We start from the raw sequence: 227,482 nt of genomic DNA on the forward strand, positions 1-227,482 counted from the left end.
CCGGATAGTCAACGGTGCGGTAGGCAGTAACCGCGGTGACTGTACCGCCTGCCGCTGCGAGGCCCTCAACCAGGGTGCCGGCGGCGATGTCTGCCTGCGGCAGCAGGATCCTGCCGCCGCCGGGCCAGACCTCGAGGAGGCCGGCGGCCGACTGTTCGCCGGCCGGGGCCAGGGCCACGGTCAGGCCGGCGGACTCCAACAGCCTGCGCGTGGCGGGGCCGATGGCGGCGATCCAGGTTTTTGCGGGAACCAACTGGGCCAGGGCGAGGCCACGCTCGGCGGCCTCTTCCATCAAGACGTGCACCGTGGTTGCGCTGCTGACCACCAGCCAGTCAAAGGCCCCCGCGGCCAGGGCGTCGCAGGCGACATCGAGCACGTGCTGGTCAGGGGCCCGTTCGAAGTCGATGAGCGGCAGCAGCACAGGCACCGCGCCGGCTTCTGCCAGGGCCTCAACCAGGGCACCGGACCGTTCCGGGCTGCGCGTCACCAGGACCCGGACACCGCCCGGCAGTGGTTGGCTGGGCGGCGTGTGCGGTCCGGACCTGCGGGGAGGCTGCGTCATCGCCAGGTCAGGACGCCTGCAGGTCTGCGATGTCGGCGGCTCCGGCAGCAAGCAGTGCTTCAGCCAGTTCGATGCCCAGGAGGGTGGCTCCGACTTCCGTCAGTCCGTCCGTGGCCCGCTTGTCCCGCACGGTAGCGCTGCCATCGACGGCGCACACCACGGCTTCCAGGTGCAGCATGCTGCCTTTGCGGTAGGCGTACGCGCCCACCGGGGCTGCGCAACCTGCCTCGAGCCGTGCCAGCAGGGCACGCTCCGCCGTGACAGCGAGGCGGGTGTCGGGATCGTCCAGGGCCGCAAGGGCCTGCGCCAGGACCCCGCGGGAGCCTTCGGCCGATCCCGGCTTCGGCGGCGCGTCGGCCGTACGGCACTCGATGGCCAGCGATCCCTGGCCGGCCGCGGGCAGCATGACGTCGGTTTCGAGGTACTCGGTGACGGTGTCCAGCCGGCCAATGCGCTCGAGGCCGGCGGCAGCAAGCACTACGGCGTCGAGGTCGCATGACTTTCCGGGCACCACCTGGCGGGTGGAGTTGCCGGGCAGGCCGGGAACGCGGCCCAGGCGCGTATCCACGTTGCCGCGGATGTCCACGATGTCCAGGTCGGTGCGGGCGGCACGCAACTGTGCTGCGCGCCGCGGCGAGCCGGTGCCAACGCGCGCTCCGGCCGGCAGGTCGGCCAGCTTCAGTCCGTCCCGGGCGCACAGGACGTCGCGGACGTCCACGCGCCGCGGAGTGGCGGCGAGGCTGAGTCCTACCGCCGCGCCGGTGGGCAGGTCCTTCAGCGAATGGACGGCGACATCGCACTCATTGCGCAGCAGCGCATCGCGCAAGGCGGCGACGAAGACACCCGTTCCGCCCATCTGGGAGAGCGACCCGGTGAGGACATCACCATCCGTGCGGATGTGCACCAGCTCCACCGGGAAACCTCCCACGGCGGCGAGCTGGTCAGCGGTCTGCTGGGTCTGGGTGAGCGCCAGTTTGCTGGCGCGGGTGCCAATCCGGACGGTCACGGCTGGGCCGTTTCGGCTGCATCCCCCGACGGATAGGGGTCGTGACCGGTGCCCACCGTGGTGTCGGCCCCTGCAATCGTGGGCTTTTCGCCGCGGAAGTTGGCGCAGCAGCCCGGACGGCAGACGTCGTACCAGGGGCCAAGATCCGTCAGGGCGGGCCTGTCACCGATGTTGTTGGCCACCGTCCGCTCGCAAATGAGGTCCACCAGGCCGTTAACGAACTTCCGGTGCGTACCGGGCGTGGGGACGCGGGTTGCGGCAAGGCCGAGGTTTGCGCAGGTCTCCATGGCTTCGGTGTCCAGGTCCCAGACAACTTCCATGTGGTCGCTGACAAAGCCGAGGGGGACGATGACGATGCCTTTGACACCCTGCCCGGCCAGTTCCTCGATGGCGTCGTTGATGTCCGGCTCCAGCCATGGCACGTGCGGGGCGCCCGAGCGGGACTGGTACACCAGGGACCAGGGCACGGTCCGGCCGGATTCATCCTTGACCCGCTCAATGACGGCTGCGGCGTTGGCAAGGTGCTGGGCCACGTAGGCTGAGCCTTCCTCGAACGCACGCGGCTCACCCTCGGACCGGCCTGCAGCCTCGGCGTCCCGGGTGGGAATGGAGTGGGTGGCGAACAGGATGTGGATGGGGGCGTCCGGGCTTCCGGCGTCGGCCAGCTTGGCACGCACATCGGCCAGTCCGGCGGCAGTTCCTTCGACGAAGGGCTCAACGAAACCGGGGTGGTCGAAGTACTGGCGGACCTTGTCCACTTCCAGCCGGCCGTCCAGGCCGGTCTCCGTCAATGCCATGCCGATGTCCTCGCGGTACTGGCGGCAGCTGGAGTAACAGGAGTAGGCACTCGTGGTGAGCATCAACACCCGGCGGTGGCCGGCGTCGTACGCTTCCTGAAGGGTCTGAGGGATGTACGGTGCCCAGTTCCGGTTGCCCCACAGCACGGGCAGCTCGATGCCGCGGGCAGCCAGTTCAGTTTCCAGCGCTGCCTTCAGCTCGCGGTTCTGCTGGTTGATGGGGCTGATACCGCCGTTGGCGCGGTAGTGGTGCGAGACTTCCTCAAGCCGCTCATCCGGAATCCCCCGGCCGCGGGTGACGTTGCGGAGGAACGGGATGACGTCCTCCTGGCCTTCCGGACCGCCGAAAGAGGCGAGCAGGACGGCGTCGTAGTTCTTGGGAGCCATGCGTCCGGCTTCGGTGACCGGGTTGACGGCCGCGGCGAGTGTGGGGTCGAGCGGGTTCATGCGAGCACCTCTGCTACTTCTTCGGCGGTGATCCGGCGTCCGGTATAGAACGGGACTTCCTCACGGACGTGGTTGCGCGCCTCCGTGGCGCGCAGGTGGCGCATGAGGTCCACAAGGTCAACCAGTTCGGGTGCCTCCAGGCCGAGGATCCACTCCCAATCCCCGAGGGCGAAGGACGAGACGGTGTTGGAGATGACCTGGGGAAAATCCCTGCCCAGCAGGCCATGGTCGCGCAGCATCTTGCCGCGCTCGGCCTCCGGCAGGATGTACCACTCGTAGGAGCGCACGAACGGGTAAACACAGAGCCACTCGGCCGGAGCGACGCCGCGCGAGTAGGCGGGGGTGTGGTTCTTGGCGAACTCCGCCTCGCGGTGGACGCCCATGGCGGACCACACGATCTCGGTGCCGGCAAAGAGTGTGCTTCGGCGGATGTCGCGGATGGCCTGCTGCAGCGCCTCCGGCTTGGGGCCGTGGAGCCACACCATGACGTCGGCATCGGCGCGCATGGCCGAGACGTCGTAGCTGCCCCGGTGGGTGACGCCGGCTGCGGCGAGCCGCTCCACCAGGGCTTCGAAGTCGGCGGCGGCATTCGCACTGCGGACCACGGGCTCTGACCGCTTGAATACCGTCCAGAGGGTAAAGAACTGCTCGGCTGATTCTTCGGTTTTAGTGACAGATTCGGCAGAAGTGTGGCTCATGGTTACAAGTTTGCCCCTTCGCTGCCCCCAAGGCGAAACCGAAGAGTTCTACAACTCGTAGAAGTGAGCAAAGTCACATTACTGGACCCGGAAGCCATCCCCCGCCGCATCAGAAGGGGCGGCGCATGCGCAGGAACACGAGCCCCGCGGCGGTCCCCAGGCCAACCAGACCTGCACCCAGCCACACCAAGGCATCAGGCATGTCCGGAAGCGGTCCGGTGGAGGAAACGGCGCGGCCCGGGCCTTCGGGTGCAGCGGCAGCTTGCGGCACGCGGGTGGGCTGGGACTGCCGCGCATTGATGGACAACGCGGTGGGCAGGGCGGAAGAAGGCACAGCCCCTGCCCCGCCGGCGGCCGCGCCGGCCTCGCCGGCGGATTCCTCGCCGTCGGACTCCCCAGCGCCTGATTCCGCAGCGCCGGAGCCGTGAGGATCCAGCGATCCTGCCATGCCGCCGGATCCTGGCCCGGCGGCCCGCGCGTCGGCCTGGTCAGCGGCTTCGCCAGCTCCCGTTCCCAGGAGAGGAGGGACTGCCGGGGAAAGGGCGGGGGCGCCCGCCGCGGGGGCAGCCCCGGCGGGGGCAGCCCCCGCCGGGGTGGCTGATGTGGGCATCGGCTGCGTGGAGCGCGGTTTCTGCGTGGCACCTGATTGGGCCGAACTGGAGGCCGTGCCCGATGCTGTGGGAGCGGGGGTCTGTCCACCGGGTGCCAGGGGCGTCCCTGAGACGGTGGGGACGGCTGGAACTGCCAGGCCGGAAACCGAAGCCTCCGCCGAGGCCGGCGCCGTCGTCGAACCTGTGGAGAGCGTGGCCTTCACGGCAGGAAGCAATGCACCCGGCACGGCGGGGATGGCGGGAACCTTTCCGCGCGGGGTGCCATCGTCGTCGGAACCACCGGACGCCACGGCAGTCGCCTGCACCAATGGGTCTTGGGGCGGCGCCGCGTCATCGGCCAAGGACGCCTGGACGCCGGCGGAAAGAACCAGTACCACTCCGACGGCTGCGGCTGCAGTGCCGCGTCGGAGTCCCCCATGGATACCGGTCCGGGACATGGAAAGCTCGGACCTGTTTGAAACCATAGTCATCGACCCTAGCCAGAACACTTGCCCGATTGAAAACCGGGAAGCGCCCCGCGGCCACTGCTCAGCGCTGGCGCCAACCAGCCACGCCGCGCTGACCAGCGGCGATGCTCAGGCGCCCGTCAATTGGCCGATTTGCTCACGTGTGTCGGCAACGACGGCGGCCAGGCCGTTTCCGGCCACCCAACCGCCTACCACCGCCAGCCCACCGGCGGCAGTACACGCCCGGCGGATCGCCGCTGCCCGCGCCCGGTGTCCCACCGCCGCGAACGGCAGGGACCCGCGCCACCGCACCACGTCCCAGCCCCGAATCTCGTCCCCGGCTATCTGCACGCCCAGGAGAGCGGAAGCGTCGCGCAGGGCGGCAGCGAAAAGCTCGTCATCGGTTTCCGGGCCGGCCGGCTGCTGCCCGGAAGCGCCATCCACCCGGCCATAGGAGAGCCGCACCACGTGGCGTCCCGGGCCGGCAGCGGCCGCCAACCAATCCCACTTGCCTGTGGCGTGGGTCAGCGCCTTTGCTTCGATGCCAGGCGTTTGCGGGGCCACCAGGATCCCTGTTCCCCGGGGCCGCCGGTCCAGCTCCGGTTTGTCCAGGACCAATGTGACCAGCTTGACGTCAGGTCCGGATGCAGGCTTCTTGCCCGCAATCAGGGGGACAGCAGTTTCCAGCAGTCCGACGGCGGCCGGGCCGTCCACGGCCATGACCAGCAGGGCGGTGCGGAAGATTGTCCCGGCGGCGTCGACCAGCCAGCCGTCCGGGGTGCGGGAAACCGACGTCGCGGCGGTGCCCGCCAGTAGTGTCACGCCCCGGCCGCGGAGATCCGCTACCAGCGCCTCCACAAGAGTGTGCATCCCGCCCTCCAGGCCCGCGACGGCGGAGCCGGCCTTGGCAGGTTTGTCCGGTTGCCCCGCCGGGAGGTCCTGCCCCGCCTCGGCTTGGCTGCCGGCGCTGGCGCCGGCGGAAGGTGCGGCGGCCCTGTTTGTTCCGCCACCGCGCCGCTGGGCTGAAACGGCGGCAGCGAGGGAACCGTGTCGGCGCATTCCGGCGCGCAGGCCGGGAGCCACCATGTCGACGTCGAGCAGGCCGGGATCTGCGGAGTGGACGCCGCCCACCACAGGCGAGACCAGGCGTTCCAGCACCCGCGAACCCATCCGGGCCCGGACCAGGGCGGAGACGCTGGTGACGCCCTTGCCGGCTCCTACGGAAGCGGGCAGCAGCCGGTCCAGGGAAGCCCGCAGCGAACCCAGGGTGCCCAGGGTGCGGCGGACCTCAGGGTCCCAGGGGTTGGCGGGGATGCCCAATACACCGGTCCTGGGCAGTTCGCGGGGGCCGTCCGGAAGCTGCACCCAGGCACCGCCGGGACGGGGAGGAACAATCTTGCTGCCCAGGCCGAGTTCGGCACAGAGCCTTGCGACGGCGTCGGACCGCGTGGCGAAGGACTCTGCACCGCTGTCCAGGGTGAGCCCGGCAACCGTATGGCTGCCTACACAGCCGCCCCACGCCGCGCCCGCCTCCAGGACGGTCACCTCGTGGCCGCTCGCGGCGAGTTCCCGGGCGGAGAGCAGCCCGGAAATCCCGCCGCCCACCACCAGTGCCGTACGGGGCAAGGCCGCTGAGCTGCCCACTGGTTACTCCGGCGAGATGGAGTGGATCAGCTCCACCACCCGGGTCAGGACGTCCGGGTCGGTTTCGGGCGGTACACCGTGCCCCAGGTTCAGGACGTGGCCGGGAGCTGCGGAGCCGGCCGCGATGACCTCACGGACGTGGGCCTCAAGGATTTCCCAGGGGGCTGACAGCAGTGCGGGATCGATGTTTCCCTGCAGCGGTACAGTTCCGCCCAGCCGCCGGTTGGCCTCATCGAGCGGCAGCCGGTAGTCCACGCCCACCACGTCCACGCCCACGTCGCGCATGGCAACGAGGAGTTCGGAGGTACCGGTGCCGAAGTGGATCAGCGGAGCCCCGAGGTGGCGCACATGGTCCAGGGCACGGGCCGACGCCGGCGCTACGTACTTGGTGTAATCGGCCAGTCCCAGCGAACCCGCCCAGGAGTCGAAGAGCTGGGCGGCGGAGGCACCGGCCTCCAGCTGCGCCTGGAGGAACATGCCGGAGGCGTCGGCAGCCCAGTTGGCCAGCGCGGTCCAGGTTTCCGGATCGGCGTGCATCATGGTCCGCGGGCCGAGGTGGTCGCGGGAGGGTTTCCCTTCCACCATGTAGGCGGCCAGGGTGAACGGCGCGCCGGCGAAACCAATCAGCGGCGTCTTGCCCAGCTCCGCCACGGTCAGGCGGACGGCTTCGCGGATGGGCTCCAGTGCTTCCCAGGTGAGCTGGGGCAGCGCGGCAACGTCTGCCGCGGTCCGCACGGGCCTGTCGAGGACCGGGCCCACGCCGGGAACGATGTCCACTCCCACCCCGGCGAGCTTGAGCGGGATCACGATGTCCGAGAAGAAGATGCCGGCGTCCACGTCGTGGCGGCGGACGGGCTGGAGCGTGATCTCTGAGGCCAGCTCCGGCCGGAGGCAGGAGTCCAGCATGGCGATGCCCTCGCGCACCTTGAGGTATTCCGGCAGCGACCGGCCTGCCTGCCGCATGAACCAGACGGGACGGCGGGACGGCTTTCCCCCGCGGTAGGCCGTGATCAGCGGTGAATCCGCTGTACGGCCGTCCATCAGCGGATGGTCTGCGGAAAGGACGCCGGCAGCGGAGACGGCAGGGCTAGGAGTCATGCTTTTGATTGTGCCCAAAAAGAGCTGCAAAAGATAACGACAACCTGTCGCTGACAGTACGGGCGCGGGAAGGGTGGCGCAGATCACGGGGCACTGTGGCGACTATCCTTTCCGGTGGTTGTTCTACCAGGCAACGAAAAAGCTATGATTGGTCTGCTGTGGTTCTTTTCTCATTGGTGGCTACACACGCCGACATCGATCTTGAAACCGTTGCTCAGTTGAGCAACGGTTCCTCCGGGATTGCCGCATCCGCCCTCACCGAATCGCCCGCCGTCGCAGGGGCAGTGGTCCTGGCCACCTGCAACCGCTACGAAATTTACGGTGAAGCCGCCAACTCCAGCGACGTCGAAGCTGCCCGGGCAGCACTCGTGGCCCGGATCAGCGAGGCCAGCGGGCTGGCCGAACCCCTCGTCTCGCGTTCCTTCAGCACGCGCACCGGCCCCGAGGTGACCCAGCACCTGTTCGCCGTCAGCGCTGGACTTGACTCCGCCGTCGTCGGGGAACGCGAAATTGCCGGGCAGGTGCGGCGTGCGCTGATTACCGCCCAGCACGACGGCACCGCCAGCGCCGGCCTGGTCCGGCTTTTCCAGGCCGCCTCCAAGACCGCCAAGGACGTGGGCGCACAGACGGCCCTCGGTTCCCGCGGCCTCTCCATCGTCTCCGTGGCACTGGACCTGGCCACCGATCTTTCCGAGAACCCCGACTGGGCAGCCAAGAAGGTTGTGCTGTTCGGAACCGGCGCCTACGCCGGGGCCACCATGGCACTGCTGCGCGAACGCGGCTGCACCGACATTTCCGTGTACTCCTCCTCCGGCCGGGCCGAAGGATTCGTCGCCTCCCGCGGCGGCACCGCCCTGGACGTGGATTCGCTGCGGTCGGCCGTGGCGGCTGCCGATGTGATGATCGGCTGCAGCGGATCGGACACCCGGGTTGAAGCCGATGAGCTGGCCGAGGTGCGGACAGGTTCACCGCAGCCCCTGATCGCCATCGACCTTGCCCTCACCCACGACTTCGACCCCGCTGTCGGCGAGCTGGACGGAGTGGAGCTGCTCACCCTGGAGTCAGTGCGCCTTGCCGCGCCGCAGGAACAGGCGGAATCCCTGGCCCAGGCCAGCGGCATCGTAAAGGGTGCTGCCAAGGCGTTCGAGCAGGAGCGGGAAGCCCGGTCCGTCGATTCAGCCATCGTTGCCCTGCGGCGGCACACCATGAATGTCCTGGACGCGGAGATGGAAAAGGTCCGCGCCCGCCACGGCTGCACGGCCGCCGCCGAGGAAGTCGAGTTCGCGCTCCGCCGCATGGTCAAGCAGCTGCTGCACGTTCCCACGGTCCGCGCCCGCGAACTCGCCGCCAACGGCCAGCAGGACGATTACGTCGCCGCGCTGGAGGCCCTTTACGGCATCACCGTCGAACAGCCCGGCACCGCTGCCCCTGCCGCCGTCGAGGCCGAATGCCCGGTGGACCACCGGGGCCGCGAAACCGCCTGACTCACAAACACCCGCTTGCTCTATCAGATATGGCTCCTAAACCACCGGTTTGGGAGCCATATCTGATAGAGCAACCGGTCAGTAGACCGGCTTATCGGGTTCCACGTCGCGCACCCAGGCCAGGATCCCGCCGTCGAGATGGCTGACCCGCTGGTAACCCGCCTGCCGTGCTGCCGCCAACACGTTCGCGGACCGGGTCCCGGCCTTGCAGTGGAACACGATATCCCGATCCTGCGGCAGTTCGTCCCACGCCTCGCCGGCGAGGATCCGTCCCTGCGGGATCAGTTTGGCCCCGTCGATCCGGACAATGTCGTATTCCCCGGCCTCGCGGACGTCCACCAGTTCGAAGTCCTTGAGCCCGGCTTTCCGCGACGCCAGCATGGTGGCCAGCTGCGTGGCGGTAACGGTATGTTCCGTATCCGCCTCTGCTGTGGGCGGGATGCCGCAGAAGGCCTCATAGTCGGTGAGCTCCGTGATGGGTTCCGCCTCGGGGTCCTTCGACACGCGGATCTCGCGCCAGCTCCCGCCCAGGGCGTCAAACAGGGCCACGCGGCCCAGCAGGGAGCGTCCGACGCCGGTGATCAGCTTCACTGCCTCGGTCACCATGAGCGATCCCACGGCAGCGCAGAGCATGCCGAACACCCCGCCCTCCCCGCAGGAAGGCACGGAACCGGCAGGCGGAGCCTCCGGATACAGGTCGCGGTAGGTGGGACCGTGCTTCTCCCAGAACACGCTGACCTGGCCGTCGAACCGGAAGATGGAACCCCATACGTAGGGCTTGCCCAGGATGGCGGCGGCATCGTTCACCAGGTACCTGGTGGCAAAGTTGTCGGCCCCGTCAAGAATGAGGTCATACCCGGCGAAAAGCTCCAGGGCGTTGGAGGAGTCCAGGCGCAGGTTGTGCAGCCGGACATCCACCAGCGGATTCAGCTCCGCGATGGCGTCGCGTGCAGACTCGATCTTGGGCCGGCCTACGTCGCTGACGCCGTGGATCACCTGGCGCTGCAGGTTGCTCAGGTCCACCACGTCATCGTCAACGATTCCAATGGTGCCTACGCCCGCCGCAGCCAAGTACAGCAAGGCCGGCGCGCCCAGGCCGCCGGCACCAATCACCAGCACCCTGGCGTTCTTGAGCCGCCGCTGGCCCAGGGCACCGATCTCCGGAATGATCAAGTGCCGGGAGTAACGCTCCACCTCATCAGGGGTAAGGCCGGCAGCCGGTTCCACCAGCGGATCCAGCGAAAGGGTTGAAACATTTGCGGTGAAAGACGAAGCCATACTTCAATGTATGCCCCGGAATACCGGCGGGTCATATTACCCCGCAGTAAAGTGAAGGGTAACTGCAATGGAAAGAAGGACAACTGTGGTCCCTGAAGCACGGGCTGACCGCCCGCCCGCCGCCGAACCGCAAACTGCCTCCCGCCCCGCAGGCCATCGGTCCGCCCGGCTGCCCCGGGATGAGCGCCGCGCACAGCTGCTGGCGGCAGCCCAGGAGGTGTTCGTGGCCAACGGCTACCACGGTGCGGCCATGGATGAAATTGCGGAGACCGCGCACGTCAGCAAACCAGTGCTGTACCAGCACTTCCCCTCCAAGCGCGACCTTTACCTGGCACTGCTGGAAAGCCATCTGGCGTCCCTGACCGAGCTGATGCTGGGTGCCCTGAATTCCACCACGGACAATGATGAACGAGTCCAGGCCGTCATGCGGGCCTACTTCCACTTCATCGCCAATGACGACCAGGCCCACCGCCTGGTGTTCGAGTCCGACCTGATCAACGACCCCGATGTCAGCTCCAGGCTGGAAACCTTCAACCGGACCTTCGCCGATGCCATCGCCAGGGTCATTGCCGAGGACACCAAGCTCCCCCACCTCGAAGCCCAACTCCTGGGCCGCGGACTGGCGGGAATGGCGCAGGTCAGCGCCCGGTACTGGCTGGAAACGGACGGCAACCTGGACCTCAACGTGGCCAGTGACCTCATCTACCGTTTAGCTTGGCGCGGAATCTCTCGCTTCCCCAAAGAGTCCTAGACTACAAATAAGACAACACCTCGTAGAGAAACACGAGTACTTTCACAGGCTGGGAGGCCCCCTTGGAAATTAAGATCGGCGTTCAAAACGTTGGCCGCGAGATCGTGCTGGAATCGGCCCAGGACGCGGAGACTGTGGCCAAGGTTGTAGGTGAAGCCATCAATGGCGGCAGCGAACTGCGGCTGAAGGATGACAAAGGACGCGTGATCATCGTTCCGGGCAATGCACTGGCGTATGTGGAGATTGGCGCCGAAGAGGTTCGGCGCGTCGGGTTCGGCCAGTTCTAGTCCCCGGTTCCAAGGAGATCCATGCTTTCGCTGACCATCGTGGTGCTGGCCACTGTCGCCGCCGGCTTCGTCGTCTGGGCCAATGACAGGCGGCATGCCAAGTACGGGGCTGCGCTGCCGGCGGGCGTGGCTGCAGGTGTTGCGGCGCTGGTGTGGATCATCCTGATGGCAGCGGGATTCGGCTACCTGCCCGGGCTGACCTGGCTTCCCTGGGTCCTGCCCGTCGTTCTGGGCACTGCTGCCGCCGTCGTCGCCGTCGTATACCTGGGGCGCACGCGTGCGCGTCACGATGCACAGCAGCTCACGGCGATCCTGCGGCGCTGAGCTTCCAGTCACCTGCTCCTGGCGGGAAAGATTAAACGGCTGTGGCCACCACCCATGCGGGTGGTGGCCACAGCCGTTTAACCGGATGGCGGGGGCTTAGAGGAACTCCGCCCGGCCCTCCATTGCCGACGACGCGAGGGCGTGCTCCCTGCGCGGGATGCGCCCGGCCGCCCTGGCCATCCTGCCGGCGATCACCGCATGCTTGAAGGCCTCGCCCATGAGCGCCGGGTTCTGCGCCCGGGTCACGGCCGTGGCCAGCAGCACGGCGTCGCAGCCCAGCTCCATGGCAAGGGCTGCGTCGGACGCCGTGCCGATGCCGGCGTCCAGGACCACAGGAACGGAGGCCCGGGAAACGATGAGTTCGATGTTGTGCGGGTTCAGGATCCCCAGGCCGGTGCCGATCGGGGCGCCCAGCGGCATGACGGCGGTGGCGCCAAGGTTCTCCAGCCGCAGCGCCAGCACGGGATCGTCATTGGTGTAGGCAAAGACCTTGAAGCCGCGGTTAACCAGCTGCTCGGTGGCTTCGACGAGTTCCACGGCGTCCGGCAGGAGGGTTTGTTCGTCCGCGATGACCTCCAGTTTGACCCAGTCGGTTTCCAGCGCCTCCCGGGCCAGTTCCGCGGTGAGGACCGCGTCCCGGGCGGTGAAGCAGCCGGCCGTGTTGGGCAGGACCCGGATCCCGTGGTCCACCAGCAGCTGGAACAGCGAACCGGTTTCCGCCGTGGAGTAGCGCCGCATGGCTACGGTGGTCAGCGCGGTGCCGGAGGCAAGGAGCGCTGCGCCCAGGCCGTCGAGGCTGGGCGCTCCCCCGGTGCCCATGATGAGCCTGGATCCGAGGGCGATGCCGTCAATCACCAGGGCGTCGCCGGTACCGGGGTTTCCTGCGGGGTTGATGGTGCTGGTTTCGGTCATGGTGTCAGCCTCCCTGTACTGCTGTGACAAGTTCGATGTCGTCGCCCTCGGCGAGCGCGGTGGCGAACCATTGGCTGCGCGGCACCACCTGGGCGTTATGCGCGACGGCGACACCGAGCTTCCCGCCGTCCGTCGCCTGCCCGTTGTCAGCCAGCGGGCGTCCGGTAACCTGGCTGACCAGTGCGGTGATGGAGGCGCCGTCGGCCACCATGTGCGGATTTCCGTTAAGGGTGATGTTCACGCTGTCTCCTTGATGAAAGGGCTTGTTGCTGCTGTCGCCGGCCTCGAGAACCGGTCCGGGCTGAAGGCTGCCCAGCGGGAGTCGGCCTTTCCGTCCAGCAGCTCCCTGCAGATGCCCGCTGCTGCGGGAGTGAGCAGGACGCCGTGCCGGAAGAATCCGGTGGCAATGATGAGTCCCGGGACATGCCCGGCCCGTCCGCCCGCGGAGGCCGCGGGCGCCGGCACCCGGCCCAGGAGCGGTGCGTTGTCAGGGGTTCCGGGGCGGGCACGGGCGGTGGCTTCCAGGAGTTCAAGTTCGGCGACGGCGGGCACCAGCGTCTGGGCGTCCCGCAGCAGCTGGTACACACCTCCCGCGCTGACGGCATCGGAGAGGGCATCCTCCCGCTGGGTGGCTCCAACCACCACGGTCCCGTCCTGCCGCGGGACGATGTACACCGGAACGCCGTGGACCAGGCCGCGCACCGTTGACGTCACCAGCGGCTGAAGGTGGCTGGGAACGGCAAGGCGGAGGATATCCCCGTGCACGGGCCGCAGCGGCAGCTCCAGACCGTCCGGCAGGCCGCCAAGTGTCCCGGCCTGCAGCCCGTTGGCCACCACCGTTTCCGTTGCCAGCACCGTGCCGCCGTCGGCCAGGCGGACGCCGGCAACAGCTCCGCCGTCCCACAACAACCCGGCTGCCCGCTGCGGCACGGCATAGCCGTCCACTGCCCCCGCAACGGGCAGTTCTGATTTCTCCCGTGCCGCGCCGGCCAGGGCCAGCCGCAGGGCTGCCACCAGGCGCCGGGGGTCAACCTGGTGGTCCGCAGGGGTGTCCAGGGCGCAGGCAATGGCCGGGCTGAGCAATGGTTCGCGCTTCCGGGCCTCCCGTACGGTGAGGGGCTCCACCACCAGCCCGTTGGCCTGCTGGACCGTACGCAGATCCATCAGTGCCCGGCGGTCGGCCGCATCGGCACCCACGGCGAGTGTCGCCGTCGTCAGGTATCCCGAATCCGCGCCCGTTGCACTGTCCAGGCCGGCGGCGAAGCCCGGCCAGCGCGCTGATGCGTCGAGCATCAGTTCCAGGAGGTCTTCCTCCTGGTAGTGCAGTTCGCTGACGGGGGCCAGCATGCCGGCCGCGGCCCAGCTGGCGCCGGTACCCGGTGCGTCGTCGATGAGCACCACGGAGCGTCCGGAACGCTGCGCCTCCCAGGCGATTCCGTGGCCCACCACTCCCCCACCAATGACCGCAACATCGGCCCGGACGGTGGAGGGGCTGGACGCACCGGCGGACCCGGGGTGGTTGAAGGGGGTACGCATATGGGTTCCTTCCCTACGCCGGCATTACCCGGATCAGGTCAAGCGGTCGGCTCTGACGCCCTCTCAGCCCGGCGCTTTGTGACAGCTGCCGCGGGCTCCCGCAGTACCAGCCCAGTTTAGAGGAACTAGGCTTGCACGCATGAATGTGTCCACTCCATCCTTCCCCGCCGGCCACCGCGCTCCGGCCACCGAAGTTGTCAATTCACGGGACAGCGACGCCCTCAAGGCCGCCCGCCTGTACCTCTGCACCGATGCGCGCCGGGACCGCGGCGACTTTGAGGAATTTGTTGACGCTGCATTCGCCGGCGGCGTGGACATCATCCAACTGCGGGACAAGACCATCGAGGCTGCCGAGGAACTGGACCTCCTAGCGGTGCTCAAGGAGACCGCAGTACGGCACGGCAGGCTGTGGGCTGTCAATGACCGTGCGGACATCGCCGTCCTCTCCGGGGCACCGGTATTCCACATCGGCCAAAAAGACCTTCCCCTGCCCGCAGCCCGTACGTTGGTGAACGGAAATGCCTCGATCGGGCTCTCCAGCCACACCACGGAGCAGGTGGACGCCGCCCTGGCAGCAACTGCCGGTCCGGCCGGCCTGGACTATTTCTGCGTGGGCCCGGTCTGGGCCACCCCCACCAAACCCGGCAGGGCCGCCGTCGGACTCGACCTGGTGAAGTACGCCGCGGACGCCTCAGGAAAGGCAGCGGATCCGGTGCCCTGGTTCGCCATTGGCGGCATCGACCACGAAAACGTCCGGCAAGTAGCGGAAGCCGGTGCACGCAGGATCGTTGTGGTCCGCGCCATCACTGAGGCTCCCGATCCCGCCGCCGCTGCTGCTTCGCTCCTCGACGCGCTGGATGCCGCCGTCGCCTGATGCCATATCCGTGGACTTGGAGCTACGCTGATTTTTGTGTCACATCATCGGCTGGCCCCCAACGTCCATGACCACAGGAACGCCCTGGAAGAGGCGTTGGGCCTGCTGCGGACCGAACTTGAGCTGCCGGGGCCCTACCCCGATGACGCAGTAGCCGATGCCCGGGCCGCCGTGGCCGCGCTGAAGCTGCCGTCCTATGACCTGACCGCCGTGGAATTCGTAACCATCGATCCGGCATCGTCCACGGACCTTGACCAGGCGGTGTTCATCGAACCGGACGGGAACGGTTACCGGGTGCTGTACGCGATCGCCGACGTCCCGGCCTTTGTTGCCCCCGGGGGTCCGCTGGACGCCGAGACCCGTCGCCGGGGCCAGACGTTCTACGCTCCGGACGGCAGGATTCCGCTGCATCCGGAAGTGATCAGCGAGGGGGCAGGAAGCCTGCTGCCCGGGCAGGACTGTTCAGCGTTCGTGTGGGACTTCACGCTCGACGGCGATGCGACGGTTTTGTCAGTGGGCGTCAGGCGGGCGCGGGTCCGCAGCCGCGACAAGCTCAGCTACAAGGGCGCGCAAGCAGACCTCGACGCCGGGACTGCATCCCCGGTGCTGCAGCTGCTCCGCGAGGTGGGCCTGAAACGGGTGGCCCTGGAACGGGAACGCGGAGGGGCAAGCCTCAACATGCCCGAGCAGGAAATTGTCCAGCTGCCCGATGGCGGCTACCGCATCGACGCCGTCCCGCAGCTGCCCGTGGAGGACTGGAACGCGCAGATTTCGCTGATGACCGGAATGGCCGCCGCGCAGCTCATGCTGGAGGGCAAGGTGGGCATCCTGCGCACCATGCCCGCCCCGGACGAACGGTCCCTGCGCCACTTCCGCCTGCAGACCGAGGCGCTGGGCAGGCCCTGGGACGGCGAGATCAGCTACGGCGAGTACCTGCGGTCACTGGATCCCACCAATCCGCGCCAGCTGGCCATCATGCATTCCGCCGGCATGCTGTTCCGGGGAGCCTCCTATACCGCCTTTGACGGCACAGTCCCCGAGGACGGGGTGCAGTCCGCCATCGGGGCAGCCTACGCCCACACCACCGCGCCGCTGCGCCGCCTGGTGGACCGCTTCGTGCTGGTCATCTGCGAGGCCCTGAGCAACGGCGGCGACGTTCCGGGCTGGGCGCGGGAGGCCCTTCCGCTGCTGCCGGGCATCATGGCCGGCTCAGACCAGCTGGCGTCCCGGATGGAACGCCTGGCCCTGGACACCGTGGAAGCCGCGCTGCTGCTGAACCACATCGGGCAGGAGTTCGATGCAATCGTGATTTCCGGGTCCAAACCGCAGAACGGCAACGGCAACGGCAACGGCAACGGAACAGGGAAAAACGGCAACGGAAAGAACGGGAACGGCAGCGGCAGTTCGGGCATTATCCAGGTTGCCGAGCCCGCCGTCACCGCGCGGTGTGCCGGGGAACTGGAGTCCGGAACCAAGGTCCGGGTCCGCCTGGTTTCGTCGGACATCACCACCCGGGAGATCCACTTCGAACTCGTCCCGTAAGGGCCGGCGGGCGCAGCAGGCGGGCCGGAACGGTGTTTCTGCGCCTGTGCGGCTAGACTGAAAGGGTAGAAATGGATGCCCGGTCGTTGATTTCCTTGATTTGAAACCAACAAGCCCGCCCCTACGCGATCTTGAGAATTACCCGCTGGTCACCAGTGCCAGCATTAGATAGCCCGCGATCGGCTTCCACTGGAATCGCTTGCGCGCCTGAGCGTGCTCCGGAGCGGCCAGCCCTGGCCGGCCCGTTGAGCAGGCAGCGCCATTGCCCAAAATGAATAAGGAAACTCCCCCGTGAGTGAATTGCATACCCACCAGCTTCTGAGCGATGAGTCCGGCACGGAAACCATCGAGCCGGAAGAAACCATCATCTCGGACGAGACCCCGCATGAGATCGCGGAAAAGTCCTTTGCCGACTACAACGTCCGCGAGGACATCGTGGAATCCCTGGCTGACGCCGGGATCACCCACCCCTTCCCCATCCAGGCCATGACCCTGCCGGTGGCCCTTGGCGGCCATGACATCATCGGCCAGGCCAAGACCGGCACCGGCAAGACCCTGGGCTTCGGCATTCCCGCACTCCAGCGGGTCATCGGGCAGGACGACCCCGGCTACGCGAAGCTGGCCGTGCCGGGAGCCCCGCAGGCCCTGGTCATCGTCCCCACCCGCGAACTGGCCGTGCAGGTGGCCGGGGACCTGGTGACGGCATCGCGGAAGCGCAATGCGAGGATCGCCACCATCTACGGCGGCCGCGCCTACGAGCCCCAGGTGGAGGCGCTGAAGCAGGGCGTGGAGGTTGTGGTGGGTACCCCGGGCCGCCTCATCGACCTTTACAAGCAGAAACACCTGAGCCTGAAGAATGTCAAGATCGTGGTCCTGGACGAGGCCGACGAGATGCTGGACCTGGGCTTCCTGCCCGACGTGGAGACCCTTATCGCCGCGACGCCCGCCGTCCGGCAGACGCTCCTGTTCTCCGCCACCATGCCCGGCCCGGTCATCGCCATGGCCCGCCGCTACATGACCCAGCCCACCCACATCCGGGCCGCGGACCCTGAGGATGAGGGCCTGACCAAGCGGGACATCCGCCAGCTGATCTACCGCGCCCACAGCATGGACAAGATCGAAGTGGTGGCGCGCATCCTCCAGGCCAGGGGCCGCGGACGCACCATCATCTTCACCAAGACCAAGCGCACCGCCGCCAAGGTGGCCGAGGAACTGGTGGACCGCGGGTTCGCGGCCGCCGCCATCCACGGCGACCTGGGCCAGGGCGCCCGCGAACAGGCGCTGCGGGCGTTCCGCAACAACAAGGTGGACGTCCTCGTGGCAACCGACGTAGCGGCGCGCGGCATCGACGTGGAGGACGTCACCCACGTCATCAACTACCAGTGCGTGGAAGACGAAAAGATCTACCTCCACCGTGTGGGCCGTACCGGCCGCGCCGGCAACAAGGGCACGGCCGTGACCTTCGTGGACTGGGACGACATGCCGCGGTGGGGCCTAATCAACAAGGCCCTGGGCCTGAGCGTGCCCGAGCCGGTCGAGACTTACTCCTCCTCCCCCCACCTGTTCGAGGAATTGGACATCCCGGTGGGCACCAAGGGCCGACTGCCGCGCGACAAGCGCACCCTCGCCGGAGTTGACGCCGAAGTGCTTGAGGACCTGGGCGAAACCGGCAAGAAGAACAGCCGCAGCGGCGGCCGCGACGCAGGGCGCTCCCGCGACCGTGACGGCCGGGACCGCGGCGCCAAGCGTGAAGGCGGCCGCAGCGGTGACTCCGCGGCCCGCTCCGGTGAGCGCCGCCGTCGTACGTCCGACTCAGCCGCAGCCCCCGCTGGTGTTGCCGATGCCCCCGCAGCAACCGAGGCCGAGCAGCCCTCACGCACCCGGCGCCCCCGCACCCGCACGCGGCGCCGCAACGGTGAAGTTGTCGGCGGCGATAAGGCTGCACAGCCGGGCAGCAACGAGGCCTAACAGCCTTCATGACTGACACTGTCTGGGCGCCGGACGGCAGCAGCCTGGTGGTTCATGCGGACAACGCTGACTTCCTCCCCTCGCTGCCGGACGGCGCCTTCACGCTGATTTACGTGGACCCCCCATTCAACACCGGCCGGGCGCAGCGGCGCCAGCAGACCACCGTGGTGGCCAACGCGGACGGCACCGGTGACCGCGTCGGGTTCAAGGGGCGCTCCTACGACACGATCAAGGGCGCACTCCACCGCTATGACGACGCCTTCAGCGACTACTGGTCCTTCCTTGAGCCGCGGCTGGTGGAGGCGTGGCGGCTGCTGGCGGACGACGGCACACTGTACCTGCACCTGGACTACCGCGAAGTGCACTACGCCAAAGTGATGCTGGATTCGATCTTCGGGCGCGAGTGCTTCCTGAACGAGATCATCTGGGCCTACGATTACGGCGCCCGGGCCAAAAACCGGTGGCCCACCAAGCACGACAACATCCTGGTGTACGTCAAGAACCCGGCGAAATACCACTTCGACAGCGCCGAGGTGGACCGCGAGCCGTATATGGCGCCGGGCCTGGTCACGCCCGCCAAGCGTGAGCTGGGCAAGCTGCCCACGGACGTATGGTGGCACACCATCGTCTCCCCCACCGGGAAGGAAAAGACCGGGTATCCCACGCAGAAGCCTGAGGGGCTGGTCCGCCGGGTGGTTGCCGCGTCGAGCAGGCCTGGTGACTGGTGCCTGGACTTCTTCGCCGGTTCCGGCACGCTGGGGGCAGTTGCCGCCAAGCTTGGCCGGAAGTTCGTGTGCGTTGACCAGAACCAGCCGGCCATCGACATCATGGCCAAACGGCTGGGTGCCCACGCCACCCTGACCTCGTTCCAGCCCAACTAGGTAGCGCTAAGTGTCGTATTGAGCTTCCAAAACGACACTTGGCGCTACCTACTTGGGTGCTTGGGGACGGACGACGGCGGCTCCCGTGCCCAGTGCCTCGATCCGGGCGAGCATGTCCGGCGATGTCAGGTTTTCGCCGAGCAGGTTGGGCTTGCCGGTGCCGTGGTAGTCCGAGGAACCGGTGATCAGCAGGTTGTGTTCGGCGGCCAGCTTCCGCAGGAAATCCCTGCCCTCTTCCGGGTTGTCCCGGTGGTCGATCTCCAGGCCCGCCAGCCCGGCGTCGATCATGTCACGGTACGTCCGCTCCCCCACGATCCGTCCCCGGGCCGACGCCACAGGATGGGCAAACACGGGCACGCCACCAGCGGCCCGGACAAGTTCGACGGCGGTGGCCGGGTCCGGTGCGTAATGCGGGATGAAGTACCGGGACCGGGATGTGAGGATGGAGGCGAAGGCCTCCGAACGGTCCTCCACCACGCCGGCGGCGACGAGGGCGTCGGCGATGTGCGGCCGCCCAAGGGTGGCGCCGGGTGCCACGTGGTGGATCACATCGTCCCAGGTCAGCGGGTAGTCCTCCGCGAGGATGGTGACCATCCGCTCGGCCCTGCTGAGGCGGGAGTCCTTGGCCTTGGTGATTTCCTCCAGGAGTCCCGGATGATTGGGGTCGTGCAGGTAGCTCAGCAGGTGGACGCTGATGCCCTCCTCCGTCCGGCACGAGACCTCCATGCCCGGCACCAGTGCCACACCGCAGGTTGCGGCGGCCTCGGCTGCCTCCGCCCAGCCTGCCGTTGAATCGTGATCGGTCAGGGCAACCACGTCAAGGCCGGCGCGCGCAGCGGATGCCATGACATCGGCGGGCGTTTCGGTGCCGTCGGAAACATTGGAGTGGGCATGCAGGTCAATCCTCACTGGTCCAGCGTAGTGGACGGCACGGCAGGGAACCCGGCCGGCACGTTCGCATAGCCGGGAAGCTGGTGAGACGATGGTGCCGTGAACGATGCCGAAAACACCCAAAACTCCGCTTCCCAGCCGCTGGAGGAACGCGTCAACAACCGCTCCCAGCGGCCCAGTTCCAACGCCTTCAAGGCCTTCATGGCCAGCAACTGGGCACCGTCCAGCCAGGAACTTCCGCAGCGGGACGCCGTCGCCGGCTACGCCGCAGCGCGCCGCAAGGCGATCTCCGCCCTGTTCAACGGCGAGCGCCTGGTCATCCCCGCGGGGCCGCTGAAAGTCCGTTCCAACGACTGCGACTACCGCTTCCGCCCGCATTCCGGCTTTGCCCACCTGACGGGGCTGGGCCTGGACCACGAACCGGACGCCGTCCTGATCCTGGAACCGGTTGCAGAAGGAACGGGCGACGACGGCGGGAACCACCGGGCGACGCTGTACTTCCGGCCGCTGGCCGGCAGGGACACGGAACAGTTCTACGCGGACTCCCGCTCCGGCGAATTCTGGATTGGGGCCCGCCCCACCCTGGAGGAATTCGAGGCCCGCCTGGGACTGGCCACCGCGCACATTGACCAACTGGAAACGGCCATCACCAAGGACGTGGGTGCCCCGGAAATCGGCGGCATCTCAATCCGGCTGGTCCGCAAGGTGGACGACAACATTGACGCCCTGGTGGACACCGCCCGGTACAACACGGCCAGGGACCCCGAGAACCTGGACCTTGCCGTCCTGGACGCCCTGGATGAAAAGCTCTCAGAGGCCCTCTCCGAACTGCGCCTGCTCAAGGATGAGTGGGAAATCGAGCAGATGAAGACCGCGGTCTCCGCCACGGTTGAAGGGTTTGAAGAAGTGGTCAAGGCGTTGCCGCGGGCTCTCACGCATGCCCGCGGCGAGCGGGTGGTTGAAGGAGCGTTCTTCGCCCGCGCCCGCGAGGTGGGCAACGAGCTGGGTTACGACACCATCGCAGCATCCGGCAACAATGCCACCGTGCTGCACTGGACCCGCAACACCGGCCGCATTCACGCCGGCGAACTCCTGCTCCTGGACGCCGGCGTCGAGGCCGACTCGCTCTACACGGCAGACATCACCCGCACACTTCCGGCCAGCGGCGCCTTCAGCGACATCCAGCGCAAGATCTACCAGGCGGTCCTGGATGCTGCCGACGCCGGCTTCGCCGCGGCCCAGCCGGGAACCAAGTTCCGGGACATCCACACCGCCGCCACCACGGTCCTGGCCGAGCGCCTGGCCGAATGGGGCATCCTGCCCGTCAGCGTGGAGGAGGCAATCAGTCCCGAGGGCCAGCAGCACCGCCGCTGGATGCCGCACGGCACCAGCCACCACCTGGGCCTGGACGTGCACGACTGCGCCCAGGCCAAGCGCGAGTTGTATCTGGACGGCATCCTCACCGACGGCATGGTCTTCACCATCGAACCCGGCCTCTACTTCAAGAAGGAAGACCTGGCCATCCCCGAGGAATACCGGGGCATCGGCGTCAGGATCGAGGACGACATCCTCATGACGGCTGACGGCCCCGTCAACCTCAGCGCCGCCCTGCCGCGCAATCCGGAGGACGTGGAGGACTGGATGGCCGGCATCTACCGGACCGAAGAAGCCTGAGCTGGGCAGAAACACTCCCTGACAAGGGCCAAACAGCAAAGAGCGGGGCCGCCGGAATGAATCCGGCGGCCCCGCTCTTTGGTTCCGGCGCTGGCCGGGCAGTGTCAGGCCAGGCACTCCCCAGGCTGCTTGAACCCGGGCCGCTCCTGCCGTCCTACTGCCGGTGCCCGCCCTGGTGCTGGTCCCCGTCCGGACCGTACTGGCCATCGGCAGGGTGGTCGGCACCGTGTTCTGCGTCCTGTCCCGGCCCGGGCTGTACTGTTCCCTGCTGTCCTGTTCCGTGCGGGCCTGGCCCGTGCTGGCCGTGGCCGGCGGCAGGACCCTGGGGCAGGCGGACGCCGTACTGCGGGCGTCCGTCCGGCAGGTCCGGGTAGCGGACCGACCGGACCGGGCTGGCCGGCTGTGCCGGCTGCTGGTGCTGGCCGCCGTCGTGCTGCTGGCCACTGTATTGCTGCCCGCTGTGCTGCGGGGCACTGTGCTGCTGGCCGCCGTCGTCCGGGTAGCCGTGCCCATCCTGGACGGGGACATCCTGGCCCGATCCGTCCTGGACGGATGAGCCGGAGGACCGCTGGCCGTAGGGGTCATTCCAGCCGGCGGGACGGGCCGGACCCTGCTGTTGCCCCGGCTGCTGCTGGTGCTGGTACGGCTGGTTGTAGTAGTCGTGCTGGGTGTACCGACCCTGGCCGGATGCCGCATCCGAACGGGTCATGGGCAGCTGCTGCAGCAGGCGCCGCGCCTCATGGGCGGCCTCGGGCGCAACAATGACGTCGTAGCTGGTGGCCACCACCTGGCTGGTGGACGTGAAGTCACGCTTGCCGCGCTGCATGGCGTAAGTGACGATGCCGAACAGCATGAAGAAGGCCGCACCCATCAGCACAGACGTCATGATCGAGAAGTACCCGGGTGACGGTGCGAAGAAGGACAGCATGACGCCGACGAACAGGCCGAACCACATGCCGCTCAGCGCCCCCGAAAGAGCCACCCTGGGGTAGCTCAGGCGCCCCGTAACCCGCTCCACCATCTTCAGTTCGTTACCCACGATGGACACCATCTGGACCGGAAACTGCTGGTCTGCGAGGTAGTCCACCGCCTTCTGGGCATCGAGGTAGGAGTTGTAGGAGCCTACGGTGTCACCGGTGGGTACGGCACGGGCGTCATCCGTACCGTTGGGGCCACCGGCCCTGGGAGCACCAAAAATGTTAGACATAACCCCATTCTTGCCCATCAACGTGGGTGCTGCCTGTAAATTCAGCTAAAAGAGAGCAGACTCGGTAGCCTGTAGAGGTGAGTACAACACCTACCCGCGTCTTCGTGGCGCGCCTCCTGGGCCTCGATGTTTTCGACCCGCTGGGCGACCGGCTGGGCCGGTTGCGCGATGTTGTTGTGCTGTCCCGCGGAACCCAGGGAGCCCCGCACGTGGTGGGTATCGTGGTGGAAGTCCCGGGAAAGAAGCGCGTCTTCGTGCCCATGACGCGCATTACCTCGATCGACCAGACCCAGATCATCTGCACGGGCCTGGTCAACCTGCGCCGGTTTGAACAGCGCGGAGCCGAAACACTGGTGGTGGCCGAAATGTTCGACCGGCGGGTGACCCTCCGCGACGGCAGCGGCGACGCCACCATCGAGGACATCGCCATCGACCAGCACCGCTCCCGCGACTGGTTCGTCAGCAAGTTGTTTGTCCGCCGCGGCCATTCACTGTCACCCCTGAGCCGGCTGCGCCGCAACGAGACCCTGATCATCGACTGGGCGGACGCCCAGCAGGGGCCGCGCACCGAACCGCAGGCCGCCACCCAGTTCGTGGCCAACCACGAGGACCTCAAACCGGCTGACTTCGCCGAGGCGCTGCAGGAAATGAGCGACAAGCGCCGTTTCGAAGTGGCCAGCGAACTGCAGGACGAGCGGCTGGCAGACGTCCTCCAGGAACTGCCGGAAGACGACCAGGTGGAAATCCTGTCCGCGCTGGATGTCCAGCGCGCCGCGGATGTCCTGGAGGAGATGGACCCCGATGACGCCGCCGACCTCCTCGGTGAACTCCCCTCGGCCCAGGCGGAGGAACTGCTCCAGCTGATGGAGCCTGAAGGCGCAGAGGATGTCCGCCGCCTGCTCGAATACGACGAGGACACCGCCGGCGGGCTGATGACCCCGGTGCCGGTCATCCTGCCGCCGGAAGCCACGGTCGCCGAAGCCCTGGCGCACGTCCGGCGGGAGGAGCTCTCCCCTGCCCTGGCGTCGTCGATCTTCATTGCCCGGCCGCCGCTGGAAACGCCCACCGGCCGGTTCCTCGGCGTGGTGCACATCCAGCAGCTGCTGCGTTTCCCGCCGTTTGAGGCACTGGGAAACCTGGTGGACAAGAACCTCGAGCCGTTGTCCGACCAGGCGCACATCAGCGAAGTGGCCCGGACCCTGGCCACGTACAACCTGAACTCCCTCCCGGTGGTCAATGACGCCGGCCGGCTTGTGGGGGCGGTGACTGTTGATGACGTATTGGATCACTTGTTGCCGGACGACTGGCGCGCCCATGATGGCGAAGCCCCGATAAGAAGGCTGGGTGGCCGCATTGGCTGATAACAGCGCTCCGAAGAACCCCAACCAGCGGAACCTTGCCAATACGGAATCAAAAGGCAGCCTCGACACGCCCCTGAGCGCCCGCCAGCGGATCCTGCCCAAGTTCTCCCCGGATCCGGACGCGTTCGGGCACGCCACAGAAGGCTTTGCCCGGTTCATGGGCACCCCGCAGTTCCTGGTCTACATGACGGTGTTCTGCATCTTCTGGCTGGGCTGGAACACGTGGGCGCCCGTCGAGTGGCAGTTCGACTCGAGGGACCTTGGCTTCACCCTGCTGACCCTGATGCTCTCGCTGCAGGCTTCCTACGCGGCGCCCCTGCTGCTGCTGGCGCAGAACCGGCAGGATGACCGGGACCGCGTTTCTGTGCAGCAGGACCGCCAGCGCGCCGAACGAAACCTCTCCGACACCGAGTACCTGACCCGGGAACTCGCCTCCCTGCGGATCGCACTGCGCGAGGTAGCCACCCGCGACTACGTCCGGGCCGAACTGCGCTCACTCCTCGAAGACCTGCTGGAAGCCCAGGAGGAGCTGCGGACCCACGACGACACCGGACCCGGTTCGCACGAATCCCCACGCGACAAAGTGAAAGACAAGTTGCGCGAACAGCGGGACCGGCAACGCAGCCCGCGCACCCAGCAAATCCCCCGGGTGAAACCCGGCCATTCCACACAGGACCGCTAATGACCCAACCCATTGCCAGCACGCCGTTGGCTGAGGCAGTCAACGCTGCCCTGTCCACAGTGATCGACCCCGAGCTCCGGCGTCCCATCACCGAGCTGGGCATGGTGGACTCGGTCCAGGTTTCCGACGACGGCAAGGTCACCGTGGCGGTCCTGCTCACCATCGCCGGCTGCCCGCTGCGGGACACTATCACCGCCGATTCGCAGAAGGCCCTTTTCGCCGTCCCCGGCGTCACCGCCGTCGACGTCGAGCTCAAAGTGATGGACCAGGCGCAGCGCGATGCCCTCAAGGAGAAGCTGCGCGGCGCCGGCGGCCAGCGCAGGATCCCGTTCAACGAACCGGATTCCCTCACCAGGGTCTATGCCGTAGCCAGCGGCAAGGGCGGAGTGGGCAAGTCCTCGGTGACGGTGAACCTGGCCACCGCACTGGCAGCCCAAGGCCTGCGCGTGGGCATCGTGGATGCGGACGTATACGGCTTCTCCGTGCCGGCGCTGATGGGCATCGCCCAGGCACCAACCCAGGTCGATGACATGATCCTCCCTCCGGTTGCCTACGGGGTGAAGGTCATCTCCATTGGCATGTTCGTTACCGGCAACCAGCCCGTTGCCTGGCGGGGGCCCATGCTGCACCGGGCCCTGGAACAGTTCCTCACCGACGTCTATTTCGGCGACCTGGATGCCCTGTTCCTGGACCTTCCGCCCGGTACGGGTGACATCGCCATCTCTGTGGCCCAGCTGCTGCCCAAGGCAGAAATCCTGGTGGTCACCACGCCCCAGGCGGCGGCTGCCGATGTTGCAGAACGAGCAGGCGCCATCGCCACCCAGACAGGGCAGAAGATCGCGGGCGTCATCGAGAACATGTCCTACCTGAAGATGCCCGACGGCAGCAGGATGGAACTTTTTGGAAGCGGCGGCGGGGCGGTGCTCACCGAGCGCCTCAGCGCCACGGTGGGGACGGACGTGCCGCTGCTGGGCCAGATTCCCCTGGACATCCAGCTGCGCGAAGGCGGGGACACGGGGGTTCCGATCGTCCTGGGCCAGCCCGGTTCGGCGGGGGCTGTCGCGCTGGCAGGCATCGCAGGCCAATTGGCTGCCAAACCCCGCGGGCTTGCCGGGATGAAGCTGGGACTGCAGCCGCGCTGAGCGGACCCGGTACTGCCGGCGCTGGACCTAGGTGGCTTCAGTGTCGAAGGGTGCGGGTTCACCCGCGGCCAGGCGCTGAACAACCCTCTCAGGCCGCTGGGGGGCTGCATCTGCGGCGGCTGCGGCACCGGAAACTGCGGCCACGGCGGCAGGGGCTCCCGAACTGACGGGCTTGGTGTCGTCGTCGAGCAGTGCTTCCTTGATGATGCGGCGGGGATCGTACTGGCGCGGATCGTATTTCTTCCAGTCGACATCGTCGATGTCGATGCCCACTTCTTCCTTGATCTGTTCGCGCGCACCGGACGCCATGCGGCGGAGTTCCTTGACCAGGTTTGCCAGCTTCTGGGTGTATTCAGGCAGCCGCTGGGGGCCGATCACGAGGACGCCAATGATCAGCAGAAGGATAAACTCCGGGCCGTTGATTCCAAACACTTTAGGAAGATTACCCTCTCCGGGCTGCGAGTGACGATTCCCGTCCCGCGGACGGGGAAACAGTCCGCGTCACTGGGTGAACATGGCCGCGATCTTGCTGATTCCGCGCTCCAGCCGTGCCTCCAGGGGCTCCGGTGCGGGGCTTCCCGGTGTTTCCGGAACGGCCGCGTCAACCCCTTCAGTCGCGGTATCGGCAAGTTGCTCGAGGATGGGCAGCGCATCATCGGCCTGCTCCGGGGGCAGGTCGGAGCGGTAGGAGATGGTGAGGCCTGCGGCCCGGTAGGTGGCAGACCAGGGAGAGGTACCCGAAACCTGCAGCGGGGCACCCTGCTGGCCTGCAGGTGGGTGATCAACCGGGTGTTGTTCCGTGATGGTGGCGTGATGCGTACCGTCGGTAAGCCGCAGCTCCACCGCAGGTTGCCCGTCAACCACCAGTGCCCTGGCGGCCTCAAGGTGGAATCCCATGGCCTGCAGCTCCGGGCAGGCCCATCCCTCGGACCGCAACGTGGCCAGCTGCGGGGCGGTCAGGGTCCGGCCGTCCGCCGGGGTCTGGGAGGAGACGTGCGAAAAGGCCGCTTCGGTTCCCCCCGGTCCGGCCGCTGGATCTCCGGCTGCCGTGAAGGCACCCACGGCCAATACACCGGCCGCTGCCATGGTTCCGCCCGCGGCGAGCCCCAGCGCACGGGCGGCCATGCGGGACGTACCGCCCTGCTGTGTGGGTGCGGGGGGCTGGGCAGCCAGTTCGTGGGTGCGTGCCAGCAGCCGTGCCGTCAGGTCCTGGCTGGCGGGCGGGATGGGAGCATCGCGCAGCCGCTCAAGGTACTGCCGTTCCCGGCGCACGGCTGCAGCACACTCCTGGCAATCCTCCAGGTGGCTGCCGGTGCGCTGATGCCTGCCGCCGAAAGGAAACTGGGACCTCATATGCCGTTCAGAGGATGCCGGCGATGCGCGGCAGCGCGAGCTTGCGGCGGGACTGCTGCGGACGGGGGTCGCGGTGGGCCAGCTTTTCGCGGAGCATGGTCCGGCCGCGGTGGATGCGCGAGCGGACGGTACCGAGCTTGACGCCCAGGGCCTCGGCCACTTCGTCATAAGACAGTCCCTCGAGGTCGCACAAAACAACGGCGGCACGGAAGTCCGGCGGAAGTTCCTCCAGGGCGGCCTGTACGTCCAAATCCAGGTTGTTCAGCTCGAAGCTCTGCTCGGGCCCCGGCTCGCGGCCGGGCAGCCGGGACTCGGCATCCTCGGCAAGGGCGTCGAAGCGGATGCGCGTTTTCCGCCGGGCCTGGTCAAGGAACAGGTTGGTGGTGATGCGGTGGAGCCAGCCATCCAGCGTTCCGGGCTTGAAGTTCTCCAGCGACCGGAAGACGCGGACGAAGACCTCCTGGGTGAGGTCCTCGGCGTCGTACTTGTTGCCCGTCAGCCGGTACGCCAGCCGGTAGACCTTTGCGGAGTGGTTGGTGACCACTTCTTCCCAGGTGGGACGGACCCACTCATCGTCGGGATTGTTTACTGCAGGGACAGGTGCCACAACTGAAGATGACATCGTCCACTCCCCTCGTGGAATGCTAACGCCCGGATACTGTTGACATCTCTGATTCGGCGCCGGTCACCTTTTGGATGAGCGGATGTTAATCATGTCAAACTTGGCTGGGAATTTCCTGACCGCCGGCAAACTTCAGCCTTGGGCGCAACGCCGTCTTTTCCCGGCCAGCCCGGCGGGACCCAGTAGGCTTGAGGAGACATTCCCCTTTACGCCCAGAAAGCGATAATTCATGAGCGCCGACAAGTCCAGCAGCTGGTCCTATGCAGAAGATCTGCCCGCTGAGGACGAGGTTATGCTTCGGGCCCGGGAACGTTCTTTTGAATTGGGAGTAAGCGCCATCAGCCCCGGTGTGGGCGCCGTCCTCACGGTTCTGGCTGCTGCCTCCAAGGCCCAGACCGCCGTCGAGATCGGCACCGGCGCCGGGGTCTCCGGCGTCTGCCTGCTGCGGGGGCTGGGCCCGCACGCCGTCCTGACCACCATCGATGTGGACGTCGAACACCTGAGGGCCGCCCGCGAAGCGTTTGCCGAGGCCGGCAGCCCCGCCAACCGGACCCGCACCATTTCCGGCCGCGCAGGCGACGTCCTGCCCCGGCTGACGGATGGCGCCTACGACCTTGTCTTCATCGATGCGGACAAGCCGGGCCTGCCCGGCTACGTGGAGCAGGCCATCCGGCTGCTGAAGCCCGCGGGCCTGCTGGTCATCAACGACGCACTGGACAAGGACAAGGTAGCCAACCCTGCGGGCCGGGAGGCAACCACGGTGGTCCTGCGCCAGGTGGGCAGGGCAATCCGCGACGACGACCGGCTGGCTTCGGCGATGCTGCCCACCGGGGACGGCCTGCTGGTGGCAGTCAAGAAGTAGAAACGCCAAAAGGGACAGGGTGCGCAGCCCGCGGGCTGCGCACCCTGTCCAGCACGACTATTCGGTAACGCCTACCAGGCATTCCTTGAGGTTGGCTGCTTCGGCCGCGTTGAGTTCGACCACCAGGCGCCCGCCGCCTTCGAGCGGGACGCGCATGATCAGGCTGCGGCCCTCCTTGGTGACTTCCATTGGGCCGTCGCCGGTGCGTGGTTTCATAGCCGCCATGAGGAATTCCCCTCCATTTTGTCCCAGGACTAATCAGCCCGGGCGGGCTGTGTCCGCATGTCGATCAGGCCGCTATGGCAGGGTGGTGTTTCCACCGCCAAGGCTGCGCACTTTCTGAATGCTTTTGTCCTTGCTTACCTATCATTATCGCGTAATTACACGTGCGTAGCTAATCGATGGACATTTTCCGGCAGCCGCTATTCCCGTGCTGACCTGCGCAGAAGCAGGATCTGTCAGGGCGGGTAATCCCCGCCGCCGGGCAACTGCGCCCAGGCCCAAAGCCAGACGATCCACACGATCTGGAGCAGCAGGAACATGGCCACCACGGTTCCCCGGTAAGCCCTGGAGCGGGACACGAATGCCGCCCCCAAGGCCAGCGGAAACAGCGGCAGCAGCATCCGGAACGTGCTGGTTTGCGGATGGAGGAACATCAGCAGGTATCCCATGTAGCAGGCGCACCAGAGCCGGAGCTCCGTGCCGAGCCGCACCACGGGCGGAAGGAACAGCATCGCGGCGAACAATCCCACGAAAACCACGGGGGCAAGGAGGCCCAGGACGGGCCCGAAGAGTTCGACGCCGGCGTCGAACCATGGCTTGAAGGGGACCAGATCCCGGCCCCGCCACACGGTTTCGGTTTTGGTATACGCCTCCGGGTCGCCCGTCGCTGCCCACGCCGCGGCGGGCCAGGCGAGCGCAGAGATGCCCGCGACGGCGGTGAGGCCGGCCAGTGCCGCCAGGTCCCCCAGGGAATGGGCTGCTTCGTCCCCGCCGCGCTCCCGCCCCTTCCTGATGTGCTCGATGCCGCGGGACAGCAGCAGCAGCCCCGCCATGGCGGCGAAGGGAACGCCGACAGGCCGCGACAGGGACAGCAGGAACACCACGGGCATGGCCCACAGGTATTGCCGGCGGACTACCAGCAGCAGGGCTGCGGCGAGCAGCAGGAGGGACAGCGGCTCGGCGTAGGGGACCTGAAGCACGGCGGAGACGGGGAACGTCGAAAAGAACGCTACCCCCCACATGGCCGGCGCGTGCGGGGCCTTCTGCCGGAAGAGTGCGTACACCACCAGGGCGGCAGCCCAGCCTGCCAGCATGGCGATCAGGGTGAGCGAGGCGGCAGGATTGAGCCCGGTCAGCCGGCTGAGTCCGCCGGCCAGTGCGGGAAAGAGCGGGTAGAAAGCCCAGGTGTTTTCCTGGACGTTGCCGGCGGCGTCGGTGGGAATGATGGACGGGTAGCCGTTGGCGATGACCTGGGCATACCAGCGGGCATCCCAGATGTTAATGAAATTCCAGTAATCCGGCTTGGGCGGGAACCAGGGGTTGGCACCCTGGTGGAGCGCAGCGGCCATGAAGATGCAGGCGGAGACCAGGCGAGCGCCCACGTAGAGGGCAGTGACCTGGAGCCACCACGGCCAGTTCCGGACGGCGGAAGCCATCCGGTGCGCCAGATTGCCGGCGGAGGCCAGCGGGTTGCGGCGGGCCACCGTGCTCACAGGCCGCCCTTCCCCTGGGCGGCAACCTCATCGACCGCCCGGTTTCCACCGTCTCCCGCAGCGGTTTCTGTGCCAGTTTCTGTGCCTGTTTCCGGGCCCTGCTGCTCCGGTGATGCGGCGCCTGCCGCGGGTCCGCCGTCGAAATCCCGCTCCCCGTCCTGCCCTCCGGTCTGCTCCATGGCAGCCAGCCGGCTGCGAAGCCCAGCCAGTTCCGCATCCCTTGCGGCCAGCTGGTCGCGCAGCTCGTCCAGGACCTGGTCCACCTGGTCCATCCGGTAGCCGCGAAGGCCCAGCGAAAAGCGCACCTGCTCAATGTCTCCGGGAGCGGCGTGCTCCGGCAGCAGCACGGGTGGAAGGTTGGCGGGCGGTTCTTCGAATCCCCCGTCCAGCAGGGCGGGCAGCGCGGCACCGCCCCTCTTGCGGGAGCGCCGGCCCAGGCCGGCCCAAAGGACGGCCGCCACCAGCACGACGGCCAGGAAAACGAGGAAGAAGCTCACGGTTCCATCGTGCCAGACCGGCGGCCCGGACTTTGGCCGGCGGCTACTCCGGCCGCTGCTCCCCGTTAAGGGATGGTGTCACTCCGGCCTGCAGGACCCGGTCAACGGCCTCGGCGGGATCGTCCACGAGCTGGATGAGATCCAGGTCCTTCTCCGAGACCATGCCCTCTGCCACCAGCGTGCCCCTGATCCAGTCGATCATCGGCCCCCAGAATTCGACGCCGAGGAGCACGATGGGAAAAGACGTCACCTTGCGCGTCTGCACCAGGACCATGGCTTCGAAGAGCTCATCCAGCGTGCCCAGTCCGCCGGGCAGCACAATGAAGCCCTGCGCGTATTTGACGAACATGGTCTTGCGGGCGAAAAAGTACCGGAAATTGATCCCCAGGTCCACCCACTGGTTCAGGCCCTGCTCGAACGGCAGTTCAATCCCCAGGCCAACGGACACACCGTTGCCTTCCACCGTGCCCCGGTTGGCCGCCTCCATGGAGCCCGGACCGCCGCCGGTGATCACTGCCACTCCGGCTTCGGCCAGCTTGCGGCCCACCTCCACGCCCATCTCGTAATACTGGCTGCCGGGCTTGGTCCGTGCCGAACCGAAGACGCTGACCGCTTTCCCGATGTCCGCGAGGGCGCCGAAGCCTTCGACGAATTCGCTCTGGATCCGCAGGACCCGCCACGGGTCGGTGTGGACGAACTGGCCCGGCCCCTTGGTATCAAGCAGGTGCTGGTCCGACATTTCCACGGCCGCCTGTTTGCGGCGCAGCTCAAGGGGCCCCTTACGGCGCGGCTGGGAATTCTTGGCCGGATCTGCGTTGATGCTCATTCCCCTAGGCTAACCTCCCAGTCCAGGTATCTCTTGAATCACGATCAGCAGGAACTTGGGGTGATTGGCGTCATAACGCAGTGTTGTTCGCTAGATTCGTTCCTATGACTACTCATGTGCCCGGCGATGCCCTCGTCTCCCTGAACGCCGTTAATAAGCATTACGGCCAGCTGCACGTTTTGAAGGACATCAACCTGCAGGTCCGCAAGGGCGAGGTTGTTGTGGTCATCGGACCCTCGGGCTCCGGTAAGTCCACCCTCTGCCGGGCGATCAACCGCCTGGAAACCATTGAGGGCGGAACCATCAGCATCGACGGGAAAGTCCTCCCCGAGGAAGGCAAGGAACTCGCCCAGCTCCGCGCCGACGTCGGAATGGTTTTCCAGTCCTTCAACCTCTTCGCCCACAAAACGATCCTGGAGAACGTGACCCTGGGACCCATCAAGGTCAAGGGCGCCTCCAAGGCAGCCGCCGAAAAGGACGCCATGGCCCTCCTCGAACGCGTGGGCGTGGGCCACCAGGCCCCCAAGCTGCCGGCCCAGCTCTCCGGCGGCCAGCAGCAGCGCGTTGCGATTGCCCGTGCCTTGGCAATGAAGCCGAAGGTCATGCTGTTCGACGAGCCCACATCCGCACTGGACCCCGAAATGATCAACGAGGTCCTGGATGTCATGGTCCAGCTGGCCAAGGAAGGCATGACCATGATCGTGGTCACGCACGAAATGGGCTTCGCCCGCAAGGCCGCGGACCGCGTGGTCTTCATGGCGGACGGCCAGATCGTGGAGGACGCCACCCCGGAGGAGTTCTTCACCAACCCGAAGAGCGACCGCGCCAAGGACTTCCTGTCCAAGCTGCTCACCCACTGAATTACCGAACCAACCACACGTCAGTTCGCATCCAGGCCGCAAAACCCACGGCCACCAATGAAAGGAATGTCATGAAGGCATTTATGTCCAGGCGGAAATCCTTCGTCGTGGCGGCTACCGCTGCCCTCGCCTTGTCCCTGAGCGCCTGCGGCGGAGGGGACTCCGGTGGCTCCAGCAACCCCAGCCCCGTCGAGAAGCCGTCGTTTGCTGCCGGAACCACCATGGCGAAGCTGTCCTCTGCCGGCACCATCAAGATCGGCACCAAATTCGACCAGCCGCTGTTTGGCCAGGTTGGCCTGGACGGCAAGCCCGTCGGTTTCGACGTTGAAATGGGCAAGCTGATCGCCGCCAAGCTGGGCATCTCCGCAGACAAGATCGAATGGTCCGAGACCGTTTCGGCCAACCGCGAGCCCTTCATCGAGCAGGGCAAGGTGGACCTGGTCATCGCCACGTACACCATCAGCGACAAGCGCAAGCAGGTTGTCGACTTCGCCGGCCCGTACTACGAAGCCGGCCAGGCCCTCATGGTGAACAAGGACAACGACTCCATCAAGAAGCCCGAGGACGTCAAGGGCAAGAAGGTCTGCTCCGTGACAGGCTCCACCCCCGCCGCCACCATCGTGGACAAGTACGGCGCCGAACTGGTTCCGGCCGCCACCTACTCCGCCTGCCTGGAGCCGCTGCGCAACAAGCAGGTTGAAGCCGTGACCACCGACAACGTGATCCTCGCCGGCTTCGTCGACAAGGAACCGGATGCCTTCAAGCTCGCGTCGGAGGATACCTTCACCAAGGAGCCCTACGGCATCGGCCTGAAGAAGGGCGACACCGAGTTCCGCAACTGGATCAACGACCAGCTGGAATCCTTCGAGAAGGACGGCTCCTACAAGAAGGCCTGGGAAGCAACCGCCGGTTCGGTCATCAAGACCGCGCCCAAGCTCCCGGCCATCAACCGTTACTAAGTAGCGTCCGCCAGCTGCCGGGGCCACCCAACGGCCCCGGCAGTACAGCCTTCAATCCGTCCACGCTTACAGCCGAAGGATCTTATGGACGTCATCTTTGAAAACCTGCCCCTGTACTGGGAGGGTTTTCTCCGCACTCTTTTCCTGTCCGTCGTCTCCGGTATCTTCGCGTTGATCCTTGGCACCTTGCTTGCCGCGGCACGCGTCTCCCCGGTCGCGGCGCTCCGCGGTTTCAGCACCGTCTACGTGGAAGTCCTCCGCAACACCCCGCTGACCATCGCCTTCTTCTTCGCAGCAGTCGTGCTCCCCCGCATCGGGGTCAAGTTCGAGCAGTTCGAGATCGCCGCCATCATCGCCCTCAGCACCTACACCGCCGCGTTCATCGCCGAAGCTGTCCGCTCAGGTGTCAACAGCGTGCCCGTCGGCCAGGCGGAGGCAGCACGCAGCATCGGCATGAAGTTCGGCCAGGTGCTCTCGCTCATCATCCTCCCCCAGGCACTGCGGACGGTGATCCCGCCGCTGATCAACATCCTGATCGCGCTCGTCAAGAACTCTTCGGTGGCCGGCGCCTTCTTCGTCCTGGAGCTGTTCGGCTACGGCCGGCAGCTGGCCAACGCCAACGGCGACGCCGTCATCACCGTCCTGCTGGGTACCGCGTTCTTCTATCTGCTCCTCACCGTTCCGCTGGGTATCCTCGCCAACACGGTGGAACGAAAGGTGGCGATTGCCCGATGAGCTCCGTTCTCTACGACGTCCCCGGCCCCAAAGCACGCCGGGTCTCCCTCATTGCGTCCATCATCGGCGGCCTGCTGATTCTCGGCCTGCTAGCCTGGGTGGTCCTGATTCTCGCCCAGCAGGGCATCTTCGAGGCCCGCCGCTGGCAGATCTTCACCCGCGCCGACGTCTGGCGCCTCCTCGGCAACGGCCTGGGGTCCACGCTCTCCGCGGCGGCACTCGCCGCTGTCATCGCGTTCCCCCTGGGCCTGATGCTCTGCCTGCTGCGCATTTCGGACGCCGCCTTCATCCGGGTGCCCATGCGGGTCATCCTGGAATTCCTGCGCGGCATGCCCGTAGTCCTGATGATGCTCTTCATCCTGCTGGGATTCGGCACCTCCGCGTTCATCGCCGTCGTAACCGGCCTGGTGCTCTACAACGCCGCAGTCTTTGCCGAGATCATCCGCGCCGGCATCCAGTCCCTGCCCAAGGGGCAGCGTGAAGCCGGCCTGGCCATCGGCCTCACCAGCTACAAGTCGCGCATGCTGATCGAGCTGCCGCAGGCGATCCGGCGCATGATGCCTTCGCTCGTGGCACAGATGGTGGTGCTGCTGAAGGACACCTCCCTCGGCTACATCGTGGCGTACGGCGAGCTGCTGCGTGCGGTCCAGGTCATGGCGGACTTCCTGGGTACGCAGTACCTGTTCCCGATCTTCTTCGTGGCGGCGGCCATCTACATCGCCATCAACATCTCGGTGTCACGGCTTGCCGTGTGGATCGAGCGCCGCGGTTCCAAGAAGGCCGCGGGCGGTATGGCGAAAGCCGAACCCGACGTCCTGGAAGCGGCGGCTCCGTAGCTTCCAAGGCTCAAGCAGGAAAGGTCCGGAACTCCCCGCGGGAGTTCCGGACCTTTCCTGTTCGCGGCCCGTCAGGCAGCGAGCCAGTTCTGCAGGGCTGCAAGGCACTTGCGGACGGCGTCGGCGTGGACGTGCTCGTTGTCCTTGTGCGCCAGCAGTGCGTCCCCCGGGCCGAAGTTCACGGCCGGGATGCCCAGGTCACTGAAGCGGGCGACGTCGGTCCAGCCGTATTTGGGCTTGGGCTCGGCTCCCACGGCGGCAACGAAGGAGGCGGCAGCCGGGTGCTGCAGTCCCGGCCGTGCGCCGGCGGCGGCATCGGTGCGGACCACGTCGAAGCCCGCCAGCAGCTCCCGGACGTGGGCCTCAGCCTGGTCCGGCGTCTTGTCCGGGGCAAACCGGTAGTTGATTTCCACCACGCAGCGGTCCGGGATGACATTGCCGGCGGTGCCGCCGTTGATCTTCACCGCGTTGAGGCTTTCCCGGTAGTTAAGTCCGTCAACATTGATGGTCCGGGGTTCGTAGGCCGCCAGGCGGGCCAGGATCGGCGCTGCCGCGTGGATGGCATTGCTGCCCATCCAGGCGCGGGCCGAGTGCGCGGCTTCCCCCACAGTGCTTGCTTCGAACCGGCTGGTGCCGTTGCAGCCGCCCTCCACCGTCCCGTCCGTCGGTTCAAGCAGGATGGCGAAGTCCCCCTGCAGCAGGCCGCCATGGTTCCGGACCAGGCGCCCGAGGCCGCTCTTCACGGCTTCCACTTCCTCGTGGTCGTAGAACACAAAGGTGACGTCCCGCTTGGGCTGCGTACCGCCGTCGAACAATCCTGCCGCCAGCACCAGCTGGACCGCCACCCCGCCTTTCATGTCCGTGGCGCCGCGGCCATACAGGACGCCCTCCCCCGGGACGCCGGATTCCCAGCTTGAGGGAACAGTGCCCCGGGAGCCTTCGGTGAGCGGAAGGGGCACCGTGTCCAGGTGGCCGGCAAGGATCACACGCTCAGCCAGGCCGAGTTCGGTCCGGGCGATGATGGCGTCGCCGTCACGCACCACCGTCAGCTGCGGGATCTCCAGCAAAGCGGCTTCCACAGCGTCGGCGAGCTGCTTCTCGTTGCCGGACACACTGTTGATGTCCATCAGCGCCGCGGTCAGCAGCGCAACGTCCTGGCGCAAGTCGAGGGTGGACACGGAAGGGTCAGGGGCGGTTTCGGCAGTCACGAAGCCAGTCTAGTTCGAACCCCATGCCCCGCCGTCGATAGACTGGGGCACATGACTGAGACCGCTTCCTCTGCCGTGCCCGAAACCCTGACCTCCAACGCTGATGACCGTTCCGCCTTTGGCTTTGGCGTTGCCACGATAGCCACCGCTGACGCCACCGTCCTGGACGTCTGGTTCCCCGCGCCGGCCCTGGGTGTTGCAGCGGAGAACCACCGCTCGGTGGACAACGCTGACGAGGTCCTGACCCGGATCGCCGAGGACGGCGCCGATGAGGACCGCGGCACTGAGCAGAAGGTGGTCTTTGTCCAGATCAACCTCGATGAAGCGCCGGCGGACACCGCGGACGCCTATCTCCGCCTGCACCTGCTCTCGCACCGCCTGGTCCAGCCCAACACCATCAACCTGGACGGCATCTTCGGCAAGCTCCCCAACGTGGTGTGGACCAACTTCGGCCCCGCCGCCGTCGAGGGCTTCGAACTGACGCGCGCCCGCCTGCGCCGCCGGGGTGCCGTCACGGTCTACGGCATCGACAAGTTCCCGCGCATGGTGGACTACGTGGTGCCCACCGGTGTGAGGATTGCCGACGCCGACCGCGTCCGCCTGGGTGCCCACCTCGCCGCCGGCACCACCGTCATGCACGAAGGCTTCGTGAACTTCAACGCCGGCACCCTGGGCACCTCCATGGTTGAGGGCCGCATTTCCGCCGGCGTCGTCACCGGCGACGGCAGCGACGTGGGCGGCGGCGCCTCCATCATGGGCACCCTGTCAGGCGGCGGCAAGGAGAAGATCACCATCGGTGAGCGCGTCCTGCTCGGCGCCAACTCCGGCGTGGGCATCAGCATCGGTGACGATTCCGTGGTGGAAGCCGGGCTTTACGTCACGGCAGGCACGCGCGTCCGCGTTCCAGGCCCCAAGGACGAGGTGGGCGAAGACACCACCAGGATCGTCAAGGCTGCCGAACTCTCCGGCGTGCCCAACCTGCTGTTCCGCCGCAACTCCACCACCGGTGCGGTGGAGGCCCTTCCCCGCAAGGGCCAGACAGTGGAATTGAACGACGCCCTGCACGCCAACTGATCCCTTCGTGGCACGAAGACGCGGCCTGCGCCGCCTGGTGGTGCTGCTCCTCACCCTTGCCCTGCTGGCAGGCGGCATTTACACCGCCGTGTACTTTGTGCAGCGTTCCGAGACGCTGGTTTCGGAACGCTGCACCGCCACGGCCGGTAACCGGAGCGGGGAGCTGGCTCCGGACCAGGCGGCCAACGCGGCGCTGATCACCGCGGCGGCTGTCCGGCGCGGACTGCCGCCCCGGGCCGCCACCATCGCCCTGGCCACCGCCATGCAGGAATCCAAACTGCGCAACATCGGCCACGGCGACCAGGCCGGCCCCGACTCGCGGGGGCTCTTCCAGCAGCGGCCCTCCCAGGGCTGGGGCACCGAGGCCCAGATCATGGACCCCTACTACGCCGTCAATGCCTTCTATGACGCACTGGTGAAAATCCCGGAATACGAGACGCTGGACATCACTGAGGCAGCACAGCAGGTCCAGAAGTCCGCGTACCCCAAGGCCTACGCCCAGCACGAGGACATGGGACGCGCCTTTGCCTCCGCGCTGACCGGACAGACCCCGGCGGGAGTCCAGTGCACGCTGCGCTCCCCAGTAGCCGGCGGCGATACCGCATCCGTAGCCACCGAGCTGGAGCAGGCATACGGGGGTGTGGATTCACAGGTGGACGGGGCCACCCTGGTGGTGGACGCCAACGGGCCGTTGTCGTGGTCGATTGCCCAGTGGGCGGTCGCCAGCGCCAAGGACCTGGCCGTCACCCAAGTGGACGTGGCCGGCCGCAGCTGGAACCGTCCCAACGGGGACGGGTGGCAGGTGTCAGGGGTCCCGGACGGACAGGTGCGCATCACCGTACGGGCGGACGACGGCGGCAGCTGAGCGCCGCCGTCGTCCTGCCTTGCGGAGGGCCGGCCCCGCGAAGGCTTAGACCAGGATCTCCAGCACGGGCTGGACGTAGCTGCGGAAGAGATCGGGCTGCCCCATCAGATGCCGGCTCATGATGATCTTGTCCGGCTCCAGGTACCAGGCCCGCTGCTCGTCCAGGGGAAGTTCGATGATGGTGAGCTTGAAGTCCCGCGAGTCCCGCCCCACTTCCATCAGCCTGTCGTCCACCATGTCCTCGAGCAACTGGTCCGTTCCCGAGGCCACGCGTTCGGCCTCGAGCTCGGCGTATTCGCTCCTGCGCTCCCTGGCCCAGGTGAGCGCGGAGCCAAAGTGTGCCTGCAGGACCCGCTGGAGCGCCGGAGAGTTGCCGAACGCTTCGAAGCTGGGCGGGGAGAGCTCCGGAGCGGTGTGCGGGTGGGCCTTCAGCAGCTGCTCCCACCAGGCTTCCCACTCGGTCTTCAGCGCGCCGAGTCCGCCCACGTCTGCCGTCAGGTGGGTGTGGTCGGCGGGGCGCACTTTGGGTGTCGTATGGGACAGCATGGGATGCCCCACGCCGTTCAGGCCGGCCGCGTCCCGGACGTAGAGCGCGATCATCATCGGCCCGGACGTGTCGGTGGTGATCTGCCACCCTGAACCGCTTGCGTGATGCATCCCAAGTCCTTCCCTGGCCTGCCCATGCCGGACGGCGTGAGCCGGTGCGCTGTACCCGGCTATCAGTCTATTCCCGCAGCCACTTCACGGTAGTGCAGGACGGACTGCGGATGGCAGAACGCTTACCGTGCCAGCCCGTCCAGGTGCCGCTCAAGCACGTCACGGCACATCTGCGCGGTCATCCAGCCCGGTTGCAGCAGGGCATGCATGCACAGCCCGTCCAGCGTGGCCAGGAGCCGTTCTGCCTCCACCACCAGGTTCTCCTGCGGTTCATCCTCCGGGAGCAGGGAGGCCACCACCCCGCCAACGATTGCCGCGACGTCCCGGTGGCTGCGGTCGGCTTCGGCAGCGAGGAAGGGCCTGATCCGCGCCGCGTTTTTGAAGGCCAGCCAGGCGCAGGCCTCCACAGCCGTTTCCTCGTCCAGGGGAAGCATGCCGCCCAGGAGGGTTAAAACGGACTGTCGCTGTTGGGGGCTGGCCGGGACGGCCTCCTGTACTGCCGGCAGCAGGGCTTCAAGCCGGCCCACCACCCGGTCCACCACCATGCCGAACGAGAACGCCAGGAGTTCCTCGCTGCCTTCGAAGTAGTGCCGGACGGACCCAACTGCAAGCCCGGCCTCGTCCGCCACCTCCCGCAGCGAGGCGCGCTCCAGCCCGTCAACGGCGATGATACGGAGAACCGCTTGGACAACATCTTGGCGCCGGGCATCAGCGTCTACTATTTTGGGCACCATTCTTACTAGCACACTTGTGCTTCCATCGCGGATTCCGCCGCCCGGGTGTACGCCCGGCATCCGGAACGCGGGGGCGGACACCGCTCCCCGTGGGATAGCGTTGAGGCATGAAAATCTTGGTTACAGGGGGCACCGGCTACATCGGTTCCCACACTGTTCTTTCCCTGCAGGAAGCCGGCCACGACGTGGTCGTCATCGACAACCTGGTCAACTCCAGCGAGGAATCGCTGCGGCGGGTGGCCGAACTCACCGGGAAGGCCGCGGAGTTCCACCACGTCGACCTTGTGGACGAGGCCGCCGTCGAAAAGGTCTTTGCCCACAGCGGCATCGAGGCCGTCATCCACTTCGCCGGGCTCAAGGCTGTGGGGGAATCGGTGCAGGAGCCGTTGAAGTACTACTACAACAACCTGGTGGGCACCCTGAACCTGATCCGCGTGATGGACCGGCACGACGTCCGGTCCATCGTGTTCAGCTCCTCAGCAACCGTCTACGGCGAACACAATCCCATCCCGTACGTGGAAAAGATGGAGATCGGCGCCAACAACCCCTACGGGCGCACCAAGGAACAGATCGAAGACATCCTCTCCGACCTCGGGGCGGCCGACTCCCGCTGGCACATAGCACTGCTGCGCTACTTCAACCCGGTGGGCGCACACCCCTCGGGCCGGATCGGCGAAGACCCCCAAGGCATCCCCAACAACCTGGTTCCTTTCATCGCCCAGGTGGCAGTGGGCCGGCGCGAGAAGCTCATGGTCTTCGGCCGCGACTACGACACCCCGGACGGGACCTGCCTGCGCGACTACATCCACGTGGTGGACCTGGCCGAAGGGCACGTTGCGGCGCTTGACCACATCGCCGGGCGTACCGGCGTCTTCCGCTGGAACCTCGGCTCCGGCAAGGGCTCCTCCGTCCTGGAGGTCCTGCGCTCCTTCGAAAAGGCCGTGGGCAAGCCCATCCCCTACGAGATCACCGGCCGCCGTGCCGGGGACCTTCCCGCGTTCTGGGCCGACGCCACCTCTGCGCTGGCGGACCTGAGCTGGTCCACCACCAAGACGGTGGACCAGATGTGCGAAGACCACTGGCGCTGGCAGAAGAACAACCCCCAGGGCTACGCCTCCTGACCCCGTCGATTGCTCCGTACTTGTCGTTCTGGAGGCCCGGAACGACAAGTACTCGGCAGTCGATGGTGATTAACGCAAAAGCGGCCGCCAACCTGGAAAAGGTGGGCGGCCGCCGTCGTAATGTCAGGCCTTAGCCGGGATCAGCGGGCCGGGTAGTCCCGCTCCGGCTCGCCGATGTACAGCTGGCGCGGGCGGCCGATCTTGGTGTTGGGGTCATTGATCATTTCGCGCCACTGGGCAATCCAGCCCGGCAGGCGGCCGATGGCGAACAGCACCGTGAACATCTTTTCCGGGAAACCCATCGCCTTATAGATCAGGCCGGTGTAGAAGTCCACGTTCGGGTAGAGCTTGCGCTGGATGAAGTAGTCGTCGTTCAGCGCCTTCTCCTCCAGGCGGAGGGCGATGTCCAGCAGTTCGTCGTTGCCGCCGAGCTTGGTGAGGATCTCGTGGGCCGTGGCCTTGACGATCTTCGCGCGCGGATCGTAGTTCTTGTAGACCCGGTGTCCGAAGCCCATGAGGCGGACGCCGTCCTCCTTGTTCTTGACCTTCTCCATGTAGTCCTCGGGCTTGGTGCCGTCGGCCTGGATCTGGCGAAGCATCTTGAGTACGGCCTCGTTGGCACCGCCGTGGGCAGGGCCGAAGAGTGCGTTGATGCCGGCGGACACCGACGCGAACAGGTTGGCGTTGGACGAGCCCACCAGGCGCACGGTGGACGTGGAGCAGTTCTGCTCGTGGTCCGCGTGCAGGATGAGCAGCAGGTCCAGCGCCTTCGCTACGATCGGGTCCACTTCGTACTGCTCAGCAGGCAGGCCGAAGCTGAGGCGCAGGAAGTTCTCCACGAGGTTGTGGGAGTTGTCCGGGTACAGCATGGGCTGGCCGATGGACTTCTTGTGCGCGTACGCCGCGATCACAGGCAGCTTTGCCATCAGGCGGATGGTGGAGACTTCGACCTGTTCTGCGTTGAACGGGTCCAGCGAGTCCTGGTAGAAGGTGGACAGCGCGGAAACGGCCGAGGACAGCACCGGCATCGGGTGCGCGTCCCGGGGGAAACCGCCGAAGAAGCCCTTGAGCTCCTCATGCAGCAGCGTGTGCCGGCGGATCTTCTGGTCGAACTCCTCCAGTTCCGTGGGCGTGGGCAGGTTGCCGTAGATCAGCAGGTAGGACACCTCAAGGAAGCTGGAGTGCTGCGCCAGCTGCTCGATGGGGTATCCGCGGTAGCGCAGGATGCCCGCATCGCCATCGATGTAGGTGATTGCCGAGGTGGTTGCTGCGGTGTTCATGAAGCCGGGGTCAAAGGTCACGGCACCGGTCTGCTTCAGCAGCTTGGAGACGTCGTAACCTTCGTTCCCTTCAACAACCTGGATGCGCGGGAGCTTCAGCTCGCCACCTGCGTGGAGCAGGGTCGCAGCATTGTTGGTCTCAGTCATGGAGTCCCCTTCATGAGGCTTCTGGGCCTCTGTCGAAAGCTTGATCCAACATCAGGTGAGCCGCGCACGAAGCCTGAGAGGACAGGTTCCAACACCCGGGCTGCCTTCTTGTAGAAAGCCACCATTGATAGTCACTTAAAAAGTACCGCTCCTTGGCGGGTGTCACTAATCCGTGGCGTCCAAATCCGCCCCAAAAGGCACTGGATGTGGGGCGAGTCACATGAATATTACGGTGCCTCAGGAACCCGATCCGGCTATGCGTGCCACCGCCGCGTCAATCCGTTCGTCCGATCCGGTAAGGGCAACCCGGACGTATCCGTTGCCCGCGTCTCCGTAGAAAACGCCCGGTCCCACCACAATGCCGAGGCCGGCCAGGCGTGCCACCGTGTCCCACGTGCCCTCCCCCGCCGTCGACCAAAGGTACAGGCCGGCGTCGGAATCCTTGATCTGCAGGCCGAAGTCCAGCAGGGCCGGCACCAGCCGCTCCCGGCGGCTCCGGTACAGGTCCTTCTGAGCCTCGACGTGCGAGTCGTCGCCCAGGGCCACGCGCATGGCCTCCTGGACGGGGTAGGGGACGATCATTCCTGCATGCTTGCGGCTGTTGACCAGGTTGGGCATCAGGTCCGGATCCCCGGCAACGAACGCTGCGCGGTAGCCGGCCAGGTTGGACTGCTTGCTCAGCGAGTACACGGCCAGCAGGCCACGGTGCGAGCCGCCCGCCACCTGGGGGTCCAGAATGCTGGGGACCCGCCGGCCGCCGCGCTGGACGTCCCAGTCCCCCCATCCGAGTTCTGCGTAGCATTCGTCCGAGGCCACCACGGCGCCCAGCCCGCGGGCCTGCTCCACGAGCGCTTTCAGGGATCCGACGTCCCGGACGCTGCCCGTGGGATTTCCGGGGGAATTGACCCAGATGAGACGGACACGGGCGCGGGTGGCGTCGTCGAGTTCGTCCAGGTTGTCCGTTGCCACAGAGGTGACGCCTGCGAGGGTGGCGCCGATATCGTACGTGGGGTAGGCCGCCTTGGGACGTACGACGACGTCCCCCGGCTTGAGGCCCAGCAGCAGCGGGAGCCACGCGACGAGTTCCTTGGACCCCACTGTGGGCATGATGTTCCGGGGGTCCAGCCCGGCAACGCCGCGGCGCCGCTCGAACCAGCCGGCGATGGCTTCCCGGAGGGCCGGGGTGCCGTGCACCGTGGGATATCCGGGGGCGTTCGCGGCAGCTTTCAGTGCCTCCTGTATCAGCTGCGGCGTGGGATCCACGGGCGTGCCGATCGAGAGGTTCACGGCTCCGCCGGGATGCTCCGAAGCCTTGGCCAGGTACGGGGCCATGGCCTCCCAGGGGTAGTCGGGCAGGTCCAGGCCAAACGAATTCACTGCTGCGGTCACGGCGTGCGTCCGCGTCAGTGGTCTTGGTTCTGCGGCGGCAGGGCGGCGATCATGGGGTGGTCCTTGCCCGTGTTGCCGATCTTGGCCGCGCCACCGGGCGACCCGAGGTCGTCGAAGAACTCAACGTTGGCCTTGTAGTAGTCGGCCCACTCCTCCGGGGTGTCATCCTCGTAGTAGATGGCTTCCACCGGGCACACCGGTTCACAGGCGCCGCAGTCCACGCATTCGTCCGGATGGATGTACAGCGAACGCTCGCCCTCATAGATGCAGTCGACCGGGCATTCCTCAATACATGCCTTGTCCTTGACATCCACACACGGCTGCGCGATTACGTACGTCACGTCCCTGGCCTCTCCACGTTGGGTTCCGGCTTCCCCGCCGGCTCTTGCATCCGGCAGCATGGCCGGACTATTGACATCTGAGCCTATTATCTCCCAGCCCGTTCCCGCGAACCTAGCCGGCGCCCCTAGTATGAACTGGTGAGTCAGCCATTACCTTCACCCGCCCGCTTCCTTGCCTCGGCTGCGCCCGGGATCCGCGTGGTGGTGCGTTACCGGATCGAAGGTGGCCTCACGGATGCCCTGGGCCACCTGGTGGCCTGTGACGCCGTTTCCTGCACAATCCGGACCCGGCAGGCCGACGTCGTCATTCCCCTTGGGCAGGTGGTGGCCGCCAAGGAGGTCCCGCCCGCTCCCCCGCGCCGTCCAGCTGCTCGCTGACGACGGCTCTCATCGCGCAGGGACTGCCCGTGCGCCTCCAACCTTGCCGTCACTGCGCAGTGCGGTACGTGGCCAGAGCCTGCTGCACCATCCGCACGAACTCGTTTGGCTCGCCTAGCAGCATCTCAAACGTCACCCGGAGGGTTGGAACACCTCTCACAACGGTGACGTTCCACCGCCGCCGGTCCTCCCGGTAGGCTTCCCGGCTGCTGTGGTGCGCGTAACCGTCCGTCTCAATCCCCAGAAGGCCGTCAACGAGGAGGTCAAGATGGCCCATCCCTGGAATCTTGACCTGCAACTCGACGGTCAGCCCCGCTTCTTCCAGCAGGTACCGCGCCATTGTTTCGATAATGGATCCGGATTGCGGCTGGATCCTGGCAACCAGCGCACGTAATGCCTTCTCCCGCGCGGCCGGAAACTTCTCCCGGAGTTCCGGAAGCTGGACCAGTCCGGTCTTGACCGCTGATTCGGCGATGGCCAGGCCTTCGAGCGGCGGCAGGCAGCGGAGCGATTGGCAGACCATATCCAGATGCGTCAGGGGAATGCTGCTGCGATGCACCACACAGCCAGTGATGGACCGACCATGCCGGGCGGCAAGATGCGGTTTTTCCGGACGCCGGACCACCCACAGCCCCGCTGCCAGAGCGGCTGTGACGCAGCCGGGAACCGCGTGATGACGGCCGGCATGGAGGAGCAACGGATCCGCATCCGGCAGGGCATAGACACCCCGCGCCACCCTTTGCACGGTTCCAGCAGACACACCGGCTTCGATGGACCGGCGGGAGACACGGCCAGCCGCAAGGAGTTGGTGGTACCAACTCCGCCCATGACGGCCAGCGCATCAATAACACTTTGCATGAGTGCATGCTGCCCGTACAACGGCCCGAGGGCACCGGGTTTGCGCGGCCATGTGGACAACGGGCTGGCGCCGTGACGGAGCGGTTCAGTGCGCAGGGACAGTCCCCGCGCACCCAGCGCTGGGTTCATTGCGCAGGGACGCTCACGACAGGAATAAGACTTAACGCAGAATGCCACCGGCCTGGAGCCGGTGGCATTCTGTTCGGTCAGGGCGTTGTTATGCCTTGGCGCGGGCGCGGTTGGCCTTGGCACGCTCGTTGGTGTCCAGGATGACCTTCCGGATGCGGATCGATTCCGGGGTCACCTCCACGCACTCGTCCTCACGGGCGAATTCCAGCGACTCTTCGAGGGTGAGCTCACGCGGCGGGGTCAGGTTCTCGAAGGTGTCGGAGGAAGCGGCACGCATGTTGGTGAGCTTCTTTTCCTTGGTGATGTTGACGTCCATGTCGTCGGCGCGGGAGTTCTCGCCCACGATCATGCCCTCGTACACCTCGGAGGTGGGCTTCACGAAGAAGGAGCCGCGTTCCTGCAGGTTGATCATGGCGAACGGGGTAACAACACCGGCGCGGTCGGCGACCATGGAGCCGTTGGTGCGGTACTCAATGGGGCCGGCCCACGGCTCGTAGCCTTCGGAGATGGAGGCTGCGATGCCGGCGCCGCGGGTGTCGGTGAGGAACCGGGTGCGGAAGCCGATCAGGCCACGGGCGGGAACGATGAATTCCATGCGGCACCAGCCGGTGCCGTGGTTGGCCATGTTGGTCATGCGGCCCTTGCGGGCAGCCATGAGCTGCGTTACGGCGCCCAGGTATTCCTCGGGCACGTCGATGGTCATGTGCTCCATCGGTTCGTGGATCTTGCCGTCGACCGTCCTGGTCACAACCTGCGGCTTGCCGACGGTCAGTTCGAAGCCTTCGCGGCGCATCTGCTCAACCAGGATGGCCAGCGCCAGCTCGCCACGGCCCTGGACTTCCCAGGCATCCGGACGCTCGGTGGGGAGCACCTTGATGGACACGTTACCGATCAGTTCCTTGTCCAGCCGGTCCTTGACCTGGCGGGCAGTGACCTTGGCGCCCTTGACCTTGCCGGCCAGCGGCGAGGTGTTGATACCGATGGTCATGGAGATCGCGGGATCGTCCACGGTGATCAGCGGCAGTGGCTGCGGGTTCTCGGCGTCGGTCAGGGTCTCACCAATGGTGATTTCCTCGATGCCGGCGACGGCGACGATCTCGCCTGGGCCGGCGGACTCAGCCGGGACGCGCTCCAGGGCTTTGGTGGCAAGCAGTTCTGTGATCTTGACGTTCTTGAGTTCACCGTTGGCCCGTGCCCAAGCCACGGTCTGGCCCTTGCGCAACGTGCCGTTGTAGATACGAAGCAGCGCAAGGCGACCCAGGAACGGGGAAGCGTCCAGGTTGGTGACGTGCGCCTGCAGGACACCCTCCGGGTTGTAAGTGGGGGCCGGGATGTGCTCGATGATGGTCTGGAACAGCGGCTCCAGGTCTTCGTTCTCCGGGGCGGTGCCGTTGGCGGGTTGCTCAAGGGAGGCGCGGCCAACCTTGGCTGCGGCGTATACGACGGGGACGTTGAGGATCTTGTCCAGGTCGAGGTCCGGAACTTCGTCGGCGAGGTCGGAGGCGAGGCCCAGGAGCAGGTCCATGGACTCGTGCACGACTTCGTCGATCCGCGCGTCGGGGCGGTCGGTCTTGTTGACCAGCAGGATCACCGGCAGGTGCGCGGCGAGGGCCTTACGCAGCACGAAGCGGGTCTGGGGCAGCGGGCCTTCAGAAGCATCAACGAGGAGGACGACGCCGTCGACCATGGACAGGCCGCGCTCCACCTCGCCGCCGAAGTCGGCGTGGCCGGGGGTGTCGATGACGTTGATCGTGATGGTCTCGCCCTTGGAGGACGGACCGTTGTAGGCCACGGTGGTGTTCTTGGCCAGGATGGTGATGCCCTTTTCGCGTTCCAGGTCACCGGAGTCCATGACGCGGTCTTCGAGGTGGTTGTGCTCGGCAAAGGAGTGGGTCTGCTTGAGCATGGCGTCGACCAGGGTGGTCTTGCCGTGGTCAACGTGGGCCACGATCGCGACGTTGCGCAGGTCACTGCGCGATGCAGTGGCTACCGCGGTGTTGGTGGTGGTTTCAGACATGCGTTATTGCTCGATTCAGTGGTGAAGTCAGCTGTTGTATCGCGACATTTCCAACTGGAACGCACGACGGACAAGGCCCTTGGCACAGGGCGCCTACCTCTATTCTAGCCGGTGAGCCATTTGTTGGCCTAAATTCCGCCGGGATTTGCCGCCTCCGGGATGCCGCGATTGCGCCGGACCACTGCGCCGTGTGACTAAGTTCACTACCACTTCCGCATACGTGGCATGATGGCTGTGACACAGCCCACCTTTGAGCGCGCCGGAGACAACGATGCCCCCTGCTAAGGCCAGGACCCCGCGTGGTGCCGCCCGGGCTGCCACCGCCGCTGCATCCGGCCTCCTGGCGGTTTCGGCGGTCCTTGGGCTTGCCGCTTGGGGACTTTCCGGCGACTCTTTCGACGGCGGGTTGGCACGGGCGGCAGCCGGGCAAGCCGTCGGCGCAGGAGGGAATCCCGCGTTGGCGGCCACGTCCCGGATCCTGAATCCCGGCAATGGAAGGCTCGAAGCAGTGGTTCCGGACATCAGCAGGACTGTCCTGCTGATCGGCGATTCACAGTCGGAACCGACAGACGGCTGGCCGCGCCTTGGCCTCGCCGCTGCCGGCTACGACGTGTACTTCTGCGGCCGCGGCGGCACAGGATACGTGGCGGCGAACGGAGCCACAGGCAACTACATTGATGCCCTGCAGCGCGGGGACTGGCTGCTGCCCTCCGGCACTCCCGCCCTGATCGTCCTCGAGGGCGGCGGGAACGACGCCGCCAAGGGCGCAAGCGACGCACAGATCACCGGAAACGCCCAGCGGCTGGTTGCCGAACTGCGGACCCGCTACCCCGGAACGCGGATTGCCGTGATCGGCACCTTGGCGCGCGGCGCAAACGACGGCGGCGGCCGCCGGAGCGAGGTGGACGCCCTGCTGGGTGCCGTGGCAGCAACCAACGGACTTCCCTTTGTTTCCGTCGGCGACTGGCTCACGAGGTACGGACTGGCAAAGGACCTTGCGGACGCCGTCCACATGAACACCGAAGGCCGCGCAGCCCTCGGCGGGATCCTTGCGCGCAGGCTGCGTGAACTGGGGCTGGACCAAAAGGCTGCGGTAGAGCAGTAGTGCAGTGAAACAGCTGGAGCCGGGACCCGAAGGTCCCGGCTCCAGCCGTTCGGGGGAAACTTCCCGCTATGCCACCTCAGGCGGAAGCATCAGCTTCGCGCCGGGGATGGCGTTCAGCAGCGCCCTCGTGTATTCCTGCTTCGGGGACTCGAAGACATCGTCCGTGGACCCGGTCTCCACCAGTCGGCCCTTTTCCATCACGCACACGTGGTCAGCGATCTGCCGCACCACGGCAAGGTCGTGCGTGATGAACAGGTACGTCAGCCCAAGGTTGGCCTGCAGGTCGGCGAGCAGGTTGAGCACCTGCGCCTGCACCAGTACGTCCAGCGCGGAGACCGCCTCGTCACAGATGATGACTTCGGGGTCCAGGGCCAGCGCCCGGGCAATGGCAACACGCTGCCGCTGCCCGCCGGACAGCTCGTTCGGATAGCGCTGCATGGCGGACTGGGGCAGCGCCACCTGGTCCAGCAGCGTCCGGACTTTCTTCTCCCGGCTGGTCTGGTCCCCGATCTTATGGACGCGAAGGGGTTCCTCGATGGTGCGGTAGATGTTGTACATCGGATCGAGGGAGCCGTACGGGTCCTGGAAGATCGGCTGGACCCGCCTGCGGAACTTGAACAGTTCGGCCGGCTTCAGGGCGGAGGTATCGACACCGTCGAACAGGATCCTGCCGTCCGTCGGCTTTTCCAGCTGGAGCACCATCTTGGCCACTGTGGACTTGCCGGACCCCGACTCCCCCACGATCGCCGTCGTGGTTCCACGTCGCACGTCGAAACTCACGCCGTCGACGGCTGCGAAGTCCGTTGTCTTACCAAGCCCCTGGCGCAGCTTGTACACCTTCCGCAGGTCCTGGATCTGCAGGAAGGTATCGGACTTCACCGTCTCGGCGGCGGGTGCCAGGAGGTCCGTCGTCTCCACGCCCTGCTCCTTGGCCACCTGGATACGACGGCTGGCCAGCGACGGAGCGGACTCAACGAGCCGCTTGGTGTAGGGATGCTGCGGGTCCCGGAGCAATTCCAGCGAAGGTCCAGCTTCAACGACGCGGCCCTGGTACATGACCACCACTTTGTCTGCACGCTCGGCTGCCAGGCCCAGGTCATGGGTGATCAGCAGGACCGAGGTGCCAAGCTCGTTGGTCATGGTCTCCAGGTGGTCCAGGATCTGCCGCTGGACGGTGACGTCGAGGGCCGACGTCGGCTCGTCAGCGATCAGCAGGCGCGGCTGGCAGGAGAGGCCAATGGCAATCAACGCGCGCTGGCGCATGCCGCCCGAGAACTCGTGCGGGTACTGGTTGGCCCGCCGTTTGGCATCCGGCAGCCCTGCCTGGGACAGTACCTTGGCGATGTCATCCGGTCCGCTGGGACGGCCGTTCGCCTTCAGTGTTTCCCTGACCTGGTAGCCGATCTTCCACACCGGGTTCAGGTTGGACATGGGGTCCTGCGGGACCATGCCGATGGTGTTGCCGCGCAGTTCGATCATGCGCTGTTCGCTGGCGTGGGCAATGTCCTCGCCGTCCAGCAGGATCTGCCCGCCGGACACCCTGCCGTTGTTGGGCAGGAGTCCGATGGCTGCCAGCGCCGTGGTGGACTTTCCGGAGCCGGACTCCCCCACGATCGCAACCGTTTCGCCGGGCATGATGGTCAGGTGGGCATCCCTGACAGCCTGGACTTCACCGCCGCCGGTCTTGAAGGTGATGGCCAGGTCACGAATTTCCAGCAGCGGCCTGACGCCGGTGGTGCCGGCCTCATCGATGCGGACTTCTGGAGTTGTCATCTCTTTTTCTCTCATCGCTGACGGCTCTTCGGGTCAAGGGCGTCACGCACGGCGTCGCCCAGCATGATGAAGCTCAACACCGTAAGGGAGAGCGCGGCGGCCGGGTAGAGCATGATTTCCGGCCGGGTCCTGATCGATGCCTGCGCACCTGCAATGTCATTGCCCCAGGACATGATGCTCTGCGGGAGGCCAATGCCCAGGAAGGACAGGGTGGCTTCGGCCACGATGAACACGCCAAGTTCCAGCGTTGCCAGGACGATGATCGGAGCCAGGGCGTTCGGCAGGACATGGCGGATCAGTGCGCCGAACTTGGAAACGCCCAGCGCCCGTGCAGCGGTGACGAAGTCCGCGTTGCGCACCTCGATCACCGCGCCGCGGGTGATGCGGGCCATTTGCGGCCAGGCCAGGAGCGAAATGACGAACACCACGGTCCATACGCTCTTGTTCTCGCGGAACAGCGGGAGCTGGGTGATCACCAGTGCGCCGAGCACCAGCGGCAGGGCGAAGAAGATATCGCCCAGCCGGGCCAGGACGGCATCGATCCAGCCGCCGTAGTATCCGGCGAGGGCGCCGAGGGTCACGCCGATGACCAGGACGCAGAGTACGGAGAGCAGGCCTACGGAAAGGGAGGCCTGCGTGCCGTGGATGACCCTGGAGTAAACGTCGCAGCCCTGGAAGGTGAAGCCGAACGGGTGTCCGGCGGTGGGGCCTGCCTCGGAGTTGGCGAGTTCACAGCCCTCGTTGGGCGGGGTTGACGTGAAGAGGCCGGGGAACAGCGCAATCACGATCAGGGCAAGGATCAGGAGTGCCGAGATGATGAACAGCGGACGACGGCGGAGCTTGCGCCAGGCGTCTGCCCACAGGCTGAGCGGGGCCTGGTCCGTCTTGACGGCGTCCGTTGCCTGCAGCGGTGTCTCGTCGATGGGGGCCACGAAGTGGCTGTTATTACTGGTCATAGCGGATCCTCGGGTCAAGCCAGGCGTACAGGAGATCGACAAGCAGGTTGGCCACCACGAACACCAGCACCAGCACGCTGACGATGGAGACGATGGTGGGGCCCTCACTGCGAAGGACAGCCTGGTAGAGCTTGTTGCCCACACCGGGAACGTTGAAGATGCCCTCTGTGACGATGGCACCGCCCATCAGGCCGCCAAGGTTGGCGCCCAGGTACGTCACCACTGGAATCAGCGAGTTGCGCAGGATGTGTGCCAGGACCACCCGGGGCCGGGAAAGGCCTTTGGCGGTTGCGGTCCGCACGTAGTCGGCGTTCATGTTTTCGCTGACCGATGCGCGGGTCAGGCGGAGGACATAGGCGAAGGACACGAGGCCCAGGACCACTGCCGGCAGAAGCAAGGTGACCCAGTTGGCATTGGCGCCCACAGTGGGTTTGGCCCAGCCGAGCTGCACGCCGAAAACGAGCTGGAAAACGAAGCCCAACACAAAGGTGGGGACGGCGATAACCACCAGCGAGGCCACCAGGACGGTTGAATCGAACCAGCCGCCGCGGCGCAGGCCCGCGAAGACGCCGAACGCAACACCGAAGACAGCCTGGATCGCCAGTGCCTCGATGGCGAGCATCGCCGTCACAGGGAACACACGGGCAAGGCTCGCCGCGATGGGCTGTCCGGTGAAGTCATTGCCCAGGTTGAAGGTGAAAAGGTTCTTGAGGAAAAGGCCGTACTGAACCCAGAAGGGCTGGTCCAGGTTGTACTGGCTGCGCAGGGTGTCGATCACTGCCTGCGGGGGCTGGCGGTCGCCGAACAGCGCGGCGATGGGATCGCCCGGCAGGGCGAACACCATGTAGTACACCAGAAGGGTAGTGCCGAGGAAGACAGGGATCACCTGAAGGAGTCGGCGCAAAATGAACCGGGTCACAGGATTACCTGCCTTCCGGTAAGGGAGAAAACGCGTTCATGAGTGCCTTCCTGCCGCTTGCAAGCCAATGGGGGCCCGGACGTGACCGGAACCCCCATCAGCTTGTCGGCAAGTTAGATCTGGGACTACTTGGCGGTGATGCCGTAGTACAGGATGCCGCCGTTCCAGCCGGTTTCGGCCTTCACGATGTTGTTGCTCCACACGATCGGGCGTGCCTGATCCCAGAGCGGCAGGCCGGGCAGGTCCTGGAACAGGATTTCCTGTGCCTGGTTGAACTTGCCGTTGGCTTCATCCGTGCTCTTGGCAGCCAGGCCCTCCTTGAGGAGCTTGTCGAACTCGGGGTTCGAGTACTTCTCGTAGTTGGAGGAAGCGTTGGTGGCCCAGACCGGTCCCAGGAAGTTGTACAGCGAGGGGTAGTCGCCCTGCCAGCCCGCGCGGGTAAGGCCGGGCAGCTGCTGGGACTTGCGGAGGTTCAGGACTTCAGCGAACTTGGCGAAGGGCTGGATTTCAGCCTGAATGCCGAGGTTGTTCTTGAAGCCGTTGGCTACGGCGTCGATCCATTCCTTATTACCGCCATCGGTGTTGGAGGCGATCTGGAGCGGCTTGGAGCTGTCGTACGGCTGGATCTTCTCAGCCTGTGCCCACAGGTCCTTGGCCTTGGCGGCGTCGAACTTCAGGACTTCGCTGCCCTTGAGGCCTTCCTTGAACCCGTCGATGACCGGCGGAACAAATGCCTTGGCCGGGGTGCGGGTGCCGTTGAAGACCACCTTGGCGATTTCCTCGCGGTTGATGGCGTAGGACAGTGCCTGGCGGCGGAGCTTGCCGGCTTCACCCTGGAAGTTGGGGTTGTACGGCGGGATGTTCAGCGTGGAGTTGGTGGCAACCGGTTTGGTGGCATTCCGGTCCGGGAAGTCAGCAACGTAGGTCTTCAGGGCGTTGGACGGAAGGACATCTGTGATGTCCAGGTTGTCGGACTGGAGGTCCGTGTATGCGGGGCCCGGGTCGGTGTAGAACTTGAAGGTCACGCCGCCGTTCTTGGCCTCACGCGGTCCCTTGTAGTCGGCGTTCTTAACCAGGGAGATGGACTGGTCGTGGACCCAGGAACCCTGCTTCTCGAACTTGTAGGGACCGTTGCCGACGGGGTTTTCACCGAAGGTCTTGGGGTCAGCCAGCGCGGTGGACGGAAGCGGGAAGAAAGCGGAGTAGCCAAGGCGCAGGGACCAGTCGGCTTCAGGCTGGGCGAGCTTGACGGTGATGGTGGAGTCATCGGTTGCTGCCAGGCCGGACATGGTGTCGGCCTTGGGAGCCGGCGTGGTGGTGGTCTTGCCGTCAGCACCCTTCTCCGAGTTCACGGCCGAGACATCTTCGTAACCGGCGATGGACTCAAAGAAGAATCCGTTGTTCTGCAGGTTCTTGGAGTTGGCGGCGAAGTTCCAGGAGTCAACGAAGGTCTTGGCCGTAATGGCTTCACCGTTGGTGAACTTCTGGCCCTGCTTGACCTTGATGGTCCAGTTCTGGGCGTCGGACGACTCAATGGAGTCAGCCAGGGCGTTGACAGGCTTGCCACTGGCATCGTAGGTGCGCAGGCCCTCAAAGAGGAGCTCGACCACGCGGCCGCCATAAACCTCATTGGTGTTCGCCGGCAGCAACGGGTTTTGTGGCTCGTTGCTGTAGGCGGTGATGACCTTGTTCGGATCCCCTGCAGCATTGCTGGACCCGTCAGTGCTGCCGCCGCCGCCGGCGCCGCACCCGGTCAGGGCAAGCGCGGCGATTGCCACGATGCCCAGTGCTTTGGAAGTGCGCGTAAAACGCATTCCGCCTCCTATGAGTTGTGGGAGAGATATATAGGGGAATCTTGTGCTTCCCCGCAGGCCGGACGCAGCTCACCGCTGTGACGAAACCTACATAATACGAGTTAGCCTAACCGCACGAAGTCCAGATACTGGTACTCCGTTGCCAAAACGTGACCGGCGCAGTGAAATGCCCCAAGTCACAGCAATTAGTTAGGCACGTCACATGCTACTCGCCAGTAGGCCGGACGGCGAATCGGTAGGGTGAAGGGTCCCCAAGGGCAGGAAAACCACAGCGGACGCGGCTGAATCAGGACAGCCGCCAGTCCCATACGTTCCACCACACGCCGAGGGGACCGGGACTGGTCTTGATGCCGGCCACGCGGGAATTGAAGGCGGTAGTACCCAGGGTTTGGTAGAGCGGCAGGCCGTATGCGTCCTCCCAGACATGCTTGTCAACGTCGGCCAGGAGCTCGTCCTGCTTGCCCAGGTCCGTGGTCGCGGCCAGCTGCTCCATGACCTTGTCCGCGTCGCCGTTGGAATATCCCGTGAAGTTGCTGCCTGCCCCGGTCCGGAAGATCTGCGGCACCCGGCTCACGCCGGCCTCCGTGCCGATCCAGCCGGACAAGGCGGCGTCGTAGCCGCCGCGGCTGAGCGCGGCTGCCCAGTCGGCACTCCCCTGGCCGCCGTCGGACACACGGAAGCCGGCCAGTGCAGCGGAGTCGCGGATCAGGGCAAACGCCTTGGCACGGTTGGGATTGTCCCGGTTGTAAAGGATCCGGATGGTGGGGGTTGCGCCCTTCAGGAGGCTCTTTGCGGCGTCGATGTCAACCTTGGCGTAATCCGAGGAACCGTTTTTCTTCACCGTTTCGTCGTATTTCGGCTGTCCGGGCAGGAAGACGTGGGAGTCCAACGGCTTGCTGTCCGGGACCTGGGTTCCCAGGACTGCGTCCGCGATTGCCTGACGTGGAACTGTCTTGAGGAATGCTTCCCGGACGTCCTTGTTGGCGAAGGGCCCGGAGAAGTTGAGGTCCAGATGGTCGTAGCCGGACTGTTTGTACCGTTCCACAGTGATGCCCTGCCCCGACAGTCCCATGAGCAGATCTTCAGTTGCTGCTGACGGCCGGGGCGAGATAATGTCCGCCTGGCCGTTACGCAGGGCATCGACGGCGGCGGGCACTGCCCCGGTGAACCTGACATTGATCTCGTCCAGCCAGGGTTCCGAACCCCAGACGTAGTCCCGGTTCCGGACAAGTTTCATTGAGACTTCCGGCACGATATCGCGGACGATGTAGGGGCCGCTGGACAGATAGATCGCCGGATCGTCGGGAATGGACTTTGCATCGAACCCGCTGTTCCAGAAGTCGCTGATTTTCTTGAGTTCAGGGTTTGATGCAGGCTTTTCCGGGTTGCCCCGGGGAGTGTCCTTGAGGAGTTGGACCAGGTCTTCCTCGTCGTTCAGGCCGCTCTTGGCAGCGACGACGTGGGCGGGAAGTCCGACGTCGAACGCCACTTCCCAGTCGGCGTACGGTGCGGCGTACTCGATGGTGATGGACCGGCCGTCGGACCCGACTTCGGGAAACAGTGTGCCCGCCAGTCCGGTGGTGTCAGAGGCTACCGAGAAGTACTTGGTTCCCTTCCCGGAGGCTGGATCAAGGTCGTCGAAGTAGCCCGACCCGGCGGCCCAGCTCAACAGGAGGTCGGCCGCGCCGATCTGTGCACCGTCTGACCACTTGACGCCCTCGTTGACCGTGTACTTCACCTTGAGCGGATCGTCGGAGACCTTCTCGAAGTGCCCGAACTTGTCGTTGCGGACAACCTTCGAGCTGTCATCGAGGTAGAAGAAGCCCGAGTGGGTGATGGCGCCGATTTTCGAATTGATGTCGGTATTGCCGTTGGCGCTGTACGGGTTGAACGAGGAGAAGGCATTGACCTCTGCCACCGTCACGCTGCCGCCGCGCTTTGCCTCCCCAACCACAACAGACGGGGCACTGGTTCCCGAGCACCCCGATAGGACCAGGGCAGCCACCACCGCGGCGATGAGCAATTGCATCAGACGCCGGACCGGCATGCCGCCTCCTTGTGTTTTCCCTCTCAGGAGGGGACTGGGGTCGCCACGATCACGCCCTACAGATTCAGGATAAGCCGTCCCGGCGGTCAGACGTTGAAGCGGAACTCCACCACGTCGCCGTCGGCCATGACGTATTCCTTGCCTTCGATGCGGACCTTGCCGCGTGACTTTGCCTCAGCCATGGAACCGGCGTCCACGAGGTCCTCGAAGGAGACCACCTCGGCCTTGATGAACCCGCGCTGGAAGTCGGAGTGGATGACGCCGGCCGCCTGCGGTGCCGTGTCCCCCTGCCGGATGGTCCAGGCACGTGCTTCCTTGGGTCCGGCGGTGAGGTAGGTCTGAAGCCCCAGGGTGTGGAAGCCCACGCGGGCCAGCTGGTCCAGGCCGGATTCGTCCTGGCCGTTCATTTCCAGCATCTCGCGGGCTTCTTCCTCGTCCAGTTCCACGAGGTCGGCTTCGAGCTTGGCGTCCAGGAAGATGCAGTCCGCGGGGGCCACCATGGCCCGCAGTTCCTCCTGCTTTTCCGGGCTGCCCAGGATGCCTTCGTCCGCGTTGAAGACGTAAATGAAGGGCTTGGCCGTCAGCAGCCCCAGCTCCTTGAGGTGCTCCATCTCCAGCTTGTCGCTCTTGATGGAGGAGTAGATGGTGTCTCCACGTTCCAGCACTGCCTGTGCGGCCTTGACGGCGGCAAGCTCGGCCGCCTCCCGCTTCTTGATCTTGACTTCTTTTTCGATCCGCGGGACGGCCTTTTCGATGGTCTGCAGGTCGGCGAGGATCAGCTCGGTGTTGATGGTCTCCATGTCCGAGCGGGGATCCACTTTGCCGTCAACGTGCACCACGTCGGGGTCATCAAAGACCCGGACAACCTGGGCGATGGCTTCAGCCTCGCGGATATTGGCCAGGAACTGGTTGCCCAACCCCTCCCCTTCGGATGCGCCCTTGACGATGCCTGCGATGTCCACGAAGGACACGGCGGCGGGCAGGACACGCTGCGAGCCGAAGATGCCGGCGAGCTTCTGGAGCCTGGGATCCGGGAGGTTCACCACGCCGACGTTGGGTTCGATGGTGGCGAACGGATAGTTCGCGGCCAGGACCTGGTTGCGGGTAAGCGCGTTGAAGAGGGTTGATTTGCCGACGTTGGGCAGTCCGACGATGCCAATAGTAAGAGCCACGAGCATTGATTCTACCCGCCGGGCCCCCGCAGGCAGTACCGGCGAATGTCATTGCCTGTGATTGTCAGAGGCCCGTGCAACAGTGAAGCCATGGATGCTTTTGCCTTGATTCTGGCCCTTCTCATGCTGCTGCTCGGCGCGCTTGCCGGTGCCGCGGCCACCTATTTCTCCCTGCGCCGGAACTCGCATGCCTTGGAGGCCGACTTTGACCAGGTGTCGTCCCGCCTTTCAGAGGTCACGGCGCAGCTGGCAGCGGCCGACGCCGAGCGGCGGCTTTTGGCGGTACAGAACCGCGAGCTGGGCGAGGCCAGGACGCAGGACGGCAGCGTTCTTCGCGCCCTGGCTCCGGTGGCCGAAAAGCTGTCCGCGGTCCAGCAGCAGGTGGCTCTGCTGGAGCGGGACCGGGTGGAACAGTACGGCCAACTGGCACAGCAGCTGCAGGAGGCAAGGCTGTCCGATGAACAGCTCATCCGGTCCACGCATGCCCTGGAATCCGCCCTGCGCTCCAACAGCGCCAGGGGCCAATGGGGGGAGGTGCAGCTCCGGCGCGTAGTGGAGGCCGCGGGCATGCTGCGCCACGTGGACTTCGTGGAGCAGGTGCACAGCGCCGGCCACGACTCCGCTGTCCGCCCCGACCTGGTGGTGCAGTTGCCGGGCGACAAGCAGCTGGTAGTGGACGCCAAAGTCCCGCTCTCGTCCTACCTTGAGGCGCAGGAACCCGGAGCGGTGGACCCGCGCCCGGGCCAGCCGTCCGGGCTGCAGCCGGCCAACGAGGGACGGAACCGGCAAGCCCTGCTGGCAGCGCACGCCAAAGCCCTGAGGGCGCACGTGGACGCGCTGGGCACAAAGAAGTACTGGGACATCCCGGGGAACTCCCCGGAACTGGTGGTCTGCTTCATTCCGGCCGAATCCATCCTCGCTGCAGCACTCACGGCCGACGCCGGGCTCCTGGACCACGCGTTGTCGCGAAACGTGGTCCTGGCCTCCCCCAGCACCCTGCTGGCCGTGCTGAAGTCCGTGGCCTTCACGTGGCGCCAGGACGTCCTGACGGACAGTGCACGCGAGCTGTTCGAGCTCGCGCGGCAGCTGTACGACCGGATGGGAACCCTGGGCGAAAACGTGAGCAAACTGGGCTCATCCCTGAAGTCGTCGGTGGACCGCTACAACGCGATGGTGGGCACCCTGGAAGCCCGTGTCCTGCCCACGGCGCGGAAGCTCAACTCCCTCGAGGAGACCGGTCTGGTGACACCGCCGGTGGTGGAGGTGACCCCCCGCGCGCTGGTGGCACCCGAACTCCAGGGCGACGAGGAAGCGGCCTGACAAGGGGCTGCGGATGCAGGATGGGCCGGGCAGTTGTTCAAACTGCCCGGCCCATCTCTTTACTTCTGATGAATGCCAGTTCCTGGGTACAGCTGGCGCTTTGTCAGCTCCGGGGCCTGCGCCCGCCCAGCGCGCGGCTGACGTCGCCTGCCTGCTTCAGGGTTGCGCGGAGTTCCTTGGGCAGCGAGAACAGGAGGTCCTCCTCTGCGGTGACCACTTCCTCCACCGCGCCGTAGCCGTAGTCGGCCAGCAGCCTCAGGACGTCCTGCACCAGTACCTCCGGAACTGAAGCCCCGGACGTGACGCCCACAGTGGCGACGCCCTCGAACCAGGCTTCGTCAACCTCGTTGGCGAAGTCCACCCGGTAGGAGGCCTTGGCACCGTACTCGAGTGCCACCTCCACCAGCCGGACGGAGTTCGATGAGTTGGCCGAGCCGACCACGATCACCAGGTCCGCCTTGGGCGCAATCTTCTTGATGGCCACCTGGCGGTTGGTGGTGGCGTAGCAGATGTCGTCGCTGGGCGGGTCCTGCAGGGTGGGGAACCGCTCCTTGAGCAGCCGGACGGTCTCCATAGTCTCGTCCACGCTCAGGGTGGTCTGGGACAGCCAGATGACCTTCTCGGGGTCGCGGACGGTGACCTTATCCACTTCGTGGGGTCCATTGATGATCTGGATGTGCTCCGGCGCTTCACCGGAGGTGCCTTCCACTTCCTCGTGCCCGTCGTGGCCGATCAGGAGGATGTCGAAATCGTCTTTGGCGAAGCGGACGGCTTCCTTGTGCACCTTGGTAACCAGCGGGCAGGTCGCATCGATGGTGCGCAGGCCGCGGTTTTCGGCAGATTCGACCACTGCCGGGGACACCCCGTGGGCAGAGAAGACCACCAGTGCGCCTTCGGGCACTTCGTCCGTCTCGTCGACGAAGATGGCACCCTTTTCCTCCAGGGAGCTGACCACGTGCACGTTGTGGACGATCTGCTTGCGCACATAGACGGGCGGCCCGTAGTGTTCGAGCGCCTTTTCGACGGCGATCACGGCCCGGTCAACGCCTGCGCAGTAGCCGCGGGGAGCAGCCAACAGCACCTTTTTGGCGCCGTTCACGGGGGCGGCTGCTGCTACGTCCTCAGGCGAGCGGCGCCTGCGCGGAATGGTTGGCATCGAGAGGGATACAGCCGAGGTGGTCATCCCTCCATGCTACCGGCTGGTCCGCGCCGGTTTCCGGGATGCGAACAACGTCACAACGGCCGCCGCCACCAGGACGCCGCCTGTCACCGCGGCCGTGGTGATCCACACCTGGAAATCGGTGCCTGCCGCGGCAAGGAACTCGTCACGGAACATGTTGGCCACAGCATTGCCGGTGTCCGTGGCCTGGGCCCGGGCGGAGCCCAGCTGTAAGCCCACTCCCCACAGCCCGGCGAGGACCAGGCCGCCAAGACCGGCGGCCAGCAGCACTGTCCAGCGGCGGCGGGCCGCCACCAGGGCCAGCAGGAACGCCACGGCCGAACCGACGGCCAGAATGTAGCCCATGGGCGCATATGTCGCCAGCCGCTCGGTCCACTCCTTTTGTGCCGGCTGGCCCACGTTGATCAGCGTTTGCTCCGGCGGGTCCAACGGGAGCCGGGTGGTGCGCGAAATCTCCTCCGAACCGAGGGCAACCAACGGGGCGACGTCGAGGGTCAGCGAGGACGTCGAGGCACCGTCCTGCGAACCGGCAGGGTCCGCGAAGCTTAGGCGGTGGCTCTTGCGGAGTGTCTCCTCCCAGGCCGTCGGATAGCCGGGAAGCCCGGTCAGCGACTCCGCTGCCTTCTCAAGCATCGGCTCGACCAGCCCGGAAAGAAAACCCGGAACCGATCCGGTATCGATCGTTCCCACCGCCGCCGTGGCCAGCTTCCGTTGAAACTCCGAGTCCTTGCCGAGCGGTGCTGCAAGACGGACAAAACCATCTTCCTGGACCACGTTCCGGTCCACCCAGATGGCGGGAACGGCAACGGCGGCCAGGAGGATGCCCAGCACGGTGGCGATGGCAGAAACAAAAGTACGCACAGCAGGTCCTTCGGGGTTGGGGGCCTTACCCCATCCTAGGCAGGGTCGAAGGACCATCCATGTCAGTCCCCGGTGCTAGACCTTATGGATAAGGTTGATTGACCGCCAACAACAGATGAAGGACCGCATGCCCGCAGCACCAGCCTCCCACCGGCGTCCGCATGTCTGACCAGGCCTCCCTTCCGGATACAGCACCCACTACCCTGCCGGCCACTGCAGCGGAGACAAGCCCGGATAACCCCTGGCCGCTGCAGCTGCTGTCGCAGAAGCTCAAGGCCCATATCGACCGCACCCCGTCCGCGTGGGTGGAAGGCCAGGTCATCGAGCTGAACCGCCGCGGCACCAACGCCTACCTCACACTTCGCGACGTGGATGCGGAGGTATCCCTTCCCGCATCTGTCTGGACCAAGGTGCTGGAACGGCAGAACCTTCCGCTGGAGCGCGGTTCGCGGGTGGTGGCCCTGCTGAAACCGGAATTCTGGCTGAAGACGGGCCGGCTCAACATGCTGGTGCGGGATATCCGGCCTGTGGGCCTGGGCGACCTGCTGGCCAGGATTGAGCGGTTGCGCCAGGCCCTGGCAGCTGAGGGCCTGTTTGCCGAGTCCAGGAAGAAGCCCCTGCCCCTGCTCCCGCACCGGATCGGCCTCATCACGGGCCGCGATTCGGACGCAAAGAAGGACATCCTGCGGAACGCGGCCCTGCGCTGGCCGGCAGTGGAATTCGAGATCCGCGAGGTCGCCGTTCAGGGAAATACCGCGGTGGCCCAGGTGGTCCGCGCCCTGCGTGAACTGGATGCCCGGCCCGAGGTGGACGTCATTGTTATCGCCCGCGGCGGCGGCGCGCTGGAAGACCTGCTGCCCTTCAACAGCGAGGACCTGATCCGGGCCGTGGCTGCTGCCGCCACCCCGGTGGTGAGTGCCATCGGGCATGAGGCAGACCGGCCGCTGCTGGATGACGTTGCCGACCTTCGGGCCTCCACCCCCACCGATGCCGCCAAGCGGATCGTTCCCGAAGTCTCCGAAGAACTTGCCGGCGTGCGCCAGGCGCGGGAGCAGCTGCGGCGGTGCATGGACCGGATGGTGGACCGGGAGTCGGACCGGCTGGCAGCACTGCACTCCCGCCCGGTCATGGCCGCGCCGGAGGGCATGGTCTCAGTCCGGGCCGAGGAAATCGAGCGGCTGCTGCGACGCTCCTCCGCTGCAGTGAGTTCCACGGTGGTACGGGCGGCCGACCAGCTTGAGCACCTGAAGGCCCAGGTCCGCGCCCTCTCACCGCAGAAGACCCTCGACCGTGGATACGCCGTCGTCGAACTGGCAGGAGACCAGGCCGCCCGGATTGCCCAGGCGGGCCACGCTGTTGTCCGCCGTCCCGCCGAAGCGCCGGCGGGAGCGGCCCTGTCCATCCGTGTGGCGGAGGGCCGCTTCGGAGCAACATCGACCGGCGCCACATCCACGGGGGCGCATCCAGGAAACCCAAACCAGCAGGAATTGGAAGAGAAGGCATGACCGAACAGAAACCACAGTCCGACGTCGCAGCCCTGAGCTATGAGGAGGCGCGGGAGCAGCTCATCGCAGTGGTGGGCAGGCTGGAAGCAGGAGGGGCAAGCCTGGAGGAATCCCTGGCCCTGTGGGAACGCGGCGAGGCGCTGGCCGCACGCTGCGAGGAGTGGCTGGAAGGCGCGCGGAAGCGGCTGGCAGCGGCCCGGGATCAGCCACTCTAACCCCCGGAAAGAACTGGACCGGCAGCACCCGGGCCAGGGGGCTGTCAGGAACGCGCCACGAGCTCCCGCTCAGCAGCGACGTCGAACTCGGCCTTGGGCCATTCCAGCAACATGTCTGACAAGGCGCCGAGCAGCAACTGCTGGACGGCAATCCGGGCAAACCACTTCTTGTTCGCCGGAACAACGTGCCACGGCGCATTCGGTGTGCTCGTTTCATCGATGGCCGCCTGGTACGCGGCCATATAGTCCTCCCAGTGGGCCCGTTCGTCCAGATCGCCCCGGCTGTACTTCCAGTGTTTGGAGGGATCATCCAGCCGGGCCAGCAGCCTCTCCTTTTGCTCCCCACCACTGATGTGGAGCATCACCTTGATGACCTTCGTTCCCGAGTCCGCCAACCGCGCCTCGAACTCATTGATGGCCGCGTAGCGCCGCTTGATCTCGTCCGGGCTGGCCCAGCCATGGACACGGTGGATCAGGACGTCCTCGTAATGGGAACGGTCGAACACACCCACCATCCCGGCAGCCGGCACTTCCTTTTCGATGCGCCACAGGAAGTCGTAGGACTTTTCCTCGTCGGTGGGGGCCTTGAACGCCTTGAACTGGACGCCCTGCGGGTTCATGGCCGCCATGACATGGTTGACCATGCCGCCCTTGCCGGCGGTGTCCATAGCCTGCAGGATCAGCAGGATCCGTTTCGTCCCGCCGAACCGTGACTCGGCAAAGAGCTTTTCCTGCAGTTCGGAAAGTTCGTCGTCCATCTCCGTCAGCAGCAGCCGGCCGTCGGCCTTGTTGCCGCTGTACCCGGGTGTCGAGCCGGGGTCCACCGCGGCCAGGGAGAAGCCCTTCCCTGCCCGAAGGGATTCGGCAGGATGCTGGTCAAAGCCGACGATGCGGGCCATGGGATTCCTTTCCGCAAGGGTTGCAACGGACCGGCGGGCCCGTGAGCACAGGCTAGTTCCCCTGGTACCTGGTTAGGAAGTCCCCCATGCGGCCGATGGCCTCTTCAATGTCCTTTACGTTGGGCAGCGTCACCATGCGGAAGTGGTCCGGGCGCACCCAGTTGAAGGCACGGCCGTGCGAGACCAGGATCTTCTGCTCCCTGAGGAGGTCGAGGACAAATTTTTCATCGTCCCGGATGTGGTACACCTCCGGGTCAAGCCGCGGGAAGAGGTACAGGGCTCCCCTGGCCTGCTGGGTGCTGACGCCGGGAATGGCGTTCAGCATGTCGTACGCCTTGTTGCGCTGCTCCAGAAGCCGGCCGCCGGGGAGGATCAGGTCGTTGATGCTCTGGTAACCGCCCAGCGCCGTCTGGATGGCGTGCTGGGCCGGGACGTTCGCGCACAGGCGCATGTTGGCGAGCAGGTTAATGCCCTCAAGGTAGTCCGCAGCATCCTTCTTGGGCCCGGAAATGGCCATCCAGCCTGCCCGGTAACCGCAGACGCGGTACGCCTTGGACAGCCCGCTGAAGGTCAGGCACAGGACGTCGTCGCCGGTCAGCTTGGCGAGGTTCACGTGGACGGCGTCCTCGTACAGGATTTTTTCGTAGATTTCGTCGGCAAAGATCACCAGGCCGTGCTTTTCGGCCAAGGCAACAATCCGTTTCAGCGTCTCTTCAGGGTAGACGGCGCCGGTGGGGTTGTTCGGGTTGATGACCACGATGCCCTTGGTGCGGGGCGTGATCTTGGCTTCCAGGTCATCAAGGTCGGGCTGCCAGCCGGATTCCTCGTCGCACAGGTAATGCACCGGCCTGCCGCTCGCCAGTGCCACCGACGCCGTCCACAACGGGTAATCGGGGGTTGGGATCAGGACCTCGTCGCCGTCGTCCAGAAGGGCCATGAGGGACATGGTGATGAGCTCGCTGACGCCGTTGCCCAGGTAGATGTCATCGACGTGGATGTTCTGGATGCCGCGGGTCTGGTAATACTGCGAGACGGCGGTGCGCGCGGAGAAAATGCCGCGGGAATCGCTGTAGCCCTGGGCGTGGGGCAGGTGCCGGATCATGTCCACCAGGATGGCGTCCGGCGCTTCGAAGCCAAACGGGGCAGGGTTTCCGATGTTCAGCTTGAGGATCCGGTGGCCCTCCGCCTCCATCTGCTGGGCGGCCTGCAGGATGGGTCCACGGATGTCATAGAGGACGTTGTTGAGCTTCGTGGACTGCCTGAATTCTGCCATCCCTCAAATATGCCACAGGAAGGATGGACGGCCGTTGAGACGTCTGCCACACGGACGACGGCGGCGGCCGGGCCCTTGCAGGTCCGGCAGCCGCCGTCGTCATCACCAATCTGTTCCCTGCCCGCGCGGGCAGGGAACGTCCTACTTAACGATGCCCTTGTCCTTCAGCCAAGCGGTTGCCGCCGCCTTGGCGTCCTGCTTCTGGCTGCCGCTGACAGCCCGGTTGAGGTTGATCAGGTCATCGGTGGTCAGTGTGCTGGACACGGAGTTCAGCGCCTGCTTGGCCTTGTCCGTCATCTTCGCCTTGTTGTACAGCGGGAGGACCTGCTGGGCGATGAAGTTGTTCTTCGGATCCTCCAGCACCACCAGGTCGTTGTCCGCGATGGAAGGTGTGGTGGTGTAGATATCGGCCACCTGCACCTGGTCCTCGAGCAGCGCCTTGAGCGTCACCGGACCGCCGCCGTCGCTGAATGGCTCCAGCTTCTTGGGGACGCAGTTGTAGTTCTTCTTCAATCCGGGCAGGCCGTAGGCGCGCTCCGCGAACGTGGCCGGGGCCCCCACCACGATCTCGCTGCAGACCTTGGCGAGGTCCTCGATGGACTTCAACTGGTACTTCTCGGCGGTTGCCTTGGTGACAACCATGGCGTCCTTGTCCTCGGCCTTGGACACGTCCAGCACGCCCAGGCTGTCCGGCAGTTTGCCGGGCAGCGCCTTGGCGATATCGGCGGCGGAGACTTCCTTGGCTTCCTTGTCTACGTACAGCAGAAGGTTGCCGCTGTAATCCGGCACCACGTCAACGGACCCGTCCTGGACCGCCTTGAAGTAGACCTCACGGGAGCCGATGTTCGGTTTGGTGGTGGCGGTGATGCCATTGGCGTTCAAGGCACCGGCGTACAGCTCGGCGATGATCTGGCTCTCCGGGAAGTCGGCGGAACCCACCACCAGCGATGTTGCTCCGCCCGATGCGCCGCCAGTGGCAGCGGGCGACTTGCTCAGCGGGTCGGACGAACCACCGCAGGCGGACAGGGTGATCGCCAGGCCAAGCCCGGCGGCCAGGCCGCTGAACGCCCGCCTGCCAAGGCGCTGGGGACGGCTATCTTTCATGACTTACCTCCTTGTACAACAGTCTCCGCAACAACGGGGTCTGTGAGATCAACCGCAGCCTCCTGGCTGCGGTAGGACAACTTCAAGGCGCCCTGGGTCAGGAACAGCCTCTGGAACAGGGACAGGACGAGGTCGACGGCAATTGCCAGCACTGCGATGAGGAGGGAACCTCCCAGCATTTGGGGGAAGTCGCTCAGGACAAGGCCGTCGAAGAGATAGCGGCCCAGGCCGCCGAGATTGATGTAGGCGACGACGGAGACGGTGGCGATCACCTGCAGCACGCCGGTCCGGAACCCGCCGAACATGACGGTGAGTGCGTTGGGCAGCTCGGCCCGGAACAGGACCTGCAGTTCAGTCATCCCCATGGCCCGCGCCGCGTCCACCACGTTCCGGTCCACGCTGGAGATGCCGGCGTACGTTCCGGCCAGCAGCGGGGGCACGGTGAGGATCACCAGCGCCCAGATGGGCGGCATCAGCCCGATGCCGGCGAGCAGCACGAACAGGATGAGCAGGCCGAGGGTGGGCAGGGCACGCAAGGCTCCGGCCAACGCGACGACGGCCACCCGGCCCCTGCCGGTATGTCCGACAAACAGCCCCACCGGGACGGCGATGGCAATGGCGATCAGCATCACCAGCCCGGTGTACTGCAGGTGCTCCCCCAGCCGGGCGGGGATGCCCATGCTTCCGGACCAGTGCAGCGGGTCGGCGAGCCAGGCGAAGGTATCGGAAAAGACGTTGCTCACGCTGTTTCTCCCGCCATGGTCGTCGCGGGTTTCGCAGCGGCCGGGTCACCGTTGTCCCCATGCCCGAGGTCCCGTCGCGTTCCCGCCCGTTCCCACGGGGTGAGGATTCGTTCCAGCAGCACGAGGACAGCATCCATCACCAGCGCGAGGACCAGGATGGCGACGATCCCCACCACCACCTCGGTGACGAAGTCACGCTGGAGTCCATCGGTGAAGAGCATGCCCAGGTTGCCCACACCCAGCAGGGCCGCGACGCTGACCAGGGAGATGTTGCTGACGGACACCACGCGCAGCCCGGCAAACATGACCGGCAGGGACAGTGGCAGGTCAACCTGAAGGAACCGGGCCAGAGGCTTGAACCCCATGGCCTGCGCGGCCTGGCTGACGTCCGCGTCGACGGAATCGAAGGCATCCAGGGCGGCCCGGACCAGCAGTGCCACCGCGTAGATGGTCAGCGCCACCACCACGTTGAGTGGATCCAGGATCCGCGTGCCCAGGATGGTGGGCAGGATGATGAACAGGGCCAGGGAGGGAATGGTGTAGAGGAGTGAGGAGGCCGTCAGCACCAGGGAGCGGAGGGCCCTGTTCTTCCGTGCCAACTGCGCCAGCGGGATGGAAATCAGCAAGCCAAGGACCATGGGAATGAGCGCCAGCACCAGGTGCTGGCCGCCGCGTTCCAGGATCATGCCGGTGTTGGCCAGGAACCATTCCATCAGAGGGCAGCCTGCCGCACCTGGCGCGCTTCTTCGATCAGTGCCAGGACCTCACCGCCGCGGACCACGCCCAGGACCCTGCCGTCGGAATCCACGGCAACACCAAGGCCCGACGGCGAGGAAAGGGCCGCGTCCAATGCCCGCCGCAGGCTCTCCCCGGGACGGAACAGCGACCCGCCCGGAACGAGTTCGGTTTCGGTGCCCGGCGCGGACCATCCCAGGGGGTGCTTGTCAGCGTCCACCACCAACTGCCAGTCACCCGCAGCGCCGGAGTCCGACTCATAACCTGACGGGGAGCGGACAATCGTGGGTACGGGATGGATCGCCACGCCGTCGGACGGAGTGAAGCCCAAGTGCCGGAAGCCGCGGTCCCGCCCCACAAAGGACGCGACGAAATTGTTGGCCGGTGCCCGCAGGATTTCCTCCGGGGTGGCATATTGGGCAAGCTTCCCGCCAGTGGCGAAGACGGCCACTTTGTCGCCGAGGATGGTGGCCTCGTCAATGTCATGGGTCACGAACACAATGGTCTTGGCCAGGTCCTTCTGCAGGCGCAGCAGTTCCTGCTGCAGTTCGTCGCGGACAACGGGGTCCACCGCGCTGAAGGGTTCATCCATGAGCAGGATGGGCGGGTCGGCGGCGAGCGCGCGTGCCACGCCAACGCGCTGCTGCTGGCCGCCGGAGAGCTGGGATGGGTACCGCTCGCCCAGGGAGTGCGCCAGGCCCACCACGTCCAGGAGCTCCTCCGCGCGCCTGCGGGCGTCGGCTTTGGAGACGCCGTTCAGCCGCGGAACGGTGGCGATGTTGTCCAGGACGGAGCGGTGCGGCAGCAGTCCCGCCGACTGCATCACATAGCCCATGGACCGGCGCAGTTCCGCCGCCGGCACAGTGGTGACATCCCGGCCGTCCACGGTGATGGTCCCGGAGGTGGGTTCCACCATGCGGTTGATCATCCGCAGGGACGTTGTTTTACCGCAGCCGGAGGGTCCCACGAAGACCGTGACGGCGCCTTTTGCGATGGACATGGTCAGGCCGTCCACCGCAGGCTGGCCGCCAGGATACTGCTTCGTAACGCTCTGGAACTCGATCATCGCCTGGTCCATGGTGCGGACTTACCTGTTCTCTTGGACGGGCTGTTGTCAGCACCGCGACATTGCCATCAGCACACTGATAGTTACGGTAACCCAAACGGGGGCAGGCTTCAGCAGGTGAAGCCCTAATCCACGCAAAGGAATCCCTACTGTGACCATTCGGTACCCATGTGCGTGCGGATGGGTAGCCGATGCCGGGCAGGCCTAAAGTGGAGGCGTGACCAACTTGGAAGTTTCACCGCAGCAGGAAGTTTGTCCGCCCGCCCCTGCCGGCGGGACGTCCGGTCCCTGCCTCCAGCTGTGGCCTGAGCGCGAGGTGCCGCTGGGCGGGGTCCGCGCCATGAACGTCAAGCGCACCCTGCCCCAGCGCGGACTGCCCACGATCGGGGCCTGGTGCTTCCTGGACAGTTTTGGACCGGACCGCACGGCCATGTCCGTCCTCCCCCATCCCCATATCGGGCTGCAGACGGTGACTTGGCCGCTGGCGGGGCACATCCGCCACCGGGACAGCGTAGGCAGCGACGTGGTGGTGCGTCCCGGAGAGCTGAACATCATGACTGCAGGGCACGGGGTGTCGCACTCAGAGTTCGCGGTGCTTCCCGGCGGCGGGGAGCCGCCGTTGCAGCGGGGCCTGCAGCTGTGGGTTGCCCTTCCTGACGGCGACCGGCACCGGGAGCCGGCATTTGAACAGCACCGGGAGCTGCCGCGCGCCGCCGGCCACGGCTTCACGGCCACCGTCATGGTGGGGGAACTTGCAGGCGTGGTGTCCCCCGCAACAATGTTTTCGCCGATTGTTGGCGCGGAGGTTTCCTGCGAAGGGGATGCAGTGCTGCCGCTGACCCCCGGCTTTGAGCATGGCATCCTGGTGCTCGACGGCGGCCTGGCGGTGGACGGGCAGGACCTGCCGGCGGGTCCGCTGGGCTACTTGGGCACCGGCCGCAGCGAACTCCGGGTGGAGGCCCGCCCGGGCACGCGGTTCCTGCTGATTGGCGGTGAGCCGTTCGGTGAGGAACTGCTCATGTGGTGGAACTTCGTGGGCCGCACGCATGAGGAAGTGGAACAGGCCCGGGAGGATTGGGAGGCGCAGGCCGGGCTGCCGGACGCCGAAACGGCGGCCGCCCGCTACGGCCTGGTGCCCGGCCACGGTCCGGATGCCGGGGCCGAGGCCGGCAGAATTCCCGCTCCCCCGCTCCCCGGCGTCCGGTTAACCCCGCGAAAGCGCGCCGTCGATTAACTAACCTGCCGGCTGACCAGCGCGTCGGCCAGCCCGCTGCCGGAAGCCGCGCCCATTCGCCTGCTGGCTGTCAGGCAGGCTCTGTCAGGAGCTGCAGGACACCGAACACAGGTTCCTGGTCCAGGACCCTTACGTCCGTGATCCCGCCTGCTTCAAGGTTCCGGCGGAAGGACTCCTGCAGCGGTGCCACATTCATGCCCAGCCCGCCGCCCAGGATCACGGGGCCCTGGATCTTCAGCTGGCCCAGCACCTGTCCGGCCAGAGCAGCAAGGTCCCGGCCGGCCTGGTCCAGCAGGTCTGCGCTGTCCTGGTGCCCGGCAGAGGCCGCCTCCACAACGTGCCTGGCCTGCTGCGCCCAGAAGCGCCGCCCCGTGTCCGGGGAGTGGAACAGGGAGATCAGCTTGTTGGGGTGGTCAAGTCCGCAGGATGCCAGGAGGGATGCCGTGAGCTGGTCAATCGGGAGGCCCTGGTTCATCCTCCGCAGGCTGTGCCGTACCGCTTCCCTGCCCAGCCAATAACCGCTGCCTTCATCCCCCAGCAGGTAGCCCCATCCGCCTGCCCTGGCCTCGCCGCCGTCGGCGTTGCGTCCCCAGGCGGCCGAGCCGGTGCCGGCAATGACCGCCACTCCTGTGTTGGCACGTCCCGCGGCCAGCAGCAGGCGGGAGTCGTGGACAACGGTGATGCGGGCCTCCGGGGCCAGCGGCTGGATCAGGGCAGCCAGGGCGGCGGCGTCGTCGTCCGTGTCGATGCCGCCGGAGCCCGCGTAGACCCGGTCCACGCGCCCGCCGCCGATCCTGCCGAAAAGCTCCGCCAAGTTGCGCGCTGCCTGGTCGCGGCTGACGTTCTGGACATTGGAGCTTCCCGCAGAATCGTCAGCGACGGGGACTCCGTCCTCAAAGCGGACGCCGTGCGTCTTGGTGCCGCCAATGTCCAGCCCGATCGTCACGCCATGCAGTGGAGTGTCCGGCGAGCCCGCGGCGTGCTGAACAGGAGGGGTGGAGGGGTTCTGGGTGTTCGTCACGTCACAAGGGTACTTGCGCCCCATGGCTTGGGGTGCAGCACATACCCTTCGTGACGGCCGGGCCATCGCCGGGGGTCGAGGGATGATGTCCCGCTCAGCTTCCCACCCTGGTCACCAGCCCGGCCAACAACCCGGGCCCTTCGGCCACCACCAGTTCGCGGAAGAGCCTGGCCGGAACGGGTTCGGTTCCGGGTTTGCGTCGCCGCCAGCTGACTCCGACTTCCCGGAAGGCGAGCGCGGAGTCCAGCGGCACTTCGACCCAGCCCAGGTCTCCTGTCTCCGGGCGCAGGGTCCTGCCGGGGGCATCTCCGCCAGGCGGCAGGATGCTCACGCCCAGGCCGGCCGAGACCAGCCCGCGGACAGTGTGCGAATCCTGGCTTTCGAACGCGATCCGTGGCCGGTAGCCTGCTTCCCGGAACAGCGCGTCGGTCAGCGAACGCAGTCCGTATCCGGGGCCCAGCGCGACGAACGGTTCCGTCCTGATATCGGCCAGCCGCGCACTGCGCTGCCCGGCCAGGGGGTGGGCGTGATGCACCACCAGCCGGAGCGGCTCCCGGTACAGCGGCGCGGAATCGAGGTTTTTTCCTGCCTGCGCCACGGGAGCGGTGAGGGCCAGGTCCGCTTCCCCCGACGACAGCTCGTCAAGGCACGCGCTCCGGGCACCCTGGCTGAGCCGGAACCCGGTCCCGGGATGCCGGGCACGGAAGGCGCTGATCAGCAGCGGCAGGGTGGCTTCGCCGAAGGTGTGCTGGAAAGACACGGACACAATGCCCCTGACCACCTGTGACTCATTCCGGACCAGGTCCAGGCCGGCCTGGAACTCCGCGAGCGCCTGCTCGATGTAGGGCAACAGCGTGCGGGCTGCGGGCGTCAGGCGGACGCCGCGGCCGTCCCGGACCAGGAGTTCGGTGCCGACGGCGGCGCTGGCCCTGGCCACTGCCCTGCTCACCGTTGATTGGGGTACTCCGAGGAGCTCCGCCGTCTCGGTCACGTGTTCAGTCCGGCCCAGTTCGGCGAGTACGGGCATGAGGGGCAGCAGCTGCGCCAACTGTTTCCGGTCCGGTTCCATCACCACTCCCCTGCCTCTCCGCCGGACGCCTCCGCCGCCCGGAGATCGTTCCGTTATTGCTATCAGTGTTTCACGAAACATGCATTGGAGGCATTCATTGCATGAGGACTACGCTGGCTTGATGCCACAGAACGCGAGCCCTGGCACCCAGGCTTCCCCCGCTTGGAACGGCCATCCCAAGGGGTCCCGGGCCTACGGCCGGATCCTGGCGGGCCTGTCGTGCGCCGGTGTTGCCACGTTTGCGCAGCTTTACTCCACGCAGGCGGTCCTGCCCCTCCTGGCAGCCGATCTGCAGGTCACCGCCGCCGAGGCTGCCCTCACCATCTCCCTGGCCACCGTCGGACTGGCTGCCACCGTCATTCCCTGGTCCTTCCTGGCGGACAGGATCGGGCGCGTGAAGGCAATGATGTGGGGCATCTCGGCAGCCACCGTCCTGGGACTGCTGGTGCCGATGTCCGCCAACTTCGGCATGCTCCTGGTCCTGCGGCTGCTGGAGGGCATGGCACTGGGCGGCATCCCCGCCATCGCCATTGCCTACCTCAACGAAGAAGTCAGCAAAGCCCACGCCGCGCTTGCAGCGGGAAGCTATGTTGCCGGCACCACGTTGGGAGGACTGTCCGGACGGCTTGTCGCCGGCCCGACCGGTGAACTCTGGGGCTGGCGGTTGGCGGCCCTGGCCGTTTCCCTGCTGGCCACCCTTGCCGCCGTCGCTTTCCTGGTCCTCGTGCCAAAGGCCCGGGGATTCGTCCCGGCCCCGGCAGCCGGCCTCCGCAGCGCCATCCGGACACTCGGCGGACACCTCCGGAACATCCGGCTGCTGGCCCTGTACGCCCAGGCTTTCCTCATGATGGGCGGATTCGTGGCCGTCTACAACTATCTGGGCTTCCGGCTCTCCGGCGCCCCGTTCGGGCTGCCAGCTACCGTGATCAGCCTGATCTTCCTGGCCTATCTGTCCGGCACCTTCTCCTCCCGCTGGGCAGCGGGGATGACTTCCAAATACGGGCGCCGGAACGTCCTGTTGGGTGGACTGGCGCTCGCTGCCGGCGGGCTCGCCCTGACCCTCACCCCGTTCCTGGTGCTGATCCTCACCGGCCTGGTGGTGTTCACCGGCGGCTTCTTCGCCGCCCACAGCATCGGGTCCGGCTGGACGGGGGCCATTGCCAGCACTGGCCGTGCCCAGGCGGCATCGCTGTACAACCTGGCCTACTACCTGGGCTCCAGCCTCCTGGGCTGGGCGGGCGGCCTGGTCTTCCAGGCCTGGGGCTGGAACGCACTCGCCGGGGCCGTGATTATCCTGGCGTGCCTCACGGCCGCAACTGTCGCCGTCGTGCATTCCCGTCCGGAAACCGCCGCTGGCTGACCCTGCGTCCGAATTAAGCGGCTTCGGCGGCCGCGGGCATGGTGTGGATCTTCGGCAGGACGCGGGCCCGTGGTGCTGTTGGCGGAGATACCGCGGTCTAGGATGAACCAAGGACCGTGTGGAAGGAACCGCAGTGAGTACGAATGCCAGGAACACCAGGCCCGGGGCGCACCTGGAGCCGCTGGACGCCATTGACGAGCGCCTCCTGGCGGCCCTCGTGGCAGATGCCCGGATCTCCAACAAGCAGCTCGCCGAAATGGTGGGGATTGCGCCGTCCACCGCTTTGATGCGCACCCGGGCCCTGTCCGAGCGCGGCATCGTTCAGGGCTATGAGGCAAAGCTGAGCTTGTCTGCCATCGGCAGGTCGGTGCAGGCCCTGGTGGCCGTACGGCTCCGTGCCCATGACCGGGACCAGATCGACCGCTTCACTGCCCGGGTGCCGCACCTGCCCGCGGTCCTGTCCACCTTCCACACTTCAGGATCCGTGGACTACCTGCTCCACATCGCCGTCGGAAGCACCGAAGACCTGCGGGACTGGGTCCTGGACAATCTGGCTACCGACCCTGTGGTGGGCCACACGGAGACCACACTGGTTTTTGAACACATCCAGGGCAACCACGGTCCGCTTCCGGACTAAACCCTGCCGCCCGGATGGGCGCCTGCGTCACGCGCCGGCTGGCTGATTTGCCTGCCGCGTGAACGTGGCGGCAAGGGTTGCGGCGGACAGGGCGAGTGCCGCCGTCCCGCACAGGAGGACGAAGCCCTGGACGGCCGCTGCCATGCTGAACACGGCGCTGGCCCAGCCCAGGCCCAGGACCGGCACCGCGCTGCCCAGGTAGGTAATGACGTAGACCGTGCTGATGATCTGCGCGTGGCGGGCCGGCTCCACCCTGGCTGCCACGTCGTTGAAGACGGTCCGGAACGCTATGCCCTGCCCCAGGCCGGCGGTCACGGCAGCCGCAACCAGCAGCGCTGGGCTGTGCCACGCGCCGGCGGCACCGAGCAGCATGACGGAGACGCCGAGGACAGCCAGGCCGGCGGGAACAGCCAGGCGGCCTCGCAGGGTCACCAGTTGGCTCAAGGCCGAAGCCCCCAGGGGCAGGCCCGCCAGCACGCCAATCAGTGGCCGGGAGTCCGTGCCCAGGACCTGCGCGAAGTAGCCCGGAGCCAGTGAGAGCGAGAAGCCAAACACGGCAAAGCTCAGGAAGCCGACGCCGGACGCCAGCCAGAAAGCACCCCTCGCCTGGCGGGAAACGGAAGGGCGGCGCGGAGCCAGGGCGTGCAGCGGCCGGGACACTGCCGGCACCGTGATGGCCGGGCGTGCGCGGATTAGGTACAGCGGCACCAGGAGTGCGGCAAGCAGCAGCGAGTGGACGACGTACGGGGCGGTGGTGGCACCGGGAAGCAGCGAGAGCAGCCCGCCGATGACCGGGCCCGCCGCCACTCCCCCGGAGGAAGCCAGCAGCGTGAAGCGTGATGCCCACTCCGGCCGGGACGGGAGCAGTTCGCGCAGGGCCGCCGCACTGGCTCCCGTGGCAAGCGCAACCGCGGTTCCCTGCAGCGCCCGTCCGGCACACAGGGCAACCAGCGTGCCGGCTTCGGCGAAGATCCAGCCACCCGCCAGTCCGGCGAGGACAGCCACCAGGAGGGCGGCGCGCCGGCCGATATGGTCCGACCAGTGCCCGGCCAGCAGCAGCGTCCCCACCAGCGCCAGGACATAGCTGGCGAACGCCGCCGTCACCTCGAGGCTGGACAGCCCCAGGTTGGCCTGCAGCAGGGGGTACAGCGGCGTGGCAAGGTTGGCCCCTACCAGGAGCATGAAGATGACCGCCCCCGAAATCACCAGCCTGGCCGTAGTGGTGGCATTCCACCCGGCAGTGGCCGTTGCCGGGCGCATGCGCAGTTCGCTGAAGACCGTCATTGTGCCGCCTTAGGGTCGCCGCGGCAGGTGGTCCTTGTGGGAGCCCGGCGCGGATGCAACTGTGATGGTTCAACAGTGCGGCACCGCTGCTACTTATCGCCGGGTTCGAAGGGATAATTGAGCAAAATCATCAAGTTATGAATCCCTGAGTGATGGAGAGTGACGATCTTGAACAAGTTGGACCCCACGGACCTGAAGATCCTCCTTGCCCTGATCCAGGATCCGCGGATCCAAATCGGCGAGCTCAGCGAATCCCTTGGCATTGCCCGCAATACGGCCCAGTCGCGGGTCCGCCGCCTGCTGCGCACCGGGGTGCTGCGTCCGGGGGGACGCGAGGTTGATTTGGAGGCCGTGGGCTACGACGTGGTGGCTTTCGTGACCATCGAGGTCTCGCACCGGGAACTCGACGGCGTGGTGGCAGCGCTGCGGCTCATCCCGCAGGTCCTTGAAGTCCACGAGATCTCGGGCCGTGGCGATGTCTGGTGCCGGGTGGTGGCCACGGACACCCACAACCTCCAGTCGTCCCTCCGGCAGGTCCTGAGGATCAAGGGCGTCATCCGGACCGAGACTGTTCTGGCCCTGCACACCCACATCCCGTACCGGACCGAGCCCCTCATCAGCGGCCTCAGCAGTGCCGCAGCTCCGGCGGCTAGGATTTCCTGAATGACCATCATCGATAACGCCGTCTACGTCAACGGCGTTCGCCACGCAGAGCCCGACAGTCTTGAGCAGACCTTTGAGACCCTGTCCCGGCACGGCGGCATGGCATGGATTGGTCTTTACCGGCCCACGGAGCAGGAAATGGCTGCGGTGGCCAGCGAGTTCGGACTCCACGCCCTTGCCGTGGAGGATGCCGTTTCGGCCCACCAGAGGCCCAAACTGGAGCGTTACGACGACAACCTTTTCACCGTCCTGAGGCCGGCCCGGTACGTGGATGCAAATGAAACCGTGGAGTTCGGCGAACTGCACGTCTTCACCGGGAAGAACTTTGTGGTGACGGTACGGCATGCCGAAACCGCAGGCGTAGCCCGCGTGCGGCAGCGGCTGGAAGGACGGCCGGACCTCCTCAAGCACGGACCGGAAGCTGTGCTCTATGCCCTGCTGGACCGGGTGGTGGACGACTACGCGCCGGTGGTGGCGGGGCTGGAAAACGACATTGACGAGATTGAGGACCAGCTGTTCAGTGGCGATTCCTCGGTGTCCCGGCGCATTTACGAACTGGCGCGGGAAGTCATCCAGTTCCAGCGGGCCATCCACCCCCTGCCGGAAATGCTGGACCAGTTGAAGCGCGGCTTTGAAAAGTACCAGGTGGAAAGCGAACTGCGGCACAGCCTGCGGGACGTGGAAGACCACGTTGAGCGGGTGATCTCCCGGGCGGACTCATTCCGGGATTTGCTGCAGAACGCCCTGACCCTGGACGGGACACTCACCGCAAACCGGCAGAACGAGGCCAGTGCCGAGCAGAACGAACAGGTCAAGAAGATCTCATCCTGGGCGGCCATCCTGTTTGCGCCGTCGTTCGTGGCCGGGATCTACGGGATGAACTTCGACAACATGCCCGAACTCCATTGGTCCTTCGGCTATCCCTTGGCGCTGGTCCTCATGGTGGCAGCAGGGGGCCTGATGTACGGCATCTTCAAGAAGAAGGGCTGGCTCTAGGGGTTGCGGCCAGGGCAGTCTTTCCGGTTGCCAGCGCCACCCGCGCATTGCCCACGGCGTGCACCAGGAGGGAAACCACCAGGAAGGCGATGAGCACCTGCCCGGTTGCTCCCAGCACTCTCACCCAGCCGCCGTCGAGCGTTGGGTCGAGGAAGTCGTAGACGTACCACCCATCGAGGCCACCGCGGATCCACGAGAAAGCAAGGAAAGCCACGGGGTAGCCCAGCCAGGCAAGTGGGCGCCACCAGGGACCGCGGACTGTCCGGGTAACAAGAATCCAGTCAAGGGCTGCCACCAGCGGGGCCAGGCGGTGGTGGACCATCTGCGGCCAGTACAAATCCCAGGTCCACCATGGCTCTTCCGGCGGAGCCACGAGCACGATGTAGATGATGCCCGTCATGACCAGGTACAGGACCAGCGCACCGAACATCTGGTCCCACCACAGCGGCAGCCGGGCGCGCGGCCGCACTCCCGAAAAGATCAGGACAAGCCCAAACGCGAGATTTGCCTGCACCGTGAATTCTGAATACAGCTGCGGAATGTCCACGTCGTTGCCGGGCAGGGTGGCGTCGAAGGTCTTCTGGACGATTGCGGCGAGCACGATGAACCCCACGAGGATCCGGATTGGACGGATCCATGGGCGGTCGGGGTGCAGGGCACGGTTAAAAGCGAAGTTCCGCCGCACCGGCGGAGCCAGTACTGCCAGGCGGCCATCCTTCTCCGTGAGGCTCATGGAGCAAGCGTCCTGCCGGACCTGGGAAAAAGACAGGGTCCTTCGGCAGTAACCGCTCAACGCCTGCCGGGGGCGGTGACAACCGGTCCGGCAGGCGGTTGTTGGTCAGGCGCTGGTTCTGCGCTTCAGCCAACCCCAGACGCCGGTGGCGACGAAGAGGACCAGGCCGATGATGGCGAGCCAGAGAAGGCCCTTCACCACGAACCCGACGATGGACAGGATGAGCCAGATGACAAGAAGTCCGATGATGATTCCCATGGGCCCACTCTAGGCCCCATCCCTCGGACCTGGCGGCGCCTAGGGCTGCGTCTTGCGTGCGGGTATTGCCACCTCAGTCGGCAAGGCGGGGTCCTGCCCGTTCCTTACCGGCTCAGGCAGCCGTAACCCGTCCCGTGCTGCCGTCCACGACCACTGTTTGCCCGTCCAGGAGAGTGCTGGTGCCGGAACCCGTGCCCATCACGGCCGGAATGCCGTACTCGCGGGCAACAATGGCAGCATGGGAACCCATTCCCCCCAGATCCACAACAACGGCAGCAGCGCGCTGGAACAGCGGCGTCCAGGATGGGTTGGTGTAGGGGCACACCAAAATCTCACCGCTGCGGAGCAGGCCAAATTCGTCGGGGCCGCGGATGATGCGGACCGTACCCTTTGCCTGTCCACGGCTGGCCGGCGTTCCGGTCAGGAGGGCGTCTTTTCCCTTCCTGCCGCGGGTAAACAAGGAGGCGGGCTCAAGCAGCGGGATCCCCTCCAACTCCCTCCGTTTGGCAGCCCTGGCCAGCACAATGCGGCGGTACCGTTCCCGGTCGTCAGCCGGGAGCGCACCGCCGTCCTGCATTGCGGAGAGTTCTTCGAAGCGCAGATGATGGACCTCCCCCGGCTCCGCCAGAACCCCGGCCTGCGTCAGGCGCCTGCCCAAATCAAGCAGTGACCGGCGCAGCGGGGGAAGGACCATCGTGGCGTAGAAGTGGCTGTCTTCCCGAAATGCCATCCCTGCTTTGGCTGCTTCGACGTCCGCCAAAAGGCGTCGGCGGAGTGCGGGGATGCGCAGGGCTGGATGTCGCATCAGTTCCTTGAGCGCCTCACCGGTTTGGTCCGTCGCCTGCGGCCGGTTGCCCGTCATGGAGGTGATGAGTCCGAGCACCACTTCGGGGGCGTCGGACCAGGTGGGTGCGCTGCTGAGGACCACGCTTATGGTTTCGCGGTGGCCGTATTCGGCCAGGAAGGTTTTGAATGCCGAACGGAAGTCCGCGAACTCGTGTCCTTGCTCCAGCGTGGCCAGCAGTTCGCCCGGTGTCAGGCTTGTAAAGAGCCGGTTAAGGTCCGGACTGGACCGGACGCGTGCAGCCAGCTGTTCCAAGGCGCTGTTGGCCAGGCTGGTGCGGGTCCGGGCGCCCGCGATCAGCGCCGGCGCCAGCTTCAGCCTGCCCAGCAGCAGAAGCATGAGGCGCAACTTCAGCTGGGACAGAAGAACCCCGGGAAGGTAAGAGATCCTTAGCTCGGTGATTCCGCGCATGGTGGCGAACGCGTCTTCCGCAAGCGCAACCACCCCGTCCCAGGTGAGGGAACCCGGGTCCTGCGCGTTGAGCCGCTGGATGTTGGCCAAAAAGTCCGTGAACCTGTGGTCCTGGGTCCACCGGGCAGGCTTGTACCGTTTGCTGCGCCGCACCAGTGAAACCGGCGCGGCCAGCGTACGCAGGGTGGGTTTCGGTACCGGCGGCACCAGCCGGACCACCACACCGCCTTCTTCCGGCAACAGCTTTTGTAGAGGCGTGAACCTGAGGCCTACGCTTCCCGCCATGCCATCGAGCATGGCCAGGATCCCGCGTTGCATCCAGCCGGACACATCGAGCGGGTAGGGGCGGACCTGGAACATCTCCACGAAGAAGGGCCCAACCATCCGTTGGAACGGGTTGAGCCGCAACGGCTGCGGAGGCAGGGCCGTTATGGGCCTGGCCTGAACCAGGTAGACGCGTCCGCCTGCGATGGCCCATTCCAGGTCCTGCGGGCACCCGAAATGGTCCTGCGCCCGCACAGCCAACCCCGCCAGCTCCATCAGCTGTCCACTGCTGAGTCCCGGCCTGGGGTGCGGCGCCCCGGACGTCGGCTTGTCTGTGCCGTCGTGACTTCGCGCCCGGGCCGCCAGCTCTTGGGCGCCGGGAACGAAGGTGCGCAACCTCCCGGCAGGGTCCAGGACATACCGGTCCGGAGTGACTTCTCCTGAGACCACCGCCTCGCCCAGGCCCCCGCTGGCATCAATGACAATCTCGCGGCGTTCCCCCGTCACGGGATTGGCGGTGAACATGACACCGGCTGAATCTGCCGGAACCATCTCCTGCACGACGACGGCCATGGCCACGTGTCCTGGCTCGATGCCCTGCCGCCGGCGATACGAAATGGCACGGTCCGTCCACAGGGAGGCCCAGCAATCGACCACGGCCTGCAGTACTGCGCCCTCGCCAAGGACATTAAGGTAGGTATCCTGCTGCCCCGCGAAGGCGGCACCTGGAAGGTCTTCGGCGGTGGCACTGGAACGGACAGCCACGGGACCGCTGCCCAGCGCCGCGTAAGCGGCAGCGATGTCCTCGCGGAGCTGCCCTGCGACTTTGGCTGCACTGATAAGTTGCCGCCTCTTAGCCCCGGGCGCATCAACATCCAGCAACGCCTCCAGCGAGGCACCCAGTCCTGCCTCCCCCAAGACGGTGCGGTAGGCCGCCGTCGTAACAACAAACCCCGGTGGCACCGGGAAACCCGCCCGCACCAGCTCCCCGAGGTTGGCTCCCTTCCCACCGGCCAGGGTCAGGTCCCCGGCCCCGAATTCCGCCAGGGGACCTACCGTCTTTTCATCCATCGCGCGGTTCCTGACGTTTCCGTCCAATGTTTCCTTCACGCTAGGCCCAAGGCCGCCGTCAAACAAGCAGCATGGACGCCGCAGGCTGGAGTAAACGGGCAAGAAAAAACCCCCGTATTAACGGGGGTCCTGTGGGTGGAGCTAAGGAGATTCGAACTCCTGACCTCTTCGATGCGAACGAAGCGCTCTACCAACTGAGCTATAGCCCCGGAAGCGGCCGCAACCTGGATAATGCCCAGGAAGGTGCTGAACCGGTGTCCCTAGGCTACAAATTTTCCCGGCCCAATGCCAATTGACACACTGGCCAGCCGCGGGAAGATGCGGGCCGCCGTCGGGCCTCTATGCGCGGCGGCGCTGAAGAACGTCGTCGAGGTTGCTCAGCGCGCTCTGGGCCTTAGCCAGCTGCTGGTCGCCCAGCTGCTGCGCTTCCGCGGCCTCTGCTGCCTGGACCCCGGCAGCCCCCTTCTTCAGGGACGGCTTGCCAACCGCCTTGGGCGCGTCAGGAAGTTCCAGCGGCTGGGGCTCAGGGCGCTTCGCTTTGGCGGCCTCCACGTAGACAGGCTTGGGGACATCCACGGGCTCCCAGGGGGTTCCCGCCGGAGTGGCCGGAGCCGCCTGTGCAGCACTGGTGTCACCGGCAGCCACAGCGACGGCGAGGGCCGCTTCACGGAGCTCAACAGCCGTCAGCCGCTTGATTTTGGCCTCGCCTGCCTCGGCGTCGAAAAGCGGGCTCTCCGGCCTGGCCGGCGCAGCCTCAGGCTTCGGCGGAATCGCTTCACCCGTCTCCGGACGGCGTGCAGGCGCACTCATGGCGGAGCGGAACGCCGCATCGACTTTTGCTTTACGGTCCCGGACGGCGAGGAAACGCAGCAACGCCACAGAACCAACGGTCAGCACCGTGCACAGGAGCGGAAGGGCAGCCGTACCAATGCCGAACGCTGCCAGGACACCTGAGATGAACGCAGTGACCAGGGAGAGCAGCCCCACAAGGGCCAACGCGGTCCGCCCATAGCGGATGCGGAACTGTGCCGGAGGTGTGGTGCTGGCAGTGCCGGCACCGGATGCCGGGCTCTTCCTGGTTTCCATGGCTTTCTCCTGCTGGGCGGCGACGTTCAAGACCAGGCCGGTGGGCGGTTCCCGCCCCTCATCGGCGGGGGCGTCTGCCCGGAATTCGCCGGCGGGCTGGAACTGGTGCCTGCGGTTCCGGAGGACGTAAGGGGCAACCCAAACAATCCAGAGCGCGACGGCAACCACAAGGATCACTGAGCTGCTAAGGGGGAAGTCCACACTCAAAACCGTATGAGCATCATGCCTGCTCAGGCCGCATTACCGGCGGTGTGTCGTCCCGCCACCGGCAAACCGTTGGATTTATGACCGGCGCGAGGCCAGCCAGGGACCCAGCAGGCCCTCCGGGACTTCTTCGGCGGTGAGCGCGAACGATCGGTGGTCTGCCCAGTGGCCGTTGATGTGCAGGAAACGGGGCCGGTATCCTTCGTCCCGGAACCCCAGCTTCTCCACCACCCGCAGGCTGGGTCCGTTTTCAGGCCGGATGTTGATTTCCATCCGGTGCAGGCCAAGGGCACGGAAGCAGTGGTCGGTTACCAGCGCCACGGACGTTGGGGCTATCCCCCGGCCCGCCCGCGCCTGGTCAACCCAGTACCCAAGGGTTGCCATCATGGCCGAACCCCAGACAATCGAGGACACCGTCAGCTGGCCCACAATGGCAGGGCTCCTGAGGCCCGGCCTCCACTCGGTTATGAGGAAGGGCAGCGCCGTGGCCTGGGCGGCCTGCACTTTGAGGGACCGGACCATATGCCGGTAGTCGGGCAGCCCGCCGGACGGATCGGGGTTGGAGGCCTCCCAAGGCTGCAGCCACTTACTGTTCCGCGAGCGCACCTCCATCCATTCCTGTTTGTCGCGGTACCTGATTGGCCGCAGGACCAGATCACCGCACTCCAGCGTGACCGGCCAGATGGGACCACTGCGCATGGCGCTACCGGGAAAGGTCCGCGGTGAAACCTGGCAGCCATTCCCGCAGGCCCGGGCCAAGGTCGTCGCTGTCGATGGCGAGCTGTATGCAGGCCTTGAGGTAGCTGAGTTTGTCGCCGGTATCGTAGCGCCGTCCCCGGAACACGACCCCGTACACCCCATGCCCGGCGCCGTCACCGGAGGCAAGTTCCTGGAGGGCATCCGTCAGCTGGATCTCCCCGCCCCGCCCCGCCGCTGTGTGTTCAAGGACCTCGAACACGGCGGGGTGCAGGACGTAGCGCCCAATCAGGGCAAGATTGGACGGCGCTTCCTCCGGTGAGGGCTTCTCCACCAGGCGGTTGACGCGGACGTAGTCTTCGCCGTCGATTTCCTGGATGTCAGCGCAGCCGTAGGCGCTGATCTGCGAGGGTTCCACTTCGATGAGGGCGACGACGGACCCTCCCGTTTTCGCCTGCACGTCGATCATGGTGCTGAGCAGTTCGTCGCGGGCGTCAATCAGGTCATCGCCCAGCAGGACGGCGAAGGCTTCGTCACCCACGTGCTGTTTTGCGCGGAGCACCGCATGGCCAAGACCGTGGGGGTCGCCTTGCCGGACGTAGTGGATGTCGCCAAGCTGGCTGGCGGCCTGGATGGCAGCAAGCTTTTCCGTGTCCCCTTTGTCCTGGAGGGTGGACTCGAGGGACGGAACGCGGTCAAAGTGGTCTTCCAGGGCCCGCTTGTTCCGGCCCGTAATCATCAGAACGTCATGAAGGCCCACGTGGACGGCTTCCTCCACCACATACTGGATGGCAGGCTTGTCAACGACGGGAAGCATTTCCTTGGGCATGGCTTTGGTGGCAGGCAGGAACCTGGTGCCCAGGCCCGCGGCGGGAATGACGGCTTTGCGGACTCTGGGGTTACTGGTGTTCACCGGACTAATCTAACGTCAGTCAAGCATTTCAGTAACCACCGGCGCGGCAGGCCCGCATGCGGGGCTTGAAAAGTCCCCGGAACACCGGGCAATGCAGGAAGGACACCATGCTGCAGGAGACCGACGTGGTCAAGGACCGTATCAGGGCGGAGCATCGGCGGCGGCGGGCAGCCCTTACGCAGGCGCAGCTGGAAGCGGCCGGGGCGGCGCTGGCCGCCCATGGGAAAGCATGGGCAAGGACAGTCGCTGGGGATAGCCCCGGGATCGCCTGCGTGTACCTGGGCGTGGGACATGAACCACCCACCCTGCCCCTGATTAACGCCCTGCACCACAGCGGGCACCGGGTGCTGCTTCCCGTGTGCGAGCCCGGCCGGGAATTGAGCTGGGTGTTTTGGACGCCGGACACCGGCTTCGAACGCAGCAAATACGCACCAATCCTGGAACCCGCAGGGCAGCGGCACGGGCCGGACACAGCAGGCAGTGCAAGAATGCTTTTCATCCCTGCCACCGCCGTGGACCTCGCCGGCAACAGGATCGGCCAGGGCGGCGGGTACTACGACAAATTCCTGGGGCACCTTGCCACGGCGGGGAAGGAAATTCCACTGGCCGCTGTTATCTACGACGATGAACTGCTGCCCGCCGGCCGGATTCCGGCCGAGGAGTTCGACCGGCCGGTCCCGGCCGTCCTGGCTCCCTCCGGTTACCGGCCTTTGGCGGGCAGCGCCTAAGCCCGGGCCATCCTGACTCAGTGATAGAATTAGCACTCAGGCCCTGCGACTGCTAACGGTTTACCCACGGCAGCACGGGACCTCTCGTTTGCCCAAGAGGAGGAGCACCAGTGCCAACATATGCTTACGCCTGCAAGGATTGCGGCCACGCCTTCGACATTGTCCAGTCGTTCTCGGACAGCAGCCTGACGTCCTGCCCTGAATGCCAGGGCACGCTGCGCAAGAAGTTCAACAGCGTAGGCGTCGTCTTCAAGGGCTCGGGCTTCTACCGCACCGACTCGCGCGATTCCAAGGGCAGCTCGGTTTCTCCCGCACCGGCCGCGGCTCCGGCAGCGCCTGCTGCCGCCCCCGCCGCTTCGGCGCCGGCAGCTGCTGCCGCCAGCTAAGCCAACAAGGTCTTTACGACGGCGGCGGGCCGCTTCCCAAAGCGGGTTCAAGCAGCGTCCGCCCGCCGTTGTCCACATAGCAGCCGTCCCGGCTCCCCTGCCGCGGCGGCAGCAATTAGCGTGGGCGTATGCCCATACTCCCCCGCCGTCGCCGTGACGGCCTCCGGTTTCCCGGGAACGTCCGCAGTGCCGGCAGCGCACAGCGCATCGGCCGCCGACCCGGAAACCGCCCCCTGCATTCCCGGTTTGCCGGCTGGCTAAGCCGCAACCGACGCCTCGCGGCGGCACTGCTTTTATGCGCAGCTGCAGCAATCGCCGTCCAGCAGCTCACCCCTGCCCCGCTCCCCGCCGTGACTGCGCTGGCCGCTGCCCGGGACCTGGCCGCCGGAACCGCTGTAACAGCAGCTGATCTGGACCGCGTCCAGGTGCCACCCGGAATGGTGGCCGATGGCTTCCTCCGGGACGGCGCCGCAGCCACGGGCAAGCAGCTCGCGGCTCCGCTCCGGAAGGGGCAGCTCATCACCGATGCCCAGCTGCTGGGCCCCGGGCTCCTGGCAGGGACGCCGCCCGGTTCGGCCGCGGTTCCCCTCCGCATGGCGGATGCCTCCTCCATCCAGCTGGTTTCCCCCGGCCAGTTGGTCAACGTGGTGCTGACCTCGGCCAACGGGTTCGACCAGCAGGGCCCCTCCGAGGTGCTGGCGTCGGCCGTCCCCGTGCTGTGGACTTCGAACAAGGGCGGCCAGACCGGACAATGGCTGGGCACCACGGAGACGGATGGACTGATCGTGGTGGCAGCCACAGCGGAACAGTCATCACGCCTGGCCGGGGCCTCCACCCAAGGCAGGCTGTTCTTCGTGCTGGTGGGACAGCCCTGATCCAGGGCGTGGCCGGAATGGTCAGCCCCAGTGCGGCGGCTTCTGTTCCTTCAGCCAGGTGTCGTGGTCGTCCTCCCGGTCACCCCAGCTGCGGGCGTCGTCCTCCGCCGCCTTGCTGGGAAGAACCTCCCCGGTACCACCCGATGCTGCCCTGGCGGCGGCGGGATCAGCGGGAACGGCAGCTCCCGCTCCTGTCCCGGTCTTGTCCTGGCTGTCGGTCCCGGCCTGGTCGTTGTTCCCGGCCTGGTCGTTGTTCCCGGCCTGGTCGTTTTCGTTTTGGCGCATATCTTCCTCGGGCCTCTCGTCCTCAGGCCTGTCTTCTGTTGTCATCGCTCGCGTTTCCCCCGGATCCTGGGCCCGCCTGCCTTGGCTGCCCTCTTCCTGCCGGCGGTTTCCGCCATCGCTGTTTCGGCTTGCGCCGGCCTCGGATGGCAGGTAGGAGAGGCCGGGAGAGTGCGTCCCGTCGATTCCATGGAGCGCGTGGTTGAAGTCGTCGTCCAGGAATCCGGTGGACGACGGACTCCGTCCCGGGAGCACCATCTTCTCAAGGCCAAGGTACCCGGCAATGCGGTCGGCGCAGGAGGAGGGGTCGGTGAAGACCTCGATGGTCCACAGCGGCATGTATCGCCATCCCAGGCGTTCGAGCAGTTGTGGCCGCAGCCTGCTGCGCTCACGCACGCTCATGGTGCGGTACTGCGCCGTGCCGTCGGACTCAATGGCCACGGGCCGCGGGAGGTCGGGATCGTCCTGTCCCATGGTGTTCAGGGGGTCCGCCGCGGCAACCACGTCAATGGCGCCGTCGTACTGGTGCCAGACCCTGGCGCCACGGGCACGCAGCCTGTCCCCCAGATCGGCCACCAGCGGATCCGCTCCCAGCGCCTGTTCACTGGCGGCGGCACGGGATGCGGGAGTGCCCAGATCGGTGTTGCCGGATATTTCCCGGTTCAGCAGCGTGTAGAGGTCCACCGCCCCGTGGGTGAGCCGGGTGTGGTCCAGGTCCTCGGGCCGGAAGCAGGTGAGGACGTGCATGGAACGCCGCGCCCGGGTCATCGCCAGGGCAAATTTCTCCCGGCCGCCCTCGGCGGACAGTGGCCCGAAGTTGTGCAGTGCCCGGCCGTGCGGGGTCCGCCCGAATCCCGGCGAGAAAATGACGTGGTCGCGGACCAGTCCCTGCGCGCGTTCCAGGTCCACTACCCGGAAGGACTCCGGGCCGGCACCGAAGAAACCGGCCAGGCCCGGCTGGTTAGACAGCTGGAGCCTGATGGATTCACCAATCCTGGCGGCGTGCCGGAGGCTTGCGGTGACCACGGCCAGCGACGTTCGCGGACGGAGGCGGGCATGTTCGAAGACCAGTTCCACCACGCGGTTGACTTCGGCCACCACGGACTCGACACCCTCGTGGTCGGCGCTGGGAAGGCCGGTGCCGTCGGGCAGGTATTCCACCAGCAGAGACCGGTCCAGCCCCGTGGCCGACTGGCCTTCGGGCAGCCGGCGCAGGCCGCCGTCGTAAAAGTTCTTGCTCAACTGGAGGACCAGGTCCTCATCCACCGCCCGGTACACCACGTTGAGCCGCCAGACCGGAAGCACGGCGGAGAGTGCGGTGAAGGCACTTTCCACGCGCTGGTGTGCGGACTCTCCCGGCGCCAGCCGCTCCACCCCAACGGTGAAGGTCCGCGGCGTGGCAATGCGCGAATCGCCGAAGGCAATGACCTGCCGCGCGCGGGCGATCGACGGCAGGACCGCCTGCAGGGACGTGGCTTCGGCATCGAGGATCACGACGGCGTCAAAGTGCTGTTCAGCCGGAAGCAGGCCCGTCATCAGATACGGGCTGACAGACCATACCGGGACCAGGGTGCCGATCAGGTCCGGAGCTTGCGCGGTCAGGGCCGGCAGGGACACCCGTCCGTCCTTGAGCAGGCTGCGCAGCAGATCTGCCTGGCGCGGCTGGGCGGCGATGGCTGTCCGCCACCGCTCGGCCAGGTCCCACCGCAGGCGGGCGGCACCGCTGGCGATGTGCGCGTTGTCCGCCAGCCGGTACTCCGCTTCAAGCTGGCGCAGGGCGTCGCCGTCGGACATGGCCAGGTAGTCGTCACCGCTGATCATTGCCTCAAGGGCGGACTGCCACCAGGCAAGCTCCAGTTCGGCCGCGACAGACCCCTCGGGGACTTCCCGTTCGGCGAGATCAGCAAGGAGTTCGCCCAGGCCGTGTTCGCGCATGTTCTCGATGAGGAGTGTGCGTTCGGGCAGGGTCTTGAGCGTATCCGTGTCCGCCACCAGGCGCTCCAGGCGTTCCATCAGCTGCGCGTAGGGAACGGTGGACAACGACCCGCCGTCCTCCGTGTGCTGCAGCGCCTCGCCCAGCTGTGCCAGCTCCTGGTCCAGGGACCGGTACATGGCGTTCATTTCGGCCAGGCCGGAGGGAACGGCGGGGTGCCGCTGGGTGGTGGCGTAGCCCGCCCACAGGGCACGCTGTTCCTGGACCAGCACCAGGGATGAGTGCAGGTCTGCGATGTGAACACCCGGGCGGACGTATTCCTTGGCTACCCGGCGCAGCCTGGAGCGCTGCATGGCCGTGAGCTCGATGCCGCGCTCACGCCGCCAGGCAGACGGCGCCGTGGCGGAAATCAGGTCCGTCACGGGCCGGTCGAAGATGTCCGGGGTGAACTTGTCCAGGCTTCCACGGACGGCGACCAGCAGTTCCAGTTGCTCGCCCCACTCCGCGAACGATTCGCCCAGGCGGATTTCGGCGTGCTCCGCGACGGCGTCCATGCGGTCCCTCAGGAGGGGCAAACTCTTGGCGACGGAGCGGACCAGGTCCTGGGCTTCCTCGGTTTCCTTGCGGGTCAACAGCCGGGCTCCGTGCCAGGGGCTGGTGGTGGCCGCTTTGCTGAAGCTGCCCAGTTCCGCAGCGCGCTTGAGCCTGCCGGCCAGTTCCTCGCGGTCCCGGATGCTGTCCAGCACGCTGCGCTTGAGCCTGACGGTAGTGGCCGGCGCAGGATGGATGGAGGTGAGCTCGGCCAGTGACTGCATGGCCTGGTAGGGCGAGCAGCCCCAACGCTCGCGGACGTTGTGGAGCGACGCCACATGGTCCATGAGCGCGTGCCGGTGTTCGACCAGGGTGTTATGGAGGTTCCCGAGCTGCGGTTCCAGTGACTTTTCGTTGCGCACGATGGCCCGGAACAACTGGCCCTTCAGCTGCTGCGCGGTGACGTTTCCGGTGAGCTGGAACAGGATGGACTCCAGCCCCAGCGACTCGAGGTGCCCGGAGACCTCATTGAGGCTGGCTCGGCGGTCGCCCACCACCAGCACTGTCTTGCCGGCGTCCACCAGGGCACCGATGGTGTTGATGGCCGTCTGCGTCTGGCCGGTGCCGGGCGGGCTGCTGACAACCAGGGAATCCCCGGCCCGGGCCGCGTCAATGACGTACTGCTGGTCTGTGTCCGCATCCAGCAGCAGCAGCTCGTCCTTGGGATCCCTGTTGTCCAGGTGGGGGAAGCGGGACGGGTCGGGCTCGTTGACGTCCACCACTTCACCGCCCGCGGCAGTGGCCAGCGCGGACACGACGGGGTGGGAGTCGTTGATCCAGGGGTCGTCGAGGTTGCCGGAGAGGTCGGCGAAGGTGGAAACGAGCAGGTTGTGCTGGGTTTCCGCTCCGTGGATGGGCCGGATCAGGGTGGCCAGCCGGTCGAGGACAGGCTGGGGGTCGAACCGGGCGGTGCTGTAGGCGAGGCGGGTGACGGCGTTGACGTCGAAGACGATCCCGTGGATGTTCTTCAGGTGCCGCACCAGGGCGGGGTTGATGTGCGCCTGCTCGGTGAGCTGCAGTTCGAAGTCGTCCTCCCCCGGCCGCACCGTGAGGGAGATGGCGGTCAACATGACCGGGGCGGACACCCGCTGGGGTTTGCCGCCGACAGCCGATGTCCACACCACGGTGCCCGCGGACAGGTATCCGGCATCAATGCCGCGGTCGTTGGCGAGCTCGAAGATCTTGGACCGGATGTTGCGCGAAGCCCGGGCGGCCACCACATATTGCTGCCTGTCACGGATCAGCGTGGACAGGCGTGTGCGGCGCCCGGCCATGAGCTGGGCGAGCCCGGAAGGGTGCGCCGATGTCAGGTCGATGGAGCCTTCGGGCGTCTTGGTGAAGCGCAGCATCGTGTCCGCACCGGTGACGGGTTTAAGCCCGGACAGCCATTTACGAAGCTCTTCCGAGCCTTCCGGGTGGCCTTGACCAACTGACACTTCTGCCTTCTTTTCTGCGTTTGCACGTGACGTCCTGGACCATACCGGCATAGATTCGAGAGTAGCCGGTCCGGCGCCGGACTTGAGAGACCGCAACACTGGAGCACGGGAAATTGCCGGGATTCATCCGGGAAAAGCAGTGGCCGGCCCCCGCTGTCGGAGGCCGGCCACTTAGGATGCTATTCCCATTCGATGGTTCCCGGCGGCTTGCTGGTGACGTCAAGCACCACGCGGTTAACGCCGTCCACCTCGTTAGTGATCCGGCTGGAGATCCGGGCCAGGAGGTCGTAGGGCAGCCGTGACCAGTCCGCTGTCATGGCGTCCTCGGAGGAGACGGGACGGAGCACGATGGGGTGACCGTAGGTGCGGCCGTCGCCCATGACGCCCACGCTGCGGACGTCCGCCAGCAGGACGACCGGCATCTGCCAGACTTCGTTGTCCAGGCCGGCTGCGGTGAGTTCGGCACGTGCGATGGCGTCTGCCTTGCGCAGCAGGTCCAGCCGCTCCTTGGTCACCTCGCCGACAATCCGGATGCCCAGGCCGGGGCCGGGGAACGGCTGGCGGCCAACGATCTCCTGCGGGAGGCCCAGCTGGGCGCCCACGGCGCGGACCTCGTCCTTGAACAGGGCCCGCAGCGGTTCAACGAGTTCGAACTGCAGGTCCTCGGGGAGGCCACCAACATTGTGGTGGCTCTTGATGTTCGCGGCACCTTCGCCGCCGCCGGACTCGACGACGTCGGGGTACAGGGTGCCCTGGACCAGGAACTTGATCTTTTCGCCATGGGCAGCTGCCTCGGCGATGATGGCAAGTTCGGCTTCTTCGAAGGCGCGGATGAACTCGCGGCCGATGATCTTGCGCTTGGTTTCCGGATCGCTGACACCGGCCAGGGCCGAGAGGAAGCGTTCCTGTTCGTTGGCCACGTACAGCTTCACGCCGGTGGCGGCCACGAAGTCGCGCTCCACCTGTTCGGCTTCGCCTTCGCGCAGCAGGCCGTGGTCCACGAACACACAGGTCAGCTGGTCACCCACGGCGCGCTGAACCAGGGCTGCGGCCACTGCGGAGTCAACGCCGCCGGAGAGGCCACAGATGACCCGCGCGTCCCCGATTTGCTGGCGGATGCGCTCCACCTGCTCTTCGAGGATGTTGCCGGTGGTCCAGTTGGGCTCGAGCTTGGCGCCCTTGAAGAGGAAGTTCTCCAGCACCTGCTGGCCGTAGTCGGAGTGCTTGACCTCGGGGTGCCACTGCACACCGAAGAGGCCCTTCTCCTCATTGGCGAACGCAGCGACTTCGGCGCCGGCCGTAGTAGCCAGGACGTCGAACCCGGCAGGTGCTTCGTGGACGGAGTCGCCGTGGCTCATCCAGGTCTTTTGGTGCTGGGGCATGCCCTCGAGCACCGAACGCCCGTCGCCAAGGATGGTGGTCTCCGTGGATCCGTACTCCCGGAGTCCGGTCTTGTCCACCTTGCCGCCCAGGGCATTGGCCATGGCCTGGAACCCGTAGCAGATGCCAAAGACGGGGACGCCGGCTTCGAAGAGGTCCGCACCCACGCTCGGGGCGCCGTCGGCATAAACGCTCGAGGGCCCCCCGGAAAGGATGATGGCGGCGGGGTTCTTGGCCAGGAGCTGCTCGGTGGAGTAGGTATGCGGAACCACTTCCGAATACACATTTGCTTCCCGGACGCGGCGGGCAATCAGCTGCGCGTACTGGGCACCGTAATCAACAACCAGCACCGGCTTCTGGGAAGTCTGGGATGCAGTGGGAGTAGTCACCGTAATAGCCTACTTGGCGCCCTTGCACCGGCGCACCTTGAGAGGCCGCGCTGTGACGGAGCAGACGTACGACGGCGGACGGCCACCGCGCGCGGGACCCGGCACCAAGGCGGCTAGTAGCGCTGCGGCGCCTGGGGGTTGGCGGCCAGTTCGGCCTCCACCTCGGCGTGGAACTTCTTTTCGACAATGAAGGACAGGAACGGCACCACCCCGCCAAGGGCCAGCAGGACCAGCTTCAGGAAAGGCCAGCGCATCAGGGACCACAACCGGAAGTTGGAGATCAGGTACACGACGTACATCCAGCCGTGCACGATCAGGACCGTGACAGAGATGTTGACGCCGTTGAGCACTCCTGGCGGCTCCGCGTCGGCGAACCCGAAGCCGAACGGCTGCCCGGTCACCGCGTTGGTGCCGCCGGCGAACAGGTACTGCCCAAAGCCGTACCGGGCCACAAGTTCAGCGCAGAGCAGGAGCAGCATGGTGCCAGTGAGGTAGGCCATGACCTTGTAGAACTTCAGGGCCGACCGGATCTGGGCCTCAGTACCGCCAAAGCGGCGCTTCTTGCCGGCCTTGCCGCCGGGGGCCTGTGCTGACGGGGTGGCCGGTTTCGGATCAATCATGGCTGTACCTTCTGCTGGTGCTGGTCAGGCTGCTGGTGTGCTGGCTGGTGCGGTTCGTGCCGCCCGTCGCCGTCGGTATCTTCATCTTCGGCGTCATCGAGGGCCTCCTCGAGGTCCCGGTGGTAGTCATCCTTGACCAGTCGCCACCAGATGAAGAGGGCAAAGCCGGCGAAGACCACCCACTCGATGGAGTAGAAGAGGTTGAGCCAGTTAATGTGCTGTGCCGGCGGCTGGGGGCCGATGTCCAGCGGCAGCAGGTTCCCTGGGACGGCGGCGGCACTGACGTCCTGGCCGCCCACCACCTCTGCGGTGGCCGACACGAAGCCCGGATAGCTGCTCACTTCCCAGTAATTGATGAGCTCAGCCACGGAAACGGCCGAGGCCTCCCCCGGCTTCGGTGCTTTCCCCGCCACCGGCGCCTCGGACGGCAGCAGGCGTCCGGTCAGTTCAACAAGGCCCGACGGCGGTGCTGCCGCGTCCTGGGGTTCCGCCACCCACCCCCGTGCCACGGGGATCCAGGTTTGCGGTGTTGCCGCGGCTCCGGTCAGGGTGGGGGCACCGTTGACGGCGAAGGCCGATACCACCCAGTAGCCGCTCTTTCCGTCGTGGAGCCGGCCCGGAACCAGGACCTGCTTGTCAGCGCTGTATGTTCCCTGCGCAGTGACCATCTGGTCCGCGACGCTGCCGTGGAAGAACTCACCTGGCTGGAGTGTGCTTGTCAGCGGCTGGACCTGTTCGGTGGCCGGATTGACGGGTACTTCGGGTTGGGTGGAGCGGCCGAACTGCCACTGGCTGAGCAGCACGAAGACCCCGGAGAGCGCGATCGCGAAGATAAAGCCTGCGATCCATCGGGGCTTGAGGGCTGTTTTCCACACGTCTTAACCGTACTTCGTACTCTTGTAGAACAACTAAACGCCGGCGACGCCCGAACCTGGAAAGGGCGGACGTGCGGGCCTGGTGGTCCGGGCGGGCCTAGTGGTCGAAGAACACCAGGCTGGAGTTGATGAGTTCGGCGATCACTTCGGCGTCATACGCCCGCCGCAGCGACTCCCGGAAGGACTCCTTGGACAGCGACCGTGCCAGGGTGGCCAGCACTTCGAGGTGGTCCGAGAAGGAACTGGCGGGGGTGGCTATCAGCAGGATGACCGTGGCGGGCCCGTCCGCGGCGCCGAAGTCCAGGGCATGGCCGTACTTGGCGATGCCCACCGCGATGGAGGTTTGGGAGACGAATTCGCTGCGCGCGTGCGGGAGCCCGATGCCGCCCGGGAGCCCTGTGGCCAGCTGGTGCTCCCGGGCATTGACGTTCTTCAGGAATCCGTCAAGATCCGAGATCCGCCCGGCAGCGTGCAGCCGTTCCGCCAACTGGTTGGTGGCGTCAGTCTTGTCCTTCGCTTCCATTTCCAGGATCACCATGTCGGCAGTGGTGAGGTGGGCGTCGTACGGGTCCAGTGGTTCCGCCAAGGCGTATCCCTTCAGTCAGCGGTGCAGGGCGAACGGGCCCCTCAGCGCAAGGGCACGATATCTTCCGCGCCCAGGCGGGCGGCGTCTGCGGATTCGTCGTCCGGCTGTTGCTGGCTGAGCCGTTCGGCTTCCACGCGGGCAATGTAGTGGCGGATCTCGTTTTCACGCTGCGCGTCACTCCAGCCAAGGACGTCACCCATCAGTTTAGCGACAACGGGGGCAGCGGACACGCCGCGGTCCCAGGCCTCGATGGAAATGCGCGTCCGCCGGGTCAGGACGTCCTGGACGTGGCGGGCACCTTCATGGCTTGCGGCGTAGACGGCCTCAGCCTGCAGGTAGTCGTCGGCTCCCGGGAGCGGCTCGGCCAGTTCCGGGTCCTGCCCGATGATGGCCAGCACCTCGGGCGTCATCGATCCGTACCTGTTGAGCAGATGCTCGATTCTTGCCACGTGGACTCCGGATTCCTCAGCAGTGCGGTTCCGGCGGTTCCACGCGGCCCGGAAGCCGCTGGCGCCCAGCAGCGGGATGGTTTCCGTGCAGCTCGGCGGGACCCGTTCGTCCATGGTCCGCGTTGCCTCGTCCACGGCGTCCTTGGCCATGACCCGGTAGGTGGTCCACTTGCCGCCGGCCACCACCACCAGGCCGGGGACCGGGTGCGCCACCACGTGCTCGCGGGACAGCTTGGCCGTGGAGTCGTTTTCACCTGCAAGCAGAGGCCGGAGCCCCGCATACACGCCTTCCACATCCTCCCTGGTCAGCGGGCGTTTCAGCACCTGGTTGACGTGCTCCAGGACGTAGTCGATGTCCTTGCTCGATGCAGCCGGGTGCGCCTTGTCCAGGTGCCAGTCGGTGTCGGTGGTGCCAATGATCCAGTGCCGTCCCCACGGGATGACGAAAAGCACCGACTTCTCCGTGCGCAGGATCAGGCCCACAGTGGACTGGAAGCGGTCGCGCGGAACCACCAGGTGGATGCCTTTGGACGCCCGGACCTTCAACTGGCCCCGGTCGGTCACCATGGCCTGGGTTTCATCGGTCCAGACCCCGGTGGCGTTGATGACCTGCTTGGCGCGGATGCCGAACTGCGTCCCGTCCTCACGGTTTTCCACCTTGGCTCCCACCACCCGCTCACCCTCCCGCAGGAAGTCCACCACGGCCATCTGGTTCACGGCGTGGGCCCCATAGTAGGCGGCGGTCCGGACCAGGTTTGCGACGTATTTCGCATCATCCACCTGGCCGTCGTAGTACCGGATGGAGCCGACGAAAGCGTCATTTTTCAGGCTGGGGGCGGCGCGCAGGGTGCCGCGCTTGCTCAGGTGTTTGTGGAACGGGACACCGCGGCTGTGTCCGCTGGAGATGGACATGGCGTCATACAGGGCGATGCCCGCCCCGACGTAGGGCCGCTCTATGAACGGCTTGGTCAGTGGATACAGGAAGGGCACCGGCCGGGCCAGGTGCGGGGCGAGTTCGGAGAGCAGCAGCCCGCGTTCCTGCAGGGCCTCCTTGACCAGGGCGAAGTCGAGCATCTCCAGGTAGCGCAGGCCGCCGTGGATGAGTTTCGAAGACCGCGACGACGTGCCGGCGGCCCAGTCGCTTGCCTCGACGATGCCGACGCTCAAGCCCCGGGTCACCGCGTCCAGTGCGGCTCCCGCGCCCACGATGCCGCCGCCGACAATCAGGATGTCCAGTTCCTGGCCGGGTTCGGTGGTGGCGCGCAACCGCTGGATGGATGCTTCCCTGGCTTCGGGGCCAAGGACCCCGCCGTTTGCAGGAACACTCTTCATCGAACGCCTCCAGTGCCGCTAGTGCCGGTAGTAAACCCACACTACTTGCTGGCGGCGTGCTTTGGGCAGGGCGGGAGGTGCCGCCCTGCCCTGCGTGTCAGTTGCCTGCGTAAGGCGACACGACGACGTCGACCCGCTGGAATTCCTTCAGGTCCGAATAGCCGGTGGTCGCCATGGAGCGCCGCAGCGCGCCAATAAGGTTGGACGTGCCGTTGGTGTGGTGGCCGGGTCCGAAGAGGACCTCCTCCAGCGGGCCCACGGTGCCGACGTTGGCGCGGTCGCCGCGCGGCAGTTCCAGGTGGTGCGCTTCCTGGCCCCAGTGCCAGCCCTTGCCCGGCGCCTCTTCGGCGCGGGCCAGTGCGCTGCCCAGCATGACGGCGTCGGCGCCCATGGCAATTGCCTTGACGATGTCACCCGAGGTGCCCATGCCGCCGTCGGCAATGACGTGCACGTAGCGGCCGCCGGACTCGTCCATGTAATCGCGGCGGGCGGCAGCGACGTCGGAAATAGCGGACGCCATGGGCGAGTGGATGCCCAGGGCGCGGCGGGTGGTGGTGGTTGCGCCGCCGCCGAAGCCCACCAGCACGCCTGCCGCGCCGGTGCGCATGAGGTGCAGAGCCGGGGTATAACCCGCCGCGCCGCCGACGATGACGGGGACGTCGAGTTCGTAGATGAACTGCTTGAGGTTCAGCGGTTCGTGGTCCTTGGAGACGTGCTCGGCGGACACGGTGGTGCCGCGGATGACGAAGATGTCGACGCCGGCAGCCACCACGGTCTTGTAGTGCTCCTGGGTGCGCTGCGGGGTCAGCGAACCGGCGACGGTGACACCGGCCTCCCGGATCTCGGCCAGGCGGGACGTGATGAGTTCGGGCTGGATGGGGGCCTTGTACAGCTCCTGCATCCGGCCGGTGACGGCGGGACTGTTGGTCTCGTCCTGGAGCGCCGCGATCTCGTCGAGGATGGCCTGCGGGTCCTCGTAGCGGGTCCAGAGGCCTTCGAGGTCGAGGACACCCAGGCCGCCGAGCTTGCCCAGGGTGATGGCGGTCGCCGGGGACATGGCGGAGTCCATCGGGGCCGCGATCACCGGCATGTCGAACTGGTACGCGTCGATCTGCCAGGAGACGGAGACGTCCTTGGGGTCGCGGGTGCGACGGTTGGGGACGATTGCAATGTCATCCAGGGAGTAGGCACGACGCCCACGCTTGCCACGGCCGATCTCGATCTCATAAGTCACTGCTCTAGGTTATCCCAGCATCAGCAAGCCACATGGGCAGCCGTGCCCATGACAGCGACCCGAAGAGGCCAGTAATCTGGGGACACGGAACTTCGGTGACCGCTCCCCTGCCCATTCCAAGGAGAACTGACCATGGCCCCTGGCCTTTCTGGTGCCGTCATTGAACAGTTGCGGTCACGGTCCACGTCCGTGACGCTCCCCGGTCCAGGCCTGCTGGAAACGGCATGACACAGCACGTTCCTTTCCCCGCCGGCGTGCCCGTGCATCCTCTCGACCATTGGCTCTCCCCCGAACTGGCCCGGGTCAGCCCACCGGACGCCCCGTCCCGGCTGCGCCAACTGGCCGATGCCCAGGGCACCTTGGCGGCCGGTTGGAGCGGCGCGATCGCCGGCGGACCGGTCCTGGCCCTGGCAGGCGCCTTCTTCTCCGTCATGTCGGGGAACCCGCCCGCAGCGCTCGTCCTGGTCCCGCTGGGGGCCGTCCTGATGCTGTTGGGCATCTTCGGGTGGAAACGGGTCCGATCCGCCCTGCCCCGGACCGACAAGGTCCTGATCACCCGTGGCCCCGGATCCGCCCGCGGCGGCATCGCCATGGTGTCGTTTCTGGCGGCCATTATCGGCGCCTTCATTTTTCCGACCCTGCCCTCTGCCGCGGCGAAGGGCGGCACCACGGCCGTAACGCTGGTGGGCATCTACGTACTCACGCTGGCCCTCCTGGTCGCGTGCATCATAGTCCCGTCCACGGTCATGGGCCGGGCCCGGCAGTCGTTCCGCCTGCGGGTGAAAACCAACCCGAGGCTTCGGAGGGCAGTCGAGGAGGACCTGGCCGTCTGGCGCGATCCGTACGGCAACGCCGCCTACGGTCCACTCTGATGGCGCACTGGATCTTCGACGGGCACATCGCCGGCATTGGCACGGCCTCCGGACTGCGCGCGGTGGTTGGCATGTGGCAGGAGTCCCCTTTCGGAGCCTTCGCGGACGTCATGGTGCAGCAGCCTTCCGGACACCGGCTGCTGCTGGCGCCGTCCCCCGAGGTGGCGGAATTCATCGCTGCGACCTACAGCTTCGATGAGGTGCAGGTTGTGGACGTCGGTGCCAGGCTGGTTGATGGCACGCTGGCGGTCGACGCCGGCCCGCTGGTGATCCGGGCAGTCACCGGAGCGAGGACGTACCTTGGTTCGGCGCTGCGGGCGGTGCCCCGGCGACTTGCAGTCCATCCGCGGTGGCTGTCAGCGGTCAGTCCGCTGGCTGCCCTCGCAGCTCCCGGCGCCCGCACCTACGGCACGGCGGGCAGCGGCAGGGCCGAGTATTACGGGGTGACGGACCTGCACCACGTGACCTCCGCAGCCGTCACGTGGGAAGGCGCCGATGCAGGAGCGCTTGGTCTTATCCGTCCCGCCGTCACCTTCGGCTTCAGCAGCGTCCCACCGCGGCCCAGTGTGGCGCGGGTACGCACCACTGTGATGGAGGCTTAAAGTCCGGTCGGCTCTTCCACCGTGAGCTGGGACTCGAACATCCTGAAGTACCTGCCTCGCAGCGCCACCAGCTCTTTGTGCGTACCCTGCTCCACGATCTGCCCATCCTCGAGCATGTACACGGTATCGGCCTTCTCGATGGTGGCCAGCCGGTGGCTGATGGCGATGATGGTGCTGCTGCGGTCTGCGAAGAGCCGGGTGAAGATCCGGTGCTCGGCGAGTGCATCGATGGCCGACGTGGGTTCGTCCATCACCATGAAGGACGCGTCGCGGTAAAAATTCCGTGCCATTGCCAGGCGCTGCCACTGGCCGCCGGAAAGGCCGCTGCCCTTGCGGCCGCGGGGGTCCTCCATCCAGTTGCTGACGTGGTTGTCCAGGCCGTTCGGCAGTTTGTTGATGAAGTCCAGGGCCTCGGCGTCGGCGGCGGCGCGGCGGATCCGGCCATCGTCGCGCGGGCTGTCCACATCGCCGAAGTAGATGTTTTCCGCTGCCGTGGCGAACTCGTACTTGAGGAACTCCTGGCTCAGCACAGCAAGGTGCCGGTGCCATGAGGTGACGTCGACGGCGGCCAGGTCAACGCCGTCGAGCAGCACCTGGCCGGAGTCTGGACGGTAAAGGCCGGCGAGGATGCGGATCAGCGTGGACTTGCCGGCGCCGTTCTCCCCCACGATGGCGATGTGCTGGCCTTGGCGGATGGTCATGCTGATTCCCCGGATCACCTCGATGTCGCTTCCCGTGTACGTGAAGCGGATGTCCTTCAGCTCGACTTCCTTCGGCGCTTCCAGCAGTGGCGGGGCGTGTTCGGAGTGCACGGGCATCGCCATGAACAGCTCGTAGTCCTTCAGGTTGGCCAGGTCCTCGTCGATGGAGCTCAGGGAGGACACCAGGTTGTTGGCCGTGGACAGGGCGCGGCTGACGATCTGCTGCACGTACAGGAACTGGCCGACGGGCTGGGCGCGCGCGATGATCTGCCCCACCACCCAGATCAGGGAGACCACCTCCGCACCGTACTGGAGCGCGTCCGCGGCCAGTTGCCTGGGGATGTAGCGCCGCTGGTAGTCGAGCCGGCGCCGCTCGTCCGCATCCCGGAGCCGGGCGCGGAGGTCCATGAGGAAGGCGACAATGCCGTAGAGCCGCATCTCGGCAATGTGCTGCGGGCGTAGCAGGTTCTGTTCGATCATCCGGCGCTGCCGCCGGGAGTCCACCTGCGTGTTCCAGTGCGCAATCTGCTCCCTGGACAGCTTGAACTGAAGGTACACGCTGGGCACGATGGCCACGAGGACGATGACGGCGATCCACCAGCTGACCAGCAACAGGGCCCCGATGGCCAGGATGACCGAGACCAGCTGGGTGAAGATTGCGGCGATCCGGTCCAGAACGCGGGCGTATGAATCGGAAAACCGCTTGGCACGGTCGTAGAGGTCAACGGTTTCCTTGTCGTCGTAGCGCCAGAATTCCAGGGCAAGGAAGCGTTCGTACATTTGGTCGCCCACGATGGCGCCCACCTTGAAGCTCATCAGCTGCTGGATATACCGGTCCACGCTGTTGAAGGCACCCCAGAAAAGGCCCAGCGCGGCGGTGATGATGACGTAGACAACTGCGAGCTGCCCTGCGCCGGCGTCACCGGCGTACGCCGCTGCCAGGGCCGTGGTGGTGAGCGACGCGAAGAATGTGGTGACCAACGGCAGCACGGCCGAGATCAGCGAGCCGAGCACCTTCATGACCACAGCGCCGGGTGAGGCGCGGAAACTAACCCGCAGCACTTGGGCTACGGCGCGGGCATAGGGGCGAAGGGCCAGCCGCTTTTGCGGGTCGCGTTTGGGGGTGAGTTCCGCCGGATGGCGCGGTTGGGACATGGAATCAGCCTAGTGCTGGCCCAGGGCTAAAAGGGCAGCGCCGAACGATCCTCCGACGGACGGGAGGCACGGGTTAGACGGACAGCACGAACGGTTTGGTGAAGAACTCCGCCCACACGGGGTCCTCGGGTGAGAGGTCGTTCAGGTCAATGAGTTGGTCGTCGTCCGGTTCCCACGGTGGGAGGTCTTCGGGGCGGGCGTCGACGCAATGGGTTACAGCGGGCATCGGGAAAAGTCCCAGCGGCCAGTGGGGTGGTTCGGGGTCGGGGTGTTCGGGTTTGTAGTGGCGGCCGGTGGGTGAGGTCCAGCCCGGAGAGCAGTTTTCCGTCGCGGGCTCCGGGATCCATGGCCGGGCGTGCTTGAGCCGGTGGTGCCTTGGGCAGAGCTGCGCCAGGTTCCGGACATCTGTTCTACCGCCGTGGTCCCAGGCGGTGAGGTGGTCGGTCTCATTGTCCGGGGTGCGGTTGCTGCAACCGGGGAACGTGCATTTTCCGTCCCGCATGCGGATCCATTGTTTGAGGGTTTCGGTGAGCCGGTAGCGGGTGCGGCCGATCTCCAACGGGACCCCGTCGCGGGGGTCGACCAGGACCCGATAAAACGACTCCGCGCCGTCCGCGATGAGCCGGCGGGCCATGGATGCCGGAATGGGCCCATAACCGTCCAGTTCTGCGGGTTCGTCGGTGAGGCCGAGCAGGGAGCACACAGGGACCATGACCAGCACGTCCGCACGCGGCGTGGGGACATTGCCTATCTCCATGGGGCCTGCCTCGGTGGCGCTGCCTGCGCCGAGGAGCAGGGATGCTGCGATGTCGGGGCGGAGTTGGGTGATGGTGCGGGACTCATCGGGGCCTTGGAGGCCGCGGGCGGTGGCGGTGGTGCGGTTCCAGATGGCGCAGGCGGTGTCGCCGGGAAGGCAGAGCGAGATCCAGGCCATGCCGTCGCGGTCCGGGGTGTATTCCATCCGCCGGTCCGCGACGCCTTTGGCGTGGCGCTTCTCCAGGGTTTCGGGGTGGTGGCGTTCCCGCCAGTTACGGACCTTGGCGCGGAACCGGGAGGGAACGAGTTCCCCGGGTGCGGCGCCGCGGGCCGGGTTGGGGGCATCAGGGTCGAAGAAGTGGGCTATTAACGCGGCGGCGCCGTCGGGGGTGAGGCCTTCGGTTTCGTCGGCAATGATTTTGGCGTGCTGCCAGGAGAGGTCTCCGGCGGACAAGGCGCCCAGGAGTGGCGGGAGGCCGCACACCCGCCGGGACTGCTCCACGAACGCCCCGGCAGCGCCGAAACTGATCGTCAGGACCCCGGCGATTTCCTCCACCGCTGACATCTCCACGTACGTGCGTTCGTGCACCGGGGCGTCCGGGGCAAGCAGTGCCTGCTGGAACCCAACGCACTCCGCCGCGTCCTGGGCTTCCACGGCGGCCAGCTGCGCCCTCAAACGGGACGAGACTTCCAGCCGTTCCAGCCGGATCTCGTATCGCTGCCGCAAAACGTCCACGTCAGTACCAACACCTGCCCCGGCGGCCAGGTAAGAGTCCTCACGGTCCAGCGCATCGAGGGCGGCAACGGAGGCATGAACACCCTCCATCACTGCTGCCGTGCCTGCGCCGATTTCCATAAGAACATCATCCAACGAGGCACTGACATTCGATGCCGAGGATGCACTCCAAGGGAAGACGGCGGAGGGAAAACAAAGGAGGCAAGGTCGAAACCTTGCCTCCTTTGGGTACTTCTGCGTCTAGCGGGAACCGTAGTTCGGCGCCTCCACGGTCATCTGGATGTCGTGCGGGTGCGATTCCTTCAGCCCGGCAGAAGTAATCCGGACAAACTTGCCGCGGGCCTTCAGTTCGGGGATTGTCGGCGCGCCGGTGTAGAACATGGTCTGGCGCAGGCCGCCCACCAGCTGGTAGGCCACGGAGGAAAGGGGGCCGCGGTAAGCCACGCGGCCTTCGATGCCTTCGGGGATCAGCTTGTCGTCGCCGGACACGTCGGCCTGGAAGTAGCGGTCCTTCGAGTAGGACGTGTTCTTGCCGCGCGACTGCATGGCGCCCAGGGAGCCCATGCCGCGGTAGGACTTGAACTGCTTGCCGTTGACGAAGATCAGCTCGCCCGGGGACTCGTCGCAGCCGGCCAGGAGCGAGCCCAGCATGACGGTGTCGGCTCCGGCCACCAGCGCCTTGCCGATGTCGCCCGAGTACTGCAGGCCGCCGTCGGCGATCAGCGGCACGCCGGCCGGGATGGCAGCCTTGGCGGATTCGTAGATGGCGGTGATCTGCGGGACGCCCACGCCGGCCACTACGCGGGTGGTGCAGATGGATCCGGGACCCACGCCCACCTTGATGCCGTCGGCACCGGCGTCGATCAGTGCCTGGGCGCCTTCGCGGGTGGCGGCCTGGCCGCCGATAATGTCCACGTGCGCGGCGACGGGGTCCGACTTCAGCCGGCGGATCATGTCCAGCACTCCCTGGGAGTGGCCGTTGGCGGTGTCCACGAACAGTGCGTCGACGCCGGCGTCCACCAGTGCCATGGCCCGCTCCCAACCGTCACCGAAGAATCCGATGGCGGCACCCACGCGGAGGCGGCCTTCGTCGTCCTTGGTGGCCAGCGGGTACTGCTCGGCCTTGGTGAAGTCCTTGGTGGTGATCAGGCCCTTGAGCCGGCCCTGGTCGTCCACCAGCGGGAGCTTCTCGATCTTGTTGGTTGCCAGCTTGTGCGAGGCTTCCTCACGGCTGATCCCCACGTGCCCCGTAACCAGGGGCATCTTGGTCATGACGTCGCTGACAAGCCGCAGCGGGAAGTCCGATTCGGGGACGAAGCGGGTGTCGCGGTTGGTGACGATGCCCAGGAGGCGGTTGTCCTCGTCCACCACGGGCAGGCCGGAAACGCGGTAGTGGGCGCAGAGATCATCAAGTTCACGCAGCGTGGCTTCGGGGCGAATGGTCAGCGGGTTGGTGATCATCCCGGATTCGCTCCGCTTGACGCGGTCAACCTGGTCGGCCTGGTCGGCGATGGACAGGTTGCGGTGCACCACGCCCAGGCCGCCCTGCCGTGCCATGGCGATGGCCATGCGGGATTCGGTGACGGTATCCATGGCGGCGGAAAGCAGCGGGGTCTGCACGGTGATCCGCTTGGAGATCCGCGAGGAGGTGTCCGCCTCCGACGGGATGACGTCGGTGTGGCCCGGCAGGAGCAGGACATCGTCGTAAGTCAGGCCGATAAAGCCAAAGGGGTCGTGTTGGGGCTCGGTCATGAGTGCGCCTCTTACCTTGGTTGCTGGGTCACGGGTAGGGGTTGCAGCCGATGACCAGCCCGTTATTACGGAACTGGCCTGTGCAGACGATCCTGCGGAAGCACCGTGCAGGACGGGGTTCCGGGGGCAGAAAGTGTTGAGTAAATATTAGAACCTCGGCGCCGATCCCCCTATTCCACGCCGCCAATGTGAGCAACGGCACGGCCACACCGGCAGGAGCTCTCAGTTCCAGCCGGTCGCAGCCAGCAGCCGTTGCTCGAACATGGGGATCATGGTCTCCACATAAGTCCTGGTGAGGTGGTTGTCGTCCTTGTAGACGTACACGTTTCCCACCACGGCAGGGCAGACGCCCCGGGCACAGATGAAGTCGCTCATGTCCATCAGGTGCAGCCCCGGCAGCTTGCCCCGGTAATTCTCCAACGGCGACGGCTCCACCAGCGATTCGGCCAGCGGCGGGTTGCAGGCAGGCGCGTCGGCACCGTTCCGCTGGGCGCACTGGGGCATGTTGAAGGTGAACCGCGGATTGTCGCGGATGCCCACGATCTCGATTCCCGCGTCAGCGAACGGCTTCACGCCGTCCAGGTATCCGGGCACTTCGGTTTCGAACGGGGTATCCTCATGGGTCAGCGACGCCACGGTGAACACCGCATCCGGGCGGTGTTCCAGCACGTAGGCGGAGCTGGACTTGTTGTAGGCGTTGCATTCGGCATTCCTGGTCTCCGATTCGGCGCCGAACCGGCACGCGGGCATCAGCAGGGTCACCAGTTCCCAGCCACGCGCGGCCGCCACTGGAGCCAGCGCGGCCAGGTACTGCTGGGCATGGGAGTCCCCCAGCACCACGATGCGCCTGGTGGCCGGTTCCTCCGGAAGCTCCTGCCGGCACCCCTCCAGGATGGGGTCGCTGGTGGCATTGGCACCGGTGCAGGGCGAGTCGATGCCGGCCCAGTCATTGTTCAGGGCGGTGGGCCCGGGGATGGTTCGAGCCCTGGGCGCGGGCGTGCTTTCGTTCTCCGGGGTGAGCGCACGGGCCCCGGGCGTGAGCTCACGGGGCTGGGCCGCCGTCGCGCTTTCCTCCGCGGTGAGCGACGTCTGCCAGACGGCTACGGGTCCGGCCAGCAGTGCGCCGCAGGCAACAATGACGACGGCGGTCCGCCAGGCGCGGAGCTTGGGCCAGTGCCAGTCGCGCAGCGGCTTTTCAACAAAGCGGGTCGTGAGGACAGCGAGCACGATGGAGGCGCCGACGATGCCCAATCCCTGCTTGAGGTTGGGCGCCTCCACGCCGGTGGCCGCGAGCGCCAGCACCAGAACGGGCCAGTGCCAGAGGTACAGGGCGTAGGAGTTGTCACCCAGGGCGACGGCGGGACGGCTGCTGAGGAGCCGGTCCACACCGAAGCGGCAGCCCGTTTGCCCGGCAATGATGATGGCGGCCGCAGCCAGCGTGGGCCACAGCGCCACGTACCCGGGGAAGGACCTGTCGACGGTCAGTACCAGCCCGCAGGACACCATGGCTGCCAGTCCGGCCCAGCCCAGCGCCACCCTCACTATGCGCCCGGGCTTCAGGTAGGGCAGCACCAACGCCAGCAAGGATCCCAGCGCAAACTCCCAGAGCCGGGCGCGGGTATCGAAGTATGCGTACGCCTGGTTGCTGGCGGTCTGGTCAATGGAGTAGGCCAGCGAGACCACCAGCACAGCGCCAAAGACCACGGCCAACAACCCTCGATAGGTGAGCCCCTGCAGGCGGGGAACCCGGCGCAGCAGGGTCAGCACGGCAGCGGTGGCGGCAAAGATCAGCGGCCACAGGATGAACACCTGGCCCTGGATGGACAGGGACCAGAAGTGCTGCAGCGGGCTGGCTCCCGCATGGTCCTGCGCGTAGTAGTCCACGGCAGTGTCTGCCAGGAGCCAGTTCTGCCGGTACAGCAGCGATGCCCAGGCCTGGTCCAGCACCTGCGGCCAGCGGCCCTGCGGCAGGATCAGCCAGGTGCCCGCCAGGACTCCGAGGATCACCACGACGGCGGCGGGCAGCAGGCGCTTGAAAAGGTGCAGCCAGTGCGCCAGCAGGCGGAATGGGTGGCCCGATTCTGCCTTGCGGACGAAGGACAGGGTGAGCAGGAAAGCCGAAATCAGCAGGAAGATATCCACGCCGCCGGAGACGCGCCCCAGCCAGACATGGTAGGCCACCACCATCAGGACAGCCAGGGCCCGGAGCCCCTGGACTTCGGGGCGGAAGGTTGGTTTTCGTTTCCTGATCGCGGCACCGGACTTTGGTGCAGGTGCCTTCGGGGTTTCCGTTATCGACACTAGAACCTCTCAGAATTCCCGCCAGCCAAAACATCAAGCCTAGCCAAGGCGGTCTGCAACGGCCAATCACAGCCCGGGTTCGGACTATGCTGGCCCCAACCATCGAAGGGAGCCGGCGTGGTTGTCCAGCTGCGGATTTGCGTGCCCTCGGACCTGTCCGCCGTGACCCTGAAGACGTGCCGTGAGCAGCGGGGCGCGGCAGAAGTTGCCCTGGTTCCGGGCGCGTCCGTGGTGCCTCAGGGCGACGTCATCGAGGTCCTGATCGCCCGGGAGTCGGTGGAGGAACTGCTTGAGAAGCTGGAGATCCTGAAGGTCCAGGACGTGGGCTCCATAGCCATGAGCGCACCGGAATTCGTCCTTTCCAGGAATGCCGACCGCGCGGAACAGGCTGCGCCCGGGGACGGCGCAGACGCGGTGATCTGGGATGACGTGACCCGGCAAACGGGCGAGGATTCCCGCCTGACGTGGAACTTCGTTGCCTTCCTGGTATTGGCAACCCAGCTCGCCGGGATCGGCATCGTGACGGACTCCCCTATTGCCATTGTGGGGGCCATGGCGGTGGGGCCTGAGTTCGGGCCGCTGGCCGCCCTGGCCGTCTCGCTTGCCACCCGTCAGTGGAAGCTTGGCCGGCGGGCGGCTGTTGCGCTGTGTGTTGGCTTCCCGGTTGCCATGCTACTGGCGGCACTGACGGCATGGCTATCGGTGCCGCTCGGTCTTTTCCCGCGCGATGCGTTGGACAAGGGCTCCGCGGTGGAATTCATCTACCATCCGGGCCCGTATTCAATGATTGTGGCCGTCCTGGCAGGGATCGCCGGGATGCTCTCCATCATCGGCCGGCGCTCCGCGGCCCTGATCGGCGTCTTCATCTCGGTAACCACCGTGCCGGCGGCGGGATACGTTGCGGTGGCCTTGGTCCTTGGTGAATACCAGAAGGCGGCCGGCTCTGCCCTCCAACTGCTGCTCAACCTCGTGGGCATCGTGGTGGCCGCCCTGGCGGTTTTGCTCTTTTACCGGATGGTTTACAGGCGGGTGCCCCACGGTGTGGCGCGGAGCCTCAGGCGGCAGCGGACAAGGAGCCGCGGTTAGCCGGGGCCGGCATCTTCGCGGCCAGGTGACGCGCATCCCGGCACACCCCCGGAAGCGTCGCTGAAGCCACCGCGTACATGAAGTCCTGTCCCAGGAAGAACAGGCCGGGCGAATCCAACGCTACCCCGCGTTGCTGCCGGGGCATTCCCCCGTTATCGAGCAGGTCCGGATCCAGCCAGGCGAAGTCCGCACGGAACCCGGTGCACCAGATCACGTTGGCGATTTGCGGCCGGCTGCCATCCTCAAGGACGGGCACGCCGCCCTCCACCCCCCTGACCCGGGGAACCAACCGCACCCCGGCGGCAGCAAGGTCTTTGGACTTCGTCCGGATCAGGGGTGCACCATGTGCTTTGAGTGCGGGTATGGCCCTGCGCCCGATGGGTGTGCCGACATTCAGCACGTACAGGCCGGCAAACCGGACCAGCGGCAGGACATAGCGTGCCGCCGCACGTCCGTGCTTCACGGGGAGCTCTCCGCCGGGTTTGCCTGCCACGAGGGTGGGATGGGTCCGGCTGACTTCCAGGGCTATTTCAGCACCGGAGTTACCCAGCCCAACCACCAGAACGGGCCCGTCCTGCAGCTGCCCGGGGTTCCGATAGTTGCTCGAATGGAACTGGACAAGAGAGGGGGAAAGCCGGGAAGCGAAGTCCGGAATTTTGGCCACCCGTTCAGCACCCGTGGCCACCACCACATTCCGGGCCTCCCACCGATGGCCGTTTGACGCGGCAACGTACCGGTCCCCTTCCCGCCAGAGCCGCTCGACACGGATGCCTTGCCGGACCGGCAGGTGGAATTCCGCCGCGTACCGTTCGAGGTAGTCCGCCAGTTCGTCCTTGGCAGGGAAGGACAGCGGATCGGCAGGAAAAGCCAGTCCGGGAAGACCGTCGTATTTGGCGGGTGTAAAAACCCGCAGCGAATCCCAGCGCCGCCGCCAGGAGTCCCCGGTCCTGGGGCAGGCGTCCAGAATCAGGAAGGCGCGTTTTTGCCGTTGCAGGTAATACCCCAAGGCAAGACCGGCCTGGCCGCCACCGATGATCATCGTGTCCAGCGTGCCGGAGACGTCGTCGTTGTTCATGACTGTGGTTCCTTTCCCTCAATTGGATTGCGTAGACGGAAGTTCCGCCGTGGCCTTGTTCCGTGCCGCGGCCCCGGCGCTCCCTGTTCCCCTATAGCGCAGCCACCAGGCGAGCATCAGGCCCGAAGCCATGACGTATGCCAGGTGCAGGACCCAAATTGGGCCGGCCGGAAGGCTGAAGACGTAGACCGAATGCATGGCGTTGGCTACGTTGCTCAGCACGAGGCTGGCCAGACTGTAGGACGCAAGGTCCTTGGTGCGGGCAGCCTTCAGAAGCATCGGCCACATACCTGCAGCGAAGAGCACCGCTGAGATGGTGCCGGCCAGCGTCGGAAGGTTCATGCTTTGAGGCTACGGTTGCGGCAGGCCAATCCTCATCGGCCAAAACATGTATCTCCGCCGGAGGATTATGGGTAATGGTGTGCAGGTGGATCAGCTGGGCGCCGGCAGCAGGCGGACCATCTCAACCGACTATTCCGTGCTCATAGGCGTAACTGGTTGCAGCCGTCCTGGAGGGCAGGCCCAGCTTGAGGAAGATGTTGCTCAGATGGCGTGCCACGGTCTTTTCGCTGAGGTACAGCTCCGCGGCAATGGCGCGGTTTCCCATCCCCGAGGCAACCAGCCGCAGCACTTCCACTTCCCGTGGTGTCAACGGCCCGTCAGCACCGCCCGGACTGCCCTGGGCCTCCCGCAGGAGGCTCCCAGTCCACGCTGCGGCTGGAGCCGCACCCAGTTCCAGGAACTCCCGATGCGCCGCCTCGAAATCCATCAACGCTGAAGGCTCATCACCGAGGTTCCGGCACGCACACCCAATGAGAACCCGGCATCGGGCTGCCTCGTACGGCACACCGAGCTCCAGCCACAGTTTCCAAGCCTGCCGCAGGGCTTGCGAGGCACCCACCGGATCGTCCTCGGAGAGGAGGACCCCGCCGTCGGCCTGGCTGGCAAGGGCACGCACCATCGGCATGGGGCATTCGCGCGCAAAAGCTCCCAACTCGTCGGCACCACGCCGCGCCGCTTCAGGGGCGGATGAGGCAAGTTCGATCTCCACCAGGGCCGGCAACAGGTGCCGGCGGGTGGCCACGTCCGCCACACCGATGGCCCTGCGGATCATCGATTGGGCCTGTTGCACTTCATCACGGGCCAGGCACAGGAGGGCCAGCCCGGGTTGGGGCTCATAGCCGCTTCCGGCCGCGTGGCGGTACGAAGCCTCGGCGGCCGCCAGGTTTCCGGTCAGCCGCTGGATTTCGCCCTGCTGGTAGTAAGCGCCGTACAGGGCCTGCGGATCACCGCGGGTTGAGTACCCTTGGGCCACGGCCGCGGCTTGCAGGGCCTCCGGCCACGCACCGTGCAGCCGGAAGAGCTCGGCACGGTGCGCGTGGCACTGGCCACTGAATGGAACCATGTCAGGCCGTTCACTGCACCAGCGGTCAAGGGCAGTTGTCCAGGCCAGCGCCCTTGCCAGGTCGAATGCAAGGTGGCAATTGCCGATGACCGCGCAGTAGATGATTCCCGAGGGGACCGGGGAGACTTCACCTGCCGTGACGGCAACCATGGCCTCATCGAACATGGCGAGTCCCTTGTCCGGGTGGCCCAGCATCAAGGTGGCCTGGCCGGTGCCGAGCAGGCCCAGCGCGGAGAGGTCTTTGTCGTGGAACCGCTGGCCGTACTCGGCAACGCGGGAGAATACCTCCAGGGCACCCGCCGGATCACCGCCGTAAAGTTTGCCCAAACCGTCGGGGAGGAGCAGGAGGCCCTGCACTGCGCCGGGCTCCGCCAGTTCGTCAGCGAGCCGCCGGCCACGGGCGAACCACCCTCCGGCGCGTACCCTTTCCCCCATGAACATCAGGTGCATGCCCATCCAGCCCGCGCACCGTGCGGCACCCTCGACGTCGCCCATCACAAGATACTCCTCGTGGGCGCGGGTTAGCGTTTCCAGGCCAGCGACGATGTCCCCGGTCAGGATTCCGGACGTGCCCAGCCGCTCCAGGTCGGCAGCGGGAAGACCGCCGTGCCTGTCCGCCTCCGCGTAGCTCTTGGAAGCATCGCCCCAGCGGTGCTCGCGGAAGGCGGACCTGCCTTTGTCTATGCCCGTTTCAGCTGACACCTGTCCTCCTCGGACACCAACGGTCCGGCCTGGCTTGTTGCCGGCATGCGGTGGGCGCCAGGGTACTTATGTGCGTCACCGTACGCCCGCCGCACACCCTGCACAAGCGGGTCCCGCGTGCTTCCCGGGCCACCTCCGGACCCAACCTGGGCCCGGACATAGGGCTGGTCCGGAAGGGTGGGCCGCGTTGCCTGCTATGAACGAAGCAGGCCGCGCAGGGTCTGGATGGTGTCCGCTTCCGCCGGAGCCTTGTCGTCGCGGTAGCGCTTGACCCGGGCAAACCTCAGGGCGATGCCGCCCGGGTACCGCGGGGACTGCTGCACGCCGTCGATGGCGATTTCGACGACGGTGACAGGCTGCACCCACACGGTGCCGGAAGTGCGCCGCACCTCAAGCTCCTGGAACCTTTCCGTCTGCCACCGCAGCAATTCGTCAGTGAGGCCCTTGAAGGTCTTGCCCACCATCACGTAGCCGCCAGGTTCACCGAACTCCCCGTCAGGGTCAAGGGCGCCCAGGTGCAGGTTGGACAGCGTCCCGGTGCGGCGTCCGGATCCCCATTCGCAGGCGAGCACCACCAGGTCGTACGTCAGCACGGGCTTGACCTTCACCCAGTTGGACCCGCGCCGGCCGGCCGCATAGGTGGACCCGATCGCCTTCACCACGACGCCTTCATGTCCGGCGGCAAGCGCCTCCTGCGACACCCGCTCCGCGACGGCCGGATCAGCCGTGACCTCTCCCGGTATCCGGTGCTCGGGCGCTATACGCTCGAGCTCACTGATCCGGGCGGACAGCGGCTCGTCGAGCAGGTCCCGCCCATCGAGGTGCAGCACGTCGAAGAACCACGGATGCAGCACCGTTTCGCGCACCGCATCCGCACCAAAGCGCGCCATGGTTTCCTGGAACGGCCGCGGGCCGCCTTCCTCGTCCAGGGCCAGGGTTTCACCGTCAAGGATCACGTCCTGCAGCGGAAGTCCGCGCACTACCTCCACCACCTCGGGGAGCCGGTGCGTGACGTCGGCGAGGTTGCGGGTGAAGATGCTGACATCGTCGCCGGCCCGGTGCACTTGGATGCGGGCGCCGTCGAGCTTGTATTCCACCGACGCCTCCCCGGTCGCTTCCAAGGCTGCACTGGGGCTGGATGCGGTCGCCGCGAGCATGGGCTGCACGGGACGGCCCACCATCAGGCCGACGGCGTCGAGCTCGGCTTCGGTGCCGGTAATGGCCAGCAGGGCGGTTCCACCCAGGTCCCCGGAAAGCATGGCAGCGCGGCGTACGGCGGCAACGGGCTTCGCGGCAGCGCGCGCAACGGCATCCGTCAGCACGCCCTCCAGGGCTCCGGTGCGAAGCTCGCCAAGGAGGACCCCGGCGATGAATGACTGCTCCGGCGCGGTTGCCGCCGCCATCAGCTTCCCCAGTGTGGCTGCGCGCCCGGCGCCCGATCCGGTACCTGCCGTGGCAAGCAGGCGGTCAAGGGCGGCGTCAAGGTCGGCCACGGTGAGGGTTGGCTCGACGGCGGGTTCCTCCTTGGCCGCTGCCACGGCGCTCCAGCCGACGCCCACGCGTCCCTGGCGGGGCTTGGCAACGAGCCAGCCCACCGCCGTCGGGATCTCCGCCGGCTCAAGCCGGCCCAGCAACTGGGCCAGCGCATCCACTTTCGCCAGCCGGGAACGGGTGGAGGTGACGGCCTCCGCGGTTTTGACGAGCTCAAGGAGCAGCATGGCACCATCCTGCCACGGCACTGGACAGGCCTACGGTCCGGTTCCAGAATGGGCGCATGGGACTCATCGTTGCCAACCTGTTCATCACCCTCGACGGCGTCTACCAGGCGCCCGGCGGCCGCGAAGAAGACCCCGAGGGCAGTTTCGCCTTTGGCGGCTGGCAGGCACCGGTGTCCGACGATGAGTCCGGCGCCGCCATTGCTGCTGGCATCGAGCGGATGGATGCCCTGCTCCTCGGCCGGAAGACGTACGACATCTTCGCCGCCTATTGGCCCCACCAGTCAGGGGACATCGCGGAGACCCTCAACCGGGTCCCCAAATTTGTGGTGTCCGGCTCCCTCACTGATCCGGCATGGGCAGGCACCACCGTGCTGCCGGATGCCGTGGCGGCAGGCAGGCTGCGGGACGAGTACCAGCAGGTGCACATGTTCGGCAGCGGGGTCCTCATCCGGTCTTTGCTGGAGGCAGAGGTGCTGGACCGCCTACATCTCTGGCTGTACCCGGTCATCCTGGGGCAAGGCAAGCGGCTTTTCGACGCCGGGACCATACCCGCCACGTTCCGCCTCGCCGAGCCGGCACGCAGCTACCCCAAGGGAGCAGTCTCGCTGGTTTATGAGCGTGCAGGCGGAGTCGAAACGGCGGACATGGACGCCGGCTGATACCGGCCCCCCTTACAGGAACACAAAAAACCGGCCCAGCTGATGCTGGACCGGTTTTCTGCATGGCGCCTGCCGCGCCCCTTTCAAGAAGGGATTAGTGGCTGTGGCCTGCGTGCTCGTCCTCTTCGGCCGGCTTCTCCACGACAAGGGTCTCGGTGGTGAGAACCAGGGCGGCGATGGAGGCCGCGTTGCGGAGGGCAGCACGGGTGACCTTGACGGGGTCGATGACGCCCGCGCCGATCAGGTCCTCGTACTCGCCGGACTTGGCGTTGAAGCCGTTGTTGGTTTCGAGGTCGGCAACCTTGGAGGTGACCACGTAGCCGTCGAAGCCGGCGTTCTGGGCGATCCAGCGCAGCGGCTGCACCAGTGCACGGCGGACAATGCCGACGGCGGCGGCAGCGTCACCTTCGAGGGCCTTCACGGAAGCGTCCTCATCCAGTGCCTTGAGGGCGTGGATCAGGGCCGAGCCACCACCGGCCACGATGCCTTCTTCGAGGGCAGCGCGGGTGGAGGACACGGCGTCCTCGATGCGGTGCTTCTTTTCCTTCAGCTCAACCTCGGTTGCGGCACCCACCTTGATGACGCCGATGCCGCCGGCCAGCTTGGCCAGCCGCTCCTGGAGCTTTTCGCGGTCCCAGTCGGAGTCGGTGCGGGTAACCTCGGCGCGCAGCTGGGCAACGCGTGCGGCCACGTCCTCGGCCGAACCTGCGCCGTCCACGATGGTGGTGTTGTCCTTGGTGACCGTGATGCGGCGGGCGGTACCCAGCACCTCCAGGCCAACGGTGTCCAGGCTCAGGCCCAGTTCCGGGGAGACAACCTGCGCACCGGTGAGGGTGGCAATGTCCTGCAGCATGGCCTTGCGGCGGTCACCGAAGCCGGGAGCCTTGACGGCAACGACGTTAAGGGTGCCGCGGATGCGGTTGACGATCAGCGTCGACAGGGCCTCGCCCTCGACGTCCTCGGCGATGATGAACAGCGGCTTGGAAGCCTGAAGCGCCTTTTCCAGCAGCGGCAGGAATTCCTGGATGGAGGAGATCTTGCCCTGGTTGATCAGGATGAGCGCGTCCTCGAGGACTGCTTCCTGGCGTTCCGCGTCGGTGACGAAGTACGGGGACAGGTAGCCCTTGTCGAACTGCATGCCCTCGGTGAGGACCAGTTCGGTCTGGGTGGTGGAGGACTCTTCGATGGTGATGACGCCATCCTTGCCCACCTTGCCGAAGGCCTCGGCCAGGAGCTCGCCGATTTCGTCGCTCTGGGCGGAGATGGCGGCAACGTTTGCCACCTGGGTGCCTTCGACGGGGCGGGCGTTCTCCAGCAGGCGGGCAGCCACGGCTTCAACCGCAACTTCGATGCCGCGCTTGATCTGGCCGGGGGCAGCACCTGCTGCAACGTTGCGCAGGCCTTCCTTGACCAGGGCCTGGGCCAGGACCGTTGCGGTGGTGGTGCCGTCGCCGGCAACGTCGTTGGTCTTCGTGGCTACTTCCTTGGCCAGCTGGGCGCCAAGGTTCTCGTAGGGGTCGTCCAGTTCCACTTCACGGGCGATGGTGACGCCGTCGTTCGTGATGGTGGGGGCGCCCCACTTCTTGTCCAGGACGACGTTGCGGCCGCGGGGGCCGAGCGTCACCTTGACGGTGTTCGCAAGCTTATCGATGCCGGCCTCAAGGGACCGGCGGGCAGCGTCATTGAACGCAAGCTGCTTTGCCATGGTTTTGTCCTTTCAAAGACAGAACCCCGCACTGCCGGCCAGCATGAGCATGGCCGGCGGCACGGGGATCCGAAAGAGTTACTTTACGACGACAGCCAGGACGTCGCGGGCGGACAGCACGAGGTACTCGGTGCCGCCGGTCTTGACTTCGGTTCCGCCGTACTTGGAGTAGATGACGACGTCGCCAACGGCTACGTCAACGGGAACGCGGTTGCCATCTTCGAAGCGGCCGGGGCCTACTGCAACAACTTCGCCTTCCTGCGGCTTCTCCTGCGCGGAGTCCGGGATGACCAGGCCGGAAGCCGTGGTCTGCTCGGCTTCGAGCGGGCGGACAACGATACGATCCTCAAGAGGCTTAATAGAGACCGACACTCGGACCTCTCCTTTTCGTCAGCAAATTCGTGGACTGGAAAGCTTTCCGCCGTGGCTGGCAAACCGTCGTCGCGGTGCCGGCAGCAGCCTGGCTGGCAGCTCTTCATGTGTTAGCACCCTCCTAGGGAGAGTGCTAATGAAGACTCTATGTAAGGGTTAGCACTCGGTCAAGGTGAGTGCCAACGTTTCGTCATGGGCGTACGCCTTTTTCAGGGTCCGACGACGGCGGCCCGGGGCGCCGGCCACGCTCCCCTATCGGCCCAGGTCGTCGAAGTCCACGTCTTCGCCGCCGTCGGCGTCGCCGCCGCCCGTCTTACGGGCGCGGAAGAGCACCCAGCCGGCCCCGGCTGCGGCGAGCGCCGCAATGACGAGGATGAAGATGCTCCCCATCCGGGCGCCGTCGTACAGCCCGCGGATGTCCCTGGCCTCCTGCGTGTTGTCCTGGACGTCGCTGCCGCCTACCGAATAGACGGTGGCGTTGAAGGTGTCCAGCAGGAAAATGATCACCAGCAGGGCGATGCAGACCACGGCCACCACGGCGGCGGCGATCATGACGGGACGGGCAAACCTTGCCGGGCCGCGGTCCCTGGGTTCGTGTCCGCCGGGCTCCACGGGGGCTGTGCTCTCATCCATGGTTTCAACAGTATCCGCATCCCCGCCCCGCGCTCCTCCACTAGGCTGGAACCCATGGCTCACGCTCCCCAGGACCAGATTGCACCCCTTTTGACCCCCGAAGGCTGGGACTTGCTGGCATCGCTGGGCCCCTACCGGGACGAGGACTCCTTTGAGCTCAATTCCGCACTCCGGAAGGCAGGGCACCCTGCCGAACTCGTATCCGCCGTCCTGACGCAGTCGCGGCTGCGTACCAGGGCCGAGGCTAAATTCGGCGAGTTTGCCCGGCAAATGCTCTTCACCCAGGCCGGCCTGGAGCAGGCCACGCGCCTGAACGTCGCCGCGCACCACGCACAGCGGTTCGCTGCTGCCGGGATCAGCCGCGTGGCGGACCTGGGCTGCGGGCTGGGCGCCGATGCCATGGCCCTGGCATCCCTGGACATCAACGTCACCGCAGTGGAAATGGACGAAACCACCGCGGCCTGCGCCACCATGAACCTCATCCCCTTCCCCAATGCCACGGTGGTCCACGCCGACGCGGCATCGGTCCCGCTGGAAGGGATCGACGGCGTCTGGCTGGATCCCGCGCGCCGCGTCACCTCCACGTCAGGGACTAAACGGATCTGGGACCCCGAGGCGTTCTCCCCTCCGTTGTCCTTCGTGGAGTCACTGGCTGCCGGGGGGAAGGCCGTAGGCGTGAAGATGGGCCCGGGCATGCCGCACGAGTCTGTTCCTGCGGGCTGCGAAGCCCAGTGGGTGTCCGTGGCCGGGGACGTCACCGAAGTGACGCTCTGGTTCAACGCCGTGCGCAGGCCCGGGGTCCGCCGCGCAGCCCTGGTCCTGGGTTCCCAAGGGCCCGCCGAGCTGACCAGCGCGGACGATTTCGGCGCCGGCCCGGCGGCGCCGGTGGGACCGGTGGAAGGCTACCTGTACGAACCCGACGGCGCCGTGATCCGGGCCGGGCTGGTGGCCGACGTGGCACTGCAGCTCGGCGGGCACCTGGTGGACGAACACATCGCCTACATCTGCGCCCCGGAACTCCTGGACACCCCGTTCGCCCGGGCCTACAAGGTCCTGGAGGTCATGCCCTACAACGTCAAGGCACTCAAGGCCTGGGTGAAGCAGGAGGGCATCACCGTGCTGGATATCAAGAAGCGCGGCACCGCGGTAACCCCCGAGGAACTGCGGAAGCAGCTGCTGCCCGGCGGAAAGAACTCCAAAAAAGGTGCCGCCAGGACCGCCACCCTGGTCCTGACGCGGATCGGCGAGGACCGGGTGGCCATCGTGGTGGAACCGGTATAGGCGCCTACTGGGCGCGCATGAACTCCTCGGCTGCCCGCACTTGCTCCGCCGTGGGCCGCACGCCGGTGTAGAGCACGAACTGTTCCAGTGCCTGGATGGTGGCCACTTCAGCGCCGGTGATCACAGGTTTTCCTGCTGCCCGCGCGGCACGGATCAGCGGCGTCTCCGCCGGGAGCGCCACCACGTCGAAGACCAGCCGGGCAGCGTCGATGGCCTCCGCGGGGAACGACAGGCTGTCCGCTTCCGCGCCGCCGGCCATGCCGATGGGGGTGACGTTGATGATCATGTCCGCCGTGCCGCCGTCGAACTCTGCACGCCATTGGAAGCCGTACTGGTCCGCGAGGGCACGTCCGGCAACCTCATTCCGGGCAATGACGGTGACGTCCCTGAACCCGGCATCCCGGAGGGCGGCAACCGTGGCTTTCGCCATGCCGCCCGCACCCTGGACCAGTACGGAATAGTCAGTGGGGACCGCGTTGGACGCCAGCAGCTGTTCGATCGCCGTGTAGTCGGTGTTGTACGCCTTGAGGCGCCCCTCCATGTTCACGATGGTGTTCACAGAGTCGATGGCCTTGGCGGAGGGGTCCATCTCGTCCACCAGGGCGATGACGTCCTCCTTGTAGGGCATGGAGATGGCACAGCCGCGGATGCCCAGTCCCCGGACGCCGGCGATGGCCTGTTCCAGGTTGGTGGGCGCGAACGCCTTGTAGATCCAGTTCAGGTCAAGCTGCCCGTACAGGTGGTTGTGGAAGCGGGTCCCGTTGTTGCTTGGCCGGGCCGAGAGCGAGATGCAGAGGGTCATGTCTTTATTCAGAATGGGCACCTGACCATTAAACCGTCCCCTCCCAACTGAGTAGCGGTAAGTGTCGTTTTGAGCGGTCAAAACGACACTTAGCGCTACCTACTTGGGGGGTCAGGGGCAGCCGGTTCCCGCAGGAAAGGGCCCGACGGCGGCGGGCAGCTTCCCGGGAGCGGGCGCCTTTCCTGCCAGCACGGCTGCCAGCGCATCGAAGGCGGTGTCCGTGCGGCCGTACAGCGCCAGCTTGACCGGGGCTGTGGAGTTCTGGAGCGGCCAGGGGGCATCGAGGGCCACGGCGATGTCTCCGCCCGCCGCCTTCCCGCCGAGGCCGATCAAATTCACCACCGGACCTGATCCAACCGCAAGGCCGGCGCGGGCCGCGGCTGCTTCGAAGCGCTCCCGGTCCCCCGGTCCCCCGCCGGCCACGCGTACAGCACCGGGAACAAGGGGGCCGCCGCAGGGACCGGAGACAACGGTAAGGGCCGATGCCGAAACCCGGGCCGACAACGCGGCGCCGCTGCCGGCCGGAGCACCTGCACGCGAGGTTCCGGCGGCCGCCGTGGTCCGGGCATGCCAGATCATCATGGTGGCCACCCGCTGCGCGGCCTCATCGAGCCGGGCGGCGGGAAGGGTCCCGGCGGCCACGGCCTGGAGGATGGCGGCGTGCGCCTGTTCCACGTCCGCGGGCATCAGCAGCAGGTCGGCGCCGGCTCCCAGGGCTTTCACCGCTGCCGCCCCGGCGGGGTACTGGTTGTCCACGGCCCCCATGTTGAGGGCGTCGGTCACGGCCACGCCTTTGAAGCCCAGGTCCCGCATAGCGGCGTAGCTTGGTGCGGAAAGCGACGCCGGCACGCCGGGTTCCAGCGCAGGCACGGCGATGTGCCCGGTCATGACGACCGGCAGGCCTGCGGCCACAGCCGCCTGGAAGGGCTTCCAGTCCCGGGCGCGGAGTTCGTCAATGCCGGCGGGCTGGACGGGCAGGCTGAGGTGGGAGTCCGTCGTGACCGAGCCGTGGCCGGGGAAATGCTTCACGGTGGGAAGCACACCCGCGTCGAGCATGCCCCGGGAAAAGGCCACCCCGTGGGCTGCGGCGGCGGCCGGATCGGCGGACATGGACCGCGCACCAATGGTGGGATCGCTGGGCCCGATGGTGACGTCGGTGTCCGGTGCGAAGTCGAGGTCGAAACCCAGCGGCACCAACTCGCTGGCCAAACCCTTACCTGCTTCCCGGGTCAGGGCCTGGTTGCCGGCTGCTCCGTAGCTCATGGGCGTGGGCCATTCGGTCAGCGGGCGCCCCAGGCGCGCCACGGCGCCGCCTTCCTGGTCCACGCCGATGATGCCCGGCCACTGACGGCCGTCGGCGGCCGCGGCCTGCTGCAGCCGCTGGTTCACAGCACCCATGCCGGCAACATCCACGTTCCCCTGCGGGTCCCGCGGCACGTTGTCGCCCATGATGATGGACCCGGCCAGGTGCAGGCGCTGGATGAGCGCGGCGTGCGCCTCCACCTGGCTGCCCTTGAAGAACGGGAGCAGCACCTGCCCGGCCTTCTGCTCCGGCGACATGGCTTTGACAGCGGCTGCCGCGGCGTCCTGGTCGCGCTGCTCCGGGCCCCACCCCAGGGGGCGGGAACCCGGATCAGGTGAGGCAGAAGCGGTGGGAGGCGCCGTCGTCGAACTCGCTGATGCGGAAGGTGACGCAGTGGTGGGTGCCACCGGGGACGACGGCGGGGCCGCGTTTGGCGAGGCGGTGCAGGAAACCAGGGCCAGGGCCGACAGGGCCAGAAGGAGCGGGAGGGATTCGGCAGGGCTGGTTTTGGCAGGGCTGTGACGCAGGGGGAACGGGGCCATCAATACGATGCTACCCCTGCACTAGACTTGAACCACCCGTTCGCCAGCCGGCGCAGCCTGTGAGCGGCATCAGCCAGCGGCAAACCGGACAGTAAGGAAACGTGTGAAGATCGACTTCGCGTCATCGAGGCAGTCAACCCTCGGTGTTGAGTGGGAGCTTGCCCTGGTGGACGGAAAAACGGGCGAGCTCGCGTCCGTGGCCAACCAGGTGCTCCGTGGCGTGGCCTCGCGCCACCCGGAACTCAACGAAGACGACGAACATCCGCACATCAAGCAGGAACTGCTGCTGAACACGGTGGAACTGGTCACCGGTATCTGCGAAACAGCCGCCGAGGCCAAAGAGGACCTGAGCCGGTCCGTTGCCGCCGTCCGCGAAATCACCGATCCCATGGGCGTGGAGCTGTTCTGCGCCGGCAGCCACCCGTTCAGCCCGCCGCAGCTGCAGCCCGTGACGGACAAGGCGCGCTACGCCAAACTGATCGACCGCACCCAGTGGTGGGGCCGGCAGATGGTCATTTACGGCGTCCACGTGCACGTGGGCCTGGATCGCCGGGACAAGGCCCTGCCCGTCCTGGACGGCCTGGTCAACTACTTCCCGCACTTCCAGGCGCTCTCCGCGTCCAGCCCGTTCTGGGGCGGCGAGGACACCGGCTATGCCTCCCAGCGCGCGCTGATGTTCCAGCAGCTTCCCACCGCGGGGCTGCCCTTCCAGTTCAAATCCTGGGAGGAATACGAGTCCTACGTGCAGGACATGACCACCACCGGCGTCATCGACACCATCTCGGAAATCCGCTGGGACATCCGGCCGGTGCCTGCGCTCGGGACCATCGAGATGCGCATCTGCGACGGCCTGGCCACGCTGGAGGAAGTGGGCGCCATTGCAGCCCTCACCCAGTGCCTGGTGGACGAGTTCTCCACCACCCTGGACAACGGCGGCACCATCCCCACCATGCCGCCATGGCACGTGCAGGAGAACAAGTGGCGCGCTGCGCGCTACGGCATGGACGCCATCATCATCCTGGACGCCGCAGGCCGGGAACAGCTGGTCACCGAGCACCTGCTCGAGACGCTGAACCGGCTGGAGCCGGTGGCAGCCAAGCTTCGCTGCCTGGACGAGCTTGCCGACGTCGAGAAAATCATCCGCCGCGGCGCCGGGTACCAGCGGCAGCGCCGCGTTGCCGCGGAGAACGGCGGGAACCTCCAGGCCGTGGTCCTGGACCTGGTCAAGCAGATGCGGAACGGCCCCACCGCCTGACTTGCTCTATCAGTTATCGTCCCTAAACCCTGCTTTTAGGGACCATAACTGATAGAGCATCGGCAGATGTTGCCGGATCAGGCCGGGAGAGATACCGACGTCACAGGCATGGACGAGTCCGGGGCGAAGCCGATTCCGCTGGGTTCAACGCCGGCCATCACCAACTGTGCGCCCAGTGCCGCCACCATGGCGCCGTTGTCGGTGCAGAGGTCCAGGGGCGGCACGTGCAGCCGGATGCCGGCGGAGGCGCAGCGCTGCCCCGTCAGTTCGCGCAGGCGTGAGTTGGCTGCCACGCCGCCGCCCAGCAGGACATCCCTGATGCCGTGTTCGCGGCAGGCCAGCACCGCCTTGGACGAGATCACGTCCACCACGGCTTCCTGGAAGGCGGCCGCGATGTCAGCCACCGGGATCTCCTCCCCACGGGCCTCGAACTGCTCCACGCACCGGGCCACGGCTGTCTTGAGGCCGCTGAAGGACCAGTCATACCGGTGCGGACCCGGCTCCTCCGCCGTGCCCATGTACTTGGGCTGGGTGAGGCCGCGGGGAAAGCGGATGGCCTTGGGATTGCCGCCGCGGGCCACCTTGTCGATGGCGGGGCCGCCCGGGTAGCCGAGGCCCAGGATGCGGGCCACTTTGTCGTAAGCCTCGCCCGCGGCGTCATCGATGGTGGAACCCAGGAGCTCCACGTCGCTGGTGATGCTGTTGATCCGCAGGATTTCAGTGTGTCCGCCGGAGACCAGCAGGGCGCCCAGGTTCTCCGGCAGCTCCTGCTTCCGGCCGTTGCCGCGGTCATCCAGGAGTCCCACGCCCACGTGTGCCACCAGGTGGTTGATCGCATACAGCGGCTTTCCGGTGGCGACGGCGAGCGCCTTGGCAGCGCACACGCCCACCATGAGTGCGCCGGCCAGCCCGGGCCCGGACGTCACGGCGATGGCGTCCACCTCGTCAAGGCTCACGCCGGCGTCTGCCAGTGCCTGCTCCAGGGTGGGGACGAACGCGTCCAGATGCGCACGCGAAGCGATCTCTGGAATGACGCCGCCGAACCGGACGTGCTCGTCCATCGAGGAAGACACGGTGTTGGTCAGGAGGGTGGTGCCGCGCACGATGCCGACGCCGGTTTCGTCGCAGGATGATTCGATGCCCAGCACCAGGGGCTGTGAGCGGTTCATGGCTGGCCTGCCTCCCTTGCGTGTTGGCCATCAGTTTCGGGTGCGGCGAGCTGGAGCCGCATGATCATGGCGTCCACCCCGTCGCGGTAGTAGCGGGGACGGATGTGGATCTGCTCGAAACCGAACCGCACGTACAGCTGCTGTGCGCGGGGGTTGTCGGCGCGGACTTCGAGCAGGACGTCGGCCGCACCGCGGTGCCTGGCCTCCCCGATCAGTTGCGTGAGCAGCGTGCTGCCAATGCCGCGCCCCTCATAGTCAGGGACGACGGCGATGGTCTGGATGTCCGCGATGGGCTCGATGCACATCAGCCCGGCATAGCCCACGATGCCGTCGCTGGTCTCCGCCACGAGGTAGCGGCGGGTCTCCGGCTGGGAGAGCTCGTCGATGAACATCTGCACGGGCCAGGCGTCAATCGGGAACAGCTGCTGCTCCAGGGCGCCGACGCCGGGCACATCGTCCAGGGTCATGTCACGGACGGTGACGGCTGCTGTGCGGGGTTCCGGGGTGGTACTCACAGTGCCCGCTTCCGTGGTCCGGGGACCTGGGCGTCCGATTCGCGCAGGTACAGGGGTGTGGTGTCCGGCAGGGCGTCGCCGGCAGCGAGCCTGGCCAGGGCGAACTGGCCAAGGTACAGTGCGTCAGGCTGCTCCGCCGCGAACTCCGGATGAGCGTGTAGGACGTCGGCGTAAAGGCCTGCGCCCGCGCCGAACGCGGGCAGGTCCGGCAGGCCGGCAGCGAATCCGACATGCGGACCGTCCTCCAGCTGCGGCAACTGGCCGTCGTCCAGGCTGTAGCGGGCCCAGTAGACCTCTTTCCGGCGGGCATCGGTCACCACCAGGAACTCCGGGACGGCGACAGTGGATTCGGCTACCTCCAGTGCCACCGCGTCCAGGCTCATCAGTCCGTGCAGGGGTTTGCCCCAGACAAACGCGAGTGTCCGTGCCGTGGCAATGCCCGAGCGCAGCCCGGTGAAGGGGCCAGGACCCACCCCCACCACCAGCGCATCGATGTCCTGTCCGGTGACGCCGGCGTCTGCCAGCATGGCGTGGATGCCCGGCGCGAGCACCTCGGCATGGCTGCGCGTGTCTTCGGTGGCGAAGCTGGCCAGCACGCCTTCCGGTGCTTCATTGGACAGCAGCGCCGCGCTGGCCACTGCGGAGGTGTCAATCGCGAGGATCAGCATGGGATGTTTCCTTGCGGCGCATCAAGTTCCGGTCCGCCCAGTTCCGGCCCGCCCAGTTCCGGGGCGCTTGCCCACCTCGGCCCGTACCCGCGCATCACGATGGTGCGCGGCTCGTCGGTGTCCTCGCCGTCGAAGTCCAGGGTCCCACCTCCGGCTCCGCTGGCAGAGATATCAAGCCCGATGGCACGCAGGAGGTCGATTTCCAGCCGGCTGTCGCTCAGGTGCTCCACCCGCTCATGCCCCCACTCCACCACCGTCACGGACGAGTCCATGGTGTTTTCGAGGTCGATGTCGTCAATTTCCGCCGCCGAACCCAGCCGGTACGCGTCCACGTGCACCAGGTCGGGGCCGCCGGGTCGCGGGCCATCGGGCAGGTTCGGGTGGATCCGGACCAGGACGAACGTTGGCGAGATGATGCCGGCGCGGACACCCAGGCCCTCGCCCAGTCCCTGGGTGAACGTCGTTTTTCCGGCACCCAACTCGCCGGACAGCACCAGCAGGTCCCCGGCCTGCAGCACCTCCGCCAAACGCGCGCCGAACGCGTGCGTCTGGTCCGCCGTCGTCGCCGTGAATGTCTTTTCCCAGTTGGCGGCCGGGTTGGCGGCCAACTCTTCCGGCGCGCTCATGCGGCCCCCGCCGTGCGGGGCACGCCCACCAGGCCCTGGCCGCTGCCCGCCGGTTCGTCCTCGTTGATGAAGCGGCGCGGAACACGGGGGCTGATGCGGGTCACGATCTCATAGTTGATGGTTCCGGCGGCGCGGGCCCAGTCCTCCGCTGTGGGTCCGCCGTCGGCACCGTCACCAAAGAGGACGGCTTCCGTACCCTGCAGTGCCGCCCCGGATGCCTCGGGCCCAAGGTCGATGACCATCTGGTCCATGGCGATCCGGCCCACTACCGGATAGGTCTTCCCGCCTACGCGGACGGGCCCGCCGGTGGCGATCCGCGGTACGCCGTCGGCATAGCCCATGGGAATCAGGGCCAGGGTGCTCGCGCTCCTGGTGCGGTAATGCAGGCCGTAGGAGACGCCCTGTCCTTCGGGAACCTCCTTGCACTGCGACACCAGGGTGCGCAGCGTCATGGCCGGACGAAGCCCGAGCTCGGCTGAGGTCTGGCCGTCAAACGGCGACAGACCGTAGATGCCCAGGCCAACCCTGACCAGGTCGAAGTGGGTGTCCGGCCGGGACAGGGTGGCGGGGGTGTTGGCGAGGTGCCGGACCTCGGGGTCCACGCCCGCGTCCTCGGCGATGGCCAGCGCCTCCCGGAAGGCGGCCACCTGCTGGTCAGTCTCGGGCCGCTCCGGCTCGTCAGCCACGGCCAGGTGGGAGAAGATGCCCACCACGCGCAGCAGGCCCTGGTCCTGGTACTCCACGGCCTCCCCCACCAGGCGGTCCCAGGCCTCGGGGGTGGCTCCGTTGCGTCCCAGCCCAGTGTCCACCTTGAGGTGCACCCGTGCCGGGCGCTCCTGTTCACGGGCGGCGGCCACGATGCGTTCCAACTCCCAGCCGGAGCAGCCAATGTCGACGCCGGCGGCCACGGCGGCGCCGAAGTTGCTGTCCGTGGTGTGCAGCCAGGCGAGGAGCGGCGCGTCGATGCCGGCTGCGCGCAGCGCGAGGGCCTCGGAAATGTGGGCCACTCCGAGCCAGGCTGCGCCGGCCTGCAGGGCTGCGCGGGCGACTGGAACGGCGCCGTGCCCGTACGCATCCGCTTTGACCACTGCCATGACTTTCGCGGGGGAAGCTGCGGCGGCAAGCCGGCGGACGTTGTGCCGGATGGCGTCAAGGTCGATCACGGCGGACCGCTCGTGGCGGGGGTTCGGCCCGGAGGCAGCGCTGAATTCACCGGTTGTTGCGGGGTAAGTCACCTAAGTGATTCTAGTGCGGGCACTTCGCGCCGAATAATCAGGGCCTCCAGGACTCCCTAGGCATCCGACAGGTGAGCGATGGTGGCTGCCGCCCTGCGCTGGGCTGCCAGCGGCACGTCTTCGATGATGTCCGCGAGGAACGCGAAGCGCCGCAGCCATTGGCTCGTCTGCCGTTCCGGGCGGGCGTTGGCGCGTCTCCACCAGTCGGCGATGTCGCCCCAGCCCGGGGCGGCCAGCGAGCCGCCCACCTCCTGTACCGCCAGGGCCGCGCACAGGTTGGCGAACCGCAGCCTGTCCCCCAGGGGCCAGCCGGCCAGGGTTCCCACAATGAACGCCGCGTCAAAGCAGTCGCCCGCTCCGGTGGGGTCATGTGCCTTGACCGGAAGCGACGGGACCCACTCTTCCTCACCGGTTTCCGAGTCCACGGCCATGGCGCCCTGGGGACCCAGGGTCACAACCGCCACCGGAACACGGTCCGCCAGCGCGTAGAGGGCACTCCAGGGATTGTCCTTGCCAGTGAACGCCATGGCCTCACGCTGGTTGGGCAGGAAGGCGTAGAAGTACTGCAGGTTGTCGAGCCGCACCGGGGCCCACTCCCCGCTGGGGTCCCACCCCACGTCCCCAAACAGCCTCACCCCGGCGGCATGGGCTGCCCGGGCCCACGGCTCAACCTCGAGGCCCACCTCGGCGATGCCGGCGCGCGCCTTGGGCGGGTCTCCAATCAGCTCGGAGTTTGTCACCGGCGCCGAGTGTCCGTGGGTTACCAGGGAACGGTCGCCGTCCACGCAGAGGGACACCGTCACCGGCGAGTGCCAGCCCGGGACGCGGCGGGAGAGGCTGAGGTCAACGTGCTCCTGGCCGGAGAGGATCTTCCAGTTGAAGTCCCCGTAACCGTCGTCCCCGAACGCGGCAGCCAAACCGGTGCGCAACCCCAGCCTGGCAGCGGCGATGGCCTGGTTCGCCACCCCGCCGGGGCAGCTGCCCATGCCGTCGCTCCAGATTTCCGTGCCGGGTTCGGGGCCGTGGGGCAGGCCGGTGAAGATGATGTCCTGGAACACGGTTCCGGCCAGCAGGAGGTCGAATCCGGGTTCCCCGGGTGAACGGACGGCAGCCAGGGGGTCGAAGGGGCGTGCGGGGATCGCGTCCATAGTGCGCAGGATACGCCGTGCCCCACAGCTGCGGTAGGGACCTTCGACAGGTGTGGACGGGGTGTCGGAGGCTGGTCCTAGACTGCATGGTATGCGGCTTCTGATTGCCGGCGGCGGGGGTTTCCGGGTTCCGTTGATATTCCGGGCCCTGGTGTCCGGCCGCTTTTCGGGACTGGTCACCGAACTGGTGCTGTACGACGTCGATCCCGCCCGCCTTGATGCCGTCACCGCGGTGCTGGAGAGCATGCCCGGGGGTGACGGTGCCCGTCTTCCGGTCCGTGCCACCAACAATCTTGCCGAAGCCCTGTCCGGCACCACGATGGTGTTCGCCGCGATCCGGCCGGGCGGCACGGCGGGGCGCGTTGCGGACGAGGCGGTGGCGCAGGACCTGGGACTGCTGGGGCAGGAAACCACGGGGGCCGGCGGGATTTCCTATGCTTTGCGGACCATTCCGCACATGCTGCACCTTGCCCGGTTGATGCGGGAACACTGTCCTGACGCGTCGCTGATCAATTTCACCAACCCCGCCGGAATGGTCACGGAGGCGCTGGTTCCGGTCCTTGGGCGCCGGGTCATCGGGATCTGTGATTCTGCGGGCGGCCTGGTGCAGCGGGCGGCGGCCGCTGCCCGCGTGCAGTTGCCGGAAGGGCGGCTCGACGGCGTGGGCTACTACGGGCTGAACCACCTGGGCTGGCTGTACCGGCTGGAGTCCGGCGGCCGGGACGTGCTGCCTGCCCTGTTGGCCGACGCCGGGGCTCTCCAGTCGTTCGAGGAAGGCCGGCTCTTCCCGCAGCCGTTCCTGGCGGAACTGGGCATGCTTCCCAACGAGTACCTGTACTACTACTACCAGCGTGACGCAGCCCGGCGGGCCATGCAGGCAATGGCGCAGACCCGCGGCGAAAGCATCCACCACCAGCAGCAGGAGCTGTATCCCCGGCTGGCCTCTGCGGGGCCTGACGCCTACCGGTTGTGGGAGGAGGCGCGGCGCTCCCGCGAGGAGGGCTACCTGGCCGAGGCCAGGCACGACGGCGAGCGCCGGGCCGAGGAGGACCTGGCCGGCGGCGGCTATGAGCGGGTGGCGCTGGCGGCCATGCGGGCACTCGCCGGTGGCGGGGACACCCAACTGGTCCTGAACACCCGGAACACGCTGGCCCCGGCCGGGCAACCCGAAGCCCACGCACCCGCGTCCGCCACGGCTCCAGCAGCCGTTACCCAACCCGCCATTCCCGGCCTTCCCGCGGACGCCGTCGTCGAGGTTCCCTGTACCGTGACTGCCTACGGCGCGGTCCCCCTGCCGCAGCAGGCACCGGACGGCCCGCAGCTCGGCCTGCTCCAGCGGGTCAAAGAGGTGGAACGGCTCGTGGTCCTTGCTGCCACCACCGGCAACCGTGACGCGGCCCTGGAGGCCTTTGCCCGGCACCCGCTCGTGGAGCCGCCGGACCGGGCGGCGAAGCTTCTGGCGGGTTACGAGCAGGCTTTCCCGGCTTTGGGGAAGATGTGGGAGGGCGGCAGGCGTTAGGGGAAGGAGTAATGTTTTATCGAATGCGCACTGAGCCGGCTCCCCTGACACCTGCCGGCTGCCGGAAGGAGGTCCCGTGGCATTGATCCGCAGGGTCGCGTTACTTTCCCTCCACACCTCCCCCATGGAACAACCGGGCTCCGGTGATGCCGGTGGAATGAATGTCTACATCCGCGAGCTGGCGTCCGCGCTGGCCGAGGCGGGCGTGGAGGTGGAGATTTTCACGCGCGCCACCTCAGCGGACCAGCCCGCCGTCGAACATCCCGATCCCGGCGTGTGCGTGCACAATGTCATGGCCGGACCGCCCCGGAAGATCCCCAAAGAGGAGCTTCCCGGGCTGCTGCACGCCATGGTGGCCCAGATCGAGCAGATCCGGCGCCGCCAGCCGCACGGCCGCTACGACGTCATCCATTCGCATTACTGGGTGTCCGGGATCGCCGGCCTGGAACTGTCCGAGCTGTGGGGCGTGCCGCTGGTGCACACCATGCACACCATGGCCAAGGTCAAGAACCTGCTGCTGGAGTCCGGCGAACAGCCCGAGCCCCGGCGGCGCGAGGTGGGCGAGCACCGCATCGTGGACGGCGCGGCCAGGCTTATTGCCAACACCAGTTCCGAAGCAGCCGAACTCGTCTCCCACTACGGTGCCACGTACGACCGCATCGACATCGCCCCTCCCGGGGTGGACCTGGCCACCTTTACCCCCGCGTTCCGTGCCCGGTCCCGGGCCCAGCACGGCATCAGCCCGGACACCTTCCACCTGGTGTTCGCCGGCCGCATCCAAAGGCTGAAAGGCCCGCAGGTCCTGGTCAAGGCGGCGGCGCTGCTGCGGAAACGCCGCCCGGACATCGATCTGCGCGTCACCATCCTGGGCGCCTTGAGCGGCAACAAGGAATTCAACCTGCGCTGCCTGATTGCGGAGGCAGGAATGGACGACGTCGTCACGCAGCTTCCGCCCGTGAAGGCACCTGAGCTGGCGTCCTGGTTCCGCGCGGCGGACGTAGTGGTGATGCCGTCCTTCAGCGAGTCCTTCGGGCTCGTGGCGCTTGAGGCGCAGGCCTGCGGCACGCCCGTGGTGGCCACCCGGGTGGGCGGGCTCTCCCGCGCCATCTTCCACGGCCGGACCGGCCTGCTGGTGGACGGGCACCACGCAGCGGACTGGGCCGATGCCCTGGAAGCCCTGTACGACGACCCCGCCACCCGCGAGGATCTGGGCCGCGCCGCCGCTATCCGCGCCCAGAACTCCGGCTGGCAGCGCACGGCTGCCATCACGCTGGAAAGCTACCACGCCGCCGTCGAAAACTTTGTGGGCCGGCGACTGGCCCCGGTTGTTCCGGCTTCCTGATTTTCCTTCCCCAGCTTTTCCTTCGCCGGCGCCTTGGGTGCTGTTAGCTTAGGGGCAGGTCTCCGGCGCCGCCCGGTACAGGAGCCTGTGCAGGAAAGGACAAGGATGTCTGCTCTCCCCTCTGATCTTCAGATAGCCCGTGCTGCGCAGATCCGGCCCATCGGGGATATCGCGGTTGCCGCAGGGATCAACCCTGAAGCCCTGGAGTTGTACGGGCGGTACAAGGCAAAGATCGACCCCGCACGCCTGGACGCGCCGCCACCGGCCGGGAAGGTGGTGCTGGTGTCGGCCATGTCCCCCACGCCGGCCGGCGAAGGGAAGTCGACCATCACGGTGGGGCTGGCAGATTCCCTTGCCCGCGCCGGCCACAAGGTGATGATCGCCCTGCGGGAGCCGTCGCTCGGTCCGGTGCTGGGCATGAAGGGCGGTGCCACTGGAGGCGGCTACTCACAGGTGCTCCCCATGGATGAGATCAATCTGCACTTCACCGGCGACTTCCATGCCATCACGTCGGCCAACAACGCCCTGATGGCCCTGGTGGACAACCACATTTACCAGGGCAACGCCCTGAATATCGACCCGCGGCGGATGACCTTCAAGCGTGTGCTGGACATGAACGACCGTGCCTTGCGGGAAGTGGTGATCGGCTTGGGCGGCCCCTCCCAGGGTGTCCCGCGCCAGGACGGGTTCGACATCACCGTGGCATCCGAGATCATGGCTGTTTTCTGCCTGGCCACGGACATTGCTGACCTCAGGGAGCGCCTGGGCCGGATCACCTTCGGGTACACCTACGACCGCGCACCCGTGACAGTGGCCGATCTGGGCGTGCAGGGGGCCCTGACCCTGCTGCTGAAGGAAGCCGTCAAACCGAACCTGGTGCAGACCATCGCGGGCACCCCTGCCCTGGTGCACGGCGGCCCGTTCGCCAACATTGCCCACGGCTGCAACTCCCTGATCGCCACCCAGACAGCCCGGCGGCTGGCGGACATCGTGGTGACCGAGGCGGGCTTCGGCGCAGACCTGGGGGCGGAGAAGTTCATGAACATCAAGGCCCGGATCGGCGCTCTGGCCCCCTCCGCCGTGGTGGTGGTGGCCACGGTCCGTGCCCTGAAGATGCAGGGCGGGCTGGCCAAGGCCGAACTGACCCGGCCGGACCCGGCTGCACTGGAAGCCGGCACAGAGAACCTGCGCCGGCACATCCGCAACGTGGAGAAGTTCGGCGTGACCCCCGTTGTGGCCATCAACCAGTTCTCGTCCGATTCGCCCGAGGAACTCGACTGGCTGCTCGCCTGGTGCGCGGCCGAGGGTGTGCCGGCGGCCGTTGCCGATGTATGGGGCCGGGGCGGTGGCGGGGACGGCGGTGATCAACTCGCGGCTTTGGTCGCCGAGGCGGTGGCCGGGCCCAACAGCTTCAGGCACCTCTACTCCCTGGGGCTGTCGGTTGAGGACAAGATCCGGACCATCGTGCAGGAGATTTACGGCGCGGACGGCGTGGACTTCTCCGTCCCGGCCCTGAAGCGGCTCGCCGATATCGAGCGCAACGGATGGGGCTCGCTGCCCGTGTGCATGGCCAAGACGCAGTACTCCTTCACGGACGAAGCCTCCCGCCTGGGCGCCCCCAAGGGCTTCACCATCCATGTCCGCGACCTGCTGCCCAAAACCGGCGCGGGCTTCATCGTGGCGCTGACCGGGGCCGTGATGACCATGCCCGGCCTCCCCGCCGTCCCGGCAGCTCTGCGGATGGACGTGGACGCTGACGGCAACCCGGTCGGCCTCACCTGACACCCCCGAGTTGCTCTATCAGATATGGTCCCTAACCTCCGGGTTTAGGGACCATATCTGATAGAGCAACGAAAGGGTGTGGACAACTTCTGCAGGGCCCGGGACTTACGGGCAACAATGATCCCCATGCGACCCGTCCCGCCACTGCCGGCCCATCTCGCAAGTTCTCCCTTCACGGTCCTTGAAGCGAGGGCCGCAAGCCTGAGCCCGGGACGGCTACGCTCGTCCGATCTGACTACCGGAGGCCGAGCGCTGTATCTGCCCTCCACGTGGGAGTTTGAGCTTCCGGCTCTGGCACGTGCCTTATCGGCAGCAACTCCCGGAGCATGGATTTCACACCAGACAGCAGCGATACTTCTGGGACTCTGGCTCCCGCCGTGGCTGAAGGATTGCAGGGATCTGCACCTCAGCAAACCGCGATCGTTGCCCCAGGTCAGGCGCGAAGGTGTCATCGGACATACCGTTCTCGCCTATGAGAACGAAGCGATGGACTGGGAACAGATGCGGATCTCAACCCCAGCGCGGACGTGGCTGGACCTGGCTCGACTGCTTCCTTTGGAACATGTCGTAGCTATCGGTGATCAGCTCGTCCGCCAACCTCACCAGGGACTTGAGCTGCGAACACAGCCCTGGTCGAGCATTACCGAACTTCGCCAGTTGCTGACGCGGCACCCCAAGATGCAGGGCATCGTCAAGGCGCGTGCCGCCGTCGACATGATTCGCGTGGGAGCAGACTCCGCGCCGGAAACCTTCCTTCGCCTTGCCATGATCGAAGCAGGGCTTCCGGAGCCAGAGCTGCAGGTTCAGATTGTCCCGGGAGACGCCTACTCCCCTGCCGCAGATTTGGGCTATCGGCGGCACCAGATCGCTGTGCAGTACGACGGCGGCCATCACCTTACGCGCGATCAACAGTCCCGCGATAACCGGCGGGACGAAAACTTCCACTCTGCGCACTGGCGTTATTTCAAGTTCAACGCTGACGATCTGGCCGATGACTTCCGCCGGGCGGTAAGGCAAATCCGAGCCGCCCTCCGGGACTTTTAAACACAGTTGCTCTATCAGTTGTGGTTCCTAACCTTGGGGTTTAGGGACCACAACTGATAGAGCAACGAGGGCTTGGAGCTTAGCGCTCCAGGTCGCCGCGGATGAAGGCTTCAACCTTCTCGCGGGCGAGGTCGTCGTTGAACTGCTCCGGCGGGGACTTCATGAAGTAGCTCGAAGCCGAGAGCAGCGGGCCGCCGATGCTGCGGTCCAGGCCGATCTTGGCGGCGCGGATGGCGTCGATGATCACACCGGCGGAGTTCGGCGAGTCCCAGACCTCCAGCTTGTATTCCAGCGACACGGGGGCGTCGCCGAAGTTGCGGCCCTCCAGGCGCACGAACGCCCACTTGCGGTCATCGAGCCACTGCACATAGTCGGACGGGCCGATGTGCACGTCCTTGGCAGCCAGTTCGGCCTCGACGTTGGAGGTCACGGCCTGGGTCTTGGAGATCTTCTTGGACTCGAGCCGGTCACGCTCCAGCATGTTCTTGAAGTCCATGTTGCCGCCGACGTTCAGCTGGTACGTCCGGTCCAGGGTCACACCCCGGTCCTCGAACAGCTTGGCCATCACGCGGTGGGTGATGGTGGCGCCGATCTGGCTCTTGATGTCGTCACCGACGATCGGAACACCGGCAGCGGTGAACTTGTCAGCCCACTCCTTGGTCCCGGCGATGAAGACCGGCAGGGCGTTAACGAACGCCACGCCGGCGTCGATGGCAGCCTGGGCGTAGAACTCCGCCGCTTCCTGGGACCCGACGGGCAGGTAGCAGACCAGGACGTCAACCTCGGCGTCCTTGAGTGCCTGGACCACGTCCACGGGCTCTTCGGTGGATTCCTCGATGGTCTCGAGGTAGTACTTGCCGAGTCCGTCCAGGGTGTGGCCGCGCTGGACGGTGACACCGGTGGGCGGGACGTCGGCGATCTTGATGGTGTTGTTCTCGCTGGCCAGGATGGCGTCAGACAGGTCAACACCGACCTTCTTGCCGTCAACATCAAACGCGGCGACGAACTGAACATCGCCCACGTGGTACTGGCCAAACTCAACGTGCATCAGGCCGGGAACGGTCTCAGCAGGATCGGCATCCTTGTAGTACTGGACGCCCTGCACCAGCGAGGCGGCGCAGTTGCCCACGCCAACGATTGCAACACGGATCGGATGTGAAGACACAGAACTCCTTTGGGGACAAACGTCAGCCGGCCGGGTTTGCCTCGCAGAAAGTACGACGGCGGCCGGCTGGCACGGCGCCGCGCGGCGCCTTTTCATACTACCCAACGCAGCGGGACCAGGCGCGGTTGCGCCCGGTCCCGTCACGTAAGAAATCATCTGTCAGGCGTTTTGCTTCCAGAGGTTGATGTCCGACTCCACCGCGAATTCGTCGATGGCGGTCAGTTCGTCGTCGGAGAAGCTGAGGTTGTTGATGGCGGACAGGCTGTCCTCCAACTGCCGGACACTTGAGGCGCCGATCAGGGCGGAGGTGACGGGCGATCCCTTGGGCTGGTCCCGCAGGATCCACGCGATGGCCATCTGGGCCAGGGACTGTCCGCGGCCTTCGGCAATCTTCCGCAGCCCGCGGACCCGGTCGAGTTTCTCCTCCGTAATGGAGTCCTCCGAGAGGAAGCGGGCCTTGGCTGCCCTCGAATCGGCGGGGATGCCGTGGAGGTAGCGGTCCGTGAGCATGCCCTGGGCCAGCGGCGAGAAGGCGATGGATCCGGCGCCCACCTGGTCCAGCGCCTCGTACAGGTTTGGCGAGCCGTCCTCGGTCCAGCGGTTGAGCATGGAGTAGCTGGGCTGGTGGATCAGCAGCGGCGTCCCCAGTTCCTTGAGGATGCGGGCGGCCTCGAGGGTCTGTTCCGGGGTGTAGGACGAGATGCCAGCGTACAGTGCCTTGCCCGAACGGACGGCGTAGTCCAGCGCGCCCATGGTCTCTTCCATGGGCGTTTCCGGATCCGGCCGGTGGCTGTAGAAGATGTCCACGTAGTCCAGCCCCATGCGCTGCAGCGACTGGTCCAGGCTGGAGATCAGGTATTTGCGGGATCCCCATTCACCGTAGGGTCCGGGCCACATGTAGTAGCCGGCCTTGGTGGAGATGACGAGTTCGTCGCGGTAGGGCTTGAAGTCGTCACGCAGGTGCCGGCCGAAGTTGGTTTCGGCGGACCCGTCCGGCGGCCCGTAGTTGTTGGCAAGGTCGAAGTGGTTGACGCCGAGGTCGAAGGCGCGGCGCAGGATGTCCCGCTGTTCCTCGAAGCGCTTGTCGTCGCCGAAGTTGTGCCACAGGCCCAGGGAGATGGCCGGGAGTTTGAGGCCACTGCGGCCCACGCGGCGGTAGGGCATTGATTCGTAGCGGTTGTCCGCTGCTGAATAAGTCATACATTCCATCCTGCCAGTTGTGACGTGGGCAACACGCCAGGTGTTAGCGCTCAGCAGAAAAGTTACGCCGCGGACCTTGGTCCGCGGCGCAACCTTTCGTTTTAGGACTTGAGGATCGCGGCGCTCCAAGGCGCCAGGTCCAGCGATCCGCTGTCCAGGTTCCCGCTGTCCAGCGCGGTTCCTTCGTCCGTGGCCAGCAGGACGCTGCCGGAAGCTTCGTCCAGCCGGACCTTCGAGTCGGAGAAATTCACCAGCACCTCAACGCTGCCGCGCCGGAAACGCAGCCAGCCGGCATCGTCGTCGAACGAAACCTCCGTTTCGGCAAAGCCAAGCCCTGCCAGTTCCGAATGCTCGCGGCGCAGCGCCGTCAGCGCCCGATACAGCTCCAGGAGCCGCGCGTGGTCGCCGGTGGAGGCCTCGGCCCAGTCCAGCTTGGACCGGCGGAAGGTTTCCGGGTCCTGCGGGTCGGGCACGACGGCGGGATCCCACCCCATGCGCTCGAACTCCTTGATGCGCCCTTCCGCGGTGGCCTTCCCGAGCTCAGGTTCCGGGTGGGAGGTGAAGAACTGCCACGGTGTGGTGGCGCCGTATTCCTCGCCCATGAACAGCATGGGCGTGAACGGGGAGGTCAGCGTGAGCACCGCGGCCACGGCGAGCTGTCCGTAGGACAGGGACTGCGAGAGCCTGTCCCCGGTGGCGCGGTTGCCGATCTGGTCGTGGTTCTGGTTGCAGACCACCAGCGCCGCCGGGTGCGCCAGGGAGGCGTTGATGGGTCGGCCGTGATGGCGTCCACGGAAGCTGGAGTAGCTGCCGTCGTGCAGGAACCCGTCCTTCAGTACCTTGGCCAGCACGGCCAGGGATTTGAAGTCCGAGTAGTAGCCTGTGGTCTCGCCGCTGACGCTGACGTGCACCGCGTGGTGGAAGTCGTCGCTCCACTGCCCGGCCAGTCCGTACCCGTTGACATCGCGGGGGTAGAGCAGGCGCGGGTTGTTGAGGTCCGATTCGGCGATGAGTGTCTTGGGCAGCCCGGTCTCAGCCGAAATGGCGTCGCCCAGAGCTCCAAGCTCCTCCAGGATGTGCACCGCGCGTTCATCCTTCAGCGCGTGTACGGCGTCCAGCCGGAGCCCGTCCACGTGGTAGTCGCGCAGCCAGAGCGCGGCGTTGTCCAGGATGTATTCACGCACCACGTCCGAGCCGGGCCCGTCCAGGTTCACGGAGTCACCCCAGGTGTTCGCGTCCCCCTGCTTCATGTACGGGCCGAACTTGGGCAGGTAGTTCCCGCTGGGGCCCAGGTGGTTGTACACCACGTCCTGGATGACGCCCAGCCCTGCGGCGTGGGCAGCATCAACGAAACGCTGGTACGCCGCCGGCCCGCCGTAGCCTTCGTGCACGGTGTACCACTGGACACCGTCGTAGCCCCAGTTATGGGTGCCGTTGAAGCCGTTGACAGGCAGCAGCTCCACGAAGTCGATGCCCAGGTCCGCCAGGTAGCCCAGCTTCTCCACGGCGGCGTCCAGGGTTCCTTCGGGGGTGAAGGTGCCCACGTGGAGTTCGTAGATCACCGAACCCTGCAGGTCCTTGCCGCGCCAGCCGGAATCCTGCCATGCATAGGCGGCGGGATCGTAGGTCCTGGACTGCTCATGCACGCCGGCAGGGAGCCGCCGGGACCTGGGATCCGGAATGGGGGTGGTGTCCCCATCCAGCAGGTAGCCGTAGTCCACGTCACCGTCCGCAGGAGCGTCGGGGGCGGTCCACCACCCCTCTGCTCCCGGCTCCGTTTCCTTCTCCACCATCGGGTACTGCCGGCCGTCGGCCTGCAAAACCACCGATGAAGCGCCCGGCGCCCACACGTCGAAGCGTTCGGGTCCAACGTTGACCAAGGTCATTCCTTTACTCCATCCGCAGGTACCAGCAGGGCCACCGGGTAGGTACCCAGGACCTCTGCCACCGAAACCGGGCCCGGCCCGTAGCTGGCCCCCGTAAGTTCGTCCCGCATAGTGGTGGAAAGGTCGACGGCGGTGTCCCGCCACCCGCCGCCGGCTTCCAGTCCGGCGGGGAGCCGGGTGGCAAGGGTGAGCGCACCGGAGGAGGCGTCGGTTCCCCGGCTGAAGGCGAGCAGGTGCCCGGCTGCCGCCCCGGTCGCTGCCACGGGCGTATATCCCTGGAACAGCTCCGGCCGGTCCCGGTGCAGGCGGAGGGCCCGCGAGGTGACCAGAAGCTTGCTGGCCTCCGTGCCCGCATCCGGCAACGTGCCGGCGTCGAGCTTTGCCAGCTCCGCCTGCCGGGCGCCAAAGTCCACGGGGCGGCGGTTGTCCGGGTCGGTCAGCGACCGTTCCCAGAACTCACTGCCCTGGTACACGTCCGGCACGCCGGGCATGGTCAGCTGGACCAGCTTGGCGGACACCGAGTTCGCGGCTGAGTAGGCATCGATGCGGGCCACGAAGTCCGCCACCACCTTGGCAACGTTGTCGTTGTCGAAGACCGCATCCACCGCGGCTTTTACTGACGCCTCGAATTCCTCGTTGGAGTCGGTCCACTTGGTGGAGTTGCCGGCCTCCCGGGCCGCCTTCTCGGCGTAGCCCTGCAGCCGTTCCCGGCTGGCAGGCCAGGCGCCGATGATTGCCTGCCACAGCAGGTTCTCGTATGGGCCGTCGGGGATCGGCGCCAGCCCGCGAAGGGTCTCCAGCGTTTCCGCCCACTCCTGCGGCAGCTCGGCAAGCACCGAGATCCGTGCCCTGGCATCCTCGCTGCGCTTGGTGTCGTGGGTGGACAGGGTGGTCATGGACAGCGGCAGGTCCTGCTGGCGCCGCTGCATCCGCCGGTGGAATTCCTCCGGCGCCACCGCAAACTCAGTGGGTTCGGCGCCCACCTCGGTCAGGGTGCCCAGCCGGGTGTAGCGGTAGAACGCAGTGTCCTCCACGCCTTTGGCCATGACCATGCCGGAGGTCTGCTGGAACCGGATGGCAATGGGATTGGCAGGATCCAGCAGCAGCGGAAGGAGGGTTCCCACCGCAACGTCCAGGTCCGGCCGGTGCGCGGCGGCGGACTCGCATGCCTCCTTGAGGACGTCGGCGCCCACCGGCAGGTAGGACCTGTAGACCGGGAAGGAGGCGATGATCTCGGCGATCGCGTCGGCGGCCTGGTCCAGCTCAAGCCCGTAGGACTCTGGAACCAGTCGGGCCAGGCGCAGCACCTCGGAGCGGAGGATGCCGTCGGCGATCATGCGCTTGGTGCCGCGGATCATGTCGGCATAGTCCGCCGGCGCAGAGGAACCGCGCAGCCTGGCATCCAGTGCGTCCAGTGCCTGCTGTCCAGCCGGGTCCACGAAGACCCGGTCCACGTCCGCCAGGGCGTCGTATCCGGTGGTGCCTTCGCACTCGAACTCCTGCGGGAGCACTTCCCCGGGTTCAAGGATCTTCTCCACCAGGACGTAGGCCCCGCCGCTGAGGTCCTTGAGCCAGCGAAGGTAGCCGGCGGGATCGGCCAGGCCGTCCGGATGGTCCACGCGGAGCCCGTCCACCAGGCCGTCGGTGAACCAGCGGCCCACCTCGGCATGGGCCTTTTCGAAGACCGACGGCACCTCAACGCGGATGCCGGCGAGCGTGGTGACGGCAAAGAACCGCCGGTAGTTCAGCTCGGCATCGGCACGGCGCCAGTCCATCAGCTGGTAATGCTGGCGGCTGTGCACCTCCTGCGGGGAATCACCGTCGCTGTACGAGCCCTCGGCCAGGGGGAACCGGTGGTCGTAGTAGCGGAGTTCACCGTCCTTGATTTCCAGCTTGTCCAGGTCCGCATCGGAGCCCAGCATGGGGAGCCGGACCTTTCCGCCGCCCAGCTCCCAGTCGACGTCGAAGGCTTCGGCGTAGGGCGAGTCGCGGCCTTCCTTGAGGAGGGACCACCACCAGGGGTTCTGCGGCGGGGATGCCACGCCCACGTGGTTGGGCACGATGTCCACCAGGACGCCCATGCCGTGCTCGCGGGCGGCCCTGGAGAGGGCCAGCAGGCCTTCCGGGCCGCCGCGGGCCGGGTCCACCGCGGAGGGGTCGGTTACGTCATAGCCGTGGTCCGAGCCCTTCTCCGCGGTGAGGATGGGCGACAGGTACACCCAGTCCACGCCGAGGTCCTTCAGGTACGGGACCTGCGCGGCGGCGTCGAACAGGGTGAAGCTGCTGCGGATCTGGAAACGGTAGGTGGAGACCGGGGTCCTCATGCCTCGGATGCCTTCGCAGCCTTGGTCTCCTCCGCCTTTGCGGCCCTGTTTTCCTCGGCCTTCGCCGCGCTGGTTTCCGCGGCCTTGGTCTGGGCTTCCACCATTTCCTCCTGGGCTTCTTCATGCTCAGCCATGGAGGCCAGGGAAGCCGCGGCGGAAAGGTCCACTTCTTCCTCGGGGCCGGAGTAGGCGCGCAGCACCACCATCGACTTCGCTTCCAGCGTCAGTGTCGCCTTCGCCTTGAGGGGCTCGTAGGCATCGGCCTGCTTGGCCGTATCGATCAGGACCTCCCAGTACTGGGAGTATTCGTCGGAGGGCAGGCAGAAGTCCACAACGTCGTCGTGGGCGTTGAACGCCATGATGAAGCTGTCGTCGGTGATCCGGCGGCCGCGGGAATCCTGTTCCTGGATGCCGTCGCCGTTGTAGAACACGCCAATGGTCCGGCCGAATCCGCTCCCCCAGTCCTCGGGCAGCATTTCGGTGCCGTCGGTCTTCAGCCAGACGATGTCCGGGAGCTTCTCGCCTTCGCCACGGCGTACCGGGCGGCCGTCGAAGAAGCGGCTGCGGCGGAACGTGGGGTGGTCATGGCGGAGCTTGTTGACGAAGGCGGTGAACTCCACCAGCGGCTGGTCCGTGGCTTCCCAGTGGATCCAGCTGAGCTCGGAGTCCTGGCAGTAGGTGTTGTTGTTGCCCTGCTGCGTGCGGCCGAGTTCGTCGCCGTGCAGCAGCATCGGCACACCCTGCGAGAGCAGCAGGGTGGCGATGAAGTTGCGCTGCTGCCGGGCGCGCAGGGTCAGGACCTTGTCGTCGTCCGTGTCGCCTTCAACACCGCAGTTCCAGGACCGGTTGTGCGATTCGCCGTCGTTGTTGCCTTCGCCGTTGGCCTCGTTGTGCTTCTCGTTGTAGGAGACCAGGTCGCGCATGGTGAAACCGTCATGGGCGGTGACGAAGTTGATCGAGGCCACCGGCCGGCGGGCGGAGCTTTCATACAGGTCGGCGGAGCCGGTCAGCCGGGAAGCGAACTCACCCAGGGTGGAGGGCTCGCCGCGCCAGAAGTCCCGGACGGTGTCGCGGTACTTGCCGTTCCATTCCGTCCACTGCGGCGGGAAGTTGCCCACCTGGTATCCGCCGGGACCAACGTCCCAGGGCTCGGCGATCAGCTTGACCTGGGAGACTACGGGATCCTGCTGGATGAGTTCGAAGAAGGTGGAGAGCTTGTCCACGTCGTAGAACTCGCGGGCCAGGGTGGAGGCGAGGTCGAAGCGGAAGCCGTCCACGTGCATCTCGGTGACCCAGTAGCGCAGGGAGTCCATGAGCAGCTGCAGGGAGTGCGGGTGGCGCACGTTCAGCGAGTTGCCGGTGCCCGTGTAGTCCATGTAGTGCTTGAGGTCGTTGTCCACCAGGCGGTAGTAGGCCTGGTTGTCGATGCCCTTGAAGGACAGCGTGGGGCCCAGGTGGTTGCCTTCGGCGGTGTGGTTGTAGACGACGTCGAGGATCACTTCGATGCCGGCGCGGTGCAGGTCGCGGACCATGGCCTTGAATTCCTGGACCTGGTGCCCCACGTCGCCGGTGGAGCTGTAGGTGTTCTGCGGGGCGAAGAAGCCGATGGTGTTGTAGCCCCAGTAGTTGTTCAGCCCCTTCTCCACCAGGGTGCCGTCGTTGACGAACTGGTGGACCGGCATGAGCTCGATGGCGGTGACGCCGAGCTTTTTCATGTGGTCGATGACCGCGGGGTGGGCCACGCCGGCATAGGTGCCGCGCTGTTCTTCGGGGATCTCCGGGTGCAGCTCGGTGAGGCCCTTGACGTGGGCTTCGTAGATCACCGACTGGTGGTAAGGGATCTTCAGCTGGCGGTCGCCGTCCCATTCGAAGAAGGGGTTGATGACCACGCCGTGCATGGTGTGCGGGGCGGAATCGGCGTCGTTGCGGGAGTCGGGGTCGCCGAATTCGTAGGAGAAGAGGGCGGGATCCCAGTCGATCTGGCCCTGGACGGCCTTGGCGTAGGGGTCCATCAGCAGCTTGTTCGGGTTGAAGCGGTTGCCGCTGGCGGGATCGTAAGGGCCGTGCACGCGGTAGCCGTACTTCTGGCCGGGCTGGATGTGCGGCAGATAGCAGTGCCACACGTAGCCGTCCACCTCGGTCAGTTCGATCCGGGTTTCGGTCAGGTCATCAGACAGGAGGCAGAGTTCCACCCGCTCGGCCCGTTCGCTGAACAGGGCGAAATTGGTGCCGGTGCCGTCAAAGGTAGCTCCCAGCGGGTAGGCATTTCCAGGCCAGACTTCCATCGTGCTCCTCATTTTGTGGTCAGCAGCAGACGGCATCGGAACGCCCCGCTGCTGGTGCGAACTAATGCCTACCGTAGTGGCTGGCTGTGACTATTACGTTTCCAGGCTCCATGTTTACTAAGCATGCTGACTTTACCCCAAATTTCGGGTATGGCATTCGCAACCCCGCCCGCGGTGATGGGACCGCCTGACACCCCCTCCGACGCTGCACGCCCGGCACGGCCGTGCAGCGCGGCCCCAAGTGCGGCGATGGCGGCCCACCGTGCGTCCGCCGCGATGCCCGCCTCACGGAAGGGCCCGACGTCGGGCCCCGCCTGGGCAAGCAGCGCACCAATGACGCCGGCAAGGACATCCCCGCTGCCGGCAGTTGCGAGCCAGGGCGTGCCGTCCGCCTGGCTGAAGGTAGCGCCCGAGGGCGCGGCCACGAGCGTGCTTGCGCCCTTGAGCAGGACGGTGGCTCCGGTGCGGCCGGCCGCCTGGCGGACCGCGGCGAGCGTCCCCGCCTCCACCGCATCGCGGTCCTCGCCGCCGCCCAAGCGCTGGAACAGCGATGCCAACTCCCCTGCATGCGGTGTCAGCACCACGTGCGGGGCGAGGGTTCCGGGAAGCGCGGGCAGCGCACCGGCGTCCGCAACGACGGGAAGGCCGGACGTGAGGGCGTCACGCGCGCGGGCCAGCTGGTCGTGGTCCTGCGGGCCCATGCCGGAGCCCACCAGCCACGCCTGCACGCGGTTGTCGGCCACCGTCCCGGCGCTGCACACCACCTCCGGGCAGGACTGCCGCACCAGGTCTGCCACCGACGGCGGACCCAGGTACCGCACCATGCCCACTCCTGCGGCAAGGGCGCCCCGGCATGCCAGGACTGCGGCTCCCGGGTAGTCCTCGGAGCCGGCCACCACGCCCAGCACGCCGCGGGAATACTTCTGCGCGCGCCGTGCGGGGTGCGGCAGGAGGTGTGCCAGATCGGCGTCCTCGAGCCGGCGCAGCGACGGCTGCGGCAGGTGCTCCTCAATTCCGATCGGCACCACCAGGACGCGCCCGGCGTAGTCAGCGCCGGGGTCCGCCAGCAGGCCTGCCTTCGCTCCCCCGAAAGTAACGGTCAGGTCCGCGGGCAGGACCGGAAGGTGGGCCTGGCCGGTATCGGCGTCCACGCCGCTGGGAAGGTCGCAGGCCACCATGAAGCCACGCCTGTTTCCGTCACTGACTGCCTGGACCAGGTCCGCGGCACTCCCGCGCAGCCCACCCTTGGCACCGGTCCCCAGCACGGCGTCAATTACGACGTCGGCCGCTACGGCTTCCGCCGCCAGTTCCGGAAGTGCCGAACCAGTGAGCCGGTGCACCCGGCCGCCCGCGCGCTCAAAGGCGGCCAGTCCAGCCGGATGGGCCGCATCCCCGGTGAGTACCGCCGTCGTCCTCATGCCGCGGGCGGCAAGGAAGGCGCCGGCGTAGAGTCCGTCACCGCCGTTGTTGCCCTTGCCCGCCAGCACCACCACGCGGGCACCGTTCAGGCGGCGGCCCCGCGAGGTGAGTTCACGGACGACGGCGTTGGCCAGGCCGTGCGCGGCGCGCTGCATGAGCACGTCCCCAAGGCCGGCGGCCAGGAGGGGTTCCTCGGCTGCCCGGACCTGCGTTCCTGTGTAGGCACTGATCATGCGGCGGCCGCCGGGTCAGCCTTCGGCCACGACCGTGGCCGTGGCGATGCCGCCGTCGTGGCTGATGGAGAGGTGCCAGCGCTTGACGCCCTTGGCCTCGGCAACCGCCAGGACGGTCCCCTTGACCTGGACGGTGGGCCCGTTGTGGTCAAGGCCGATCCAGCAGTCCTGCCAGTTCATGCCGGCAGGGGCACCCAGAACTTTGGCCACGGCTTCCTTCGCGGCGAACCGGGCTGCCAGGGAGCGGGTGTTCAGTTCCCGCTCAGCCGGGACGAACAGGCGGTCCCTCAGGCCCGGTGTCCGTTCCAGCTGGCGGCCGAACCGCTCGATGTCTACTACGTCTACCCCAATGCCAACGATCATGCGGTTCATTCTACGGTGGCACCCCTCGGCGAAAAGCCGGTCCACGCCGCCGGCCCCCACTGTCCGCCATCAGCGCAAAAGCGTGACTTTTGGGCTGACAACGTAAAGTGCACGCCGGATCCCGGGGTCTGCTCAGCCGAGGAGTGCCGAAAGTTACGCAAACCCGTTCGGCCGTTGCCTCGGCCACCGGGCAACTGCTGTACGTTTTTCCATTCGCTGTAGATAATGCCCTATGGATGCCACAAAAGACTCTCAGCCGCCACGAAAAAGAAGACCATGGCTAAGGGCGCTGAAAGGAACCCTGATCACCCTGGCTGTGATCGCGGCTGCACTACTGCTGTTCCAGGCGTCGTACCTGCTGGGAACGGCCCGGATGGTGTCCCTCGCCGACAGGCTCAGGCCGCTGGAAGGGTGGAAACCGGATGGTGAAAACGTCAGCGGCGGCATCTTCTGCACCGGCATCGATGTTCCCTGTGACAGCATGTGGCGCCAGTACCGGACGGAGCAGCCTGTGACTCCAGACGACGTCCGCAGACTAAGCGTGGCAGCGGGGCTGGACGGGAAGGTGGAGGGAGACTGCCAAAGCTCCCCGCTCCCGGCGAATGTCTCGTCGCTGTATACAGCTTGCCGGGCAAGCGGCGTGCTGGATGGCTATGACATTGAAGTTCAGGTGCTGAAACATGCGGAAAAGGATCCGGAATGGATCATCCAGTTCGAGCTGAGCAGCATCAAAAACCGTAGGTAGAACGGAAGCCCCAGGCCGCAAAGGGCCTGGGGCTTCCGCTGTCTTGAACGAGACCGGCTATTCGACGGTGACGCTCTTGGCGAGGTTGCGGGGCTGGTCCACGTCGTAGCCCTTGGCTGCGGCCAGTTCCGCCGCGAAAATCTGCAGCGGAACGGTGGTCAGCAGGGGCATGAGCAGGGTGGGGGTCTCCGGGACGTAGAAGACGTACTCGGCGTAGGCCTTGACGGCTTCGTCGCCTTCCTCGGCGATGACCAGGGTGCGGGCGCCGCGCGCGCGGACTTCCTGGATGTTGGAGACCACCTTGGCGTGCAGCGAGTCGCGGCCGCGCGGGGACGGGACCACCACGAACACCGGCTGGCCATCATCGATCAGGGCGATGGGGCCGTGCTTGAGCTCACCGGCGGCGAAGCCTTCGGCGTGGATGTACGCGATTTCCTTGAGCTTCAGCGCGCCCTCGAGGGCCACGGGGTAGCCCACGTGCCGGCCCAGGAACAGCACCGATTTCTCGTTGGCCATGGACCGGGCCAGTTCACGCAGCGGACCGGCGTTGTCCAGGATGGTCTGGATCTTCGCGGGGATCTTGTTCAGGTCCGCGAGGACGTCCTTGATCTGGCCGGAGAAAATGTTCCCGCGCAGCTGGGCCAGGTACAGGCCCAGCAGGTACGCGGCGGTGATCTGCGCCAGGAACGCCTTGGTGGACGCCACCGCGATTTCCGGGCCGGCGTGCGTGTAGAGCACGGCGTCGGATTCGCGCGGGATGGTGGAGCCGTTGGTGTTGCAGATGGAGATGGTCTTGGCGCCCTGTTCCCGGGCGTAGCGGACGGCCATCAGCGTGTCCATGGTCTCGCCGGACTGGCTGATGGAGACCACCAGGGTCTTTTCGTTCAGGATCGGGTCACGGTAGCGGAACTCGTGCGCGAGCTCCACCTCGGTGGGGATCCGGCACCAGTTCTCGATGGCGTACTTGGCCACCATGCCCGCGTACGCGGCGGTGCCGCAGGCCAGCACGATGATCTTGTCCACCTGCTTGAGCAGCTCCGGGTCGATCCGGAGCTCGTCCAGGGTCAGCTTGCCCTTGATGTCCGAACGTCCCAGCAGGGTCTGCGCCACGGCGTCGGGCTGGTCGTGGATTTCCTTCTCCATGAAGGAGGAGAAGCCGCCCTTTTCCGCCGAGGCCGGGTCCCAGTCCACGTGGTATTCCTTGCCCTGGGCCGGGTTGCCGTAGAAATCGGTGATCTCCACCGTGTCCGCGGTAATGGTGACGATCTGGTCCTGTCCCAGCTCCACCGCGCGGCGGGTGTAGTCGATGAACCCGGACACGTCAGAGCCCAGGAAGTTCTCGCCCTCGCCCAGGCCCACCACCAGCGGTGAGTTGCGGCGGGCGGCCACCACGACGTCGGGCTGGTCAGCGTGCACGGCCAGCAGGGTGAAGGCACCCTCCAGACGCTGGCAGGCCAGCTCCATGGCGTGCGTCAGGCCGCCATTGGCGGTGTCCCCGCCCAGCTTGTTCCGGAGGATGTCGGCGAGCAGGGCAGCGGCGACTTCGGTGTCCGTCTCGGACAGGAACGTGACGCCCTTTTCCAGCAGCTCGAGCTTGAGCTCGGCGAAGTTTTCGATGATGCCGTTGTGGATCACGGCCAGCTTTCCGCCGTCAGCCAGGTGCGGGTGCGCATTGCGGTCCGTCGGGCCGCCGTGGGTGGCCCACCGGGTATGACCGATACCGGTCACCGACTCCGGCAACGGGCGGGCCTCCAGCTCAGCGATCAGGTTGCTCAGCTTCCCGGACTTCTTCCGGGACTCGATGGCACCCTGGGACACCACCGCGACCCCCGCCGAGTCATAACCGCGGTACTCCAGGCGGCGCAGTCCCTCCAGGACAACATCCAGGGCACTGTGACCGTTAATTGCACCGTCAACCGGACGGCCTACGTATCCCACGATTCCACACATAGGCACAAGCCTATCGGCAGCGTGGCTGTTGCTCTAAACCGGCAGCCCGTCCGGCACGCCGTCCTGAACAGCCCACGTGACGGGCGCCGCCGCGCTGAGCAGGGGCGTCATTTCGTGATGGGCCGGGCGCGGGGCAGAATCTTTACCGTGACTTCGCAACGCAATGAAGCGAACGGGGAGGGTGCCTCGCCGTTCGTGGAGCTGGACCGGCAAACCTGGTCCCGGCTCGCAGCCCAGATGGAACAGCCCCTTAATGAAGAGGACGTGCTGCGCCTTCGCGGGCTCGGTGACCCCCTGGACATCAACGAAGTCAGGGACGTCTACCTGCCGCTGTCACGGCTCCTGCACCTGTACGTGGAGGCTGCGGGGCAACTGCACGCGGCCACCACCACGTTCCTGGGCGAGCAGACCCAGCGCACCCCCTTTGTGATCGGCGTGGCCGGTTCGGTTGCCGTAGGCAAGTCCACCATCGCCCGCGTGCTGCGTGAGATGCTCCGCCGCTGGCCGGGGACCCCCAACGTGGAGCTCATCACCACGGATGGTTTCCTCTATCCCCTGGCCGAGCTCAAGCGCCGGCAGCTGCTGGACCGGAAGGGCTTCCCGGAGTCCTACGACCGCCGTGCGCTGCTGCGCTTCGTGAGCGAGATCAAGGGCGGCGCCGAGGAAGTGCGTGCGCCCTGGTACTCCCACGTCACGTATGACATCGTGCCGGGCAAGGAAGTGGTGGTCCGCCGCCCGGACGTGCTGATCGTGGAGGGCCTGAACGTGCTGGCTCCGGCGCGGCCGCGGCATGACGGCCGCCAGGGCCTGGCGCTGAGCGATTTCTTCGACTTCTCCATTTACGTTGATGCCAAGACCTCTTACATCGAGGAGTGGTACGTGGACCGGTTCCGGAAACTGCGCAGCACCGCGTTCGCGCAGCCGGAGTCCTACTTCCACCGCTACGCCACGCTGTCCGACGAGGAAGCCGAAAGCACCGCCCGCGACATCTGGAAGCGGATCAACGAGCCCAACCTTGAGGAGAACGTCCTGCCCACCCGCGGCCGGGCACAGCTGGTGCTGACCAAAGAGGCGGACCACTCCATCCGCCGCATGCTTCTGCGGAAGGTCTAGCACAGGTGTGCTACCAATGTCAGTCCCCCAGCCGGCGCAGCTTCACCCGCTTCCTCGCATCCGGGGCCGGGCTGACTGTCCTGTCAGCCTGCACGCCGGAGGCACCCAAGGCGGTGGCGCCGTCGTCCGCTGCTTCCTCCGCGTCCCCCTCCCCTGCTGCTGTGACCGCTTCAGCGGGCCCGACGGCGGAAGCCGCCACGGTGGGCCAGTCACCTGAGGTGCCGTCCCCGTCGCCGTCCGCCACCTTGGCGCGGCAGTTCTCGCTTGATGACCCGGCCAGCCGGTGGGTGATCGTGAACAAGCACCGGCCCCTGAATCCGGTGGACTTTGTGCCGGCCGACCTGGTGCGGCCCGCCGTCGCCCTTTCTGCCGCGGGCGAGGCGGCGCTGCTGAACAGCACGACGGCGGCAGCGGCCGAGGCGATGTTTGCGGCGGCCGCAGCGGACGGCGTGGCGATGGTCCTGGCCAGCGGCTACCGCTCGTACAGCACCCAGGTGACCACCTACAACGGGTACGTCGCCGCGCGTGGACAGGCCGACGCCGACACGGCCAGCGCCCGGCCCGGGCATTCCGAGCATCAGACGGGGTGGGCGTTCGACATTGCCGACGGCGGGGGCGCCTGCAGCTTCCAGCCATGCTTTGCCGACCAGCCCGCGGCGTCGTGGGCGAAGGCGAACGGGCACCGGTTCGGGTTCGTGGTGCGGTACCCGTGGATGCTGCACCCCATCACCGGGTACTACTACGAGCCATGGCACCTGCGGTACGTGGGCGCGGAGGCGGCCACGGACATGGTGAACCGCGGCATTGGCACACTGGAGGAATACTTCGGCCTGGAGGCGGCGCCCGCGTACCTCTAATTGCTCCCCGCCACCCGCGACGTCCGAATGTCTTACTCTGGGCAGAATGGGCCCACCGTCACGAAGTTCTCAACTGCACATTAAATCGATCTTTTGAGCCTACGCGGCGACCGAAGCCTTGTGCAGGACTTTCGATGAATACACAACTGAGCCAAGCCAAGGGGACCGTCACCGCTAACGACAGAACTGCGAAGACTGCAAGGGGCGTTGCCGCTCCCACACCGCCAATAACCAGGATCTGTTGCACCGGCCAGCCGTAAATGTACATTCCATAGGAAACATCGAAACGAGCACCGATGCGGTGAAGCACCGGCGATGAACCCAGGCCGAGGATGATATAGGCAATAGGCAGAGGACAAAAGGCCAGCATGTTACCGGCCAAAAACGAAACCGCCAGCAAAGATAGGGCGCACGCCACGGCGCTGGCCCTCAGGAAAATACTTGTCCGGAATAGGCATAGCAGGGACCCCGCTACAAACGTTCCAACCGGGCAAAGCACGGTGCCCCAACTGCCGGCTGTCGGCCCGTAAGCGGCAACCTGCAGCAGGAGCGCTCCTGTGACAACTGCGAAGACCACGACCATAGCGGCGCGGAATAGCTCCGGTTTGAGGTAGGCAAGTACGCCGACCAGGAGGTAGCAGGTGACTTCCCAAAATAGCGTCCACAATGGGGAATTCCACTCGTCGGCACCGGGAACGTCAGAAAGGGTTGATCCGATGGGAGTCCGCCCTAGCTGAGTTCCCACGATCGAGATGTTTCTCAACACAAAGTCAGCGGCATCACCAACGCTATATTTCCGATTATTGAAGAGGGTTGCCAGCGGCGCGAACACGAAAGCCGTGACGATCAAACACACAGCAAGACCGGGCATGATCCTGAAAAAACGTCCTCTAAAGAAAGCCGCACCGTTCCGGGCGCGAATCCTACTGAGTGTGATCAGATATCCAGAGATCGCAAAAAAGCCAACCACCGACCAGGAGCCGAGCTGTCCGCCCCCAATGGCGGGTCCGGGTCCAAGTCCCGTTAGCCACCAACTATGAGCTACAATCACCAACGCAGCCATTAGCAGCCGCCATGCATTCAGTGAATTTCGGCTCGCTCCCAAGGCGGTGTCGAGTGTCAAATTTCCCCCATCAATGTGGGCTAATACTAAGGCCGGGTCGCAAACCTTCGGAAGTGCGCGTCTTGAATCAGCCCAGGTATCTACATTGGTGCAGGTCACGCCACATATTTGGCGGCATTAGCAGAGGTCCACGAGCCTCATCGACTTTCTGGGCCGATACGAACGCACCCGCTCCATCGCCAGCAGGATTGACTTTCCCGTCCTAAGACCCCTATTCACCTGCGATAGGTTGGTTTCCATGCTTAGTGGATTCAAGAATTTCATCATGAAAGGCAACGTGGTTGACCTTGCCGTCGCCGTTGTCATGGGTACGGCGTTCGGCGCGGTGGTGACGGCGCTGGTGAACAAGGTGCTGATGCCCTTCGTCTCCGGCCTGGTGGGTGCACCCAACTTTGACAGCTTCGCAAGGGTGGAGCTGAACGGAAACGCCATCGAGTTTGGGGTGCTGCTGACGGCGATCGTGAACTTCCTCCTGATTGCTGCGGCCATCTACTTTGTGGTGGTGATGCCGATGAACATCATGATCGAACGCCGCAACCGCCGGCTGGGGATCAACAAGGACGTAAAAAAGGACGCTGCCGAGGATCCGCAGGTTGCGCTGCTGACCGAGATCCGGGATGCGCTGAAGGAACGCGTTTAGGCCCCTGTTCAACCGCAAGTGGCCCGTCTCCTTTCTGGAGGCGGGCCACTTTTGTCTGCGGCTAGTTCGAGGCCAGTTCCAGCGCGAGCTCGGTGCGGACTACCTGGGCCAGGTGCTCGGCGATGGACTGGGCCGTCTCTTCGTCGGCGGCCTCCACCATGACGCGGACAACGGGCTCGGTGCCGGAGGGACGGAGCAGGACGCGGCCGGTTTCACCCAGCGCGGCTTCCGCGGCCGCAACGGCCTGGGCCAGGACATCGCTGCTGCCCACACGGGTCCGGTCCACGCCCTTGACGTTGATGAGGACCTGCGGGAGCTTGGTCATGACCGTGGAGAGCTCCTTGAGGGTCTTTCCCGTCAGGGCCACCTGCGCGGCGAGCTGCAGGCCGGTGAGGAGGCCATCGCCAGTGGTGGCGTGGTCTGCGAAGATGACGTGGCCGGACTGTTCGCCGCCCAGGTTATAGCCGCCGTCGCGCATCCCTTCCAGCACGTAGCGGTCCCCTACTCCGGTTTCTACGATGGTGATGCCGGCGTTGCGGAGCGCGATCTTGAGCCCCAGGTTGCTCATGACGGTGGCCACCAGGACGTCATTCTTGAGCTTGCCGGACTCCTTGAGCGCGACGGCGAGGATGGCCATGATCTGGTCGCCGTCCACCTCGTTGCCCTCGTGGTCCACGGCCAGGCAGCGGTCGGCGTCGCCGTCGTGGGCGATGCCCAGGTTGGCACCGTACTTGACCACGGCTTCCTTGAGCGGGCCGAGGTGGGTGGAACCGACTCCGTCGTTGATGTTCAGGCCGTCAGGATCGGCACCGATGACGATGACATCCGCGCCGGCGTCCTTGAAGAGCTGGGGTGAGCAGCCGCTGGCGGCACCGTTGGCGCAGTCCAGCACCACGGTGAGGCCGTCCAGGCGGTGCGGGAGGGTGCGGAGCAGGTGGACGATATAGCGGTCCTCGGCGTCCGAGAAACGCTGGATGCGGCCCACGTCGGCACCTGTCGGGCGCACGGCTTCCTTGCCCATCTGCGCTTCGATGGCGTCCTCCACCTCGTCCGGCAGCTTCTGGCCGCCGCGGGCGAAGAACTTGATGCCGTTGTCCGGTGCCGGGTTGTGGGAGGCGGAGATCATGACGCCGAAGTCCGCCTCCAGGTCCGCCACAAGGTAGGCGGCGGCAGGGGTGGGGAGGACGCCTGCGTCATAGACGTCGATGCCTGAGCTGGAGAGGCCGGCTTCCACCGCCGCGGCGATGAACTCGCCGCTGGCACGCGGGTCACGGGCCAGCACGGCGCGCGGCCGGGAGCCGCTGGCGTTGCGGTCGTGGCCGAGTACGACGGCGGCCGCCTGGGCCAGCTGCAGGGCCAGTTCTGCTGTCAGCAGGCCGTTGGCCAGCCCCCGGACACCATCAGTTCCAAATAATCTAGACACCGGTCAAGTGTAGAGGATGGGGTTGGCGGGGTTTGAAACGGCTGGTGAGCGGCGCTTCGGGTACCTGTTCTGCGGATGGCGCTACCCGCCTTCCCGACAGGGCGATTACTTGGACTACTTGATTTCCTCGGTCAGTACCCGTCTTTGCTCCAAACCCTAGCTAGACCTATTTAAGGGCCCCTACGATCCATGCATGACACCTAGCTATGGGGGCTTGGCGCTCGAAATTGTTGTACCGGTCTTCAACGAAGAAGCGGTACTCGAAAACAGCATCTCAAGGCTCGCCGAATACCTGACGCACGAAATGCCTTCGACGTGGAAAATCACCATCGCCGACAACGCAAGCACCGACCAGACCCCGGTAATTGCGGCTCTTCTCAGTGAGCGCCTGCCAAACGTCGAATATCGGCGCCTGGAGGTCAAGGGCCGGGGACTCGCGTTGAGGGATGCTTGGAGCGCTTCCGATGCGAGGGTCCTCGCCTACCTGGATGTCGATCTATCCACGGACCTTGCCGCCCTGCCTCCGCTGGTGGCTCCTTTGCTGTCCGGCCACTCTGACATCTCAATAGGCACGAGGCTCGGTCAGAGTTCTCGCGTCAGCCGAGGTCCCAAGCGTGAGTTCATTTCCCGTTCTTACAATTTCCTGCTCCGCCGGACCATGCAGGTGCGTTTTTCTGATGCGCAGTGCGGCTTCAAGGCAATACGCGCCGACGTGGCGCACCGCCTTCTTCCGCACGTTGAAGATAATGGCTGGTTTTTCGACACCGAGCTGCTGATTATCGCCGAACGATCCGGACTGAGGATTCACGAGATTCCTGTCGACTGGGTGGACGACCCGGACAGCCGGGTGGATATCCGACAGACCGCGCTGGACGATCTCCGCGGGATGGCGCGGGTGGCAGGATCTTTGGTCAAGGGCGTGATTCCTTGCCAAGCGATCTACGCTGAGCTGGGGCGCCGACCGATTGCGCCCGCAGACAGGCCGAGTTTCTTCGGTCAAGTCCTCCGTTTCGGGCTCGTTGGAGTCATTTCGACGCTGGCATTCGCGATGCTCTACCTCGTACTTCAAGGGCCCTTCGGGTCGCAGGAGGCGAATTTCCTATCACTGCTTCTAACGGCCGTTGGAAATACCTCCGCCAACCGCCGCTTTACGTTCGGAATCCGGGGGCCGGGCGGGCTGTTCATCCAACAGATTCAGGGGCTCATAGTATTCCTCCTGGCGTGGGCCATGACAGCGTCCTCACTTCAGATCCTCCACGTCGCCAATCAGGACGCGGCTCCTAACCTGGAGCTACTGGTCCTGACATGCGCCAACGTGTTAGCCACGCTGATGCGGTTCATACTGCTGCGGCTGTGGGTGTTCCGAGCCAGGCGCTACGCCTCTCCCGTTGGCTTGCCCTTGCATGCGGCCGCCGGGAGCGTGCAGTGACAGCTCCGGCGGAGGCAAAGACAGCGCGTCGCAGGCTCCGGCCCCTGGACTTCGTTGGCTGGCGTTCACCGGTCCGGCTCTTCACCCAGCGGTCGATGGCCCGTCCCCGCTGGGAACGTTTGGCCCTCGGCGCCCTCCTGGTCATGACGGCAGTGCTCTACTGCTGGGGCCTGGACCGGAATGGGTGGGCAAACGCTTATTATTCAGCGGCAGTCATGTCCGGAGCTTCAGACTGGACGGCGTTCTTCTTCGGCTCATCGGATCCCGCCAACGCAATCACCGTGGACAAACCGCCCATGAGCCTTTGGGTGATGGCCATCTCTGTCCGGTTGTTCGGACTAAGCAGTTGGAGCGTCCTCCTCCCACAAGCCCTCATGGGAATCCTCAGCGTCTATCTGCTCTACGTACTTGTCCGACGGTATACCGGCGGCGCTGTAGGCCTCTTGGCCGCGACTTTCATGGCCGTGACGCCGGTGAGCACAGTGATGTTCCGCTATAACAATCCGGATGCCCTCCTGATCCTCATTATGGTGGCCATGGCCTTGGCTGTGACCACAGCGATTGACCGTCAGCAGCCACGGCTCATGATTCTGGCGGGAGCGCTGGCAGGCGCCGGCTTCCTCACTAAACAATTGCAGGTAGGTCTGATAGTGCCTGCCCTGGCAATCACGTATCTAGCTTTTGCAGTCAGTACTTGGCCACGTAAATTCCTCCATCTGGGGTCTGCAGCGGTCGCCGCGGCGGCAGTGGGCGGGTCATGGCTGCTGGCAGTGCAGTGCACTGACCCTGCTGCTCGACCGTTCATTGGAGGTTCCAGGACCAACAGCGCCCTGGAACTCGCCCTGGGCTACAACGGTCTGCAGCGCCTAACCGGAGAGGACAGCGTCCGAACTGTTCCCATTGGAACAGCCGTGGAGGGACTGGATGGCGGTTACCAGCGCTTGCTGCAGCCTCAATTCTCAGGGCAGTTCGGCTGGCTTCTGCCACTGGCCGCCGTCGGGTTAGCCATTACCGGTATCTGGATTGCGAAAAGGCAAGGCGACCTGGGGGCCAGGATGCTACTTCTGTTATGCGCTCTTTGGTTTGCCACATCCGTCACCGTCCTGGCTTTCATGTCGGGAATAGTGCACCCCTATTACGCCCTCACCGCAGTCCCGCCAATGTGTGTCCTAGCCGCAACCGGGCTGATCTACCTGCTCCGGGCGCGGTCCCGTAAGAGGAAGGCTTTTCTGCTTCTGGCGCTACTGGGATCGATGACACTTGCATACGTTTCCGCGCTTCGCTCCACGGCGGACTTTCCGGATCTGCCACAAGTCTTGCTTTTCATTTGGGCAGCCGCAATCGCACTGCACCTCCTACCGGCAGCCCCAGCGCGAGTCCAGCAGGCTTCCACAGTGGCGCTCTTGGCAGTACTGTTGACCGGCCCTTGCCTATGGTCCATCAACACGGTCTTCAGCCCGCACGTTGGGGCTGGCGTGGTGGCCGGACCGAGCATTGCAGGACTGCGCACCGACCACCCCGGAAGAAATCAGCTGGGCAACAACCTCATCCCAGGGCAGATAGCGCTGATGTTCGGCGACATGCCTCCGGCCGCAGTTGCTGAAGCCTTGCGAAAGCTTCCCGTGGAGACAACCTGGGTGACGGCTACAGTGGGGTCCGAAACCGCCGCCAATTACCAACTGGAACTGGGCCGCGCAGTCTTGTCCATCGGCGGTTTTGACGGCACGGACCCCTTTCCGACCCTGGAACAGTTTAAGTCACTGGTAGAGGACGGCAAGGTGGGATCCTTAGTAGTCCAAGAACTGCCGCCGCTCACGCTAGAAGGAAAGGGCGAGTCGGCACTGATAGTGCAGTGGGTCCGGGAGAAATATCCGGCGCAAGCCACCGGTGGGGCAGAGCTCTACCTCCTACACCAGCCCTGAAGCACAGAAAAGCCCGTCCCACCTAACGGCGGAACGGGCTTCTGTACAACCGGGATTAGCGCTTGGAGTACTGCTGCGCCTTGCGGGCCTTCTTGAGACCGGCCTTCTTACGCTCGATGACGCGGGCGTCACGGGACAGGTAGCCGGCCTTCTTCAGGGTGGCGCGGTTGTTCTCGACGTCGATCTCGTTCAGCGAGCGGGCGATGCCGAGGCGCAGGGCGCCGGCCTGGCCGGAGATGCCGCCACCGTGGATACGGGCGATGACGTCGTAGGCACCTTCGAGATCAAGGATCTTGAAGGGCTCGTTGACGTCCTGCTGGTGCAGCTTGTTCGGGAAGTAGTTGTCCAGCGCACGGCCGTTGATGGTCCACTTGCCGGAGCCCGGCACAACGCGAACGCGTGCAACGGCTTCCTTGCGGCGGCCAACTGCTGCGCCGGCAACGGTCAGTGCCGGGCGCTCCTTCTTCGGCGCAGCGGCGTCAGCAGCTGAGCTTTCCGAGGTGTAGCTGGTCAGGGTTTCCTCGGCCTCGACGGCCTCGGTGGTCTCTTCGTTCTGAGCCACGATTCTCCTTGTATAGATAAGTTGTTTGGTGGCCAGGACTACTGGGCGACCTGGGTGATTTCGAAAGTCTTGGGCTGCTGGGCGGCGTGCGGGTGCTCAGCACCGCGGTACACCTTCAGCTTGCCCAGCTGCTGTGCAGCGAGGGAGTTCTTGGGGAGCATGCCCTTGATGGCCTTCTCAACGGCGCGGACCGGGTTGGATTCCAGCAGTTCCGCGTAGTTGACGGAGGTCAGGCCGCCCGGGTAGCCGGAGTGGCGGTATGCGCGCTTCTGCTCCAGCTTGGCGCCGGTGAGGGCTACCTTCTCGGCGTTGATGATGATGACAAAGTCGCCCATGTCCATGTGGGATGCGAAAGTGGCCTTGTGCTTGCCGCGCAGCAGGATTGCGGTCTGGCTTGCAAGACGACCAAGGACAACGTCGGTGGCGTCAATGACGTGCCACTGGCGGTTGATATCGCCGGGCTTCGGGGTGTACGTACGCACGGTGTTTGCCTCGTTCTTGTTCTGGCGTTCTTGTTTAGGTGTCACTAGCTCGTGCACCTACTGTCTGCGCGCTACCGGAACAGAGGTGAGGGCTCCATGTAACCAGTCATCCTGAACTTCCGAATGTGCACGTTGAGTAGCTATCCTGCAACCGGATTCTCAAGCGGGCACGCACCATCGGAATAGGACACGCACAACGACTACCAAGATTAGCGCGTCAGGGGCTTCAGGGTCAAAATGGGGTAGCCGGACGATGCCTGAGCAGGCACCGGTCCGACCAATGCAGGGGGACGCAGTGTTATCAGCGGGGATCGATAGTGCAACGGACTGGCTCCTTGTCGTTGGCGCCGGGTTCCTGGGATGCCTGCTTTCCCCTGCTGCCGAGATCCTCATCGCCAGGTTCCTCCCCCGGCTTGGCGGACTGCCTACGCGATCTGCGCGGATCACAACCGCGGCCGTCACCGGCCTGGTTTGCGCCGTCCTCATCCTCCGCTTGGGCCCCAGCCCAACGCTGCCGGCATTTATATTACTTGCGGTCTTGGGCGTGCAGCTGGCTCGAATCGATTTCGCCGAGCACCTGCTGCCAAATCCACTGGTTATTGCACTGCTTGCCGGCGGGTTCCTATCGCTTACCGCCGCAGCTTTATTCAACAAGCAAGCTGATAATCTACTGCGCGCCCTGATAGGAGCGGTCATTTTGTTCTTGGGCTACCTTATTTTGGCCCTAATTTCGCCTGGCGCCCTCGGAATGGGGGACGTCAAGCTTGCAGCTCCTGTTGGCCTTTACCTTGGGTACCTAGGTTGGAGCCAGCTCCTGTACGGCGGCCTCCTGGGTTTCATCCTCAACGGCGTGGTGTCAGTGGCGGTAGTCCTGGTAAAACGCCGCAATCGCGCCTCGGAAGTAGCCCATGGCCCCGCAATGATAGCTGCAACGGTGGCCGCAGCGGTCCTCCTCCGCTAGCCTTCCGTCAGCCCATACTCGACCTGCTCCTCGCCTACAGCCGGGGCCATCCAAGTAGCCTGCGGCGTACCCGCCTAGCGCTCTTGAGTACCTCTCCCACGATCCAAGTACGCGGTTATTAGAGACGCCCAAAAAGACGAGTACGACTACGCATTGTTGCCCCATGCCCCTAAATGACAATCTCTTCTTAGCGAAGTCCAGCCGCTAAGGATCTATGGGGGCAGCTGGAAATTCGTTGGAATAGAAAATCAACCAATTTCACCGAATTAAGGAAAATACAATGACTTCTCTCATGGTCTCGATGATGGCTTTCGTCGCCGGCGTCAAGGATCGCTTCACTTCCGAAAAGGGCGCAACCGCCGTTGAGTACGGCCTCCTTGTCGCATTGATCGCCGCCGTCATCGTGGTAGTCGTAGCCGCGCTCGGTACGAACATCAACGCTGCATTCACCAAAATCAACACGGCCATCTGATGCTCCAAACAACCGCTTCAGGGTCCAGGCAAAAGGGGGGCATCATGTCACTGATTATGATTCCGGTAATGGGCTTCATCGCCGGCGCCAAAATCCGCTTCACCTCTGAAAAGGGAGCCACGGCCGTTGAGTATGGGCTGCTGGTAGCCCTCATTGCCGCAGTCATTGTGGTTGTTGTTGGACTGCTCGGAGGCAAGATAAATGACGCCTTCACCGCTGTGAACACTGCGATCTAGCTGCGCAGGCGTATCCGAAGTCAGGGGCGGGGCGGGAGGTTGAGCAAATGCTCGCTAGTTCCCGTCCCGCCCTTGGCATTCAAAGCTAAGGTGCAGCTCGTCCCCTGCGACGAGTCACCTGTCGCCTCATCATCACCCATAGCTCGGCCGGCAGCTCCAGTAAACCGGTCTTCTTAGAACTCGGGTCACAACATGAAGCAAAAACATAACCAGCCGAGGCAGTGCTCCCGAAATACGCGGGAGGCCGGTGCCGTAGCTGTGGAATTCGCGCTTATCCTCCCGATCTTCCTGGTCCTAGTCCTGGGAATCGCTGAAATGGGGCGGGCATTTAACATTCAGGTTTCGCTAAGTGAAGCCGCTCGCGAGGCAGCCCGCTATGCAGCCATTCACAACGCCGAGTCCAGCTATTCAGCCTCTAGCGCACAGGCTGCAGGAGTAGCCGCGGCCCCGTCGGTCGGTCTGTCCGCCTCGGATATTGGCATCGCATTTACCACGGGAGCCAGTTGCAGCACAACCGGAAACGCTGTGGCGACCGTGACTTATTCAACTCCCTGGATGACAGGTTTCCCCGCTCTTATACCGGGAATGCCTGCCACTCTCTCGATTCAAGGGAAAGGCGTAATGCGATGCGGCGGTTAAAGACGAAACATAATGAACGCGGGGTCATCGCCCCGGTAGCAGCCCTAAGCATGGTCGCTTTACTAGGCCTGACGGCCTTCGCAGTGGACGTCTCGATGATGTACTCGGAGCACGCCCAACTTCAAAACGGCGCGGACGCGGCAGCACTCGGAATCGCTCAGGGATGCCTGATCTCGCCGGCATCTGCTGCCTGTTCCTCCCCCGTTACCGAAGCGTCGGCACTGGCAAATGTGAATGCTCTGGATTCCCATTCAAACGTCATCAGTGCGACAGTCTCATCCGGCCTGGTCGATGTGACTACACAGGCACAGGACACGTCGGGCAACAACCACTTTTCCCTTGTCTTCGCCCGCGCGCTCGGCATCCAAACATCTGACATCCGGGCCACCGCCCAGGCGAAGTATGGCGGCTTCTCTGCCGGCAATGTGATACCGCTCGGTTTCTCCAAGTGTGAGTCTGATCCCGGGTTCACCAAGGACTTGCAGTTCTTTCCGTCCCACGGCGACGCACTTTCTTCCGACCCTGCCTATGAATGCACAACGACCTCGTCCTCTGGGCTTGAAATACCTGGCGGCTTCGGCTGGCTTGACCACCCCTCCGGGACCTGCAGTGCCTACGTAAATATTGCTGACCCATGGGTAGGCACCAACGCGGGCTCTGATTACGACGCCGATTGTGCGGCAACAATGAACAAGTGGGGGGCGACACTTAGTGACCCCTCCAAAACAGTCGAAATCCTCATTCCAATTTTCGACGATGCGCGCGGAACAGGAAGTAACGCCGAGTTCCATATAGAGGCATTCGCTCAGATTTCACTTCGCGGCTGGAACCTTGCGGGCGGCAGCACTCTCCCCGAAGACTTCATGACCACGGAAGCCAAAAACTTGTCCAAGGATCTCAAGCTCAAGAACAGTGACAACGGCATTTTCGGTCGCTTCATCAAAAAGGTTTCCCTTGCTGAGGCCATGACGCTTGGGGGCCCAACTACATACGGCCTAACCGGCGCCCAACTCACTAAGTAGATCGATCTTTAGCAGGTGAGGCTGGAGCAGCCAGCTTCACGAATGAATAACCAAAGGAGATAACAAGTGAAAACTCGCCTTCTGGGAGGCATCGTAGCGCTTGTGCTCGCAATAGTTGGCACATTGCTTTTAGTCTCATACGTCCAAGGTTCTGAAGCCAGGGCCCAAGCAGACCTGCAACCGATCGATGTTCTGGTGGTCGAAAAGCAGATTCCGCAAGGATCAAGCCTGGACCAGGTCAAGTCTGCAGTAAAGCTCACTTCCCTTCCCTCCGCTTCAGTACCGAACGGAGCGCTGAAAAGCCTCGATGGTCTCGATGGGAAAGTAACATCCGCCGAGCTGGTCCCCGGAGAACCCCTTCTCGGAGTCCGCCTCGTTGACCCGACAAGCCTGGCAGCCCCAGGATCTGTCCCCGTGCCCCCCGGCATGCAGGAGATCTCAGTGCAGCTCGACGCACAGCGGGTGGTCGGCGGACGAATCGCGGCCGGCGACACTGTCGGCGTCGTCGCCTTGTTCGCCGGCGATAACGCGGACGGCGGAACTGCCCAGCAGATCTTCCACAAGGTACTGGTCACCAGCGTCCAGCGTGCTGCTGCTCAAGGTTCTGCCGGCAATCAAGAGGCCTCCAGCGAGCAGGCAAACACTCAGCTGCCATCCGGCCAGTTGCTGGTCACTTTCGCACGAAACGACACCGACGCTCAAAAAATCGCCTTCGCCGCAGAGTTTGGAAAGCTCTGGCTCACGAAGGAACCGGCCTCGGCTACCGAAAGCGCTCCGACCATTATCAAGAAAGTGGAGCTGATCAAATGAGCAGGTTTGTGTTGATCACACCGGACAACGCCTTCGTTCAAAAAACGAAGCAGGCCACGAGCGGGCTCCACGGCACACTGCAAACACTCCAGACAGACTACCTGCCACCGAGTCCGGACGATATCCTTCGCGCAATCAACGGAGACCCGGCGGAAGTGATCCTTCTTGGACCCGAGCTTCCAACGGACGACGCGATTCGGCTGGCAAGTCTGTTTGATCTCCAATTTCCGGAAATCAGCGTAGTCCTGGTCACCAACGGCGGATCCGATGTTGCCCTGCCCGCCATGCGCGCCGGCATTCGTGACCTGCTTAGTCCAGAGGCCGGAGTTGATGACATCCGCGCGATGTTGGAAAGGGCCAGCTTGGCATCCGCAGGACGACGTCGCGGGCTGGGAGCATCTGTAGCCGAGGCACCCACAGGTACACGTATCGTCGCTGTCATGTCCCCCAAGGGCGGAGTGGGCAAAACCACGGTGACCACCAACTTGGCCGTGGGCTTGGGCAAAATTGCCCCGACCGGTGTCGTGGTGGTTGACCTGGACCTGCAATTCGGTGATGTGGCCTCCGGCCTCATGCTGGAGCCCGAACGCACCTTGGCTGATGCGGTCATCGGCGCGGCGGTCCAGGACAGCATGGTGCTGAAGTCATACCTAACGCTGCATCCATCGGGAGTCTATGCTCTCTGCGCCCCCCTGAACCCGGCCCAGGCAGATCAAATCACCGGAGATCAGGTAGGACACCTCATCTCGCAACTGGCCAGCGAGTTTCAATACGTCGTTGTCGACACCGCTCCTGGTTTGGGCGAGCACGTACTCGCAACGTTGGATCGTGCTACCGATGCAGTTTGGGTCTGCGGCATGGACATCCCCAGTATCAGGGGCCTGCGAACCGGTTTTCGGATCCTCGACGAGTTGGGCCTTGTGCCGGAGAACCGTCACGTCCTGCTTAATTTTGCGGACCGCAGGAGCGGCTTGACCGTGCAGGACGTGGAGGCCACCATCGGCTGTCCGGTGGACGTAGTCCTTCCGCGGTCCCGCGCCGTTCCGTTCTCCACCAACAAGGGAGTCCCGCTTCTGCAAGACGGCAGCCGGGACGGTGCCGCCCGCGGTTTGGCGCAATTAGTGGACCGCCTCAAGCCGGATTGGAAGGAAAGACAGCACAAGAAGCTCCACAGAAGGGCGGTAGTCCAGTGACTTTGGCACGAAGGTTAGAAGAAGCACGGGGAAACGACGAGGCAAAAAACGGTGGCCCCGTTTCGTCACCCGCAGGCTCTTGGCATCCGAACGCGGCACCTTCCGCCGACTCTGTGGTCTCCCCAAGCTACGCCAGCGAACCCAATGAAGCCCTTAGTGCTGTCAAGGACCGCGCGGGCATTGCACTGTATGAGCGCATGGGCAGCCGGATCACGGACTCTTCCATGGACGACGCCGAACTGCAGCAGTACGTCAAGGATGAGCTGAAAAAGATCATCGAAGAGGAAGACATCCCACTGACGCTCAGCGAGCGCAACCGCCTGGTTCAGGAGATCATCGACGACGTCCTGGGGCTCGGCCCCCTCGAGAAATTCCTCAAGGACGGCGATATCACCGAGATCATGGTCAATGGCCCGGACAAGATTTATGTCGAACGACAAGGAAAGCTGGGGATTACCGGATCAAGGTTCAACGATGAGGACCATCTTCGCAAGGTCATCGAACGGATCGTAACGAAGGTTGGCCGGCGAATCGATGAATCCTCGCCCCTGGTGGATGCCCGTCTGAGCGATGGTTCCCGCGTCAACGCCATCATCCCACCCCTGGCTGTCAGCGGATCGTCCCTGACCATCCGCAAATTTGGCCAGGTACCGCTGACCGTCAACAATCTCGTTTCACTGGGATCAATGTCCCCGGAAATTGCGGAGCTGCTCCACGCATGTGTCCGCGCAAGGCTGAACATCATTGTCTCCGGCGGCACCGGTACAGGTAAGACGACCATGCTCAATGTCCTGTCATCCTTCCTGCCTTCCGACGAGCGAATTGTCACTATTGAAGACGCGGTGGAACTTCAGTTGCAGCAGGATCACGTTGTCCGGCTGGAAAGCCGCCCGCAAAACATCGAGGGCAAAGGCGAGATCACCATCAGGGATTTGGTGCGCAATGCATTGCGAATGCGACCTGATCGGATTGTGATCGGCGAAGTCCGTGGCGGGGAATCCCTGGACATGCTGCAAGCTATGAACACCGGCCACGACGGCTCGATTTCCACTGTCCACGCTAACTCGCCCCGGGACGCGATCTCCAGGCTCGAGACTCTGGTCCTCATGGCAGGCATGGATCTTCCGCTCCGTGCGATCCGCGAGCAGATTGCTTCCGCGGTGAACCTTATTGTTCACATTTCCAGGCTTCGGGATGGCTCCCGACGGATCACTCACGTGACCGAAGTCCAAGGCATGGAAGGGGACATTGTCACCCTTCAGGACGCCTTTGTCTTTGATTACAGCGCGGGAGTGGACGCCAACGGGAAGTTCTTGGGCCGCCCGGTACCAACAGGGGTTCGTCCGCGCTTCGTGGATCACTTCGCTGAGCTGGGCATTCCACTGTCTCCCGCTGTTTTCGGTTCTTCCCCGGTGGGCGGTGGCTTCAGGTGACCGTTACAAACCCGGTATTCCTTGCTCTGGGAGTCACACTCTGCTTGGCTGCGGGGGCTGTACTTTTCCTGGTCACGTTCAAAAGCGCCCGAGGAGAAATTGCAATTTCCCGGCGACGCCCCGGCGTGGTCAATGGCCCCACCCTGCTGACGCGGGCCACGGATTCGGCTACGTCTTTCTTGGAACGGAACGTCAGTAAGAACGCTCGGTTCGGCAGCAGGGCATCTTTGGAACAGGCCGGCCTGAAAATGCGCCAGGCAGACTTTCTGTTGCTCGTAGCCTGCAGCGCTGTCACGGCCGGGTTCGTTGGCTTCATCCTTGGGGGGCTGCTGCCGGGGGTTCTCTTCGTTGTGGCGACACCCCTTTTGGCCATGGTGGTCTTGAACGTGCTGTCCGCCCGACGTCGTGCCAAGTTTGAGGCTCAGCTGGGTGACACCCTGCAGATGCTCTCAGGCGGCCTGCGTGCCGGCCACAGCCTCCTGCGTTCTGTTGACGCGGTGGCCAAGGAGGCGGACGCTCCCACCTCCGAAGAGTTTGCCAGGCTGGTCAACGAAAACAGGCTTGGCCGGGACCTCAGGGACTCGATGCTCGACGCCGCACATCGGCTGCGCAGCGAGGACTTTGAATGGGTAGGACAGGCAATCGAAATCCACCGCGAAGTGGGCGGCGACTTAGCTGAAGTCCTTGACCAAGTCGGGGAAACCATCAGGGAACGAAGCCAGATCAAGGGCCAAGTCAAGGCCCTCAGCGCCGAAGGCAAATTGTCCGCTTACATACTCGTCGCTTTGCCGATCGGCATGTTCCTTTACATGTCGGTGGTCAACAGCTCCTACATCGCCACGCTCTACACCAATTTGATCGGCTGGATTTTGCTTGGCGTCGCCGTAGTACTGCTGGGCCTTGGGTCGTTCTGGTTGAGCCGCGTCGTCAAGATCAAGTTCTAGGAGGAATGAATGACAACCATGGCTTGGCTAATCGTTGGCCTCATAGTGTTCCCCGTTTCCTTCCTGGCGTGGTCGTTCCTCTCCGTGGACCGCCGGGGCGTCGCGGCCGTCCGCAGCAACCTTGGAAAGGGTATCCGCCTGATCGACAGCGGAGTGCCCGGGGCAATCGTTTCCGGGCAGTCTGATTCCAAACCGACAGTCCCCCTCGGAATGAGGGTCACACCAAAGGGCTATGTTGCTTGGCTGGATAAGCTCCTTGCCCGCGCCGGCCGCCCGGCGCAGCTGCCCCTCCCGCGCCTCCTGATCGCCAAACCGGCCCTGGCGCTCCTCGTCGCGGTATTGGGAATCCTCTTCATCAGCAACAATGTGACCCCCTCTGCCTCGCTGTTCGTGGTGCTCGCGGCCGCCCTCGCCTACTTCGTCCCTGACATCCTGGTTCACGGCAGGGGCGCGGAACGCCAAAAAGCTATCGAACTGGAACTACCCAACACCTTGGATCAGATGCTCATTTCGGTTGAGGCCGGCTTGGGTTTCGAAGCTGCCATGGCCCGGGCGGGTCAAAATGGAAAAGGGCCACTGGCTTTTGAGCTCATGCGAACCCTCCAGGACATGCAAGTTGGCCGAAGCCGACGTGAAGCCTATGAGGCCCTGGCCACAAGGACCGACGTACCCGACCTGAGGTCCTTCGTCCGTTCCGTCGTCCAGGCTGACATCTACGGCATCGCCATCGCAAAGGTCCTCAGGACGCAGGCAAAACAAATGCGAATCAAGCGGCGGCAACGTGCTGAGGAAAAGGCCATGAAACTGCCCGTCAAGGTTCTGTTTCCGCTGATGTTCTCCATTCTGCCGGTGCTTTTCATCGTGATCATTGGCCCGGCGGCAATCAACGTCATGAAGAACTTCGCCGGCGTTTTTTAGGACCCGATTCGCACCACATCGCGCTGTGGCGCCCCATAGACCGGACCCCCTCGGAACCCAGAACCGAGGGGGTCCATTCGTGTGCCCGGACGTTTCGGATTCCAAGGTCCGGCGCAGTGCCAGCGAAGGAAAAGCGCAGGAACAGGGCTCTTTGGGAAGGCTTAGCACAGGATGCTGCAAATTCCGGTCAATGTGCCATCAAGCGTTGCTATGTTTTTTTCAGAGCTGGTGCAGGGCCAGCTTCCCCCACTCGCTCAGGAGTTCAAAATGCTTTCTCTCATCGCCAAATTTCAGACTTTCGGTTTCATGATCAAGAACCGCCTCCAGGAAGAAAAGGGCGCCACCGCCGTCGAATACGGCATCATGGTTGCCCTCATCGCGGTGGCCATCATCGTCGCTGTCACGCTTCTCGGTGGCAATCTGACCAACCTGTTCGGCAAGATTGCTTGCGTGAACCTGAAGAGTCCCGCCGGAACTTGGAGCGACACGGCGCACACTTGCTCCTAGTCGCACCTCGGCTTCTTTATCCATAGCCTGACCAGACGGAGTGGTGATGGCGGTCAGCCAGCACCACTCCGTCATACTGTCTACCGATTCTGTTGAGAGGCCGGTCGTGACTGAAAGATCCGAACGCGGTGCGGTCGCAGTTGAGTTTGCGCTTCTTGCGCCAGTTTTGGTCATGCTGTTGCTTGGCATTATGGAGTTCAGCAGGGCCTACAACGCGCAGGCCTCACTTTCGGCAGCTGCGCGCGAAGGTGTGCGCGTGATGGCCATCACCGGCCTCGAGGCGCCGGCACGTTCGGCAGCCAAGAACGCAGCGGTCTCCCTACAGCCCGGCTTGCAGGACACAAACATAATCTTTGGGGCACCGTGCCCTTCAACGGTCAGCACCGGGACAAGTCCGCAGGCCACCATCACCATCACATATTCGCTGTCCACCATGACGGGCATTGCTGGCCCGTTCACGATGACCGGCAGAGGAGCCATGCTATGCGGCGGCTGACACCGGCGAAGACAGATCACGACGGCGAACGCGGTATGGTGAGTGTGATCGTCGCCATTATGCTTGTGGCTTTTCTGGGTTTCGGAGCCATAGCCGTAGATGTCGCCATGATGTATTCAGAGCGTGCTCAACTCCGAAACGGAGCGGACGCTGCTGCCCTCGCGGTGGCCCAAAAATGCGCGAAAAACGCCAGCGACCCCGACTGCTCAGACACTTCGCCACTCGCAAGAAGTTTGGCCAACAGCAACGCGACTGACGGCCTGAGCAATATGAAGTCCATAGTGCTCGACGAGACCGGCCGCACCGTGACGGCAACCGTTGGCTCGCAGGAGGCCGACCACGCCCCGAACCAGGTGTCTCTCTTCTTTGCCCGCGCCCTGGGCTTCAACACCACCGAGGTAAACGCACCGTCAACAGTTGGTTGGGGTAGCCCGGTAAAGGGACCGACCGCCTTTCCTATTACCGTTTCCATCTGTCAAGTCCGCGGCAAGACAGACTTAATGCAACTCCTTCGCCTTCATGGAACGGGGGCAAATGCCGGCTGTTTCTACGGGCCGTCCGGGGCAGCCGTTGAAGGCGGGTTCGGCGGCCTCCAGCAAGACGCCAATTCATGCGGAGCTGTTATAGACATCGCAACAGCCCAGGCCAACGGCGACACAGGTAACAATGCCCCGCCGCACTGTGAGGACACCCTGAACTCTTGGGCGACGGACATGAACGCAGGCAGGGACGTCATCATCTTGCTCCCTATTTTTAATACAGTCACCGGCACGGGAACAAATGCTGTCTTCGGGCTCACAACATTCGCCGCCTTCAAGGTAGCCGGCTGGAAGGTCGGCAACACTGGACTCCCCTACACTTTCCGCAACCGAACACCCGACGTCCCGGCCGCACTTGAGTGCCGGGAGCCTTGCCGGGGCATCATCGGAACATTCGTCAAATATGTTTCCCTCGCGAAGGGCTACACCCTCGGTGACGTCAACCCCGACGGCGCAACCGTCGTCGAACTCCGCTAGCCCGGGCAACCCATGATCTTCGAACTCTCCAGGAGCAACCAGTGAAGTCCCGTTTGTTGGCCGGCGTAGTGGCGGTACTGCTTGCCATTGTCGGCGCGGTCATAGTGGTGACCTACGCCCAGGGTGCAGACCAGCGGGCAGTCGCGAACCTTGAGCCCGTGGGAGTCCTGATGGTCAACAAAGCGGTGCCTGCCGGCTCGTCGGTCGAAACCTTGAAGGCATCCGTGGCGCTTCAGCAGTTGCCGGGCACCGCCGTCGCAAGGACCGCCTTGAACACCCTTGACGGGTCTGCCGGAAAGGTCACTTCGGCGGATCTTGTCCCCGGTGAGCAACTTCTGGCCGAACGCCTCGTCTCCCCCGAAGAACTGAAGACCTCAGGCTCCGTGCCGGTGCCTGCAGGCCTGCAGGAAGTCACTTTCCAGCTTGAACCTCAGCGCGTTGTAGGTGGCCGACTCGCTCCCGGCGACACTGTGGGCATCTTCATCTCCCTGCCCAACGGCGGCCTTGATGCGAAGCCGGACAAGGAAACTGTCCAGCTGTCCATCCACAAGGCTTTGGTGACGGCAGTCCAGCGCGCGCCGGAAGCAACAGCGGCCAAGCCTTCCGCCCAAGCAACCGATGCCGCCCAGCCGGATCCCAAGGACATCAACCTACCTACGGGCATGCTGATGGTCACGGTAGCCGTCAACGACGTGAACTCGGACAAGATCGTTTTCGCTGCAGAATACGCTTCCCTCTGGCTTAGCCGTGAACCAGTCGACGCCCAGGACAGCGGGCCGCGCGTCATGACCCGGCAGGACCTGTACAAGTGAGCCGCTTCGTCCTTATCACCCCCGACACCGGCTTCGACTCCCGCCTCCGTGAGGCGGTGGCGGGCGGCCTACACGGTGGCGTGCAAACCTTCGCCACGAGTTTGCTCCCCGCTGACCCGCACCAGCTCTTCGAGAGCCTGGACCAGGAGCAGCCGGAGGTCCTGATCCTGGGACCCGAGGTTCCTTTGGACGAGGCACTACGTTTCGCGACAGTTCTGAAAGTCGGCTTCCCGGAGCTCGCCGTGATTGTGGTCGCCGAACCCGAACCCGAATTCCTCCTGCATGCAATGCGGGCAGGCATCACCGACATCGCCGCCCCCGGTTCGGACGCCGCTCAACTGCGGGTCCTCCTGGAGCGCGCCAGTCAGTCCTACGCCAGCCGCCACCGCATACTTGCGCCGCAGCAGGTCGCTGAGAGCAACAAGGGCCTGATCATCGGCGTGTTCTCGCCCAAGGGCGGCGTAGGCAAAACCACCATCGCCACAAACATCGCCATCGGGCTGGGCAAGATCGCTCCCATGGGCGTTGTGATTGTTGACCTGGATCTCCAGTTTGGGGACGTTGCCTCAGGGCTGTACTTGGACCCCGAGCACACCGTGACGGATGCGGTGTCTCCGGCCGCGAGCCAGGATTCCCTGGTCCTCAAGGCCTTCCTCACGGTCCATCCGGGCAGCATCTATGCGCTTTGCGCTCCCACAACGCCCGTGGACGCAGACGAGATCACCCCGGACCAGATCGGCCGGCTGATCGAACAGCTGTCAGAGCAGTTCCAGTACGTTGTGGTGGACACGGCGCCAGGGCTGCCGGAAATAGGGCTCGCAGCCATGGAAAAGTGCACCGATGTGGTGTGGGTCAGCGGCATGGACATTCCGAGCGTCCGTGGATTGCGCTCGGGGCTGGATGTCCTGCGCCAGCTGGATATCCTCCCGGAGACGCGGCACGTGGTGCTGAACATGGCCGACTCCAAGACAGGACTCACGGTCCAGGACCTCGAATCCACCATCGGTGCGCCCGTTGACGTGAGTATCCCTCGTTCCCGTGCGGTGGCCCTGTCCACCAACCGCGGGGTCCCTGTGCTCCAGGAGACTGTGAAGGATCCGGCAACCAAGGGCCTCAACCAGCTCGTAGAACGCTTCAATCCGGCGTGGCGGGCAAAATCGCAGCGCAAACTGCACCGAAGGGTAGTGGTCTAAATGAAACTCTCAGAGCGCATCAGCGCCGCCCAAGCCAAAACCCAGCCTGCATCCGCGAAGGCGTCAGCGCCTTCGCTCCCTAAGCCTCGCCCCGAAATCCCCACCCAGCGCGTGCACTGGTTGGAACAGCCCCCCGGACAAGGAACGACGACGGCGGCACCGCCTGCCGCCGTCGTTCCTGCCCACGCACATCCGGAAGAGGCACGGCCAAAACCTCTCCAGCCCGTGGACGTTTTCGCCGCGCTCAAGGAAAGAGCCGCCACCGCTCTGTTCGAGCGCCTGGGTGCGCGGTTCAACGACTCCGGGATCACCGAACACGAACTGAAAACCTCGGCACGGGAAGAACTGACCCGCATCATTGATGCCGAGCAGGTTCCGCTGTCTGCCGAGGAGCGGACGCGCCTTGTGCAGGACGTCGCCGACGACGTCCTCGGTTACGGTCCGCTGCAGCGGCTGCTGGATGACCCCGCCGTCACGGAAATCATGGTCAACCGCATGGACCAGATCTACGTCGAACGTAAGGGCCACCTCACGCTCGCGGACACCCGCTTCAGTTCCGAGCAGCACCTTCGCAAGGTTATTGAACGCATTGTGTCCAAGGTGGGCCGCCGCATCGACGAGTCCTCTCCCCTGGTGGATGCGCGCCTCGAAGACGGTTCGCGTGTCAACGCCGTCATTCCGCCCCTGGCGGTGGGCGGCTCATCGCTGACCATCCGAAAGTTCAGCAAGACTCCGCTGACGGTGCGGAACCTGATCGATTTCGGAACCTTGACGCCGGAGATGGCCGAGCTGCTTAATGCTTGCGTCAAAGCCAAACTCAACATCATCGTGTCCGGCGGTACGGGCACCGGCAAGACCACACTCCTCAATGTGCTCTCCTCCTTCCTGCCCTCGGACGAACGAATCGTCACCATCGAGGACGCCGTGGAACTGCAAATCCAGCAGGACCACGTGGTCAGGCTCGAAAGCCGCCCGCCCAATACTGAAGGCAAGGGCGAAGTGACCATCCGCGAATTGCTCCGCAACTCCCTCCGTATGCGGCCGGACCGGATTGTGGTAGGCGAGGTCCGTGGCGGCGAATCGTTGGACATGCTCCAGGCTATGAATACCGGCCACGACGGTTCCCTCTCCACGGTCCACTCCAATTCTCCACGCGACGCTGTTGCCCGTCTGGAAACGCTGGTGCTCATGGCCGGGATGGACTTGCCACTGCGGGCCATCCGGGAGCAGATCGCCTCTGCCGTGAACCTTATCGTCCAGATCTCCAGGCTCCGTGACGGTTCCCGGCGGATCACCCACGTCACCGAGGTCCAAGGCATGGAAGGGGACATCGTCACCCTCCAGGACGCCTTCGTCTTCGACTATTCCGCGGGCGTTGACCAACACGGGCGCTTTCTGGGCAAGCCCGTTGCCACCGGCATCCGGCCGCGGTTCATCGACCGGTTCGAGGACCTCGGGATCCACGTGTCGCCGGCCGTTTTCGCCACGTCGGCCGGGCCGGGCCCCGCTGCGACGAGCCCAACGGGCACCGGAAAGGCCTAGGACGATGCTAATCATTCTTGGAGCCGCATTACTGTTCCTCGCCCCCATCATGCTGGGCGTGGCGCTGGTACTCCCACGCACCCCCGACATCGCCCTGGACCGGCGCCGCCCCTACGAGGCGGACCCGCCGTCGCGCCTAACCCGTCTCGCAGATGCCACAGTGGGTGGCCTGGGACGATTCCTGGGCACCAGGAACATCCGTCTATTCAACCGCGACGCTCTTGAAAATGCCGGCGTACGCTTCAGCCAGACTGAATACATGGTGCTGGTCATCGCCGGCGCCGCCGTGGGCGCTCTGGTTGGGCTCGTCATGGGTATTCCTGCTATCTCCGTCCTGCTCGTTGTCCTGGCGCCGTTCGTGGGCCACCTGGTGCTGGGCTTCCGTGCCGGCAGACGGCGCGCCAAGTTCGATGAACAACTGGGCGACACCCTGCAGCTGCTCTCGGGCGGCCTTCGGGCAGGCCACAGCATCCTCCGGGCCATCGACGCCGCAGCCGCTGAATCCCAGAGCCCCACATCGGAGGAGATGCGGCGCGTCATCACCGAGACGAGCCTTGGCCGTGACCTGCTCGCCTCACTGACTGACACCTCTGAGCGCATGCGGAACGAAGACTTCGTTTGGATAGCCCAGGCCATCCAGATCAACCGCGAAGTGGGCGGCAACCTGGCGGAGGTGCTGGACCAGGTGAATGAGACAATCCGGGAGCGTTCCGAAATCAAGGGGCACATCAAGTCCCTTGCCGCAGAGGGGAAATTCTCGGCGTACATCCTCATCGCCATGCCCTTTGGCATCGTGCTGATGCTGATGACTGTGAGTCCCGGGTACATGAATTCGATGTTCACGCACCCGCTCGGTTGGGGCATGATCGGTGCGTCGGCTGTGCTGATGACGATTGGCAGCCTGTGGATGCGCAAAATCATTGATCTGAAGTTCTGAGGCCGCCATGAGCCCTCTCGTAATTTCCTCGCTCCTGCTGGTTTCCGTTCCCATCGGCTTCCTTGCCTGGTCCATCCTGTCCGTCGACAGGAAGGCGCGGACTGCCACCGTCGCCATTCTCACCCGAGGGCGACAAACTGCCGAAGCAGAGGAGAAACAGTCCGGGGGCTTCCTGGCAGGGGTCGGTTACCGCCTGACTCCCCCGGCTTATGTCCGAAAGCTCGATCGTTTGCTGTCACTCGCTGGCAGGCCGCTGTCCATGCCCCTCGAAAAGGTTCTTGGCGCGAAGATAGCCCTCGGCGTGGCCGGCGCGTCCCTCGGCCTCTACCTGAGTGCCGTCGGCAGTACGCCCATCATGAAACTGGCAGGCCTGTTTCTCCTCATCCTGGGCTACTTCATCCCGGACCTCCTGCTTTACAGCAAAGGCAAGGAGCGCCAGAAGGCCATGCAGCTGGAACTGGCCAATACCCTTGACCAGATGCTGATCTCGGTGGAGGCGGGGCTTGGCTTCGAGGGCGCCATGGCCCGGGCCGGGGAAAATGGCAAGGGACCGCTCGCAGAGGAACTGGTCCGTACCTTGCAGGACATGCAGGTTGGACGAAGCCGCCGGGAATCGTACCAGGCTCTGGCCGAGCGGACCAGCATCCCGGAGCTGAGGAGCTTTGTCCAGGCGGTGATCCAGGCAGACACCTACGGTATTGCCATCAGCCGGGTACTGCGGATCCAGGCAAAGGTCATGAGGGTAAAACGCCGCCAGCGTGCCGAGGAGAAAGCCATGAAACTGCCGGTGATGATCCTTTTCCCGCTACTCTTCTTCATCTTTCCCGTACTCTTCATCGCGATTCTGGGTCCCGCAGTTATCAACATCATTGTCACTTTCAGCGGCCAGTAAAGATACTCAGTGCGGCGGCAAGGTTGCCTCAAGGTTTACACAGAATGAGAAGAAACAGGACACCGAAGGATTTCCAGGAAGTAGCCTTGAACAATGAACAGTCCAGATCCCGGTTCCAGCGGAAAGAGCCCCGCTGCGGACTACCCGCTGTCCGGGGTCGGTTTGCCCGCCGCTCCCGTTCCGGCCGCCGGCGCGGCCCCTTTGCTGGAAGAGGCCGCGCTCTTGCCGCTGGTTGATGCCGCCGTGCTGGAGGAACTCGAAGATGAGCTGGCCGGATCCGGGCTGGCGCAGCGTTTCGCCCGTGACTACGCCGCCATGTGGGACCTGCGGCTCGCCCGGCTGGGAACAGCAGTGGAGAGCCGGGACGAGGACCTTGCCCTTGATGCCGTCATCAGCCTCAAGATCAGCTCCGCCATGGTTGGCGGGCTGCGGCTGGCCAGGCTCGCCGAACTCCTGGAAGGCCTGATCCGGCAGGGTGACTTTGCCCAGGGCCAGGCCTTGATGGCCGGTGTGGCCCTGGACGGGGCACGGACTGTGTCCGAGCTGCAGGCAACCTACATCCTGGAAAAGGGCTAGCAGCTACGCATCGTCAGGCCGCCGCGGCGCCAGCCGGTATCCCACCCCGCGGACAGTCTGCAGCCAGCGGGGGGAAATCGGGTCCTCTTTGAGCTTGCGCCGCAGGTTTCCCACGTGGACCTCCACGGCTCGCTCGTCCGCCTCGCTGATGTACGTGTCCCGGTCATAGAAATCACCGCGTACCGCCCGTACTAGGTCGGACCGGGTGCACACGGCACCGCCGCCCTTGAGCAGCACGTGAAGCAGGTCGAATTCACTGCGGGTCAGGCCCAGCGGCTCACCTTTGACTTCCACGGTGCGTGTCCGGTGGTTCAGCCGGAGCCCGTTGTGCTGCAGGACCCCGGGCTCGGGCTGTGCTGCGGCAGGAGCCGCGGCCTGTCCCCACTGTGATGTATTCCTCCCGGTCACCTCGTGGCGGGGCCGGCGCATCATTGCTGCCACCCTGGCCCGCAGTTCCCTGGGCCTGAAGGGTTTGGCGATGTAGTCATCCGCCCCTGCATTCAGGGCGGACAACAGGTCCGGTTCGTCGGTCCGACCTGTCAGCATCACCACGTAAGCGTTGCTGAAATTCCGGATCCGCCGTAAAACCTCAAACCCATCAATATCGGGCAGGCCAATATCCAGCGTCACAACGTTGGCCTGCTTGCTGCGGACCACCTCAACCCCGGCCCGCCCATCAACTGCTGTATGCACCTCGAAGCCCGCCTGGCTCAACACACCTTCAAGGAGGTTGCGCACATCGGCGTCATCTTCGATGACTACAGCTACACCAAGATCGTCCATTGCTATCCCTGCGCCAGGCGGAAATGGCCCCCCATTGGCCCAGCGCCAATGCCAATCCCGCTCCAACCATTTATACGCTACTAGTAAGCCGGGCTGATGACAGCCGAATCGGCGCTGAAAATTGAAAAGTCAATTATTATGACAAGACATGTGCAATATTCAAAGGAAAGGGTGGATACCAAGGTAACCGGGGGAATTGCTGCACCTTGGCCTCACCTGCTTTCCGAACGCAAAGGGGTACGAGTCAGAAACATGGCTGAGCCGTTGTTCCACCGGGGCCCGGGCCGCATCTTCCGGCGGCTGGGAACCCGCGCCCAGGTGGCGTTGTGCCAACTCCCCCTTACCCTCATGGTCGCGGCGATTGCCGTGGCCACCCCGTTCGCCTGGCCCTCGCTGATGCACAGTCCCTTGTACGTCGCCGGGCTTATCCTTCACGCGGTCTTGTTCCTTGGCTGCTTCCTGGTGCCCTGGGAACGCCTGTCACACCGCCCGTACCTGCTGATCCCCGTGCTGGACTTCGCGGCCATCGGGTTCCTGCGCAACGGCGCCGCACCGCTCCTGCCGGGACTGGCGGTGCTGGTGATTTTCCCGGTCATCTGGCTCTCCGCCTCCGGCATGCTGGCGCGCAGCAGCCTGGTGCTCAGCTTTCTGGGACCGTTCCTCATCATGGTCCCTCCCGCTGTGGGCCACTTCCCCTCAGTAACAGCCTCGGACCTCACCACAGTTGTTCTCTTCCCCGTGATGATGCTCGCAGTCTCCCTGGCCATCCGCTTCGCGAGCGTGAGTCTCCGGCAGCAGCAGGCCGAGCTCGCGAACAAGGACCGTGAACTCCGGGACCTGCTGGCCGCAAGCCGGGAACGGGAGAAGCTGCTGGAGACGGTACTGGACGCCACCGACGTCGGTATTGCCGCCGTCGACCGTTCCGGCCACTTCCTGGTATCCAACAGCCGCCAGCGCAACTTCCGCCGCGCCACCGGCGCGCACGAGGCGATCCCCGGGCAGGGGCACCAACTCATCTTCGGCCAGGACCGCCGCACCCTGCTCCCCCATGACCGGCGGCCCATCAACCGGGCCATGGCGGGCGAGTCCTTCGCCGACTATCTGGTGTGGGCCGGAGAGGGCTCCGACCAGCGCGCCGTCTCCACCGCTGCCCGTCCGCTGGTGGGCGAAGACGGCCGGCTGACCGGGGCTGTGGTGGTGTACAGCGACGTCACCGGCTGGGTGGAATCCCTGGCCGCGAACCAGGAGCTGGTGTCCAACGTTTCGCACGAATTCAAGAATCCGCTGAACTCAATCATCGGCAACATAGACCTGGTGCTGGACGACGCCGGCAGCCTGCCCCCGCAAGTGGCCCAGCGCCTGCTCGTGGTGCAGCGCAACGCGGAACGGCTGCTGGACCTGGTGGCCGACCTGACCGCCTCCGCCTCCACCACCCTGAACGTCCACCCCAAGCGGACCGACCTTGCCAGCCTGGTGGAGACCAGCCTGAGTTCGGCCCAGGCCTTGGCGCAACGGTCCCACGTGGAGATGGCCGCCAGCGTCCCCTCGCCCCTGTGGGCCTACGCTGATCCGCTCCGGATTGGGCAGGTGCTGGACAACCTGGTCTCCAACGCCATCAAGTACTCTCCCGACGGCGGCAGGGTCAGCATCAGCGCGGACGCTGACCGGCAGTGGGTTCGGCTGAGCGTCACGGACACCGGGATGGGCATGACCGGCGAGGACGCGGCGAGGGCCTTCAACCGCTTCTTCCGCGCCGAGTCCGCCCAAAAGGCCGCCATCCCGGGCGCCGGCCTGGGTCTTTCGATTACCCGGATGATAGTGGAGCGCCACGGCGGCACCATCGCCTGCCAGAGCGGTGAGGGGCGAGGCAGCACGTTCACGGTGACGCTGCCGGCCGAGGGCCCGCCGCCCGCCTTCTGATCATCGATTGCTCCGTACATGCCGTTTTGAGGCCTGATAACGGCATCTACGGAGCAATGGATGGGTGGGCCCACGCCCGGAGGGTTCCCTGGCCGAGCTTGCGAGGTTAGGGGACGGGTGGGGAGGGTCAGTGTTCTCGGAGGGCGCGGGTCAGTTCCGCACGGGCCAGCAGCTCGCCGTCGGACGGGTAGGCCACTTCCTCCAGCACCAACGGATGCGGGGCGGCCAGCACCGACTTGGCGTCGCGCTTTTGCAGCAGGAGCCGCTCATACAGCCAGCCCGGCTCCTCAACGCCCTCACCCACATACAGCGCGGAGCCGATGAGTGCCCGCACCATGTTGTGGCAGAACGCATCAGCCTGGACCGTGGCCACAATGACGCCGTCCTCGCCGCGCCGGAACTCGAAGCGCTGGAGTTCCCTGATGGTGGTGGCGCCTTCCCGCGGCTTGCAGAAGGACAGGAAATTCTGAAGGCCCAGCAGCTTGGACGCCGCCTCGTTCAGGAGCGCCACATCCAGCGGGTTCTTGTGCCATAACGTGAAGTACCGCTCCAGCGGGTCCCACCGGGCCGGCCCGACGGCAATGCGGTAGCTGTACCGGCGCCAGAGGGCGGAGAAGCGGGCGTCAAAGCCCACGGGCGCCAGCGAGATCCGGTGCACCTCCACCGCGCCGGTCAGGTCGCCCAGGACACGGCTGAGCGCACCGCGGAGCCTGCGCATCATGGCGACGGCGGGATCCAGTTCGTGCCCGCGCGGCAGTCCCTGCCACTCGTCTTCCGTGAGGTCCAGGTGGACCACCTGGCCGCGGGCGTGCACCCCGGCATCGGTCCGTCCCGCAACGGTGACACGGATGGGCCGCCGGACCAGTAGATGCAGGGCTTCCTCCAGGACGCCTTGGACGGTGCGCAGACCCGGCTGCAGCGCCCACCCGCTGAACGGGCCGCCGTCGTAGGAAAGATCAACCCGGATACGCAAAAACCCGCCGCCCCCTGGAACGGGGGCCGCGGGTTTTTGGTGGTTCACAGACCTAAGTCTATGCGAAGAAAATCAGCGAATTACTTCGCGTCCTTCTCCTCGGCAGCCGGAGCTTCAGCAGCTTCCTCAGCGGCCGGAGCCTCTTCGGTTGCAGCTTCCTCAGCGGCCGGAGCCTCAGCAGCTTCAGTCTCAGGAGCTTCTTCTGCAACGGGAGCAGCAGCGGCTTCCTTCTTGTCGGCATCGCGCTTGGCAGCGGACGTAGCCTCGGCTACAACAGCCTGCTTGGCGGAAACCGGCTCGAGGACCAGCTCGATGACAGCCATGGGAGCGTTGTCGCCCTTGCGGTTGCCGATCTTGGTGATGCGGGTGTAGCCGCCATCGCGGTTCTCCACAGCCTGCGCGATGTCGGTGAACAGCTCGTGGACGATGCCCTTGTTGCTGATCAGGCCGAGAACGCGGCGGCGGGACGCGAGGTCGCCACGCTTGGCGAAGGTGACCAGGCGCTCTGCGTACGGCTTCAGGCGCTTGGCCTTGGTGACCGTGGTGGTGATCCGCTTGTGCTCGAACAGGGATGCTGCCAGGTTCGCGAGCATGAGGCGCTCGTGAGCCGGGCCGCCGCCGAGGCGCGGACCCTTAGTGGGGGTAGGCATAATTGTTTCTCCTCATGTGGAAGCCGTGGGCGGCACACCGTGGTGCTGCCCGCCGGCCAAGGTCTGGTTTAGAGTTCGTCGTCGCCGAAGGCGGCGTCGTCCTCTTCGATTGCTGCGGCGCGTGCTGCGAGGTCAAAACCGGGAGGCGAGTCCTTGAGGGACAGGCCCAGTTCAACCAGCTTTGCCTTGACCTCGTCAATGGACTTTGCACCGAAGTTGCGGATGTCCATCAGGTCAGCCTCGGAGCGGGCAACGAGTTCACCCACGGTGTGGATGCCCTCACGCTTGAGGCAGTTGTAGGAACGGACGGTGAGGTCCAGATCCTCGATCGGCAGTGCCATGTCGGCTGCCAGGGCAGCGTCGGTGGGCGACGGGCCGATCTCGATACCTTCAGCTGCGGTGTTCAGCTCACGGGCCAGACCGAACAGTTCCACCAGGGTGGTGCCTGCGGAAGCAACGGCATCGCGCGGGGCGATGGCCTGCTTGGTCTCGACGTCGACAATCAGCTTGTCAAAGTCGGTGCGCTGCTCAACACGGGTTGCTTCCACGCGGAAAGTAACCTTCAGCACCGGCGAGTAGATGGAGTCGACCGGGATACGGCCGATCTCTGCGTCGCCGGACTTGTTCTGAGCTGCCGAAACGTAGCCGCGGCCGCGCTCGATGGTCAGTTCGAGTTCGAACTTGCCCTTCGAGTTCAGCGTGGCGATGTGCAGATCCGGGTTGTGGAATTCGACGCCGGCCGGCGGAGCGATGTCCGCGGCGGTGACGACTCCGGGGCCCTGCTTGCGCAGGTAAGCCACGACAGGCTCGTCGTGCTCGGAGGAAACCGACAGGCTCTTGATGTTAAGGATGATCTCGGTGACATCTTCCTTGACACCCGGAACCGTGGTGAACTCGTGCAGCACACCATCGATCCGGATGCTGGTTACGGCAGCACCGGGGATGGAGGAGAGCAGGGTACGGCGGAGGGAGTTTCCGAGGGTGTAGCCGAAGCCCGGTTCCAGCGGTTCGATGATGAAACGCGAACGGTTTTCGGAGACTACCTCTTCGGAGAGGGTGGGGCGCTGTGCAATGAGCACTTAGGTTTCCTTTCGGCGAGCATCCGCTATATGACGCAACACAGGTAGTGGAAATTCGGTCTGAAGACTTAACGCGCTGGGCTTGCCCGGACCATCACTGGTCCGGGCAAGCTCCTGCTGCGGAAAAGAATTAGACGCGGCGGCGCTTCGGCGGGCGGCAGCCGTTGTGCGCTGCGGGGGTGACGTCCTGGATGGAGCCAACCTCGAGGCCTGCGGCCTGCAGCGAACGGATTGCGGTTTCGCGTCCGGAACCCGGTCCCTTGACGAAAACGTCTACCTTGCGCATGCCGTGCTCCTGCGCACGCTTGGCAGCGGCTTCGGCAGCCATCTGGGCAGCGAACGGGGTGGACTTGCGCGAGCCCTTGAAGCCAACCTCACCGGAGGAAGCCCAGGAAATAACAGCACCGTTGGGATCCGTGATGGAAACGATGGTGTTGTTAAAGGTGCTCTTGATGTGCGCCTGGCCAAGCGCGATATTCTTCTTGTCCTTCTTACGCGGCTTGCGAACCGCGCCACGAGTCTTCGGGGGCATTTTTTCTCCTACAGAAAGTTATTGGGGAAAGTCCGTAAATCCCGGGCGGGGATTTTAACGGGCCTTCTTCTTGCCTGCGACGGTGCGCTTCGGACCCTTGCGGGTACGGGCGTTGGTCTTGGTACGCTGCCCGCGGACCGGGAGGCCCTTACGGTGGCGAATACCTTCGTAGCTGCCGATTTCAACCTTGCGGCGGATATCAGCTGCTACTTCGCGGCGAAGGTCACCCTCAACCTTGTAGTTGCCTTCGATGTAATCACGCAGCTCAACCAGCTGGGCATCGGTCAGGTCCTTGACGCGAACGTCAGCGCTGATGCCCGTGGCAGCCAGGGTTTCGTGTGCACGGGTCTTGCCCACGCCGTAGATGTAAGTAAGCGCAATTTCCAGCCGCTTTTCGCGGGGAATGTCTACGCCAGCGAGACGAGCCATAGTGGCAGTACTCCTTGATAAACCGGAGGTCGTAGGCAGTACACCCGCACGTTCCGTGCGGCCCCAGCCTCCGACCGGGGGTTAGCTGCCCGGGCTCCATACGTCCCAGGTCAGCTTGTGCTGCCTTTATTTACTTGCGTGGGTTAGCAACCCAGGATTTCCTTCAGGGAAGGAAATTAGCCCTGGCGCTGCTTGTGGCGCGGGTTCTCGCAGATCACCATGACCCGGCCATTACGGCGGATCACTTTGCACTTTTCGCAGATCTGCTTGACGCTCGGCTTGACCTTCATGGCGTTCCTTTGCGTGTAGCAGTGTGGTCAACTGGAGCGGCGGTCAGCGTGCGCTGAAGCCGCCCAGCAATTTACTTGTAGCGGTAGACGATACGACCACGGGTGAGGTCGTACGGGCTCAGCTCCACCACTACGCGGTCCTCAGGGAGGATTCGGATGTAGTGCTGGCGCATCTTTCCAGAGATGTGTGCCAGAACGATGTGCTTGTTGGTGAGCTCAACGCGAAACATCGCGTTAGGCAGCGCCTCGGTCACAACGCCTTCGATCTCAATGACCCCGTCCTTCTTGGCCATACCCTCCGCTAACTGTTGTTGCCGCAGCCCCGCCGGATTGCACCGGGCATGACCACGAACGTTTTTGTTGGATCGATTGCCGGCTCCAGGCCCAAAAGGGCGTGGCAGTCCAGACAACCAACAAACAACACTACCCTCTTGGGCGGTAAAAGTTAAATCGGCAATAGTAGCCTACGGGGTGCGGTACGCACCATATTCGCCCGCTGGAGTGCTGACGCCCTCAGCACTGGCCACCCCGTCCAGGATGGCTGAACGGACGACGTCGGCTGCCGCACTCTGCAGCGTAATCAGGCTGAGCTGCCGGGCTGCTTCGTCGCTGCGGTCCAGTGCCACACCACCAGTTGCCAGGCAGAAAACGGTGTCCCCGTCAGCCAGGGTGTGGGAAGGATTCAGTGCCCGGGCAATTCCGGCGTGGGAAGCAGAGGCAGTCCGCTTGCATTCGGCAACATCCAGGACAGCGTTGGTGGCGACGACGACAAGGGTGGTGTTGAGGGGCGGTCCAACTGCTGACTCCGTGAGCAGAGAGTGCTCTACCGTCGGCAGCCCTAGTGCGTTGACTATGGCCAAGGCTCCGACAACCACCCCCTTCTCGAGCGTGATGGAAGCCGTCCCGACGCCGCCTTTATAGGTCCTGCCAAGGAGTGCCCCGGTTCCCGCACCGACGTTGCCGCGTCCGACGTCGTGCCCTTCCTTTTGTGCCGCCGCGGCGGCCGTTGCCGCGTAGCCCATGTCCGGCGTCGGACGTGCTGTGAAGTCGCCGCCCCTGCCCAGGTCGAAGATGGCGGCGGCGGGAACGATGGGCACGACGCCGCCGGGAACGGAGAAACCCCTGCCGTTGCCCTCGCACCAGCGCTGGGCGCCGGCAGCGGACGCCAGCCCGTAGGCGCTGCCGCCGGTGAGGACTACGGCGTCCACCGTGCTGACCAGGGTGGTGGGGTCAAGGGCGTCCGTTTCGTGGGTGGCCGGCCCGCCTCCCTGGACATCCACCGAACCCACAGTGCCCGGGGGCGGCAGGACTACAGTGACGCCGGTCAGCCATCCCCCGCTGTCCCTTTGGACATGGCCTACCCGGATGCCCGGAACGTCGGTGATGCTTCCCATCCCCCTATTCTCCCCTCCGCAGGCGTGCCCCTGCCGCATTGGGAAACTTTGTGCGAGACTGCATTCAACACAGCGTTAACGGGCGACGAAGCCTTGGATAACAGTCCCCTGACAAGGGCATATGCGGGTTTCAGCCCTCTGACGGTCTGGTGTAGTAGTGCCTAGATCAAGCCAGGGCCGGCCACAAGCAGGCTCCCAACCCGGGAGAGACACGCATGACCCGTCAACTCGCCCCGCACCCAGCCGCCAAACCCAAGAGGCCTCCGGGCCGCTCGGCGAAAGTCCCAAAGCGGCGGTGGACCGCGAGGACCCGGCGGGACTTCTTCGTTTTCCTCGCCATGGCGCTGCCCAACCTGGTGCTGATCGCCGTCTTCACCTACCGTCCGTTGTTCAGCAACATGTATTACTCCACGCTGGACTGGACCCTGGGCTCCCCCACCGCAACGGTGGTTGGCTTCGCCAACTACGTCACCTTCTTCAGCAGCAATGACGCGCCGAAAGTCCTGGGGACCACCGCGGTGTTCACGCTGGTTACGGTGGGTGGTTCCATGGTTTTGGGCCTGCTGGTGGCGCTGGCCCTGAACGCGAAGATCCGTGGCACCACGTTCGCCCGTTCAGCCGTCTTTGCACCGTACGTCCTCTCCGGCGTCGGCGTTGGCCTGGTCTGGCTGTTCATCTTCGACCCCGGCTACGGCGTCCTGGCCTGGCTGCTGCGCGGCATCGGGCAGCAGAGCCCGCAGTGGATCAACGACCCCCAGCTCTCGCTGGTCATGGTGATCCTGGTGTACGTCTGGAAGAACCTGGGCTACTGCGCCGTGGTGTATCTCGCCGGGCTCCAGTCCCTTCCGCAGGATGTCATGGAGGCCGCATCCCTCGACGGCGCCAACGGATTCCGCCGTTTCACCAGCATCTCGCTGCCGCTGCTGTCCCCCACCACGTTCTTCCTCCTGATCACCACCATGCTCAGTTCCCTGCAGGCCTTCGACCTCATCCGGATCATGACACCCCTGGGCACCGGCACCAGCACCCTGATCTATGAGGCCTACCTGCAGGCCTTCGGCGCTTACAACAGGGCAGGCTACTCGGCAGCCATTTCCGTGGTCCTGTTCGCCATCCTCCTGGTGATCACCGTGCTTCAGTTGCGGTTCGTGGAACGAAAGGTGCATTACTCGTGACCTCCCTGTCCCCGGTCAGCCCCGACCCCACAGCCCCCGCCATCGCCGGGCCGGAGCCGGGCCTTCACCGAGACCGCCCCTTCTCGCGCCGCAACCTCATCCGCACCGTGGTGGGCGGCTACCTGCCGCTGCTCGTGGCCACCCTTGTGGTGTTCCTGCCCCTGCTGTGGATGGTCCTGAGCTCCTTCAAGCAGTCCGGCGAGATCGTCACCACGGACCTGAAAATCCTTCCGGAAAGCCTGAACCTGGAGAACTACCGGACCGCCATGACCACGGTGCCGTTTGGGCAGTTCTTCCTGAACAGCACCATCGTCACGCTGGCCGGGGCCACCATCAAGGTACTGCTGGCGATCCTGACGGCCTACGCTTTGGTGTTTGTCCGCTTCCCGTTCCGGAACTTCATCTTCCTGCTGATCCTGGTGGCCCTCATGGTGCCGCCGCAGGTGTCCATCCTGCCCAACTTCATCCTGATCGCGGGCATCGGCGGAAAGAACACCCTCTGGGGCATCATCCTCCCCGGCCTTGGCACCGCCTTCGGCACGTTCCTGCTGCGCCAGCACTTCCGCACCCTTCCCGCTTCCATCCTGGAATCGGCCGAGATGGACGGTGCCGGCCATTGGCGCCGTTTGTGGCAGATCGTGGTTCCCGTTTCGGTACCGTCCATCGCCACGGTGGCACTGGTGACCATCGTGACGGAATGGAATGACTACATCTGGCCCCTCATCATCACGGACCGCCCGGAAACCATGACCCTGCCCGTGGGGCTCACTCTGCTGCAGAACAACGAAAGCAATGCTGCCGGCTGGGGTGTCCTCATGGCCGGGGCAGTCCTGGTCATCGTCCCCATCCTGATCATCTTCGCGGCCCTGCAGCGCTACATCGTTGCGGGCCTCACCCAGGGCAGCGTGACCGGCTAAGCTGCCGGCCGCCGTCGTACTTTCCAACCCTTACAAAGGCACCAACCGAAAGGAACTGTCATGACACTGCACCTGGACCGGAGGCATTTCCTGGGCCTGGCAGGGGTATCCGCCTCTGCCGCCGCCCTTGCCGCATGCGGCGGACCATCCACAACCGGCGGCGGCCAAGCTACCTCCCAGGCGGCCGAGATCGACTTCAAGGACGTGAAGCCGGCGGCCAAGATCGACTTCTGGTCCAGCCACCCAGGCCAGTCGCAGGATGTGGAGAAAAGCCTGATCGAAAAATTCCACGCCAAGAACCCGGACATCACGGTCAACCTGGTTACCGCCGGAGCCAACTACGAGGAAATCGCCCAGAAGTTCCAGACCGCGCAGGCGGCAAAGTCGGGCCTGCCGGGCGTAGTGGTCCTGTCCGACGTCTGGTGGTTCCGCTACTACACCAACGGCAGCATCATTCCCGTGGATGGCCTGATCAAGCAGCTGGACATGAGGATGGACGATTTCCAGCAGTCGCTGGTGAACGACTACAAGTACGACAACAAGCAGTGGGCGCTGCCGTACGGCCGCTCAACGCCGCTGTTCTACTACAACAAGGACCATTTTGCGGCGGCCGGCCTTCCCGACCGGGCGCCGAAGACCTGGGATGAATTCGCTGAATGGGCGCCCAAGCTGAAGGCCAGCTCGGGCGCGCAGTACGCCTACATCTACCCCGCCCTCGCCGGGTACGCGGGCTGGACACTGCAGAACATGCTGTGGGGCTGGGGCGGCGGCTGGTCCAAGGAATGGGACATCACGTGCGACTCCACTGAGTCCGTGGCCGCGCTGCAGTGGGCGCAGGATTCGATCTATAAGGACAAGTGGGCCGGCGTCTCGTCCAAGGAAGCCGCGGATGACTTCTCTGCCGGCCTGACATCCACCACCATCTCCTCCACAGGTTCGCTGCTGGGAATCCTGAAGTCCGCCAAGTTCAACGTGGGCGTTGGTTTCCTGCCGGGCGGGCCCAAGGCGCAGTCAAACGTGTGCCCCACCGGCGGCGCCGGCCTGGGTATTCCCAGCGGCATCACCAAGGAAGAGCAGCTCGCGGCCGGAAAGTTCCTGGACTTCGTCACCCAGCCGGCGAGCACCGCGGAGTTCTCTGCGGCCACCGGCTACATGCCCACCCGCAAGTCCGCGGACATGGCGTCCGTCCTGGCCAAGACGCCGCAGATCAAGACCGCCATGGACCAGCTGGCCGTAACCAAGGTCCAGGACAACGCCCGGGTGTTCCTGCCCGGCGCCGACCAGGAAATGGCCAAGGCCGCCGCGAAGATCCTCACCCAACAGGGCGATGTGAAGTCCACCATGACGGACCTGAAGAACACGCTGCAGAGCATCTACGACCGCGACGTGAAGCCGAAGCTGAAGTCCTGACGCCTCGCGACGCGCAGATCCACCGGCGATACGCAAAATCCCTGTCGACACCCGCATTCGGGTCTCGGCAGGGATTTTCTGCGTCGCAGGCGAATCTGCGCTTCGATTACGGAATCGGCACCGGGGTGACGCCGAGGGGCTCCAGGTGCTCCGCGCCGCCGTCGGGCGCTGAAAGCACCCAGATGCCCTTTTCGTGGACGGCCACCGAGTGCTCCCACTGGCAGGAGCGCTTGCCGTCGGTGGTGACCACGGTCCAGTCGTCGTCCAAGACTGCGGTGTCAATGCTGCCCCGCACCAGCATGGGCTCAATGGCAAGGCACAGGCCCGGCTTGATCCTGGGACCGCGGTGGTTGGTGCGGTAATTCAACACGTCCGGTGCCATGTGCATCTCGGAGCCGATGCCGTGGCCCACGTAGTCCTCCAGGATGCCCAGCGGTTTGCCCGGAACGGACGAAACGTAGTCGTCGATGGCGGCGCCGATGTCACCCACATGCGTGCCAGTGGCCAGCGCCGCGATCCCCCGCCACATGGCGGCCTGCGTGACATCGGAAAGCCGCTGGTCCTCAGGATCCGCGGTTCCCACGATGACCGTGCGGGCGGAATCCGAATGCCAGCCGTTGACGATCGCTCCGCCGTCGATGGAGATGATGTCACCGTCCTGCAGCACCCGGCTGCCGGGGATGCCGTGCACCACTTCCTCGTTAACCGATGTGCAGATGGTGGCCGGGAAGCCGTGGTAACCCAGGAAGTTGGACTTGGCGCCCGCCTCGTTGAGGACGGCGGCGAAGACGTCGTCGAGGTGCTTGGTGGTGACCCCAGGCACCGCTGCGGCAACGGCGGCATCCAGTGCACGGCTGAGGACCAGGCCGGCCTCGTGCATGGTGCGCATCTGGGCGTTGTTCTTGAATTCGATCCGGGGCTGGCCGAAGGCCATGGTGTTTCCTTTCAAATGGCTGAGGCTCCTCCCGGATGCCGGGAGGAGCCTCAATAAACCGGGCGCCTTGGTCAGGCTGCCTGTGCGGCCTTGATGGCCTGCATCACGCGGTTGGTGACTTCGTCGATGGGGCCGATCCCGTCAACCTGGGTGAGGATGCCGCGCTCGGCATACTTGGCCACCACGGCTTCGGTCTGCTCGTGGTAGAGGTCCAGGCGGTGGCGGATGACGGCTTCGTTGTCGTCGCTCCGGCCCGTTTCCTTGGCCCGGCCGAGCAGCCGGTGAACCAGTTCCTCGTCATCTGCGGTCAGCTGCAGGACCACGTCGAGCTTCTCGTCGCCATCGGCGAGGATCTCGTCAAGGTAGTCCACCTGCGCGGTGGTGCGCGGGTAGCCGTCCAGCAGGAAGCCGTTTTCGACGTCGGACTCGCCCAGGCGGTCGCGGACCATCTTGTTGGTCACGCTGTCCGGAACGAAGTCCCCGTTGTCCATGTACTTCTTGGCCTCGAGGCCCAGCGGGGTCTCACCCTTCACGTTGGCCCGGAAGATGTCGCCGGTAGAGATGGCCACAACGCCGAGGCGTTCTGAAATCCGCTCTGCCTGCGTTCCTTTTCCGGAACCGGGAGGTCCAATAATCAGCATTCTCGTCATCGCAAAAGCCCTTCGTAGTGACGTTGTTGTAGCTGCGCATCAATCTGCTTTACGGTCTCCAAACCAACGCCCACCATGATCAGGATCGAGGTGCCACCGAACGGGAAGTTCTGGTTCGCGTTGATCAGTACCAGTGCCACCAGCGGGATCAGAGCCACGAAGCCCAGGTAGAGGGCGCCGGGCAGGGTGATCCGTGAGAGCACGTACTGCAGGTAATCAGCGGTCGGCCTGCCGGCGCGGATACCTGGAATGAAGCCGCCGTACTTCTTCATGTTGTCTGAGACTTCTTCAGGGTTGAAGGTAATCGCGACGTAGAAGTAGGTGAAGAACACGATCAGGACGAAGTAAACCGCCATGTAGATCGGGTGGTCACCGCGGGTGAGGTTGTTGTTGATCCACTCAACCCACGGTTGCATTGACTCGCCGTTCCGGGGCTGGTTGAACTGAGCGATCAGCCCGGGAAGGTAGAGCATGGAGGAAGCGAAGATCACCGGAATGACGCCGGCCATGTTCACTTTGATGGGAATGTAGGTGCTGGTGCCGCCCACGGTGCGCCGGCCGATCATCCGCTTGGCGTACTGGACGGGAACGCGCCGCTGCGACTGCTCCACGAAGACCACCAGTGCCACGGTGAGCAGGCCCACGGCCAGGACGATGAAGAACGTCCCGGGACCCTGCGAAGTCCAGATGGCACCCAGCGAGGTGGGGAACTGTGCGGCGATGGAGGTGAAGATGAGCAGCGACATGCCGTTGCCCACGCCCTTCTCCGTGACGAGCTCGCCCATCCACATGATCAGGCCGGTGCCGGCCGTCAGCGTGATGATGATCAGGATGGTGGTGATGATGCTGGTGTCCGGGATGATCGGCAGCTGGCAGCCGGGAAGCAACTGCCCTGAGCGGGCCAGCGATACCAGGGTGGTGGCGTTGAGCAGGCCCAGCGCAATGGTGAGGTAGCGGGTGTACTGGGTCAGCTTGGACTGGCCCGACGCTCCCTCTTCGTAGAGCTGCTGGAACCGGGGAATGACCACCCGGAGCAGCTGGACGATGATGCTCGCCGTGATGTAGGGCATGATGCCCAGGGCGAAGATGGACACCTGGAGCAGAGCACCGCCGCTGAAGAGGTTAACGAGCTGGTACAGCCCGCCGGCGGTCTGACCGTTCTGCAAGCATTGCTGGACATTCTGGTAGTTCACACCTGGCGAGGGAATGAAAGCACCCAAGCGGAATATGGTGATGATTCCCAGCGTGAACAACAACTTGCGTCGCAGATCAGGCGTGCGAAAGGCCCGGCCAAATGCGCTAAGCAAGCGTCCTCCTGTGGTGTCAATAAGAGTGGGGTGGCGGAACTTGATAAATCCCGACAACCGAGTCTAACGGTTCAATGTGCCGTGCGAACAATCCATGCCGGCGCCCATGCGCCGGAAGGCTGGAAAAATACGCCCGGCGGATATGGAAAACTCCCGGTATCCGGGGCCGTAGCCCATGGATACCGGGAGTTTCAACAGCTGGCGCCGTCCCTTAGAGGGCGGTGGTGCTTCCGCCTGCTGCAGCAATCTTTTCAGCGGCACTGGCCGAGAATGCGTGGGCGGTGACGTCAACCTTGACGGTGATGTCGCCGGTGCCCAGCACCTTGACGGGCTGGTTCTTGCGAACGGCACCCTTTTCGACCAGGTTCTCCACGGTGACTGCGCCACCTTCCGGGAACAGCTCGCTGAGCTTGTCCAGGTTTACAACCTGGAACTCAACCCGGAACGGGTTCTTGAAGCCACGCAGCTTCGGCAGGCGCATGTGCAGCGGCAGCTGGCCGCCGGCAAAGCCAGCCTTCACCTGGTAGCGGGCAGCAGTACCCTTGGTACCGCGACCGGCGGTCTTACCCTTGGATGCCTCACCACGACCAACACGGGTCTTGGCGGTCTTGGCACCCGGAGCGGGACGCAGGTGGTGAACCTTCAGGGCGTTCTGCTTCTCAGCAGCCTGTGCCTTATCAGCAGTGTTCTCTGCCATTTACTTCGCCTCCTCTACCTTTACCAGGTGCGGAACCGTGTTGAGCATGCCAACGGTCACGGCATCGGCGGTGCGGACAACAGTGTGTCCGATCCGCTTCAGGCCGAGGGACCGCAGGGTGTCGCGCTGGTTCTGCTTGCCGCCAATGGCGGACTTGATCTGAGTGATCTCCAACTGGGCGTCGGAGGGGACCAGGTTCTTAGCCATGACTAAACACCTGCCTTCGGTGCCAGGAGGGCCTTCACCAGCGCCGCCGGAGCGATCTCGTCCAGCGGCAGGCCGCGGCGTGCTGCCACTGCTGCCGGCTCTTCGAGGCGCTTCAGGGCATCAACGGTCGCGTGAACGATGTTGATGGCGTTGGAGGAACCGAGCGACTTGGAGAGGATGTCGTGGATGCCCACGCACTCCAGTACTGCACGGACCGGACCACCGGCGATAACACCGGTACCGGCGGAAGCCGGACGCAGCATTACGACGCCGGCAGCGGCTTCACCCTGAACGCGGTGCGGGATGGTGTTGCCAACGCGGGGAACGCGGAAGAAGGACTTCTTGGCCTCTTCAACGCCCTTGGCGATAGCAGCGGGAACTTCCTTGGCCTTGCCGTAGCCCACGCCGACCATGCCGTTACCGTCACCAACGACGACCAGTGCGGTGAAGCTGAAGCGACGACCACCCTTGACGACCTTGGAAACGCGGTTGATGGTGACAACGCGCTCTACGAACTGGTTCTTCTCGGCTTCACGGCCACCGTCGCGGCCGCCACGGCCACCGCGGTCGCCGCGGCCCTGGCCGCGGTCGCCACGCTCGCCGCGACGGGCGCCACCACGGCGGTCCTCGGCAGCGGGGGCAGTGGTCTCAGCAGCGGCGGCCTCGGGGGCCTTCTGATCTGCAGACACAGTGTCCTTTTCGTTGTTTGCTTCGGTCACAGTGACAGCCCACCTTCGCGTGCACCGTCGGCGACGGCGGCAATGCGGCCGTGGTACTTGTTGCCACCACGGTCGAACACGACAGCCTCGACGCCGGCAGCCTTGGCACGTTCGGCAACGAGCTCGCCAACGCGCTTGGCCTTGGCAGTCTTGTCACCGTCGAATGCACGAAGGTCGGCTTCCAGGGTGGATGCGCTTGCTACGGTCTGGCCAATGCTGTCATCGACAACCTGGACAAATACGTGGCGTGCGGAGCGGTTGACCACCAGGCGGGGGCGGACAGCCGTACCGGAAATGCGCTTGCGGATACGAAGCTGGCGGCGGCTGCGGGCAGCAGCCTTGCTCTTGTTCGTACGCTTCTTGTTAATGGAGATGGCCATGGTTACTTACCAGCCTTTCCGACCTTGCGGCGGATGACTTCGCCGGCGTAACGGATGCCCTTGCCCTTGTACGGGTCAGGCTTCCGCAGCTTACGAATGTTGGCAGCAACTTCGCCGACCTGCTGCTTATTGATACCTGAGACAGAGAGCTTGGTCGGTCCCTCTACTGCAAAGGTGATGCCGGCCGGAGCTGCAACGCTGACCGGGTGGCTGAAGCCGAGAGCGAACTCAAGGTCAGATCCCTTGGCCTGAACGCGGTAACCGGTACCAACGATTTCAAGCTTCTTCTCGTAGCCTGCGGTGACGCCCTGGATCATGTTGGCGATCAGGGTGCGGGTCAGGCCGTGGAGTGAACGGGAGGCGCGCTCGTCGTTCGGGCGGCTGACGGTCAGGGTGTTCTCGTCCAGGGCAACCTCGATCGGGCTGGCCACAGTGTGGCTCAGCTCGCCCTTGGAACCCTTGACGCTGACGACAGAGCCGTCAACCTTGACCTCAACGCCGGCAGGAACGGTGATGGGGAGACGTCCAATACGTGACATTATTCTCTTCCTTTCCCGTTACCAGACGTACGCGAGGACTTCGCCGCCCACGCCCTTCTTGCCGGCCTGCTTGTCAGTCAGGAGGCCGGAAGAGGTGGACAGGATTGCGATACCCAGGCCACCGAGCACGTGAGGCAGGTTGGTGGACTTCGCGTAAACGCGGAGACCCGGCTTGGAGATGCGGCGTACACCGGCGATGGAACGCTCGCGGTTCGGACCGAACTTGAGTTCGAGGGTCAGCTTCTTGCCAACCTCAGCGTCCTCTTCCTTCCAGCCGGCGATGAAACCTTCGGCCTTGAGGATGTCGGCAACGCGTGCCTTGAGCTTGCTGTAAGGCATAGACACGGAGTCGTGGTATGCCGAGTTTGCATTACGCAGGCGCGTAAGCATATCTGCGACAGGATCTGTCATTGTCATGTGGGCTCATGCCCTTCCTCGTAACGGTTTCCGCCGTTCCGTCCTTGACGGAGCGGAGCGGCCGGACCTTTTACGTAGTTAATTAAGCTTCGGTTTTGAACGGGAAACCAAGCGCCTTGAGCAGCGCGCGGCCTTCGTCGTCGGTCTTGGCGGTGGTGACGACCGTGATGTCCATACCGCGGACGCGGTCAATCTTGTCCTGGTCGATTTCGTGGAACATAACCTGTTCGGTCAGACCGAAGGTGTAGTTGCCGTTGCCATCGAACTGCTTGCCGCTCAGGCCGCGGAAGTCGCGGATACGGGGCAGTGCCAGGGTGACCAGACGGTCCACAAATTCCCACATACGGTCGCCACGCAGGGTTGCGTGTGCACCGATGGGCATGCCTTCGCGCAGCTTGAACTGTGCGATCGACTTGCGGGCCTTGGTAACCTGCGGCTTCTGGCCGGTGATCTGGGTGAGGTCGCGGACAGCGCCGTCGATCAGCTTGGAGTCCTTGGCGGCATCTCCAACACCCATGTTCACAACAACCTTGACCAGACGGGGAACCTGGTTCACGTTGGCGTACTTGAACTCATCCTGGAGCTGGCCCTTGATGGTTTCGGCGTACTTGGTCTTCAGACGAGGAACGATCTTCGTTGCCGGAGTCTCGAGAGTCTCAGTCATTAGATGTCCTTCCCGGAGCTCTTGGACACGCGGATGCGGACGGTCTTCTGGACGCCGTTCTTCTCCACAGTGTCGAGGCGGAAGCCCACGCGGGTCGGCTTCTTGGTCGACGGGTCAACCAGGGCCACGTTGGAAATGTGGATCGGGGCCTCTACGACCTCGATGCCGCCGGTCTTGGTGCCGCGCTGCGACTGTCCAACACGGGTGTGCTTGGTGACGCGGTTGATACCCTCAACCAGCACGCGGTTGGTGTCGGTGAATACGCGCAGAACCTTGCCCTGCTTGCCACGGTCGCCGCCGCGCTCAGCCTTGGCGCCAGTGATGACCTGAACCAGGTCACCCTTCTTGATCTTTGCAGCCATGGACTAGAGCACCTCCGGAGCCAGAGAAACGATCTTCATGAACTTCTTGTCACGCAGTTCACGACCAACCGGTCCGAAGATACGGGTACCGCGGGGGTCACCGTCGTTCTTCAGGATCACAGCTGCGTTCTCGTCAAACTTGATGTAGGAACCATCCGCACGGCGGCGTTCCTTCTTGGTACGGACGATGACGGCCTTAACCACATCGCCCTTCTTTACGTTGCCGCCCGGGATTGCATCCTTGACGGTGGCGACAATAACGTCACCAATGCCTGCGTAGCGACGGCCGGATCCACCGAGAACGCGAATGGTAAGGATTTCCTTAGCACCCGTGTTGTCGGCGACCTTCAGTCGCGACTCCTGCTGAATCACTATTTACTCCTTGCGTCGCGCCGGTTCTCAGGCCGTGGTCTTGCTACGGAATGAGCCTTGCGGAACGGTTGATCGGGGTGTCTCTTGACCTGCCTGGATTTTGCCAGACCAGGCCTAAACGCCCGTGCCCGAAGCAGTTGCTCCCATCCGGTCCGGGACGGATCCCGGGCGCACAGGGGCACTATGCTGTGGCACGCTTGTTTACGAGGTTGATGATGGCGCGCGAAAGGCGCCATACAAACTCAATATCCTAGCACGTTTTCCGCCGGTCCCCATATCACCACCGTCCCCTGCCCTGCAAGACGGACGACGGCGTCACCCACGGCGGCCTTTCGGCGCACCCAGGGCGCCACCGCCCGCCAGTCCAGGCCCCGCCGTCGTCCGCTGCCTCCGAAGCCGGCCTGCCGTGACGCGGGCAGCAGCCAGGCCGCCGCTTAAACGAGGAAGCCCCCGCTCCCGGAAGGGAGCAGGGGCAACAGCTAAGCAGCAGGTGCTACTTCGCCTTCTCGAGGATTTCCACGAGCCGCCAGTTCTTGGTGGCGGACAGCGGACGGGTCTCGGCGATGACTACGAGGTCGCCGATGCCGGCGGTGTTCTCTTCGTCGTGCGCCTTGACCTTGGAGGTGCGGCGGATGACCTTGCCGTACAGTGCGTGCTTCACGCGGTCTTCAACCTCGACAACGATGGTCTTTTCCATCTTGTCGGAGACCACGTAGCCGCGACGGGTCTTGCGGTAACCGCGCTCCCCAGCCTTGGCTGCGGTAGCAGTTTCGGTCACGTTCTGGTCCTTTTCACTCACTTGGCGTCCTCCTCGGTCTCAGCCTTTTCAGCCTTGTCGGCCTTCTTGGTTGAAGCCTTCTTGGACTTCTTTTCTTCCTTGGCTTCCACAACCGGTGCGGCAACCTCGGCACGAATGCCCAGCTCGCGTTCGCGGAGAACGGTGTAGATGCGGGCGATGTCCTTCTTTACCGCGCGCAGGCGACCGTGGTTCTCCAGCTGTCCGGTGGCGGACTGGAAACGCAGGTTGAACAGCTCTTCCTTGGCCTTGCGGAGTTCTTCAACGAGACGCTCGTTGTCGAAACCGTCCAGCTGTGCGGGAGCCAGATCCTTGGATCCTACTGCCATTTCTATTCACCACCTTCGCGACGCACAATGCGTGCCTTCAACGGCAGCTTGTGGATTGCCAGGCGCAGGGCCTCGCGAGCTACCTCTTCATTGACACCGGAGAGTTCGAAAAGAACCCGGCCCGGCTTGACGTTGGCGACCCACCATTCCGGTGAACCCTTACCGGAACCCATGCGGGTTTCGGCCGGCTTCTTGGTCAGGGGACGGTCCGGGTAGATGTTGATCCAGACCTTACCGCCACGCTTGATGTGGCGGGTCATCGCGATACGAGCGGACTCGATCTGACGGTTGGTGACGTATGCCGGGCTCAGAGCCTGGATACCCCACTCACCGAACGAGACCTCGGTGCCGCCCGTGGCAGCGCCGGAACGACCCGGGTGGTGCTGCTTACGGTGCTTGACTCGACGTGGGATAAGCATTTAAGCCTGTCCTCCTTCTACAGCAGCAGGTGCTGCTTCAACTGCCGGTGCTTCGGCAGCAGGAGCTGCGTCAGCGGCCGGGCGGTCGTTGCGACGGCGGCGGTCACCGCGGTCAGCGCCACCCGGACGGCCGGGACGCTCGCCACGGCCACCGCGGGACGGTGCGGCAGCAGCCTGTGCGGCCAGTTCCTTGGCGGTGACGTCACCCTTGTAGATCCAGACCTTCACACCGATGCGGCCGAAGGTGGTCTTGGCTTCGTAGAAGCCGTAGTCGATGTTCGCGCGGAGGGTGTGCAGGGGCACACGGCCTTCGCGGTAGAACTCCGAGCGGGACATTTCAGCGCCACCCAGGCGGCCCGAGCAGGCGATACGGATGCCCTTGGCACCTGCACGCTGTGCGGACTGCATGGCCTTCTTCATAGCACGGCGGAATGCCACGCGGGAAGTCAGCTGCTCTGCAACGCCCTGGGCCACAAGCTGGGCTTCCATCTCGGGGTTCTTAACCTCGAGGATGTTCAGCTGGACCTGCTTGCCGGTGAGCTTTTCGAGCTCGCCGCGGATGCGGTCAGCTTCTGCTCCACGGCGGCCGATGACGATACCGGGACGGGCCGTGTGGATGTCCACGCGGACACGGTCACGGGTGCGCTCGATTTCGACCTTGGCGATACCGGCGCGCTCCATGCCCGTGGACATGAGCTGGCGGATACGGATGTCTTCGCGAACGAAGTCCTTGTACCGCTGGCCGGCCTTGGTGCTGTCAGCGAACCAGTGCGATACGTGATCGGTGGTGATGCCGAGTCGGAACCCGTGCGGGTTTACTTTCTGTCCCACTTAGCGAGCCTCCTCTTTCTCCGGGGTAGCGACTACCACGGTGATGTGGCTGGTGCGCTTCTTGATCTGAAATGCACGACCCTGGGCACGCGGCTGGAACCGCTTCATGGTCGGGCCTTCATCAACAAACGCTTCGCTGATGATGAGGTCGCCTTCGTCAAACGCCACGCCGTCGCGGTCCGCGAGGACCCGGGCGTTGGAGATTGCCGACTGAACTACCTTGAATACCGGCTCCGAAGCTGCCTGGGGGGCAAACTTCAGAATTGCCAGAGCCTCATTCGCTTGCAATCCACGAACAAGGTTGACGACGCGCCGGGCCTTCATAGGCGTTACGCGGATGTGGCGCGCAATTGCCTTGGCTTCCATTGCTTTCCTTCTCTCGTCTTTGACGTAAACGCAGGCGCCTAGCGGCGCTTGCCCTTACGGTCGTCCTTGACATGGCCGCGGAATGTCCGCGTGGGAGCGAATTCGCCGAGCTTGTGCCCGACCATCGACTCAGTGACAAACACCGGGATGTGCTTGCGTCCGTCGTGTACGGCGATCGTGTGCCCGAGCATGTCGGGGATGATCATCGAACGGCGGGACCAGGTCTTGATGACGTTCTTGGTGCCCTTTTCGTTTTCCCTGGCTACCTTCACAAAGAGGTGCTGGTCAACGAAAGGACCTTTTTTCAGGCTGCGTGGCATGTGTCCAGGCTCCTATCGCTTGTTCTTGCCAGTACGACGGCGACGCACAATAAGCTTGTCGCTCTCTTTGTTGGGGCGGCGGGTGCGGCCTTCCCGCTTACCGTTCGGGTTGACGGGGTTACGTCCACCGGACGTCTTACCCTCGCCACCACCGTGCGGGTGGTCAACCGGGTTCATGGCAACACCACGGACGGTCGGGCGAACGCCCTTCCACCGCATACGGCCGGCCTTGCCCCAGTTGATGTTCGACTGCTCGGCGTTGCCAACTTCGCCGACGGTTGCGCGGCAGCGCACGTCAACGTTGCGGATTTCGCCGGAAGGCAGACGCAGCTGGGCGAAGCGGCCTTCCTTGGCAACAAGCTGGATCGATGCGCCGGCGGAGCGGCCCATCTTGGCGCCGCCGCCCGGACGCAGCTCGACTGCGTGGATGACGGTACCCACCGGGATGTTGAGCAGCGGCAGGTTGTTACCGGGCTTGATGTCAGCACCGGCACCGGCCTCAACAACGTCACCCTGGGAGAGCTTGTTGGGAGCGATGATGTAACGCTTGGTGCCATCAACGTAGTGCAGGAGGGCGATGCGAGCCGTGCGGTTCGGATCGTACTCGATTTCGGCAACGCGGGCGTTGACGCCGTCCTTGTCGTGGCGACGGAAGTCGATCAGACGGTACTGGCGCTTGTGTCCGCCACCCTTGTGACGGGTGGTGATCTTACCGGTGTTGTTACGGCCGCCCTTTTTGGGCAGCGGACGTACCAACGACTTTTCCGGCGTCGACCGCGTAATTTCGATGAAGTCCGCTACGCTCGAGCCACGACGGCCCGGGGTAGTCGGCTTGTACTTACGGATTCCCATAATTTATTTCCTCGTTAAAGTGGTCTCCGCTACGCGAGCGGACCGCCGAAGATGTCGATGGTGCCTTCTTTGAGGGTGACAATCGCACGCTTGGTGTTCTTGCGGGTACCCCATCCGAATTTGGTGCGCTTGCGCTTACCGGCACGGTTGATGGTGTTGATCGATTCGACCTTGACGGAGAAGATCTTCTCCACGGCCAGCTTGATCTCGGTCTTGTTCGAACGGGGGTCCACCAGGAAGGTGTACTTGCCCTCGTCGATCAGGCCGTAGCTCTTTTCCGACACGACGGGTGCAAGCACGACGTCGCGGGGATCCTTGATGGTGGCTGCACTCACTTGGCATCCTCCTCGTTCTTAGCTGCCTTAGCGGCAACGAATGCGTCGTAGGCAGCCTTGGTGAAGACAACGTCATCAGAGACGAGAACGTCGTAGGTGTTCAGCTGGTCTACGTACAGAACGTGAACGCCGGCGAGGTTGCGCACGGACAGTGCGGCAACGTCGTTATCGCGCTCGATGACGACCAGCAGGTTCTTGCGGTCGGAAACACCGCGGAGCGTTGCCAGTGCGGTCTTGGCGGAGGGCTTGGTGCCTTCAACCAGTTCTGCGACAACGTGGATGCGACCGTTGCGTGCCCGGTCAGACAGTGCGCCGCGCAGTGCAGCAGCAATCATCTTCTTGGGGGTGCGCTGGCTGTAGTCGCGCGGGGTGGGACCGTGGACAATGCCACCGCCGGTCATGTGAGGAGCACGGATTGAACCCTGACGGGCGCGGCCGGTGCCCTTCTGCTTGAACGGCTTGCGTCCTGCACCGGAAACTTCAGCGCGGGTCTTGGTCTTGTGGGTTCCCTGGCGGGCAGCAGCGAGCTGGGCAACGACAACCTGGTGCAGCAGCGGCACGTTGGTCTGAACGTCGAAGATCTCTGCAGGCAGGTCAACCTGGACAGTGTTAGCCATTGAACTAGGCTCCCTTCACGGCGGTGCGTACGAGGACGACCTGGCCGCGGGCGCCGGGAACGGCACCCTTGATAAGGAGCAGCGACTTCTCGACGTCAACCGCGTGGACCGTGAGGTTCAGCGTGGTGTGACGAACGGCGCCCATGCGGCCGGCCATTTTCATGCCCTTGAAGACGCGGCTCGGGGTGGATGCGCCACCGATTGAACCGGGCTTACGGTGGTTCTTGTGGGCACCGTGGGAAGCTCCAACGCCGTGGAAGCCGTGACGCTTCATAACACCGGCGAAGCCCTTACCCTTGGTGGTGCCGATGACGTCGATCTTCTGGCCGGCTTCGAAGACCTCTACGGAGAGCTCCTGGCCCAGCTCGTACTCGGCAGCATCTGCGGTACGGAGTTCGACGACGTGGCGGCGAGGCGTGACGCCTGCCTTTTCAAAGTGACCAGCCAGCGGCTTGGTGACCTTGCGGGGATCGATCTGGCCGTAGCCGATCTGAACGGCGACGTAGCCATCAGCTTCTGCGTTGCGCAGCTGGGTGATGACGTTCGAGTCTGCCTGGACCACAGTGACGGGGATGAGCTTGTTGTTCTCGTCCCAGACCTGGGTCATGCCGAGCTTCGTGCCCAGCAGGCCCTTTACGTTACGGGTTGCGGTCATAGTTTCTCAGCACCTCCCTACAGCTTGATTTCGATGTTCACGTCAGCCGGCAGGTCGAGACGCATGAGCGAGTCAACAGCCTTCGGCGTGGGATCGATGATGTCGATAAGACGCTTGTGCGTGCGCATTTCAAAGTGCTCGCGGCTGTCCTTGTACTTGTGCGGAGAGCGGATTACGCAGTACACGTTCTTCTCCGTCGGCAGCGGCACGGGGCCGACTACCGTTGCGCCTGCGCGCGTGACCGTCTCAACGATCTTCCGTGCTGAAACGTCAATGACCTCGTGGTCGTATGACTTCAGCCGGATGCGGATTTTTTGTCCCGCCATGTCGCCTGACTCTCTTTCAGTCTGTGCTTCCCCGGTTTAGGGCTGCCCTGTTCACTTACTCGTTGTATGGCTGCCGAAGCATTTGAGGTCGTAACCACCATCCGCCGCACAAACTGAATCCGGATGAATCCGGGTTCCTCACCTTGCCGGCGCAACCGACCCCCGCGGTCGGGCGTGTCGCACTGGGCGCACATATAAATCCGCAGTTCCTTGGGGGTGGGTTATGTTTGGTCTTCAGCTTGGACCCTGCACCCGGCATTATCCGGATCGGGACGCGAAGAAGCGCTTGAACAACTCATCTAGTATGCCGGAAATCCGCGGCAGATGCGAATCGGCTCCCGATTCGGCCTGGTCAAGGGCCGTTGCCCGCCATTGCCGAAGACAGGAACGCGCTGGATGATAGGGGAATGACCCTGGAAGGCACTGAATCGGTGACGGAACTGGCTGGACGCGTGCCGCCGTCGTTCACCCTTGGCGTCGCAGCGGCGGCGTTCCAGATCGAAGGCGCGCTCACGGCCGGCGGCCGTGGACCATCGGGCTGGGACGCCTTTGCGGAGAAGCCTGGCGCCATCCAGGACGGCCACTCCCCCGCCGTGGCCTGCGACCATTACAACAGGTTTCCGGAGGATGTGGCACTGCTCAAGGAGTTGGGCGTCGACTCCTACCGGTTCTCGCTCTCCTGGCCGCGTATCCAGCCGGACGGCCGGGGCGGTTTCAATGCGGAGGGCCTGGACTTCTACGACCGGCTCATTGACCAGCTCCTCGAGGCCGGCATCTCCCCCATGGCAACGCTCTACCACTGGGACACCCCGTTGCCCCTGGAACACCGTGGCGGCTGGCTGAACAGGGAGACGGCAGAGCGGTTTGGGGAGTACGCCAGGGCCGCCGGCGAACGGTTCGGTGACCGGGTGGCGCAGTGGGTCACCCTGAACGAACCCGTTTCTGTCACCTTGAATGGATATGCCCTGGGCGTGCATGCACCCGGGCGCCGGTTGATGTTTAACGCCCTTCCCTCCATCCACCACCAGCTCCTGGCTCACGGGCTCGGTGTGCAGGCGCTGCGGGCGGCCGGAGTTGCGGGGGGAATCGGCCTGACCAACCTGCACTCGCCCGTCCGGCCCGCCAGCCGGAAGATCGGCGACCGGCTGGTGGCGCATCTGTACGACCTGCTGGCCAACCGGATCTACGCCGACCCCGTCCTGCTGGGCCGGTACCCCACCTTGCCCTTGTACGCGAAGCCGTGGCTGCGCTCCCTCGGCAAAATCTCCGATGCCGACCTCCGCACCATCCACCAGCCGCTGGACTTCTACGGGCTCAACTACTATTTTCCGGTCAAGGTGGCTCTGGGCCCGGGCATCACGCCGATGCCTGCGGACATGCACAAGGAAGTGGCCAACCTGCCCTTCCATGAGGTGGGCTACGCGGAGTTTGGCAGCACCGGATTCGGCTGGCCGGTGGCGCCGGACCATCTCGGAATCCTGCTGCAGGAAATGCGGGACCGTTACGGGGAGGCCCTCCCGCCGGTGTACATCACCGAGGGCGGTGCCAGCTTCCCTGAACCTGACCGTATTGCCGGAACACTTGAGGACACCGACCGGGTGGAGTACCTGGCCGCACATCTGGGAGCGGCACTGGACGCCACCGCTCCCGGCGGCAAGGCCGAGGGCATTGACCTCCGGGGCTACTACGTCTGGACGCTGATGGACAACTTCGAGTGGGCAGCAGGCTACTCGCAGCGCTTTGGACTGGTGCACGTGGACTTCGAGACCCAGGAGCGGAGGCCCAAGCGGTCCTTCTACTGGTACCAGGCGCTGTCCAGGGCGCGGGGCCACCGGCAGGTGTAGTGCATAGCGGGACGCACTCAGCCTGCGTTCCCGCTGTTACCCCTGCCCCAGCACCGTAAGGAAGATCAGGACGCAGTTCAGGCCGACGATCAGGGTGGCGCTGGTCCATCCGGCGATCCGCAGCGGCTTCGAGTCGGCGTGGATGCCCATCACCTTGCGGCTGCCGGTGAGCCGGATCAATGGAATCAGGGCGAACGGAATGCCGAAACTCAGGAGGACCTGGCTGAGGACCAAAGCCAGGGTGGGTTCGATGCCGGCGCCCAGGACCGCAAGCGCAGGAATCAGCGTGACTGTACGGCGGGCCAGCAGCGGAATCCGCACCTTCAGCAGGCCGCCCATGATGGTGGCGCCCGCATAGCATCCCACCGAGGTTGAGGCCAGCCCGGAGGCCAGGAGGCCCACGGCGAAGACGACGCCGATCACCGGCCCGAGTGCGGACGTTACGGCAGCATGGGCACCGGCAATCGTGTCGGTTCCCTCCACGCCGCGAAGGCTGGAGGCAGCCAGCAACAGCATGGCGATATTGACGACGCCGGCAAGCAGCAAAGCGCCGGCGACGTCCACGCGGGTGGTCCGGATCAGACGGGTCCTGACGGCCGGATCTTCCGAGAACCCGTGGCGGTCTCGGGCCAGGGCCGAATGCAGGTAGATGGCGTGCGGCATGACGGTGGCACCGAGCATGCTTGCCGCGAGCAGTACCGTATCGGTTCCCTCGAACCGGGGCACCAGCCCGGCCAGGGCTCCCCCGGCGTCCGGCGGTGCGACGAACAGTCCCGAAACGAACCCGACCGCAATCACGCCCAGCAGGGTGAGGATGGCAAATTCGAAGGACTTTTGGCTGCGGTGCGACTGCAGTGTCAGCAACAGCATGGACGCCAGCCCGATGATGACTCCGCCCGTCAGCAGGGGCAGGCCGAACAGCAGGTTGAGGGCCACTGCCCCGCCGATGACTTCGGCCATGTCCGTGGCCCCGGCAACGATCTCAGCCTGAACCCAGTAAGCGCGGCGGCGGCGCGTGCCAAGGCGCTGCCCAAGTATCTCCGGCAGGCTCATGCCGGTGGCCAGCCCCAGCTTGGCTGACTGGTACTGGATCAGCACGGCCATCCCGTTGGCAGCCACAAGGACCCAAACCAGGAGGTATCCAAAGCTGGCCCCGGCGGTCAGGTTCGCCGCGACATTTCCCGGGTCCACATACGCAATGGCGGCCACGAACGCGGGTCCGAGCAGGAGCAGGCGGGACCAGAGCCTGGTGGTGGCGGGTTCCGCCGTCATTGTTGAAACAGCCATCACGTATCCTCGTCGTTGCGGGCGTCGATACAACGAGGATACCGCGAATTTAGGTATACCGAAAAGTAGGAATAAGGGCTACCGGCATGTAGCAGTTGTCCCTGCTACTGGTTCTTGTTTGACCTGTTGATCCGCTTGGCCCGGTCAATCTCGTGCCGGAAGTTCCTTCTCACCCAGAACACCCCGCCTACTACGACAACCGCGATGATCAGGAAAATAAGCCATCCCATGATGAACTCCTTTCAGTGCAGCAACAGTACCAGTGGCGGGTTAACGAAAAAGGACAGCCCCGCTGCGATTGCAGCGGGGCTGTCCTTCAGTTCAGCAAGTATTACTTGATGATCTTGGTAACGCGTCCCGAACCAACGGTGCGGCCGCCTTCGCGGATTGCGAAGCCGAGGCCCTCTTCCATGGCGATGGGCTGGATGAGCGCAACGGTCATCTCAGTGTTGTCGCCAGGCATAACCATTTCCGTGCCCTCGGGCAGGGTGATAACGCCGGTTACGTCCGTGGTGCGGAAGTAGAACTGCGGGCGGTAGTTGGAGTAGAACGGGTTGTGACGTCCGCCTTCGTCCTTGGAGAGGATGTAGACGTTGGCCTCGAAGTCGGTGTGCGGGGTGATGGAACCCGGCTTGACGACAACCTGGCCACGCTCGACATCGTCGCGCTTCAGACCGCGGAGCAGGAGGCCACAGTTCTCGCCGGCCCATGCTTCGTCGAGCTGCTTGTGGAACATCTCGATACCGGTAACCGTGGTCTTCTGGACCGGGCGGATGCCGACGATCTCAACCTCGGAGTTGATGGCGAGGGTTCCACGCTCGGCGCGGCCCGTAACAACGGTGCCACGGCCGGTGATGGTGAAGACGTCCTCGATCGGCATCAGGAACGGCTTGTCACGGTCACGTACGGGGTCCGGAACGGACTCGTCCACAGCAGCCATCAGGTCCTCAACGGACTTGACCCACTCGGGGTCGCCTTCCAGGGCCTTCAGGCCGGAAACGCGGACAACCGGAGCTTCGTCACCGTCGAAGCCCTGCGAGCTCAGGAGCTCACGAACTTCCATTTCAACGAGGTCCAGCAGTTCCTCGTCGTCAACCATGTCTGCCTTGTTCAGCGCGACCAGCAGGTAGGGAACACCAACCTGGCGGGCAAGCAGAACGTGCTCGCGGGTCTGTGCCATCGGGCCGTCAGTAGCAGCAACCACGAGGATTGCGCCGTCCATCTGGGCAGCACCGGTGATCATGTTCTTGATGTAGTCAGCGTGGCCGGGGGCGTCAACGTGTGCGTAGTGACGCTTCTCGGTCTGGTACTCCACGTGGGAGATGTTGATGGTAATACCGCGCTGACGCTCTTCGGGTGCAGAGTCGATCGACGCGAAGTCACGCTTCTCGTTGAGAGTCGGGTACTTGTCGTACAGCACCTTGGAAATGGCGGCCGTCAGCGTCGTCTTACCGTGGTCAACGTGACCAATGGTGCCGATGTTGACGTGCGGCTTAGTCCGCTCGAACTTTGCCTTTGCCACAGGTTCCTCCTAGAACGTTTTCAAATGACATACCTTTCAGCCGCGCTTGTCGCGGCAGAAACTCAGGTAAGTCTACTTGGGGGGCTTTGGATTGGTGAAATCTCAGATTCAGGAACTAATACTAATCCCCTGAGCCTGTTCGTGCAGGGGCCGGAAACCGGCTTGCCGGATGAATCCGACCGGCCCGGCCACCTGCACCGGCTGCGCTGTCCGCTGGGGGCCAGCTCAACCGAGGTGTTCGCGTTGAAAGTCCGGGAGGACTACTCGCCGCGGGACTTCTGGATGATCTCGTCGGCGACAGCCTTCGGGACCTCGGCGTAGCTGTTGAACGTCATGGAGTACACAGCGCGGCCCTGGGTCTTGGAGCGCAGGTCACCGATGTAGCCGAACATGCCGGACAGCGGAACGTGCGCACGGATGACCTTGACGCCCTGTGCATCTTCCATGGACTGCATCTGGCCACGGCGGGAGTTGAGGTCACCGATCACTTCACCCATGTATTCCTCAGGGGTGCGGACCTCGACATCCATCAGGGGTTCGAGCAGGACCGGGTTCGCCTTGCGGGCGGCTTCCTTGAAAGCCATCCGGCCGGCAATCTTGAACGCCATTTCCGAGGAGTCGACATCGTGGTACGCGCCGTCAATCAGCGTGGCCTTGATACCGACAACCGGGTAACCGGCCAGGACGCCGTCGTTCAGTGCATCCTGGATACCGGCGTCAACGGACGGGATGTACTCGCGGGGAACGCGGCCACCGGTGACCTTGTTCTCAAACTCGTACAGCTCGCCTTCAGCGGTGTCCAGCGGCTCGATCGCAATCTGGATCTTTGCGAACTGACCCGAACCACCGGTCTGCTTCTTGTGGGTGTAGTCGTGACGCTCCACAGCCCGCTTGATGGTTTCGCGGTAAGCAACCTGCGGCTTGCCAACGTTGGCTTCGACCTTAAACTCGCGGCGCATGCGGTCCACCAGGATGTCCAGGTGGAGCTCGCCCATGCCGGCGATGATGGTCTGGCCGGTGTCTTCGTTGAGGGACACCTGGAAGGTGGGGTCCTCAGCGGAGAGCTTCTGGATAGCCGTGGAGAGCTTCTCCTGGTCACCCTTGGTGTTCGGCTCGATGGCAACCGAGATCACGGGCTCCGGGAAGCTCATGGACTCGAGGACGATCTGGTTGGCGGAGTCGCACAGGGTGTCACCCGTGGTGGTGTCCTTCAGACCGATGGCTGCGTAGATGTGGCCTGCGGTAGCGCCTTCAACAGGCATTTCCTTGTTGGCGTGCATCTGGAACAGCTTGCCGATGCGCTCCTTCTTGCCCTTGGTGGAGTTGACCACCTGGGCGCCTGCTTCCACGTGACCGGAGTACACGCGGATGAAGGTGAGCTGGCCGAAGAACGGGTGCGCAGCAATCTTGAAGGCCAGTGCGGAGAAGGGTTCTTCAGAAGAAGGCTTGCGGGTCAGTTCCTTCTCTTCGTCGCGGGGGTCGTGACCGACCATCGGCGGGACGTCGAGCGGGTTCGGCAGGTAGTCGACAACTGCATCGAGCATGGGCTGAACGCCACGGTTCTTGAACGCGGAACCGCAGAAGATCGGGTACAGCTCGGAGTTGATCGTCATCTTGCGGATGCCGGCCTTGAGCTCGTCGATCGAGATCTCTTCGCCCTCAAGGTACTTGTCCATGAGTTCTTCGGAGGACTCTGCGACGGTCTCAACGAGGTTCGCGCGGTACTCTTCGGCCTTCTCCTGGAGGTCAGCCGGGATCTCGCGGATCTCGTACTTGGCACCCATGGTGACGTCACCCTTGGCATCGCCGGGCCACACCAGTGCACGCATGTAGAGCAGGTCCACGACGCCGATGAAGTCGTTCTCGGCACCGATGGGCAGCTGCATGACCAGCGGCTTGGCGCCCAGGCGGCTGATGATGGTGTCTACGGTGAAGTAGAAGTCGGCACCGAGCTTGTCCATCTTGTTGACGAAGCAGATGCGGGGAACGTTGTACTTGTCAGCCTGGCGCCAAACGGTCTCAGACTGCGGCTCAACGCCTTCCTTGCCATCGAAAACGGCAACTGCACCGTCGAGGACGCGCAGGGAGCGCTCAACCTCAACAGTGAAGTCCACGTGGCCGGGGGTGTCGATGATGTTGATCTGGTTGTTTTCCCAGAAGCAGGTCACGGCGGCAGACGTGATGGTGATGCCGCGTTCCTTTTCCTGTTCCATCCAGTCGGTGGTCGACGCGCCGTCGTGCGTTTCGCCGATCTTGTGGTTCACACCCGTGTAGAACAGGATGCGCTCGGTTGTGGTGGTCTTGCCGGCATCAATGTGGGCCATGATGCCGATGTTGCGGACCTTACTAAGGTCGGTAAGCACGTCCTGTGCCACGGGGTCTCCTTTTGGGATGGACTACGCGTTCGCCGCCGGCTCGATCGAGCCGGCGGCGTCCGGGGAGTATTACCAGCGGTAGTGTGCGAAGGCCTTGTTGGACTCGGCCATCTTGTGGGTGTCTTCGCGACGCTTCACAGCGGCACCGAGACCGTTGGAGGCATCCAGGATTTCGTTCTGGAGGCGCTCGGTCATGGTCTTTTCACGGCGGGCCTTGGAGTAGCCAACCAGCCAGCGCAGGGCGAGTGCGGTGGAGCGGCCCGGCTTGACCTCAACCGGAACCTGGTAGGTGGCGCCACCGACGCGGCGGGAGCGGACCTCAAGCGAAGGCTTGACGTTGTCCATGGCCTTCTTCAGGGCTGCAACGGGGTCGCCGCCGGACTTGGCGCGTGCGCCTTCGAGTGCACCATAGACGATGCGCTCTGCCGTGGACTTCTTGCCGTCAACGAGAACCTTGTTGATGAGCTGGGTTACCAGCGGGGAACCGTATACCGGATCCGAAACGAGCGGCCGCTTGGGGGCCGGACCCTTGCGAGGCATATTACTTCTTCTCCATCTTTGCGCCGTAGCGGCTGCGGGCCTGCTTACGGTTCTTCACACCCTGGGTATCGAGGGCGCCACGGACGATCTTGTAGCGGACACCCGGGAGGTCCTTCACACGACCACCGCGAACGAGCACAATGGAGTGCTCCTGCAGGTTGTGGCCAACACCGGGGATGTAGGCGGTAACTTCCACGCCGCCGTTGAGGCGCACACGGGCCACCTTACGCAGAGCCGAGTTCGGCTTCTTCGGGGTGGTGGTGTAGACGCGGGTGCAGACACCGCGGCGCATGGGGCTGCCGTTCAGCGCGGGAGCCTTGGTCTTTTTGACCTTAGGCGTGCGGCCCTTGCGGACCAGCTGGTTAATCGTAGGCACTCTCGTGTTCTCCGTTTTTCCGGAGTGGCTGTTTCCGGCCACTCTCCTGTTGCGTTGCCCCGCCGCCCGGGCCTTGAAGAAGATCTCCAGGGCGGCGAAGGCGAAGCCTTAATAGTCGGATCGCATTCCCGGGGGCGACTGGCGTCGGACAAGTCCCTAGGCATGCAAAAATGTGGCATACGTTGCACAAGAACCCTGCAAACCGGAAACGTCGCTCAGGCCCAGCCTTTCAGCTGAAACCGGCGCTCTCATCCACTGCCACAATAACAATTGGTAACAAGTCTAGCATGGACGGGCTCCATGCCTTAATCGGAGCCCACTCCCCCGATCGATTGCTCCGTAGTTGTCGTTCTGGGCGACCACAACGACAACTACGGAGCAGTCGATGGTTAAACGGGGATGGTCCCCCACCTTTCGGTGCGGGACCATCCCTTTGTACGGCTCTACCGGATGCGGTTACCGGAAGTCGTTGCCCAGGTCGTAGTCATCCAGCGGGATGGCGTGGAACTCGGGAGCTCCGTCACCGCCCAGGGTGTCGTACGAGAAGTCACTGAATGCGCTGGGGCCGGTGAACAGGTTGGCCTTTGCTTCCTCAGTGGGCTCCACGGTGACCTCGGTGTAGCGCGGGAGGCCCGTGCCGGCCGGGATCAGCTTACCGATGATGACGTTTTCCTTCAGGCCCAGCAGCGGATCGCTCTTGCCTTCCATGGCCGCCTGCGTCAGGACGCGGGTGGTCTCCTGGAAGGAAGCTGCGGACAGCCAGGACTCGGTGGCCAGCGACGCCTTGGTGATGCCCATGAGCTCAGGACGTCCGGAAGCCGGAGTCTTGCCCTCGGACACAACGCGGCGGTTGGCATCCTCGAAGCGGCTGCGCTCGGCGAGCTCGCCGGGCAGCAGGTCCGATTCGCCGGACTCGATGACCGTGACGCGGCGCAGCATCTGGCGGACGATAACCTCGACGTGCTTGTCGTGGATACCGATGCCCTGGCTGCGGTACACGCCCTGGACCTCGTCCACCAGGAACTTCTGTGCCGCACGCGGGCCCATGATGCGCAGGACCTGCTTGGGGTCCACCGGGCCGTTGATCAGCTTCTGGCCAACGGAGACGTGGTCGCCGTCTTCGATCAGCAGGCGTGAACGGCGCAGGACCGGGTAGGCGATCTCTTCCGTTCCGTCATCAGGGGTGATGACCAGGCGCATCTGGCGCTCGGACTCTTCAATGGCGATGCGGCCGGCTGCTTCAGCAATCGGGGCAACACCCTTCGGAGTACGGGCTTCGAAGAGCTCCTGGATACGGGGCAGACCCTGGGTGATGTCGTCGCCACCGCCGGCGGAAACAGCACCACCGGTGTGGAACGTACGCATGGTCAGCTGGGTACCGGGCTCACCGATGGACTGTGCGGCGATGATGCCCACGGCCTCGCCGATGTCCACGGTCTTGCCGGTGGCCAGCGAACGGCCGTAGCACAGGGCGCAGGTGCCGACGCTGGACTCACAGGTGAGTACGGAGCGGACCTTGACCTCGGTGATGCCTGCCTTGAAGAGCTCGTCGATAACGACGTCGCCGCAGTCGGTGCCGGCGGCTGCGAGGACGTTGCCCTCGGAGTCCACGACGTCGACGGCCAGCGTCCGTGCGTAGGCGCTGTTCTCGACGTTCTCGTCCAGGACGAGCTCACCGTTGGAGTCGGCGACGGCGATGGGCGTGACCAGGCCGCGCTCGGTGCCGCAGTCCTCTTCACGGACGATGACGTCCTGCGAGACGTCCACCAGACGACGGGTCAGGTAACCCGAGTTGGCGGTACGCAGGGCGGTATCGGCCAGGCCCTTACGGGCACCGTGCGTGGCGATGAAGTATTCCAGCACCGACAGGCCCTCACGGTAGGAGGACTTGATGGGGCGCGGGATGATCTCACCCTTCGGGTTGGCCACCAGGCCACGGATACCCGCGATCTGGCGGACCTGCATCCAGTTACCACGTGCACCGGAGGACACCATGCGGTTGATGGTGTTCATCGGGGACAGGCTTTCACGCATCACCGAGGCGATGTCGTTAGTGGCCTTGTTCCAGATCTCGATCAGCTCCTGGCGGCGCTCGTCGTCATCGATCAGGCCCTTGTCGTACTGGCCCTGGATCTTGGCAGCGCGCTCCTCGTAACCGGCGAGGATCTGCGGCTTTGCAGCCGGAACCTCGATGTCGGAGATGGCGACGGTGACGCCCGAGCGGGTGGCCCAGTAGAAACCGGCATCCTTCAGGTTGTCCAGCGTTGCCGCCGTGACAACCTTCGGGTAGCGCTCCGCGAGGTCGTTGACGATGCGGGACAGTTCGCCCTTGTCGGCAACAGCCTCAACCCAGGGGTAGTCCTCGGGCAGGGTCTCGTTGAAGAGGACCTGGCCCAGGGAGGTCTGGACGAGAGCGGGCTGCCCCGGCTCCCAGCCTTCCGGAGCTTCCCAGCCGGCGTAGGGCACAAAGCCTTCGAGGCGGATCTTGACCTGCGAGTTCAGGTGCAGCTCGCGGGCATCGAACGCCATGATGGCTTCCGAAACCGAACCGAAGATCCGGCCTTCGCCGGCTGAACCGACACGCTTGGTGGTCAGGTGGTAGAGGCCGATGATCATATCCTGCGAGGGCAGGGTAACCGGACGTCCGTCAGAGGGCTTCAGGATGTTGTTCGAGGACAGCATCAGGATGCGGGCCTCAGCCTGCGCCTCGGGGCTCAGCGGCAGGTGCACTGCCATCTGGTCGCCGTCGAAGTCGGCGTTGAAGGCGCCACAAACCAGCGGGTGGAGCTGGATTGCCTTGCCTTCAACAAGCTGCGGCTCGAACGCCTGGATGCCGAGGCGGTGCAGGGTAGGTGCACGGTTGAGCAGCACCGGGTGTTCGGTGATGATCTCTTCCAGCACGTCCCAGACCTGCGGACGGTAGCGCTCAACCATGCGCTTGGCCGACTTGATGTTCTGGGCGTGGTTGAGGTCAACCAGGCGCTTCATCACGAACGGCTTGAAGAGCTCCAGGGCCATCTGCTTGGGCAGGCCGCACTGGTGCAGCTTCAGCTGCGGGCCGACGACGATGACCGAACGGCCGGAGTAGTCGACGCGCTTGCCGAGGAGGTTCTGGCGGAAACGGCCCTGCTTGCCCTTGAGCATGTCGCTCAGGGACTTCAGCGGACGGTTGCCCGGTCCGGTGACCGGGCGGCCGCGGCGGCCGTTGTCGAAGAGGCTGTCAACAGCTTCCTGAAGCATGCGCTTCTCGTTGTTGACGATGATCTCCGGAGCACCCAGGTCAAGCAGGCGCTTGAGGCGGTTGTTGCGGTTGATCACGCGGCGGTACAGGTCGTTGAGGTCGGAGGTCGCGAAGCGGCCACCGTCCAGCTGGACCATGGGGCGCAGTTCCGGCGGGATCACCGGGACGGCGTCGAGGACCATGCCAAGCGGGCTGTTGTTGGTGGTCAGGAACGCGTTGACCACCTTCAGGCGCTTGAGGGCGCGGGTCTTGCGCTGGCCCTTGCCGTTGGCGATGATGTCGCGCAGCAGGTCGGACTCGGCCTGCATGTCGAAGTTCTCAAGGCGCTTCTTGATGGCTTCGGCACCCATGGAGCCTTCGAAGTACATGCCGTAGCGGTCGCGCAGTTCGCGGTACAGGCCTTCGTCACCTTCGAGGTCGGCGACCTTGAGGTTCTTGAAGCGGTCCCAGACCTGCTCGAGGCGCTCGATGTCGGCGTCCGCACGCTTGCGGACGTTGGCCATCTGGCGGTCAGCGGAGTCGCGGGCCTTCTTCTTGTCGGCAGCCTTGGCGCCTTCGCCCTCGAGGCGTGCGATTTCGCCTTCGAGGTCGCGGGCGATCGCGGCGATGTCGCCGTCGCGGTTGTCGATCAGCTGCTTCTTCTCGATGTCGTGCTCAACCTGCAGGTTGGGCAGTTCCTCGTGGCGGGCAGCCTCGTCGACGCTGGTGATCATGTAGGCAGCGAAGTAGATGACCTTTTCGAGGTCCTTCGGAGCCAGGTCAAGGAGGTAGCCCAGGCGGGACGGAACACCCTTGAAGTACCAGATGTGCGTAACGGGGGCGGCCAGCTCGATGTGGCCCATGCGCTCACGGCGGACCTTGGCGCGGGTGACTTCAACGCCACAACGCTCACAGATAATGCCCTTGAAGCGCACGCGCTTGTACTTGCCGCAGTAGCATTCCCAGTCCCGGGACGGGCCGAAGATCTTCTCGCAGAAGAGGCCGTCCTTCTCGGGCTTGAGCGTGCGGTAGTTGATGGTTTCCGGCTTCTTAACCTCGCCGTACGACCAGCCGCGGATGTCTTCCGCGGTGGCGAGGCCGATCTGCATGAGGCCGAAGGAGGATTCGCTGGACATATGGTCCCTGTTCTCTCTTGTTCTCTAAATTCTGAAGTCTTAGGTGCGGGATGAGGGAGGGGGCGTACGACGGCGGGTGGTCACCCGCCGTCGTCAACCGCCTGCTAGACCTCTTCTACGGAGCTGGGCTCTGCACGAGACAGATCGATGCCCAGTTCCTCCGCAGCCGTGAAGACTGCGTCATCAGAGTCACGCATTTCAATTGTGGTTCCGTCCGTGGAAAGTACTTCCACGTTCAGGCACAGCGACTGCATTTCCTTGATCAAGACCTTGAAGGATTCGGGAACGCCCGGCTCGGGGATGTTCTCGCCCTTGACGATCGCTTCGTAGACCTTCACACGGCCGTGGATGTCATCCGACTTGATCGTGAGGAGTTCCTGGAGGGTGTAGGCGGCGCCGTATGCTTCGAGCGCCCACACTTCCATTTCACCGAAGCGCTGGCCACCGAACTGTGCCTTACCACCCAGCGGCTGCTGGGTGATCATGGAGTACGGGCCGGTGGAGCGTGCGTGGATCTTGTCGTCCACCAGGTGGTGGAGCTTCAGGATGTACATGTAGCCGACCGAGATCGGATCCGGGAACGGCTCGCCGGAGCGGCCGTCAAACAGGCGGGTCTTGCCGGAGGAGTTGATCAGGCGCTCACCATCGCGGGTCACGTTGGTGGAGTCCAGCAGGCCCGTGATTTCCTCTTCGCGGGCACCGTCGAACACCGGCGTTGCAACAGTGGTGGGACCACTCTCGCGCGGCAGGTTCGGCAGCTGCTTGACCCACTCGGGCTCGCCTTCGATCTTCCAACCGGTCTTGGCAACCCAGCCAAGGTGGGTTTCGAGCACCTGGCCCACGTTCATACGGCCCGGAACACCCAGCGGGTTCAGGACGATGTCAACGGGGGTGCCGTCGGCAAGGAAGGGCATGTCCTCGACGGGGAGGATCTTGGAGATAACACCCTTGTTGCCGTGGCGGCCGGCGAGCTTGTCGCCGTCGGTGATCTTGCGCTTGGCGGCCACGTAGACGCGGACCAACTGGTTCACGCCCGGGGGCAGCTCGTCGTCGTTGTCGCGGTCGAAGACGCGCACGCCGATAACGGTGCCGGACTCGCCGTGGGGCACCTTCAGGGAGGTGTCGCGGACTTCGCGGGACTTCTCGCCGAAGATGGCGCGCAGCAGGCGCTCTTCCGGGGTCAGTTCGGTTTCACCCTTCGGGGTGACCTTTCCAACCAGGATGTCCCCTGCTTCAACCTCGGCACCGATGTGGATGATGCCGCGCTCGTCCAGGCCGGCCAGGACTTCCTCGGACACGTTGGGGATGTCACGGGTGATTTCCTCGGCACCAAGCTTGGTGTCGCGGGCATCGATCTCGTGCTCCTCAATGTGGATGGAGGAAAGGACGTCCTCGGCAACGATGCGCTGCGAGAGGATGATGGCGTCCTCGAAGTTGTGGCCTTCCCATGACATGAATGCCACGAGCAGGTTCTTGCCCAGTGCGAGTTCACCCTGGTCCGTTGCCGGGCCGTCGGCGATGATGCCGCCAACTTCCAGGCGCTGGCCTTCGTTCACCAGGACGCGGTGGTTGTAGCAGTTGCCCTGGTTGGAGCGGGCGAACTTGTTGATGCGGTAGTTGGTCTCGGTGCCATCGTCGTTGAGCATGATGACGAGCTCGGCGGAAACCTCGGTGACCACACCGGCCTTCTTGGCGATGACAACGTCACCGGCGTCGACGGCGGCGGCGCGCTCCATGCCGGTGCCCACGAACGGAGCCTCGGAACGGACCAGCGGCACAGCCTGGCGCTGCATGTTGGCACCCATGAGTGCGCGGTTGGCGTCGTCGTGCTCCAGGAACGGGATCAGGGCGGTAGCCACGGACACCATCTGGCGCGGGGAGACGTCCATGAACTCGACATCCGCAGCGGGAACGAGGACGGGCTCGCCTCCACCACCACGTGCACGCACCAGGACGGTGTCTTCAGCGAACTTGTTGTTCTCGTCCAGCGGCGCGTTGGCCTGGGCGATCAGGACCTCAGCCTCGTCGTCGGCCGTGAGGTACTGGACGTCGTCGGACACGACGCCGTCCTTGACCAGGCGGTACGGGGTCTCGATGAAGCCGAACGGGTTGATGCGTCCGTAGGATGCCAGCGAACCGATCAGACCAATGTTGGGGCCTTCAGGGGTTTCGATGGGGCACATACGTCCGTAGTGGGACGGGTGCACGTCACGGACTTCCATGCCGGCACGGTCACGGGACAGACCACCCGGGCCAAGGGCCGACAGGCGGCGCTTGTGGGTCAGGCCCGAGAGCGGGTTGTTCTGGTCCATGAACTGCGACAGCTGGGAGGTTCCGAAGAACTCCTTGATGGCTGCAACCACGGGGCGGATGTTGATCAGGGTCTGCGGCGTGATGGCCTCGACGTCCTGGGTGGTCATACGCTCGCGGACAACGCGCTCCATGCGGGACAGGCCGGTGCGGACCTGGTTCTCGATGAGCTCGCCGACGGCGCGGATGCGGCGGTTGCCGAAGTGGTCGATGTCGTCGATCTCGACGCGCAGGTCCACTTCCTGGCCATCGCGGGTGCCCTTGATGGTCTTCTCGCCGGCGTGCAGCGCGACGAGGAACTTGATCATGGCCACGATGTCTTCAACGTGCAGGACTGAGGCTTCCTTGTCGCCAAGGGAGCGGTCGATGCCCAGCTTGCGGTTGATCTTGTAACGGCCAACCTTGGCCAGATCGTAGCGCTTGGAGTTGAAGTACAGGTTGTCCAACAGGGACTGGGCAGCCTCGACGGTGGGCGGCTCGCCCGGACGCAGCTTGCGGTAGATGTCCAGCAGGGCGTCTTCGCGGGTTTCGGTGGCGTCCTTCTCCAGGGTTGCCCGCATGGAGTCGTACTGGCCGAACTCTTCGAGGATCTGGCCTTCGGTCCAGCCGAGGGCCTTCAGCAGCACGGTGACGGACTGCTTGCGCTTGCGGTCGAGGCGGACACCGACCTGGTCACGCTTGTCGATCTCGAGCTCGAACCAGGCACCGCGGGACGGGATGATCTTCGCCGTGAAGATGTCCTTGTCGCTGGTCTTGTCGGCGGCGCGCTCGAAGTAGGCGCCCGGCGAACGGACCAGCTGGGAGACGACGACACGCTCGGTGCCGTTGACGACGAAGGTGCCCTTCTCGGTCATCAGCGGGAAGTCACCCATGAACACGGTCTGCTGCTTGATTTCGCCCGTGTTGTTGTTCATGAACTCGGCCTTGACGTACAGCGGAGCCGAGTACGTTGCGTCCCGGTCCTTGCACTCGGCCATGGTGTACTTGGGGTCAGCGAACTCCGGATCGGAGAAGCTCAGGGACATGGTGCCCTGGAAATCCTCGATCGGGGAGATCTCTTCGAAGATGTCCGACAGGCCGGACGTGGTGGCGACGCTGAGATCGTTTTCTTCGACAGCCTTTGCCACGCGTGCCTGCCAGCGCTCGTTGCCGACCAGCCAGTCAAAGCTGTCCGTCTGCAGGGCAAGCAGATTCGGAACGTCAAGAGGTTCGTGAATCTTTGCGAATGAGAGCCGGCGAGTGGCACCATCAGTGCTGTCGGCAGTGTTAGCGGTTTCGTTATTAGAGGTGCTCGAGGCGACCAAGAGGGATCCTTCCACAGACCTTCAGGCGTTTTCAGATCTCCCCCGCTGTGCACCCTGCGGAGTGACTCCGCAGCGCTACCATCCGGTTCCGCTATATGACCCGGGGCCTGAACTGACTATGCTGTGACCGTTGTTACGGCACGTTGATTGCCAGCTGCCAGGCAAAGCCCACCGCTATATGAAGGCTGAAGGTAAACAGGGAAGACGCAAATATCTACGATACGGCAAAACAACCTACGTGTCTACCCCACTTCCGGCCGGATTGCAAGCACTTGATTTCGGGGACTTCCGCAGCAGCCTCCCGGCTCCTGCGCTTTCGCCTGCTAGAGCCGCAGCGTTACACCCTCGGCCGTGCAGGCCGCGGAGTTTGCGAAGACAGCGTCCCGGACCGCGTCCTGGGATTCCCGGGCCGGCTTGCCGCCGGACTCCGCAGTGGCTGAATGGTGGATGGCCAGCAGGCCCAGGGAGGCGAACAGGCCCTGCAGATCCCCGGTGACCCTGTCCTTGGCGTCCTGGGCCTTCAGGTAGACGTCCTCATAGCCCTTGGAGTCGGTGGGTGAAACTGCGGCGTAATCCACCACGAGTTTGTTGAAGAGTTCGCAGGCTTCCCGGGTTCCGGCTGCCTTGGCGCCCTGGCTTGCGGCGCCGCCGCCGGCCGCGGGGCTGCTGCCGGCGGCGTCCCGGGTTGACGGCGGGGACGCCGTCGTCTCGATCGATTCTGCCGGTGCCGGCGTGGACACCGAGCAGCTGGCCAGCACGCCGCCTGTCAGTGCGGCCGTGGCCGCGACGACCCCTGCGGTACACGTCTTCTTCACGTTTTCGCTCCGTCCGTCCCGGCCGCGGACCTTGTGTCCCCCTGCAAAGCGCTCCCCTGCAAAGCCTCGCCGTCCACCCTACGCAAGCGGCCGCCGTCGTGCCTAACCGCGGCGGTGGGGACCTCTCCCCCGCCCTCAGGAATGCACATAGCGGTTTCAGCGTTTGAATAGATGGGTGACCAGGCTCACGATAGCCTTGGTGGCAACACCGGAACCGGATTGAAAGTGAAAACCATGGGCAACTCTCCTGACAGCAATGACGTTGTCATCCTTGGGGCAGCGCGGACTCCGCAGGGCCGGATCAACGGCCAACTCTCCAGCCTCACAGCAGTGGACCTCGGCGCCCACGCCATCAGGGCCGCCCTGGAATCCAGCGGCGTGGACGCCGGTGACGTGGAGGCCGTGATCATGGGCCAGGTGCTGCAGGCAGGTGCGGGGCAGAATCCCGCGCGGCAGAGCGCCGTCGGCGCCGGCATCGGATGGAACGTTCCCTCGGTGACGGTCAACAAGGTGTGCCTGTCCGGCCTGACTGCGGTGATCGACGCCGCGCGGATGATCCGCGCCGGCGAGGCCGCCGTGGTGGTGGCAGGCGGCCAGGAATCCATGAGCCGCGCGCCGCACCTGCTCCCGGGTTCCCGCCAGGGGTGGACGTACGGCTCCATCCAGGCGCTGGACGCTGCCGCCCACGACGGGCTGACCGACGCCTTTGACGGAGAGTCCATGGGCCTGTCCACCGAGACCCGCAACCTCACGCTGGGCATCGACCGCACCTCCCAGGACAATGTTGCGGCCCAGTCCCACCAGCGCGCGGCGCTGGCGGCAAAGAACGGAACATTCGACGGCGAGATCGCACCTATCAGCGTCAAGCAGCGTAAAGGTGAGCCCTTGGTGGTGGATACCGATGAAGGGGTCCGCCCCAATACGTCGGTGGAGTCACTGGCGGGCCTGCGGGCTGCCTTTGTTACCGACGGGACCATCACCGCCGGCAACTCCTCTCCCTTGTCCGACGGCGCAGCCGCCCTGGTGCTCGCATCCCGCGGCTATGCGGAGGAGCACGGGCTGGAGTACCTGGCCGTAGTGGGAAAGTCGGGGCAGGTGGCAGGCCCTGACAACTCCCTGCATTCCCAGCCTTCAAACGCCATCATGAACGCCCTGGGCAAGGCCGGGTGGAGCACTGCGGACCTGGATTTCATCGAGATCAACGAGGCCTTTGGCTCCGTGGCCGTGCAGTCCCTCAAGGACCTGGACTACTCCTTGGAGAAGTGCAACATCCACGGCGGAGCCATCGCACTGGGGCACCCCATTGGGGCATCGGGAGCACGGCTGGCGGCCCACGCCGCCCATGAGCTGAAACGGCGCGGAACGGGCAAAGCTGCGGTATCCCTCTGCGGCGGGGGCGGGCAGGGCGAAGCCCTCCTGCTCTACCGCGACTGATGGCGGCCCCAACCCGAAACGGGACGGACGGCGTCGGACGGGAACGCTTCCTGGCCGACGCCGCGGCCCGCGGCCTGCAGGTTGAGGTGGTGGAGCGCCCCGCGGCGAAAAGCCTCGAAGAGGCCGCGGGCATCCTGGGCATCAGCCCGGCTGACATCGTCAAGTCCCTGGTGGTCAAGCACAAGGACGGCACCTTCCTGTTCGCCCTGATCCCGGGCGACCGGCAGATCTCCTGGCCCAAGCTCCGGGCCCTGGTGGGAGTCAACAAGCTGTCCCTCCCGCCCGCGGACACCGCCCTGGAGGCCACCGGTTACGAACGGGGCACCATCACACCGTTGGGGAGCACCATTTCCTGGCCGGTCTATGCCGACGCCACCATCACCGGACGCCGGATCTCCATGGGAGCCGGCGCCCATGGCTACAGCGCCTTCGTCGACGCCGACGCCCTGACCCAAGCATTGGACGCCGTCGTAGCGGACATCAGCGACCCCGCCTAAAGCGAGAGCACCTGCGAAAGCACGAAAGCCGTTAAAAGCAGGAAACCCCGCCCACCGAAGTGGACGGGGTTTCCGAAGGAAAAGGCGTTGTTACTTGAGGGTAACGGTGGCGCCTGCAGCCTCGAGCTGCTCCTTGGCCTTCTCGGCAGCTTCCTTGGTGGCGCCTTCGAGAACAGCCTTCGGTGCGCTGTCAACCAGGTCCTTGGCTTCCTTGAGGCCGAGGGAGGTGATGGCGCGAACTTCCTTGATGACTGCGATCTTCTTGTCACCGGCAGCTTCGAGGACGACGTCGAAGTCAGTCTTCTCTTCAACCTCTTCAGCAGCAGCGCCGGCGGGGCCAGCAACTGCAACAGCAGCGGCGGTAACTTCGAAGGTCTCTTCGAAGAGCTTGACGAACTCGGAGAGCTCGATGATGGTCAGTTCCTTGAAAGCTTCAATGAGCTCTTCGTTGCTGAGCTTCGCCATGGTAGGCGTCCTTCCTGTTGTGGTGTCCGAACGGCGCGTGGCCGGACGGGCACCGGAGTCTGGTGGGGGTAAGAGAATTAGTTCTCTTCGGCAGCGGGAGCTTCAGCGGCAGCTTCAGCTTCAGCGGCAGGGGCTTCTTCAGCGGCGGGCGCTTCGGCAGCTGCCGGTGCACCGTTCTCTTCTTCAAGCTTGAGGCGCAGTGCGTCGATGATGCGTGCGGCTGCGGCAGCGGGGGCCTTGAGGACACCTGCAACCTTGGCGAGCTGCAGCTCACGGGACTCGAGGGCAGCAAGTGCGGCAACCTCGGTGGCGTCCAGCGCCTTGCCCTCGAAGTAACCGGTCTTGATGACCAGCTGCTTGTTGGCCTTGGCAAAATCCGTCAGGCTCTTGGCAGCGGCAACTGCGTCACCCTTGATGAACGCGATTGCAGTGGGGCCGGCAAGCTGGCCGTCGAATGCTTCGACGCCGGCTTCCTTGGCTGCAATGGCGGTCAGGGTGTTCTTGACGACCGCGAACTTGGTGTCCTGGCCGAGAGAAACACGCAGCTGCTTGAGCTGTGCAACGGTGAGCCCGCGGTATTCGGTCAGGACAGCGGCGTTCGATTCCTTGAAATCGTTAGTGATCTCAGCTACTGCTGAAACCTTGGTAGGCGTTGCCATAACCCTCCTTCCGGGGATAGTGCCGGTATTCGACGGTCCCCGCTCAAGAGAGCTAAAACTAAAAACGCCCCGCGCAGATGCACGGGGCTTGGCTCAACACGGCTGTACCGTGGAACTTTGCTTCGTTCACCTGCGCTGGCCGCCCTGCGTTGAGGGTCCTTCGTCCGGAAAGCCACTGTGGTCTCCAGCGCACAACTACAGAGTTGAGCCATGTTCAGGAGAGTGGATTTCCAACAACCGACGGTCTTTGGTACTCCCAGCTTACGCGAGGCGTTGCCCCTCCACCAAATCGGGCACTCAGCTGGTGCTGGTACGCAGCGTGGGAAGCTCTTTTTGCCAGATCCCGGTCACGCCGGCCGTTTGGAATCCGAGTTGCCGGTTGACGGTCAGAAGGTAGCGGTTCTCCGGGGCGTTCCAGGTGTAAATGATGCGCGCGTCCGGGAACTGCTCACTGAGCCGCTCCATGTTGGCCACCTTGATCAGCAGGCCCAGTTTGTTGCCGCGGTGTTCCTGCAGCACCAGGGTATCGTCCTGGAACACGACGTCGGCGCGGTGCGCCAGCACCGTGATGGTGGTCAGGCCCACCAGCGCTCCCGTGGCGATGTGCTCGACGGCGGTGACCACCGTTCTGCGGCCCTGCGCGATGGCGACGTCCTCCGCTTCCCGCAACAGACCGCCGTCGAACACCATCTCCTGCTCAACGGGCGCGTCCAGCGACGGGTCAAGTTCTGCCCCCGCCTGGTTTTCCAGCACGGCAACGGCCTCCAGCCAGCGTTCCGGGCAGCGGTCGGTCCAGTGGTGCAGCCGGTACCGTCCATTGTTCGCTTCATCGGCCTCTGCCTGGAGGTCGGCCACGAGCTTGGTATCCAGGGGCAGCAGGCAGGAACTGAACTGTTCAATGTGCTGAAGCGTGTATCCGGTCTTCTGGGCGAACTCCACTTCGCGGCTTTCCAGCGGCACGAACCCCTGGCCGGAGCCGGGGACCAGCTGGGCTTTTTCAAACTCGTGCAGGGATGCGCCGGGATGGTTGGTGTCCACCAGGATCATGGTGCGGCCTTCCCCCCTGGCCAGCTGTTCGGCGGCCTCGAGGAGCCGCCGGCCCACGCCCTGCCGCTGAAACTCGGGCAGGATGTCCAAGGTGAGCTCGGCGAGGTCCAGGTGGTCTGTCAGCGGCAGCGCAATGTCGACCGTTCCGACGATGACGCCGTCCACTTTGGCCACGAGGATCAGCTGGCGCTCATAGGGGTCCGCGAACTCGAGCAGCTTCTCCAGCGGACCGTAGGCGAGGTCGTCGCTGCCCCACGTTTGCATCCGCACCTTGCGGCCCACTTCGACGGCGGCGAGGAAGTCCGCTGCGTCGGGGGTGTCCAGTGAGTCGGGGATCCATAGCTGCTCGATCTTTACGTCTATTGCCATTCGGGTATCATCCCAGCCGTTTCTGCCACTCACCTTCATGGCCAGCAGGCCTGAATCCAAGTGCGGTATTTATCGCCAGCATATGCTGGTTTTCGCTGGCATTCCATGTCAGGACCGAGCGCGGCCAGGGGCCACGTTTCCTGGGCGCGGCGGAGGTTGGCCGCCTTGACCAGCATGCCCAGCTGGTGGCCGCGGTGCTCCTCCGCCACCAAAGTGTCCTGCTGGATCAGCGACACCGGCACCAGCGGGCGGTCCATGCAGCCAGCATAGGCAAAGAGGGCGGACAAAGAAGAAGACCGTCCCGGCGCTTATGCGCGGGACGGTCTTCGGTTGCGCCGGAATCAATCCGGTGCAGGAACTTCTGTCAACGACTATGCGTCGGTGAGCACCTTGGTGACGTTGGGGTCAACGGAGATGCCCGGGCCGAACGTGGTGGCCACGGTGGCCTTCTGGATGTAGCGGCCCTTGGAAGCGGACGGCTTGAGGCGAAGGACCTCTTCCAGTGCCGCTGCGTAGTTCTCAGCCAGCTTCACGGCATCGAAGGAAACCTTGCCGATGATGAAGTGCAGGTTGGAGTGCTTGTCGACGCGGAAGTCGATCTTTCCACCCTTGATGTCGTTGACGGCCTTGGTGACGTCGGGGGTCACGGTGCCCGTCTTCGGGTTCGGCATCAGGTTACGCGGACCCAGGACCTTACCGAGGCGGCCAACCTTGCCCATGAGGTCAGGGGTGGCAACGGCGGCGTCGAAGTCGGTCCAGCCGGCGGCGATCTTTTCGATCAGGTCGTCGGAGCCAACGAAGTCGGCGCCGGCTGCGATTGCAGCTTCAGCCTTGTCGCCCGTGGCGAAGACCAGGACGCGGGCGGTCTTACCGGTGCCGTGGGGCAGGTTGACGGTGCCGCGGACCATCTGGTCAGCCTTGCGGGGGTCGACGCCGAGGCGGAAAGCAACCTCAACGGTGGCGTCGAACTTGGACGGGTTGGTGTCCTTGGCCAGCGTTACTGCCTCGAACGGTGCGTAGTGCTTCTCCGCGTCGATCTTGGCGGCTGCTGCCTCATATGCTTTGCTGCGCTTTGCCATGCTGCTTATTTCTCCTTGTGCAGTTGTGGTCTGCGGACCGCGCTGGGCCCTGCCACAGTCGGTGATCCGGTTCGTTATCCGGCCCGGATGACCAACATTTCAATTGTTTGGTGCCGGTGTCCCGGCGGTGCCGCCCGTTGTCGTCAATTACCCTGACGCTGGACAGCGGAAAGGGCTACTAGCCCTCGACGGTGATACCCATGGAGCGGGCGGTGCCGGCGATGATCTTCGCTGCGCCTTCGAGGCTGGTGGCGTTGAGGTCTTCCATCTTGGTGGAGGCGATCTCGTTGACCTGGGCCTGGGTCAGCTTGGCAACCTTGACGGTGTGCGGGGTTGCTGAACCCTTGGCGACGCCTGCAGCCTTCTTGATGAGTTCTGCAGCCGGCGGGGTCTTGGTGATGAACGTGAAGGAACGGTCCTCGTAGACCGTGATTTCCACGGGGATGACGTTTCCGCGCTGGGCTTCCGTCGCAGCGTTGTACGCCTTGCAGAATTCCATGATGTTGACACCGTGCTGGCCAAGCGCAGGACCGATCGGCGGGGCCGGGTTGGCGGCACCTGCCTGGATCTGCAGCTTGATGAGGCCGGTGACCTTCTTCTTGGGAGCCAATGTAGGGTCCTTCTCTCAATAACGTCCTGGGGCACAGGAGCGTGCCTCAGGTTTGTGGCCGCCATGGCAAGGCGGCCGGCCGTTCCGGTGCCGCTAAGCAGGCGGCGCCGGGACGAATTCTAGGAATCTCAGATCTTGGTGACCTGGTTGAACGCCAGGGTGACGGGCGTTTCGCGCTCGAAGATGGAGACCAGCACCACGAGGGTCTGGGACTCGGGCTTGATCTCGGAGATCGTGGCGGGAAGGGTCTCGAAGGGGCCTTCCTTGACGATGACGGACTCGCCGACCTCGAAATCGACGGCCACGGGAGCCTGGTTCTGCTTGTTGACCGGCTTGCCCTTCTCGGCCTGCTCCTCTTCGAAGACAGGGGCGAGCATGGAGAAGACCTCGTCCAGGCGCAGCGGGACCGGGTTGTGGGCGTTGCCCACGAAGCCGGTGACGCCGGGCGTGTGGCGGACGGCGCCCCAGGAAGCGTCGGTCAGGTCCATCCGGACCAGGACGTAGCCGGGGATGCGGACGCGGTTGATCACCTTGCGCTGGGCGTTCTTGATCTCCACGACTTCTTCCATGGGCACCTGGATTTCGAAGATGTAATCTTCCATGTCGAGGGTCTGGATGCGGGTTTCAAGGTTGGCCTTCACCCGGTTTTCGTAACCGGCGTAGGAGTGGATGACGTACCAGTCACCTTCCTGGCGGCGCAGCTTGGCCTTGAACTCCTCTGCGGGGTCCACGGCTGCGGTTGCTGCCGCGGCGGCAAGGGCGTCGGCGGGCTCGTCTTCCCCGTCAGCGTCTGAAGCGTCGCCTTCGGCGGCTTCTGCATCGTCGGAGGCGGCGTCGTCGAATTCGGGCGTGGAGGACTCAACCTCGGACTCTTCACCGGCTTCTGCCGTGACGTCCGGGGATTCTTCCAGCCCCGTCTCGGTTACCTCGAGCTCCTGCTCAGACACTTGGTCTCCTGCTTCCTCATTGCCTAACATGCCTATTTAAATGGCTCAATCCCGCACGCCAACGCATCCCTTCCGGTTTCCCGGGCGAAACACGCGGCCTGCGGACCGTGCAGCCTTAGCTGTCCTTGGGGCCGGTGCCGCCGAAGATCCAGCTGACAGCGGTTCCGAAACCGATGTCCAGCAGGCTGACGATGACCATCATGATGGCCACGAACACCAGCACCACGAGCGTGTAGTTGATCAGTTCCTTGCGGGTGGGGGCAACAACCTTCTTCAGCTCGCCAATAATCTGGCGGACAAAGAGTGCAATGCGGGCGAAGAAGTTTGCCTTGGCTTCCTTCTTAGCTGGGCGGCCCTTGGAGCTGCTGGCAGCTGTTTCGGTCACCTGGTCCTCGCTCATCTTTGCAATGGTGGATTACCCGGCCCTGATCAGAACCATGGTTGCTGCGCCTGCTCCGGGCTTTCGCCCGGAGCAGCTTGCGCAGGGCAGACAGGACTCGAACCTGCAACCTGCGGTTTTGGAGACCGCTGCGCTACCAATTGCGCCACTACCCTATGGAGTGAATTCCACTCTTTGACGACCAGGCACCAGTTTGAACTGGGGCGCACGCCATCATCCGTGTTTCAACACCGGTGAACCAGTCTACGCAAGAACTTCGCGTAGGTAAAACCAGCCTGGCCCGGTCCATCCGAAGTCCGGCCTGAAAGGTGCTGCGCGGGGCAGTCACAAATCAAAACCGGCTCCCCGGAGGGTCCGGTGAACAGCATAGAGTAGAACTCGTCGAATCCCACATTCCAGCCTCCCGGCTGCCTGCGAAGAACGGACCTGCCATGTCTGCCGCCCGCGTTTCCCAACGCATTTCCGCAATTGCCGAATCCGCAACCCTGGCCGTCGACGCCAAGGCCAAGGCGCTGAAGGCAGCCGGCCGGCCCGTTATTGGTTTCGGCGCGGGCGAACCCGACTTCCCCACTCCGGACTACATTGTGCAGGCCGCCATCGAGGCCGCCAGCCAGCCGAAGTACCACCGCTACTCCCCCGCCGGCGGCCTGCCTGAGCTGAAGAAGGCCATTGCCGAGAAGACGCTGCGTGATTCCGGCTACCAGGTGGATCCGTCCCAGGTCCTGGTGACCAACGGCGGCAAGCAGGCCGTGTACAACACCTTCGCCACCCTGGTGGACCCGGGCGACGAAGTCATCGTTCCCACCCCGTTCTGGACCACGTACCCGGAGGCCATCCGGCTCGCCGGCGGCGTCCCCGTGGAGGTTTTCGCCGGACCCGAACAGGACTACCTGGTAACGGTGGAACAGCTCGAAGCAGCCGTGACGGACCGCACCAAGATCCTGCTGTTCGTCTCGCCGTCGAACCCCACCGGCGCCGTCTACTCCCCTGAACAGGTTGCGGAGATCGGCAAGTGGGCCGCCGCCAAGGGCCTGTGGGTGGTCACGGACGAGATCTATGAGCACCTGACCTACGACGGCGTGCCGTTCACGTCAATCGCCACCGCAGCCTCCGAACTGGGCGACAAGGTGGTCATCCTCAACGGCGTCGCCAAGACCTACGCCATGACCGGGTGGCGCGTCGGCTGGATGATCGGCCCGGCAGACGTCATCAAGGCAGCCACCAACCTGCAGTCGCACGCCACCTCCAATGTCTCCAACATCATGCAGATCGCCGCACTCGCCGCGGTGTCCGGTCCGCTAACCGCCGTGGACGACATGAAGGTTGCCTTTGACCGCCGCCGCAAGGCGATCGTCGCCGGCCTGAACGCGATCGACGGGGTGGAATGCCCGACGCCGAAGGGCGCCTTCTACGTGTACGCGGACGTGCGTGCGCTGCTGGGCAAGGAGTTCCCGACGGCGTCCGGCACCGCAAGGCCGCAGACCTCCGCCGAGCTGGCCTCGCTCATCCTTGACGAGGTTGAGGTGGCAGTGGTTCCGGGCGAAGCCTTTGGCCCCTCCGGCTACCTGCGCCTCTCCTATGCGCTTGGCGATGAAGACCTCGCCACGGGCGTCCAGCGCCTGCAGGACTTCCTGGGCAAGGCCCAGTAGGCGCCCCAAATACCTGATGCTCCATCACTTTTGGTCCCTAAAAAGCTTTTTAGGAACCGAAAGTGATGGAGCATCCCTGGTTTAAAGGAGGCGGCGCTCGGCGGCCCACTTGGTCAGTTCATGGCGGCTTGAGAGCTGGAGCTTGCGCAGCACTGCTGAAACGTGGGTCTCCACCGTCTTGATGCTGATGAAGAGCTCCTTGGCCACCTCCTTGTAGCTGTAGCCCCGGGCAATGAGGCGCATGACCTCGAGCTCACGGGCGGAGAGCCTGTCCAGCTCGTCGTCGGCAATATCCGCGGGAGCGGTGCCGAAAGCGTCCAGGACGAACCCGGCAAGGCGCGGGGAGAAGACGGCGTCGCCGCCAGCCACACGGAACACGGCGTCGGTGATCTCGGCCCCGGAGATGGTCTTGGTGACGTAGCCGCGGGCGCCGGCGCGGATCACGGCCACCACATCCTCTGCCGCGTCGGAGACGCTTAAGGCCAGGAAGCGGGTGGTGGCAAGGAGTGCGGCGGAGCCCGCGATGACCTCCCGCCCGCCGCCGCCCAGTCCGCCGGGAAGGTGGACATCCAGGAGGACGACGTCGGGGCGCTGCTGGGCGATCACGGCGATGGCCTGTTCAACAGTGGCAGCCTCACCCACCACCTGAATGCTGGAATCCAGGTCCGCTTTGAGTCCGGACCGGAAGATGGCGTGATCATCCACAATGACAACCCGCACGGAGTTGGCCGGGCGGGCACCTCCGGCACCTGTCCCCTGGGTGGTGTTCATGATTTTCCTTCCGCATGTTCTGCTGCGGCCGGCAGCCTCAGGCGGACCTCGGTGCCGTCGCCCGTGCTGAGGATGGCCGCCGAGCCGCCGTGCCGTTTCATCCTGCCGATGATTGATTCCCTGATGCCAAGCCGGTCCGCCGGGACATCCCCCAGCTGGAAACCGGGCCCCCTGTCCTTGATGAAGATCTCCGCCTGGCCCTCCGATGCTTCAAGGTAGACGGACACCGTTCCGCCGCCGTGCCGCGAGGCGTTGAGCATGGCCTCCCGGCTTGCCTGGACCAGGGACTCGTGTGCCTCGGTCATGGCGGCATCACCAACCGTGACTACTTCAACGGGATTGCCAAGCAGGTCTTCCACCTCGGCGGCAACAGCCTTGAGCCGGTCTGAAAGCTGTCCGCTTTCGCGGCCGGGATCCTGGAACAGCCAGCCGCGCAGCTCGCGTTCCTGGGCACGGGCAAGCCGGACGACGTCATGCTCATTGCCCGCGCGCCGCTGGATCAACGCGAGTGTCTGCAGCACGGAATCGTGCAGGTGGGCAGCAATTTCCGCCCGTTCCGTCTCCCGGATCCTGCCGGCCCGTTCAGTTTCCAGGTCCCGCCAAAACTTCAGCGCCCACGGCAGCAGGACCAGCACCACGCCGCCCAGGACCGCCACGGAAGCCAGCAGGGCCAGCCATGTCTGTTCCCAGGAGCCCGAGCCGGACACCATCACCAGGACCCCGGCCACCACCAGCGCCAGTCCCGCAGCGAGCCTGCCCCACCCGCCTGCCTGGTCCGCTTTGGTCTTGTCCAACAGCCCGGCGCGCCGGGTTTCATCCAGCTGCATCCAGGCTATCGACGCGCCGCCCAGCACGGCTGCGGCAGGGATCAGCGTCCCCAGGGACACATCCACGCCCAGCAGCTGGGCGATCATGATGCCGGCCACCAGCAGGAGCCCGCAGCCGAGCAGGATCTCCTTGCCGTACCGCATCCCGCGCACCCGGAACCAGGGGGAATCCGTGACCGCCGCGTTTGACGCAGCGGGTCCTGAGGCACCTGCGGATGTTCCGCCGTCGGACGGTGTTTCCTTCATCGGCTGGCCGTGCAACGGCTGGCCCTGCGCGGGCTGGCTAACGGCGGGAGCAATGGGCGACGCCGGCCGGCGGGCGTTGCGCCGCGCGGCCTCATCTGCGGTGGGCACCATGATCCAGAGCCAGGCGTAGAAGACCAGGCCGGCCCCTCCTGCGAACGCGGCTAGGACCATGCCCACCCGGACATTCCGGACCGGCCAGCCCAGGTGCGCGGCGAGGCCGGAGCACACCCCGGCGATGACGCGGTCGCTGCTCCGCGCCAGGGGCGGGCGCACCGGGAGCGTTGTCATGGATCAATCCAAACACGGATCAGGGTTGCCCGGACCGCATCCTGCCGCATACCGGGGACGGGTCAGGGGCCGTTCAGGGTTTCCCCCAGTAGAGCGGCGAAGGGGCCGGACGGGAGGATCGAGGTATGAACTCGCAGACTCCCTCCCCTGACGACGAACACCCTTCCGGGGCCTTCCCCGGTTCTGACAGCGAGCGGCCCACCCAGCCGCTGCCGTCCCCCTCCGCAACGCCTTCGGACCCAGCGTCCGGTCCAGACAGCGGCTCCAGCACGATCCCGGGCACAGATTCCAGCACAGGCCCTGCGGCCGGCCCGGGCGCTGGTCCGGGCGTTGGTCCCGCTGATCCAGCGCAGGGCTATGCCTTCCCCGGCAGCGCCACCGCCCCAACTCCTTCCACCGACTTCTTCGGCTGGATCCGCAGCAACGGCATCTACCGCGGCAACGACCGCTGGATCGGCGGCGTCTGCAGCGGGATCGCCCACCGCCTGAACGTGGACCCGATCATCATCCGCGGCGTCTTCATTGTCCTGACGCTCCTGGCCGGCATCGGCGTGTTCCTGTACGGCCTGGCATGGGCCTTCCTCCCGGAACCGGACGGGCGGATCCACGTCCAGGAAGCCGGCGCCGGGCGCTGGTCCAGCGGCATGACGGGCTCCCTGATCGCCACCGTTCTGGGGCTCACCGGGCTGGGCGGCGGCTTCTGGGGCTGGAGCCATAACGGCCTGGGCGGACTGCTCTGGACCGTCTTCTGGGTGGGCGGCGCGATCTACCTGGTCTACTACCTCTCCCAGCGCAATAAAGCGCACCCTACGATGGCCGGCCACACGGCCACGGCCCCCGGTCCGGCCCACCCGGCGGGACGTCCAGGCGTGGATTACACCTCCGGGGAATACACCTCATCATTCTCTGCAGGCACGGGCGCAGGCGCCGCCCCGGCGTCCGGCCCGGGCTTCCCCGCGGTACCCCGCTACAGCGGCGGCACCACCGGCGCACCCGGTACCGGAACCTACGGCCAAGGGGCCTCGGGCGTTCCAGTCGGGGGCCCTGGCAGCGGGGTCCCCGGTGGACCTGGCGCAGGCGGGCCCGGCAACGGAGTCCCCGGCGGCAGCAGCTACCCCGCACCGTGGGTTCCACCGCGGCCGCAAAAGCCCCGCCCCGCCGGTCCCGGCGCCCCAGCCGTCGCCATCGCAACCGGCTCTGCCCTGCTGGTGGGCGGCGGCCTCAAGGCGCTCGACGCTGCAAACATCATCGACCTCGGCGGCTCCGCAAACGCCATTGTGTGGGCCAGTGCGGCCGCAATCCTGGGCCTGGGCATCCTGCTGGCGGGCTTCCGCGGCCGGACCTCCGGCGTCCTGAGCCTCTTTGCCGTGATCGCGCTGGTAACCGGCGGCATCTACAACACGCTGGACGACGGCCGGATGCGTTTCCAGCAGGTGGACTGGAACCCGGCCAGCATCGAGGAGGCGCGCGGCGGCATCGACATCACCGCCGGGCGGGGAACCGTGGACCTCACGGACCTCTCCCCGACCGCCCAGCTGACATCCGACGTCGTGGTTCCCCTGGACATCACCGCCAGCAACGTAACCGTGGTGATCCCGCAAAACGTGCCCGTCGATATCAAGGCGGACATGACCATGGGAAACCTTAACGAGGCAACCGGCCAGCGCGGCGGCACCACCACCCGCGAAAGCAGCTACAACGCGGACAAGCCCGGCAACCACCTGGTGGTACGCATTGACGGCACGTTCAGCAACGTCACAATCCAGGAAGGCAACTGACATGGACACCAGCAACATTCCGACGACGGCGGGCCGGGACAGCACCGGAACGGCGCCTCCCAGGGTGGGGACGGTGGTGTGGGGACTGATCGTCCTGGCGCTGGCCGCCCTGATCATCGTGGCGCAGCTGGGCATCGTGACCCTCAACGGCACCTACGTCCTGATCGGGCTCATGATCGGCGCAGGCGTAGCCCTGGTGGTTGGCGGCCTGCTCTCAGCCCGAAAACGTGACAACGAACCAACGACAGGGAAGTCTTGAACCATGGATAAGTTCTTCAGCATCGTCAGGGGCCTCGGCCTGCAGCGCGGACCGGAGCGGTGGCTCGGCGGAGTCTGCGGCGGCATAGCTGCCAAGCTCAATGTGGACGTTGCCTTTGTCCGCATCGCCTTCCTGCTCTTCGCCCTGCTGCCAGGCCCGGCATTCGTCTTCTACCTCCTGGCCTGGGTGATCCTCCCGGACCAGCGGAACGACATCGTCCTCCAGACGTTCCTGGACCGGCGGTCGCTCAACTGACCACCACTGACCAGCACCACTGGCCCGGCCCACCGGCCAGGGCCCAAGGCTCCTGATTTCGCGGACAATCCGCGAAATCAGGGGCCTTTCCCATGCCCGGGCTGTCCCTGCCGTGGGCGCCACCCCATGTAACCGGTTTGTGTCGTACCCCACACACCCCACTACACTTCTAGGTGAGCTCAGCGTGGCGCTCTGCCTGTAAACCTTCTCTCCAGGATTTGAGCCGAACATGAAAATTGGAATCCTCACCAGCGGTGGCGACTGCCCCGGATTGAACGCCGTGATCCGCGGCGCCGTGCTGAAAGGCATCGCCGTCCATGGCCAGGAATTCGTCGGATTCCGCGACGGCTGGCGCGGCGTGGTGGAGGGCGACATCATCGACATCCCCCGCACCATGGTCCGCGGCATCGCCAAGCAGGGCGGCACCATCCTGGGCACCTCCCGCACCAACCCCTTCGAAAACGGCGGTGGCCCGGACGCCATCAAGGCGCACATGGACCGGCTGGGCATCGACGCCATCATCGCGATCGGCGGTGAGGGAACCCTGGCAGCCGCCAAGCGGCTGACAGACGCCGGACTCAAGATCGTGGGTGTCCCCAAGACCGTTGACAACGACCTTGACGCCACCGACTACACCTTCGGGTTCGATACCGCCGTGCAGATCGCCACCGAAGCGATCGACCGGCTCCGGACCACCGGCGAATCCCACCACCGCTGCATGATCGCCGAAGTGATGGGCCGGCACGTGGGCTGGATCGCCCTGCACGCCGGCATGGCCGCAGGCGCGCACGCCATCCTTATCCCGGAGCAGAAGGTCAGCATCGAGCAGATCACCGAATGGGTGAACGAGGCCCACGCCCGTGGCCGCGCGCCCCTGGTGGTGGTGGCCGAAGGCTTCGTTCCGGAGCACATGGAAAGCCCCCACTCTGAGCGTGGCCTGGACACCTTCGGCCGCCCCCGCCTTGGCGGCATCGCGGACCAGCTGGCCCCGGAGCTGGAGGCCCGGACCGGCATCGAAACCCGCGCCACCATCCTGGGCCACATCCAGCGCGGCGGTGTCCCTTCTGCCTTCGACCGGGTCCTTGCCACCCGGCTGGGCATGGCTGCCATCGATTCCGTGGTGGAGGGTTACTGGGGCACCATGGTGGCATTGAAGGGCACGGACATCCGGCACGTCGCCTTCGAGGAGGCACTGGGCCAGCTGAAGACCGTCCCGCAGAACCGCTACGACGAAGCCGCGGTCCTGTTCGGCTAAGCCACCGCGCCGCCCTAGGCTGGGACCATGACACTCGATCCCGGTTCAGCGGCCATCATCCAGCTGGCGTGGGCGCGCCGGCTGGGCCTTGACGACGACGCATTCGGTGACGCCCTGGCTTCGGGCGAACGGATTGTCCGCGCTGACGAATCCGCCCGGACGGTTGAGTTCGTCCGGTTGTTCGGAAGTTCCGCGCTGGTGGCCCCCCAGAACGTCATTGACGCAGCAACGGACATCCCTGACGAGGAGATGGCGCAGCACGTCACGCTGCTGAAACTGACCAGGGACCAGGGCGGCCACGGACTCGGTGCTGCCGCCCTGTTCTTCGCCGACGACTTGCCGCTTCAGCAGCCCTCCGAGGAGCTGACGGTTTCGCACGGGAACCCTGAGGCCATCGAGCTGGAGGGCCGCTGCCCGCCGGATGACGTCAACGAAGTGGGGCTCTCCGACCTCGAAAACCGGTACACCATCGTGCACGATGTGGACGGCCGGCGGGTGCCCTTGGCCTGCGGGGCCTACGGGGAATGGGAAGGCCTGCTGGCCAACATGGGGGTGCTGGTGGATCCTGAGTGGCGCCGCCGGGGCCTGGGCTCGCTGGCAGGCTCGATCGCGGCCCATGAGGCCCTGGCCGCCGGGCTGACGCTGCAGTGGCGGGCGGACGTCAGCAACACCGGCTGCCTGGCCCTGGCCAGGCAGCTTGGCCTCTCAGCCGGCGGAATCCAGACCAGCGTCCACCTTCGCTGACGCCCGGCCCTGCCCCTCCGTTCCCCAGCCCTGGACCGGCTGCGGCTTGGCAAAGAACAGCGCCACCGCAGCCCCCACCAGGATCACTCCGGCGGGCAGCAGGATGGACTGGCCCATCGCCGTCGAGAATCCTGCATGAAGGAACTCCGGCAGCGAGCCACCCATTGCCAGCCCTTCCCCGGCAGCTCCGCCGGTCCCGCCCGACGGAAGCTCAGCGGCAAGCCGGGACTGGATCAGCACGGCAATGGCGGCAC

The 227,482-nt window shown here is 65.2% G+C and carries 221 protein-coding genes, 2 tRNA genes, 1 pseudogene and 1 riboswitch (2 of these 225 only partly in view); of the genes and pseudogenes, 81 read left to right on the forward strand and 143 right to left on the reverse strand.

Going from position 1 to position 227,482, the window contains the following annotated elements:
- The 7 genes from FBY33_RS18385 to hemE form a co-directional block, all read right to left on the reverse strand.
- Nucleotides 1-562 carry the 5' portion of a uroporphyrinogen-III synthase gene (locus FBY33_RS18385; protein WP_142031769.1) on the reverse strand. The gene continues 320 nt to the left of window position 1, outside the view, so only the first 562 of its 882 coding nucleotides appear in the window; its start codon is at nt 560-562; its stop codon lies off the left edge, out of view.
- A gap of 7 nt (nt 563-569) precedes the next feature.
- Nucleotides 570-1,568 (reverse strand): hydroxymethylbilane synthase, encoded by a 999-nt coding sequence (gene hemC, locus FBY33_RS18390; RefSeq protein ID WP_142031770.1) that lies wholly within the window; start codon nt 1,566-1,568, stop codon nt 570-572.
- Complete coding sequence (locus FBY33_RS18395; RefSeq protein WP_142031771.1) at nt 1,565-2,812, reverse strand: ferrochelatase; 1,248 nt, start codon at nt 2,810-2,812, stop codon at nt 1,565-1,567. The genes hemC and FBY33_RS18395 overlap by 4 nt, the downstream gene beginning before the upstream one ends.
- Nucleotides 2,809-3,510: a hydrogen peroxide-dependent heme synthase gene (gene hemQ / locus FBY33_RS18400; protein ID WP_142031772.1), complete on the reverse strand. Its 702-nt coding sequence runs from the start codon at nt 3,508-3,510 to the stop codon at nt 2,809-2,811. The genes FBY33_RS18395 and hemQ overlap by 4 nt, the downstream gene beginning before the upstream one ends.
- 109 nt (nt 3,511-3,619) lie before the next feature.
- Nucleotides 3,620-4,591: a hypothetical protein gene (locus FBY33_RS18405; RefSeq protein ID WP_142031773.1), complete on the reverse strand. Its 972-nt coding sequence runs from the start codon at nt 4,589-4,591 to the stop codon at nt 3,620-3,622.
- A 105-nt stretch (nt 4,592-4,696) separates the two neighbouring features.
- On the reverse strand, nt 4,697-6,211 hold the full coding sequence (gene hemG / locus FBY33_RS18410; protein ID WP_142031774.1) for a protoporphyrinogen oxidase: 1,515 nt from the start codon (nt 6,209-6,211) through the stop codon (nt 4,697-4,699).
- A 3-nt stretch (nt 6,212-6,214) separates the two neighbouring features.
- On the reverse strand, nt 6,215-7,309 hold the full coding sequence (gene hemE / locus FBY33_RS18415; RefSeq protein WP_142031775.1) for a uroporphyrinogen decarboxylase: 1,095 nt from the start codon (nt 7,307-7,309) through the stop codon (nt 6,215-6,217).
- Between the two features lie 158 nt (nt 7,310-7,467).
- Between hemE and FBY33_RS18420 the strand changes: the two genes are divergently transcribed.
- A complete protein-coding gene (locus FBY33_RS18420) occupies nt 7,468-8,793 on the forward strand; it encodes a glutamyl-tRNA reductase (protein WP_142031776.1) in 1,326 nt (441 codons plus the stop codon).
- Nucleotides 8,794-8,871: 78 nt separating this feature from the next.
- Here the strand turns inward: FBY33_RS18420 and moeB are convergent, their stop codons facing one another.
- Nucleotides 8,872-10,071: a molybdopterin-synthase adenylyltransferase MoeB gene (gene moeB, locus FBY33_RS18425; protein WP_142031777.1), complete on the reverse strand. Its 1,200-nt coding sequence runs from the start codon at nt 10,069-10,071 to the stop codon at nt 8,872-8,874.
- A gap of 85 nt (nt 10,072-10,156) precedes the next feature.
- Here moeB and FBY33_RS18430 point away from each other — a divergent pair, with 85 nt between their 5' ends.
- The 3 genes from FBY33_RS18430 (at nt 10,157) to FBY33_RS18440 (ending at nt 11,433) form a co-directional block, all read left to right on the forward strand.
- Entirely contained in the window at nt 10,157-10,822 is a 666-nt protein-coding gene (locus FBY33_RS18430; RefSeq protein ID WP_142031778.1) for a TetR/AcrR family transcriptional regulator, read from the forward strand.
- Nucleotides 10,823-10,884: 62 nt separating this feature from the next.
- A complete protein-coding gene (locus FBY33_RS18435; RefSeq protein WP_142031779.1) occupies nt 10,885-11,109 on the forward strand; it encodes a DUF3107 domain-containing protein in 225 nt (74 codons plus the stop codon).
- Nucleotides 11,110-11,130: 21 nt separating this feature from the next.
- Complete coding sequence (locus FBY33_RS18440) at nt 11,131-11,433, forward strand: hypothetical protein (protein WP_142031780.1); 303 nt, start codon at nt 11,131-11,133, stop codon at nt 11,431-11,433.
- Between the two features lie 96 nt (nt 11,434-11,529).
- Here the strand turns inward: FBY33_RS18440 and FBY33_RS18445 are convergent, their stop codons facing one another.
- The 3 genes from FBY33_RS18445 to thiO form a co-directional block, all read right to left on the reverse strand.
- On the reverse strand, nt 11,530-12,345 hold the full coding sequence (locus tag FBY33_RS18445; RefSeq protein ID WP_142031781.1) for a thiazole synthase: 816 nt from the start codon (nt 12,343-12,345) through the stop codon (nt 11,530-11,532).
- 4 nt (nt 12,346-12,349) lie between these two features.
- On the reverse strand, nt 12,350-12,586 hold the full coding sequence (gene thiS, locus FBY33_RS18450) for a sulfur carrier protein ThiS (protein WP_142031782.1): 237 nt from the start codon (nt 12,584-12,586) through the stop codon (nt 12,350-12,352).
- Entirely contained in the window at nt 12,583-13,881 is a 1,299-nt protein-coding gene (gene thiO, locus FBY33_RS18455) for a glycine oxidase ThiO (RefSeq protein WP_142031783.1), read from the reverse strand. Before thiO ends, thiS begins: the two co-directional genes overlap by 4 nt.
- A riboswitch (TPP riboswitch) is annotated at nt 13,875-13,993 on the reverse strand. (Overlaps the previous gene by 7 nt.)
- Nucleotides 13,994-14,020: 27 nt before the next feature.
- Between thiO and thiE the strand changes: the two genes are divergently transcribed.
- The 4 genes from thiE (at nt 14,021) to FBY33_RS18475 (ending at nt 19,146) form a co-directional block, all read left to right on the forward strand.
- The gene (thiE, locus tag FBY33_RS18460; protein ID WP_142031784.1) at nt 14,021-14,755 is read left to right on the forward strand and encodes a thiamine phosphate synthase; all 735 of its coding nucleotides are present in this window, start codon (nt 14,021-14,023) and stop codon (nt 14,753-14,755) included.
- A 36-nt stretch (nt 14,756-14,791) separates the two neighbouring features.
- The gene (locus FBY33_RS18465; protein WP_142031785.1) at nt 14,792-16,297 is read left to right on the forward strand and encodes an RNB domain-containing ribonuclease; all 1,506 of its coding nucleotides are present in this window, start codon (nt 14,792-14,794) and stop codon (nt 16,295-16,297) included.
- Nucleotides 16,298-16,588: 291 nt separating this feature from the next.
- Nucleotides 16,589-18,265, forward strand: a complete 1,677-nt coding sequence (locus FBY33_RS18470; RefSeq protein WP_142031786.1) for a DEAD/DEAH box helicase — start codon at nt 16,589-16,591, stop codon at nt 18,263-18,265.
- Nucleotides 18,266-18,273: 8 nt separating this feature from the next.
- The gene (locus FBY33_RS18475; RefSeq protein ID WP_142031788.1) at nt 18,274-19,146 is read left to right on the forward strand and encodes a DNA-methyltransferase; all 873 of its coding nucleotides are present in this window, start codon (nt 18,274-18,276) and stop codon (nt 19,144-19,146) included.
- A 48-nt stretch (nt 19,147-19,194) separates the two neighbouring features.
- Here FBY33_RS18475 and FBY33_RS18480 read toward each other — a convergent pair whose 3' ends face one another.
- On the reverse strand, nt 19,195-20,055 hold the full coding sequence (locus FBY33_RS18480) for a PHP domain-containing protein (protein ID WP_142031790.1): 861 nt from the start codon (nt 20,053-20,055) through the stop codon (nt 19,195-19,197).
- An 81-nt stretch (nt 20,056-20,136) separates the two neighbouring features.
- On the opposite strand from FBY33_RS18480, the gene FBY33_RS18485 reads away from it, so the two are divergent.
- Entirely contained in the window at nt 20,137-21,711 is a 1,575-nt protein-coding gene (locus FBY33_RS18485) for an aminopeptidase P family protein (protein ID WP_142031792.1), read from the forward strand.
- A gap of 154 nt (nt 21,712-21,865) precedes the next feature.
- On the opposite strand, the gene FBY33_RS18490 is transcribed toward FBY33_RS18485, so the two are convergent.
- Nucleotides 21,866-22,918 (reverse strand): general stress protein, encoded by a 1,053-nt coding sequence (locus FBY33_RS18490; RefSeq protein WP_142031794.1) that lies wholly within the window; start codon nt 22,916-22,918, stop codon nt 21,866-21,868.
- Nucleotides 22,919-22,995: 77 nt separating this feature from the next.
- On the opposite strand from FBY33_RS18490, the gene FBY33_RS18495 reads away from it, so the two are divergent.
- Genes FBY33_RS18495 through FBY33_RS18505 form a run of 3 tightly spaced genes read left to right on the forward strand, consistent with a single transcriptional unit; the run spans nt 22,996 to nt 26,103 of the window.
- Nucleotides 22,996-24,279, forward strand: coding sequence for a magnesium transporter MgtE N-terminal domain-containing protein (locus FBY33_RS18495; protein WP_056334647.1), 1,284 nt, complete (start codon nt 22,996-22,998; stop codon nt 24,277-24,279).
- On the forward strand, nt 24,263-24,961 hold the full coding sequence (locus FBY33_RS18500) for a DUF1003 domain-containing protein (protein ID WP_142031795.1): 699 nt from the start codon (nt 24,263-24,265) through the stop codon (nt 24,959-24,961). Before FBY33_RS18495 ends, FBY33_RS18500 begins: the two co-directional genes overlap by 17 nt.
- A complete protein-coding gene (locus FBY33_RS18505; protein ID WP_142031797.1) occupies nt 24,961-26,103 on the forward strand; it encodes an Mrp/NBP35 family ATP-binding protein in 1,143 nt (380 codons plus the stop codon). The genes FBY33_RS18500 and FBY33_RS18505 overlap by 1 nt, the downstream gene beginning before the upstream one ends.
- A 27-nt stretch (nt 26,104-26,130) precedes the next feature.
- Here FBY33_RS18505 and FBY33_RS18510 read toward each other — a convergent pair whose 3' ends face one another.
- The 3 genes from FBY33_RS18510 to sigE form a co-directional block, all read right to left on the reverse strand.
- Nucleotides 26,131-26,535: a Sec-independent protein translocase TatB gene (locus tag FBY33_RS18510; protein WP_142031799.1), complete on the reverse strand. Its 405-nt coding sequence runs from the start codon at nt 26,533-26,535 to the stop codon at nt 26,131-26,133.
- A gap of 69 nt (nt 26,536-26,604) precedes the next feature.
- Nucleotides 26,605-27,456: an anti-sigma factor gene (locus FBY33_RS18515; protein WP_142031800.1), complete on the reverse strand. Its 852-nt coding sequence runs from the start codon at nt 27,454-27,456 to the stop codon at nt 26,605-26,607.
- A 7-nt stretch (nt 27,457-27,463) separates the two neighbouring features.
- A complete protein-coding gene (sigE, locus tag FBY33_RS18520) occupies nt 27,464-28,078 on the reverse strand; it encodes an RNA polymerase sigma factor SigE (RefSeq protein WP_056334632.1) in 615 nt (204 codons plus the stop codon).
- A 229-nt stretch (nt 28,079-28,307) separates the two neighbouring features.
- Between sigE and FBY33_RS18525 the strand changes: the two genes are divergently transcribed.
- Entirely contained in the window at nt 28,308-28,940 is a 633-nt protein-coding gene (locus FBY33_RS18525; protein ID WP_018768591.1) for an O-methyltransferase, read from the forward strand.
- A 57-nt stretch (nt 28,941-28,997) separates the two neighbouring features.
- Here the strand turns inward: FBY33_RS18525 and FBY33_RS18530 are convergent, their stop codons facing one another.
- The 4 genes from FBY33_RS18530 to FBY33_RS18545 form a co-directional block, all read right to left on the reverse strand.
- Nucleotides 28,998-29,165 carry a DUF3117 domain-containing protein gene (locus tag FBY33_RS18530; protein WP_009357720.1) on the reverse strand — a complete coding sequence of 56 codons (168 nt, stop codon included), beginning with the start codon at nt 29,163-29,165 and terminating at the stop codon, nt 28,998-29,000.
- Between the two features lie 233 nt (nt 29,166-29,398).
- Nucleotides 29,399-30,655 carry a hypothetical protein gene (locus tag FBY33_RS18535; RefSeq protein WP_142031802.1) on the reverse strand — a complete coding sequence of 419 codons (1,257 nt, stop codon included), beginning with the start codon at nt 30,653-30,655 and terminating at the stop codon, nt 29,399-29,401.
- The gene (locus tag FBY33_RS18540; RefSeq protein WP_142031804.1) at nt 30,652-31,152 is read right to left on the reverse strand and encodes a DivIVA domain-containing protein; all 501 of its coding nucleotides are present in this window, start codon (nt 31,150-31,152) and stop codon (nt 30,652-30,654) included. Before FBY33_RS18540 ends, FBY33_RS18535 begins: the two co-directional genes overlap by 4 nt.
- A 43-nt stretch (nt 31,153-31,195) precedes the next feature.
- Nucleotides 31,196-31,978 (reverse strand): TIGR00730 family Rossman fold protein, encoded by a 783-nt coding sequence (locus FBY33_RS18545; RefSeq protein ID WP_056334622.1) that lies wholly within the window; start codon nt 31,976-31,978, stop codon nt 31,196-31,198.
- Between the two features lie 104 nt (nt 31,979-32,082).
- Here FBY33_RS18545 and FBY33_RS18550 point away from each other — a divergent pair, with 104 nt between their 5' ends.
- The 4 genes from FBY33_RS18550 (at nt 32,083) to FBY33_RS18565 (ending at nt 35,368) form a co-directional block, all read left to right on the forward strand.
- On the forward strand, nt 32,083-32,838 hold the full coding sequence (locus FBY33_RS18550) for an amino acid ABC transporter ATP-binding protein (protein ID WP_056334619.1): 756 nt from the start codon (nt 32,083-32,085) through the stop codon (nt 32,836-32,838).
- Nucleotides 32,839-32,909: 71 nt separating this feature from the next.
- Nucleotides 32,910-33,797, forward strand: coding sequence for a glutamate ABC transporter substrate-binding protein (locus FBY33_RS18555; RefSeq protein WP_142031806.1), 888 nt, complete (start codon nt 32,910-32,912; stop codon nt 33,795-33,797).
- 84 nt (nt 33,798-33,881) lie between these two features.
- Nucleotides 33,882-34,532, forward strand: a complete 651-nt coding sequence (locus FBY33_RS18560; protein WP_018768597.1) for an amino acid ABC transporter permease — start codon at nt 33,882-33,884, stop codon at nt 34,530-34,532.
- Entirely contained in the window at nt 34,529-35,368 is an 840-nt protein-coding gene (locus FBY33_RS18565) for an amino acid ABC transporter permease (protein ID WP_142031809.1), read from the forward strand. Before FBY33_RS18560 ends, FBY33_RS18565 begins: the two co-directional genes overlap by 4 nt.
- 71 nt (nt 35,369-35,439) lie before the next feature.
- On the opposite strand, the gene dapE is transcribed toward FBY33_RS18565, so the two are convergent.
- Nucleotides 35,440-36,576 carry a succinyl-diaminopimelate desuccinylase gene (dapE, locus tag FBY33_RS18570; RefSeq protein WP_142031810.1) on the reverse strand — a complete coding sequence of 379 codons (1,137 nt, stop codon included), beginning with the start codon at nt 36,574-36,576 and terminating at the stop codon, nt 35,440-35,442.
- Between the two features lie 51 nt (nt 36,577-36,627).
- On the opposite strand from dapE, the gene dapD reads away from it, so the two are divergent.
- Entirely contained in the window at nt 36,628-37,650 is a 1,023-nt protein-coding gene (dapD, locus tag FBY33_RS18575) for a 2,3,4,5-tetrahydropyridine-2,6-dicarboxylate N-succinyltransferase (protein WP_142031812.1), read from the forward strand.
- Nucleotides 37,651-37,657: 7 nt separating this feature from the next.
- Entirely contained in the window at nt 37,658-38,515 is an 858-nt protein-coding gene (locus tag FBY33_RS18580) for a hypothetical protein (RefSeq protein ID WP_142031814.1), read from the forward strand.
- Nucleotides 38,516-38,560: 45 nt separating this feature from the next.
- On the opposite strand, the gene FBY33_RS18585 is transcribed toward FBY33_RS18580, so the two are convergent.
- Nucleotides 38,561-39,172 carry a hypothetical protein gene (locus FBY33_RS18585; protein WP_056334607.1) on the reverse strand — a complete coding sequence of 204 codons (612 nt, stop codon included), beginning with the start codon at nt 39,170-39,172 and terminating at the stop codon, nt 38,561-38,563.
- Nucleotides 39,173-39,294: 122 nt separating this feature from the next.
- Nucleotides 39,295-39,903, reverse strand: coding sequence for a TetR/AcrR family transcriptional regulator (locus FBY33_RS18590; protein WP_142031816.1), 609 nt, complete (start codon nt 39,901-39,903; stop codon nt 39,295-39,297).
- Between the two features lie 110 nt (nt 39,904-40,013).
- Between FBY33_RS18590 and galE the strand changes: the two genes are divergently transcribed.
- Entirely contained in the window at nt 40,014-41,027 is a 1,014-nt protein-coding gene (gene galE / locus FBY33_RS18595) for a UDP-glucose 4-epimerase GalE (protein WP_142031818.1), read from the forward strand.
- A gap of 140 nt (nt 41,028-41,167) precedes the next feature.
- Here the strand turns inward: galE and FBY33_RS18600 are convergent, their stop codons facing one another.
- From FBY33_RS18600 to fdxA, 3 genes are all read right to left on the reverse strand, one after another.
- Nucleotides 41,168-42,454: a citrate synthase gene (locus FBY33_RS18600; RefSeq protein WP_142031820.1), complete on the reverse strand. Its 1,287-nt coding sequence runs from the start codon at nt 42,452-42,454 to the stop codon at nt 41,168-41,170.
- 237 nt (nt 42,455-42,691) lie between these two features.
- Nucleotides 42,692-43,843: a succinyldiaminopimelate transaminase gene (gene dapC, locus FBY33_RS18605; RefSeq protein ID WP_142031822.1), complete on the reverse strand. Its 1,152-nt coding sequence runs from the start codon at nt 43,841-43,843 to the stop codon at nt 42,692-42,694.
- Nucleotides 43,844-43,857: 14 nt separating this feature from the next.
- A complete protein-coding gene (fdxA, locus tag FBY33_RS18610) occupies nt 43,858-44,184 on the reverse strand; it encodes a ferredoxin (RefSeq protein WP_013601705.1) in 327 nt (108 codons plus the stop codon).
- A gap of 138 nt (nt 44,185-44,322) precedes the next feature.
- Between fdxA and FBY33_RS18615 the strand changes: the two genes are divergently transcribed.
- Nucleotides 44,323-44,562, forward strand: coding sequence for a putative acetyltransferase (locus FBY33_RS18615; protein ID WP_142031823.1), 240 nt, complete (start codon nt 44,323-44,325; stop codon nt 44,560-44,562).
- Nucleotides 44,563-44,611: 49 nt separating this feature from the next.
- Here the strand turns inward: FBY33_RS18615 and FBY33_RS18620 are convergent, their stop codons facing one another.
- Nucleotides 44,612-45,124: a hypothetical protein gene (locus FBY33_RS18620; RefSeq protein WP_142031825.1), complete on the reverse strand. Its 513-nt coding sequence runs from the start codon at nt 45,122-45,124 to the stop codon at nt 44,612-44,614.
- A 513-nt stretch (nt 45,125-45,637) separates the two neighbouring features.
- On the reverse strand, nt 45,638-47,566 hold the full coding sequence (typA, locus tag FBY33_RS18625; protein WP_142031827.1) for a translational GTPase TypA: 1,929 nt from the start codon (nt 47,564-47,566) through the stop codon (nt 45,638-45,640).
- Nucleotides 47,567-47,837: 271 nt separating this feature from the next.
- On the opposite strand from typA, the gene FBY33_RS18630 reads away from it, so the two are divergent.
- Entirely contained in the window at nt 47,838-48,671 is an 834-nt protein-coding gene (locus FBY33_RS18630) for an SGNH/GDSL hydrolase family protein (protein WP_142031829.1), read from the forward strand.
- Between the two features lie 66 nt (nt 48,672-48,737).
- Here the strand turns inward: FBY33_RS18630 and FBY33_RS18635 are convergent, their stop codons facing one another.
- From FBY33_RS18635 to ychF, 6 genes are all read right to left on the reverse strand, one after another.
- Nucleotides 48,738-50,444 (reverse strand): dipeptide ABC transporter ATP-binding protein, encoded by a 1,707-nt coding sequence (locus FBY33_RS18635; protein ID WP_142031831.1) that lies wholly within the window; start codon nt 50,442-50,444, stop codon nt 48,738-48,740.
- An 11-nt stretch (nt 50,445-50,455) separates the two neighbouring features.
- A complete protein-coding gene (locus tag FBY33_RS18640) occupies nt 50,456-51,400 on the reverse strand; it encodes an ABC transporter permease (protein WP_018768613.1) in 945 nt (314 codons plus the stop codon).
- The gene (locus tag FBY33_RS18645) at nt 51,390-52,319 is read right to left on the reverse strand and encodes an ABC transporter permease (protein ID WP_142031833.1); all 930 of its coding nucleotides are present in this window, start codon (nt 52,317-52,319) and stop codon (nt 51,390-51,392) included. Before FBY33_RS18645 ends, FBY33_RS18640 begins: the two co-directional genes overlap by 11 nt.
- 125 nt (nt 52,320-52,444) lie before the next feature.
- Entirely contained in the window at nt 52,445-54,133 is a 1,689-nt protein-coding gene (locus tag FBY33_RS18650; RefSeq protein WP_142031835.1) for a peptide ABC transporter substrate-binding protein, read from the reverse strand.
- Between the two features lie 286 nt (nt 54,134-54,419).
- The gene (locus FBY33_RS18655) at nt 54,420-56,180 is read right to left on the reverse strand and encodes an ABC transporter family substrate-binding protein (protein ID WP_142031837.1); all 1,761 of its coding nucleotides are present in this window, start codon (nt 56,178-56,180) and stop codon (nt 54,420-54,422) included.
- Nucleotides 56,181-56,266: 86 nt separating this feature from the next.
- A complete protein-coding gene (gene ychF, locus FBY33_RS18660) occupies nt 56,267-57,352 on the reverse strand; it encodes a redox-regulated ATPase YchF (RefSeq protein ID WP_142031839.1) in 1,086 nt (361 codons plus the stop codon).
- Between the two features lie 90 nt (nt 57,353-57,442).
- On the opposite strand from ychF, the gene FBY33_RS18665 reads away from it, so the two are divergent.
- Nucleotides 57,443-58,672 carry a DNA recombination protein RmuC gene (locus tag FBY33_RS18665; protein ID WP_142031840.1) on the forward strand — a complete coding sequence of 410 codons (1,230 nt, stop codon included), beginning with the start codon at nt 57,443-57,445 and terminating at the stop codon, nt 58,670-58,672.
- A gap of 103 nt (nt 58,673-58,775) precedes the next feature.
- On the opposite strand, the gene FBY33_RS18670 is transcribed toward FBY33_RS18665, so the two are convergent.
- On the reverse strand, nt 58,776-59,855 hold the full coding sequence (locus tag FBY33_RS18670) for a 4-hydroxy-3-methylbut-2-enyl diphosphate reductase (protein ID WP_142031842.1): 1,080 nt from the start codon (nt 59,853-59,855) through the stop codon (nt 58,776-58,778).
- A gap of 9 nt (nt 59,856-59,864) precedes the next feature.
- Nucleotides 59,865-60,713, reverse strand: a complete 849-nt coding sequence (locus FBY33_RS18675) for a hypothetical protein (RefSeq protein ID WP_142031844.1) — start codon at nt 60,711-60,713, stop codon at nt 59,865-59,867.
- A 161-nt stretch (nt 60,714-60,874) separates the two neighbouring features.
- Between FBY33_RS18675 and xseA the strand changes: the two genes are divergently transcribed.
- Nucleotides 60,875-62,218 carry an exodeoxyribonuclease VII large subunit gene (xseA, locus tag FBY33_RS18680; RefSeq protein ID WP_142031846.1) on the forward strand — a complete coding sequence of 448 codons (1,344 nt, stop codon included), beginning with the start codon at nt 60,875-60,877 and terminating at the stop codon, nt 62,216-62,218.
- Nucleotides 62,215-62,433, forward strand: coding sequence for an exodeoxyribonuclease VII small subunit (locus FBY33_RS18685; protein WP_142031848.1), 219 nt, complete (start codon nt 62,215-62,217; stop codon nt 62,431-62,433). Before xseA ends, FBY33_RS18685 begins: the two co-directional genes overlap by 4 nt.
- Before the next feature lie 44 nt (nt 62,434-62,477).
- Here the strand turns inward: FBY33_RS18685 and FBY33_RS18690 are convergent, their stop codons facing one another.
- The 6 genes from FBY33_RS18690 to FBY33_RS18715 all read right to left on the reverse strand — a co-directional run bounded on the left by FBY33_RS18690 (nt 62,478) and on the right by FBY33_RS18715 (nt 68,265).
- A complete protein-coding gene (locus FBY33_RS18690; RefSeq protein ID WP_142031849.1) occupies nt 62,478-63,332 on the reverse strand; it encodes a polyphosphate kinase 2 family protein in 855 nt (284 codons plus the stop codon).
- A 52-nt stretch (nt 63,333-63,384) separates the two neighbouring features.
- A complete protein-coding gene (locus FBY33_RS18695) occupies nt 63,385-64,605 on the reverse strand; it encodes a pyridoxal phosphate-dependent aminotransferase (RefSeq protein ID WP_142031851.1) in 1,221 nt (406 codons plus the stop codon).
- Nucleotides 64,606-64,746: 141 nt separating this feature from the next.
- The gene (locus FBY33_RS18700; protein ID WP_142031853.1) at nt 64,747-65,709 is read right to left on the reverse strand and encodes an ABC transporter substrate-binding protein; all 963 of its coding nucleotides are present in this window, start codon (nt 65,707-65,709) and stop codon (nt 64,747-64,749) included.
- Nucleotides 65,706-66,452 carry an ABC transporter permease gene (locus FBY33_RS18705; RefSeq protein ID WP_142031855.1) on the reverse strand — a complete coding sequence of 249 codons (747 nt, stop codon included), beginning with the start codon at nt 66,450-66,452 and terminating at the stop codon, nt 65,706-65,708. The genes FBY33_RS18700 and FBY33_RS18705 overlap by 4 nt, the downstream gene beginning before the upstream one ends.
- Complete coding sequence (locus FBY33_RS18710; RefSeq protein ID WP_142031857.1) at nt 66,449-67,165, reverse strand: ABC transporter permease; 717 nt, start codon at nt 67,163-67,165, stop codon at nt 66,449-66,451. The genes FBY33_RS18705 and FBY33_RS18710 overlap by 4 nt, the downstream gene beginning before the upstream one ends.
- Nucleotides 67,165-68,265, reverse strand: a complete 1,101-nt coding sequence (locus tag FBY33_RS18715) for an ABC transporter ATP-binding protein (RefSeq protein WP_142031858.1) — start codon at nt 68,263-68,265, stop codon at nt 67,165-67,167. Before FBY33_RS18715 ends, FBY33_RS18710 begins: the two co-directional genes overlap by 1 nt.
- A gap of 205 nt (nt 68,266-68,470) precedes the next feature.
- Between FBY33_RS18715 and FBY33_RS18720 the strand changes: the two genes are divergently transcribed.
- Complete coding sequence (locus FBY33_RS18720; protein WP_142031860.1) at nt 68,471-69,487, forward strand: pirin family protein; 1,017 nt, start codon at nt 68,471-68,473, stop codon at nt 69,485-69,487.
- 70 nt (nt 69,488-69,557) lie between these two features.
- Here FBY33_RS18720 and FBY33_RS18725 read toward each other — a convergent pair whose 3' ends face one another.
- Together FBY33_RS18725 and FBY33_RS18730 are read right to left on the reverse strand one after the other, a co-directional pair.
- Nucleotides 69,558-70,508: an N-acetylglucosamine kinase gene (locus FBY33_RS18725; RefSeq protein ID WP_142031862.1), complete on the reverse strand. Its 951-nt coding sequence runs from the start codon at nt 70,506-70,508 to the stop codon at nt 69,558-69,560.
- Nucleotides 70,509-70,602: 94 nt separating this feature from the next.
- A complete protein-coding gene (locus FBY33_RS18730) occupies nt 70,603-71,577 on the reverse strand; it encodes a LysR family transcriptional regulator (RefSeq protein WP_142031863.1) in 975 nt (324 codons plus the stop codon).
- Nucleotides 71,578-71,698: 121 nt separating this feature from the next.
- Between FBY33_RS18730 and FBY33_RS18735 the strand changes: the two genes are divergently transcribed.
- On the forward strand, nt 71,699-72,937 hold the full coding sequence (locus tag FBY33_RS18735) for an MFS transporter (RefSeq protein ID WP_142031865.1): 1,239 nt from the start codon (nt 71,699-71,701) through the stop codon (nt 72,935-72,937).
- A 133-nt stretch (nt 72,938-73,070) separates the two neighbouring features.
- Complete coding sequence (locus tag FBY33_RS18740) at nt 73,071-73,574, forward strand: Lrp/AsnC family transcriptional regulator (protein ID WP_026265760.1); 504 nt, start codon at nt 73,071-73,073, stop codon at nt 73,572-73,574.
- A gap of 27 nt (nt 73,575-73,601) precedes the next feature.
- Here the strand turns inward: FBY33_RS18740 and FBY33_RS18745 are convergent, their stop codons facing one another.
- The gene (locus tag FBY33_RS18745) at nt 73,602-74,858 is read right to left on the reverse strand and encodes an MFS transporter (RefSeq protein WP_142031867.1); all 1,257 of its coding nucleotides are present in this window, start codon (nt 74,856-74,858) and stop codon (nt 73,602-73,604) included.
- A 168-nt stretch (nt 74,859-75,026) separates the two neighbouring features.
- On the opposite strand from FBY33_RS18745, the gene FBY33_RS18750 reads away from it, so the two are divergent.
- Together FBY33_RS18750 and corA are read left to right on the forward strand one after the other, a co-directional pair.
- Entirely contained in the window at nt 75,027-75,521 is a 495-nt protein-coding gene (locus tag FBY33_RS18750; RefSeq protein WP_200831421.1) for an Lrp/AsnC family transcriptional regulator, read from the forward strand.
- Complete coding sequence (corA, locus tag FBY33_RS18755) at nt 75,522-76,517, forward strand: magnesium/cobalt transporter CorA (RefSeq protein WP_142031871.1); 996 nt, start codon at nt 75,522-75,524, stop codon at nt 76,515-76,517. It begins immediately after the preceding gene.
- On the opposite strand, the gene FBY33_RS18760 is transcribed toward corA, so the two are convergent.
- The 7 genes from FBY33_RS18760 to galU form a co-directional block, all read right to left on the reverse strand.
- Nucleotides 76,495-77,250, reverse strand: a complete 756-nt coding sequence (locus tag FBY33_RS18760; RefSeq protein WP_142031873.1) for a Pr6Pr family membrane protein — start codon at nt 77,248-77,250, stop codon at nt 76,495-76,497. The genes corA and FBY33_RS18760 overlap by 23 nt on opposite strands.
- A gap of 105 nt (nt 77,251-77,355) precedes the next feature.
- Nucleotides 77,356-77,508 carry a hypothetical protein gene (locus tag FBY33_RS20560; RefSeq protein ID WP_200831422.1) on the reverse strand — a complete coding sequence of 51 codons (153 nt, stop codon included), beginning with the start codon at nt 77,506-77,508 and terminating at the stop codon, nt 77,356-77,358.
- Nucleotides 77,509-77,620: 112 nt separating this feature from the next.
- The gene (locus tag FBY33_RS18765) at nt 77,621-80,098 is read right to left on the reverse strand and encodes a PEP/pyruvate-binding domain-containing protein (RefSeq protein ID WP_142031875.1); all 2,478 of its coding nucleotides are present in this window, start codon (nt 80,096-80,098) and stop codon (nt 77,621-77,623) included.
- A 136-nt stretch (nt 80,099-80,234) separates the two neighbouring features.
- Nucleotides 80,235-80,307 (reverse strand) — tRNA-Ala (locus FBY33_RS18770).
- A gap of 130 nt (nt 80,308-80,437) precedes the next feature.
- Complete coding sequence (locus FBY33_RS18775; RefSeq protein ID WP_142033037.1) at nt 80,438-81,361, reverse strand: hypothetical protein; 924 nt, start codon at nt 81,359-81,361, stop codon at nt 80,438-80,440.
- Nucleotides 81,362-81,466: 105 nt separating this feature from the next.
- Nucleotides 81,467-82,087, reverse strand: a complete 621-nt coding sequence (locus FBY33_RS18780; RefSeq protein WP_142031877.1) for a GNAT family N-acetyltransferase — start codon at nt 82,085-82,087, stop codon at nt 81,467-81,469.
- Nucleotides 82,088-82,091: 4 nt separating this feature from the next.
- A complete protein-coding gene (gene galU / locus FBY33_RS18785) occupies nt 82,092-82,997 on the reverse strand; it encodes a UTP--glucose-1-phosphate uridylyltransferase GalU (protein WP_142031879.1) in 906 nt (301 codons plus the stop codon).
- 107 nt (nt 82,998-83,104) lie between these two features.
- Here galU and FBY33_RS18790 point away from each other — a divergent pair, with 107 nt between their 5' ends.
- The 3 genes from FBY33_RS18790 (at nt 83,105) to FBY33_RS18800 (ending at nt 84,986) form a co-directional block, all read left to right on the forward strand.
- Entirely contained in the window at nt 83,105-83,725 is a 621-nt protein-coding gene (locus FBY33_RS18790; RefSeq protein WP_142031881.1) for a 5-formyltetrahydrofolate cyclo-ligase, read from the forward strand.
- A 110-nt stretch (nt 83,726-83,835) separates the two neighbouring features.
- Nucleotides 83,836-84,111, forward strand: a complete 276-nt coding sequence (locus FBY33_RS18795) for an FmdB family zinc ribbon protein (protein WP_056334497.1) — start codon at nt 83,836-83,838, stop codon at nt 84,109-84,111.
- Between the two features lie 128 nt (nt 84,112-84,239).
- Entirely contained in the window at nt 84,240-84,986 is a 747-nt protein-coding gene (locus FBY33_RS18800) for an RcpC/CpaB family pilus assembly protein (RefSeq protein WP_200831423.1), read from the forward strand.
- A gap of 21 nt (nt 84,987-85,007) precedes the next feature.
- On the opposite strand, the gene FBY33_RS18805 is transcribed toward FBY33_RS18800, so the two are convergent.
- The 7 genes from FBY33_RS18805 to FBY33_RS18835 all read right to left on the reverse strand — a co-directional run bounded on the left by FBY33_RS18805 (nt 85,008) and on the right by FBY33_RS18835 (nt 96,093).
- Nucleotides 85,008-89,279 carry a DUF4011 domain-containing protein gene (locus FBY33_RS18805; RefSeq protein WP_142031883.1) on the reverse strand — a complete coding sequence of 1,424 codons (4,272 nt, stop codon included), beginning with the start codon at nt 89,277-89,279 and terminating at the stop codon, nt 85,008-85,010.
- Between the two features lie 128 nt (nt 89,280-89,407).
- A complete protein-coding gene (gene guaA, locus FBY33_RS18810) occupies nt 89,408-90,997 on the reverse strand; it encodes a glutamine-hydrolyzing GMP synthase (RefSeq protein ID WP_142031885.1) in 1,590 nt (529 codons plus the stop codon).
- Nucleotides 90,998-91,110: 113 nt separating this feature from the next.
- Complete coding sequence (locus FBY33_RS18815; protein WP_142031888.1) at nt 91,111-91,617, reverse strand: DUF3817 domain-containing protein; 507 nt, start codon at nt 91,615-91,617, stop codon at nt 91,111-91,113.
- Nucleotides 91,614-92,492, reverse strand: coding sequence for an SURF1 family protein (locus FBY33_RS18820; protein ID WP_142031889.1), 879 nt, complete (start codon nt 92,490-92,492; stop codon nt 91,614-91,616). Before FBY33_RS18820 ends, FBY33_RS18815 begins: the two co-directional genes overlap by 4 nt.
- A gap of 97 nt (nt 92,493-92,589) precedes the next feature.
- Nucleotides 92,590-93,078, reverse strand: a complete 489-nt coding sequence (locus FBY33_RS18825) for a PTS sugar transporter subunit IIA (RefSeq protein WP_018769223.1) — start codon at nt 93,076-93,078, stop codon at nt 92,590-92,592.
- Between the two features lie 41 nt (nt 93,079-93,119).
- The gene (locus FBY33_RS18830; RefSeq protein ID WP_142031891.1) at nt 93,120-94,859 is read right to left on the reverse strand and encodes a glycerol-3-phosphate dehydrogenase/oxidase; all 1,740 of its coding nucleotides are present in this window, start codon (nt 94,857-94,859) and stop codon (nt 93,120-93,122) included.
- A 97-nt stretch (nt 94,860-94,956) separates the two neighbouring features.
- Nucleotides 94,957-96,093 (reverse strand): GuaB3 family IMP dehydrogenase-related protein, encoded by a 1,137-nt coding sequence (locus FBY33_RS18835; RefSeq protein WP_142031892.1) that lies wholly within the window; start codon nt 96,091-96,093, stop codon nt 94,957-94,959.
- A 224-nt stretch (nt 96,094-96,317) separates the two neighbouring features.
- Between FBY33_RS18835 and FBY33_RS18840 the strand changes: the two genes are divergently transcribed.
- Together FBY33_RS18840 and FBY33_RS18845 are read left to right on the forward strand one after the other, a co-directional pair.
- A complete protein-coding gene (locus tag FBY33_RS18840) occupies nt 96,318-96,965 on the forward strand; it encodes a hypothetical protein (RefSeq protein WP_142031894.1) in 648 nt (215 codons plus the stop codon).
- Complete coding sequence (locus FBY33_RS18845) at nt 96,962-97,567, forward strand: hypothetical protein (protein WP_142033041.1); 606 nt, start codon at nt 96,962-96,964, stop codon at nt 97,565-97,567. Before FBY33_RS18840 ends, FBY33_RS18845 begins: the two co-directional genes overlap by 4 nt.
- On the opposite strand, the gene FBY33_RS18850 is transcribed toward FBY33_RS18845, so the two are convergent.
- From FBY33_RS18850 to FBY33_RS18865, 4 genes are all read right to left on the reverse strand, one after another.
- The gene (locus FBY33_RS18850) at nt 97,564-99,423 is read right to left on the reverse strand and encodes an ABC transporter ATP-binding protein (RefSeq protein WP_142031896.1); all 1,860 of its coding nucleotides are present in this window, start codon (nt 99,421-99,423) and stop codon (nt 97,564-97,566) included. The genes FBY33_RS18845 and FBY33_RS18850 overlap by 4 nt on opposite strands.
- A gap of 73 nt (nt 99,424-99,496) precedes the next feature.
- On the reverse strand, nt 99,497-101,035 hold the full coding sequence (locus FBY33_RS18855) for an HNH endonuclease signature motif containing protein (RefSeq protein WP_142031897.1): 1,539 nt from the start codon (nt 101,033-101,035) through the stop codon (nt 99,497-99,499).
- A gap of 120 nt (nt 101,036-101,155) precedes the next feature.
- Nucleotides 101,156-102,667, reverse strand: coding sequence for an IMP dehydrogenase (gene guaB, locus FBY33_RS18860; RefSeq protein WP_142031899.1), 1,512 nt, complete (start codon nt 102,665-102,667; stop codon nt 101,156-101,158).
- A 222-nt stretch (nt 102,668-102,889) separates the two neighbouring features.
- A complete protein-coding gene (locus FBY33_RS18865) occupies nt 102,890-104,962 on the reverse strand; it encodes an acyltransferase family protein (RefSeq protein WP_442858354.1) in 2,073 nt (690 codons plus the stop codon).
- 123 nt (nt 104,963-105,085) lie between these two features.
- Between FBY33_RS18865 and FBY33_RS18870 the strand changes: the two genes are divergently transcribed.
- Nucleotides 105,086-106,054 carry a DUF389 domain-containing protein gene (locus FBY33_RS18870; protein ID WP_142031901.1) on the forward strand — a complete coding sequence of 323 codons (969 nt, stop codon included), beginning with the start codon at nt 105,086-105,088 and terminating at the stop codon, nt 106,052-106,054.
- On the opposite strand, the gene FBY33_RS18875 is transcribed toward FBY33_RS18870, so the two are convergent.
- From FBY33_RS18875 to FBY33_RS18890, 4 genes are all read right to left on the reverse strand, one after another.
- Nucleotides 106,023-107,129: a flavin-containing monooxygenase gene (locus FBY33_RS18875; RefSeq protein ID WP_142031903.1), complete on the reverse strand. Its 1,107-nt coding sequence runs from the start codon at nt 107,127-107,129 to the stop codon at nt 106,023-106,025. The genes FBY33_RS18870 and FBY33_RS18875 overlap by 32 nt on opposite strands.
- A gap of 18 nt (nt 107,130-107,147) precedes the next feature.
- The gene (locus tag FBY33_RS18880) at nt 107,148-107,471 is read right to left on the reverse strand and encodes a hypothetical protein (protein WP_142031905.1); all 324 of its coding nucleotides are present in this window, start codon (nt 107,469-107,471) and stop codon (nt 107,148-107,150) included.
- Nucleotides 107,472-107,592: 121 nt separating this feature from the next.
- A complete protein-coding gene (locus tag FBY33_RS18885; protein ID WP_142031907.1) occupies nt 107,593-109,236 on the reverse strand; it encodes a helix-turn-helix transcriptional regulator in 1,644 nt (547 codons plus the stop codon).
- Nucleotides 109,237-109,430: 194 nt separating this feature from the next.
- Nucleotides 109,431-110,954, reverse strand: coding sequence for an ATP-dependent DNA ligase (locus FBY33_RS18890; protein WP_142031909.1), 1,524 nt, complete (start codon nt 110,952-110,954; stop codon nt 109,431-109,433).
- Between the two features lie 56 nt (nt 110,955-111,010).
- On the opposite strand from FBY33_RS18890, the gene FBY33_RS18895 reads away from it, so the two are divergent.
- A complete protein-coding gene (locus tag FBY33_RS18895) occupies nt 111,011-111,613 on the forward strand; it encodes a dihydrofolate reductase family protein (RefSeq protein WP_142031911.1) in 603 nt (200 codons plus the stop codon).
- 94 nt (nt 111,614-111,707) lie between these two features.
- On the opposite strand, the gene groL is transcribed toward FBY33_RS18895, so the two are convergent.
- The 3 genes from groL to FBY33_RS18910 all read right to left on the reverse strand — a co-directional run bounded on the left by groL (nt 111,708) and on the right by FBY33_RS18910 (nt 114,323).
- Complete coding sequence (gene groL / locus FBY33_RS18900) at nt 111,708-113,318, reverse strand: chaperonin GroEL (protein ID WP_142031913.1); 1,611 nt, start codon at nt 113,316-113,318, stop codon at nt 111,708-111,710.
- Nucleotides 113,319-113,396: 78 nt separating this feature from the next.
- A complete protein-coding gene (gene groES / locus FBY33_RS18905) occupies nt 113,397-113,690 on the reverse strand; it encodes a co-chaperone GroES (protein ID WP_043454746.1) in 294 nt (97 codons plus the stop codon).
- 252 nt (nt 113,691-113,942) lie between these two features.
- The gene (locus tag FBY33_RS18910) at nt 113,943-114,323 is read right to left on the reverse strand and encodes a hypothetical protein (RefSeq protein ID WP_142031915.1); all 381 of its coding nucleotides are present in this window, start codon (nt 114,321-114,323) and stop codon (nt 113,943-113,945) included.
- 54 nt (nt 114,324-114,377) lie between these two features.
- Between FBY33_RS18910 and FBY33_RS18915 the strand changes: the two genes are divergently transcribed.
- Entirely contained in the window at nt 114,378-115,604 is a 1,227-nt protein-coding gene (locus tag FBY33_RS18915) for a class I SAM-dependent methyltransferase (protein ID WP_142031918.1), read from the forward strand.
- Between the two features lie 4 nt (nt 115,605-115,608).
- On the opposite strand, the gene FBY33_RS18920 is transcribed toward FBY33_RS18915, so the two are convergent.
- Nucleotides 115,609-116,427, reverse strand: a complete 819-nt coding sequence (locus FBY33_RS18920; RefSeq protein WP_268815879.1) for a shikimate 5-dehydrogenase — start codon at nt 116,425-116,427, stop codon at nt 115,609-115,611.
- A 90-nt stretch (nt 116,428-116,517) separates the two neighbouring features.
- Nucleotides 116,518-117,966, reverse strand: a complete 1,449-nt coding sequence (locus FBY33_RS18925) for a glycoside hydrolase family 3 protein (RefSeq protein ID WP_142031920.1) — start codon at nt 117,964-117,966, stop codon at nt 116,518-116,520.
- Nucleotides 117,967-118,354: 388 nt separating this feature from the next.
- On the opposite strand from FBY33_RS18925, the gene FBY33_RS18935 reads away from it, so the two are divergent.
- Nucleotides 118,355-119,506, forward strand: coding sequence for a glutamate--cysteine ligase (locus FBY33_RS18935; protein WP_142031924.1), 1,152 nt, complete (start codon nt 118,355-118,357; stop codon nt 119,504-119,506).
- A 77-nt stretch (nt 119,507-119,583) separates the two neighbouring features.
- Here the strand turns inward: FBY33_RS18935 and tsaD are convergent, their stop codons facing one another.
- Genes tsaD through FBY33_RS18965 form a run of 6 tightly spaced genes read right to left on the reverse strand, consistent with a single transcriptional unit; the run spans nt 119,584 to nt 124,867 of the window.
- Nucleotides 119,584-120,675 (reverse strand): tRNA (adenosine(37)-N6)-threonylcarbamoyltransferase complex transferase subunit TsaD, encoded by a 1,092-nt coding sequence (tsaD, locus tag FBY33_RS18940; RefSeq protein WP_142031926.1) that lies wholly within the window; start codon nt 120,673-120,675, stop codon nt 119,584-119,586.
- Nucleotides 120,672-121,142, reverse strand: a complete 471-nt coding sequence (rimI, locus tag FBY33_RS18945; protein ID WP_442858355.1) for a ribosomal protein S18-alanine N-acetyltransferase — start codon at nt 121,140-121,142, stop codon at nt 120,672-120,674. The genes tsaD and rimI overlap by 4 nt, the downstream gene beginning before the upstream one ends.
- Nucleotides 121,143-121,186: 44 nt before the next feature.
- Nucleotides 121,187-121,858: a tRNA (adenosine(37)-N6)-threonylcarbamoyltransferase complex dimerization subunit type 1 TsaB gene (tsaB, locus tag FBY33_RS18950; RefSeq protein WP_142031930.1), complete on the reverse strand. Its 672-nt coding sequence runs from the start codon at nt 121,856-121,858 to the stop codon at nt 121,187-121,189.
- The gene (tsaE, locus tag FBY33_RS18955; protein ID WP_142031932.1) at nt 121,852-122,484 is read right to left on the reverse strand and encodes a tRNA (adenosine(37)-N6)-threonylcarbamoyltransferase complex ATPase subunit type 1 TsaE; all 633 of its coding nucleotides are present in this window, start codon (nt 122,482-122,484) and stop codon (nt 121,852-121,854) included. The genes tsaB and tsaE overlap by 7 nt, the downstream gene beginning before the upstream one ends.
- Nucleotides 122,481-123,719: an alanine racemase gene (alr, locus tag FBY33_RS18960; RefSeq protein WP_142031933.1), complete on the reverse strand. Its 1,239-nt coding sequence runs from the start codon at nt 123,717-123,719 to the stop codon at nt 122,481-122,483. The genes tsaE and alr overlap by 4 nt, the downstream gene beginning before the upstream one ends.
- 56 nt (nt 123,720-123,775) lie before the next feature.
- On the reverse strand, nt 123,776-124,867 hold the full coding sequence (locus FBY33_RS18965) for a carbohydrate kinase family protein (RefSeq protein WP_142031935.1): 1,092 nt from the start codon (nt 124,865-124,867) through the stop codon (nt 123,776-123,778).
- Between the two features lie 91 nt (nt 124,868-124,958).
- Between FBY33_RS18965 and FBY33_RS18970 the strand changes: the two genes are divergently transcribed.
- The 4 genes from FBY33_RS18970 to FBY33_RS18985 all read left to right on the forward strand — a co-directional run bounded on the left by FBY33_RS18970 (nt 124,959) and on the right by FBY33_RS18985 (nt 130,554).
- Complete coding sequence (locus FBY33_RS18970; RefSeq protein ID WP_142031937.1) at nt 124,959-126,386, forward strand: family 4 glycosyl hydrolase; 1,428 nt, start codon at nt 124,959-124,961, stop codon at nt 126,384-126,386.
- A gap of 76 nt (nt 126,387-126,462) precedes the next feature.
- Nucleotides 126,463-127,728, forward strand: a complete 1,266-nt coding sequence (mshA, locus tag FBY33_RS18975) for a D-inositol-3-phosphate glycosyltransferase (protein WP_142031938.1) — start codon at nt 126,463-126,465, stop codon at nt 127,726-127,728.
- Between the two features lie 105 nt (nt 127,729-127,833).
- The gene (locus FBY33_RS18980) at nt 127,834-129,510 is read left to right on the forward strand and encodes a formate--tetrahydrofolate ligase (RefSeq protein ID WP_142031940.1); all 1,677 of its coding nucleotides are present in this window, start codon (nt 127,834-127,836) and stop codon (nt 129,508-129,510) included.
- A 423-nt stretch (nt 129,511-129,933) separates the two neighbouring features.
- Complete coding sequence (locus tag FBY33_RS18985; protein ID WP_327436759.1) at nt 129,934-130,554, forward strand: DUF559 domain-containing protein; 621 nt, start codon at nt 129,934-129,936, stop codon at nt 130,552-130,554.
- A gap of 79 nt (nt 130,555-130,633) precedes the next feature.
- Here the strand turns inward: FBY33_RS18985 and FBY33_RS18990 are convergent, their stop codons facing one another.
- The 7 genes from FBY33_RS18990 to FBY33_RS19020 all read right to left on the reverse strand — a co-directional run bounded on the left by FBY33_RS18990 (nt 130,634) and on the right by FBY33_RS19020 (nt 141,429).
- On the reverse strand, nt 130,634-131,719 hold the full coding sequence (locus FBY33_RS18990) for an inositol-3-phosphate synthase (RefSeq protein WP_142031943.1): 1,086 nt from the start codon (nt 131,717-131,719) through the stop codon (nt 130,634-130,636).
- 159 nt (nt 131,720-131,878) lie between these two features.
- Nucleotides 131,879-132,919, reverse strand: a complete 1,041-nt coding sequence (gene mgrA, locus FBY33_RS18995) for an L-glyceraldehyde 3-phosphate reductase (RefSeq protein WP_142031945.1) — start codon at nt 132,917-132,919, stop codon at nt 131,879-131,881.
- Between the two features lie 101 nt (nt 132,920-133,020).
- Complete coding sequence (treZ, locus tag FBY33_RS19000; protein ID WP_142031947.1) at nt 133,021-134,805, reverse strand: malto-oligosyltrehalose trehalohydrolase; 1,785 nt, start codon at nt 134,803-134,805, stop codon at nt 133,021-133,023.
- A complete protein-coding gene (treY, locus tag FBY33_RS19005) occupies nt 134,802-137,129 on the reverse strand; it encodes a malto-oligosyltrehalose synthase (protein ID WP_142031948.1) in 2,328 nt (775 codons plus the stop codon). Before treY ends, treZ begins: the two co-directional genes overlap by 4 nt.
- On the reverse strand, nt 137,126-139,414 hold the full coding sequence (glgX, locus tag FBY33_RS19010) for a glycogen debranching protein GlgX (RefSeq protein ID WP_142031950.1): 2,289 nt from the start codon (nt 139,412-139,414) through the stop codon (nt 137,126-137,128). The genes treY and glgX overlap by 4 nt, the downstream gene beginning before the upstream one ends.
- Before the next feature lie 68 nt (nt 139,415-139,482).
- A complete protein-coding gene (locus FBY33_RS19015; RefSeq protein ID WP_142031951.1) occupies nt 139,483-141,066 on the reverse strand; it encodes an NAD(P)H-hydrate epimerase in 1,584 nt (527 codons plus the stop codon).
- A 15-nt stretch (nt 141,067-141,081) separates the two neighbouring features.
- Complete coding sequence (locus FBY33_RS19020) at nt 141,082-141,429, reverse strand: holo-ACP synthase (RefSeq protein ID WP_091721869.1); 348 nt, start codon at nt 141,427-141,429, stop codon at nt 141,082-141,084.
- A 232-nt stretch (nt 141,430-141,661) separates the two neighbouring features.
- Here FBY33_RS19020 and FBY33_RS19025 point away from each other — a divergent pair, with 232 nt between their 5' ends.
- Entirely contained in the window at nt 141,662-142,174 is a 513-nt protein-coding gene (locus tag FBY33_RS19025; protein WP_142031952.1) for a hypothetical protein, read from the forward strand.
- 57 nt (nt 142,175-142,231) lie between these two features.
- Here the strand turns inward: FBY33_RS19025 and glmS are convergent, their stop codons facing one another.
- Nucleotides 142,232-144,124: a glutamine--fructose-6-phosphate transaminase (isomerizing) gene (glmS, locus tag FBY33_RS19030; protein ID WP_142031953.1), complete on the reverse strand. Its 1,893-nt coding sequence runs from the start codon at nt 144,122-144,124 to the stop codon at nt 142,232-142,234.
- Between the two features lie 117 nt (nt 144,125-144,241).
- Between glmS and coaA the strand changes: the two genes are divergently transcribed.
- Nucleotides 144,242-145,237 carry a type I pantothenate kinase gene (gene coaA, locus FBY33_RS19035; RefSeq protein ID WP_200831474.1) on the forward strand — a complete coding sequence of 332 codons (996 nt, stop codon included), beginning with the start codon at nt 144,242-144,244 and terminating at the stop codon, nt 145,235-145,237.
- Nucleotides 145,238-145,242: 5 nt separating this feature from the next.
- Nucleotides 145,243-146,094, forward strand: a complete 852-nt coding sequence (locus tag FBY33_RS19040; RefSeq protein ID WP_142031956.1) for a M15 family metallopeptidase — start codon at nt 145,243-145,245, stop codon at nt 146,092-146,094.
- Nucleotides 146,095-146,152: 58 nt separating this feature from the next.
- Here the strand turns inward: FBY33_RS19040 and FBY33_RS19045 are convergent, their stop codons facing one another.
- Nucleotides 146,153-147,217, reverse strand: a complete 1,065-nt coding sequence (locus FBY33_RS19045; protein WP_142031957.1) for an acyltransferase family protein — start codon at nt 147,215-147,217, stop codon at nt 146,153-146,155.
- A gap of 238 nt (nt 147,218-147,455) precedes the next feature.
- On the opposite strand from FBY33_RS19045, the gene mscL reads away from it, so the two are divergent.
- Nucleotides 147,456-147,857 carry a large conductance mechanosensitive channel protein MscL gene (gene mscL / locus FBY33_RS19050; protein WP_142031959.1) on the forward strand — a complete coding sequence of 134 codons (402 nt, stop codon included), beginning with the start codon at nt 147,456-147,458 and terminating at the stop codon, nt 147,855-147,857.
- Between the two features lie 61 nt (nt 147,858-147,918).
- Here mscL and glmM read toward each other — a convergent pair whose 3' ends face one another.
- Complete coding sequence (glmM, locus tag FBY33_RS19055; protein ID WP_142031960.1) at nt 147,919-149,280, reverse strand: phosphoglucosamine mutase; 1,362 nt, start codon at nt 149,278-149,280, stop codon at nt 147,919-147,921.
- Nucleotides 149,281-149,473: 193 nt separating this feature from the next.
- On the opposite strand from glmM, the gene FBY33_RS19060 reads away from it, so the two are divergent.
- Both FBY33_RS19060 and FBY33_RS19065 read left to right on the forward strand, forming a co-directional pair.
- Entirely contained in the window at nt 149,474-150,709 is a 1,236-nt protein-coding gene (locus FBY33_RS19060) for a bifunctional glycosyltransferase family 2/GtrA family protein (RefSeq protein ID WP_142031962.1), read from the forward strand.
- Nucleotides 150,710-150,852: 143 nt separating this feature from the next.
- Nucleotides 150,853-152,631, forward strand: coding sequence for a glycosyltransferase family 39 protein (locus tag FBY33_RS19065; protein ID WP_160141975.1), 1,779 nt, complete (start codon nt 150,853-150,855; stop codon nt 152,629-152,631).
- A 55-nt stretch (nt 152,632-152,686) separates the two neighbouring features.
- Here FBY33_RS19065 and rpsI read toward each other — a convergent pair whose 3' ends face one another.
- Complete coding sequence (rpsI, locus tag FBY33_RS19070; RefSeq protein ID WP_050684362.1) at nt 152,687-153,193, reverse strand: 30S ribosomal protein S9; 507 nt, start codon at nt 153,191-153,193, stop codon at nt 152,687-152,689.
- A 38-nt stretch (nt 153,194-153,231) separates the two neighbouring features.
- Entirely contained in the window at nt 153,232-153,675 is a 444-nt protein-coding gene (gene rplM / locus FBY33_RS19075; RefSeq protein WP_015937805.1) for a 50S ribosomal protein L13, read from the reverse strand.
- Nucleotides 153,676-154,213: 538 nt separating this feature from the next.
- On the opposite strand from rplM, the gene FBY33_RS20885 reads away from it, so the two are divergent.
- From FBY33_RS20885 to FBY33_RS19170, 19 genes are all read left to right on the forward strand, one after another.
- Complete coding sequence (locus tag FBY33_RS20885; protein WP_327436760.1) at nt 154,214-154,636, forward strand: A24 family peptidase; 423 nt, start codon at nt 154,214-154,216, stop codon at nt 154,634-154,636.
- Nucleotides 154,637-154,916: 280 nt separating this feature from the next.
- Nucleotides 154,917-155,108: a Flp family type IVb pilin gene (locus tag FBY33_RS19085; protein WP_142031965.1), complete on the forward strand. Its 192-nt coding sequence runs from the start codon at nt 154,917-154,919 to the stop codon at nt 155,106-155,108.
- A gap of 44 nt (nt 155,109-155,152) precedes the next feature.
- Nucleotides 155,153-155,344, forward strand: a complete 192-nt coding sequence (locus FBY33_RS19090) for a Flp family type IVb pilin (RefSeq protein ID WP_142031967.1) — start codon at nt 155,153-155,155, stop codon at nt 155,342-155,344.
- Between the two features lie 192 nt (nt 155,345-155,536).
- The gene (locus FBY33_RS19095; protein ID WP_142031969.1) at nt 155,537-155,983 is read left to right on the forward strand and encodes a TadE/TadG family type IV pilus assembly protein; all 447 of its coding nucleotides are present in this window, start codon (nt 155,537-155,539) and stop codon (nt 155,981-155,983) included.
- Nucleotides 155,971-157,005, forward strand: a complete 1,035-nt coding sequence (locus FBY33_RS19100; RefSeq protein WP_142031970.1) for a TadE/TadG family type IV pilus assembly protein — start codon at nt 155,971-155,973, stop codon at nt 157,003-157,005. The genes FBY33_RS19095 and FBY33_RS19100 overlap by 13 nt, the downstream gene beginning before the upstream one ends.
- 66 nt (nt 157,006-157,071) lie before the next feature.
- The gene (cpaB, locus tag FBY33_RS19105; protein WP_235010613.1) at nt 157,072-157,815 is read left to right on the forward strand and encodes a Flp pilus assembly protein CpaB; all 744 of its coding nucleotides are present in this window, start codon (nt 157,072-157,074) and stop codon (nt 157,813-157,815) included.
- Nucleotides 157,812-159,008 (forward strand): AAA family ATPase, encoded by a 1,197-nt coding sequence (locus tag FBY33_RS19110; protein ID WP_142031972.1) that lies wholly within the window; start codon nt 157,812-157,814, stop codon nt 159,006-159,008. The genes cpaB (FBY33_RS19105) and FBY33_RS19110 overlap by 4 nt, the downstream gene beginning before the upstream one ends.
- A 113-nt stretch (nt 159,009-159,121) precedes the next feature.
- Entirely contained in the window at nt 159,122-160,441 is a 1,320-nt protein-coding gene (locus FBY33_RS19115) for a CpaF family protein (RefSeq protein WP_442858356.1), read from the forward strand.
- Complete coding sequence (locus tag FBY33_RS19120) at nt 160,438-161,385, forward strand: type II secretion system F family protein (RefSeq protein WP_142031975.1); 948 nt, start codon at nt 160,438-160,440, stop codon at nt 161,383-161,385. The genes FBY33_RS19115 and FBY33_RS19120 overlap by 4 nt, the downstream gene beginning before the upstream one ends.
- 9 nt (nt 161,386-161,394) lie before the next feature.
- The gene (locus FBY33_RS19125) at nt 161,395-162,303 is read left to right on the forward strand and encodes a type II secretion system F family protein (protein ID WP_142031976.1); all 909 of its coding nucleotides are present in this window, start codon (nt 161,395-161,397) and stop codon (nt 162,301-162,303) included.
- A gap of 171 nt (nt 162,304-162,474) precedes the next feature.
- Entirely contained in the window at nt 162,475-162,810 is a 336-nt protein-coding gene (locus tag FBY33_RS19130; protein ID WP_235010614.1) for a Flp family type IVb pilin, read from the forward strand.
- Nucleotides 162,811-162,916: 106 nt separating this feature from the next.
- Nucleotides 162,917-163,306: a TadE/TadG family type IV pilus assembly protein gene (locus tag FBY33_RS19135; RefSeq protein ID WP_142031978.1), complete on the forward strand. Its 390-nt coding sequence runs from the start codon at nt 162,917-162,919 to the stop codon at nt 163,304-163,306.
- On the forward strand, nt 163,294-164,322 hold the full coding sequence (locus FBY33_RS19140; RefSeq protein ID WP_142031979.1) for a pilus assembly protein TadG-related protein: 1,029 nt from the start codon (nt 163,294-163,296) through the stop codon (nt 164,320-164,322). Before FBY33_RS19135 ends, FBY33_RS19140 begins: the two co-directional genes overlap by 13 nt.
- Before the next feature lie 41 nt (nt 164,323-164,363).
- Nucleotides 164,364-165,134, forward strand: coding sequence for a Flp pilus assembly protein CpaB (gene cpaB / locus FBY33_RS19145; protein WP_142031981.1), 771 nt, complete (start codon nt 164,364-164,366; stop codon nt 165,132-165,134).
- Entirely contained in the window at nt 165,131-166,327 is a 1,197-nt protein-coding gene (locus tag FBY33_RS19150; protein ID WP_142031983.1) for an AAA family ATPase, read from the forward strand. Before cpaB (FBY33_RS19145) ends, FBY33_RS19150 begins: the two co-directional genes overlap by 4 nt.
- Nucleotides 166,328-167,869 (forward strand): CpaF family protein, encoded by a 1,542-nt coding sequence (locus tag FBY33_RS19155; protein WP_142031984.1) that lies wholly within the window; start codon nt 166,328-166,330, stop codon nt 167,867-167,869.
- 4 nt (nt 167,870-167,873) lie between these two features.
- Entirely contained in the window at nt 167,874-168,806 is a 933-nt protein-coding gene (locus FBY33_RS19160) for a type II secretion system F family protein (RefSeq protein ID WP_142031986.1), read from the forward strand.
- Nucleotides 168,807-168,813: 7 nt separating this feature from the next.
- Nucleotides 168,814-169,698, forward strand: coding sequence for a type II secretion system F family protein (locus FBY33_RS19165; protein ID WP_142031988.1), 885 nt, complete (start codon nt 168,814-168,816; stop codon nt 169,696-169,698).
- 93 nt (nt 169,699-169,791) lie between these two features.
- On the forward strand, nt 169,792-170,274 hold the full coding sequence (locus tag FBY33_RS19170; protein WP_142031989.1) for an Hpt domain-containing protein: 483 nt from the start codon (nt 169,792-169,794) through the stop codon (nt 170,272-170,274).
- Nucleotides 170,275-170,277: 3 nt separating this feature from the next.
- Here the strand turns inward: FBY33_RS19170 and FBY33_RS19175 are convergent, their stop codons facing one another.
- On the reverse strand, nt 170,278-171,057 hold the full coding sequence (locus FBY33_RS19175; protein WP_142031991.1) for a response regulator transcription factor: 780 nt from the start codon (nt 171,055-171,057) through the stop codon (nt 170,278-170,280).
- 252 nt (nt 171,058-171,309) lie between these two features.
- On the opposite strand from FBY33_RS19175, the gene FBY33_RS19180 reads away from it, so the two are divergent.
- Complete coding sequence (locus FBY33_RS19180; protein WP_142031993.1) at nt 171,310-172,977, forward strand: ATP-binding protein; 1,668 nt, start codon at nt 171,310-171,312, stop codon at nt 172,975-172,977.
- 127 nt (nt 172,978-173,104) lie between these two features.
- Here FBY33_RS19180 and FBY33_RS19185 read toward each other — a convergent pair whose 3' ends face one another.
- The 8 genes from FBY33_RS19185 to FBY33_RS19220 form a co-directional block, all read right to left on the reverse strand.
- A complete protein-coding gene (locus tag FBY33_RS19185; protein ID WP_142031995.1) occupies nt 173,105-173,998 on the reverse strand; it encodes a tRNA pseudouridine synthase A in 894 nt (297 codons plus the stop codon).
- Nucleotides 173,999-174,030: 32 nt separating this feature from the next.
- Entirely contained in the window at nt 174,031-174,600 is a 570-nt protein-coding gene (gene rplQ, locus FBY33_RS19190; RefSeq protein WP_142031996.1) for a 50S ribosomal protein L17, read from the reverse strand.
- A 68-nt stretch (nt 174,601-174,668) separates the two neighbouring features.
- Nucleotides 174,669-175,679 carry a DNA-directed RNA polymerase subunit alpha gene (locus tag FBY33_RS19195; protein WP_013601812.1) on the reverse strand — a complete coding sequence of 337 codons (1,011 nt, stop codon included), beginning with the start codon at nt 175,677-175,679 and terminating at the stop codon, nt 174,669-174,671.
- A gap of 130 nt (nt 175,680-175,809) precedes the next feature.
- Entirely contained in the window at nt 175,810-176,211 is a 402-nt protein-coding gene (gene rpsK, locus FBY33_RS19200) for a 30S ribosomal protein S11 (protein ID WP_018769149.1), read from the reverse strand.
- Between the two features lie 54 nt (nt 176,212-176,265).
- Nucleotides 176,266-176,640, reverse strand: coding sequence for a 30S ribosomal protein S13 (gene rpsM / locus FBY33_RS19205; protein WP_028275004.1), 375 nt, complete (start codon nt 176,638-176,640; stop codon nt 176,266-176,268).
- Nucleotides 176,641-176,816: 176 nt separating this feature from the next.
- Nucleotides 176,817-176,930: a 50S ribosomal protein L36 gene (rpmJ, locus tag FBY33_RS19210; protein ID WP_009358722.1), complete on the reverse strand. Its 114-nt coding sequence runs from the start codon at nt 176,928-176,930 to the stop codon at nt 176,817-176,819.
- 71 nt (nt 176,931-177,001) lie between these two features.
- Complete coding sequence (infA, locus tag FBY33_RS19215; protein WP_009358723.1) at nt 177,002-177,223, reverse strand: translation initiation factor IF-1; 222 nt, start codon at nt 177,221-177,223, stop codon at nt 177,002-177,004.
- A gap of 171 nt (nt 177,224-177,394) precedes the next feature.
- Nucleotides 177,395-178,324 (reverse strand): P1 family peptidase, encoded by a 930-nt coding sequence (locus FBY33_RS19220; RefSeq protein WP_142031998.1) that lies wholly within the window; start codon nt 178,322-178,324, stop codon nt 177,395-177,397.
- Between the two features lie 215 nt (nt 178,325-178,539).
- On the opposite strand from FBY33_RS19220, the gene FBY33_RS19225 reads away from it, so the two are divergent.
- Genes FBY33_RS19225 through FBY33_RS19235 form a run of 3 tightly spaced genes read left to right on the forward strand, consistent with a single transcriptional unit; the run spans nt 178,540 to nt 181,826 of the window.
- On the forward strand, nt 178,540-179,499 hold the full coding sequence (locus tag FBY33_RS19225) for a carbohydrate ABC transporter permease (RefSeq protein WP_200831424.1): 960 nt from the start codon (nt 178,540-178,542) through the stop codon (nt 179,497-179,499).
- A gap of 41 nt (nt 179,500-179,540) precedes the next feature.
- The gene (locus FBY33_RS19230) at nt 179,541-180,416 is read left to right on the forward strand and encodes a carbohydrate ABC transporter permease (protein ID WP_235010677.1); all 876 of its coding nucleotides are present in this window, start codon (nt 179,541-179,543) and stop codon (nt 180,414-180,416) included.
- Between the two features lie 60 nt (nt 180,417-180,476).
- On the forward strand, nt 180,477-181,826 hold the full coding sequence (locus FBY33_RS19235) for an ABC transporter substrate-binding protein (protein ID WP_142032001.1): 1,350 nt from the start codon (nt 180,477-180,479) through the stop codon (nt 181,824-181,826).
- A 106-nt stretch (nt 181,827-181,932) separates the two neighbouring features.
- Here the strand turns inward: FBY33_RS19235 and map are convergent, their stop codons facing one another.
- The 23 genes from map to rpsJ all read right to left on the reverse strand — a co-directional run bounded on the left by map (nt 181,933) and on the right by rpsJ (nt 194,920).
- Nucleotides 181,933-182,760: a type I methionyl aminopeptidase gene (gene map / locus FBY33_RS19240; RefSeq protein ID WP_142032003.1), complete on the reverse strand. Its 828-nt coding sequence runs from the start codon at nt 182,758-182,760 to the stop codon at nt 181,933-181,935.
- A 71-nt stretch (nt 182,761-182,831) separates the two neighbouring features.
- Nucleotides 182,832-183,401: an adenylate kinase gene (locus tag FBY33_RS19245; protein ID WP_200830555.1), complete on the reverse strand. Its 570-nt coding sequence runs from the start codon at nt 183,399-183,401 to the stop codon at nt 182,832-182,834.
- Nucleotides 183,402-183,406: 5 nt separating this feature from the next.
- Nucleotides 183,407-184,717: a preprotein translocase subunit SecY gene (gene secY, locus FBY33_RS19250; protein WP_142032005.1), complete on the reverse strand. Its 1,311-nt coding sequence runs from the start codon at nt 184,715-184,717 to the stop codon at nt 183,407-183,409.
- Nucleotides 184,718-184,928: 211 nt separating this feature from the next.
- Nucleotides 184,929-185,414 carry a 50S ribosomal protein L15 gene (rplO, locus tag FBY33_RS19255; RefSeq protein ID WP_056334273.1) on the reverse strand — a complete coding sequence of 162 codons (486 nt, stop codon included), beginning with the start codon at nt 185,412-185,414 and terminating at the stop codon, nt 184,929-184,931.
- A complete protein-coding gene (gene rpmD, locus FBY33_RS19260; protein ID WP_009358731.1) occupies nt 185,415-185,621 on the reverse strand; it encodes a 50S ribosomal protein L30 in 207 nt (68 codons plus the stop codon).
- 2 nt (nt 185,622-185,623) lie between these two features.
- The gene (gene rpsE, locus FBY33_RS19265; protein WP_142032007.1) at nt 185,624-186,340 is read right to left on the reverse strand and encodes a 30S ribosomal protein S5; all 717 of its coding nucleotides are present in this window, start codon (nt 186,338-186,340) and stop codon (nt 185,624-185,626) included.
- Nucleotides 186,337-186,720 (reverse strand): 50S ribosomal protein L18, encoded by a 384-nt coding sequence (rplR, locus tag FBY33_RS19270; protein WP_056334267.1) that lies wholly within the window; start codon nt 186,718-186,720, stop codon nt 186,337-186,339. Before rplR ends, rpsE begins: the two co-directional genes overlap by 4 nt.
- A gap of 2 nt (nt 186,721-186,722) precedes the next feature.
- Nucleotides 186,723-187,259: a 50S ribosomal protein L6 gene (rplF, locus tag FBY33_RS19275; protein WP_056334264.1), complete on the reverse strand. Its 537-nt coding sequence runs from the start codon at nt 187,257-187,259 to the stop codon at nt 186,723-186,725.
- 18 nt (nt 187,260-187,277) lie between these two features.
- Nucleotides 187,278-187,676 carry a 30S ribosomal protein S8 gene (rpsH, locus tag FBY33_RS19280; RefSeq protein ID WP_018769139.1) on the reverse strand — a complete coding sequence of 133 codons (399 nt, stop codon included), beginning with the start codon at nt 187,674-187,676 and terminating at the stop codon, nt 187,278-187,280.
- Between the two features lie 82 nt (nt 187,677-187,758).
- A complete protein-coding gene (gene rplE, locus FBY33_RS19285; RefSeq protein WP_110541323.1) occupies nt 187,759-188,340 on the reverse strand; it encodes a 50S ribosomal protein L5 in 582 nt (193 codons plus the stop codon).
- Nucleotides 188,340-188,702, reverse strand: a complete 363-nt coding sequence (gene rplX / locus FBY33_RS19290) for a 50S ribosomal protein L24 (RefSeq protein WP_142032009.1) — start codon at nt 188,700-188,702, stop codon at nt 188,340-188,342. The genes rplE and rplX overlap by 1 nt, the downstream gene beginning before the upstream one ends.
- Nucleotides 188,703-188,705: 3 nt before the next feature.
- Nucleotides 188,706-189,074: a 50S ribosomal protein L14 gene (gene rplN, locus FBY33_RS19295; protein WP_003803789.1), complete on the reverse strand. Its 369-nt coding sequence runs from the start codon at nt 189,072-189,074 to the stop codon at nt 188,706-188,708.
- Between the two features lie 493 nt (nt 189,075-189,567).
- Nucleotides 189,568-189,873 carry a 30S ribosomal protein S17 gene (rpsQ, locus tag FBY33_RS19300; protein ID WP_141159769.1) on the reverse strand — a complete coding sequence of 102 codons (306 nt, stop codon included), beginning with the start codon at nt 189,871-189,873 and terminating at the stop codon, nt 189,568-189,570.
- On the reverse strand, nt 189,870-190,199 hold the full coding sequence (gene rpmC / locus FBY33_RS20890; protein WP_018769136.1) for a 50S ribosomal protein L29: 330 nt from the start codon (nt 190,197-190,199) through the stop codon (nt 189,870-189,872). Before rpmC ends, rpsQ begins: the two co-directional genes overlap by 4 nt.
- Nucleotides 190,200-190,201: 2 nt before the next feature.
- Entirely contained in the window at nt 190,202-190,618 is a 417-nt protein-coding gene (rplP, locus tag FBY33_RS19310) for a 50S ribosomal protein L16 (protein ID WP_015937848.1), read from the reverse strand.
- Nucleotides 190,619-191,449 (reverse strand): 30S ribosomal protein S3, encoded by an 831-nt coding sequence (gene rpsC / locus FBY33_RS19315; protein WP_142032012.1) that lies wholly within the window; start codon nt 191,447-191,449, stop codon nt 190,619-190,621.
- Nucleotides 191,450-191,815, reverse strand: coding sequence for a 50S ribosomal protein L22 (rplV, locus tag FBY33_RS19320; protein ID WP_009358304.1), 366 nt, complete (start codon nt 191,813-191,815; stop codon nt 191,450-191,452).
- Between the two features lie 38 nt (nt 191,816-191,853).
- Complete coding sequence (gene rpsS, locus FBY33_RS19325) at nt 191,854-192,135, reverse strand: 30S ribosomal protein S19 (RefSeq protein ID WP_003803803.1); 282 nt, start codon at nt 192,133-192,135, stop codon at nt 191,854-191,856.
- Nucleotides 192,136-192,147: 12 nt separating this feature from the next.
- On the reverse strand, nt 192,148-192,987 hold the full coding sequence (gene rplB, locus FBY33_RS19330; protein ID WP_026264302.1) for a 50S ribosomal protein L2: 840 nt from the start codon (nt 192,985-192,987) through the stop codon (nt 192,148-192,150).
- A 29-nt stretch (nt 192,988-193,016) separates the two neighbouring features.
- The gene (rplW, locus tag FBY33_RS19335; protein ID WP_011692807.1) at nt 193,017-193,322 is read right to left on the reverse strand and encodes a 50S ribosomal protein L23; all 306 of its coding nucleotides are present in this window, start codon (nt 193,320-193,322) and stop codon (nt 193,017-193,019) included.
- The gene (gene rplD / locus FBY33_RS19340) at nt 193,319-193,939 is read right to left on the reverse strand and encodes a 50S ribosomal protein L4 (RefSeq protein ID WP_018769134.1); all 621 of its coding nucleotides are present in this window, start codon (nt 193,937-193,939) and stop codon (nt 193,319-193,321) included. Before rplD ends, rplW begins: the two co-directional genes overlap by 4 nt.
- 4 nt (nt 193,940-193,943) lie before the next feature.
- A complete protein-coding gene (gene rplC / locus FBY33_RS19345; protein WP_013601833.1) occupies nt 193,944-194,594 on the reverse strand; it encodes a 50S ribosomal protein L3 in 651 nt (216 codons plus the stop codon).
- Nucleotides 194,595-194,611: 17 nt separating this feature from the next.
- Nucleotides 194,612-194,920, reverse strand: a complete 309-nt coding sequence (rpsJ, locus tag FBY33_RS19350; protein WP_003803825.1) for a 30S ribosomal protein S10 — start codon at nt 194,918-194,920, stop codon at nt 194,612-194,614.
- A gap of 407 nt (nt 194,921-195,327) precedes the next feature.
- Here rpsJ and FBY33_RS19355 point away from each other — a divergent pair, with 407 nt between their 5' ends.
- Nucleotides 195,328-196,764: a GH1 family beta-glucosidase gene (locus tag FBY33_RS19355; protein WP_142032014.1), complete on the forward strand. Its 1,437-nt coding sequence runs from the start codon at nt 195,328-195,330 to the stop codon at nt 196,762-196,764.
- A 36-nt stretch (nt 196,765-196,800) separates the two neighbouring features.
- Here FBY33_RS19355 and FBY33_RS19360 read toward each other — a convergent pair whose 3' ends face one another.
- From FBY33_RS19360 to FBY33_RS19395, 9 genes are all read right to left on the reverse strand, one after another.
- Nucleotides 196,801-198,051: an Nramp family divalent metal transporter gene (locus FBY33_RS19360; RefSeq protein ID WP_142032016.1), complete on the reverse strand. Its 1,251-nt coding sequence runs from the start codon at nt 198,049-198,051 to the stop codon at nt 196,801-196,803.
- 104 nt (nt 198,052-198,155) lie between these two features.
- A complete protein-coding gene (locus FBY33_RS20845; RefSeq protein WP_268815880.1) occupies nt 198,156-198,281 on the reverse strand; it encodes a hypothetical protein in 126 nt (41 codons plus the stop codon).
- 101 nt (nt 198,282-198,382) lie between these two features.
- Nucleotides 198,383-199,573 (reverse strand): elongation factor Tu, encoded by a 1,191-nt coding sequence (gene tuf, locus FBY33_RS19365; protein ID WP_003803827.1) that lies wholly within the window; start codon nt 199,571-199,573, stop codon nt 198,383-198,385.
- A gap of 260 nt (nt 199,574-199,833) precedes the next feature.
- On the reverse strand, nt 199,834-201,948 hold the full coding sequence (fusA, locus tag FBY33_RS19370; RefSeq protein ID WP_142032018.1) for an elongation factor G: 2,115 nt from the start codon (nt 201,946-201,948) through the stop codon (nt 199,834-199,836).
- Between the two features lie 69 nt (nt 201,949-202,017).
- Nucleotides 202,018-202,488: a 30S ribosomal protein S7 gene (gene rpsG / locus FBY33_RS19375; RefSeq protein ID WP_003803829.1), complete on the reverse strand. Its 471-nt coding sequence runs from the start codon at nt 202,486-202,488 to the stop codon at nt 202,018-202,020.
- Between the two features lies 1 nt (nt 202,489).
- Nucleotides 202,490-202,864: a 30S ribosomal protein S12 gene (gene rpsL / locus FBY33_RS19380; protein ID WP_011692814.1), complete on the reverse strand. Its 375-nt coding sequence runs from the start codon at nt 202,862-202,864 to the stop codon at nt 202,490-202,492.
- Between the two features lie 456 nt (nt 202,865-203,320).
- Nucleotides 203,321-207,220 carry a DNA-directed RNA polymerase subunit beta' gene (locus FBY33_RS19385; RefSeq protein ID WP_142032020.1) on the reverse strand — a complete coding sequence of 1,300 codons (3,900 nt, stop codon included), beginning with the start codon at nt 207,218-207,220 and terminating at the stop codon, nt 203,321-203,323.
- Between the two features lie 104 nt (nt 207,221-207,324).
- Nucleotides 207,325-210,834: a DNA-directed RNA polymerase subunit beta gene (gene rpoB, locus FBY33_RS19390; protein ID WP_018769127.1), complete on the reverse strand. Its 3,510-nt coding sequence runs from the start codon at nt 210,832-210,834 to the stop codon at nt 207,325-207,327.
- Nucleotides 210,835-211,157: 323 nt separating this feature from the next.
- Nucleotides 211,158-211,649, reverse strand: coding sequence for a hypothetical protein (locus FBY33_RS19395; RefSeq protein ID WP_235010615.1), 492 nt, complete (start codon nt 211,647-211,649; stop codon nt 211,158-211,160).
- A gap of 234 nt (nt 211,650-211,883) precedes the next feature.
- Here FBY33_RS19395 and FBY33_RS19400 point away from each other — a divergent pair, with 234 nt between their 5' ends.
- Entirely contained in the window at nt 211,884-213,083 is a 1,200-nt protein-coding gene (locus FBY33_RS19400) for an acetyl-CoA C-acetyltransferase (RefSeq protein ID WP_142032022.1), read from the forward strand.
- Nucleotides 213,083-213,580 carry an aminoacyl-tRNA deacylase gene (locus FBY33_RS19405; protein WP_142032024.1) on the forward strand — a complete coding sequence of 166 codons (498 nt, stop codon included), beginning with the start codon at nt 213,083-213,085 and terminating at the stop codon, nt 213,578-213,580. Before FBY33_RS19400 ends, FBY33_RS19405 begins: the two co-directional genes overlap by 1 nt.
- Before the next feature lie 90 nt (nt 213,581-213,670).
- Here FBY33_RS19405 and rplL read toward each other — a convergent pair whose 3' ends face one another.
- The 9 genes and pseudogenes from rplL to FBY33_RS19450 form a co-directional block, all read right to left on the reverse strand.
- Nucleotides 213,671-214,045: a 50S ribosomal protein L7/L12 gene (gene rplL, locus FBY33_RS19410; RefSeq protein ID WP_139029946.1), complete on the reverse strand. Its 375-nt coding sequence runs from the start codon at nt 214,043-214,045 to the stop codon at nt 213,671-213,673.
- Between the two features lie 77 nt (nt 214,046-214,122).
- On the reverse strand, nt 214,123-214,704 hold the full coding sequence (gene rplJ / locus FBY33_RS19415) for a 50S ribosomal protein L10 (protein WP_018769122.1): 582 nt from the start codon (nt 214,702-214,704) through the stop codon (nt 214,123-214,125).
- A 297-nt stretch (nt 214,705-215,001) separates the two neighbouring features.
- Complete coding sequence (locus FBY33_RS19420) at nt 215,002-216,120, reverse strand: GNAT family N-acetyltransferase (protein WP_142032026.1); 1,119 nt, start codon at nt 216,118-216,120, stop codon at nt 215,002-215,004.
- Between the two features lie 7 nt (nt 216,121-216,127).
- Nucleotides 216,128-216,353: pseudogene (locus tag FBY33_RS19425) on the reverse strand (GNAT family N-acetyltransferase); the annotation flags it as partial.
- Nucleotides 216,354-216,491: 138 nt separating this feature from the next.
- Entirely contained in the window at nt 216,492-217,199 is a 708-nt protein-coding gene (gene rplA, locus FBY33_RS19430) for a 50S ribosomal protein L1 (RefSeq protein WP_056334219.1), read from the reverse strand.
- Nucleotides 217,200-217,377: 178 nt separating this feature from the next.
- Nucleotides 217,378-217,809: a 50S ribosomal protein L11 gene (gene rplK, locus FBY33_RS19435; protein WP_003803853.1), complete on the reverse strand. Its 432-nt coding sequence runs from the start codon at nt 217,807-217,809 to the stop codon at nt 217,378-217,380.
- Between the two features lie 128 nt (nt 217,810-217,937).
- Complete coding sequence (gene nusG, locus FBY33_RS19440; protein ID WP_056334217.1) at nt 217,938-218,756, reverse strand: transcription termination/antitermination protein NusG; 819 nt, start codon at nt 218,754-218,756, stop codon at nt 217,938-217,940.
- 115 nt (nt 218,757-218,871) lie between these two features.
- Complete coding sequence (secE, locus tag FBY33_RS19445) at nt 218,872-219,156, reverse strand: preprotein translocase subunit SecE (RefSeq protein WP_056388913.1); 285 nt, start codon at nt 219,154-219,156, stop codon at nt 218,872-218,874.
- A gap of 82 nt (nt 219,157-219,238) precedes the next feature.
- Nucleotides 219,239-219,311, reverse strand: a tRNA-Trp gene (locus FBY33_RS19450).
- A gap of 276 nt (nt 219,312-219,587) precedes the next feature.
- Here FBY33_RS19450 and FBY33_RS19455 point away from each other — a divergent pair.
- A complete protein-coding gene (locus FBY33_RS19455) occupies nt 219,588-220,805 on the forward strand; it encodes a pyridoxal phosphate-dependent aminotransferase (protein ID WP_142032028.1) in 1,218 nt (405 codons plus the stop codon).
- An 81-nt stretch (nt 220,806-220,886) separates the two neighbouring features.
- Here FBY33_RS19455 and FBY33_RS19460 read toward each other — a convergent pair whose 3' ends face one another.
- Together FBY33_RS19460 and FBY33_RS19465 are read right to left on the reverse strand one after the other, a co-directional pair.
- Nucleotides 220,887-221,576 carry a LuxR C-terminal-related transcriptional regulator gene (locus FBY33_RS19460; protein WP_142032031.1) on the reverse strand — a complete coding sequence of 230 codons (690 nt, stop codon included), beginning with the start codon at nt 221,574-221,576 and terminating at the stop codon, nt 220,887-220,889.
- On the reverse strand, nt 221,573-222,937 hold the full coding sequence (locus FBY33_RS19465; protein WP_142032033.1) for an ATP-binding protein: 1,365 nt from the start codon (nt 222,935-222,937) through the stop codon (nt 221,573-221,575). Before FBY33_RS19465 ends, FBY33_RS19460 begins: the two co-directional genes overlap by 4 nt.
- Before the next feature lie 125 nt (nt 222,938-223,062).
- On the opposite strand from FBY33_RS19465, the gene FBY33_RS19470 reads away from it, so the two are divergent.
- From FBY33_RS19470 to FBY33_RS19490, 5 genes are all read left to right on the forward strand, one after another.
- Nucleotides 223,063-224,715, forward strand: a complete 1,653-nt coding sequence (locus FBY33_RS19470; protein ID WP_142032035.1) for a PspC domain-containing protein — start codon at nt 223,063-223,065, stop codon at nt 224,713-224,715.
- A gap of 1 nt (nt 224,716) precedes the next feature.
- On the forward strand, nt 224,717-224,974 hold the full coding sequence (locus FBY33_RS19475; RefSeq protein ID WP_142032037.1) for a hypothetical protein: 258 nt from the start codon (nt 224,717-224,719) through the stop codon (nt 224,972-224,974).
- Between the two features lie 3 nt (nt 224,975-224,977).
- Nucleotides 224,978-225,229 carry a PspC domain-containing protein gene (locus FBY33_RS19480; RefSeq protein ID WP_142032039.1) on the forward strand — a complete coding sequence of 84 codons (252 nt, stop codon included), beginning with the start codon at nt 224,978-224,980 and terminating at the stop codon, nt 225,227-225,229.
- 229 nt (nt 225,230-225,458) lie between these two features.
- The gene (locus FBY33_RS19485) at nt 225,459-226,484 is read left to right on the forward strand and encodes an ATP-dependent 6-phosphofructokinase (protein WP_142032041.1); all 1,026 of its coding nucleotides are present in this window, start codon (nt 225,459-225,461) and stop codon (nt 226,482-226,484) included.
- 27 nt (nt 226,485-226,511) lie between these two features.
- Nucleotides 226,512-227,228 (forward strand): GNAT family N-acetyltransferase, encoded by a 717-nt coding sequence (locus FBY33_RS19490; RefSeq protein ID WP_142032043.1) that lies wholly within the window; start codon nt 226,512-226,514, stop codon nt 227,226-227,228.
- Here FBY33_RS19490 and FBY33_RS19495 read toward each other — a convergent pair.
- A protein-coding gene (locus FBY33_RS19495) for a DHA2 family efflux MFS transporter permease subunit (RefSeq protein WP_142032045.1) crosses the window boundary here: on the reverse strand, nt 227,190-227,482 show its final stretch. Its footprint extends 1,231 nt past the window's final position; 293 of the gene's 1,524 nt are visible here — the last part of the coding sequence; its start codon lies off the right edge, out of view — the gene reads right to left on this strand; its stop codon occupies nt 227,190-227,192. The genes FBY33_RS19490 and FBY33_RS19495 overlap by 39 nt on opposite strands.

Source organism: Arthrobacter sp. SLBN-112, from assembly GCF_006715225.1.
GTDB lineage: Bacteria > Actinomycetota > Actinomycetes > Actinomycetales > Micrococcaceae > Arthrobacter.

What these genes read in the sequence shown, in the direction of transcription:
- groL (WP_142031913.1), bottom strand. Translation starts at nt 113,318, where the DNA reads ATGGCAAAGCAGCTTGCGTTCAATGACGCTGCCCGCCGGTCCCTTGAG.
- rplQ (WP_142031996.1), bottom strand. Translation starts at nt 174,600, where the DNA reads ATGCCTACCCCCACTAAGGGTCCGCGCCTCGGCGGCGGCCCGGCTCAC.
- FBY33_RS18475 (WP_142031788.1), top strand. Translation starts at nt 18,274, where the DNA reads ATGACTGACACTGTCTGGGCGCCGGACGGCAGCAGCCTGGTGGTTCAT.
- hemQ (WP_142031772.1), bottom strand. Translation starts at nt 3,510, where the DNA reads ATGAGCCACACTTCTGCCGAATCTGTCACTAAAACCGAAGAATCAGCC.
- FBY33_RS19130 (WP_235010614.1), top strand. Translation starts at nt 162,475, where the DNA reads ATGCTGCAAATTCCGGTCAATGTGCCATCAAGCGTTGCTATGTTTTTT.
- FBY33_RS18440 (WP_142031780.1), top strand. Translation starts at nt 11,131, where the DNA reads ATGCTTTCGCTGACCATCGTGGTGCTGGCCACTGTCGCCGCCGGCTTC.
- secE (WP_056388913.1), bottom strand. Translation starts at nt 219,156, where the DNA reads ATGAGCGAGGACCAGGTGACCGAAACAGCTGCCAGCAGCTCCAAGGGC.
- FBY33_RS18730 (WP_142031863.1), bottom strand. Translation starts at nt 71,577, where the DNA reads ATGGAACCGGACCGGAAACAGTTGGCGCAGCTGCTGCCCCTCATGCCC.
- FBY33_RS19155 (WP_142031984.1), top strand. Translation starts at nt 166,328, where the DNA reads ATGAAACTCTCAGAGCGCATCAGCGCCGCCCAAGCCAAAACCCAGCCT.
- FBY33_RS18405 (WP_142031773.1), bottom strand. Translation starts at nt 4,591, where the DNA reads ATGACTATGGTTTCAAACAGGTCCGAGCTTTCCATGTCCCGGACCGGT.
- FBY33_RS18650 (WP_142031835.1), bottom strand. Translation starts at nt 54,133, where the DNA reads ATGCGTTTTACGCGCACTTCCAAAGCACTGGGCATCGTGGCAATCGCC.
- tsaE (WP_142031932.1), bottom strand. Translation starts at nt 122,484, where the DNA reads ATGAGCGCGCCGGAAGAGTTGGCCGCCAACCCGGCCGCCAACTGGGAA.
- FBY33_RS18700 (WP_142031853.1), bottom strand. Translation starts at nt 65,709, where the DNA reads ATGAAAGATAGCCGTCCCCAGCGCCTTGGCAGGCGGGCGTTCAGCGGC.
- FBY33_RS19485 (WP_142032041.1), top strand. Translation starts at nt 225,459, where the DNA reads ATGAAAATTGGAATCCTCACCAGCGGTGGCGACTGCCCCGGATTGAAC.
- FBY33_RS19090 (WP_142031967.1), top strand. Translation starts at nt 155,153, where the DNA reads ATGTCACTGATTATGATTCCGGTAATGGGCTTCATCGCCGGCGCCAAA.
- rplL (WP_139029946.1), bottom strand. Translation starts at nt 214,045, where the DNA reads ATGGCGAAGCTCAGCAACGAAGAGCTCATTGAAGCTTTCAAGGAACTG.
- FBY33_RS19355 (WP_142032014.1), top strand. Translation starts at nt 195,328, where the DNA reads ATGACCCTGGAAGGCACTGAATCGGTGACGGAACTGGCTGGACGCGTG.
- rplO (WP_056334273.1), bottom strand. Translation starts at nt 185,414, where the DNA reads ATGGCAGAGAACACTGCTGATAAGGCACAGGCTGCTGAGAAGCAGAAC.
- rpsG (WP_003803829.1), bottom strand. Translation starts at nt 202,488, where the DNA reads ATGCCTCGCAAGGGTCCGGCCCCCAAGCGGCCGCTCGTTTCGGATCCG.
- rpmC (WP_018769136.1), bottom strand. Translation starts at nt 190,199, where the DNA reads ATGGCAGTAGGATCCAAGGATCTGGCTCCCGCACAGCTGGACGGTTTC.
- FBY33_RS18585 (WP_056334607.1), bottom strand. Translation starts at nt 39,172, where the DNA reads ATGCATCACGCAAGCGGTTCAGGGTGGCAGATCACCACCGACACGTCC.
- FBY33_RS18445 (WP_142031781.1), bottom strand. Translation starts at nt 12,345, where the DNA reads ATGACCGAAACCAGCACCATCAACCCCGCAGGAAACCCCGGTACCGGC.
- rpsK (WP_018769149.1), bottom strand. Translation starts at nt 176,211, where the DNA reads ATGCCCCCGAAGACTCGTGGCGCGGTTCGCAAGCCGCGTAAGAAGGAC.
- FBY33_RS18735 (WP_142031865.1), top strand. Translation starts at nt 71,699, where the DNA reads ATGCCACAGAACGCGAGCCCTGGCACCCAGGCTTCCCCCGCTTGGAAC.
- FBY33_RS18780 (WP_142031877.1), bottom strand. Translation starts at nt 82,087, where the DNA reads ATGCGCAGTGGTCCCATCTGGCCGGTCACGCTGGAGTGCGGTGATCTG.
- FBY33_RS18715 (WP_142031858.1), bottom strand. Translation starts at nt 68,265, where the DNA reads ATGGACCAGGCGATGATCGAGTTCCAGAGCGTTACGAAGCAGTATCCT.
- FBY33_RS18970 (WP_142031937.1), top strand. Translation starts at nt 124,959, where the DNA reads ATGCGGCTTCTGATTGCCGGCGGCGGGGGTTTCCGGGTTCCGTTGATA.
- FBY33_RS20845 (WP_268815880.1), bottom strand. Translation starts at nt 198,281, where the DNA reads ATGGGATGGCTTATTTTCCTGATCATCGCGGTTGTCGTAGTAGGCGGG.
- rimI (WP_442858355.1), bottom strand. Translation starts at nt 121,142, where the DNA reads ATGACCCTGGACGATGTGCCCGGCGTCGGCGCCCTGGAGCAGCAGCTG.
- FBY33_RS18890 (WP_142031909.1), bottom strand. Translation starts at nt 110,954, where the DNA reads ATGCTGCTCCTTGAGCTCGTCAAAACCGCGGAGGCCGTCACCTCCACC.
- FBY33_RS19480 (WP_142032039.1), top strand. Translation starts at nt 224,978, where the DNA reads ATGGATAAGTTCTTCAGCATCGTCAGGGGCCTCGGCCTGCAGCGCGGA.
- FBY33_RS18685 (WP_142031848.1), top strand. Translation starts at nt 62,215, where the DNA reads ATGACCGAACAGAAACCACAGTCCGACGTCGCAGCCCTGAGCTATGAG.
- infA (WP_009358723.1), bottom strand. Translation starts at nt 177,223, where the DNA reads ATGGCCAAGAAGGACGGGGTCATTGAGATCGAAGGCGTTGTGACCGAG.
- hemE (WP_142031775.1), bottom strand. Translation starts at nt 7,309, where the DNA reads ATGACTCCTAGCCCTGCCGTCTCCGCTGCCGGCGTCCTTTCCGCAGAC.
- FBY33_RS18550 (WP_056334619.1), top strand. Translation starts at nt 32,083, where the DNA reads ATGACTACTCATGTGCCCGGCGATGCCCTCGTCTCCCTGAACGCCGTT.
- FBY33_RS19110 (WP_142031972.1), top strand. Translation starts at nt 157,812, where the DNA reads ATGAGCAGGTTTGTGTTGATCACACCGGACAACGCCTTCGTTCAAAAA.
- FBY33_RS18555 (WP_142031806.1), top strand. Translation starts at nt 32,910, where the DNA reads ATGAAGGCATTTATGTCCAGGCGGAAATCCTTCGTCGTGGCGGCTACC.
- dapD (WP_142031812.1), top strand. Translation starts at nt 36,628, where the DNA reads ATGACTGAGACCGCTTCCTCTGCCGTGCCCGAAACCCTGACCTCCAAC.
- thiO (WP_142031783.1), bottom strand. Translation starts at nt 13,881, where the DNA reads ATGCGTACCCCCTTCAACCACCCCGGGTCCGCCGGTGCGTCCAGCCCC.
- FBY33_RS18855 (WP_142031897.1), bottom strand. Translation starts at nt 101,035, where the DNA reads ATGGAAATCGGCGCAGGCACGGCAGCAGTGATGGAGGGTGTTCATGCC.
- typA (WP_142031827.1), bottom strand. Translation starts at nt 47,566, where the DNA reads ATGTCTGAAACCACCACCAACACCGCGGTAGCCACTGCATCGCGCAGT.
- FBY33_RS19140 (WP_142031979.1), top strand. Translation starts at nt 163,294, where the DNA reads ATGCGGCGGCTGACACCGGCGAAGACAGATCACGACGGCGAACGCGGT.
- mscL (WP_142031959.1), top strand. Translation starts at nt 147,456, where the DNA reads ATGCTTAGTGGATTCAAGAATTTCATCATGAAAGGCAACGTGGTTGAC.
- FBY33_RS19235 (WP_142032001.1), top strand. Translation starts at nt 180,477, where the DNA reads ATGACACTGCACCTGGACCGGAGGCATTTCCTGGGCCTGGCAGGGGTA.
- FBY33_RS18490 (WP_142031794.1), bottom strand. Translation starts at nt 22,918, where the DNA reads ATGTCTAACATTTTTGGTGCTCCCAGGGCCGGTGGCCCCAACGGTACG.
- glmS (WP_142031953.1), bottom strand. Translation starts at nt 144,124, where the DNA reads ATGTGTGGAATCGTGGGATACGTAGGCCGTCCGGTTGACGGTGCAATT.
- corA (WP_142031871.1), top strand. Translation starts at nt 75,522, where the DNA reads ATGACCATCATCGATAACGCCGTCTACGTCAACGGCGTTCGCCACGCA.
- rpsS (WP_003803803.1), bottom strand. Translation starts at nt 192,135, where the DNA reads ATGCCACGCAGCCTGAAAAAAGGTCCTTTCGTTGACCAGCACCTCTTT.
- FBY33_RS18790 (WP_142031881.1), top strand. Translation starts at nt 83,105, where the DNA reads ATGCTGCAGGAGACCGACGTGGTCAAGGACCGTATCAGGGCGGAGCAT.
- FBY33_RS19060 (WP_142031962.1), top strand. Translation starts at nt 149,474, where the DNA reads ATGACACCTAGCTATGGGGGCTTGGCGCTCGAAATTGTTGTACCGGTC.
- rpmJ (WP_009358722.1), bottom strand. Translation starts at nt 176,930, where the DNA reads ATGAAGGTCAAGCCGAGCGTCAAGCAGATCTGCGAAAAGTGCAAAGTG.
- FBY33_RS19100 (WP_142031970.1), top strand. Translation starts at nt 155,971, where the DNA reads ATGCGGCGGTTAAAGACGAAACATAATGAACGCGGGGTCATCGCCCCG.
- rplF (WP_056334264.1), bottom strand. Translation starts at nt 187,259, where the DNA reads ATGTCACGTATTGGACGTCTCCCCATCACCGTTCCTGCCGGCGTTGAG.
- guaB (WP_142031899.1), bottom strand. Translation starts at nt 102,667, where the DNA reads ATGACCGAGCCCCAACACGACCCCTTTGGCTTTATCGGCCTGACTTAC.
- FBY33_RS19170 (WP_142031989.1), top strand. Translation starts at nt 169,792, where the DNA reads ATGAACAGTCCAGATCCCGGTTCCAGCGGAAAGAGCCCCGCTGCGGAC.
- FBY33_RS18665 (WP_142031840.1), top strand. Translation starts at nt 57,443, where the DNA reads ATGGATGCTTTTGCCTTGATTCTGGCCCTTCTCATGCTGCTGCTCGGC.
- FBY33_RS18630 (WP_142031829.1), top strand. Translation starts at nt 47,838, where the DNA reads ATGCCCCCTGCTAAGGCCAGGACCCCGCGTGGTGCCGCCCGGGCTGCC.
- FBY33_RS18910 (WP_142031915.1), bottom strand. Translation starts at nt 114,323, where the DNA reads ATGGATGAGAGCACAGCCCCCGTGGAGCCCGGCGGACACGAACCCAGG.
- FBY33_RS19460 (WP_142032031.1), bottom strand. Translation starts at nt 221,576, where the DNA reads ATGAACACCACCCAGGGGACAGGTGCCGGAGGTGCCCGCCCGGCCAAC.
- rplX (WP_142032009.1), bottom strand. Translation starts at nt 188,702, where the DNA reads ATGGCTGCAAAGATCAAGAAGGGTGACCTGGTTCAGGTCATCACTGGC.
- rplB (WP_026264302.1), bottom strand. Translation starts at nt 192,987, where the DNA reads ATGGGAATCCGTAAGTACAAGCCGACTACCCCGGGCCGTCGTGGCTCG.
- FBY33_RS18655 (WP_142031837.1), bottom strand. Translation starts at nt 56,180, where the DNA reads ATGCCGGTCCGGCGTCTGATGCAATTGCTCATCGCCGCGGTGGTGGCT.
- FBY33_RS19180 (WP_142031993.1), top strand. Translation starts at nt 171,310, where the DNA reads ATGGCTGAGCCGTTGTTCCACCGGGGCCCGGGCCGCATCTTCCGGCGG.
- rplE (WP_110541323.1), bottom strand. Translation starts at nt 188,340, where the DNA reads ATGACTGAGACTCTCGAGACTCCGGCAACGAAGATCGTTCCTCGTCTG.
- FBY33_RS18840 (WP_142031894.1), top strand. Translation starts at nt 96,318, where the DNA reads ATGACACAGCACGTTCCTTTCCCCGCCGGCGTGCCCGTGCATCCTCTC.
- xseA (WP_142031846.1), top strand. Translation starts at nt 60,875, where the DNA reads ATGTCTGACCAGGCCTCCCTTCCGGATACAGCACCCACTACCCTGCCG.
- FBY33_RS19125 (WP_142031976.1), top strand. Translation starts at nt 161,395, where the DNA reads ATGACAACCATGGCTTGGCTAATCGTTGGCCTCATAGTGTTCCCCGTT.
- FBY33_RS18875 (WP_142031903.1), bottom strand. Translation starts at nt 107,129, where the DNA reads ATGAACAACGACGACGTCTCCGGCACGCTGGACACGATGATCATCGGT.
- thiE (WP_142031784.1), top strand. Translation starts at nt 14,021, where the DNA reads ATGAATGTGTCCACTCCATCCTTCCCCGCCGGCCACCGCGCTCCGGCC.
- FBY33_RS19475 (WP_142032037.1), top strand. Translation starts at nt 224,717, where the DNA reads ATGGACACCAGCAACATTCCGACGACGGCGGGCCGGGACAGCACCGGA.
- moeB (WP_142031777.1), bottom strand. Translation starts at nt 10,071, where the DNA reads ATGGCTTCGTCTTTCACCGCAAATGTTTCAACCCTTTCGCTGGATCCG.
- FBY33_RS18815 (WP_142031888.1), bottom strand. Translation starts at nt 91,617, where the DNA reads ATGATTGATCCGAAACCGGCCACCCCGTCAGCACAGGCCCCCGGCGGC.
- FBY33_RS18830 (WP_142031891.1), bottom strand. Translation starts at nt 94,859, where the DNA reads ATGAAGAGTGTTCCTGCAAACGGCGGGGTCCTTGGCCCCGAAGCCAGG.
- FBY33_RS19465 (WP_142032033.1), bottom strand. Translation starts at nt 222,937, where the DNA reads ATGACAACGCTCCCGGTGCGCCCGCCCCTGGCGCGGAGCAGCGACCGC.
- rplJ (WP_018769122.1), bottom strand. Translation starts at nt 214,704, where the DNA reads ATGGCAACGCCTACCAAGGTTTCAGCAGTAGCTGAGATCACTAACGAT.
- FBY33_RS19065 (WP_160141975.1), top strand. Translation starts at nt 150,853, where the DNA reads ATGACGGCAGTGCTCTACTGCTGGGGCCTGGACCGGAATGGGTGGGCA.
- FBY33_RS19385 (WP_142032020.1), bottom strand. Translation starts at nt 207,220, where the DNA reads ATGTCCAGCGAATCCTCCTTCGGCCTCATGCAGATCGGCCTCGCCACC.
- FBY33_RS19220 (WP_142031998.1), bottom strand. Translation starts at nt 178,324, where the DNA reads ATGGGAAGCATCACCGACGTTCCGGGCATCCGGGTAGGCCATGTCCAA.
- rplC (WP_013601833.1), bottom strand. Translation starts at nt 194,594, where the DNA reads ATGACCGCAACCCGTAACGTAAAGGGCCTGCTGGGCACGAAGCTCGGC.
- FBY33_RS18545 (WP_056334622.1), bottom strand. Translation starts at nt 31,978, where the DNA reads ATGAGCATCAACGCAGATCCGGCCAAGAATTCCCAGCCGCGCCGTAAG.
- coaA (WP_200831474.1), top strand. Translation starts at nt 144,242, where the DNA reads ATGGGCCGGGCGCGGGGCAGAATCTTTACCGTGACTTCGCAACGCAAT.
- FBY33_RS18695 (WP_142031851.1), bottom strand. Translation starts at nt 64,605, where the DNA reads ATGGCAGAATTCAGGCAGTCCACGAAGCTCAACAACGTCCTCTATGAC.
- FBY33_RS18765 (WP_142031875.1), bottom strand. Translation starts at nt 80,098, where the DNA reads ATGGATGAAAAGACGGTAGGTCCCCTGGCGGAATTCGGGGCCGGGGAC.
- tsaD (WP_142031926.1), bottom strand. Translation starts at nt 120,675, where the DNA reads ATGAACCGCTCACAGCCCCTGGTGCTGGGCATCGAATCATCCTGCGAC.
- FBY33_RS18560 (WP_018768597.1), top strand. Translation starts at nt 33,882, where the DNA reads ATGGACGTCATCTTTGAAAACCTGCCCCTGTACTGGGAGGGTTTTCTC.
- FBY33_RS18565 (WP_142031809.1), top strand. Translation starts at nt 34,529, where the DNA reads ATGAGCTCCGTTCTCTACGACGTCCCCGGCCCCAAAGCACGCCGGGTC.
- rplA (WP_056334219.1), bottom strand. Translation starts at nt 217,199, where the DNA reads ATGGCAAAGCGCAGCAAAGCATATGAGGCAGCAGCCGCCAAGATCGAC.
- FBY33_RS18915 (WP_142031918.1), top strand. Translation starts at nt 114,378, where the DNA reads ATGGCTCACGCTCCCCAGGACCAGATTGCACCCCTTTTGACCCCCGAA.
- FBY33_RS18805 (WP_142031883.1), bottom strand. Translation starts at nt 89,279, where the DNA reads ATGCCGGTATGGTCCAGGACGTCACGTGCAAACGCAGAAAAGAAGGCA.
- FBY33_RS18530 (WP_009357720.1), bottom strand. Translation starts at nt 29,165, where the DNA reads ATGGCGGCTATGAAACCACGCACCGGCGACGGCCCAATGGAAGTCACC.
- rpsM (WP_028275004.1), bottom strand. Translation starts at nt 176,640, where the DNA reads ATGGCTCGTCTCGCTGGCGTAGACATTCCCCGCGAAAAGCGGCTGGAA.
- FBY33_RS18925 (WP_142031920.1), bottom strand. Translation starts at nt 117,966, where the DNA reads ATGTCGCCGGAGCAGAAGGCCGGGCAGGTGCTGCTCCCGTTCTTCAAG.
- treY (WP_142031948.1), bottom strand. Translation starts at nt 137,129, where the DNA reads ATGAGGACCCCGGTCTCCACCTACCGTTTCCAGATCCGCAGCAGCTTC.
- FBY33_RS19165 (WP_142031988.1), top strand. Translation starts at nt 168,814, where the DNA reads ATGAGCCCTCTCGTAATTTCCTCGCTCCTGCTGGTTTCCGTTCCCATC.
- FBY33_RS18640 (WP_018768613.1), bottom strand. Translation starts at nt 51,400, where the DNA reads ATGACCAGTAATAACAGCCACTTCGTGGCCCCCATCGACGAGACACCG.
- FBY33_RS19490 (WP_142032043.1), top strand. Translation starts at nt 226,512, where the DNA reads ATGACACTCGATCCCGGTTCAGCGGCCATCATCCAGCTGGCGTGGGCG.
- FBY33_RS18395 (WP_142031771.1), bottom strand. Translation starts at nt 2,812, where the DNA reads ATGAACCCGCTCGACCCCACACTCGCCGCGGCCGTCAACCCGGTCACC.
- rplD (WP_018769134.1), bottom strand. Translation starts at nt 193,939, where the DNA reads ATGGCTAACACTGTCCAGGTTGACCTGCCTGCAGAGATCTTCGACGTT.
- tsaB (WP_142031930.1), bottom strand. Translation starts at nt 121,858, where the DNA reads ATGCTGATCCTCGCGATTGACACCTCCGCAGTGGCCAGCGCGGCGCTG.
- map (WP_142032003.1), bottom strand. Translation starts at nt 182,760, where the DNA reads ATGGCCTTCGGCCAGCCCCGGATCGAATTCAAGAACAACGCCCAGATG.
- FBY33_RS19015 (WP_142031951.1), bottom strand. Translation starts at nt 141,066, where the DNA reads ATGATCAGTGCCTACACAGGAACGCAGGTCCGGGCAGCCGAGGAACCC.
- FBY33_RS19360 (WP_142032016.1), bottom strand. Translation starts at nt 198,051, where the DNA reads ATGGCTGTTTCAACAATGACGGCGGAACCCGCCACCACCAGGCTCTGG.
- FBY33_RS19420 (WP_142032026.1), bottom strand. Translation starts at nt 216,120, where the DNA reads ATGGCAATAGACGTAAAGATCGAGCAGCTATGGATCCCCGACTCACTG.
- FBY33_RS18895 (WP_142031911.1), top strand. Translation starts at nt 111,011, where the DNA reads ATGGGACTCATCGTTGCCAACCTGTTCATCACCCTCGACGGCGTCTAC.
- FBY33_RS18965 (WP_142031935.1), bottom strand. Translation starts at nt 124,867, where the DNA reads ATGGACGCGATCCCCGCACGCCCCTTCGACCCCCTGGCTGCCGTCCGT.
- FBY33_RS18690 (WP_142031849.1), bottom strand. Translation starts at nt 63,332, where the DNA reads ATGGCCCGCATCGTCGGCTTTGACCAGCATCCTGCCGAATCCCTTCGG.
- FBY33_RS18635 (WP_142031831.1), bottom strand. Translation starts at nt 50,444, where the DNA reads ATGACAACTCCAGAAGTCCGCATCGATGAGGCCGGCACCACCGGCGTC.
- treZ (WP_142031947.1), bottom strand. Translation starts at nt 134,805, where the DNA reads ATGACCTTGGTCAACGTTGGACCCGAACGCTTCGACGTGTGGGCGCCG.
- FBY33_RS18670 (WP_142031842.1), bottom strand. Translation starts at nt 59,855, where the DNA reads ATGACCACCTCGGCTGTATCCCTCTCGATGCCAACCATTCCGCGCAGG.
- rpsH (WP_018769139.1), bottom strand. Translation starts at nt 187,676, where the DNA reads ATGACAATGACAGATCCTGTCGCAGATATGCTTACGCGCCTGCGTAAT.
- rplR (WP_056334267.1), bottom strand. Translation starts at nt 186,720, where the DNA reads ATGGCCATCTCCATTAACAAGAAGCGTACGAACAAGAGCAAGGCTGCT.
- galE (WP_142031818.1), top strand. Translation starts at nt 40,014, where the DNA reads ATGAAAATCTTGGTTACAGGGGGCACCGGCTACATCGGTTCCCACACT.
- FBY33_RS19175 (WP_142031991.1), bottom strand. Translation starts at nt 171,057, where the DNA reads ATGGACGATCTTGGTGTAGCTGTAGTCATCGAAGATGACGCCGATGTG.
- rpmD (WP_009358731.1), bottom strand. Translation starts at nt 185,621, where the DNA reads ATGGCTAAGAACCTGGTCCCCTCCGACGCCCAGTTGGAGATCACTCAG.
- FBY33_RS20560 (WP_200831422.1), bottom strand. Translation starts at nt 77,508, where the DNA reads ATGGGAATCATCATCGGACTTCTTGTCATCTGGCTCATCCTGTCCATC.
- FBY33_RS18505 (WP_142031797.1), top strand. Translation starts at nt 24,961, where the DNA reads ATGACCCAACCCATTGCCAGCACGCCGTTGGCTGAGGCAGTCAACGCT.
- FBY33_RS19095 (WP_142031969.1), top strand. Translation starts at nt 155,537, where the DNA reads ATGAAGCAAAAACATAACCAGCCGAGGCAGTGCTCCCGAAATACGCGG.
- FBY33_RS18515 (WP_142031800.1), bottom strand. Translation starts at nt 27,456, where the DNA reads ATGAGGTCCCAGTTTCCTTTCGGCGGCAGGCATCAGCGCACCGGCAGC.
- FBY33_RS19225 (WP_200831424.1), top strand. Translation starts at nt 178,540, where the DNA reads ATGACCCGTCAACTCGCCCCGCACCCAGCCGCCAAACCCAAGAGGCCT.
- glgX (WP_142031950.1), bottom strand. Translation starts at nt 139,414, where the DNA reads ATGGAAGTCTGGCCTGGAAATGCCTACCCGCTGGGAGCTACCTTTGAC.
- FBY33_RS19455 (WP_142032028.1), top strand. Translation starts at nt 219,588, where the DNA reads ATGTCTGCCGCCCGCGTTTCCCAACGCATTTCCGCAATTGCCGAATCC.
- rplP (WP_015937848.1), bottom strand. Translation starts at nt 190,618, where the DNA reads ATGCTTATCCCACGTCGAGTCAAGCACCGTAAGCAGCACCACCCGGGT.
- FBY33_RS19245 (WP_200830555.1), bottom strand. Translation starts at nt 183,401, where the DNA reads ATGCTGATTATTGGACCTCCCGGTTCCGGAAAAGGAACGCAGGCAGAG.
- FBY33_RS18710 (WP_142031857.1), bottom strand. Translation starts at nt 67,165, where the DNA reads ATGGAATGGTTCCTGGCCAACACCGGCATGATCCTGGAACGCGGCGGC.
- FBY33_RS19470 (WP_142032035.1), top strand. Translation starts at nt 223,063, where the DNA reads ATGAACTCGCAGACTCCCTCCCCTGACGACGAACACCCTTCCGGGGCC.
- rplV (WP_009358304.1), bottom strand. Translation starts at nt 191,815, where the DNA reads ATGGAAGCCAAGGCAATTGCGCGCCACATCCGCGTAACGCCTATGAAG.
- sigE (WP_056334632.1), bottom strand. Translation starts at nt 28,078, where the DNA reads ATGTCATCTTCAGTTGTGGCACCTGTCCCTGCAGTAAACAATCCCGAC.
- FBY33_RS18980 (WP_142031940.1), top strand. Translation starts at nt 127,834, where the DNA reads ATGTCTGCTCTCCCCTCTGATCTTCAGATAGCCCGTGCTGCGCAGATC.
- mgrA (WP_142031945.1), bottom strand. Translation starts at nt 132,919, where the DNA reads ATGACTTATTCAGCAGCGGACAACCGCTACGAATCAATGCCCTACCGC.
- FBY33_RS19025 (WP_142031952.1), top strand. Translation starts at nt 141,662, where the DNA reads ATGGATGCCACAAAAGACTCTCAGCCGCCACGAAAAAGAAGACCATGG.
- FBY33_RS19400 (WP_142032022.1), top strand. Translation starts at nt 211,884, where the DNA reads ATGGGCAACTCTCCTGACAGCAATGACGTTGTCATCCTTGGGGCAGCG.
- FBY33_RS18880 (WP_142031905.1), bottom strand. Translation starts at nt 107,471, where the DNA reads ATGAACCTTCCGACGCTGGCCGGCACCATCTCAGCGGTGCTCTTCGCT.
- FBY33_RS19085 (WP_142031965.1), top strand. Translation starts at nt 154,917, where the DNA reads ATGACTTCTCTCATGGTCTCGATGATGGCTTTCGTCGCCGGCGTCAAG.
- FBY33_RS18850 (WP_142031896.1), bottom strand. Translation starts at nt 99,423, where the DNA reads ATGTCCCAACCGCGCCATCCGGCGGAACTCACCCCCAAACGCGACCCG.
- FBY33_RS18600 (WP_142031820.1), bottom strand. Translation starts at nt 42,454, where the DNA reads ATGACTGAGACCAACAATGCTGCGACCCTGCTCCACGCAGGTGGCGAG.
- FBY33_RS18525 (WP_018768591.1), top strand. Translation starts at nt 28,308, where the DNA reads ATGAGCGCCGACAAGTCCAGCAGCTGGTCCTATGCAGAAGATCTGCCC.
- FBY33_RS19160 (WP_142031986.1), top strand. Translation starts at nt 167,874, where the DNA reads ATGCTAATCATTCTTGGAGCCGCATTACTGTTCCTCGCCCCCATCATG.
- rpsJ (WP_003803825.1), bottom strand. Translation starts at nt 194,920, where the DNA reads ATGGCGGGACAAAAAATCCGCATCCGGCTGAAGTCATACGACCACGAG.
- FBY33_RS19020 (WP_091721869.1), bottom strand. Translation starts at nt 141,429, where the DNA reads ATGATCGTTGGCATTGGGGTAGACGTAGTAGACATCGAGCGGTTCGGC.
- FBY33_RS18800 (WP_200831423.1), top strand. Translation starts at nt 84,240, where the DNA reads ATGCCCATACTCCCCCGCCGTCGCCGTGACGGCCTCCGGTTTCCCGGG.
- FBY33_RS19405 (WP_142032024.1), top strand. Translation starts at nt 213,083, where the DNA reads ATGGCGGCCCCAACCCGAAACGGGACGGACGGCGTCGGACGGGAACGC.
- FBY33_RS18745 (WP_142031867.1), bottom strand. Translation starts at nt 74,858, where the DNA reads ATGACGGTCTTCAGCGAACTGCGCATGCGCCCGGCAACGGCCACTGCC.
- FBY33_RS18760 (WP_142031873.1), bottom strand. Translation starts at nt 77,250, where the DNA reads ATGAGCCTCACGGAGAAGGATGGCCGCCTGGCAGTACTGGCTCCGCCG.